Source organism: Flavobacterium sp. LHD-85, assembly GCF_030929595.1.
GTDB lineage: Bacteria > Bacteroidota > Bacteroidia > Flavobacteriales > Flavobacteriaceae > Flavobacterium.
Map to the genome: position 1 here is coordinate 57,672 of NZ_JAVFVR010000003.1, position 230,686 is coordinate 288,357.

The 230,686-nt window shown below is 34.0% G+C and carries 192 protein-coding genes and 1 tRNA gene (2 of these 193 only partly in view); 124 read left to right on the forward strand and 69 right to left on the reverse strand.

Annotated features, from left to right (window positions below; translation table 11 throughout):
• Positions 1-288 carry the 5' portion of a c-type cytochrome gene (locus RB618_RS23705; RefSeq protein ID WP_374121103.1) on the reverse strand. It extends 99 nt beyond the left edge of the window, so only the first 288 of its 387 coding nucleotides appear in the window; it begins with the start codon at positions 286-288; its stop codon lies beyond the left edge, outside the window.
• A gap of 94 nt (positions 289-382) precedes the next feature.
• Positions 383-1,525, reverse strand: a complete 1,143-nt coding sequence (gene nhaA / locus RB618_RS06180) for a Na+/H+ antiporter NhaA (protein ID WP_308067957.1) — start codon at positions 1,523-1,525, stop codon at positions 383-385.
• 243 nt (positions 1,526-1,768) lie between these two features.
• Between nhaA and RB618_RS06185 the strand changes: the two genes are divergently transcribed.
• The 4 genes from RB618_RS06185 to RB618_RS06200 all read left to right on the forward strand — a co-directional run bounded on the left by RB618_RS06185 (position 1,769) and on the right by RB618_RS06200 (position 4,078).
• Positions 1,769-2,719, forward strand: a complete 951-nt coding sequence (locus RB618_RS06185; RefSeq protein WP_308067958.1) for a 2-hydroxyacid dehydrogenase — start codon at positions 1,769-1,771, stop codon at positions 2,717-2,719.
• 190 nt (positions 2,720-2,909) lie between these two features.
• Positions 2,910-3,287 (forward strand): DUF4234 domain-containing protein, encoded by a 378-nt coding sequence (locus RB618_RS06190; RefSeq protein ID WP_308067959.1) that lies wholly within the window; start codon positions 2,910-2,912, stop codon positions 3,285-3,287.
• Positions 3,262-3,726, forward strand: a complete 465-nt coding sequence (locus RB618_RS06195) for a DUF2752 domain-containing protein (RefSeq protein WP_308067960.1) — start codon at positions 3,262-3,264, stop codon at positions 3,724-3,726. Before RB618_RS06190 ends, RB618_RS06195 begins: the two co-directional genes overlap by 26 nt.
• 79 nt (positions 3,727-3,805) lie before the next feature.
• Positions 3,806-4,078, forward strand: a complete 273-nt coding sequence (locus RB618_RS06200; protein ID WP_066033290.1) for a TM2 domain-containing protein — start codon at positions 3,806-3,808, stop codon at positions 4,076-4,078.
• A gap of 72 nt (positions 4,079-4,150) precedes the next feature.
• On the opposite strand, the gene RB618_RS06205 is transcribed toward RB618_RS06200, so the two are convergent.
• A complete protein-coding gene (locus RB618_RS06205; RefSeq protein ID WP_308067961.1) occupies positions 4,151-5,953 on the reverse strand; it encodes a lysophospholipid acyltransferase family protein in 1,803 nt (600 codons plus the stop codon).
• 118 nt (positions 5,954-6,071) lie between these two features.
• Here RB618_RS06205 and RB618_RS06210 point away from each other — a divergent pair, with 118 nt between their 5' ends.
• The 3 genes from RB618_RS06210 to RB618_RS06220 all read left to right on the forward strand — a co-directional run bounded on the left by RB618_RS06210 (position 6,072) and on the right by RB618_RS06220 (position 9,111).
• Entirely contained in the window at positions 6,072-6,833 is a 762-nt protein-coding gene (locus RB618_RS06210; protein ID WP_008465497.1) for an exodeoxyribonuclease III, read from the forward strand.
• Positions 6,834-6,935: 102 nt separating this feature from the next.
• On the forward strand, positions 6,936-7,880 hold the full coding sequence (locus tag RB618_RS06215; protein WP_308067962.1) for an OmpA family protein: 945 nt from the start codon (positions 6,936-6,938) through the stop codon (positions 7,878-7,880).
• Positions 7,881-8,073: 193 nt separating this feature from the next.
• The gene (locus RB618_RS06220) at positions 8,074-9,111 is read left to right on the forward strand and encodes an aldo/keto reductase (RefSeq protein ID WP_308067963.1); all 1,038 of its coding nucleotides are present in this window, start codon (positions 8,074-8,076) and stop codon (positions 9,109-9,111) included.
• 316 nt (positions 9,112-9,427) lie between these two features.
• Here the strand turns inward: RB618_RS06220 and RB618_RS06225 are convergent, their stop codons facing one another.
• Positions 9,428-11,392 carry a transglycosylase domain-containing protein gene (locus RB618_RS06225; RefSeq protein WP_308067964.1) on the reverse strand — a complete coding sequence of 655 codons (1,965 nt, stop codon included), beginning with the start codon at positions 11,390-11,392 and terminating at the stop codon, positions 9,428-9,430.
• 267 nt (positions 11,393-11,659) lie between these two features.
• Between RB618_RS06225 and RB618_RS06230 the strand changes: the two genes are divergently transcribed.
• Positions 11,660-12,145 (forward strand): hypothetical protein, encoded by a 486-nt coding sequence (locus RB618_RS06230; RefSeq protein WP_308067965.1) that lies wholly within the window; start codon positions 11,660-11,662, stop codon positions 12,143-12,145.
• Between the two features lie 87 nt (positions 12,146-12,232).
• Here the strand turns inward: RB618_RS06230 and radA are convergent, their stop codons facing one another.
• The 4 genes from radA to panC all read right to left on the reverse strand — a co-directional run bounded on the left by radA (position 12,233) and on the right by panC (position 16,196).
• The gene (gene radA, locus RB618_RS06235) at positions 12,233-13,594 is read right to left on the reverse strand and encodes a DNA repair protein RadA (RefSeq protein ID WP_111377621.1); all 1,362 of its coding nucleotides are present in this window, start codon (positions 13,592-13,594) and stop codon (positions 12,233-12,235) included.
• Entirely contained in the window at positions 13,594-14,748 is a 1,155-nt protein-coding gene (locus tag RB618_RS06240; RefSeq protein WP_308067966.1) for an alpha/beta hydrolase-fold protein, read from the reverse strand. The genes radA and RB618_RS06240 overlap by 1 nt, the downstream gene beginning before the upstream one ends.
• Positions 14,749-14,952: 204 nt before the next feature.
• Positions 14,953-15,303: an aspartate 1-decarboxylase gene (panD, locus tag RB618_RS06245; protein ID WP_008465481.1), complete on the reverse strand. Its 351-nt coding sequence runs from the start codon at positions 15,301-15,303 to the stop codon at positions 14,953-14,955.
• Positions 15,304-15,317: 14 nt separating this feature from the next.
• The gene (gene panC, locus RB618_RS06250; RefSeq protein ID WP_308067967.1) at positions 15,318-16,196 is read right to left on the reverse strand and encodes a pantoate--beta-alanine ligase; all 879 of its coding nucleotides are present in this window, start codon (positions 16,194-16,196) and stop codon (positions 15,318-15,320) included.
• Positions 16,197-16,273: 77 nt separating this feature from the next.
• Here panC and RB618_RS06255 point away from each other — a divergent pair, with 77 nt between their 5' ends.
• From RB618_RS06255 to RB618_RS06310, 12 genes are all read left to right on the forward strand, one after another.
• On the forward strand, positions 16,274-17,080 hold the full coding sequence (locus tag RB618_RS06255; protein WP_308067968.1) for a glycogen/starch synthase: 807 nt from the start codon (positions 16,274-16,276) through the stop codon (positions 17,078-17,080).
• Positions 17,081-17,101: 21 nt separating this feature from the next.
• Entirely contained in the window at positions 17,102-18,763 is a 1,662-nt protein-coding gene (locus RB618_RS06260; RefSeq protein ID WP_308067969.1) for a DUF4270 domain-containing protein, read from the forward strand.
• 9 nt (positions 18,764-18,772) lie between these two features.
• Entirely contained in the window at positions 18,773-20,623 is a 1,851-nt protein-coding gene (glmS, locus tag RB618_RS06265; RefSeq protein WP_308067970.1) for a glutamine--fructose-6-phosphate transaminase (isomerizing), read from the forward strand.
• A gap of 311 nt (positions 20,624-20,934) precedes the next feature.
• Positions 20,935-23,763 carry a TonB-dependent receptor domain-containing protein gene (locus RB618_RS06270; protein WP_308067971.1) on the forward strand — a complete coding sequence of 943 codons (2,829 nt, stop codon included), beginning with the start codon at positions 20,935-20,937 and terminating at the stop codon, positions 23,761-23,763.
• Between the two features lie 84 nt (positions 23,764-23,847).
• Positions 23,848-25,401: a G-D-S-L family lipolytic protein gene (locus RB618_RS06275; RefSeq protein ID WP_308067972.1), complete on the forward strand. Its 1,554-nt coding sequence runs from the start codon at positions 23,848-23,850 to the stop codon at positions 25,399-25,401.
• Between the two features lie 236 nt (positions 25,402-25,637).
• Positions 25,638-27,149 (forward strand): F0F1 ATP synthase subunit beta, encoded by a 1,512-nt coding sequence (gene atpD / locus RB618_RS06280; protein WP_201999372.1) that lies wholly within the window; start codon positions 25,638-25,640, stop codon positions 27,147-27,149.
• Positions 27,150-27,245: 96 nt separating this feature from the next.
• Positions 27,246-27,527 carry a F0F1 ATP synthase subunit epsilon gene (locus RB618_RS06285; RefSeq protein ID WP_111368086.1) on the forward strand — a complete coding sequence of 94 codons (282 nt, stop codon included), beginning with the start codon at positions 27,246-27,248 and terminating at the stop codon, positions 27,525-27,527.
• 190 nt (positions 27,528-27,717) lie between these two features.
• Positions 27,718-28,356 (forward strand): NAD(P)H-binding protein, encoded by a 639-nt coding sequence (locus RB618_RS06290; protein ID WP_308067973.1) that lies wholly within the window; start codon positions 27,718-27,720, stop codon positions 28,354-28,356.
• A gap of 77 nt (positions 28,357-28,433) precedes the next feature.
• Positions 28,434-29,570 (forward strand): pyridoxal phosphate-dependent aminotransferase family protein, encoded by a 1,137-nt coding sequence (locus RB618_RS06295; RefSeq protein WP_308067974.1) that lies wholly within the window; start codon positions 28,434-28,436, stop codon positions 29,568-29,570.
• Positions 29,571-29,674: 104 nt separating this feature from the next.
• Positions 29,675-30,538, forward strand: a complete 864-nt coding sequence (locus tag RB618_RS06300) for a TraB/GumN family protein (RefSeq protein WP_308067975.1) — start codon at positions 29,675-29,677, stop codon at positions 30,536-30,538.
• A 7-nt stretch (positions 30,539-30,545) separates the two neighbouring features.
• Positions 30,546-31,049 (forward strand): RNA polymerase sigma factor, encoded by a 504-nt coding sequence (locus tag RB618_RS06305; RefSeq protein ID WP_308067976.1) that lies wholly within the window; start codon positions 30,546-30,548, stop codon positions 31,047-31,049.
• Positions 31,039-31,653, forward strand: coding sequence for a hypothetical protein (locus tag RB618_RS06310; RefSeq protein ID WP_308067977.1), 615 nt, complete (start codon positions 31,039-31,041; stop codon positions 31,651-31,653). Before RB618_RS06305 ends, RB618_RS06310 begins: the two co-directional genes overlap by 11 nt.
• Before the next feature lie 38 nt (positions 31,654-31,691).
• Here the strand turns inward: RB618_RS06310 and RB618_RS06315 are convergent, their stop codons facing one another.
• Both RB618_RS06315 and RB618_RS06320 read right to left on the reverse strand, forming a co-directional pair.
• Positions 31,692-35,966: an Ig-like domain-containing protein gene (locus tag RB618_RS06315; RefSeq protein ID WP_308067978.1), complete on the reverse strand. Its 4,275-nt coding sequence runs from the start codon at positions 35,964-35,966 to the stop codon at positions 31,692-31,694.
• A gap of 408 nt (positions 35,967-36,374) precedes the next feature.
• Complete coding sequence (locus RB618_RS06320) at positions 36,375-36,857, reverse strand: regulatory protein RecX (protein WP_308067979.1); 483 nt, start codon at positions 36,855-36,857, stop codon at positions 36,375-36,377.
• A gap of 283 nt (positions 36,858-37,140) precedes the next feature.
• Between RB618_RS06320 and RB618_RS06325 the strand changes: the two genes are divergently transcribed.
• The 3 genes from RB618_RS06325 (at position 37,141) to RB618_RS06335 (ending at position 51,129) form a co-directional block, all read left to right on the forward strand.
• Positions 37,141-41,859, forward strand: coding sequence for a T9SS sorting signal type C domain-containing protein (locus RB618_RS06325; protein WP_308067980.1), 4,719 nt, complete (start codon positions 37,141-37,143; stop codon positions 41,857-41,859).
• Between the two features lie 152 nt (positions 41,860-42,011).
• The gene (locus tag RB618_RS06330) at positions 42,012-45,881 is read left to right on the forward strand and encodes a T9SS sorting signal type C domain-containing protein (RefSeq protein WP_308067981.1); all 3,870 of its coding nucleotides are present in this window, start codon (positions 42,012-42,014) and stop codon (positions 45,879-45,881) included.
• A 451-nt stretch (positions 45,882-46,332) separates the two neighbouring features.
• Entirely contained in the window at positions 46,333-51,129 is a 4,797-nt protein-coding gene (locus tag RB618_RS06335) for a T9SS sorting signal type C domain-containing protein (protein ID WP_308067982.1), read from the forward strand.
• A 223-nt stretch (positions 51,130-51,352) separates the two neighbouring features.
• Here RB618_RS06335 and RB618_RS06340 read toward each other — a convergent pair whose 3' ends face one another.
• Positions 51,353-51,790, reverse strand: a complete 438-nt coding sequence (locus RB618_RS06340) for a hypothetical protein (protein WP_308067983.1) — start codon at positions 51,788-51,790, stop codon at positions 51,353-51,355.
• 99 nt (positions 51,791-51,889) lie between these two features.
• Positions 51,890-52,837: a bifunctional riboflavin kinase/FAD synthetase gene (locus RB618_RS06345; RefSeq protein ID WP_308067984.1), complete on the reverse strand. Its 948-nt coding sequence runs from the start codon at positions 52,835-52,837 to the stop codon at positions 51,890-51,892.
• A gap of 193 nt (positions 52,838-53,030) precedes the next feature.
• Between RB618_RS06345 and RB618_RS06350 the strand changes: the two genes are divergently transcribed.
• Positions 53,031-55,700, forward strand: a complete 2,670-nt coding sequence (locus tag RB618_RS06350; protein ID WP_308067985.1) for a reprolysin-like metallopeptidase — start codon at positions 53,031-53,033, stop codon at positions 55,698-55,700.
• Positions 55,701-55,717: 17 nt separating this feature from the next.
• Here RB618_RS06350 and RB618_RS06355 read toward each other — a convergent pair whose 3' ends face one another.
• A complete protein-coding gene (locus tag RB618_RS06355; protein WP_308067986.1) occupies positions 55,718-56,398 on the reverse strand; it encodes a ComF family protein in 681 nt (226 codons plus the stop codon).
• A 98-nt stretch (positions 56,399-56,496) separates the two neighbouring features.
• Here RB618_RS06355 and RB618_RS06360 point away from each other — a divergent pair, with 98 nt between their 5' ends.
• From RB618_RS06360 to RB618_RS06380, 5 genes are all read left to right on the forward strand, one after another.
• Positions 56,497-58,038, forward strand: coding sequence for a glycine--tRNA ligase (locus tag RB618_RS06360; RefSeq protein ID WP_308067987.1), 1,542 nt, complete (start codon positions 56,497-56,499; stop codon positions 58,036-58,038).
• A 269-nt stretch (positions 58,039-58,307) separates the two neighbouring features.
• Positions 58,308-59,126 (forward strand): LytTR family DNA-binding domain-containing protein, encoded by an 819-nt coding sequence (locus tag RB618_RS06365; protein ID WP_308067988.1) that lies wholly within the window; start codon positions 58,308-58,310, stop codon positions 59,124-59,126.
• Between the two features lie 176 nt (positions 59,127-59,302).
• Positions 59,303-59,572, forward strand: a complete 270-nt coding sequence (locus RB618_RS06370) for a hypothetical protein (protein WP_308067989.1) — start codon at positions 59,303-59,305, stop codon at positions 59,570-59,572.
• A gap of 94 nt (positions 59,573-59,666) precedes the next feature.
• A complete protein-coding gene (locus tag RB618_RS06375; RefSeq protein ID WP_308067990.1) occupies positions 59,667-61,718 on the forward strand; it encodes an ATP-binding protein in 2,052 nt (683 codons plus the stop codon).
• Positions 61,708-62,406, forward strand: a complete 699-nt coding sequence (locus RB618_RS06380) for a response regulator (protein ID WP_308067991.1) — start codon at positions 61,708-61,710, stop codon at positions 62,404-62,406. Before RB618_RS06375 ends, RB618_RS06380 begins: the two co-directional genes overlap by 11 nt.
• Before the next feature lie 122 nt (positions 62,407-62,528).
• Here the strand turns inward: RB618_RS06380 and thiL are convergent, their stop codons facing one another.
• The gene (gene thiL / locus RB618_RS06385) at positions 62,529-63,575 is read right to left on the reverse strand and encodes a thiamine-phosphate kinase (RefSeq protein WP_308067992.1); all 1,047 of its coding nucleotides are present in this window, start codon (positions 63,573-63,575) and stop codon (positions 62,529-62,531) included.
• Between the two features lie 513 nt (positions 63,576-64,088).
• Between thiL and RB618_RS06390 the strand changes: the two genes are divergently transcribed.
• Both RB618_RS06390 and RB618_RS06395 read left to right on the forward strand, forming a co-directional pair.
• The gene (locus RB618_RS06390) at positions 64,089-64,568 is read left to right on the forward strand and encodes a DinB family protein (protein WP_308067993.1); all 480 of its coding nucleotides are present in this window, start codon (positions 64,089-64,091) and stop codon (positions 64,566-64,568) included.
• Between the two features lie 47 nt (positions 64,569-64,615).
• Positions 64,616-65,113, forward strand: coding sequence for a DinB family protein (locus RB618_RS06395; protein ID WP_308067994.1), 498 nt, complete (start codon positions 64,616-64,618; stop codon positions 65,111-65,113).
• A 38-nt stretch (positions 65,114-65,151) separates the two neighbouring features.
• Here RB618_RS06395 and RB618_RS06400 read toward each other — a convergent pair whose 3' ends face one another.
• The 5 genes from RB618_RS06400 to RB618_RS06420 all read right to left on the reverse strand — a co-directional run bounded on the left by RB618_RS06400 (position 65,152) and on the right by RB618_RS06420 (position 70,528).
• The gene (locus tag RB618_RS06400) at positions 65,152-66,111 is read right to left on the reverse strand and encodes a YafY family protein (RefSeq protein WP_308067995.1); all 960 of its coding nucleotides are present in this window, start codon (positions 66,109-66,111) and stop codon (positions 65,152-65,154) included.
• 147 nt (positions 66,112-66,258) lie between these two features.
• The gene (locus RB618_RS06405; RefSeq protein ID WP_308067996.1) at positions 66,259-66,876 is read right to left on the reverse strand and encodes an outer membrane beta-barrel protein; all 618 of its coding nucleotides are present in this window, start codon (positions 66,874-66,876) and stop codon (positions 66,259-66,261) included.
• Between the two features lie 239 nt (positions 66,877-67,115).
• Entirely contained in the window at positions 67,116-68,912 is a 1,797-nt protein-coding gene (gene lepA / locus RB618_RS06410; RefSeq protein ID WP_308067997.1) for a translation elongation factor 4, read from the reverse strand.
• A gap of 162 nt (positions 68,913-69,074) precedes the next feature.
• Positions 69,075-69,776, reverse strand: a complete 702-nt coding sequence (locus RB618_RS06415; RefSeq protein WP_308067998.1) for an NUDIX domain-containing protein — start codon at positions 69,774-69,776, stop codon at positions 69,075-69,077.
• A gap of 35 nt (positions 69,777-69,811) precedes the next feature.
• Positions 69,812-70,528, reverse strand: a complete 717-nt coding sequence (locus tag RB618_RS06420) for an NUDIX domain-containing protein (RefSeq protein ID WP_274254685.1) — start codon at positions 70,526-70,528, stop codon at positions 69,812-69,814.
• 391 nt (positions 70,529-70,919) lie between these two features.
• Between RB618_RS06420 and RB618_RS06425 the strand changes: the two genes are divergently transcribed.
• From RB618_RS06425 to RB618_RS06480, 12 genes are all read left to right on the forward strand, one after another.
• Entirely contained in the window at positions 70,920-71,123 is a 204-nt protein-coding gene (locus RB618_RS06425) for a hypothetical protein (RefSeq protein WP_308067999.1), read from the forward strand.
• A 44-nt stretch (positions 71,124-71,167) separates the two neighbouring features.
• The gene (locus RB618_RS06430; protein WP_308068000.1) at positions 71,168-74,257 is read left to right on the forward strand and encodes a TonB-dependent receptor; all 3,090 of its coding nucleotides are present in this window, start codon (positions 71,168-71,170) and stop codon (positions 74,255-74,257) included.
• Positions 74,258-74,269: 12 nt separating this feature from the next.
• Positions 74,270-75,850 (forward strand): RagB/SusD family nutrient uptake outer membrane protein, encoded by a 1,581-nt coding sequence (locus RB618_RS06435; RefSeq protein ID WP_308068001.1) that lies wholly within the window; start codon positions 74,270-74,272, stop codon positions 75,848-75,850.
• A 17-nt stretch (positions 75,851-75,867) separates the two neighbouring features.
• Positions 75,868-76,722, forward strand: a complete 855-nt coding sequence (locus tag RB618_RS06440) for a hypothetical protein (RefSeq protein WP_308068002.1) — start codon at positions 75,868-75,870, stop codon at positions 76,720-76,722.
• Positions 76,723-76,860: 138 nt separating this feature from the next.
• Entirely contained in the window at positions 76,861-79,347 is a 2,487-nt protein-coding gene (locus tag RB618_RS06445; RefSeq protein WP_308068003.1) for a glycoside hydrolase family 2 TIM barrel-domain containing protein, read from the forward strand.
• A 119-nt stretch (positions 79,348-79,466) separates the two neighbouring features.
• Complete coding sequence (locus RB618_RS06450; RefSeq protein WP_308068004.1) at positions 79,467-81,866, forward strand: alpha-xylosidase; 2,400 nt, start codon at positions 79,467-79,469, stop codon at positions 81,864-81,866.
• A gap of 275 nt (positions 81,867-82,141) precedes the next feature.
• Positions 82,142-84,148, forward strand: a complete 2,007-nt coding sequence (locus RB618_RS06455; RefSeq protein WP_308068005.1) for a glycoside hydrolase family 97 protein — start codon at positions 82,142-82,144, stop codon at positions 84,146-84,148.
• Between the two features lie 231 nt (positions 84,149-84,379).
• The gene (locus tag RB618_RS06460) at positions 84,380-85,951 is read left to right on the forward strand and encodes a glycoside hydrolase (protein ID WP_308068006.1); all 1,572 of its coding nucleotides are present in this window, start codon (positions 84,380-84,382) and stop codon (positions 85,949-85,951) included.
• Between the two features lie 97 nt (positions 85,952-86,048).
• Positions 86,049-88,286: a glycoside hydrolase family 3 C-terminal domain-containing protein gene (locus RB618_RS06465; protein ID WP_308068007.1), complete on the forward strand. Its 2,238-nt coding sequence runs from the start codon at positions 86,049-86,051 to the stop codon at positions 88,284-88,286.
• A gap of 94 nt (positions 88,287-88,380) precedes the next feature.
• Positions 88,381-89,871 (forward strand): cellulase family glycosylhydrolase, encoded by a 1,491-nt coding sequence (locus RB618_RS06470; RefSeq protein ID WP_308068009.1) that lies wholly within the window; start codon positions 88,381-88,383, stop codon positions 89,869-89,871.
• 114 nt (positions 89,872-89,985) lie between these two features.
• The gene (locus RB618_RS06475) at positions 89,986-91,932 is read left to right on the forward strand and encodes a sialate O-acetylesterase (RefSeq protein WP_308068010.1); all 1,947 of its coding nucleotides are present in this window, start codon (positions 89,986-89,988) and stop codon (positions 91,930-91,932) included.
• A 357-nt stretch (positions 91,933-92,289) separates the two neighbouring features.
• The gene (locus RB618_RS06480) at positions 92,290-94,686 is read left to right on the forward strand and encodes a glycoside hydrolase family 95 protein (protein WP_308068011.1); all 2,397 of its coding nucleotides are present in this window, start codon (positions 92,290-92,292) and stop codon (positions 94,684-94,686) included.
• A gap of 525 nt (positions 94,687-95,211) precedes the next feature.
• On the opposite strand, the gene RB618_RS06485 is transcribed toward RB618_RS06480, so the two are convergent.
• The 4 genes from RB618_RS06485 to RB618_RS06500 all read right to left on the reverse strand — a co-directional run bounded on the left by RB618_RS06485 (position 95,212) and on the right by RB618_RS06500 (position 99,159).
• Entirely contained in the window at positions 95,212-95,886 is a 675-nt protein-coding gene (locus tag RB618_RS06485) for a hypothetical protein (RefSeq protein WP_308068012.1), read from the reverse strand.
• A 7-nt stretch (positions 95,887-95,893) separates the two neighbouring features.
• Complete coding sequence (locus tag RB618_RS06490; protein WP_308068013.1) at positions 95,894-96,886, reverse strand: alpha/beta hydrolase; 993 nt, start codon at positions 96,884-96,886, stop codon at positions 95,894-95,896.
• Between the two features lie 222 nt (positions 96,887-97,108).
• Entirely contained in the window at positions 97,109-98,227 is a 1,119-nt protein-coding gene (locus RB618_RS06495) for a helix-turn-helix domain-containing protein (protein ID WP_308068014.1), read from the reverse strand.
• Positions 98,228-98,607: 380 nt separating this feature from the next.
• The gene (locus RB618_RS06500; RefSeq protein WP_308068015.1) at positions 98,608-99,159 is read right to left on the reverse strand and encodes a CvpA family protein; all 552 of its coding nucleotides are present in this window, start codon (positions 99,157-99,159) and stop codon (positions 98,608-98,610) included.
• Positions 99,160-99,403: 244 nt separating this feature from the next.
• On the opposite strand from RB618_RS06500, the gene RB618_RS06505 reads away from it, so the two are divergent.
• The 6 genes from RB618_RS06505 (at position 99,404) to RB618_RS06530 (ending at position 103,940) form a co-directional block, all read left to right on the forward strand.
• The gene (locus RB618_RS06505) at positions 99,404-99,760 is read left to right on the forward strand and encodes a hypothetical protein (protein ID WP_095928457.1); all 357 of its coding nucleotides are present in this window, start codon (positions 99,404-99,406) and stop codon (positions 99,758-99,760) included.
• A gap of 162 nt (positions 99,761-99,922) precedes the next feature.
• Entirely contained in the window at positions 99,923-100,372 is a 450-nt protein-coding gene (locus RB618_RS06510) for a hypothetical protein (protein ID WP_308068017.1), read from the forward strand.
• Between the two features lie 84 nt (positions 100,373-100,456).
• A complete protein-coding gene (locus RB618_RS06515) occupies positions 100,457-101,476 on the forward strand; it encodes a phenylalanine--tRNA ligase subunit alpha (protein WP_198855280.1) in 1,020 nt (339 codons plus the stop codon).
• Between the two features lie 81 nt (positions 101,477-101,557).
• Positions 101,558-101,965: a hypothetical protein gene (locus tag RB618_RS06520; protein ID WP_111365565.1), complete on the forward strand. Its 408-nt coding sequence runs from the start codon at positions 101,558-101,560 to the stop codon at positions 101,963-101,965.
• A gap of 145 nt (positions 101,966-102,110) precedes the next feature.
• On the forward strand, positions 102,111-102,887 hold the full coding sequence (locus tag RB618_RS06525) for an isocitrate lyase/phosphoenolpyruvate mutase family protein (protein ID WP_308068018.1): 777 nt from the start codon (positions 102,111-102,113) through the stop codon (positions 102,885-102,887).
• Positions 102,888-102,893: 6 nt separating this feature from the next.
• Complete coding sequence (locus tag RB618_RS06530; RefSeq protein WP_308068019.1) at positions 102,894-103,940, forward strand: methylated-DNA--[protein]-cysteine S-methyltransferase; 1,047 nt, start codon at positions 102,894-102,896, stop codon at positions 103,938-103,940.
• A gap of 178 nt (positions 103,941-104,118) precedes the next feature.
• Here RB618_RS06530 and RB618_RS06535 read toward each other — a convergent pair whose 3' ends face one another.
• The 3 genes from RB618_RS06535 to RB618_RS06545 all read right to left on the reverse strand — a co-directional run bounded on the left by RB618_RS06535 (position 104,119) and on the right by RB618_RS06545 (position 107,540).
• Positions 104,119-105,114, reverse strand: coding sequence for an NAD(P)H-dependent glycerol-3-phosphate dehydrogenase (locus RB618_RS06535; RefSeq protein WP_308068020.1), 996 nt, complete (start codon positions 105,112-105,114; stop codon positions 104,119-104,121).
• 350 nt (positions 105,115-105,464) lie between these two features.
• Positions 105,465-106,622, reverse strand: a complete 1,158-nt coding sequence (locus RB618_RS06540) for an iron-containing alcohol dehydrogenase (RefSeq protein ID WP_308068021.1) — start codon at positions 106,620-106,622, stop codon at positions 105,465-105,467.
• Positions 106,623-106,778: 156 nt separating this feature from the next.
• Positions 106,779-107,540, reverse strand: a complete 762-nt coding sequence (locus RB618_RS06545; RefSeq protein ID WP_308068022.1) for a type 1 glutamine amidotransferase domain-containing protein — start codon at positions 107,538-107,540, stop codon at positions 106,779-106,781.
• Between the two features lie 85 nt (positions 107,541-107,625).
• Between RB618_RS06545 and RB618_RS06550 the strand changes: the two genes are divergently transcribed.
• The 11 genes from RB618_RS06550 to RB618_RS06600 all read left to right on the forward strand — a co-directional run bounded on the left by RB618_RS06550 (position 107,626) and on the right by RB618_RS06600 (position 115,970).
• Positions 107,626-108,531 (forward strand): LysR family transcriptional regulator, encoded by a 906-nt coding sequence (locus RB618_RS06550; protein WP_308068023.1) that lies wholly within the window; start codon positions 107,626-107,628, stop codon positions 108,529-108,531.
• Positions 108,532-108,598: 67 nt separating this feature from the next.
• Positions 108,599-108,967: a PKD domain-containing protein gene (locus RB618_RS06555; RefSeq protein ID WP_308068024.1), complete on the forward strand. Its 369-nt coding sequence runs from the start codon at positions 108,599-108,601 to the stop codon at positions 108,965-108,967.
• Between the two features lie 110 nt (positions 108,968-109,077).
• A complete protein-coding gene (locus RB618_RS06560; RefSeq protein ID WP_308068025.1) occupies positions 109,078-109,770 on the forward strand; it encodes an NUDIX domain-containing protein in 693 nt (230 codons plus the stop codon).
• Between the two features lie 74 nt (positions 109,771-109,844).
• Positions 109,845-110,678 (forward strand): ribose-phosphate diphosphokinase, encoded by an 834-nt coding sequence (gene prs / locus RB618_RS06565; protein WP_308068026.1) that lies wholly within the window; start codon positions 109,845-109,847, stop codon positions 110,676-110,678.
• Positions 110,679-110,807: 129 nt separating this feature from the next.
• Positions 110,808-111,335, forward strand: coding sequence for an NADAR family protein (locus tag RB618_RS06570; protein ID WP_308068027.1), 528 nt, complete (start codon positions 110,808-110,810; stop codon positions 111,333-111,335).
• A 10-nt stretch (positions 111,336-111,345) separates the two neighbouring features.
• Positions 111,346-111,852 (forward strand): O-acetyl-ADP-ribose deacetylase, encoded by a 507-nt coding sequence (locus RB618_RS06575; protein ID WP_308068028.1) that lies wholly within the window; start codon positions 111,346-111,348, stop codon positions 111,850-111,852.
• A 46-nt stretch (positions 111,853-111,898) separates the two neighbouring features.
• A complete protein-coding gene (locus RB618_RS06580; protein ID WP_111377546.1) occupies positions 111,899-112,447 on the forward strand; it encodes an RNA 2'-phosphotransferase in 549 nt (182 codons plus the stop codon).
• A 19-nt stretch (positions 112,448-112,466) separates the two neighbouring features.
• Complete coding sequence (locus RB618_RS06585; RefSeq protein WP_308068029.1) at positions 112,467-113,306, forward strand: ADP-ribosylglycohydrolase family protein; 840 nt, start codon at positions 112,467-112,469, stop codon at positions 113,304-113,306.
• Between the two features lie 2 nt (positions 113,307-113,308).
• The gene (locus RB618_RS06590; RefSeq protein WP_308068030.1) at positions 113,309-114,040 is read left to right on the forward strand and encodes a metallophosphoesterase family protein; all 732 of its coding nucleotides are present in this window, start codon (positions 113,309-113,311) and stop codon (positions 114,038-114,040) included.
• Positions 114,041-114,042: 2 nt separating this feature from the next.
• Positions 114,043-114,504 (forward strand): nucleoside 2-deoxyribosyltransferase domain-containing protein, encoded by a 462-nt coding sequence (locus RB618_RS06595; protein ID WP_308068031.1) that lies wholly within the window; start codon positions 114,043-114,045, stop codon positions 114,502-114,504.
• Positions 114,501-115,970 (forward strand): nicotinate phosphoribosyltransferase, encoded by a 1,470-nt coding sequence (locus tag RB618_RS06600; RefSeq protein WP_308068032.1) that lies wholly within the window; start codon positions 114,501-114,503, stop codon positions 115,968-115,970. The genes RB618_RS06595 and RB618_RS06600 overlap by 4 nt, the downstream gene beginning before the upstream one ends.
• 228 nt (positions 115,971-116,198) lie before the next feature.
• Here the strand turns inward: RB618_RS06600 and nadD are convergent, their stop codons facing one another.
• The 4 genes from nadD to RB618_RS06620 form a co-directional block, all read right to left on the reverse strand.
• The gene (nadD, locus tag RB618_RS06605; RefSeq protein WP_308068033.1) at positions 116,199-116,780 is read right to left on the reverse strand and encodes a nicotinate (nicotinamide) nucleotide adenylyltransferase; all 582 of its coding nucleotides are present in this window, start codon (positions 116,778-116,780) and stop codon (positions 116,199-116,201) included.
• Between the two features lie 108 nt (positions 116,781-116,888).
• Positions 116,889-117,461: a guanylate kinase gene (gene gmk, locus RB618_RS06610; RefSeq protein ID WP_111377540.1), complete on the reverse strand. Its 573-nt coding sequence runs from the start codon at positions 117,459-117,461 to the stop codon at positions 116,889-116,891.
• Positions 117,462-117,556: 95 nt separating this feature from the next.
• Positions 117,557-118,417 carry a YicC/YloC family endoribonuclease gene (locus RB618_RS06615; protein ID WP_201999430.1) on the reverse strand — a complete coding sequence of 287 codons (861 nt, stop codon included), beginning with the start codon at positions 118,415-118,417 and terminating at the stop codon, positions 117,557-117,559.
• Between the two features lie 95 nt (positions 118,418-118,512).
• Positions 118,513-118,860: an ArsC/Spx/MgsR family protein gene (locus tag RB618_RS06620; protein ID WP_308068034.1), complete on the reverse strand. Its 348-nt coding sequence runs from the start codon at positions 118,858-118,860 to the stop codon at positions 118,513-118,515.
• Between the two features lie 80 nt (positions 118,861-118,940).
• Here RB618_RS06620 and RB618_RS06625 point away from each other — a divergent pair, with 80 nt between their 5' ends.
• Entirely contained in the window at positions 118,941-119,396 is a 456-nt protein-coding gene (locus tag RB618_RS06625) for a DinB family protein (RefSeq protein ID WP_308068035.1), read from the forward strand.
• 33 nt (positions 119,397-119,429) lie between these two features.
• Here the strand turns inward: RB618_RS06625 and RB618_RS06630 are convergent, their stop codons facing one another.
• The 6 genes from RB618_RS06630 to RB618_RS06655 form a co-directional block, all read right to left on the reverse strand.
• Entirely contained in the window at positions 119,430-119,918 is a 489-nt protein-coding gene (locus tag RB618_RS06630) for a septal ring lytic transglycosylase RlpA family protein (RefSeq protein ID WP_111425232.1), read from the reverse strand.
• 88 nt (positions 119,919-120,006) lie between these two features.
• Entirely contained in the window at positions 120,007-120,429 is a 423-nt protein-coding gene (locus RB618_RS06635; RefSeq protein WP_308068036.1) for a hypothetical protein, read from the reverse strand.
• 107 nt (positions 120,430-120,536) lie between these two features.
• Complete coding sequence (locus RB618_RS06640; protein WP_308068037.1) at positions 120,537-123,191, reverse strand: TonB-dependent receptor domain-containing protein; 2,655 nt, start codon at positions 123,189-123,191, stop codon at positions 120,537-120,539.
• Positions 123,192-123,523: 332 nt separating this feature from the next.
• On the reverse strand, positions 123,524-125,167 hold the full coding sequence (gene pgi, locus RB618_RS06645; protein ID WP_308068038.1) for a glucose-6-phosphate isomerase: 1,644 nt from the start codon (positions 125,165-125,167) through the stop codon (positions 123,524-123,526).
• 116 nt (positions 125,168-125,283) lie between these two features.
• The gene (locus RB618_RS06650; protein WP_308068039.1) at positions 125,284-125,769 is read right to left on the reverse strand and encodes a lipocalin-like domain-containing protein; all 486 of its coding nucleotides are present in this window, start codon (positions 125,767-125,769) and stop codon (positions 125,284-125,286) included.
• An 11-nt stretch (positions 125,770-125,780) separates the two neighbouring features.
• Complete coding sequence (locus tag RB618_RS06655) at positions 125,781-126,341, reverse strand: short chain dehydrogenase (protein WP_308068040.1); 561 nt, start codon at positions 126,339-126,341, stop codon at positions 125,781-125,783.
• 95 nt (positions 126,342-126,436) lie between these two features.
• Between RB618_RS06655 and RB618_RS06660 the strand changes: the two genes are divergently transcribed.
• Positions 126,437-127,270 (forward strand): AraC family transcriptional regulator, encoded by an 834-nt coding sequence (locus RB618_RS06660; RefSeq protein ID WP_308068041.1) that lies wholly within the window; start codon positions 126,437-126,439, stop codon positions 127,268-127,270.
• Positions 127,271-127,295: 25 nt separating this feature from the next.
• Here RB618_RS06660 and RB618_RS06665 read toward each other — a convergent pair whose 3' ends face one another.
• From RB618_RS06665 to uvrC, 11 genes are all read right to left on the reverse strand, one after another.
• Positions 127,296-127,916, reverse strand: a complete 621-nt coding sequence (locus RB618_RS06665; RefSeq protein WP_308068042.1) for a hypothetical protein — start codon at positions 127,914-127,916, stop codon at positions 127,296-127,298.
• A 25-nt stretch (positions 127,917-127,941) separates the two neighbouring features.
• Positions 127,942-128,547, reverse strand: coding sequence for an SMI1/KNR4 family protein (locus tag RB618_RS06670; protein ID WP_308068043.1), 606 nt, complete (start codon positions 128,545-128,547; stop codon positions 127,942-127,944).
• Between the two features lie 32 nt (positions 128,548-128,579).
• Complete coding sequence (locus tag RB618_RS06675; RefSeq protein WP_308068044.1) at positions 128,580-129,800, reverse strand: peptidoglycan DD-metalloendopeptidase family protein; 1,221 nt, start codon at positions 129,798-129,800, stop codon at positions 128,580-128,582.
• A gap of 25 nt (positions 129,801-129,825) precedes the next feature.
• A complete protein-coding gene (locus RB618_RS06680) occupies positions 129,826-130,767 on the reverse strand; it encodes a tryptophan 2,3-dioxygenase family protein (protein WP_308068045.1) in 942 nt (313 codons plus the stop codon).
• Entirely contained in the window at positions 130,767-131,537 is a 771-nt protein-coding gene (locus RB618_RS06685; protein ID WP_308068046.1) for a DUF3108 domain-containing protein, read from the reverse strand. The genes RB618_RS06680 and RB618_RS06685 overlap by 1 nt, the downstream gene beginning before the upstream one ends.
• Before the next feature lie 298 nt (positions 131,538-131,835).
• Entirely contained in the window at positions 131,836-132,996 is a 1,161-nt protein-coding gene (hppD, locus tag RB618_RS06690) for a 4-hydroxyphenylpyruvate dioxygenase (protein WP_308068047.1), read from the reverse strand.
• Between the two features lie 79 nt (positions 132,997-133,075).
• Complete coding sequence (locus tag RB618_RS06695) at positions 133,076-133,435, reverse strand: four helix bundle protein (protein WP_274254640.1); 360 nt, start codon at positions 133,433-133,435, stop codon at positions 133,076-133,078.
• 141 nt (positions 133,436-133,576) lie between these two features.
• Positions 133,577-134,734: a homogentisate 1,2-dioxygenase gene (locus RB618_RS06700; protein WP_308068048.1), complete on the reverse strand. Its 1,158-nt coding sequence runs from the start codon at positions 134,732-134,734 to the stop codon at positions 133,577-133,579.
• Positions 134,735-135,052: 318 nt separating this feature from the next.
• A complete protein-coding gene (locus RB618_RS06705; RefSeq protein WP_308068049.1) occupies positions 135,053-137,245 on the reverse strand; it encodes a patatin-like phospholipase family protein in 2,193 nt (730 codons plus the stop codon).
• A gap of 224 nt (positions 137,246-137,469) precedes the next feature.
• On the reverse strand, positions 137,470-137,982 hold the full coding sequence (locus tag RB618_RS06710; RefSeq protein WP_308068050.1) for a hypothetical protein: 513 nt from the start codon (positions 137,980-137,982) through the stop codon (positions 137,470-137,472).
• A 6-nt stretch (positions 137,983-137,988) separates the two neighbouring features.
• Positions 137,989-139,788, reverse strand: a complete 1,800-nt coding sequence (gene uvrC, locus RB618_RS06715; RefSeq protein WP_308068051.1) for an excinuclease ABC subunit UvrC — start codon at positions 139,786-139,788, stop codon at positions 137,989-137,991.
• A 134-nt stretch (positions 139,789-139,922) separates the two neighbouring features.
• Between uvrC and RB618_RS06720 the strand changes: the two genes are divergently transcribed.
• The 3 genes from RB618_RS06720 (at position 139,923) to RB618_RS06730 (ending at position 143,474) form a co-directional block, all read left to right on the forward strand.
• Positions 139,923-140,900: a succinylglutamate desuccinylase/aspartoacylase family protein gene (locus tag RB618_RS06720; RefSeq protein WP_308068052.1), complete on the forward strand. Its 978-nt coding sequence runs from the start codon at positions 139,923-139,925 to the stop codon at positions 140,898-140,900.
• Positions 140,887-141,456, forward strand: coding sequence for a 5-formyltetrahydrofolate cyclo-ligase (locus RB618_RS06725; RefSeq protein WP_308068053.1), 570 nt, complete (start codon positions 140,887-140,889; stop codon positions 141,454-141,456). Before RB618_RS06720 ends, RB618_RS06725 begins: the two co-directional genes overlap by 14 nt.
• Positions 141,457-141,920: 464 nt before the next feature.
• On the forward strand, positions 141,921-143,474 hold the full coding sequence (locus RB618_RS06730) for a VWA domain-containing protein (RefSeq protein ID WP_308068054.1): 1,554 nt from the start codon (positions 141,921-141,923) through the stop codon (positions 143,472-143,474).
• Between the two features lie 68 nt (positions 143,475-143,542).
• On the opposite strand, the gene RB618_RS06735 is transcribed toward RB618_RS06730, so the two are convergent.
• The 8 genes from RB618_RS06735 to RB618_RS06770 all read right to left on the reverse strand — a co-directional run bounded on the left by RB618_RS06735 (position 143,543) and on the right by RB618_RS06770 (position 152,973).
• Positions 143,543-144,289: a tetratricopeptide repeat protein gene (locus RB618_RS06735; RefSeq protein WP_308068055.1), complete on the reverse strand. Its 747-nt coding sequence runs from the start codon at positions 144,287-144,289 to the stop codon at positions 143,543-143,545.
• Positions 144,290-144,346: 57 nt separating this feature from the next.
• Positions 144,347-146,092: a BatD family protein gene (locus RB618_RS06740; protein WP_308068056.1), complete on the reverse strand. Its 1,746-nt coding sequence runs from the start codon at positions 146,090-146,092 to the stop codon at positions 144,347-144,349.
• A 96-nt stretch (positions 146,093-146,188) separates the two neighbouring features.
• The gene (locus RB618_RS06745) at positions 146,189-146,953 is read right to left on the reverse strand and encodes a tetratricopeptide repeat protein (protein WP_308068057.1); all 765 of its coding nucleotides are present in this window, start codon (positions 146,951-146,953) and stop codon (positions 146,189-146,191) included.
• Positions 146,954-147,031: 78 nt separating this feature from the next.
• Positions 147,032-148,066 (reverse strand): VWA domain-containing protein, encoded by a 1,035-nt coding sequence (locus RB618_RS06750; protein WP_308068058.1) that lies wholly within the window; start codon positions 148,064-148,066, stop codon positions 147,032-147,034.
• A gap of 134 nt (positions 148,067-148,200) precedes the next feature.
• Entirely contained in the window at positions 148,201-149,202 is a 1,002-nt protein-coding gene (locus RB618_RS06755) for a VWA domain-containing protein (protein ID WP_308068059.1), read from the reverse strand.
• Positions 149,202-150,836, reverse strand: coding sequence for a hypothetical protein (locus RB618_RS06760; RefSeq protein WP_308068060.1), 1,635 nt, complete (start codon positions 150,834-150,836; stop codon positions 149,202-149,204). Before RB618_RS06760 ends, RB618_RS06755 begins: the two co-directional genes overlap by 1 nt.
• Positions 150,837-151,024: 188 nt before the next feature.
• On the reverse strand, positions 151,025-151,888 hold the full coding sequence (locus RB618_RS06765) for a DUF58 domain-containing protein (protein WP_308068061.1): 864 nt from the start codon (positions 151,886-151,888) through the stop codon (positions 151,025-151,027).
• 80 nt (positions 151,889-151,968) lie between these two features.
• Positions 151,969-152,973 (reverse strand): MoxR family ATPase, encoded by a 1,005-nt coding sequence (locus tag RB618_RS06770; protein WP_091494435.1) that lies wholly within the window; start codon positions 152,971-152,973, stop codon positions 151,969-151,971.
• A 212-nt stretch (positions 152,974-153,185) separates the two neighbouring features.
• Here RB618_RS06770 and RB618_RS06775 point away from each other — a divergent pair, with 212 nt between their 5' ends.
• Both RB618_RS06775 and RB618_RS06780 read left to right on the forward strand, forming a co-directional pair.
• Entirely contained in the window at positions 153,186-154,061 is an 876-nt protein-coding gene (locus tag RB618_RS06775) for an aldo/keto reductase (RefSeq protein ID WP_308068062.1), read from the forward strand.
• An 18-nt stretch (positions 154,062-154,079) separates the two neighbouring features.
• The gene (locus RB618_RS06780) at positions 154,080-154,586 is read left to right on the forward strand and encodes a GNAT family protein (RefSeq protein ID WP_308068063.1); all 507 of its coding nucleotides are present in this window, start codon (positions 154,080-154,082) and stop codon (positions 154,584-154,586) included.
• Between the two features lie 127 nt (positions 154,587-154,713).
• On the opposite strand, the gene RB618_RS06785 is transcribed toward RB618_RS06780, so the two are convergent.
• Complete coding sequence (locus RB618_RS06785; RefSeq protein WP_308068064.1) at positions 154,714-155,523, reverse strand: DUF4382 domain-containing protein; 810 nt, start codon at positions 155,521-155,523, stop codon at positions 154,714-154,716.
• A 184-nt stretch (positions 155,524-155,707) separates the two neighbouring features.
• Here RB618_RS06785 and RB618_RS06790 point away from each other — a divergent pair, with 184 nt between their 5' ends.
• On the forward strand, positions 155,708-156,463 hold the full coding sequence (locus RB618_RS06790) for an SDR family NAD(P)-dependent oxidoreductase (protein ID WP_308068065.1): 756 nt from the start codon (positions 155,708-155,710) through the stop codon (positions 156,461-156,463).
• Positions 156,464-156,571: 108 nt separating this feature from the next.
• Positions 156,572-157,717, forward strand: a complete 1,146-nt coding sequence (locus RB618_RS06795) for an ATP-binding protein (protein WP_308068066.1) — start codon at positions 156,572-156,574, stop codon at positions 157,715-157,717.
• A gap of 139 nt (positions 157,718-157,856) precedes the next feature.
• On the opposite strand, the gene RB618_RS06800 is transcribed toward RB618_RS06795, so the two are convergent.
• Positions 157,857-158,600, reverse strand: coding sequence for a PdaC/SigV domain-containing protein (locus RB618_RS06800; protein ID WP_308068067.1), 744 nt, complete (start codon positions 158,598-158,600; stop codon positions 157,857-157,859).
• 104 nt (positions 158,601-158,704) lie between these two features.
• Between RB618_RS06800 and RB618_RS06805 the strand changes: the two genes are divergently transcribed.
• Positions 158,705-159,847: a cystathionine gamma-synthase gene (locus RB618_RS06805; protein WP_281634138.1), complete on the forward strand. Its 1,143-nt coding sequence runs from the start codon at positions 158,705-158,707 to the stop codon at positions 159,845-159,847.
• An 88-nt stretch (positions 159,848-159,935) separates the two neighbouring features.
• Here the strand turns inward: RB618_RS06805 and RB618_RS06810 are convergent, their stop codons facing one another.
• Positions 159,936-160,727, reverse strand: a complete 792-nt coding sequence (locus RB618_RS06810) for a glutamate dehydrogenase (RefSeq protein ID WP_308068068.1) — start codon at positions 160,725-160,727, stop codon at positions 159,936-159,938.
• A 327-nt stretch (positions 160,728-161,054) separates the two neighbouring features.
• Between RB618_RS06810 and gdhA the strand changes: the two genes are divergently transcribed.
• From gdhA to RB618_RS06835, 5 genes are all read left to right on the forward strand, one after another.
• The gene (gene gdhA, locus RB618_RS06815; protein WP_281634136.1) at positions 161,055-162,398 is read left to right on the forward strand and encodes an NADP-specific glutamate dehydrogenase; all 1,344 of its coding nucleotides are present in this window, start codon (positions 161,055-161,057) and stop codon (positions 162,396-162,398) included.
• Positions 162,399-162,524: 126 nt separating this feature from the next.
• On the forward strand, positions 162,525-164,807 hold the full coding sequence (locus tag RB618_RS06820) for a T9SS type A sorting domain-containing protein (protein ID WP_308068223.1): 2,283 nt from the start codon (positions 162,525-162,527) through the stop codon (positions 164,805-164,807).
• An 86-nt stretch (positions 164,808-164,893) separates the two neighbouring features.
• Complete coding sequence (recO, locus tag RB618_RS06825; RefSeq protein WP_308068069.1) at positions 164,894-165,607, forward strand: DNA repair protein RecO; 714 nt, start codon at positions 164,894-164,896, stop codon at positions 165,605-165,607.
• 130 nt (positions 165,608-165,737) lie between these two features.
• Positions 165,738-169,139: an isoleucine--tRNA ligase gene (ileS, locus tag RB618_RS06830; RefSeq protein ID WP_308068070.1), complete on the forward strand. Its 3,402-nt coding sequence runs from the start codon at positions 165,738-165,740 to the stop codon at positions 169,137-169,139.
• Between the two features lie 6 nt (positions 169,140-169,145).
• Complete coding sequence (locus tag RB618_RS06835) at positions 169,146-169,526, forward strand: TraR/DksA C4-type zinc finger protein (protein WP_012022792.1); 381 nt, start codon at positions 169,146-169,148, stop codon at positions 169,524-169,526.
• Positions 169,527-169,788: 262 nt separating this feature from the next.
• Here the strand turns inward: RB618_RS06835 and RB618_RS06840 are convergent, their stop codons facing one another.
• Positions 169,789-170,169 carry a hypothetical protein gene (locus RB618_RS06840; protein WP_111425195.1) on the reverse strand — a complete coding sequence of 127 codons (381 nt, stop codon included), beginning with the start codon at positions 170,167-170,169 and terminating at the stop codon, positions 169,789-169,791.
• Between the two features lie 35 nt (positions 170,170-170,204).
• The gene (locus RB618_RS06845; RefSeq protein ID WP_308068072.1) at positions 170,205-170,561 is read right to left on the reverse strand and encodes a roadblock/LC7 domain-containing protein; all 357 of its coding nucleotides are present in this window, start codon (positions 170,559-170,561) and stop codon (positions 170,205-170,207) included.
• 181 nt (positions 170,562-170,742) lie between these two features.
• On the opposite strand from RB618_RS06845, the gene RB618_RS06850 reads away from it, so the two are divergent.
• The 7 genes from RB618_RS06850 to RB618_RS06880 all read left to right on the forward strand — a co-directional run bounded on the left by RB618_RS06850 (position 170,743) and on the right by RB618_RS06880 (position 181,642).
• Positions 170,743-170,958, forward strand: coding sequence for a hypothetical protein (locus tag RB618_RS06850; RefSeq protein WP_095928396.1), 216 nt, complete (start codon positions 170,743-170,745; stop codon positions 170,956-170,958).
• 119 nt (positions 170,959-171,077) lie between these two features.
• Positions 171,078-171,677: a lipoprotein signal peptidase gene (locus RB618_RS06855; RefSeq protein WP_308068073.1), complete on the forward strand. Its 600-nt coding sequence runs from the start codon at positions 171,078-171,080 to the stop codon at positions 171,675-171,677.
• 135 nt (positions 171,678-171,812) lie between these two features.
• Entirely contained in the window at positions 171,813-174,971 is a 3,159-nt protein-coding gene (locus tag RB618_RS06860) for a UvrD-helicase domain-containing protein (protein WP_308068074.1), read from the forward strand.
• A gap of 82 nt (positions 174,972-175,053) precedes the next feature.
• On the forward strand, positions 175,054-176,247 hold the full coding sequence (gene kbl / locus RB618_RS06865; protein WP_308068075.1) for a glycine C-acetyltransferase: 1,194 nt from the start codon (positions 175,054-175,056) through the stop codon (positions 176,245-176,247).
• Positions 176,248-176,360: 113 nt separating this feature from the next.
• Entirely contained in the window at positions 176,361-177,842 is a 1,482-nt protein-coding gene (locus RB618_RS06870; protein ID WP_308068076.1) for an OmpA family protein, read from the forward strand.
• 63 nt (positions 177,843-177,905) lie between these two features.
• A complete protein-coding gene (locus RB618_RS06875; RefSeq protein WP_308068077.1) occupies positions 177,906-180,668 on the forward strand; it encodes a PD-(D/E)XK nuclease family protein in 2,763 nt (920 codons plus the stop codon).
• 356 nt (positions 180,669-181,024) lie between these two features.
• On the forward strand, positions 181,025-181,642 hold the full coding sequence (locus RB618_RS06880) for an ATP-binding cassette domain-containing protein (protein WP_374121105.1): 618 nt from the start codon (positions 181,025-181,027) through the stop codon (positions 181,640-181,642).
• A 6-nt stretch (positions 181,643-181,648) separates the two neighbouring features.
• Here the strand turns inward: RB618_RS06880 and RB618_RS06885 are convergent, their stop codons facing one another.
• On the reverse strand, positions 181,649-181,792 hold the full coding sequence (locus RB618_RS06885; RefSeq protein WP_308068079.1) for a hypothetical protein: 144 nt from the start codon (positions 181,790-181,792) through the stop codon (positions 181,649-181,651).
• A 274-nt stretch (positions 181,793-182,066) separates the two neighbouring features.
• On the opposite strand from RB618_RS06885, the gene RB618_RS06890 reads away from it, so the two are divergent.
• A complete protein-coding gene (locus tag RB618_RS06890; protein ID WP_308068080.1) occupies positions 182,067-182,402 on the forward strand; it encodes a hypothetical protein in 336 nt (111 codons plus the stop codon).
• Between the two features lie 25 nt (positions 182,403-182,427).
• Positions 182,428-182,802 carry a hypothetical protein gene (locus RB618_RS06895; protein ID WP_111377493.1) on the forward strand — a complete coding sequence of 125 codons (375 nt, stop codon included), beginning with the start codon at positions 182,428-182,430 and terminating at the stop codon, positions 182,800-182,802.
• Between the two features lie 84 nt (positions 182,803-182,886).
• Here the strand turns inward: RB618_RS06895 and RB618_RS06900 are convergent, their stop codons facing one another.
• Both RB618_RS06900 and RB618_RS06905 read right to left on the reverse strand, forming a co-directional pair.
• Complete coding sequence (locus tag RB618_RS06900) at positions 182,887-183,663, reverse strand: alpha/beta hydrolase (RefSeq protein ID WP_308068224.1); 777 nt, start codon at positions 183,661-183,663, stop codon at positions 182,887-182,889.
• 28 nt (positions 183,664-183,691) lie between these two features.
• Positions 183,692-184,231 (reverse strand): sigma-70 family RNA polymerase sigma factor, encoded by a 540-nt coding sequence (locus RB618_RS06905; protein ID WP_308068081.1) that lies wholly within the window; start codon positions 184,229-184,231, stop codon positions 183,692-183,694.
• Between the two features lie 166 nt (positions 184,232-184,397).
• Between RB618_RS06905 and RB618_RS06910 the strand changes: the two genes are divergently transcribed.
• From RB618_RS06910 to RB618_RS06920, 3 genes are all read left to right on the forward strand, one after another.
• A complete protein-coding gene (locus RB618_RS06910; RefSeq protein ID WP_308068082.1) occupies positions 184,398-185,531 on the forward strand; it encodes a FecR family protein in 1,134 nt (377 codons plus the stop codon).
• Between the two features lie 228 nt (positions 185,532-185,759).
• The gene (locus RB618_RS06915; protein ID WP_308068083.1) at positions 185,760-189,086 is read left to right on the forward strand and encodes a TonB-dependent receptor; all 3,327 of its coding nucleotides are present in this window, start codon (positions 185,760-185,762) and stop codon (positions 189,084-189,086) included.
• 4 nt (positions 189,087-189,090) lie between these two features.
• Positions 189,091-190,947, forward strand: coding sequence for a RagB/SusD family nutrient uptake outer membrane protein (locus RB618_RS06920; protein ID WP_308068084.1), 1,857 nt, complete (start codon positions 189,091-189,093; stop codon positions 190,945-190,947).
• Between the two features lie 93 nt (positions 190,948-191,040).
• On the opposite strand, the gene RB618_RS06925 is transcribed toward RB618_RS06920, so the two are convergent.
• Complete coding sequence (locus tag RB618_RS06925; protein ID WP_308068085.1) at positions 191,041-191,844, reverse strand: TIGR00266 family protein; 804 nt, start codon at positions 191,842-191,844, stop codon at positions 191,041-191,043.
• Between the two features lie 177 nt (positions 191,845-192,021).
• Here RB618_RS06925 and RB618_RS06930 point away from each other — a divergent pair, with 177 nt between their 5' ends.
• Together RB618_RS06930 and RB618_RS06935 are read left to right on the forward strand one after the other, a co-directional pair.
• On the forward strand, positions 192,022-192,378 hold the full coding sequence (locus tag RB618_RS06930) for a hypothetical protein (protein ID WP_281634117.1): 357 nt from the start codon (positions 192,022-192,024) through the stop codon (positions 192,376-192,378).
• Positions 192,379-192,467: 89 nt separating this feature from the next.
• Positions 192,468-192,986: a ferritin gene (locus tag RB618_RS06935; protein ID WP_308068086.1), complete on the forward strand. Its 519-nt coding sequence runs from the start codon at positions 192,468-192,470 to the stop codon at positions 192,984-192,986.
• Between the two features lie 61 nt (positions 192,987-193,047).
• On the opposite strand, the gene RB618_RS06940 is transcribed toward RB618_RS06935, so the two are convergent.
• Complete coding sequence (locus RB618_RS06940) at positions 193,048-194,340, reverse strand: aminopeptidase P family protein (protein WP_308068087.1); 1,293 nt, start codon at positions 194,338-194,340, stop codon at positions 193,048-193,050.
• Between the two features lie 526 nt (positions 194,341-194,866).
• Between RB618_RS06940 and RB618_RS06945 the strand changes: the two genes are divergently transcribed.
• The 8 genes from RB618_RS06945 to RB618_RS06980 all read left to right on the forward strand — a co-directional run bounded on the left by RB618_RS06945 (position 194,867) and on the right by RB618_RS06980 (position 199,718).
• The gene (locus RB618_RS06945; RefSeq protein WP_308068088.1) at positions 194,867-196,210 is read left to right on the forward strand and encodes a polymer-forming cytoskeletal protein; all 1,344 of its coding nucleotides are present in this window, start codon (positions 194,867-194,869) and stop codon (positions 196,208-196,210) included.
• A gap of 11 nt (positions 196,211-196,221) precedes the next feature.
• A complete protein-coding gene (locus RB618_RS06950) occupies positions 196,222-196,599 on the forward strand; it encodes a nuclear transport factor 2 family protein (RefSeq protein WP_308068089.1) in 378 nt (125 codons plus the stop codon).
• Between the two features lie 4 nt (positions 196,600-196,603).
• The gene (locus tag RB618_RS06955; RefSeq protein ID WP_308068090.1) at positions 196,604-197,041 is read left to right on the forward strand and encodes a GNAT family N-acetyltransferase; all 438 of its coding nucleotides are present in this window, start codon (positions 196,604-196,606) and stop codon (positions 197,039-197,041) included.
• A gap of 158 nt (positions 197,042-197,199) precedes the next feature.
• On the forward strand, positions 197,200-197,649 hold the full coding sequence (locus tag RB618_RS06960) for a GNAT family N-acetyltransferase (RefSeq protein ID WP_308068091.1): 450 nt from the start codon (positions 197,200-197,202) through the stop codon (positions 197,647-197,649).
• A 13-nt stretch (positions 197,650-197,662) separates the two neighbouring features.
• Positions 197,663-198,403, forward strand: coding sequence for a LytTR family DNA-binding domain-containing protein (locus RB618_RS06965; protein ID WP_308068092.1), 741 nt, complete (start codon positions 197,663-197,665; stop codon positions 198,401-198,403).
• Between the two features lie 102 nt (positions 198,404-198,505).
• Positions 198,506-199,066, forward strand: a complete 561-nt coding sequence (locus RB618_RS06970) for a hypothetical protein (RefSeq protein ID WP_308068093.1) — start codon at positions 198,506-198,508, stop codon at positions 199,064-199,066.
• A gap of 38 nt (positions 199,067-199,104) precedes the next feature.
• Positions 199,105-199,476 carry a hypothetical protein gene (locus RB618_RS06975; RefSeq protein WP_308068094.1) on the forward strand — a complete coding sequence of 124 codons (372 nt, stop codon included), beginning with the start codon at positions 199,105-199,107 and terminating at the stop codon, positions 199,474-199,476.
• A gap of 59 nt (positions 199,477-199,535) precedes the next feature.
• Complete coding sequence (locus RB618_RS06980; RefSeq protein WP_308068095.1) at positions 199,536-199,718, forward strand: hypothetical protein; 183 nt, start codon at positions 199,536-199,538, stop codon at positions 199,716-199,718.
• A 202-nt stretch (positions 199,719-199,920) separates the two neighbouring features.
• Here the strand turns inward: RB618_RS06980 and RB618_RS06985 are convergent, their stop codons facing one another.
• A complete protein-coding gene (locus RB618_RS06985; protein WP_308068096.1) occupies positions 199,921-201,282 on the reverse strand; it encodes a hydroxymethylglutaryl-CoA synthase in 1,362 nt (453 codons plus the stop codon).
• 356 nt (positions 201,283-201,638) lie between these two features.
• Here RB618_RS06985 and RB618_RS06990 point away from each other — a divergent pair, with 356 nt between their 5' ends.
• The 5 genes from RB618_RS06990 (at position 201,639) to RB618_RS07010 (ending at position 207,005) form a co-directional block, all read left to right on the forward strand.
• Positions 201,639-202,304, forward strand: coding sequence for a succinate dehydrogenase cytochrome b subunit (locus RB618_RS06990; RefSeq protein ID WP_111365703.1), 666 nt, complete (start codon positions 201,639-201,641; stop codon positions 202,302-202,304).
• Between the two features lie 11 nt (positions 202,305-202,315).
• Positions 202,316-204,316 carry a fumarate reductase/succinate dehydrogenase flavoprotein subunit gene (locus RB618_RS06995; RefSeq protein ID WP_111377478.1) on the forward strand — a complete coding sequence of 667 codons (2,001 nt, stop codon included), beginning with the start codon at positions 202,316-202,318 and terminating at the stop codon, positions 204,314-204,316.
• A 95-nt stretch (positions 204,317-204,411) separates the two neighbouring features.
• Entirely contained in the window at positions 204,412-205,158 is a 747-nt protein-coding gene (locus tag RB618_RS07000) for a succinate dehydrogenase/fumarate reductase iron-sulfur subunit (protein WP_111365707.1), read from the forward strand.
• Positions 205,159-205,430: 272 nt separating this feature from the next.
• Complete coding sequence (locus RB618_RS07005) at positions 205,431-206,207, forward strand: DeoR/GlpR family DNA-binding transcription regulator (protein WP_201999493.1); 777 nt, start codon at positions 205,431-205,433, stop codon at positions 206,205-206,207.
• A 30-nt stretch (positions 206,208-206,237) separates the two neighbouring features.
• Positions 206,238-207,005, forward strand: coding sequence for an amidohydrolase (locus tag RB618_RS07010; RefSeq protein WP_308068097.1), 768 nt, complete (start codon positions 206,238-206,240; stop codon positions 207,003-207,005).
• A gap of 7 nt (positions 207,006-207,012) precedes the next feature.
• Here RB618_RS07010 and RB618_RS07015 read toward each other — a convergent pair whose 3' ends face one another.
• Both RB618_RS07015 and RB618_RS07020 read right to left on the reverse strand, forming a co-directional pair.
• Positions 207,013-207,453, reverse strand: a complete 441-nt coding sequence (locus RB618_RS07015; protein ID WP_308068098.1) for a cytochrome c oxidase assembly factor Coa1 family protein — start codon at positions 207,451-207,453, stop codon at positions 207,013-207,015.
• Positions 207,454-207,458: 5 nt separating this feature from the next.
• On the reverse strand, positions 207,459-209,147 hold the full coding sequence (locus RB618_RS07020; RefSeq protein WP_308068099.1) for an Ig-like domain-containing protein: 1,689 nt from the start codon (positions 209,145-209,147) through the stop codon (positions 207,459-207,461).
• Between the two features lie 293 nt (positions 209,148-209,440).
• Here RB618_RS07020 and RB618_RS07025 point away from each other — a divergent pair, with 293 nt between their 5' ends.
• The 12 genes from RB618_RS07025 to RB618_RS07080 all read left to right on the forward strand — a co-directional run bounded on the left by RB618_RS07025 (position 209,441) and on the right by RB618_RS07080 (position 219,906).
• Complete coding sequence (locus RB618_RS07025; RefSeq protein WP_308068100.1) at positions 209,441-210,316, forward strand: hypothetical protein; 876 nt, start codon at positions 209,441-209,443, stop codon at positions 210,314-210,316.
• Positions 210,276-212,642, forward strand: coding sequence for a hypothetical protein (locus RB618_RS07030; protein ID WP_308068101.1), 2,367 nt, complete (start codon positions 210,276-210,278; stop codon positions 212,640-212,642). Before RB618_RS07025 ends, RB618_RS07030 begins: the two co-directional genes overlap by 41 nt.
• 5 nt (positions 212,643-212,647) lie before the next feature.
• Positions 212,648-213,052, forward strand: coding sequence for a methylmalonyl-CoA epimerase (gene mce / locus RB618_RS07035; protein ID WP_095928359.1), 405 nt, complete (start codon positions 212,648-212,650; stop codon positions 213,050-213,052).
• A 146-nt stretch (positions 213,053-213,198) separates the two neighbouring features.
• Positions 213,199-213,272 (forward strand) — tRNA-Ile (locus tag RB618_RS07040).
• Positions 213,273-213,437: 165 nt separating this feature from the next.
• Complete coding sequence (locus tag RB618_RS07045) at positions 213,438-214,166, forward strand: hypothetical protein (RefSeq protein ID WP_308068102.1); 729 nt, start codon at positions 213,438-213,440, stop codon at positions 214,164-214,166.
• A gap of 93 nt (positions 214,167-214,259) precedes the next feature.
• Entirely contained in the window at positions 214,260-214,547 is a 288-nt protein-coding gene (locus RB618_RS07050; protein ID WP_308068104.1) for a helix-turn-helix domain-containing protein, read from the forward strand.
• A 100-nt stretch (positions 214,548-214,647) separates the two neighbouring features.
• Positions 214,648-215,826, forward strand: coding sequence for a VapE domain-containing protein (locus RB618_RS07055; RefSeq protein ID WP_308068105.1), 1,179 nt, complete (start codon positions 214,648-214,650; stop codon positions 215,824-215,826).
• A gap of 204 nt (positions 215,827-216,030) precedes the next feature.
• The gene (locus tag RB618_RS07060; protein WP_308068106.1) at positions 216,031-216,900 is read left to right on the forward strand and encodes a toprim domain-containing protein; all 870 of its coding nucleotides are present in this window, start codon (positions 216,031-216,033) and stop codon (positions 216,898-216,900) included.
• A gap of 209 nt (positions 216,901-217,109) precedes the next feature.
• Entirely contained in the window at positions 217,110-217,628 is a 519-nt protein-coding gene (locus RB618_RS07065) for a BfmA/BtgA family mobilization protein (protein WP_308068107.1), read from the forward strand.
• Complete coding sequence (locus RB618_RS07070) at positions 217,628-218,884, forward strand: DUF5712 family protein (protein WP_308068108.1); 1,257 nt, start codon at positions 217,628-217,630, stop codon at positions 218,882-218,884. Before RB618_RS07065 ends, RB618_RS07070 begins: the two co-directional genes overlap by 1 nt.
• Positions 218,885-219,237: 353 nt before the next feature.
• A complete protein-coding gene (locus RB618_RS07075) occupies positions 219,238-219,438 on the forward strand; it encodes a hypothetical protein (protein ID WP_308068109.1) in 201 nt (66 codons plus the stop codon).
• Between the two features lie 132 nt (positions 219,439-219,570).
• Positions 219,571-219,906 carry a DUF1016 N-terminal domain-containing protein gene (locus tag RB618_RS07080; RefSeq protein WP_308068110.1) on the forward strand — a complete coding sequence of 112 codons (336 nt, stop codon included), beginning with the start codon at positions 219,571-219,573 and terminating at the stop codon, positions 219,904-219,906.
• A 39-nt stretch (positions 219,907-219,945) separates the two neighbouring features.
• Here RB618_RS07080 and RB618_RS07085 read toward each other — a convergent pair whose 3' ends face one another.
• Entirely contained in the window at positions 219,946-220,350 is a 405-nt protein-coding gene (locus RB618_RS07085; RefSeq protein WP_308068111.1) for an XRE family transcriptional regulator, read from the reverse strand.
• Positions 220,351-220,530: 180 nt separating this feature from the next.
• On the opposite strand from RB618_RS07085, the gene RB618_RS07090 reads away from it, so the two are divergent.
• From RB618_RS07090 to RB618_RS07135, 10 genes are all read left to right on the forward strand, one after another.
• On the forward strand, positions 220,531-220,902 hold the full coding sequence (locus RB618_RS07090) for a hypothetical protein (protein WP_308068112.1): 372 nt from the start codon (positions 220,531-220,533) through the stop codon (positions 220,900-220,902).
• Between the two features lie 234 nt (positions 220,903-221,136).
• Positions 221,137-222,753 carry a hypothetical protein gene (locus RB618_RS07095; protein WP_308068113.1) on the forward strand — a complete coding sequence of 539 codons (1,617 nt, stop codon included), beginning with the start codon at positions 221,137-221,139 and terminating at the stop codon, positions 222,751-222,753.
• Positions 222,754-222,797: 44 nt separating this feature from the next.
• Entirely contained in the window at positions 222,798-223,151 is a 354-nt protein-coding gene (locus RB618_RS07100; protein WP_308068114.1) for a hypothetical protein, read from the forward strand.
• Between the two features lie 1,041 nt (positions 223,152-224,192).
• Positions 224,193-224,960 (forward strand): hypothetical protein, encoded by a 768-nt coding sequence (locus tag RB618_RS07105; protein ID WP_308068115.1) that lies wholly within the window; start codon positions 224,193-224,195, stop codon positions 224,958-224,960.
• Positions 224,950-226,152 carry a nucleotidyltransferase gene (locus tag RB618_RS07110; RefSeq protein WP_308068116.1) on the forward strand — a complete coding sequence of 401 codons (1,203 nt, stop codon included), beginning with the start codon at positions 224,950-224,952 and terminating at the stop codon, positions 226,150-226,152. Before RB618_RS07105 ends, RB618_RS07110 begins: the two co-directional genes overlap by 11 nt.
• Positions 226,130-226,561: a hypothetical protein gene (locus tag RB618_RS07115; RefSeq protein WP_308068117.1), complete on the forward strand. Its 432-nt coding sequence runs from the start codon at positions 226,130-226,132 to the stop codon at positions 226,559-226,561. Before RB618_RS07110 ends, RB618_RS07115 begins: the two co-directional genes overlap by 23 nt.
• Before the next feature lie 54 nt (positions 226,562-226,615).
• Complete coding sequence (locus RB618_RS07120) at positions 226,616-227,212, forward strand: restriction endonuclease subunit S (protein WP_308068118.1); 597 nt, start codon at positions 226,616-226,618, stop codon at positions 227,210-227,212.
• Positions 227,202-228,767 carry a type I restriction-modification system subunit M gene (locus tag RB618_RS07125; RefSeq protein ID WP_308068119.1) on the forward strand — a complete coding sequence of 522 codons (1,566 nt, stop codon included), beginning with the start codon at positions 227,202-227,204 and terminating at the stop codon, positions 228,765-228,767. The genes RB618_RS07120 and RB618_RS07125 overlap by 11 nt, the downstream gene beginning before the upstream one ends.
• 6 nt (positions 228,768-228,773) lie before the next feature.
• On the forward strand, positions 228,774-229,991 hold the full coding sequence (locus RB618_RS07130; protein WP_308068120.1) for a restriction endonuclease subunit S: 1,218 nt from the start codon (positions 228,774-228,776) through the stop codon (positions 229,989-229,991).
• 22 nt (positions 229,992-230,013) lie between these two features.
• Positions 230,014-230,686, forward strand: partial view of a DUF3800 domain-containing protein gene (locus RB618_RS07135; protein ID WP_308068121.1) — the 5' portion only. Its footprint extends 47 nt past the window's final position; 673 of the gene's 720 nt are visible here — the first part of the coding sequence; it begins with the start codon at positions 230,014-230,016; its stop codon lies off the right edge, out of view.

The window sequence follows — 230,686 nt, forward strand, 5'->3', positions numbered from 1 at the left end:
ATTTTTATTAGTCATCCATTTTACAAAAACGAGTGAGTCGACACTACGTAATGCTGGTCCAGTACATCTAGCATCTAACTTATGACAAGCGGCACAGTTCGAATTGAATATTTTTCTTCCTTTTTCTTGAGTTTCTGATAAGTTTGGCGTACCACAGAAGTTTGGAACTGGAGTATTGCAATACCAGTTTGTAGGAGGTTCGTATGTTTTTATTTCATATAAAATTACTCCAACTAAGACAATTATTAAAGAAATTGAGTAAAGCAGTATTTGACGAATTCTTTTCATTTAAAGAATTTAAAGTTGGAATTTTTACTTTTTTGAAATTTGCTTTACTCAGATTAATAAAATAGACGGTTCAATTTTTTATAATTTATCAAACCTAACTGGCTTTTTTATTCAAAATATATTTCAAGTATAAGAAACCTGCTAAACCTGCTACGAAGGAAGCTATAAGAATGGCTATTTTAGAAAAAACTATAACTTCAGGATTTTTAAAGGCAAGAACGGTAATGAAAATCGACATTGTAAAACCAATTCCGCCAAGCATTCCTGCACCTAAAATATGAGCCCATTTTAAGTTTTTAGGGAGCATGCACAAGCCAGAAGTTACGCCGACAGAAGAGAAGAGTAAAATTCCGAGAGGTTTGCCCACTACAAGCCCGAGAATAATCCCGTATGTGTTAACATGATCAAGACCTTCGTGCCAGTTTTCTGTAATTGTTAAAGCTGTATTGGCAATTGCAAACAACGGAAGAATAAAAAATGCAACCGGCTGATGTAAAAAATGCTGTAATCGGTAGGATAAGGTTTTTTCTCCACCATCACCAAACGGAATTACAAATGCTAAAATAACTCCCGTAATGGTTGCGTGAACGCCTGAATTAAGCATAAAATACCACATAATAACTCCACCAATAAGATAAGGAATCAGATTATGGACTTTCATTCGGTTTAAGACAAATAAAAGGCACCAGATTCCAAGAGCGATTCCGAGATTCAAAAAGGAGATCGAAGTAGTATAAAAAATAGCAATAACGATAATGGCTCCCAAATCGTCGATAACAGCTAAAGCAGTTAAAAATACTTTTAACGAAGTAGGAACTTTGTTTCCTAAAAGCGATAAAATTCCGATTGCAAAAGCAATATCGGTCGCCATAGGAATCCCGGCTCCATTTTGTGTAGTTGTTCCGTAATTTAAAACTAAAAAGATTGCTGCGGGAACCAGCATTCCTCCAAAAGCGGCCATTATTGGCAAAGAAGCATTCTTAATATTTGACAATTCACCGTGATAAATCTCCCGTTCCAGTTCTAAACCGATTAAAAGAAAGAATATGGTCATTAGTCCATCGTTAATCCAATGTGTAATAGAATGCCCTGCTAATTCTTTCTCCCAAAAAGCAACATACGGAATTTGAATAGAAGAGTTGGCAAGGGCAAGGGATAAAATCGTGACTAAGAGCAAGATAATTCCCCCCGATTTTTCGTTTTCAAAAAAGGCTTTAAAAGTCTTGGTAAGTTTCATTAGGGAAGATTTTCTGAAGATTTATATGATGGATTGTGAAATCCTTATTCTTTCAAAGTTAAAAAAAAATCTGAGCAATAAAAAGACATTTGCCACGAAGGCGCAAAGGCACGAAGTTTTTTATGTTGTTTGGTGTTGAATTATTTCTTTGTGACTTTCTGACTTTGCGAGATTAAAATATATGGCTTAAAATGAAATCTTAAACATTTCCCGTATTTTTGTGTTTCTAAAAATTCTAAATAAATGAGTGTAAAAATTCTTCATATCGACAGCAATAATCCAATTCTTTGGAATCAATTGGAGGAAGCTGGTTTCGAAAATCACGCCGATTTTAAATCTTCAAAAGAAGAAATAGAAGCAAAAATTCAGGATTATAATGGAATCGTAATTAGAAGCCGATTCAAGATTGATAAAACTTTTTTAGATAAAGCAACAAAGTTGCAATTTATTGCAAGAGTTGGCGCAGGTCTAGAAAGTATTGATTGTGAGTATGCATCTGCAAGAGAAATTCATCTTATTGCTGCTCCAGAAGGAAATCGCAACGCTGTTGCAGAACATTCGCTAGGAATGATTTTGTCATTATTTAATAATTTAAATCAAGCTGATGAGGAAGTGAAAGCGGGTCACTGGAATCGTGAAAGCAATCGCGGACATGAACTGGATTTAAAAACAGTTGGAATTATCGGTTACGGAAACATGGGAAAAGCTTTCGCTAAAAAATTAAGAGGTTTTGATACTGAAGTTTTATGTTACGATATTTTGGATAATGTTGGGGATGAAAATGCCAAACAAGTTTCTTTAGAAGAATTGCGTGAAAAAACAGATGTTTTAAGCCTTCACCTTCCTTGGACACCGGAAACTGATAAAATGGTGAACAGCGCCTTTATAAATGCGTTTAAAAAGCCTTTTTGGATCGTTAATACTTCTCGCGGTAAAAACATTGTGACAGCAGATTTAGTTGAAGCGATGAAAGAGAAAAAAATACTAGGTGCAGGTTTGGATGTTTTGGAGTATGAGAAACTTTCTTTTGAAACCTTATTCCAAGAGAATAATACCCCCGAAGCACTTCAATATCTTATGGAAGCAAAAAATGTCTTACTGACGCCTCATATTGCGGGTTGGACTTTTGAAAGTCACGAGCGTTTGGCGCAGGTAATTGTTGACAAAATTAAAGCTGTTTACGGTAAAAACTAGCCTACAGCCTTTAGAATTTAATAACGAGTTTTTTCTTGTAAATTTTATTTAGTGAGATTAGTTTTATTTGTTAATTTTTAATAATATTGTTTCCGAATTTTAAAAGAATGAATCTAAATAGGCTCTTTTTTGAAGTTTGGAGAAAACCGAAAATCCCAAGAGTAGGAATTAATAAATTTTTTAAGCAAAGATGGAATTAAAAGAAACATCGAATAATTTTGAAGAACAAATCCCAGTATTTAAAGTAGATCCTGTTATGGTTTTACTATTTGGATTTTTAACTTGCGGATTGTATTTAATTTATTGGAATATTAAAGTAGCTGAGGTTTTTAATGCTGTAGCAAAAAGAGAAGTTATTTCGCAGCCAATTGCAATTTTTGCTGGATGTTGTATGCCAGTTAATATTTACTTTTACTACTTAGCTGGTAAAGATGCATTGCCAAAAGTATATGAGAAAACTGGTGAGCTTCAAAAAGACCAATCTACTTTATTAATTGTTTTAGGATTCTTTTTTCCTATTGCTGCGGCAATGATTGTACAAGGTGATATCAACAGATTATATAAATAATACGCAAACAAGACGTAAAATTTACGGAATTATCGGTGCAGCAATTACACTGATAGTTCCGTTTTTTTTAATGCTTCACAATCATAATGATCATCTTGAAACAGATCAGTCATTATGTCCTTTTAAGATGCTGACAGGTTTTCCGTGCCCAGGATGCGGAATTACAAAGTCTCTAGTTTATTTCTATCAGGGAGATTTATACAAATCAATTTCTTATCATATTCTAGGTCCTTTTGTTATTGCTTTTTGTGCCGTAACGATTGTTGTTTTGGTTAGAGAATTAATTACCAAAAAAGAATACTTTACAGCACTTTTATATAACAGGAAATTGGCTTACGGATTGGCTATTTTTCTAGGTGTTTATCATCTTATAAGATTGATTTTATTTGTGAGAAACAACTCTTTTGATGCTATCTTGCATCAGTCAATTTGGTTTTAATAAATCTATTAATCTGATTTTGTAACAATCAGATTTTTTTGTTTAAATACAGTTTTAAGAATAGTAAAAAATTAAGATTATGGAAAATACAAAGAGAGAAGATTGGAATAATCCCCGTTATGGACAGGAAAATAAAAAAGTGTTAGCAGGAATTCTAGCTATTTTATTAGGATATCTAGGAATCCATAAGTTTTATTTAGGTTATACTAAAGAAGGAATAATTCAGCTTCTTCTAGGTTTGGCCTTTGGAATTGGCGGTATAATTGGCGTTATTGAAGGAATCATATATTTGACCAGAGATGATGAAGAGTTTTATCAGACGTACCAAATTGGCTATAAAGGCTGGTTTTAAAAGAAAACAAAAAATCCCATTTACTTGAATTGAGCAAATGGGATTTTTTATTTTTATATCTCAAAAGAAAACTTAATCTTCTTTTTCAGACAACTTCTTTTCTAATTCAATCTGAAACTCTTCGATAACGGGTTTCATAGTGCTTTCTGGAATATCTGCGATTCTAATGTACATTAAACCGTCAATTGCATTGTTGAATAAAGGGTCAACATTAAATGCTACTACGCGAGCATTTTGTTTGATATATTTCTTAATTAAAACTGGCAAACGTAAGTTTCCTGGTTCCAATTCGTCAATGATTTTATCAAACTTGTTCAAATCAGATTCGGCTTCGTCGAAAATGAAATCTTTATCAGCGTCTTTCAGTTTTACTTTGTATGCCTTTTTCGGATGAATGTATTGCGCAATATATGGGTCGTAATAGTTAGACTTCATAAACTCAATCATTAATGATTTAGAGAAATCTGAAAACTGATTGCTGATACTTACACCTCCAACCAAATATTTATGTTCCGGATGACGCAAAGTAGTATGGATAATACCTTTCCATAGCAGGAATAAAGGCATTGGTTTTTGCTGATATTCTTTTACGATAAACGCGCGTCCCATTTCGATAGACTTATGCATCATATCATGTAATTCTGGCTCGAATCTGAAAAGATCAGTTAGGTAAAAACCTTCTATTCCATATTTTGGATAGATTTCAGAACCTAATCCCATACGATATGCACCTGCAATTTTTTTGGTTTCATCATCCCACAAAAACATATGGTGATAATATTGGTCGTATTCGTCTATGTCGATAGATTCATTTGTTCCTTCACCAACTTCACGGAAAGTGATTTCGCGCAAGCGGCCAATTTCGTGCAAGATGTTCGGAATTTCTTTCGCGCTTGCAAAGAAAACCTCGTAGTTTTTGCTTTGTAAAAATCTGCTGTCGCTATCACGCAATGCCTGAACTTCATCAATCAATTTTGATTCACTTGCAGCTGTTACAATTTTTTTAGGCGCTTTAGGTATTTTAAGGCTTGCCGTGTCAATCAGTTTGGTGTCTTTCTCAAACGGATTAGCCAGCATATAGGTTTTCTTTCTCAAGAATTCTGAGTATTCTTCAAAAGATTGGATTTCGTTTTGCTCGCTTACAGAAATTGGTTTTCCAATACGAACTTTAATTACGCGGTCTTTTTGCGTAAGCAATTCAGAAGGCAATTTTGCAGTTCTTAAAGTATCGTCAATTTTAGAAAGCCAGTAAAATAATTTGCTGTTTTTGGCGTGAAAGTAAATCGGAACAACCGGAACTTTAGCTTTTCTGATTAGTTTTATAGCACCTTCTTCCCAAGGTTTGTCTACTACTAATTTTCCGTCTTTGTAAGTTGAAACTTCACCTGCTGGAAAAATACCCAAAGGCTTTCCGTCGCTCAAATGGCGCAAAGTTTCTTTAATGCCAATTACGCTCGATTTTGCATCCTTGTGATTCTCAAAAGGATTAACCGGCATAATGTATTTTTTCATCGGAACAATTCTATGTAATAAGAAATTGGCAATGATTTTGAAATTTGGTTCTCTTTCAAGCATCAATTTCAAAAGCAAAATTCCGTCAATTCCTCCAAGCGGATGATTAGAAATGGTTATATACGCACCATCTTTCGGCAGACGTTTTAAATCTTCTTCAGGGATTTCAAACTTAATTTCCATTTCGTCCAAAATTCCATTCAAAAAGTCAAGGTCTTCCAAATGTTTATTACGATCGTAAATTTTATTAAGGGTCGAGATCTTAAGAACCTTCATAAGAATCCAGCCAGAAAAGGTACCGAAAACTCCGTACTTTTCAACATTTATTGCCTTTGCAACTTCTTTCGCGGTAACTAAACCCATGTAGTACTTTTAATTTATTAGAACAGCGAACAAAGATAACAAAAAAGTCTACTTTTCGCTGTTTCCAAGACAAACTTTGCACTTTTTTATTACATTTGAAATCCTAAAAAAATCACTGATGAAAATTATTTCTTATAATGTAAACGGAATTAGAGCGGCAATAAACAAAGGGTTTATCGAGTGGCTGCAACAAGCAAATCCTGATGTAATATGCCTTCAGGAAATAAAAGCAACACAAGACCAAATTCCAGTTGATGATATTACAGCGGCAGGCTATCCGTTTCAATATTACTATCCTGCTACCAAAAAAGGGTACAGCGGAGTGGCGATTCTTTCTAAAACAAAGCCGAACAATATTGTTTATGGAACAGGAATTCATCATATGGATTTTGAAGGAAGAAATCTTCGTGCAGATTTTGATGATGTTTCGGTAATGAGTTTATATCTTCCGTCTGGAACAAATATTGAAAGACTGGATCACAAATTCATGTTCATGGATGATTTTCAAAATTATATTAATGAATTGAAACTTACGGTTCCGAATTTAATTATCTGCGGAGATTATAATATTTGTCACGAAGCGATTGATATTCACGATCCAGTTCGTAATAAAACGGTTTCAGGATTTCTTCCAGCAGAACGCGCTTGGCTGGATGCATTTATGAAATCTGGTTTTATTGATAGTTTCCGTCATTTCAACAAAGAACCGCATCATTATTCTTGGTGGAGTTACCGCGCGGGAGCAAGAGGAAATAACAAAGGCTGGCGTATTGATTATAATTTGGTGAGCAATGTATTAGAGGATAGATTAAAAAGAGCTGTTATACTTCCAGACGCTATGCATTCAGATCATTGCCCTATTTTAGTCGAAATTGACTAATTTTTGGTATTGTTCTTGTTGAGAGAAAGGTGGTTTAAATTCAAGAATAGATTTTGAATTTTGAAATTTTAAACGCCTAAAATAAAAACCAATTAAAGTAAGATGATTAAAAAAGCCTCCATCGGATTATTGGCATTAGCCTTATCCACAACGTCATGTGTTTCTAAGAAAATTTATAATGATCTGGAAACAAAATATTCGGATTTGAAAAAAGAAAACCGTTCTATTGCTGATGAAAACGAAAGTTTAAAGAAAGCGAAAAATCAGTTAGAAACCGATCGCGATAAATTGACTAAAGATTTAGCGACTGCTAATGATGATTTGGCCAAACAAAAAGCAGATTTAGCAGCGGCTCAAAATAAATATAAGGTTTTACAAGATTCTTATAATGCATTGGAGAAAAACAGCAATGATGCATTGGAGAAAAACATGGCTAAAAACCGCGAATTGTTAGCACAATTAGAAGCAAAAGCAAAAGCCCTTGCAGACGAAAAAGCTCGATTGGACAAAACGGCTAATCGTTTGAAAGAATTGGAAGATATGATTGCGGCCAAAGAAGAATCAATGCGCAAGCTGAAAGAAACTTTATCTAAAGCCTTAAATGGTTTTGAAGGTAAAGGTTTAACAGTGGAACAGAAAAATGGGAAAGTATATGTTTCTATGGAAAATAAATTGCTTTTCAATTCAGGAAGCTGGGCAGTTGGTGTAGAAGGAAGAAAAGCGGTTGTAGAACTTGGTAAAGTTTTAGGCGATAATCCAGATCTTTCTGTTTTAATCGAAGGACATACAGATGATGATCCGTATGCAGGTTCTGGACCAATTGCGAACAACTGGGATTTATCAACTAAAAGAGCAACAGCAATCGTGGCTATTTTGAGCGAAAATTCAAAAATCAATAAACAAAAATTAACAGCAGCAGGTAGAAGCGAATTTTCTCCGCTAGCTAGCAACGCAACACCAGAAGGAAAAGCAAAAAACCGTAGAATCGAAATTATCTTGACTCCAAGATTGGATGAGATTGCGGAGATGCTTAATAGTATAAACTAAGGTTCAAAGGAATATAGGTTCAAAGGCTCAAAGGTTTTTACTTTGAGCCTTTTGCTTTTTGGAGCGTTTGAAAAAGCTTCGAGGAAAAGCTGAATATAAAAATCTTGTACTTTTTTTAACCTTTATCAAATTTCAATTTGAAAAATCCCTTTGTACCTTTGTGACTTTGCAACTTTGAACCTTTAAAGAAAAAATGAAATACACAACATTACCCAACACCGATATAAAAGTTAGTAAAATATGCCTTGGAACTATGACTTTTGGGCAGCAGAATACAGAAGCAGAAGGGCACGAACAAATGGATTATGCTCTTGAAAGAGGAGTTAATTTTTTTGATACTGCTGAAATGTATTCCGTTCCAGCAAGTGAAGCGACTTACGGAAGCACCGAAAAAATTATTGGGACTTGGTTTAAGAAATCAGGGAATCGTGATAAAGTGATTTTGGCTTCTAAAATTGCTGGTCCAAATCCGAATTTTGGATATATGCGTGAGAAACTGGATTTTTCTCCAGCAAGCATCAAATTTGCTGTTGAGCAAAGTTTAAGACGACTTCAAACCGATTATATCGATTTGTACCAAATGCATTGGCCAGAAAGGAAAACCAATAATTTTGGAACACGTGCTTTTCACGGACATGATGATGTTTGGGAAGATAATTTTAGAGAAATCATTGAAACTTTCGACGGATTAATCAAAGAAGGTAAAATCAAACACATTGGAGTTTCTAATGAAAACGCTTGGGGAATGATGCGTCTTTTGGAAGAAAGCAAATACAATAATCTGCCAAGAATCAAAACCGTTCAAAATCCGTATTCTTTATTGAACCGTTTGTTTGAAGTGAATTCTGCAGAAGTTTCAAAATATGAAAATGTTGGGTTATTAGGATATTCGCCTTTAGCATTTGGTGTTTTGACTGGAAAATTCTTAACTGGAGAAAGTCACCCGAAAGCGAGAATTAATCTTTTTCCGCAATACAAACGTTACAATAGTGACCAATGTACCGAAGCGACAAAATTGTATCAGGAAATCGCAAAAAAACACGGTTTAACGTTAACAGAATTGGCGATGGGATTTGTATTGCAACAGCCATTTTTGACAAGTGCGATTATTGGCGCTACAACTTTAGAGCAATTAAAAGAAAACATCGACACGATAGATGTTACACTTTCTAAACAAATCTTAGCGGAAATTGATGCGGTTCAGGCTATAATTCCTGATCCTGCTCCTTAAGTTTTTTTTGCCACGAAGGCGATTTTTTGCCACGAAGGCGCTAAGACACTAAGTTTTTTTAATCTCGCAAAGACGCAGAGTCGCAAAGTTAAAATTTTAAGTTCAATTGCTTCCAGCTTTAGCTGGATGAGACGATAAACGCAAACAAAAAGGGCTTTAGCCAAACTAGTAAAGTTTGGCTAAAGCCCTTTTTCTATTTCGATTTTATTCCCCTAGCTTAAGCTAGGGGCTATTCAAAAAAAAATGCGACTCTGCGTCTTTGCGAGATTAAAAACAAAAAAACTTTGTGTCTTAGCGCCTTCGTGGCAAAAAACTTTTACAAATCAAATTCATCATCAACAGCCAAAGAATCAGTTTTGACTGCTGTAGAATCTGGGACTTTAATTTTGATTAAAGATCGCGCATTTCCAGAAATATAAACTGGTAATAATCCAATCGTATCTTCAGGAACTAAAAGACCTCTTCTAAACATTAGATTCTTCAAGAATTTCTGGTTTTTAATGGCGTAATCTTTCAAATTGCCTTCATCATTAAACTGATACATGAATTTTCTTGGTTTCGGAATAATCGTTGCCAAATACAAACATTCGTCAACATTTAATGCCGACGGACTTTTCTGAAAGTAAAAATGACTTGCTTCTCCAATTCCGTAGACATTTGGCCCCCATTCGATAATGTTGAAATATACTTCCAGCATTCTTTCTTTGCTTACAATTCGGTTGTTTTCTAAAATGTAAACTAGAAGGATTTCTTCCAGCTTTCGCGAAAGCGTTTTTTCACGAGTTAAAAAGACATTCTTAATCAACTGCATGCTAATTGTGCTGGCACCGCGAGAGAATTTCTTTGTTCTAATGTTTTTTAGAATCGATTGTTTGAAAGCTTCATTAATGAATCCGCGGTGTGAAAAGAAAGATGGATCTTCGGTCGTTAAAACACATTTTCTTAAATAAGGGGAAATTTGATCCAAAGGCGTATAATTCGGATTAGCGTTTCCAACCAAAACAGGTCTTTGCAACACATTCTGAATAATCGCACGATATACAAATTCGCCATTTAGTTTGTTTAAATCGGCTTCTCCATATTTCGTAATTCGTAAATCTTCTTTGTTCAGCTTACTGTCAAAAACAAGTGTATTTGGTTTGTTTTTATTGAATTTGAAATCCAGTTTGTAATCAAAATTTCCAGTTGCCTGCATTCCCTGAAAATGCGTAAACAATCCATCAGGAAGCGAAACAATAAAATCCTGCGCTTTCATTTTCGGGATATCGACTTTTAAGGTGTAAACCGTATCTTTTTCGGTATCATAAGAAATATAAGGACGGACTTTAATTTTGTTCAACTGCATGGTCGAAGTGCTATCGATAGAAATAAAGCTATCTCCCAATAAAAAGCGGTAATCAAAACGGGCATTTTTTATTACCACATCTTTGCTGGCAATTTTTGGGTGATTGATTTTAAGATTGGCAATCGAAGTATAACCGTCAATATGCAATTCGCTTCCGCTTTTATCAATGTTTTGAACATTTAATCGAATAGAATCAAAACTTGCTTTTAAGTTATAACGCTCATCTAAATACGGAACGCGGATCGCGCCAGTATCTAAATTGAAAAATCGAATATCGGCTTTTTTATTTCTCGGATCTGCAAAACCTTTTATGTTCCAACGCTGGTCAAAATCTTTTGCCTGAACATGAAGATTGGTTTCAAGTTGTTTATTGCTTAAAACTAGTTTATCTACATCAATATTGGTTTGTTTTCCGTTATCGTCGATTTTGAATTTGAAGTTTTTCAGATCCATATCGGTAGGAACCAGATTCAACACTTTAGATATGATTCTGTAAGCAAACGAAGCATATTTTCGTTTTTCGTTAGATTCTGTTTCTTCGCGATCTCTTTTTAGAAAGGCATCAAAATTTCGTTTTTTGCCTTTTTTTACTAACTGAATATAGCCATTGTCTATTTTTAAGGTTCCAACTTGAACATCTCCAATAAGTAAATTGCTTAAACTGATGCTAGTTTCAACATTTTTTATTTTGACAAGCGTGTCAGCATTGATTGGAGCTAAAACAACATCTGTCAATTTTATAGTTGACAAACCATCAAATGAAGCCGATTCTACAGAAAAATTACTGTTGTACTGGACAGCCATTTTATGGGTAACTTTTGCAATGGCTTGTTTTAAAAGGGAATTACGAAAATAATACAGTCCGATGCAAAGCATTAAAATTACTATTCCCAGTATTTTTAATGCTTTGTATATTTTTTGTTTTGGAAAATTCATAAAATTAGTTTGGATCGAAATTATTCAGTTTTCAAATCTAGGATAAATTTAAATTTAAAATTATCAGCTTGTAGAGTTTTTCTTTTAAATTTTAAATAATGTGTGTAAAATATTGATACAGTAATGTTTGCGTTTGTCTGTCGATGCAATTTTGAAAAGGTATGAGCTTTTTTATTCTATTTTATTTTTCTATTTGTGGAAAACCGTAATATTATGTAGTAAATATCTTATATATTTGCTTCATTAAACAATAAAAAAAACAGTCAAATGAAAATTTTAAAAAAAATTATGTTTTTGTCTTTTGCAATCTGTGCATTAGTCTTGTCTTCATGCAGTAGTGATAATTCTTCTGATGATACAGATACTCCAAGTAATCAGGAAGAATTTATGAAATTTAAGTATAATGGAAAAGAATATACTTTTTCTGAACCAGGATTAATGACTTCAGAGAGTATAAATATAATGGCAAGTTCCGGAGTTGATGACACATACAAAAAAATTTCTTTATGGGCTCCTTTGAATATAACAACAGGAAGTCACCCGATAGTATATGATTTGTCAAAACTTACAACTACTTACCAGGCAACTTTTAGTTTTATGCCAGAAATAAACAATTCTAATGCTACATCTGGAACTATAAATATAACAGCTAATGATGATAAAAAAATTGAAGGCACTTTTAGTTTTTCAGGAACTTCAAACGGAAAAGCATTTGCAGTTACCGAAGGAAGTTTTAGAATTGAAAAATGGTAAGAGCTTAAAAAGTTAATAAAAAATCCTGCTTATGAGAGTATCAGACTCGAGAGCAGGATTTTTTTTTATGTTTGTTCTTCTAGAAAATTAGCCAAATAAAATACTTGCAACATCTTCAATTTTTGCAACAAGTTCAATTTTAATTCCCGTATTCTTTAAAGCTATTTTATTGTATTTGGAAACAAAGATGGTATCGAAACCTAATTTTTCAGCCTCTTGAATACGTTGGTCTACGCGATTAACAGGACGAATTTCGCCAGAAAGCCCGACTTCGCCAGCAAAACAGAAACCTTTTCCAACCGGAATATCTTCATTAGAAGATAAAATTGCAGCAACAACGGCCAAGTCAATTGCGGGATCGTCAACAGAAATTCCGCCTGTAACATTCAGGAAAACGTCTTTTGCACCTAAACGAAATCCAGCTCTTTTTTCTAAAACAGCCAAAATCATGTTTAGCCTTTTGGCGTTGTAGCCTGTTGTGCTTCGTTGCGGTGTTCCGTAAACTGCGGTGCTAACCAAAGATTGTATTTCGATCATCAGCGGGCGCATGCCTTCTAAAGTTGTGGCAATTGCTGTTCCAGATAATTCTTCGTCTTTATGTGAAATCAGAATTTCTGAAGGATTGCTGACTTCTCTTAATCCGCTTCCGAGCATTTCATAAATGCCAAGTTCAGAAGTTGAACCAAAACGGTTTTTTAGCGAACGCAAAATTCTATAAATATGATTTCTGTCTCCCTCAAACTGAAGAACGGTATCAACCATGTGTTCTAGAATTTTAGGTCCTGCGATATTTCCGTCTTTGGTAATATGGCCAATTAAGATTACTGGAATATTACTTTCTTTGGCAAATTTGATTAATTCGGCAGTGGTTTCACGAATTTGTGAAATACTTCCGGCAGTCGATTCGATATAATCAGTATGCAAAGTCTGAATGGAGTCAATTATGACTACTTCAGGCTGAATAGTTTCGATTTGTTTAAAGATGTTCTGCGTTTTGGTTTCAGTAAGAATATAACAGTTGTCGCTGTTTGGTGTAATTCTTTCTGCACGCATTTTTATTTGTTTCTGACTTTCCTCGCCTGAAACATATAAGGTTTTGTATGGTAATTTTAATGATACTTGAAGTAAAAGTGTACTTTTTCCGATGCCAGGTTCGCCACCCAAAAGCGTTAAAGAACCAGGAACAAGTCCGCCACCTAAAACACGATTCAATTCGCCATCGGTAGTGTCCATTCGGACTTCCTGGGTAGAATCAATTTCGTTAATTTTTAAAGGTTTTGGTGCTTTGCTTGTTGGAGTAGGTTCACTTTTCCAAGCCACTTTATCCTGTTTCTGAATGATTTCTTCGGCAATCGTATTCCATTCTTTGCACGCGTTGCATTGCCCTTGCCATTTGGCATATTGGGTTCCGCAGTTTTGGCAGAAAAAGGAAGTTTTAACTTTTGACATTATTTACTTTTTTTAGCAAGTGTATTCATTTCGTCAATTTTCTCATACATCAAGTCTTTGTTCAAATCGCCAATTGGCTCCATTTGTGAAGCATTTTGATATTTTTTTGAAGCGTGTTTAGGATCGCCCATTTTTTCGTACATCAAACCTAATTCATATTCTCCCAACATAGCTTTTGGATAATTTACATTTCCAATTTCGGCCATTTTTCCCAATTCATCGTAAGCGTTTCTTTTTAAAATAAGATTTTCCATTACTTTAAAATCGCTCATCCTAACTGGAATTTGAACTCCTAAAACCTCAGACATTGCTGCGTATTTTTTTTCTAAATATTCTGCATAACCTGTTTGAAGAACCGCAATTTTGTCGTTGTATTCGGCCGAATTTATAGGACGGTAAACTTCAAAAATCTGGTACAATGCACTTGGTATAGAATGCAAAACTTCTGTGTAATGTGTTGCACCTTTAAAAACATCATATTTATAATTCACTAACGGATTATTGGCAATTTTAATATTGCTGTTTAATTTTTCAATAGGCTCTTTAATTTTTTTGATATCACCTTCTCCAGCAGAAAGGTAATAGAAAATAGGGCTTTTTATTTTAGCAAATTTCTCTGCAATGCGCACTTCCATTTTTGGAGCAAGCTCCGGGCTTAAACAGATGTAGGCATTAAAAAGCGGAATCTCTTTATATAAATAGAAATTAGCAAAACTCGCTGTTACATCGTGACCTGCAATAAGTCTGAAAGGCGAGGTGCGATATTTTTTTTCAATATATGGAATTAATTCTGCTCCGATAAATTCGAAAAACTTTGCGCCTTTTTCAAAAGGAAGGCCTTCGTTTTGATCTATTGTTGTGTCATCATAGCGTTCTTCGTCTTTGTTTTGATGAATTCCGATGATAATCATTTCTGGAATGTCATCCCAATAAGTAGCATAACTTACGGCTCCAGAAAAAGGATCAAATAAGTAATCTCCATCCAATAAATAAAGAACAGGGTATTTTTTGTCTTTGTTTGCTTCATAAGAAGCAGGAAGTCCGATCGTAATTCTGCGTTCTTCTCCCAGTTTTTCTGATTTAATATTATCGAACGTTTTTTGGGCAAACGTCGAGAACGAAATCAAAAGTGTCAGTAGGTAAACTTTTTTCATGATTTGTGGCATTTCAGTAAATTAAAAATGTATCGAAAATAGTGTAGCAATATACTATTTTATTTGCTTCTTTGTTAATTGGAGTAAAGATTGAAGCACAATGTTTTAGCGTCAGAATCTTTTTGGATTGAGACAAAAGAAGAATTCTTTGTTCAAAAATAGCTTTTGACAAAGAAAGTAAATTCTTAAAAAAGAAAGAATTGATTAGGTTAGCGAATTATCATTTTCGTTAGGGAAAATAATCCAAGGTTTGAAAGTTTTCGCTTCTTCAAAATCCAAGGTTGCATAAGAAATGATGATGATGATGTCATCTTTTTGAACTTTTCTCGCAGCTGGACCATTCAGAGTAATTTCTCCTGAATTTTTTTCGCCTTTAATAGCGTAAGTTTCAAAACGTTCGCCATTATTAATATTAACAATAGATACTTTTTCGCCTTCAATAATATTTGAAGCTTCTAGTAAAGTTTCATCAATAGTAATGCTGCCAATATAATTTAAATCGGCACCCGTTACTTTAACACGATGAATTTTTGATTTTATAACTTGAATTTGCATGATGCAAAGTTAGATTAATTTAATGAAATGGTGTCAATCAGTCTTATAGAATTAACAAATACCGCTATAAATGCTCGATATTTTTTGTCATTCTCTTTCTTATCGATAGATAAAAGTGTAGATTCGTCAGCAATAACAAAATACTCAAGTTCGAACTCTTTGTTGTCTTTGAAAGAATTTTCTACAAATTCGATTGTTTCTTGCGGGCTATGATTTTGAAAAATCTCTTTTGCCTCAGTTAAAGTTTTGTAAATGATCGAAGCATCTTTTCTTTCCTCTGCTGTCAAACGTTCATTACGTGAACTCATTGCAAGCTGGTTTTCTTCCCTAAAAATTGGACATCCAACAATGTTTACTGGCAATTCTGTTTTTTCAACTAATTTTTTGACAATTTGAAGCTGCTGAAAATCTTTTTCTCCAAAGTAAGCATTGGTTGGAGTTACGATTTCGAATAGTCTTTTGACAATTGTTCCAACGCCATTAAAATGCCCAGGTCTGAATTTTCCTTCCATCTGGTTTTCTAATCCATCAAAATCAAAAGGCTGCGAAACAGTATTTCCTTCATAAATATCTTCAACTGAAGGTGCGTATAAAATAATTTTATCACTTAATGTACGCATTTTCTTAACATCTTCTTCTAGTGTCCTAGGATATTTTGCTAAATCTTCTGGGTTGTTAAATTGTGTTGGATTGACAAAAATGCTCACTACTGTGTCGTCGTTTTCTTTAAGCGAACGTTGCATTAAAGCCAAATGTCCTTGGTGTAAAGCGCCCATTGTTGGTACAAATCCGATAGTTGAATTTGCGGTTTTGATAGTTTTAAGATAGGCTATCAACGCTGCTTTACTGTAGAAAATATGCATTGAGGTATTATTAAAATTTAGTGCAAACATAATATATTAGTTATAAACTGCATAAATTTTTGTAATTTTGCGACGTTTTTATTACCAAAATTAAGTAAAATACTATTATGAAAGATAAGAGGATATTATACGTATCATCTGAAGTCGTGCCTTATTTGGCTGAAAATGAGGTTTCTTTAATGTCTTATGACGTACCGAAAATGATTAATGATCAAGGCGGTCAGATAAGAATTTTCATGCCAAGATATGGGAATATCAATGAGAGAAGACACCAATTGCATGAAGTGATTAGACTTTCAGGGATGAATTTGGTAGTGAATGACTTAGACATGCCGTTGATTATTAAAGTAGCATCGATTCCGAAAGAAAGAATCCAGGTTTATTTTATCGATAATGATGAATATTTTAAACGTAAAGCCACTTTTACAGATGAAGAAGGTGCTTTATATCCTGATAATGACGAGAGGGCCATTTTCTTTGCAAAAGGTGTTGTAGAGACTGTAAAAAAATTAAACTGGGTTCCAGATATTATACATGTTCATGGCTGGCTTGCATCAATGCTTCCGATTTATATGAAGCATTATTATAAACATGAAGCATTGTTCTCTGAGACTAAAATCATCACTTCTGTTTACGGACAGTCATTTGATGAAAATCTAGATCTAGAAATGATCAATAAAGTTAAATTTGATGGCGTTCCTCACGATGCGGTATCAGATTTGGAAACTCCAAATTACGAGAATGTTTTAAAAGCTAGCATTTTACATTCAGATGGTGTAATTATTGCGTCAGAAAATGTTTCTCCAAGTTTAACAAAATTTATAGAATCTTCAGGAAAACCTTTTTTACCTTTCGCCACGAAAGATGCGTTTGCTGATGCTTATACAAATTTCTACAGAACATTTGGACTTTAAATTTTAATTTTATTATTAGACATGTATAAAACTTCTTTTTTTAAGAAATCTCTATTAGCTGTTATTGCTGTTTTTTTATATTCTTGCGACAAAGATTTTAATGCGATTGGTGAAGGTTTGGTTGGTGATGATCACTTTGGACTTGAATCTGAAAAATATGATGTTTTAGCTTTTAATCAAGAAGTTACTCCAGTTCAGTCAAATAATATGTCGCCAAATGCTCTTGGTATTTTTGATAACCCTCTTTTTGGCACAACAACTGCAAATTTTACTACTCAAGTAGGGCTTGCTTCTTATTCTCTAACAGTTGGGGAAGCTCCAGTTATTGATAGTGTTAGAGTACAGATTCCTTATTATAGTCATGTTATCTCTACTGATGATAAAGGGAATAGTAAGTATGAATTAGATTCTATTTACGGAGATAAAAATGGAAAAATTAAACTAAGTGTTTATGAATCTGGTATCCAGATGAGAAATAGTTATTTTAGTGGTGGTAGCCAATTGCCACAGTTTTATTATACAGATCAAAACGCCGATTTTTTTAATGAAAAAAAAGGGGAGAGATTAAATAATAGTACTAATAAGCTTGAAAATGATGAATTCTTTTTCAGTGCAGCAGAGTACAAAGATAGTATTACAACAGATGGCAAAAAAACGCTTAATCGAGTAAAGCCAGAAATGCGTTTGCATTTAGACACGAAGTTTTTTCAAGATAAAATACTAAAAGCCGATGCTTCGAAACTTGGAGCCGAGGATATTTTTCAAGAATATTTTAGAGGTTTGTATTTTAATGTTGAAAAGTCTGGGTCTAGTCCGAGTAATATGGCATTAATGAATTTTAGCGAAGGTAAAATTACAATTTATTACAAAGCCAAGACGGAGTCTACGACGGATCCTGACACTACTATGGAGAGTAAAACAATTGTTATGAATTTGAAGGGTGCGAGTGCGACTACATCAAATACGGCTAATTTTCTCCAAGATACTCGAAATCCAGATTACACAAGTGCTATAACTACAAATGTGAATAAAACAGAAGGAGATGAAAGGCTTTACTTGAAAGGAGGTCAAGGATCTTTGGCGATTTTAAGACTGTTTAATCAGACGGATGTTTTAAGTTATAATTCAGCTGGTGAACCAGTAACTGGAGCAAATGGGGTTCCTGACCAATTAGATGAAATTAGAAGTAATGTTGTTCATAAGAACTGGAAGGTTAACGAAGCTAATTTAGTATTTTATATTGACGCTGATAAAATGACTGGTGCAGAAGAGCCAAATAGAGTGTATTTGTATGATTTGACAAATAATGCTGTTCTAGTAGATTATTCCGCAGATGCTGCATCGGCTTTTGGAGGGGTAATTACTTTGGGTTCTGATAAAAGAGGAAAAAGTTATAAAATGAGAATCACAAGCCATATTCGTAACTTGATAAAAGATGCAACGGCTAAAAATGTTGATTTAGGACTGGTTGTTTCCCAAAGTGTAACTACAATTTCGCTTAATGCGCTGAAGGAAAAAATTCAAATAAATAAGGAAAATCCAGATCAGGCTGCAAAATATTTTTCTGCAGTGCCTAGAACATCAGTAATGAATCCTTTGGGTACGATCTTGTTTGGAGGAAAAGCTTCTGTTCCAGATGACAAAAGATTAAAACTTGAAGTTTACTACACGAAACCAAATTAATAAATATATATGTGTGGAATTGTTGGATATATCGGTCACCGAGAGGCTTATCCTATTGTAATAAAAGGATTAAAGCGTCTTGAGTACAGAGGATATGATAGTGCCGGCGTTATGTTGTATGACGAAGAGGCAGGCATTAAAGTTTGCAAAACAAAAGGTAAAGTTTCCGATCTTGAGACTAAAGCCAGTGAAGGTTTTACAATAAACGGAAATATTGGAATTGGACACACGCGTTGGGCAACTCACGGTGTTCCAAATGACGTGAATTCACACCCTCATCTTTCTAATTCTGGAGATTTGGCTATTATCCATAACGGAATTATCGAGAATTATGCGCCTTTGAAAGAGGAGCTTATCAAAAGAGGTTATACTTTTAAATCGGATACAGATACTGAGGTTTTAGTTAATTTAATAGAAGAAGTTCAAAAGAAAGAAAATATTAAATTAGGTAAAGCAGTTCAGATAGCATTAAACCAAGTTGTTGGTGCGTATGCAATTGCTGTTTTTGATAAAAAGAATCCAAATGAACTTGTAGCGGCGAGATTAGGAAGTCCGTTGGCGATTGGAGTTGGAGAAGGAGAATATTTTGTTGCTTCTGATGCTTCACCGTTTATTGAATATACTTCTAATGCAGTTTATTTGGAAGATGGTGAAATGGCTAATATCAGATTGCATAAGCCTATTAAAATTAGAAAAATTCAGGATGACTCTTTAGTAGATCCTTATATTCAAGAACTTCAAATGAATTTGGAGCAGATTGAAAAAGGAGGGTATGATCATTTCATGCTTAAAGAAATCTATGAGCAACCAAGTGTAATTAAAGATACTTACAGAGGAAGACTTCATGCAAATGAAGGAATTGTTCAGATGGCTGGTGTTGAAGATAACTTGGAGAAATTCTTAAACGCAAAACGTATTCTTATCGTAGCGTGCGGAACTTCTTGGCACGCAGGTTTAGTAGCAGAGTATATCTTTGAGGAATTTACCCGTATTCCTGTTGAAGTAGAGTATGCTTCTGAATTTAGATACAGAAATCCAATTATCAATAAAGATGACGTAGTTATCGCTATTTCGCAATCTGGTGAAACTGCAGATACTATGGCGGCTATTAAATTGGCTAAAGAAAACGGAGCATTTGTATTTGGAGTTTGTAACGTTGTGGGGTCTTCTATTTCTAGAGAGAGCCATGCAGGTGCTTATACACATGCAGGACCAGAAATTGGAGTAGCTTCTACAAAAGCATTTACTACTCAGATTACAGTATTAACGATGATTGCTTTACGTTTAGGAAAAGCAAAAGGAACATTGTCAAATACAGATTTCCATACTTACCTTCAAGAATTGGAAATTATTCCTGAGAAAGTTGCTGAAGCATTAGAAACTAATGATAAAGCAAAAGAAATTGCTGCTGCATTTAAAGATTCGCCAAACTGTCTTTATTTAGGTAGAGGATATAATTTCCCGGTTGCTTTAGAAGGTGCGTTGAAATTAAAAGAGATTTCATATATCCACGCTGAAGGATATCCTGCAGCAGAGATGAAACATGGTCCGATTGCGTTAATTGACGAACTTATGCCAGTTATTGTGATTGCTCCAAAGCAAGGGCATTACGATAAAATTGTAAGTAATATTCAAGAAATTAAATCAAGAAGTGGTAAAATTATCGCTGTAGTTACAAAAGGTGATACTCAAGTTCGGGAATTGGCAGATTATGTAATCGAAATTCCAGAAACTTCAGATGCATTATCGCCATTAGTTACAACAATTCCGTTGCAACTGCTTTCTTATTACATTGCCGTAATGAGAGGCTGTAATGTTGACCAACCTCGTAACTTAGCGAAGTCGGTTACAGTAGAATAGATTCTATTTTAAAAATATAAAATATGTTAAAAAAGCGAGATTTAAGTCTCGCTTTTTTTTATTGTCAAAAATTTTTTTGAGCATATGTATTTTTATGAATTTTTCAGTTTTTTGAGAAAAATTTATATGTATGCATAGTAAACTGATTTTTCTTTAGGTTTTATTTGTTTTTATTTTAATAAATTGAATTAGTAAATAGTTAAAATATTGTGTAAAATGGTGATAAATATTAATTTTATTTAACGTTTTTTTATGCATATTAAAATATTTGTGTATTTTGGCTATATATACTAACAAAAAACTAACCCAAAATGAGAGTCTACTTGCTAATTATGTTGTTATTCAGCGGAATATCCTTTGCGCAGAATACAATTACAGGTTCGGTTACGGATGGTAACAAACAATCTATTCCAGGTGCTAATGTTGTTGTTGTAGGAGAAAACACCGGTGCTTCTACAGATTTTGACGGATCGTTTAAATTAACTACTAATGCTAAGTTGCCTTTTTCTGTAAAGGTTACTGCGGTAGGATTTGAATCTAAAACGGTAAGTGTAACGGCAGCAAATCAAAAAGTAAATGTAATTTTAAAAGGTGAAGAAACGAAATTGGATGAAATTGTAGTTTCGGCATCAAGAACACCAGAGAGAGTTCTAGAATCTCCTGTAACTATTGAGAGAATGGGTGTGCAAGAAATTAAAAGAACAGCTTCTCCTTCTTTTTATGATGGTTTGGAAAACATGAAAGAAGTGCAGATGAATACGAGTAGTATGTCGTTTAAGTCAATCAATACGAGGGGATTTGCGACGGTAGCAAATACTCGTTTCATGCAGTTGGTAGATGGAATGGATAATGCATCTCCATTATTGAATTTCGTTTTAGGAAACATGATTGGGGTTTCGGAAATCGATGTTCAAAGTGTAGAATTGCTTCCTGGAGCTTCGTCTGCTTTATATGGAGCCAATGCCTTTAATGGTATTTTGTTTATGACTAGTAAAAGTCCGTTTACAAATCAAGGTGTTTCGGCTTATTTAAAATATGGAGTAACTTCACAAGAAGCAGCGGGCACAAATGGTTATTACGATTTTGGTGTTCGCTTCGCTCGAGCTTTTAATAAATATATCGCTGCTAAAGCAAACTTTACTTATATGCAGGCTACAGATTGGTATGCTACAAATTATGATGATAAGACAAGAGCAGGTATTGATAGAACAAATCCTAGCTATGATGGAATCAACGTTTATGGAGATGAGGCTGCGACAAATATAAAAGGTGTTGGCCAGAAGTTAGAGGCAATGGGGTTAATTCCGGCTGGAGCATCTAATCTTTTGCCAAATTCTATGGTTAGTAGAACGGGATATAATGAGATTGATTTAACAGATAATAAAGCGGCAAATATGAAAGTTGATTTTTCTTTGCATGCAAGGCCTTTTGGAGATGAAAGATTGGAAGTGATCTGGCAAAGTAAAATTGGTACTGGAAATGCTGTGTATCAAGGAGCAAACAGATATTATTTGAATAACTTTTTTATGTACCAGAATAAATTAGAACTTAAAGGGAAAAACTTTTTTGTGAGAGGTTATATGACTGGTGAAGATGGGGGAAAATCTTATGATATGATTTTTACTGGTATCAATGTAAATAGAAAATGGAAAGACGATAATACGTGGTTTGGTCAATATGCAGGAGCGTTTATTCAAGGAGCTTTAGGGGGTATGACGCCAGAACAGGCTCATGCAACTGCAAGATCTACGGCTGATACAGGTCGTTTTTTGCCTGGTACTGCAGAGTTTAAAAATGCTTTTAATCAGGTTATAAGTGATCCAGATGTTTTAAGTGGATCTAAATTGGTTGATAATTCAAAAATGTATCACTCAGATGCAAATTATAATTTTAGAGATATAATAAAATTTGCCGAAATTCAAGTTGGAGGTTCTTTTAGAGCATATGAGTTAAATTCTCACGGAAGAATCTATACCGATGCTAATAGTCAGATAAATTACAATGAGTATGGTGCATATGCACAATTGATGAAAAAATTTATGGACGACAGATTGAAGTTTACAGGATCTCTTCGTTATGATAAATCTAAGAACTTCGACGGTAATTTTTCTCCACGTTTGTCTCTTGTGTATTCTGCCGGAGAAAAAAGAAATCACAATTTCAGAGGGTCTTTCCAAACAGGTTTTAGAAACCCTACAACACAAGACCAATATATAGGATTTAATATTGGAAATGCAGTATTACTTGGTTCTGCTCCTGATAACTTGACAAGGTTTAATGAAACTTTTACTCTGAGTGCAGAAGGTCAGGGTTATACAGGAAGTCCGACAAAAGTTATGAATGGTAATGATGCTTATGGGAATTCTTATATAGCAAGTTCAGTAACTGCATTTTCTGCAATGGCAGGAACAGACCCGGTTGCGGCGGCAGCGCTACTAAAAAAGTCTAGAGCAAATTATGTGAAACCTGAAGAAGTAAAAGCTTTTGAGTTAGGGTATCGTTCAGTTTTTGATGGTACATCGATAGATATTAATGGGTACTATAATATTTACAACAACTTTATTGGTAATTTAAATGTCGTTTCTCCTTTCTATGGAACTGCTCAGGATAATCCTAATATTGCTGCAGGAACTTCTGATCCGGGAGTTCAGTCAATTAGAGCGCTTCAAAATGGAGAATATAGAACATATCAATTATATACTAATTCAGATGTGGAAATAAACTCATTAGGATTTGGAGTTGGACTTTCAAGAAAAATTATTGCTGATTTTGAATTGGGAGTGAATTATAACTATGCTCAGTTCGATTTTGATCAAGCAAAAGACCCAAGTTTTGAGCCTGGATTTAATACGCCAAAACATAGAATTAAAATGTCAATTGGAAATGATAAGCTGTTTAAGAATTTCGGATTTAATGTTAGCGGAAGATGGAACAGTGAATATTTATGGCAAGCTGGTTTTGCTGATGGTATAATTAAAGAAGCGACTGTAATTGATGCTCAGATAAATTATGGAATTCCAAAATTGAAATCAGTTGTAAAATTAGGAGCAGCTAATATTGGCGGAAAAGAATACTACCAAGTAATTGGAGCTGGATTAATCGGACAGCAGTATTTTGCTTCTTGGACTATTAACCCATAATTGATTGTAAACTCTAAGTCAAATTCATTATTTATGTTTCTGAATGCCAAGTTTAGAAGCGAATAATTATAAAAAATATAAATTATGATAAAAAATTTCAAGTGGCTTTTATTGGTTTCGTTAACCTTTATGGCTTGTAATAGTGATGATGAAGTGGCTCCGGTGGTAGAGTCATCTGATGGTAAGGCTTTGACTGCAGGAAGTGCTGATTTTTCTAAGTATGTTGCTTTAGGAGATTCTTTTGCGGCAGGATTTAGTGATAATGCGCTTTTTATTAAAGGTCAGGAAGGAGCATATCCAAATATTTTGGCGCAGCAATTTGCTTTGGTAGGAGGAGGTGAGTTTAAAACGCCTTTTGCAAGTGATAATATAGGAGGGTTATTATTAGGAGGAAATGTTATCGCTGGTCAGCGTTTATATTTTAATACGACTGTAACGCCAACCCATCCAGAATCGACGGTAGATCCTATTGTGGGGGTGCCAACTACTGAAGTTACAGCGCATTTGTCTGGATCTTTTAATAATTTAGGAGTTCCTGGTGCTAAAAGTTTTCATTTGTTGGCGCCTGGTTATGGTAATGCGGCGGGTGTAATGGCAGGAACTGCAAATCCTTATTTTGCGCGTTTTGCATCTAGCGCAACAACTACAGTTTTAGCAGATGCTTTAAGTCAGAATCCAACTTTCTTTTCTTTGTGGATTGGAGGAAATGACGAATTAGGTTATGCGACTGCAGGTGGAGATCCTACGGTAAATCCTTTAACGCCTCCAGCAACTTTTGATGCGGCTTACAAAGGTTTGGTTACTCAATTGGTTGCGGGTGGAAGAAAAGGAGTTGTAGCAAATCTTCCAAATATTTCGACTCTTCCTCATTTTCGTGTAATAGCTTATAATCAATTAAAGCAATCTAATTTAAGTGTTAATGGAGTTAGCTTGGTTGGTACTTTGAATGCACAATTGTATGGGCCATTGCATAATGCATTGGCTTATTTAGGTCAAGGTGACAGAATTAAACTTTTGTCTGCAACAGGAAATAATCCATTACTTATTGTAGATGAAAATTTACCAGATTTATCGGCAAATTTAAAAGCTGTGCTGATGGGTGGTGGATTAGATGCTGGTACCGCAACAGCAATGGGAATGGTTTTTGGAAGAGCAAGACAAGCATTGCCTACAGATTTGATTGTTTTAGGCGCTTCTTCTAGAATTGGAAAAGTTCCAACGGTAGCTGCCGACGGGGTTGCTTCGCCTTCGCCTTCTTTGTCTCAATTAGGAGTTACTTTCCCTTTGCCAGACAGATATGTTTTATTGCCATCTGAAGTAGCAGAAATAGGCGTAGCTACTGCTGCTTATAATCTGACTATAAAAACTGTTGCTGAGGCAAATGGTTTAGCGATTGTTGATGCTGAATCAATCATGGCAGATTTAAATAAGCCAAACGGAGTTACAATGAATAATTTTACATTGAAAGCGACATTTGTTACTGGTGGTATGTTTTCTTTAGACGGAGTCCACCCTTCACCAAGAGGATATGCTTTTATAGCTAATAAATTTATCCAGGTTATTAATGCTAAATATGGTTCAAATTTAAAAGGAGTAGATATTGGTAATTATCCAGTTTTGTTTCCTGCAAAATTATAATCAAAACTATTTTAAGTTTCAAAAAACCGCTCATTTATACCAATGAAGCGGTTTTTTTCTTTTATTAAAAAAATGCTGTTTTTGTTGTTTTTTGGGCAAGTTTTATGAATCAAACAAAATCATGCTATTTTTTATGAAAAAAAAATTGATTTTATATTTTAAAAAATTATCTTTGCGCTCTGAAAAAAGAGGTATTTTCGATAAACCTAAATAGCTATTTAATAAATACATAAGTAATGTCAAAAGTAATAGGAAAAGTTGCTCAAATCATTGGACCAGTAGTAGACGTAGTTTTCAACGGTAAAGATGTTGAACTTCCAAAAATTTATGATTCACTAGAAGTCACTAAAAAAGACGGAACAATTTTAGTTCTTGAAGTACAATCTCACATTGGAGAAAACACTGTTCGTACGATCTCTATGGACTCTACAGACGGTTTGTCTAGAGGATATGAGGTAGTTGGAACTGGAAATCCAATCCAAATGCCAATCGGTCCAGACGTATATGGAAGATTATTTAATGTTGTTGGAGATGCAATTGATGGTTTAGGTGATTTGCCAAAAACTGGAGAAAACGGTCTGCCAATTCACAGACCTGCACCAAAATTTGAAGATTTATCAACTTCATCTGAAGTTTTATTTACAGGTATCAAAGTAATCGATTTGATCGAGCCTTATGCAAAAGGAGGTAAAATTGGATTGTTTGGTGGTGCTGGTGTTGGTAAAACAGTATTGATTCAGGAGTTGATCAACAATATTGCAAAAGGTCACGGTGGACTTTCTGTATTCGCTGGAGTAGGAGAAAGAACACGTGAAGGAAATGACTTGCTTCGTGAGATGTTAGAGTCAGGAATTATTAAATACGGTGATGATTTCATGCACTCTATGGAAAATGGAGGATGGGATTTGTCTAAAGTAGATATGCCAGGAATGAGAGAGTCTAAAGCTACTTTCGTTTTCGGACAAATGAATGAGCCACCTGGAGCTCGTGCTCGTGTAGCACTTTCAGGATTATCTATCGCTGAGTATTTCCGTGATGGAGCTGGATCAGACCAAGGTAAAGACGTATTATTCTTCGTTGATAATATCTTCCGTTTTACACAAGCAGGTTCTGAGGTATCAGCACTTTTAGGTCGTATGCCATCCGCGGTAGGTTACCAACCAACATTAGCAACTGAAATGGGTGCTATGCAAGAGCGTATTACATCTACAAACAAAGGATCTATTACATCTGTACAAGCGGTTTACGTTCCTGCGGATGACTTAACTGACCCGGCGCCAGCTACAACTTTCGCCCACTTAGATGCTACAACTGTATTGTCTCGTAAAATTGCTGAGTTAGGTATCTATCCTGCGGTTGACCCGTTAGATTCTACTTCTAGAATTTTAACTCCTCAAATTTTAGGAAACGAGCACTACGACTGTGCACAAAGAGTTAAAGAAATTCTTCAAAAATACAAACAATTACAAGATATCATCGCGATCCTTGGTATGGAGGAGTTATCTGAAGAAGATAAACTTGCAGTAGCAAGAGCACGTCGTGTACAACGTTTCTTGTCTCAGCCATTCCACGTAGCAGAGCAATTTACAGGTATCCCAGGTGTATTAGTTGATATTAAAGATACTATCAAAGGATTTAACATGATCATCGATGGTGAGTTAGATCACCTTCCAGAAGCTGCTTTCAACTTGAAAGGTTCTATTCAAGATGCAATCGAAGCTGGAGAGAAAATGTTAGCTGAAGCATAATAATCAAGCAGAGCTTGATAAAATCAAAAAAATAAAAATTCCAAATTCCAAGATTGGGATTTGGAATTTTATAATTTGGAATTTTAAAAAATAGTTATGATTTTAGAAATAGTATCACCAGAAGCGAAATTATTTTCAGGAGAGGTAACATCAGTTACTTTGCCAGGAGTTAATGGAAGCTTTCAGATTTTAAATCATCACGCGCCAATTGTTTCAATCTTAGAAGAAGGAACAATTAAAATTGCAGCTCCAAGCTTCAGTTTTTCTAAGGAGGCTGCTGATAAATTTACGAGAGTTAATGACCAAACTTATACTTTAGGGATTAAGTCAGGAACAATCGAAATGAAAAACAATAAGATAATTGTTTTAGTAGACTAAAACGATTTCCAAAATAAGCTGAAAAGCCAGACAGTATTGTCTGGCTTTTTTTATTTTATTACTTTTGAACTATTAAAATCTCTTTATAAAATACTTGCTCGATAGTAAAAACTCAGTGAGTTTTTACAGTTTTGCTTCATCGTTAGTAAATGGGGCTCAATTTTTATGTCAAATTTTATAAAGAATATATATGAAAAATATATCAAAAGTCGCTGTTCTTGGCGGCGGCGGAAGAACTGGGAAATATCTTGTAAACCAGTTATTAGAAAACGGATTTAGTGTAAAACTTCTTTTAAGAAATCCAGACAATTTTACTATTCAAAATTCAAGAATAGAAATTATCAAAGGTGATGCTATCAATGAAGATTTTATAAATATATTGCTTAAGGATTGTCAGGCAGTATTAAGTACAATTGGACAAAGGCCTGGAGAACCAATGGTCGCAAGTCAGGCAACGAAAAATATTCTAAAAGCGATGGACAAACTTGATATTCAAAGGTATGTTTTGCTGGCTGGGCTGAATATTGATACGCCATTTGATAAAAAAAGTCCCAAAACAATTATGGCGACTGATTGGATGAAAACGAATTTTCCTGAAATTCAAAAAGACAGACAATTTACTTATAATCTTTTGACTGAAAGTAAAATAGACTGGACGCAAGTTCGAGTTCCGTTAATCATTTTTTCAGATGAAACTGCTCAAATCTCTGTAAACTTGGAAGATTGTTTGGGAGAAAAAATTTCGGCTTTTGATATTTCGAAGTTTATAGTGAAAGAGATGGTCGAATCACATTATATCAGACAATCTCCTTTTATTAGTGCAATTTAAATCTTAAATTTATACAGCGGTTCTTTTAGTATCCGCTGTTTTATTTTGATGTAATTTCAATTGCATAACTTTGTTTTATGAAAATACCTGAAAATCTTAACCAGAAAATCGAATATAGAAAGAAGAATGATCTTTTTAGGAAACTCCCTGTTTTTACTAATTTGGTAGATTTTTCTTCAAATGATTATATCGGATTTTCTAAATCAGAAATTATTTTCAAGCACACTCATGCTTATTTATTGGAAAATGAAATGCTTCAAAATGGAGCAACTGGTTCAAGATTGATTACAGGAAACCATTCTCTTTATCAAATTGCCGAAAATTATATAGCGCAATTTCATGAGGCAGAAACTGCTTTAATTTTTGGTTCGGGATATAATGCCAATTTGGGTTTTTTTAGTGCTGTACCGCAAGAAAATGATGTTGTTTTGTACGATGAATTATGTCATGCTTCAATAAAAGATGGAATTGCAATGACGAGCGCTCAATCGCATCATTTTATCCATAATGATATTGAAGATTTGGAACGTCTTATCCTTAAATTCCCAACTACCAATATTTACATTGTAACAGAAACTGTTTTTTCGATGGATGGTGATAGTCCGAATCTCGAAGAACTGATTCAGCTTTCAGAAAAGTACCATTGTTATTTGGTTGCTGATGAAGCTCATGCTTTGGGGGTTTTTGGAGAAAAAGGAGAAGGCTTGACACAGTATTTGCAATTGCACGATCGTTTTTTTGCTCGAATAGTGACTTTTGGTAAAGGTTTAGGATGTCAGGGCGCGGCTGTTTTAGGATCTGTAGAGCTAAAAGAATATCTTGTGAATTTTGCAAGAAGCTTTATTTTTAGTACAGGTTTGTCTCCGCATTCTGTTGCAACAATTTTTACAGCTTATCAGCAATTAGAAATTGAAAAAGAAACGAGAGAAAAGCTTCGTCAGAATATTGTGTTTTTTAATCAGCAGAAAAATTTGCTGGGTTTAAAACCAATGTTTGTTCATAGTAAATCTCCAATACATTCTGCTATAGTTCCAGGAAATGAAAATGTGAAAAAATTGGCGCAGGAGCTTCAAGATAAAGGATTTGATGTACAAGCGATCCTTTCGCCAATTGTTTCAGAGGGTCAGGAACGTCTGCGTTTTTGTATCCACAGTTATAATTCGCAGGAAGAAATTAATCTGCTTTTAGAACTAGTTCGAGACTTTGTTTTTTAAATTCGGATTTTCTTCAAAATCCAAAATTTCAAAAAATAGTGAAGTTTTTTGTAACGTTTCGTTTATTCGATTACTTACAAGGTGTAATCAAATAAAAACTACTCATGAAAACTAGATTTCAATTTATAATTACAATACTTGCACTTTTCTTTGTTTGTACTATTTCTGCCCAGACAAAAACTTCAAAACTTGAAAATTCTCTTCTTTGGGAGATTTCAGGAAAAGGGCTTCAAAAACCTTCTTATTTGTATGGAACGATTCATATGATTTGTTCTAAAGATTATTTTTTATCTGAAAAAGCCAAAAATGCTTTTGAGAAATCGGATAAATTGTTTTTAGAAATCAACTTTACAGATCCGAACGAAATGAGCCAAATGCAGCAATTGGCAATGGGAAAAGAACCTTTAAGTAAAAAGCTAACTTCAGAACAATTGGCTAAACTAGATTCAATTTTAAAAAAGAGTACTGGAATGTCGGTACAGCAAGTAGATAGTTTTAGTCTTTTGACTGTTTTGAGTTTGATTTCTATTAAAAGTTTTGGCTGTTTAGATTTAAAATTTTATGAAATGGAGTTGTCAGATGCAGCCAAAAAAAGAAATATCTCTATTGCTGGATTAGAATTTGTCAAGGCTCAATTTGAGATTCTTGAGAATGCTTATTCTAATGATGAAATGCTGACACTTTTGGAAGAGTCTACTCCTGAAGAAACAGTTGAATTGGTCGATGCTTATAAAAATGAAAACATTGAAGCAATGTATGAGTTTAGCACAGATAAACGATTTACAAGTGAGAAAACTAAAAAGAAGATTCTTGACGATAGAAATTTAAACTGGGTAAAACAAATACCTGAGTTAGCAAAGCAAAATAGTGTTTTTATTGCTGTTGGAGCAGGGCATTTAGGAGGTGAGTTGGGAGTTATTAATTTATTGAGGAAAGAAGGATATACTGTAAAACCTGTAATGAATTAAATCTGTTTTGAAAGAGAAAGAACATGAGTTTTTAAATCGGATGGAAAGCCATAAAGGAATTTTGCATAAAGTTTCTAAAATGTATATGGATACTTCCGATGATCAGCAGGATCTGTTTCAGGAGATTATATGCCAGCTTTGGAAATCGTATGATACTTTTCGGAATGAAAGCCAGTTTTCGACTTGGATGTATAGAGTAGCAGTAAATACGGCAATTGTCTTTTTAAAGAAAGAAAAAAGGAAGGTGGATAAATATGAGATGCCTTCTGAGAATGTGAAAGAAGACGAAAGTGATTTCTATATAAAAGAAAGTCAACTGGATCATTTTTATAAAGCTGTGCAAAAATTAGAAAAAATCGATAAAGCCATCATTTTTTATCAGCTAGAAGGTTTCTCTCATAAGGAAATAGGAGAGAATTTAGGAATTTCTGAAGGGAATGCTAGGGTAAAATTAAATAGAGCTAAAGAAAAATTAAAAGAAATTATTAAAAATCAGGGATATGGATTTTAACGATATACAAAATGCGTGGAATAACGAAAGACCCGAAAATGTTATTTTGCCAACAAATTTAGAAAAGATTCAATCTGCTAATACGCCATTAGATAAAATTAGAAAAAACCTGAAGAATGAATTTGTGTATCAAATTGTATCTATGATTTTTCTCGGAACAATTCCAATAATTTGCCAGTTTAACTCGCAGATGTTTTTTTTATATTATTTAATTTACAGCTTGTTTTTAGCAGTTTGTGTGTATTATTTAGTAAAATTATATTTCTTTTTTAAAAGGCTGAATGCAACAACATTGAGAACAAAAGACAGTTTGTATGAGACGTATTTTGATATTAGACTGAATATGGAATTGTATAAAACATTTGGTTTTTCGCTAACGCCTTTCTTAGTTGTTTATTTATTGGGGTTCTATTTTTATGGCCTTTCCAAAACTTCTGGGTTCTTGAATTATGAGTTTTCTAACGGGCAATTATTTGGTCTTTTTGCCATCATTGTTTTTACAATACTTTGTATGGGAATTTCGTTAGAATGGTGGGTTCAAAAGTTTTATGGGAAATACGCCAAAGAGATAAAAAAGGTAATTGACGAATTGAAAGAAGAATGAAAAATAAAAAACCCATCGTAAAGATGGGTTTCTTGTTCTTAGTTAAATATGATTTTTTTGTTGACTATATGACCATTCTCTAGGATTACTTTTGCTAATAAAACCTGATTGCTAGAATATAAATTTTCAATTTTTAGTTCTTTGGAGTCAATTTTGTTCTTGTTGTAAAGCAATTGTCCACCCATAGTATAAATCTGTACTTCTTTAATATTTTCAGTTCCGCTGCTCACATTTATTACTTTTGATTTTGTGGCTACCAAGACTCCATTTGCTGTATTTTCAAAATCATCAGTACCTAATGTTTTATTTGTGTAACGAAGAACAAAACGATCTGTAAAAGTTCCGATGGCAGTTTTGAAAGTATAATTTGAAGCTCTCAGGTCTGTTATAGTGCCTGTTGTTTTGTCTTCCAGATAAACGGCTTGCTGGCCAAAAAATCCATCTGCGTGATCTATCGAGATTGTAAGCTGAGTTTCGGCAACCGATTTATAGCCAAGAGGAATTCTTTCTGTATTGTCAAAAGGCAAACTTCTCGCTTGTATGGATAGCTTTTGTGCCTCATTGATGGTGTAGAAGTCTACATAAGAGTTTCCTGCCAATGCAACTGCATCATAATTGTAGTCGAAACTGTTTGTTGCCCCCTCTGCGTATCCGATCAATATTTGTTTGTATGCATCTTCGGCATTGCTTAGGTTTAACCATAGGCGGTTTACTTCAATTGCAGCTTCTTTTGCTGTAGTTTTAAAAAATTGCGTATTCTGCGCTTTTATACGTTGCCCATTATTAAATTTAATTAAAGTAACTTTTGGTTTTATAAAGAAACCTTGCCCTACACCAATATATCCCGAAGGAGTCTCGCCTCCAGTTGTAGCTCTTGTTGCTCCAAGTAATGTGAATACTGCATAATCTGGGCTGCTGTATCTATAGGTAGTGGTTCCTTCTACTTTTTGAGGCAGCGACATATGCGTCCAGAAGTATAATGCTCCAACATCTCCATTATCAATAATAAATTTTCGGCCATCGATAGCAGATGGGTAAGGGTTTCCGACAAGAAGATATTTATCTGCAGTAGTTGAAATTGGAACATCTCCATTATTAGGTGTTCCATAGAATTTTCCAGTAAAGTCAGCAGGGGCATCATTGCTGTAAGACTGTGGGCCTCTTATGCTATAACCTTTTCCAGGTAGCATTGTCATTGTTCCGTACAGATTCGTTGCCCACTTGAAATCAGAAGACCAATAGGAATATTTGTCAAATAAAGTTTCTGGAGATAAAGTATTCATTTTAAAATCTGGGTTGTCTACAGGCGATGACCAATACGTCAAGTCAAAACGGCGAATTTTGGTTGTTCTTTCTATTTGAAAAGCAGTACTGCTTCCAGTAAACATGTTTTTATTTGTTGATGTTTGAAGAAATGACCCGCCAGATTGAACAAGTAATTTCCCGCCAGTTCCTACGTTTATATTTTCATCAACAGTTAAAGTAATATCTTTTGGAACTGTTAATGTAATATTCGGATTTATGGTGCAAGAACAAACGGTAAGGTCTGAACTTAATACAATGTCAGATTTAATTATAATTGAGCTATTAGCGCTAGGAGTTCCAGTTCCGTTGTAATCTGTTTCAATTTTAATAAAATTCAAATTCAGTCTTGCGCTTTGTTTATAATCTTTTAAACGAATTTCAACTTTAGAATCTTTGCCTAGAGCTCTAGGACTGGTTAATATATTGTTTGCAGGAGCATTGTCGTTAATGTTTCCTGGTGATGTATAAACTGGAGTAGTCGCATTTTCGTCATCAATGAAAATTTGTACTTGGTCATCACAGTTCGTAATTTGTATCTGGTATGTTCCGCAAGGAAATCCTTGTCTTTTGTAAACCAAAGTAAAGTAATCTTGAGGCACAGGAGCTCCTTGCCATCCAGATGCAGCAGGATTAAAAGAAGGTGATTCTGCAAGAGCAAATGAATCTGTTGTGTTAATGTTTACAGGGTTTACGCTATAGTATCCAGCATAACTTCCTTGGGGAATTGTAAAATTATTGCCAGAAGCTGCCGTTGTAAATCCGTAAACTTTCCATAAATTATCCCCGAATGGGTAAGGCGCAGTATTGCTTCCTGCTATTAACCCCATAGAGAACTGTATTCTAGAATCGGTTGTTTTTTCGTAATATTCTAAGTCAAAAGTATATTCTACTCCAGCTGTCAATTGCATATTTACTGCCTTTTGAGAATAATTTACACCAGACCATTGATCAATTATTATGGTAGTTCCGGAAGCTGTAGTTAAATACAAACGATAATAATCGTCACCTCCAACAGTGATATTGTAAGTGCCCGTTACATCAACTTTGGCTTTCATTTTATAGCGAACAAAGAAATAGTCTGAAGGAGTTTCGCACAATTGTGCATTTAACCCAGTAACAGTTCCTTGTACAATATCGCGATTAAATAGTTTGTTTTCTTCAACTTGTCCAATATAGGTCATGTTTGAAATCGGAATGGTAGTAGGCGTTGCAGGATTTGGGTCTGCAGGAGTGCCAGTTGGTGGCAAAGTTGTTGTTTTATACACATATCCGATCCATTTATTATCTCCGTATTTAATTTGGTCACCTGGATTGCAAACAGGTGCTGTAGCATTAACAGTTACAGTAGCAGAAGAATAATTAGAATTAGTGTTTTTAAGAGTGTATGTAAATGTTGCAGATCCAGCAAAATTTGCTGCTGGTGTAAAGGTTACATTGTTAAGGCCGTTTACAGTTACAGTGCCATTACTAGGTTGTGTTACCGTTATGGCTTCTAGAGGATAACCACCAATAACATCATTATCTAAAATAGGAATGGTTACAGCCTGATTTGATGGAGTTGAAACAACATCGTTCTTTGCTGTTAAGGTAAAAACATCTTCTATTGTTCCTGTGATTACTGGGCCTTCAGGACTTCCATTACCATTTTTAATTTCAAAAGTATTGTAGCTAGCATAAACATAAAATCTAATGTACAAAGTTTCTCCAGGCGATAAAGTGTTTAGGCCTGATGCGATATTATTAGTTAACGGCGTCCATGATGAGGCAGCATTACTTTCTGGTATTAATGTCTGAGCACCACTTGTAAAATCTGAATTCTTAGAATATTTTACTAGAAACTTTTGATTCTTTCCTCTGTAAGTAAAATTAAATTGTTTAAGATTTAATTTGTGTTTAGAATCGGGTGCGATTTTAAATTGAATATACTTAGTTTCGTCTGCTGTATTTACAACATTAGGGTTATTAGAAGGAGTAGGCCAGCCGTTAGTTTCAAAAAATGCATTATTTATGTTATGAAATGTATAATTTAAACTTATGTTAGTGCCCGCTTTTGTAATTGGAGAGTTCGGGTCTACATATTGTTTGGTTACGGGATTAAAAGTATCATCGGCTCCATCCCAAAGCGATAGAAACTCTGTTGTGTCTTGATTTACTGTTACTTTTATGGATCCTGTAGATGTTTCCGTTGCATTTGAGATGGTGTAGTTGAAAACAGAAGTACCAATAAATCCTGCAGCAGGGTTAAAAGTTATAGTTTTATCAGGATTAAGTATCGCTGTTCCTTCGGCAGCAGATGGAGGTGTAGAAATGACTAAAGTGTTTACGTTGGCTTTGTTTACGTCATTGCTTAGCGGATTTATATTAACTGCTACATCTTTTGTAGTGGTAACGTAATCGTTGATAGCTAATATTTTAGTAGCATCAAAGCTTAATACTTCACCATTGATGGTAGGTACAACATTATTGATTCCAGTTCTAATTTGGAAGTCATTATTAGTGTAATAAGCATAAATTCTAATATAAACTTTTTCAGTAGGTAAAACAGGGTTTATTTCTTCAGAAAAATTCAATGTGTATTGTATCCAATCACTCGTAACTGATGTTGCTGTAAGAAGATTATAAACACCAGATGAGAAATCAGATTGTTTAGAGTATTTAATTGTATATTTTTGAGAACCTGGAGATTTACACTCAAAAACGAATGTGCTTAAATTTACCTTGCTTCCTGTTTTAGGCCCCAGAGCAAATTGTACATATTTTGTCAGATCATATTGGCCACCTTTGTTTAGAGGTGTTGGCCAGCCACTACTCTTAAAAAAAGTATTAGCAGCATTGTTAGAGTCGTATAAATTACTTACAGTTGCTGATAAATCATAACCGTTAATTGTTCCTACTAATGGAACAGGAGCATATCTATTGCCAGAATCTGCTGCGTCCCATTTTACTAAAGCAGTTTGAGCAAATCCAAAAAAAGGCAATAATAAGAATAAAAGTAGAGTTTTTTTCATGTTAAATGTTTTTTATCAATTTGTTATGCTGGCATAGGACTTCCGAACCAAACAAAGGTATATACATTTACGAGCTCAATCTTGGCGCGGTTTTGAGAACCCCCATATAATCGATGAACTAAAAAAATACTCGATGAAGCACATTAAAAATTTTAATGTTAGACAAATATTCTTATAAAATGCTTGATGTTATTATAAGAATATTTGTGTTAAATTAAATTTTTTAAGACTGTTTTTTGAAATTTTAGACTGAAAAACGTCTAGTTGGTTGTAAAAACTACAAAAAGGGAATATTTTATAACGAAAAGTTGTTATGATTTTTGCAGTATTTTAATGCAATTTTAAAGGGAAATGAATGCTTTAGGAAAGCATAGGAGAAAACTTTTTTTTAAGAGAGAATAAGCAGGTTTATTTTTCTTCTAGATCTTTAACTTTTTCGTAAACAAGATTGCTCTCATAACCTCTTCGCAACATATAGTCGCAGAATTTTTTGCGCTTTTTAAGTTGGTTAGGTTCAGAAATGCTATTCCAACATCTTTCTGATAAGTTTTCGAAAGTTTCGAAATATTCTTCGGCGGAAATTTCTTTCAAAGCCAAGGTAATATTCGTTGATGAAATGTTTCTTAGCTTAAGTTCATTTGTGATTCTAATTTTACCCCAATGTTTAATTCGGTGTTTGCCTCTCGCAAAGCTACAAGCAAAACGGGTTTCGTTTAGAAAATTTCCTTCAATAAGCTGTACGACAATACTGTCAATCTCGTCACGAGTCATTTTTAGGTCATATAATTTTGAAACTACTTCATCATGACAACGCTCTTGATAGGCACAAAAATGCTCTAACTTTTGTAAAGCTTCTTTGATGGTGAAAGTATTATTCGTGGGGTTTTTCATTCGTTTTAACGTTTAAATTAAAAAATTCGCCAGTTGTTATAAATTAATTCTAAAATTTGTTAATGTTTTATAAAAAGAAATAAATTATAACCTTGTGTATTAGGCTAATTTAAATATTTTTGTACGGAATTTTAACATTTGAAATTATGACCTAAGATGTCAGAATTTAACATTTTAAGGTTCAGATAATTACTAAAAAGAACATTGTTCTTTTTTTGGAAAAAATGCCATTTTTTGCTTTAAGCAAACCAAAAACAAATTTAAAACAAATACCTACTGTTATATGATGAGAAAATTACTTTACTCGTTTTTACTAATATTTTTTTATTCTTCTTCTTTTGCCCAGATTGTATTCACAGATAATACTCCAGGTACACGAAGTTGGGCAGTTCCACAAGGTGCTACCGAAGTTACCGTTGAAATATGGGGTGCTGGTGGAGCTGGTGGAGGTTCGAGAAATAATAATGTTGGTGGTAGCGGCGGCGGCGGCGGCGGTTATTCTTTAAAGACATTTTCAGTAACAGCTGGTCAAAATATTAATTACACTATTGGGAGTGGTGGAACTGGAAGTACTAGTAATGGAACTGTTGGAAGTGCGACATCGCTAACTTATACAGCTTCAAATTCGCTTGTGGCTAATGGAGGAGGACGAGGTCTTCAAGATAATGATACAACTGCTGGCGGAGCTGGTGGTACAGCAACAGGTGGATCAACTAATTTGAGAGGCGCAAACGGAAATGATAGTAGTACAATTGGAGGAAATGGTGGCAATAGTGGGAATACTTCAAATACTGGAGGTATAGGAAGAGCAAATGCTAACGGAGAAAATGGAATTATACCTGGCGGCGGCGGCGGCGGCGGCGAAAGAAACGGTAACAACAATCGATCGGGAGGAGATGGTGCAAATGGGCAAGTAAGAATTACATATACTCCAAGTTATCAATACCAAATTATATCTTCAAATACTGGATCTACAACATGGTGTGCAGGAGAAACCAGAAATGTTTCAGTTACTATAAAAAATACTGGTTCGAAGGCTTGGACAGATACGCCTTCGGCAGATTTTAATATTGGAATAAAGTGGAATACCAATGGCACGAGTTGGACTGATTATAATGTAAGAGTCGATGCTGGAAATTTGGCTCCGGGTGATACTAAAACATACATTTTTACAATTACTGCAGCCAATAGTGGAGGTGCAACAAACGGTACTCCTTTAGCGGCAGGAATAAATAATCTTACTTTTGATGTTGTGTATGAGCTAGTCGCTTGGTTTGGAGATAATCATAACGGAGTAGGGCCAGGTAATGCTGTACTAAAAACGGGAGATCAAACTATAGTAGCAACGCCAGCAAATAAGACTATTGCAGCGACAGCTTCAACAGTTTGCTCAGGTTCAGGTACAACTATTACTGTTGCTAATTCAGAAGTTGGCGTTAATTATCAATTAAGAAATGCAAGTAATGCTAATGTAGGAACCCCAGTTGCCGGTTCAGGCGGAGTTATTAGTTTGCCTACAGGTAATTTAACGACAGCTACTACTTTTAATGTATTAGCGACATTAACTTGTGGAAATTCGGCACAAATGACAGGTACTGCTACAGTAAACGTAAGTCAACTCCCTACATCAGCTAATGCTGGTCCAGATCAAACAGGAAATTATACTTTTTTTACATTGGCAGCTAATACCCCTACGGTTGGTACAGGAGCTTGGTCAGTAGCTAGCGGACCAAATACTTCGGCAGGTCAATTTAATAGTGTTTCTAGCCCAACAAGTAGATTTACTCCTGCGGTTTCTGGAACATATGTTTTGAATTGGACAATAAGTAATGGTAGTTGCACATCTACGGATCAAGTAATCATTTCGACTTGTATTAGCAATTTAATAAAAAACGGTGATTTTAGTAGAGGAACGGAGGATTGGTCTAGAGCAACTACAAAAGGATCCTATGTTGAAGTCTATGACGAAAGTGTTTATTTTTCAAATGGAAATAATGATATTACTGCAGAATTGGATTCACAGGCTTCATTAGGACAAAATGTAGCCGTTGTTCCGGGGGTTCCTTATACTTTAAGTTTTCTTTACGCTCGAAGACCAGGATCTTCACCTACTACTGCACTTGATTTTAAAATTATAGATGGATCAAATACCACATCAAGAAATTTTACAACTAGTGATACTACTAACACACCAGTATTTTTTAGTTTTCCATTTACACCGACAAGCTCATCAATATGGATTGAATTTTACAATTCTCTAGAAACCACTACTCTTGGGACGATTATTGATAATATTGTTTTGATTCCGAGTTCGCAAGTGGTTCCAATTGCTACGACAACGCCTAAAGGGAATTATAAAACGTTAGAAGCTTGTGAAGGAGTGCCTATTCAATTAGATGTTGAGAATGTTTCGGCAAGTGGTGTAACTTATTCTTGGACGAGTACAACTCCAGGAGTGACATTTTCGTCAACTACTGCTAAAAATCCAACAATAACTTGTACAGGAACAGGAATTAAGAATGCAACAGTTGTGGTAACCACTGCAGGTGGATGTTCAAGTACTGCTTCTACGACATATGTTAATATAAAAGCTGCCCCAATAGTTTATAATGTGACAGGGGGAGGATCTTACTGTATTGGTGATACTGGAGTTGCTGTCGGTCTCTCTAGTTCAACTACAGGGGTAAGCTATCAATTGAAATTGAATGGAAATGATAGTGGAAGTCCTATGTCTGGAACAACAGGATCGGCAATTAATTTTGGATTAAAGACAACAGCGGGTACTTATACTGTAGTTGCTACTAATGCATCTCCAAATAGTTGTGCTTTAAATATGAACGGAAGCGCTGTAATTACTATAGATCCAGTTTCTGTTGGAGGAAGCGTTTCTGGTAGTACAACAGTTTGTTCAGGAACCAATAGTACTACTTTGACATTAAGTGGTCATACAGGATCAGTTACAAAATGGCAATCTTCACCATCGAGTAATTTTTCACCAGTTACTGATATTCCTAATTCTGCGAATACATCTTTAGTAGTAGATAATTTGACAGCAACTACTTATTATAGAGCTGTGGTTAAAAGTGGTTCATGTTCTACTGCTGATAGTGGTACGGGAACAATAACTGTAAATCCAAGACCTACAGCCCCAACAATTACAAAAAACAACGATGTAGCTTGTAATACTTTAGGAAGTATTACAATTACAGATCTATCAGGAAATTGGACTGTTAAAAGAACAGGTGTAACAACTCTGCCAAAAGATTACCCAGGATCAGGTAATTCTTTAGATATCCATGATTTAGTAGCAGACACTTATAGTTTTACTGTTACAAACGACTTAAATTGTACTTCAAATTCAGCGACGATTACCATAGCTGATACTAGTTCTAATACAGATTGGGGACCTACAGGATGGACAAATGGGGAACCTGATGGAAGCAAAAGTGTTACGATTTCGTCTTTAGCAAATGGTCAGCCTTTTTCACTGGCTAAGCCAAATATAACAGCATGTTCTTTAACAATTACAGTTGGATCAGATGTAATTATCCCATCGGGAGTAACTTTGGAAATCACAAATAAGGTAACAAGTAATGGTAAATTGGTGTTTGAGAGCGGCTCAAGCTTAGTACAAACCACCAATGTGCAAAATAGTGGAGATATTGTATATAAAAGAGAAACCAAAATTCGTCGTTTTGATTTGACGTATTGGTCAAGTCCTATTACTTCAACGAAACAAGATGGTTTTATGATGAAAGATTTATCTCCGGAAACTTTATTTGACAAATATTCCTATTGGTCTTCTGATTTCAAGTGGGCAACCAATCTGTATGGTACTATGGAAATGAAACCTGGGAAAGGCTATAGCATTAGAGGCCCGCAGTCTTACAGCAATGATGCCCCTGCTGACTTTACTGGAAAATTCTATGGAATACCTAATAATGGAGACGTTCCAATTTCAACTACTGCAGATAAATATCTTCTTGTCGGAAACCCTTACCCATCTGCTATCGATGGCCGAAAATTTATTGCTGATAATGGAGATGTTGGAGCATTATACTTCTGGACGCATATGTCGCTGCCAAAAAAAGTAGACGGAACCACTACCTATAGATACAGCAGCCCAGATTATGCAGTATTCACATTACTTGGAGCAACAAGAGCTACAACTGGAGGCGAGACTCCTTCGGGATATATTAGTGTAGGGCAAGGTTTCTTTATAAAACCAAAAGTTACTTTAATTAAATTTAATAATGGGCAACGTGTAAAAGCAGAGAATTCACAGTTTTTTAAAACTACAGCAAAAGAAGCTGCAATTGAAGTAAACCGCTTATGGTTAAACCTAAGCAATGCCGAAGATGCATACAAACAAATATTGATCGGATACGCGGAAGGCGCAACAAACAGTTTCGACTACAATTATGATGCAGTTACATTAGCTGGAAACTCTTACGTAGACTTCTATACCATCAATGAGACACAAAAGCTATCCATACAAGCGAGAAGTTTGCCTTTTGACAATACAGAAAGAATTCCTCTTGGCTATAAATCGGTTGCCGAAACTCAGCTTACAATCTCGATAGATCACGCAGATGGATTTTTTGGCCAGCAAGCCGTTTATCTGGAAGACAAAACAACGGGCACTATAACAGACCTGAGAGCTTCAAATTATACTTTCAAAACTGGCATCGGAACTTTTACAGATCGTTTTGTTCTTCGTTACACAAATAAAACATTAGGTACTGATGATTTTGAAAACCTTGAGAATAGTGTTATGGTTTCAGTAAAAAACAAAATAGTAAATATTACTTCTTCTAAAGAAACAATTAAAGAGGTAAATATTTTTGATGTAGGAGCGCAATTGTTATACAGCAAGAATAAAGTAAATTCTTCTGAATTGCAGATTACTAATTTGCGTTCTAGCGATCAGGTTTTGTTAGTTAAAATAACGCTAGAAAACGGGTCTACAATTACTAAAAAAGTGATTTTTTCAAATTTGTAATAAAAAAACATCTTATAATTTAAAAGTCCATTCTTATTAAAAGAATGGATTTTTTTTATATGTAAATATCCCTAAATCTTGGTATTGTATTTTTAATTAATGCTTTATAATTTAGTTTAATTCTTACAAATATTAACTTTGATTATATTGTTTTGATTAAAAACTTATTTTACTCATTAATCCTAATTTCACTATCTGCTCAAACTGTTTTTTCGCAGCAAGGTAAAGTAGACAGTTCTTTTAATGTTCTCGACGATGGACAAATTGGCGATGGATTTGATGGTACGGTAAGGACACTTCTTCTTCAGCGTGATGGAACTTTACTCGTGGGAGGTGACTATTTGAATTTGAATGGAACACCAGCGTCATATCTTACCCGTTTAAATTTAGACGGTTCTATAGATGAAAGTTTCGATACTGGGACAGGTTTTAATGGTAAAATTTATGCTTCTTGTTTACAGTCAGATGGGAAAATTATAGTTGGCGGAAACTTTACAAGCTATAACGGAATTAGTGCGGGAAGAATAATCCGTCTAAATGAAGATGGTTCTTATGATGCGACTTTTAATACAATAATTGGAGCAACTACAGGAATTGTTTATGATATTGTCTTGCAGCCTGATGGGAAGATAATTATTGTTGGAAGTTTTACAAAGTATAATAATAGTACAGTAAACAGAGTGGCACGTTTATTACCAAACGGAACACTCGATTCTACTTTTTTAACAGGTTCTGGATCTGCATTAAACGTTACACATGCAAAAGTTTTATCAGATCAGAAAATACTTCTCACAGGCAATTTTTCAGCATTTAATGGTGTTTCTGCTAATCGGATAATTCGACTAAATGCTAATGGAACTTTTGATTCTACTTTCAATATCGGTACAGGTTTTAATGATGATGTTAATGCCATAGCCTTACAGTCTGATGGGAAAATGGTTTTAGGAGGTAACTTCACGCTTTTTAATACAGTTGTAGCAAATAGAATTATTCGATTGAACGAGGATGGAACTAAAGATGAAAGTTTTGTAACGGGTTCTGGCTTTAGTAAAGAAGGAGTTTCAACAATTAGAATTAATAAAAATGGTGATATCATGGTTGGAGGATCCTTTACAGGATTTTACAATGGCACAGAAGCAGTAAGATTAATTCTTCTCCAATCTGATGGAAGTATAAAACCTAATTTTGATATTGGCTCTGGGCCTGCTTCTGCTTCAGTTTTTGCTTTAGAATTTGATGAAGAAGATTCTTGGTTTGCTGGAGGTTCTTTCACTGTTTTTAATGGTCAAAATCAAGGGAGATTGGTGAAAATTAGTACCGATGGCGAACATGACATTTCATATTTGGCTTCTGGTATTGGATTTGATAATTCTGTTCTTAGTGTTCTTCCGCTTCCCAATAGAAAGATAATTGTGGGAGGCAATTTTAAAAAATTTAATGGAAATGTCACTCCCAAAATTGCTTGTCTTTTAGAAAACGGAATGATTGATCCTGCTTTTAATACTACGGGAAGCAATAATCTAGTAAAAACTACAGTATTGCAAACCGATGGAAAGATTGTTTTAGGAGGTAATTTTACAAAATATAATGACCTAATTAATAATCGCATTGTTAGGATTTTTCCAAATGGTGAAATTGATAATTCTTTTAGCTGTGGAGATGGATTTAATGCACAAGTTTATACATTGGCAATTCAATCCGATCAAAAAATAATTGCGGCAGGATCATTTACAAAGTATAAAGGATCAACAGTTAATGCCAATAAAATTACAAGAATACTGCCAGACGGAACAAAGGATCCAGATTTTAATATTGGCTCAGGAGCCGATGATACTGTTGAAAGCTTGGTTTTGCAATCGGATGGGAAGATTTTGGTAGGAGGACATTTTAAAACTTTTAATGGATTCCCTTGTGCAGGTTTAGTAAGGTTGAATCCAGATGGAAGTATTGACACAAATTTTAATATCGGGAATGGCTTTGATAAATATGTGTATACAATTGCATTACAATCTGATAACAAGATTATTGTTGGAGGTTCTTTTTTGGTTTTTAATAACAATTCACAAAGAAAAATTATCCGATTAAATAGTGACGGTAGTTTTGATGGGACATTTAATTCTGGTGCGGGTTTTAGCAAAGGAGATGTTAGAACTATTCTAGTACAGCCAGATGACAGAATTTTGGTGGGAGGATCTTTTTCAGGAACCTATAATACTATTCCTTCTTCTAGATTTATTCGTTTACTGCCTTCAGGATCGTATGATAATTCTTTTGCAGTACCATTAAATAATGCACTGTTAGCAATGAAATTTGATGAAGATTATAAATTGATAATTGGAGGAAATTTTAACTCCGTTTCTGGTATTTCAAAACATAGAATTGCTCGTTTAAAGTTTTGTGTTAATACAACAATTTGGAACGGAACTTCATGGTCAAATGGGTTTCCTTCTGCAGGAAAAGATGTTTATTTTAAAGAAAATTTTCCCAATTTGACGACAGCTAATATTTGCGGCTGTACTATCGAAAAAGGAAAAACAGTCACATTACTTGAAAATAACACACTCAGTATTGAGTTTTCTTATACGGGTGAAGGAATACTTGTTTTAGAAAATTCTGCTAGTTTGTATCAAGATGACGATGATATTGTAAATACCGGAATTGTTCATGTAAAAAGAAAAACAAAGCCAATAATTAGATTCGATCTCACCTATTGGTCTTCTCCAGTGGCTGATATGAAATTATTCGAATTTTCGCCTGAAACACTTTTCGATAAATATTCCTGGTATGATCCGATTGCAGGATGGAAAACAAATCTTAATGGAAGTATGACTATGATTTCTGGAAATGGATATAGCGTTAGAGGTCCACAAAGTTTTTCTACTGTAGAAAGAGCAGTATTTGAAGGTGTTTTTAAGGGAATTCCAAATAATGGTAAAATAGAAGTTGAGTTTATTGCTGCAGATCGATTTTATTTAGTAGGCAATCCATATCCGAGCGCCATAAGCGCAGATGATTTTTTAAGAGAGAATGCTCCAAAAACAAAAGGGGCGCTATATTTTTGGACACATAATACGCCACCTAGAATTACTACACCAGGTACTACTACCTATCGTTATAGCAACGATGATTTTGCAGTTTATAATTTATTAGGTGGCGTTGGTACAAGTGCAGCTTTAAGCTCTGGAGTGAATAATGATACACCTGATGGCATAATCGCATCGGGACAAGGTTTTTTTGTGAAAAGTAATCAAACTGGATATCTAGAGTTTAACAATAACATGAGAGTTCGGGATCAAAACACCTCTTTTTTTCGTCCAGCTTTGAATACACAATTGAAATCTGCTTACGAAAAGCACAGGTTTTGGTTGAACATTAAAAATAATGAAAATGAATTTAAACAAATTCTGTTAGGCTATGCAGTTGGCGCCTCCAATTCTTTAGATTTAAATTATGATGCAGAATATTTAAGTTCAAGTATGTCATTAGATTTTTATAGTATAGTTGAAAATAAAAAATTGATAATTCAAGGTCGGGAATTGCCTTTTTTAGAAAACGATTCAATTTTTATAGGTTATAAAACTATTGTTAAGGATAATTTCAAAATTGAAATAGATCATCAAGATCAATTTTTTAATGATAAGCCTATTTTTTTAGTGGATAAAGAATTAAATAGAACGCATAATCTTTCTGAAGGACCATATCAGTTTGATTCTGAAATAGGCACTTTTAATAATCGTTTCTCAATAACTTACATTAATAAAGCTTTGGGAAATAAAACTTTTGAAAAGAATTCAAATAACGTTTTAATTTCGGTTAGAAACCGAACGATAAATATTGAATCTGATAAAGAGAGCCTGAAAGAGGTGATAATATTTGATGTTTCTGGGAATCAATTGTATAGGAGAGATAAGCTTGAAACTAAAAATCTGTCGATTCAAAACTTGTTTTCTTCGCATCAGGTTTTAGTGGTAAAAGCCATTTTTGAAAATGGAAAATCAACTTCAAAAAAGGTTATTTTCTAAATAAAGTTAAATTGCCTTGTAGAATTCTTTTATCAACTCTGTTAGTTTCTTTTTTAAGTGTAAGTTGTTGTTAATGAGTTGATTAATTTTTCTGTTTTTTAAAATTAACAGTTTATTCTTATTTTTTATATTTTCTTCTGATCAGGTGTTAAAATAAAGGGTTTAATACTATATTGTGGATTTCAATGTAAATAAAATCGTACCTTGTAGTTTAATTAAATCGATTAAAAGCATTTTAAACCGATAAAATGCTTTCTCTATAAGCCTTTCGATTAAATTTTTTCTTCAAAAATCATAGTTAAAAAGACTGTTATTTATCTGCCGTAAATTGATTGTAAAATGGGATTATATCTTTAATTCTACATTCTTAAAGTTTTTGTTTCCTTTTCTATTTTGCAATTAATCTTGTTTTGAGTTTGAATTTATTTTTCAATTACTAAAATGCCACAAGATGAAAAAAGATTTACTTACTACGCTGAGTTTTTTCAGCTTTTCAACTTTAGTAACTTATAGCGAGAAACCATTAAAATCAAGTAGGAGATTAAGAATTCTGCTAGTTTTAGTTTTATCAATTTTTTATACTACTTCAAAAGCGCAAACCTTAGTGCATTCAGTTCCGACTAGCAATCCTTCTTTCCCGCTTCCGGCAGGTATGGACGAAGTTACTGTTGAAGCTTGGGGTGCTGGGGGTGCTGGAGGTGGAGCTTTATTTGGAGGAGGAAATGGAAGAGGTGCTGCGGGTGGTGCTGGAGGAGCATATGCAAGAGGAAAAATTACAGGACTAACTGCACAAACGTTAAATGTAGTTGTTGCAAAAGCTACTGCTGGAGGATCAGGAAATGGAGCTAAAGGAGAAGATTCGTATATAAATGGTTTTGCGGGACTCTTTTTTGCACCAGGCGGAAGAGGAGGGGATGCCAATCCAGCAACTGGACCTACTCCAGGGGCCGTACCCATAACTACAGGAGCAATTGGAAGTATAACGACAGCAAATGGTGGAGCTTCAGGAGCTGGGGCAACAACACTATTAGGTCTGCTTCTTTCATCAGGAAAGGGGGGAGATGCAGGAAATTTGGGAACAAATATGGGAGGGACTGGAGGAGTTGGTTACGTTAGTGTACTAGGTGCAAATGGTCCAGGAGAAGCGGGGAAGGAGTTTGGTGGCGGAGGAGCTGGAGCAGCAAGTAACACAAGTTTACAAAACGGAGGAGGTGGTGCAAGAGGCCACGTTAATATTACTTATACTTGTAAAACGTATAGCTTTACTTCGATATCTGCTCCAAATATTTGTACAGGAACAACCACACAAGTACAGTTAACAGGAACAGCAGCAAGTCTACCAGCTGGTACATATACAGTAACTTATAGTAGAAGTCAACCAAATGCAGTTGGACAAACAGCGCCAATGGTTATTACAAATGCAGGATCTGGAAGTTTTACTGCATCGGGATTGAATGTTTTAGGCAGTAGTACTATTACAGTTACATCTTTGACTTCAGTAGATTGTACTTCGTCTATTAGTGCACCTAATTCTGTAACTATTACAGTTAGTGCCCCGCCTACAATAGCTTTAGGGGCAACTACTGCCATATGTGCGAGCGCAAGTCTTCAAAATGTAGCATTACCTTATACGGGAGTTACAAATACACCAACAAACTATAGTATAACATGGAGCGGAAGCCCTGCAAATAATTTTCTGCCAGTAACAAATGCTGTTTTACCGGCAAGTCCAATAAATATTGCCGTTCCTGCTGGAACTGCTGCTGGTACATATACAGGAGCATTAACAGTTAGTAATGCGGCAGGGTGTGTGTCTGCAGCTCCCACGAATTTTACCATTACTGTAAATCCTTTGCCAACAATAACATTGGCTCCTACAACCGCAGTTTGTATAAGTTCTAATGTGCAGGCTACAACATTGCCTTATACAGCAGTTACTAATTCTCCAACAACATATAGCATAACTTGGAATGCAAGCCCGACAAATACTTTTGCGCCGGTCTCAAATGTGGCTTTGCCTGCAAGTCCTATTAGTATTTCTGTACCTGCCAATACAGCAGCAGGAACATATACAGGAACATTAACGGTTAGCAATGCGAATGGATGCATATCATCGGCAAACAATTTTACTGTTACGGTAAATCCGTTGCCTACAATAACATTAGGCAGCACTACAGCAGTATGTACCAGCGTGAATGCTCAAAGTACAACATTGTCTTATAGTGCCACATCAAACTCTCCAACAACTTATAGCATTGTTTGGAATGCCAGTCCGACAAATACTTTTGCACCAGTCTCAAATATGGCCTTGCCAGCAAGTCCGATTAACATTCCTGTACCTGCCAATACAGCAGCAGGAACATATACCGGAACATTAACGGTTAGCAATGCAAATGGATGTGTATCATCGGCAAATAATTTTACTGTAACTGTAAATCCATTGCCTACAATAACATTAGGCAGCACTACAGCAGTATGCGCCAGTTCGAATGTGCAAAGTGCGACATTGCCTTATAGTGCTGTGTCAAACTCTCCAACAACTTATAGCATTGTTTGGAATGCCAGTCTAACAAATACTTTTGCATCAGTCTCAAATGTGGCTTTGCCTGCAAGTCCTATTAGTATTTCCGTACCTGCCAATACAGCGGCAGGAACTTATACAGGGACATTAACGGTTAATAATGCAAATGGATGCGTATCATTGGCAAACAATTTTACGATAACAGTTAATTCGGTTCCAGCAATTACTACATCAGGAAATTTGATTCCAGTTTGTCAAAGTGTATCATCACAAACTGCTTCTTTACCATATTCTGCTGTGACAGGCTCGCCAATAAACTATTCTATAGATTGGGCAACATTAAATGATCAAGGAATTACCGCTTTCTCTTTCAATTCTGGAGGAGGAAATATCAATAATATTAATGTTCCAGCAAATGCAGCAGCGGGAACTTATAACGGAGTGATGACAATTTTTTCCTCAAACGGATGCTCGACGACACAAGCAGTTTCTTTGACAATTAATAATCTTCCAACTATAAGTACGGCGGGAATTTTCACTCCTGTTTGTCAAAGTTCATTGGCGCAGACTACTACATTAAGTTATAATTCTACAACAGGTTCTCCTGTTAGCTATGAAATTGATTGGATTGCTTTGACAGATCAAGGAGCTACACCATTCGCTTTTAGTTCTGGGTCAGGAGATATTATAAATGTTGATGTTCCAGCAAATACTACTTCTGGTACTTACAACGGCATAATGACTATTACAACTTCAAGCGGCTGTTTAGCAAGCCAAAATGTTTCTTTGACTGTAAATCCAGTTTCGGTTGCGCCAACGGCCTCTGTAACACAACAGCCAAGTTGTGTAAATAATACTGGTGTTATTACGGTTACTTCGCCAGCATCTGGAACAGGATATACTTATAGTGTAGATGGGGTAGATTTTAGTAATACTTCTGGTATATTCACAGGTTTGTCTTCTGGGGGCTACAATGTTCGGGTGAAAAATACGACAACAGGTTGCGAATCAGATGCGACACCAATTACAATAAATGCTTCTATTACTAAAGTTTGGAATGGAAATGTTGATGCCAATTGGGCAAATGGTGCCAATTGGGCGCCAACAGGAGTTCCCGTTGCTTCTGATTGCATAGAGATTTCAAATAACGGTATTAATCCGATTATTTCAGGAACTGATGGAAGTTTTTTTGCCAGCAGATTAACGATTCAGAATAATGGATTTTTAATTGTTGAAGAAACAAATTCAATAACAGTAACCAATGAAGTAAGTGTACTTGGTAATGGAGTTTTGATTTTTGAGAATAATTCAAGTTTAGTTCAGACTGCCGATGTAGCTAATGTTGGCAATATAACTTACAGAAGAAAAACATCAGTGCGCCGATTTGATCTTACCTTTTGGTCGTCTCCAGTAGCAGGTATTACGATGAACGAATTTTCGCCAGAAACTTTATTCGATAAATACTCTTACTGGTCTTCTGAATTTAAATGGGCTACCAATTTGTACGGTACAATGGAAATGGAAGCAGGAAGAGGTTATAGCATTAGAGGGCCACAATCTTTTGCTACTGGAACAGCGAGTGTTTTTCCAGGGGAATTTATAGGAGTGCCAAATAATGGAACAATTCAAGGCCCTCCAGCGGCGGCAGAAAAGTTTTGCTTTTTTGGTAATCCATATCCTTCGGCAATTTATGCAGATCTATTTATTCGTGATAATGCGGCTAATTTTTATGGAACACTATTTTTTTGGACTCATAACACGCCTCCTCGAATAACCGTTCCAGGAACTACTACTTATCGTTATACTAGTGATGATTATGCAATATACAATTTGTCAGGAGATACTTCAGTTGGTAATTTAATTGGTGATGGTGCGTCATCACCAGGAAATCAAACTCCGCCAAAGGGGTATATAGCTGCTGGACAAGCATTTTTTGCAAAAGCTAGAACCGGACAAAGAGGTGTTTTTACAAATTCAATGCGAGTGCCTAGCAATAATAGCCAATTTTATAAATCTGCGTTAGTTATAGAGAAACATCGCGTATGGCTAAATTTTACCAATACGCAAGGAGCTTTTAAGCAATTGCTAATTGGATATATAACAGGGGCGACAAATTCTTTTGATTTTAATTATGATGCGGTTACATTAAATGGAAACCCTTATGTAGATTTTTATAGCATCAATGAAGGCAATAAACTAGTTATTCAAGGAAGAGCAGTGCCTTTTGCTGTAACAGATAGCATTCCGTTAGGATATAAGTCTACTATTGAAAAAGGTGATTTCACAATCGCTATCGATCATACAGATGGAGATTTGAGCAATCAGGATATTTATTTGGAAGATAAAGTGACACATACTGTACATAATCTTAAATCTGGAGGATATACGTTTACATCGGTACCGGGAACTTTTTTAGATCGTTTTATCTTGCGTTACAAAAATCCAAACGAGGACAAATCGTTGGGCAATGAAGATTTTGAAAACCAAAATCAGAAAATTTTTGTTTCAGTTAAAGATAAAAACATTAAACTTCAATCTGTTTCTGAGCTGGAAAATCTTCAAGAAGTGGCTATTTATGATGTGGGCGGTAAATTACTATACAATAAAAAACAAATTGAAAATAGGGAATGGCTCATACCGAATTTTCAATCAGGACCCCAAATTTTATTGGTTAAAACAACTTTAGACAACGGACAAAAAGTGACAAGAAAAATTGTCTTTAGATAAATAAAACAATAGGAATTTGTTTTTTAAATACTGGAAAACAAAATCATCTCGCGAGATTTTTTTTACCCTTTCAATTTGTTTTAACGGCATTTTACTAAATAAAAAATTGCTTATAGCTAAGAGCTATAAGCAATTTAAAAAGATCTAAAAAGAGGATAGAACTCTTTTAGTTAAATTTTTGATTTAATCGAATTAAAAATGATTGCAATCGGTTAATTAAAAATCAATCTGCAGCATATTTATTATTCCAATATAGCATCATCATTAAAGTAACTATTACAGAAGAAGCGATTCCTTCAAATAATAGACAGATGCAATAAGTTGGCACTGATGGATTTCCTCCGAACATGAAAGTTTCAGACAAAGTTCTAACATAAGCATCCCCGCCTCGGGCATAACTGTAAACCAATAATCCAAAAATACTTAGTGCAACACCAACCACAGAGGTAGTCATTGCAGAAATGGCATTAGATAGAAAATCGGTTTCTCCTTCATGAAAATTCATCTGCATTGTCCTATTAACACCGTAGAATATAAAGAAAACATTCAGTGTTCTCAAATAAAACAAATCTGCTAAACCCAGTACATTCATTAATAAAAAATAAATGCCAATTCCGAGGAAAATCAAAAACCCGTTGATAATTTCTTTAGGTAATTTCATAGTGGTCATTTTTTTAGAAGTTAATAGTAAATGTTTGAAAAACAGTATTCTATCAAATTTACTAAAAAAATGACTACGATGATTTAAAAACGGTAAAAACTATGCTGTATGGTCTTTTAATGAAGAGTTTATAAAAGCCAGAGAATTAATCTGATCTTGATGAAGCTGTGCTTTTAAGGCATCTACTGAACTAAATTTTTGTTCTTCGCGAATATAATGCAATAAAGAAACCTCAATATTCTGATCGTAAATGTCTTTGTCAAAATTAAATAAGTGCACTTCGATGGTTTGTTTGTCACCACTAACAGTCGGATTGAAGCCAATATTCATCATGCCAAAAACAGTTTCTTTGTTTATAGTAGCTTTGACAACATAAACACCAATTTTTGGGATTAATTTATAATCTTCTTCAATGTGAATGTTCGCTGTTGGAAAACCAATTGTTCTTCCAAGCTGTTTTCCTTTTACGACCGTTCCGTTTAGGAAATAGCTGTAGCCTAAATATTCGTTGGCCAAAGCCATATTTCCTTCGTTTAAAGCTTTTCTGATTTTGGTTGAACTAACCGAAACATCTTGAATTTCTTCAGCAGAAATCTGCTCTACTTCAAATCCGTATTCTAATCCAAAAGCAATTAAATCATCAATATTTGCAGTTCTATTGCGACCAAAGCGATGATCATGTCCAATGATGATTTTTTGAATCTGAAATTTCTCTACTAAAATGGTACGAACGAATTCTTCAGCAGTTAATCTTGAAAAACTTTCATTAAAAGGATGGACAACTAAGTTCTCGATACCTGTGGCCTCTAAAAGTCTTATTTTTTCGCCAATAGTGTTTAGTAATCTAATTTCCGATTTTTCCTGAAGAACCATTCGCGGATGCGGAAAAAAGGTTAGGACCAGACTTTCATATTTTCCATTTTCAGTATTCTGAGTAATACGTTCCAGAATTTTTTTATGACCAATATGCACGCCATCAAAGGTGCCAAGAGTTAAAATTGTTTTCTTGGTTGACTGAAAATCGTTTATAGAATGAAAGAGCTTCAAAACAAATTATTTAAGATGCTGCAAATTTATACTATTCTCTTTTAAATTTAATACTATGCCAAATTGAATTTTAACGTATAATCTATCTTTTTGTAAAAATAAGCCGACTAGTCGATTAAATAGCAATAATTGTCGTGTAGATAATATGATTTCAAATTAATTGAAGTAATTTTGATTAATATATTTTAAGGGTATGAGAAAACAACTACTTTGTATGTTTCTGATTTTTTGTTCTGCAAATATTAATGCACAAGATGTTTTATGGCAGAAAGTAACTTCTTCATCAGCTTTAAGAAAGGCGGATGGTGTCAGTTCCAATAAATTATATTATAAATTAAATGCTAGTCTTCTTAGTTCGAAGTTAGCTTCAGCATCAAATAAAACAGCAAAAAACACAGCATCAGAAATTACGATCCCGAATACTGATGGAATTTTGGAACGTTTTTCGGTTTGGGAATCCTCTAATTTTGATCCGGAATTACAAGCCAAATATCCAGAAATTAGGTCTTATGAAGGCCGTGGAATTGACGATAAAAATGCTAAAATACATTTTAGCGTTGCCCCAATCGGAATGCAGACTATGGTTTTGAGAACAGCAAAGCCAACAGAATATATTGAACAAAACCCAGACAATAAATCCGAATATGTTTTGTTTAAATCGACAGATAACGCAACGTCAAAAATGTTGTTAGACTGTAAAACAACCGATTTTGTTTCTGTTAATAAAACTTCAACTACCGCAAAAACAGCATCTAATGCCAAACAGTTTAAAACGCTTCGATTGGCATTGTCCTGCACAGGAGAATATACAGCTTATTTTGGCGGAACAAAAACAGGAGCTTTAGCTGGAATGAATGCCACTTTAACGCGAGTGAATGGTATTTTTAATAGAGATCTTGCGGTGCAATTAATTTTAATTGCAAACAATGATGCTGTTATTTATACAGATGCCTCGACAGATCCTTATTCTATTGCATCGGTGGGCGCGGCAGATGGAGGGACCTGGGCTAAAGAAGTGCAGACTACATTAACCAATGTTATTGGTGAAGCCAATTATGATATCGGACATTTGTTTGGAGCTTCTGGTGGAGGAGGAAATGCTGGTTGTATTGGCTGTATATGCGAGAGTCCAACTTCTAGCCAACCAATAGGAAAGGGGAGCGCGTTTACATCTCCAGCCGACGCAAAACCACAAGGAGATAATTTTGATATAGATTTTGTTGCTCATGAAATGGGACATCAGCTTGGAGGTACACATACTTTTTCTTTTCAAAATGAAGGTTATGGAGCATGTTATGAACCTGGAAGTGGGTCAACTATTATGGGATATGCAGGTGTAACAAAAGGTTATAATATACAAGATCATTCAGATGACTATTTTTCTTATGCAAGTATTAGCCAGATACAAAATAATCTAGCAGGGAAAACTTGTCCTGTTTCAATACCTATAACTACTAATAATCCACCTGATATTAAGGCTGGTTTAGATTATACAATTCCAATTAGTACACCATTTATTTTAACGGGAACAGGTTCTGATTCTGAAGGGAATGCCATAACATACACTTGGGAACAATACGATAGCGCGACAACAGCTTTTGCTGGTAATAGTTTTGCATCTGCAACAAAAACAGATGGACCAATGTTTAGATCTTTACCGCCAACATCTTCTCCGGTTCGTTATATGCCTGCTTTAAGTTCGGTGTTAAATAATCAGTTGACAACAACTTGGGAATCTGTTTCTTCTATTGCAAAGACAATGAATTTTACGCTTACAGGAAGAGACAATGCCGCTGCAGGAAATGGACAAACCAATACTGATGCAATGGTTGTGACCGTAAGCGCCTCAGCTGGACCATTTGCCGTAACTTCACAAACAGACGATAATCTGGGGTGGGCAAAAGGGTCTGCACAAACAATTACGTGGAGTGTAAATAACACAAATGCATTACCCGGATCATCAAGCGTAAATATAAAATTATCTGTAGATGGCGGATTAACATATCCAGTGGTTTTAGCGGCTAATACTCCAAATGATGGTTCTGAAACGATATTGGTTCCAGAAATTGACGCCTCGACCAATTGCAGACTTCTAATAGAGCCAGTTAATAATATTTATTATGCTATAAATTCGAAACCTTTTGCAGTAGGATATACGGTTTCAACATCTTGTGCTTCATATAATTTTGGCGGTGGATATTCAACAGGTGATAATGTAAATGTAAACAAAACCGTTTCTGTGCCTGCTTCTTCTGGATCGGTTTCAGATGTCAATGTTTCGGTAAATGTAACACACGCGAGATTTTCAGATTTGACGATGCAAATCATAAGTCCGAACGGAACAATAGTGACTTTATTTAACAAAAATTGTGGAAGTACAAATTCAACTTTTGCATTGCAGTTTGATGATAGCGGGACAGCTTTAAACTGTAATACAACTACTAGCCAGATTGTTATTCCATCTACTGCTCTAAGTGCTTTTAATGGAGAAAACCCTCAAGGAAATTGGACTTTTAGAGTTCTTGATGATACAGTTGGTGCTTTGGGAACAATAAATTCTGCATCAGTAAATATTTGTTCTAAAACCTATACACTAGGAAATGACGATTTTGAAAATGTTGATTTTGTTGCGTATCCAAATCCAAACAAAGGAACTTTTACAGTACAATTTGAAAGAGATTCAGTAAGCGAGATTAAAGTTTACGTTAATGATATTAATGGAAAATATGTTTACGATAGAACTTTTCAAGGTTCAGGCTATTTTATTCAAGATATTCAATTGCCAGATGTGCCTTCAGGTCTTTATTTTGTAACGGTTACTGATGGCAACAGAAAAGAAGTGAAAAAAATATTGGTGAATTAATTTTTGAATTTCAAAGTTTAATGTGCCATTGCCATACAGAGTATGCTAATCTTAACGCCTGGTATTTTTAGCAAAGCTTTTGAGCATGCTTCAAGTGTTGCACCTGTTGTAAGCACGTCGTCAACAATTAAAAAATGTTTGTTGTGATCAGATTCACTGAATTTGACATCAAAAATGTTTTCGATATTTTCAGATCTTCCTAAAAGGTTTTTCTTGGATTGTGTTTTAGTATATAGTTTTCGGATCAAGATATTTTCTGCAAAAGGAATTTCAAAACCCGATGCGATTGCTTTTCCAAAAGTGGTAACCTGATTATAGCCACGTTCCTTAAATTTTCTTTTATGAAGCGGGACAGGAATTATAGCATCGAAAGGAATTTCAAAAGAAACTTCTTTTAAATCTTCGGCATACCAATTTCCTAAAACAGTTCCAATTTCCTGATGTCCTTTGTATTTTAAATTGTGAATTAACTCTTGAACCATTCCTTTTTTATTAAAATACAAAAATGCCGATGCAAATTGAATATCGATTTTGCCATAGAACTTTTTTACAGCTTCATTTTTAGGATTTAAATGATATTGGGTTAGAGGCATTTCGTGTCGGCAGACGGTACAGAAAACCGTTTCATTCTGAAGTAAAAGTGAGTGGCATGCGCTACAGACTTTAGGGAAAAATAGATTTATTAGATAATTAATCACAAAAAGAGAGATTTTATTTACAAAAGTAACAAAATCAAAGCTTCAATCTTTATAATTTTTCTTTTTTATAAAGCTAGTTTTTATATTTTTGCATCACTATGGCAAAACAAGAAGATATATTTAAGAATGTGGTTTCGCACGCAAAAGAGTACGGATTTATTTTTCCGTCAAGCGAAGTTTACGATGGTTTAAGTGCTGTATACGATTACGCACAAAACGGTGTCGAATTAAAAAAGAATATCCGTGAATATTGGTGGAAATCAATGGTTCAGATGAATGAGAATATTGTCGGCCTTGATGCTGCAATATTGATGCATCCAACAACTTGGAAAGCTTCTGGTCACGTTGATGCTTTCAATGATCCATTAATTGATAATAAAGATTCTAAGAAAAGATATAGAGCTGACGTTTTGGTTGAAGATTTTGCTGAAAAAATTCACCAAAAAGCGCAAAAAGAAATTGACAAAGCAAAAGCTCGTTTTGGCGACGCATTCAACGAACAAGAGTTTATAACTACAAATGCTCGTGTAATTGAATACTTGGCTAAAGAAAAAGAAATCAGAGAGCGTTTAGGTCGTTCTTTGGGAGCAGGTGATTTGGCCGATGTGAAAGCATTGATCGAAGAACTTGAAATTGCTGATCCTGAAACAGGTTCTAAAAACTGGACAGAAGTAAAACAATTTAACTTGATGTTCGGAACAAAATTAGGTGCATCTGCAGAGAATGCAATGGATTTATATTTGCGTCCAGAAACGGCTCAAGGTATTTTTGTGAACTTTTTAAATGTTCAGAAATCGGGTCGTATGAAAGTTCCTTTTGGAATTGCTCAAACAGGTAAAGCATTTAGAAATGAAATTGTAGCAAGACAATTTATTTTCCGTATGCGTGAGTTCGAACAAATGGAAATGCAGTTTTTTGTGCGTCCAGGAGAAGAAATGAAATCTTATGAGTACTGGAAAGAAACACGTTTAAAATGGCACTTGTCTTTAGGATTAGGAAAAGAAAATTACCGTTTTCACGATCACGAGAAATTGGCGCACTACGCAAACGCAGCTGCTGATATCGAATTTAATTTCCCATTCGGATTTAAAGAATTGGAAGGAATTCACTCCCGTACAGATTTTGACTTAAAAGCACACGAAGAATATTCTGGAAGAAAATTACAATATTTTGATCCAGAATTAAACGAAAACTATGTTCCTTATGTAGTAGAAACTTCTGTTGGTTTGGATCGTATGTTCTTGGCAGTTTTTGCAACTTCATTAAAAGAAGAAACATTAGAGGACGGTTCTACAAGAACAGTTTTAAAATTGCCAGCAGTTTTAGCACCAACTAAAGCGGCAGTATTGCCATTAGTTAAAAAAGATGGTTTGCCAGAAGTTTCAAGAAAAATCATCGAAGATTTGAAATGGGATTTCAATGTGGCTTATGATGAAAAAGATGCTGTTGGACGTCGTTACAGAAGACAAGATGCTTTAGGAACGCCTTTCTGTATCACAGTAGATCATCAGACGCTTGAAGACGAAACTGTAACAATTCGTCATAGAGATACAATGAAACAAGACCGTGTAAAAATTACTGAATTAAGAGGTATTATCGAAAACGAAGTTTCGATGAAAAACTGGTTAATGAAAATGTAATCTTTACAAGTTATACTATAGATCCCAAATTCCGTAAAGGAGTTTGGGATTTTTATTTTTCGAAATAAGCATTTTATCGGCTTTTTTTGCATTTCATCCTTATGTATCAACATTTTAGTGTAATGTATTAACAATGAAGTGTTTAAGGTGTTTAAATCCGTAATTTTAAATCTGTATTACTACAAAGACCAATTTTTTTTCTTCACATAGCAATTAAAAGTATTTTTTTGATTATGATTGCGCAGTGAGAAAACCAATAAGACCCAAAATTGAAAAAGTATTCGTATATAATAATTGATGATGTTGCTGAGAGTATTTTGAAAACCAAAACAACGGCTTCAGGTTTTTCAGAATTATCTTTTAAAGCATCGGCATCAAATTTTCAGGAAGGTTTAGAATTGGTTTTAGAACACAAACCGGATTTGGTTTTTCTCGAAATTGAACCCGAAAATTTATCCAGTAATCTGTCTTTGGTTTTTATAAGTGAATTACATCGTTTCTTTCAGGAAATTCCAAAAATTATAATTACTACAAATAAAAAAGACAAAGCTTTTGAGGCTATTCAATACGGCGTATTTGATTATCTTTTAAAACCCGTTACGCATATTGATCTGCTGAAAACGATTTTGAAGCTTAAAAAAGCAAATTTTGAGGCAAAAACAATAGGTTCAACAGAAGAACCGACTTCTATTGTAATTGACAATATAAATAACGTAACGATTCCTCAAAATATTCAAAAAGCATTAACCATCTGCATAAAATCTTATGGTGATTACCGTTATTTAAATGCTGATGATATTTGTTATTTTCAGGCAGATAATAATTCAACAGATATTTATTTGAATACTGGCGAAATGATTACGGCGTTTAAAACGTTAAAACATTTTGAGAGTGTTTTGACGTATCCTTTTATCCGTATTCACAACAGTTATGTAATTAATCGAAACTATATTTCGAGGATTCATAGCGGAAACTCAATCTGTTACATAAAAAATTCCACAAAAAAGATTCCTTTTTCTAAAACCTATAGAGCAAATGTTGAGCAGATAATTGCCGATTTTGCAGCAGGAAATTACCTAGAAGTCTAAAAATTAGACAATTACATTAATTTGCTATCCATTGACTATCAATTGGGTACGATCTACCACAAACTCGATTTTTCTTATAAATTTTTTTCAGTCTTGGTGTTAGTTTTACACTCTGATTCGCAAGTAAACAGCGAATTATCTCCAAAAATTAAAATAAACTTTAAAACCCTCAGGTCATGAAAAAAACAGCTTTAACAATCGGATTATTCTCTTTAGTAGCAGTAGCAACTTCTTTTGCATCAACAGAAGTTCCAACATATTTAGCATCTAACGATTCTATTAAAGTTTTACCAGTAGATGGTACAACTACAACTGGCGGTGGTGCAGCAGGTGGAGTTATTAGAAAACATGATTTTCATGGTGGTGCAGAATCATTCCAGAAAAACAGTAATGCAAACTTTGCAAGTGTTAATCAAGCTTTCGGACACGATAAAAAAATAGATTAAAAGAAATAAAAAATATATAATCAAAGCTGTCAATTTTTGGCAGCTTTTTTTGTGTCTATAGTTTTACTATTTTTGATAAAATTCAAAGGCACAATTGAAGAAACTAAAAAAAATACTGCTGTTTTTATTCTTTGTTGTATTGGCATGTACCAAGAAAGCAGAAAACTTAGAGATGACTTCTTCGAGAGACAGCCTTCCTACTTATCTTACTTTAGCAAATGAGGTTGACCTGCCTTTACACATTAAACAAAAATACGCTCAGAAAGCGTTAAGTATCATTTTACAACAAAAAGATGATTCGCTTAATAAAGTAAATCTTTTTAAGGTTGCTAATCGTTATTATAATATGAGCGATTGGAAAGCCTATCTTAAAACAACTAAATTAATTTTAGAAAGAGCTCGGGTATCAAAGGATTCGGCACATATGGCAAAAGCCTATGTTTATTTAGGCGATTACTATTTATCTCAGTCTATTTCTGATAGTGCTTTTATGAATTATTATAAAGCCGAAAAGACGTATCAGAAAATTAATGATCAATTAAATTTGGTCAAGACTTTTTTAAATAAAGCTAATTTGCAATATAACGAAGGTGATTTTTTTGAAAGTGAAATAACAGTTTTTAAAGCTTTGAGTGTTTTAAAATTAAAGAAAGATGTCAATGAATTGCTTTATGAAAGCTATAATTTGTTGGGTATTCTGTATAATGAAAGAGAAGAATTTACCAAAGCTTTAGAATTTCAGAATAAAGCCTTGAATATTTTGGATGATAAAAAAATCCCTTCAGACTTTCAGTATAAAGCCGCATCTTTAAATAACTTGGGTTACATATATATGCGTATGGGGAATTATAAACGTGCCAAAGTTTTTTTTGAAAAAGGTCTCCAAGAGAAAAATCTCTTCATTAATAGATCAAGTTTGTATGCAATTTTACTTGATAATTTAGGATACGCTAAGTTGAAACTAAATGAATCCAATCAGATGCCAAAGCTGTTTTATGAATCTTTAAGAATTAGAGACAGTCTTGATCTTACTTCTGGAATGGTATCAAGTAAAATACACTTGTCAGAGTATTACGCTTTAAAAAAAGATACACTGAAAGCGATTCAATTTTCAAAACAAGCTTTGATATTATCTCGTAAAACCACAAGGATTATTAATACTTTAGAAGCTCTTAAACAGACTGCAGCAGTTGATCCTAAAAACGCTTCTCAATATTCTAAGGAATATATTGAACTTAACGAAAAAATGTTAAAAGCAGAACGCAAAATGGGGGAAAAATTCTCCCGTATAGAATACGAGACCAACGAAATTAAAGATCAAAATTCTAATCTTCAGGAAAAGAATAAAACTTTGGTTTATGTATTTAGTATTTGTACATTGCTGGGGTTGTTCTTTTATGTTTACAAAACACAGCAAGCCAGAAACCGTGAGCTGCTTTTTAAACAACAGCAGCAGATAGCAAACGAAGATATTTACAATTTGATGATTTCGAAGCAGAACGAAATTGAGCTTACGCGAATAAAAGAAAAGAAAAGGGTTGCTCAGGAATTGCATGATGGTGTCTTAGGACGTATGTTTGGCATTAGGATAAGTTTGGATAGTTTGGATAAAGTAGACGAATTTGAAGCTATTTCTAAGAGAAAAAAATATCTTGACGAATTGAAAAATGTTGAACAGGATATTCGAGAAATTTCGCATGACTTAAATAGAGAAAAATCGGAATTAATTAATAATTTTGTTTCGATTTTGAACAAACTATTTGAAGATCAGATAAATACGTATAGTTCGAAATTGATTACCGTTTTTGATCCTGAGATTAAGTGGGATTTGATAAGCAATATTGTAAAAATCAATTTGTACAGAATTGTTCAGGAGGGACTTCAGAATTGTAATAAATATGCTAAGGCTGATATTATTAGAGTAGAGTTTAAAAATGAAAATGATGATTTGGTTTTGACTATCGAAGATGACGGAATTGGATTTAATACCAGAAAAACTAAAAACGGAATTGGTCTGCATAATATAGAATATAGAGCAACAGAGTGTAAGGGAACAGTTACGATAAAATCTGCCAAAGGAGAAGGAACAATTCTCATCATAAAAGTCCCATTAGAGCCAAATAATAACCTGCATAATGACATTTGATTTAACAGCCTCAGTTCCACAATTAGTCAAAAAGAATATTTTAATAGTAGACGACCATCCGTTTATTATTGAAGGATACAAGAATGCCATAACTCGTTATAATCCAAAAAAGTATGATTTTTTAATTTCACAAGCACACGATTGCAGATCGGGTTATGATATCATAGAAAATGATAACGCACCAGAGTTTGATATTGCTTTTTTGGATATCAGTATGCCTCCTTATGAAGAAAAAGAAATTTTTTCGGGTGAAGATCTTGCGATGCTGCTTTTGAGAAAAATGCCATCATGCAAGATTATTCTTTTGACGATGTACACGGAATTGCTGAAAATTAAAACCATTATCAGGACAATTCAACCGAACGGGTTGATTATTAAAAATGACCTTACTTTTGACGAATTGCTTTTGGCTTTTGATAAAGTAATGAAAAATGAAAAATATTACAGCCAGTCGGTTGTAAAGATGCTTAATCAATCCACGCATAATGCAATCGAGATTGATCAGTACGATAAACAGATACTAATTCATTTGGATCGAGGAACTCCAATTCATGAAATGCTCGAGAATATTCCGATTTCCTTGAATGCGATTGTGAAACGAAAAAAACATTTAATGGAATTGCTAAAAATAAAAAGCGGTTCTGATCGCGATTTAATTAAAGAAGCGAAAAGTAAGGGGCTTTTTTAGGGAAAAAATCCCAATGTTGAAATTCCAAATTCCAATAAAAAAGCGAAATAAAAAAATCCAAATTCCAATACTCATGTCATTATTGGAATTTGGATTTTTTTATTATTGGAATTTTCTAAAATTTATTCGCTAAGGGCATCCCATCCGCGGGCTTTTAAGGCAATTTTTGTATTGGCACGAGTTACAAGATGGATTCCTTCATTTTCTTCTGTCATATGTCCTATAACAGAGAAATTCGGGTTTCCTTTTATTTTGTCGAAATCATTAATATCAATTGTAAACAAAAGTTCGTAATCTTCACCGCCGTTTATGGCAACCGTTGTACTGTCGATATTAAATTCTTCGCAAGTAGAAATAAACTGAGGATCTAATGGCAGTTTATCTTCATACAAATTACAACCCACTTTAGATTGCTTGCAGATATGAATAATCTCAGAAGATAATCCGTCTGAAATATCAATCATTGCGGTTGGTTTTATATCTAAAGCATGAAGCAAAGTTCGAACATCTTTTCGTGCTTCAGGTTTCAATTGGCGTTCTACCAAATAAGTATAAGGATCTAAATCGGGTTGATTGTTTGGGTTAACCTGGAAAACTTGTTTTTCGCGTTCTAAAACTTGCAAACCCATGTACGCAGCACCAAGATCTCCTGTTACAACCAATAAGTCTGTTTTTTGAGCTCCGTTTCTGTAAACCAATTCATTTTCGTCAGCTTCTCCAATGGCAGTGATGCTGATAATTAATCCTTTTTGAGATGAGGTTGTATCTCCGCCTATAACATCAACTTTATATTCTTTTGTAGCATGTGTAATCCCTGCAAACAATTCTTCTAAAGCTTCAAGTGGAAAACGATTCGAAACAGCAACCGAAACCGTAATTTGAGTCGGTTTTGCATTCATCGCGCAAATATCAGAAACATTCACAACAACTGCTTTGTATCCTAAATGTTTCAAAGGCATGTAAGCCAAATCAAAATGAACTCCTTCAATTAATAAATCGGTCGAAACTACTACTTTTTTGTCTTTAAAATCAAGAACAGCAGCATCATCGCCAATACTTTTTAAAGTAGATTCCTGAGTAACGTCAAAGTTTTTGGTTAAATGGTCAATTAAACCGAATTCGCCCAATTGAGCTATACTAGTTCTCTGCTGATTTTTATCTTCAATCATTTCTGTTAAGTTCCAAAGTTATTAAGGTGCAAAGGTACAAAGGATTTTTTTAAAGATGCTAAGATTCTGAGATGCTAAGGTTCTAAGTTTTTTTGTAGCAGATTTATATTGCTGCCTAAAAAATCAATTGCCTCCTGCTTTAGCTGAAGGTCAGCTTAATTCGAATATAAAAGGCTTTAGCTGAACATTAAAGTTTTGGCTAAAGCCTCTTTTGATAATCATTTATTTCCCCCAGCTAAAGCTGGAGGCAATTCAAAAAAATAAATTAGCGCAGTATCTCTATGGCGGTGCGTTTCTACTAAGGTTCTAAGTTTTTTTATTCTGTAGAGACGCGCTGCAATGCGTCTCCCTCGTGTAAACAATTGCGTGTAGATTTCCGATGTGTTAGACGCACTGTTGTGCGTCTAATATGTGCTGAAGAATATTTTTAAAATATTTTTTTTGCTGCTGACAAACTGTTGTCACCAGCCCATTTTACTTTTGAAGTATTAAAAATATTTAAACTTTAAAACCATGAAAACATTAGAAGCACAAGTTATTACTTCAGAAGATTTATTAAAACACTGGCAAGGACACAGAGCACTTACACGTCGTTTAATTGAGATTTTCCCAGAGAAAGATTTCTTTGAATTTTCAATTGCCGGCATGAGACCTTTCTCAAAATTAGTAGATGAGCTTTTGGCTATTGCGGTTCCAGGTTTAAAAGGAATTGTAACAAAAGAAACTGCACCATTCTCAGAAGGAACTGAAAAATTGATTTTTAAAGCGCAATATCTTGAAAAATGGGATGAGGCTACAGAAGAAATCAATAAATATTGGGAACAATTATCGGTTGAAGATTTTAGCGAAACCTTTAATCTTTTTGGACAATATGAATTTCCTGTAATTCAGAATATTTTATATTTTATCGATAATGAAGTACATCACCGTGGACAAGCTTATGTGTATTTAAGAGCTTTAAATATCGAACCACCATTTTTCTGGGAAAGATAATTGATAATTTTTTATTAACTTAATATCAGAAATCTAAAACTAAGATTATGAGTTTAAAAAAGATAATGTCCAATTTTGCAGATTATAATTTATGGGTAAACCAGCAGTTTGTAAACTGGCTTTCGCCAAAAGCTGATGAATTGCTTTATGCAGAAATGCAATCGAGTTTTCCGACCATTATGAAAACGCTAGACCATATCTGGTCTACAGAAGAATATTGGTTTTCTGTAATTTCTGAAAATGAAATGACAGTAAAGAAACCTGAAAGCGAATTGTCAAAAGAAGAAATATTTGAAGGATTGCTCAATTCATCTACAAGATTGAAACATCTTATCAACTCATTGTCAGAAGAAGATTTGATAAAAGAAGTTAAAATTACGAATCCGTGGTTTGAGTGCGAATTGCCAATTTCAGAATATTTAATTCAAGTTATCAATCATGGCACTTATCATAGAGGACAGATTGTAACCATGGGAAGAAATATCGGAATTACAGATGCTTCCAACACCGATTACAATTTTTATAATGTGATAAAACAGAAATAAATGAAAAAACTCCTGAGATACTGCTCTCAGGAGTTTTTTTATAAAAGTCTTTTTCTGTTGATTTCCAATAATTGCAGAACATTGGTTTTTAATATTTCAGGTTCAAGAATTTCTGCATAATCTCCATACATCAAAAACCATCTCGGAAAAGCGTTATTAATATCTCTGGACATAAAAGTCATTTCGATTTTTTCGCCAACTTCTTTCTGCGAAATAAAACCATGATATTTTCTTTCGGTTGCTAAATATCTGGCTATTTTACGGTCAATTAAAATACGGACTTTCGTCGTTGGATGAGTTTCAGTTTTAGTCAAATAAGTTTCCAGAGCATCATGTTCGATCGTAAAATCAGCATCTGTTTTTTTAATTCCCTGAATTCTGTCGGTTCTAAACTGTCGGTAATCTTTTCTAAGATGGCAATAACCCAGAAAATACCAATTATTATTGTCATGAAAAACTCCTACAGGTTCAAGATTACGTTCAGTGACTTCGTCTTTTTCAAAAGTTTTATAGGTCAAGAGAATTTGCTTTTTCTCTGCAATGCCTTCAAAAAGAACAGCCAAAGTGTTGGGCGAATTATCATTAAACATCGGTTCCGCATTCTGCATTACAATTCTCGATTCGATGTTCGAAAGATAATCTTTGTCATTACTTCTCAAAACAGCTTTCAGTTTGTACATTGCCGACGCATAATGCGTTCCCAAAGAAGGATCGGTAAACTTTTGCATTAATTTTTCGGCAGCAATAAAACTGCTTACTTCTTCGCGAGTAAACATAACCGGCGGAAGACGATAACCATCCATCAAAGCATAACCAACTCCGGCCTCGCTGTAAATAGGAACACCAGACGCTTCCAGAGTTCTAATGTCTCGATATATTGTTCGCAAACTGCACTCAAAACGATCGGCCAATTCTTGTGCTTTTACAATCTTTTTAGATTGCAATTGAATAAGAATAGCTACAATTCGGTCAAATCGTTTTGGGGTTTCGTCGAGCATTTTTTTAAGATTCTAAGGTTCTAAATTGCTAAGTTTATAAGCTTTTTTGTAGCTGTAAAGATTCAAAGATACAAATGAAAAAAGTAAAGCGAATAAAAAAAGCTGTTCTAAACTAGAACAGCTTTTATGTATAATCGTGGGAACGAATTAAAATCTAAACAATAATCCGAATTTTGGTTGATCGAAGATGTTTTCAAATAAATTGATGTTTAATTGGAAAGTATCTGAAGATGGACCGTTTTCTGGAGAAACACTGTTGTATGATAATAAATTAGCAAGAGTAAAAGTAACTGCAATGTTTTTAGTTAAGAAGTAATTTAAACCAACATTGATATTGGCCGTTAGACTATTGCTATCATCTGTGCCAGTAATTGGACTTTCGTATTTATTTCTGCCGTATCCTAAACCTACTTCTCCATAAGCTTTGAATCGTTTTTTATCGAGTTCCAATACATAATATCTTGCGAAACCACCGATTCCGAAAATATTAGTTTTTTCATCGGTTGCTTCAACTTTATTGCTAGAATAGCTCAATTGTCCTCCAACGGCAAATTTATCATTAAGAAAATATCCAAATTTGGGATTAAAAGCATAATAGTCTTGATCGCCTCCCGTACTAATTTGTATTGCACCTTCAATAAACATATCGCCATGGCTAAAAGTGATACCTTTTGCAGTGTTCATTTCTGCATCAACTTGATCTTGCTGAGCATTTGCAAAGTAAAATGTAAATAACGCTAGAATAACAGAAAATTTGGTTTTCATAATCTTTTATTTTTTAAAGTTGTAAGATTAAAAATACAATTTTATCTTAAATTTAACTTTAAGTTTTTGTAAAAGCGTTAAAAAACAATCGATTAAGTTAATATTTTAATAAAACGTAAGTTTTGGATTACACTTTTTAAAATATCAGAAATAGATTATATTCAAACAAAAAACCCGACAACTTTCGTCATCGGGTTTAGTCTATTATCTATGTTCTTTACTCTTTTATCTAAAAAAGACTAGTCATTCAATTTCAAAACAGCCATAAACGCTTCTTGCGGAATCTCTACGTTTCCTACTTGACGCATACGTTTTTTACCTTTTTTCTGTTTTTCAAGAAGTTTACGCTTACGCGAAATATCTCCACCATAACATTTTGCGGTAACGTCTTTACGAAGTGCTTTAATCGTTTCACGAGCGATAATTTTAGCTCCAATTGCAGCCTGAATCGGAATGTCGAATTGCTGTCTCGGAATTAACTCGCGTAATTTCTCGGTCATTTTTTTACCGATGTTGTAAGCGTTATCTTCGTGAATCAATGCAGAAAGTGCATCAACAGTTTGAGCATTTAAAAGAACGTCAAGTTTAACTAATTTTGAAGTTCTCATTCCGATAGGAGAATAATCGAAAGAAGCGTAACCTTTAGAAACTGTTTTCAAACGATCATAAAAATCGAATACAATTTCCGCCAAAGGCATGTCAAAGTTTAACTCAACACGTTCTGTTGTTAAGTAGGTTTGGTTGGTAATTAAACCACGTTTTTCGATACATAAACTCATTACGTTTCCAACAAAGTCAGATTTAGTAATGATCGTAGCTTTAATAAAAGGCTCTTCAACTCTGTCTAGTTTTGAAGGCTCTGGTAAATCTGAAGGGTTGTTTACAACAATAGCTTTTTCTGGCTCTTTTTTAGTGTAAGCCAAATATGAAACGTTAGGAACCGTGGTAATTACAGTCATGTCAAACTCACGCTCTAAACGTTCTTGGATAATTTCCATGTGAAGCATTCCTAAGAATCCGCAACGGAAACCAAATCCTAATGCCGCCGAACTTTCAGGAGTAAATACTAATGAAGCATCGTTCAACTGTAATTTCTCCATCGAAGAACGCAAATCCTCGTAATCTTCTGTATCAACAGGATAAATTCCGGCAAATACCATTGGTTTTACATCCTCAAAACCAGTAATCATATTGGTAGTTGGTACTTTTGCATCTGTAATAGTATCACCAACTTTTACTTCGCGAGCTTCTTTAATTCCAGAAATCAAATAACCAACATCTCCTGCCGAAACTACATTTTTAGGAACCTGATTTAATTTTAAAGTTCCAATTTCGTCAGCGAAATATTCGTTGTCAGTAGCCATGAATTTAATTTTCTGGCCTTTTTTGATTTCACCATTTACAACTCTAAAGATTACCTCAATTCCGCGGAACGGATTGTAAACTGAGTCAAAAATCAAAGCTTGCAACGGCTCTTCTGGATCTCCTTTTGGAGCAGGGATTTTCTCGATAATGGCAGCAAGAATGTTCTCAACACCAAAACCAGTTTTTCCTGAAGCATGAATAATATCTTCCAATTTACATCCTAATAAATCGATAATATCATCACTAACTTCTTCTGGATTAGCACTTGGTAAATCGACTTTATTCAAAACCGGAATAATTTCTAAGTCGTTTTCAAGAGCTAAGTATAAGTTTGAAATCGTTTGTGCTTGAATACTTTGAGCAGCATCAACAATCAAAAGCGCCCCTTCGCAGGCAGCGATTGATCTTGAAACTTCGTATGAAAAGTCAACGTGCCCAGGAGTATCAATTAAGTTTAAGATATATTCTTCACCCTTGTATTTGTATTCCATCTGAATGGCATGACTCTTAATGGTAATTCCACGCTCGCGCTCCAGATCCATGTTGTCAAGCAATTGTGCTTTTTCTTCACGAGCTGTAACGGTTTGTGTTGCGCCTAGTAATCTGTCCGCCAATGTACTTTTACCGTGGTCAATGTGTGCAATAATGCAAAAGTTACGTATCTTCTTCATTTTATATATCAGTTCTCTATAACGAGTTTTAGTATTTTTTGGGTATAAAACAGCCTAAAGCAATTGCTTTAAAGCATGTTATTAAGGCGCAAAGATAGCGCAAAGTTTTGGATTCTGGAATGCTGATCTTCGATAGTTGAAAGATGTGAATTAAAATTGGCGTTAAAATTCAAAATTAAACCCTTTTTCAGTTAATTTTTTGTACATCTGATCATCAAATTTATAAAGTTTAGCCGCTCTGTGCGAAACATCTTTTTGCTTTTCATCCAATGCTGTAAGCAGTTTCATGTGAAGAATTTTTCTTCTAAAATTAGATTTGTCCAATTCGATTCCAAGAATTTCTTCATATAAATGCATCAGCTGCAATAAAGTAAATTTTTCTGGAAGAAGGTTAAAACCAATTGGGGCTTGACGCACTCGGTTTCGCAATTGCAGTAAACTGAAATCGAGAATTTCGTTATGGTCAAAAATCAAATCTGGAATTTCGTTTATCTTAAACCACTTGGCTTCAAAAACCTTTAAACTGGCTTTAATATTATAATCTTCTCTATTGACCAAAGTATAATAACCAATAGTAACCACGCGTCTTTCCAGAACACGCTGCGGATCTGTAAAGGCTTTTAACTGTTCCAAATAGATGTCTTCAAGACCGGTAAGTTCCTGTAAAATGCGTTGGGCAGCATTATCTGCACTTTCATCTATTTGAAGCCATCCGCCAAGAAGCCCCCATTTGCCTTTACTTTCGCCTTCGGCATGCTGCACCAAGAGCACTTCGAGACTCTCTTTGTTAAATCCGAAGAAAACACAGTCAATCGTGATGCCGTCTACGGCTGGTTTGTGGTGGTTAGTAGTTATTTCAGTCAATTTATTGTTGTCGTGTTATTGTTGTGTATTGAAAGTTAGAACTCAAAATTGAATCCTTTTTCAGTTAATTTCTCATAGATTTCAGGATCAAACTTATATAGTTGAGCCGCTCTGTGCGAAACATCTTGTTGTTTTTCGTCTAAAGCAACCAGGAGTTTCATGTGCAAAATTTTTCTTCTAAAGTTAGGTTTGTCCATTTCGATTCCTAAAATTTCTTCATACAGCTGCATTAACTGCAATAAGGTAAATTTTTCGGGAAGCAGATTAAATCCGATTGGTGTTTGGCGAACTTTATTTCTAAGATGTTTGATGCTATACTCTAAAATCTCATTATGATCATAAATCAAATTCGGGATACTATCAATTTTATACCACTGTGCATCTGAAGCTGTAAAACCTGCTTTAATGTTATAATCTTCTCTTTTTACAAGCGCATAATATCCGATTGTGATAACGCGTCGAAGCGGAAAACGATCTGGATCTCCAAATGCTTTCAGCTGTTCCAAGTAAATATTATCAAGTCCAGTAAGCTCATTCAATAAACGGTGAGCCGCATTGTCTGTGCTTTCTTTTTTATAAATCCATCCACCCGGAAGTCCCCATTTTCCTTTACTGATACCTTCAGCGTGCTGCACCAAAAGTACTTCAAGACTGCCTTTGTCAAAACCAAAAATAACACAGTCAATCGTGATGGCATTCATCGCGCTGTTTTCGTTTTTTTGGGCAGTTTTGTCGTCTACATTTTCAACCATATATGAGATAAATTTTGACAAATTAAATAAATAAAATGATTATTAGCCTTTTTGAAAGCCTTATATTTTTTTTAGCGAAACAAAAAATTGATAATCAGTCTTTTAGAAATAAGTAAGAAAAGCTCTTTAATTCAGATAATTTCTTAAACGACTGATTGTCAATTTTATAAATCATTGATTTTTCTATATTTTTTATTTCAATTCTACTTCAGATTTTACAACATTAATAAAAATGGATTAGGATTAATCAGAATCGAAAAAAAATAACCCTAATATTTTGTTAATATAGAAAATTTGTTTTACACTTGTAGTCAAATTTACCATAAGATAAATTCAAATTGACCATAAGCAAAAAAAGAACAAACTTACACTTAACTTAAACTTACCACAAATGTTTTTTCTAAAAATTGATTTAAATAGCTTTTTGATGAGATTACCATCATCAAATTTTGCCAAAAGAATTGATTTTGAAGTTTTAAAAATGCTTGTTTTTAAAACGCCTGTTTATAGTCAGCAAGTACTAAATGTTGGAAATGAGATTCAGGCCCTCATTTTTGGCATGACCTGCTTGGGAAGTTTTCCAGATTTCTCTTAGGGTAAGAAACACTAACTATAACTTAAACTTAATCAATTCTTATTATGAAAAGCAAAAATTGTATTAAAACAACAAAGCTTCCATATTTTATGGCGGTGCTGCTTAGCGTATTTATGATGCAGTTTGGATTTGCTCAAGAATCTAAAACTGTAAGTGGGACAATTACCTCTTCCGAGGACGGATTTGGAGTTCCAGGTGCAACTGTACAAGTACAGGGAACAAAATCGAGTACTGTTACCGATTTTGACGGAAAATATAAAGTGGAGGCTAAAACAGGAGATGTTTTGGTAATCACTTTTGTAGGTTTCAAGGCGCAAAATATTACGGTTGGAACTCAAAAAGTTGTCAACGTGGTTTTGAGCCCAGAAACGGCAGAACTTAAAGAAATTGTAGTAATCGGTTACGGTACTCAAAAGAAGAAAGTAAATACTGCGGCAACTTCTTTGGTGTCTGGAAAAGACATTCAGCAGGTTGCGAGTCTTGATGTTGTAAATGCTTTACAAGGTCAAGCTTCTGGGGTTTCTGTAACTTCATCTTCTGGACAGCCAGGTGCGAATATGGTGGTAAATATTCGTGGAGCAGGTACAGCAGGAAACAGTGATCCGCTTTATGTGGTTGATGGTGTAGTGGTTGATAACGGAATCGGATATCTTGATCCATCTGTTATTGAAAGGGTTGACGTTTTGAAAGATGCTTCTGCAGCTTCTATCTACGGAGCAAGAGCAGCAAACGGAGTTATCTTGGTTACTACAAAAAAAGGAAAAGATGGTAAAATGAATGTGTCTTTCAGTTCTTATACAGGTTTTCAGCAGATTGCTAAAAAACTGGATTTGATGAATACACAAGAATATACTACAATCATGAACGAAGCTCGTGTAAATTCTGGATATACACCATTATATACAAAAGAGCAAATTGCTTCATTTCCTGATCATGACTGGCAAAAAGATTTATTCAACGAAGGTGCAATGAAACAAAATCACTCTCTTTTGATTACTGGAGGTGACGAAAAATCTACCATTGCAACTGGTTTATCTTACTACGGACAAGAAGGTATGATTGGAGGTTCTACAAACCAATCTCAATACGATCGTGTTACTTTTACAGTAAACTCTACTTCAGAAGTAATTAAAGGATATTTGAAAATTGGTGAAAACTTCACTTTATCAAACATCAAATCTAGCGGTGTTGCAGATGATGGTATTTACAGCAACGCAATCAGAAGTTTCTTAAACGCAGCTCCAATCGATCAGGCGTATGACGAAAATGGAGATTTTGCACATTCTATTATTTCTCAAGACATCAGCAATCCAGTTGGATCTTTATACTACAACAACTTCAATCAGACTAAAACAAATCGTTATGTAGGTAACATTTTTGCTGAATTAAAATTTGCAAAAAACTTTACTTTTAGAACTAGTTATGGTGTTGATATGACAGACAGCAATTACCGTTCTTTCAGACCAGTTTATTCGCTTTCTTCAAATGATAACAATACAGTTTCTAGCGTAACTCAAAGCGCGACAAAATCTTTAGGATGGATTTTTGAGAACACACTTCAATACAAATTCAACATTGCTGATGCACATAATTTTGATGTATTAGTGGGTACTTCTGCTAAAAAGAATACTTCTGATTATATGGAAGGGCAAGGAAGAAACTTGATTTTTGATGATTTTGAACATGCTTATTTAGATAACGCAAAAGATCCGACATCAAATGTGGTAAAAGGAAATCGTAAAGATTACGCAATCCAGTCTTACTTTGGGCGTTTATTGTACGATTACAACAATAAATACTTATTCTCTGCAACAGTTCGTCGTGACGGTTCATCAGAATTTGGTCCAGATAACAAATATGCTATTTTCCCATCGTTCTCTGCAGGATGGAATTTAGATAAAGAAGCTTTCTTCAAAGAAAACAAAGTTTTAAATACTTTCAAATTAAGAGCAAGCTGGGGACAAAATGGTAACGACCAATTTGCAAGAAGATTTGCTTATATGTCAACTGTAAACTCTACAGACAAAACATATCATTTTGGAACTGGTGACGAAACTCTTTTAGTAGGTTCAAGCCCTGACCAATTGGCAAACCGTAACTTAAAATGGGAAACTTCTGAGCAGTTAGACTTAGGTTTTGATGCTACTTTGTTTACCAACTTTACTTTAACTTTTGATTACTATGACAAGAAAACCAAAGATTGGTTAGTATTGGCGTCTATTCCAACTTATGCTGGAGCAACTGCACCTTACATTAATGGTGGAGACGTAAGCAATAAAGGTTTTGAAATTGGTTTATCTTACCGTACACGTTTTGGAAAAGATTGGAATTTTGCTATCAATGCAAACCTTTCTCGTAACCAAAACGAGGTGTTGAAAATTGCTAACAACGAAGGAATCATTCATGGAGAATCAAATGTATTGTTCCAAGGTTTAGACGAGATGAATCGTGTTGAGGTTGGAAAACCAATGGGTTATTTCTACGGATTAAAAACAGACGGAATTTTCCAAAATGCTACTGAAGTTGCAGCGGGTGTTCAGCCAAATGCACAGCCAGGAGACGTTCGTTTCGTAGATTTAAATAATGACGGAAAAATCGATGCAAACGACAAAACGCAAATTGGTGATCCAAACCCAGATATTAACTATGGTGTTAATTTAGAATTATCATACAAAGCTTTTGATTTCTCTATTAATACTTACGGTATCGCAGGAGGACAAAACGTTTTTGGAGTTCACGATTACACGCGTGCTTACACAAACAACACTACAGAAGTGTTAGGAAGATGGACAACTGAAGGAACTTCTAACAGAATTCCAAGAGTAACTTACGGAACTGATGCAAACGGAAACTATACTAAATTCTCAGATTTATATATTCAGGATTCAGATTTCTTCAGAATTAAAAATGCTACAATCGGGTGTGATTTAACAAAGCTGACAACAAAACTTAGTTTCTTCAGTAAATTCAGATTATATGTTGCAGGAAATAACCTTTATACATTCACAAAATACAAAGGAATGGATCCAGAAATTGGTTTCGGAAACGTAAATCAGTCTTGGGCTAAAGGAATTGATGTTGGATATTATCCGCAGCCAAGAACCTATTTGATGGGTCTGAATGTTAACTTTTAAAATTTGAAAATCATGAAAAGATATATAAAATTATTTGCGCTTTCAAGCCTACTTACTTTAGGTGCTTGTTCGCAGGATTTCTTGGAAAACGAACCATATACAGATAAGGTAACAGAGAATTTTTATAAAACACCTTCTGATGCTTTTGAAGGTCTTGTAGCAGTTTACGATATTTTGCAGCGCGAGGCATACGGCGGACCTTTATTAATAAGTGAGCAAGCTTCTGACAATTGCTTTGGTGGTTATGGTATTGCCGATGCTCAAACCGATATTGAATGGGATCGTTTCTTGTATGTTTCAGACAAAGACATGAACAAAGATGTTTGGGCTAATGCTTATTTAGGAATTTACAGAGCTAACATTTTGTTAGAAAATTTAGATAAAGTAAACTGGGGATCTGATACTGCTTTGAAAACTCGTTACGAAGCTGAAGCACGTTTCTTAAGAGCGCATTTCCATTTTACTGCGGCTAAAATGTTTGGAGATATTATTCCTCTTGATCATACTGTAACAACAAGCGAGTTCGAGTTGCCAAGACAAGCTGCAGAAGTTACTTATGCTTTAATAGCAAAAGATTTAAAATTTGCGGCAGACAATCTAGGGCCAGAAAACTACTCACAAGCGGGAAATGCTAATTACGGTCGTATTACAAAATGGGCTGCAGAAGCATATTTAGCTAGAACGTTCTTATTTTATACAGGAGCATACGGCAAAACAGATTTGGCGGGTGTGGTTTCTAAAGCTGAAGCAACTGCTTACATTAACGATGCAGTAAACAACAGTGGACATGGTTTAGTTGCTGATTTTGCTAATCTTTGGTTAGCAGCTTCTTTCGAAAACTTTGCTGGAGAAGATAATACTGAAATGGTTTGGGCAGTTCGTTTTAACGGTTCAGGAAAAGGAAACTGGGATCTTCATGAAGGAAACCGTTTCCAAGTAAATATTGCGCCACGTGGAGGTTCAATTGGAAAATATGCAACAGGATGGGGAGGAGCTACGGTTAATCCTGCATTAGTAAATGCTTATGAAACGGGTGATACTAGAAAAGCGGCTTCATTTATTGATTATGCAGGCGAAAATTTAAATTTTGATGCACAAGCTAGAGAACAACGCCAGTACACAGGATATTCTTGGAAAAAATATTGCCCAATTACAAACGCAGCAGGAACGGCTGTTGTAGAAGCAAACGGAGGAAATTTCCAAATTGACAACTACCAAGATTATGCGATTATTCGTTTCTCTGATGTATTGTTAATGGCTGCCGAATTGAATTTAGCATCTAACCCAGCTTTAGCGCAAGCAGATTTTGACAGAGTGCGTGACCGTGCTTTTAAAAATACGACTCACAGAAAAACAGCTAGTATCGAAAACATCATGAAAGAGCGTCAATTAGAATTGGCTCTTGAAGGACTTCGTTATTTTGACTTAATCAGACAAGGAATGCCTGCAATGAAAGCTGCTATTGATAATACTACAGGTGGTTCTCAGTTTGCAGTTACTTTTAGAACAGAGACTCAAGGCTGGTTCCCATTACCGCAATCGCAGATCATTCTTTCAAATGGTACAATAACTCAAAATCCAGGCTGGAATTAATTCAAAACAAAATGACTATGAAACGTATATTATATATTTTAATAGCAGCTGTTACAATTGGTTCGCTGTTATTTTCTTGTGAGGCAATTGAGGATCGCGAAAGCCTTCCAGCAGTTACTTTAACACCAGAGACACTTAAGTTTTCTATCACGCAAGATGCTACAAACAAAAATCTTGTAAATTTTAAAAGTGACGACCCGACTGTTATTCCATTTTGGAAATATGTAGATGCAGCAGGAAATGAATTAGGCCATTCTAACAAAAGCAGCGATCAAGTAATTTTGCCTTTTGCCGGAAAATATACTATTTATTACACTGCTTACACAAGAGGAGGTTCTGTAGAAGCTGCTCCAGTTGTGGTTAATATTGCCGAAAATGACGAAACTTATTTTAGAGATCCAAAATGGCAAATGCTAACAAATGGCGTTGCTGGAAAAACTTGGGTTTTAGATTTTACAGATCCAGTTGGATGGGCTGGTTTAGATTATCCAGCTACATCTGGCGATAACTGGAGCTGGCTGCCAGATTATGCAAGCAACTCTTGGGTAATGGCTAACAAAAACTGGGGAGAAATGTATTTTGATTTAAATGGAAATTACAATACATCGGTTACTCAAACAGCGATTGCAAACAACAATCAAACAACAAAAAAAGGAACCTATTCATTTGATATTGCAAATAATAAATTGGTTTTTAACGGTGGAGTACAAATGCTTTACGGTGGAGACTATTATGGAGACTGCAGCAACTGGATCAGCGTAAAAGTGGTTGAGCTTACAGCAACATCTTTGAGATTAGCAGTAGTGCGTGACCAAAGCAGAACTGGTGAAGGAGTTTGTCTAATTGTATTCCACTACAAGCCGAAATCGTAAGTTAGTTAGTTTTGAAGTCTCAGTCCTAAAAGCATTCGTAATGTTCTTTAAGACTGAGACTTAAATTATTTTATGAGGAAATAAATGAAACCGTTTTTTATTTCTATCTTCAAATTCCAAAAAAAATAAAAAGTACCTATGCATATTAGAAAAAACATAAAAAACATAAGTTTATGGGCAATCGCAATTGGAGTTTTTTTCTTGAATTCCTGCACTAAAAAAGAAGATGCGTTTGTAAACCGAAAAGTTTCTTTTAATGCAGATTGGAGTTTCCATCTAAATGATAGTATTATTGATAAAGATACTATTGGAACTTCAACAAAATGGAGAACTTTAGACGTTCCTCACGATTGGAGCATCGAGGGGAAATTTGATGAAAAAAGTCCTGGCGGTTATGGCGGAGGATCTCTAAATGGAGGTTTAGGCTGGTACAAAAAAACATTCAAAGTAGCTGCAGAAGACAGCACAAAAATCACTTCTATAACTTTTGACGGAGTATATAGAAACAGTGAAGTTTGGGTAAATGGTCATTACTTAGGAAAACGTCCAAACGGATATATTGGTTTTCAATATGAAATTACTCCATACTTAAATTACGGAGACAAAAACAACGAAATAATTGTTAAGGTTGACAATTCAAAACAGCCTAATTCACGCTGGTATTCAGGTTCAGGAATTTTTAGAAATGTCTGGATCGAAACAACAGACAAACTTCATGTGGGACAATGGGGAACTTATATTACAACTCCAAAAGTTACGGCGGAAAAAGCTTCTGTAAGTATTGAAACCACAATAAAAAATCAATACAAAGAAGGTAAAAAAGCAACGGTAACTACCACCATTTTTAAAGAAGACAAAAAAGTAACCTCAGTTACTCAAGATATAACCATCAATGCCAACGAAAATCAAACGTTAAATCAATTGGCAGAAGTTGAAAATCCGATTTTATGGTCAGATGAAAAACCAGAATTGTACACAGCAGTTACCGAAATTTCGCTTGACGATAAAATCATTGATCAATACAAAACCACTTTTGGAATCAGAGATTTTAAATTCGATTTGAACAAAGGTTTTATTTTGAATGGAAAACAAGTCAAAATAAAAGGGGTTTGTATGCACCATGATTTAGGTCCGTTAGGTTCTGCAATCAACACGCGTGCAATCGAGCGTCAGTTAGAGATTCTGAAAGAAATGGGCGTAAACGGAATCAGAACTTCACACAATCCGCCTGCTCCAGAACTTTTAGAACTTTGCGACAAAATGGGTTTCATTGTCATGGATGAAGCTTTCGATATGTGGAAACAAACGAAAACCAAATACGATTACGGAAACGATTGGGATAAATGGCACAAACAAGATTTAATTGATCAGCTGTTGCGCGACCGAAATCATGCCAGTATTTTTATGTGGAGTATCGGAAATGAAATTCCAGAACAATGGAATGAAAAAGGTGTTGAAATTGCAAAAGAATTGGCAGCAATTACACGTCAATACGATAAAACGCGTCCGCTTACGGCTGGAATGAATCCGCCAGTAAATATGAATATTGATGCGGTAACTTTGCAATTTGAGAAAAAAGATGTTTCGATTAATCCGCTTGCGGGATCTGGAGTTTTAGATTTAATCGGATATAATTATGCGCATCAAACATTCGAACATCATCTGAAGAATTTCCCAAACACGCCTTTCATTGCAACTGAAACGACTTCAGGTTTGCAGACAAGAGGCTATTATGATGCTGTTTCTGATACAATAAAAAAATGGCCGGTAAGATGGGATCTTAAATTTACAGAAGGAAATCCAGGAAATACCGTTTCGGCTTACGATCAGGTGCAGACGCCTTGGGGATCTACACATGAAGCGACTTGGAAAATCATAAAAAAACATGATTTCTTGGCAGGAATGTACGTTTGGACAGGTTTCGATTATATCGGAGAACCAACTCCGTACGAATGGCCGTCTGTAAGTTCGTATTTTGGAATTGTTGATTTAGCCGGTTTTCCGAAAGACGTTTATTATATGTACCAAAGCGAATGGACAGACAAAACAGTTCTTCACATTTTCCCGCATTGGAACTGGAAAGCAGGACAAACCGTTGATGTTTGGGCATACTATAATAAAGCCGATGAGGTGGAACTTTTCGTAAACGGAAAATCAGTTGGAAAAAGAAGCAAAAAAGGAGACGATTTACACGTAATGTGGAGAATTCCTTTTGAAGCAGGAACTTTAAAAGCCATTTCTCGTAAAGACGGAAAAGTAGTTTTAGAAAAAGAAATTAAAACGGCTGGAAATCCTTCGCAACTAAAACTAAGTGCTGATAGAAGTACCATAAAAGCAGACAAAAACGATTTGTCATTTATCACAGTTGATATTTTAGATGATAAAGGAACGATTGCACCAAATGCGAATAACGAAATAAATTTCTCTTTAAAAGGAAATGGAAAAATAGTAGGTGTTTGCAGTGGAGATCCTGTTAGTCATGAATCGTACAAAGGAAATAAACATACAGCTTTGGCTGGAAAATGTTTGGTAATTGTACAATCTGGAGATAAATCTGGAAGATTGGAATTAACCGCTAAAGCGAATGGACTAAAACAAGCCACAATCGTAATTGCAGCAGAATAAAATACCACGTTCCTGCAAGGTTTCCAGAACCTTGTAGGTATTAATTATAAGTTTCGAATAAATAACAAACCTACAAGGTTTTGGAAACCTTGCAGGACGGAAAATATAAAAATTAACTAATGAAAAACTCACAACTAACCGCATTGTTTTCAGCTTTTATGCTTGGATTTGTTTTGACGCCAAAAGCATCAGCGCAGATTCAAAATGCAGATGTGCTGAATGCACCAATAGATATCAGTAAAGATTTTCAGAATTATCTGAACACTTTTTATTTCGCAGACGAACTGGCTTCTTTTGATCCTGCAACGGGAAAAGGAACGATCAAATATCTGAGATACAATTACAAAACACGTCAGGCTTTCAACAACATGATGATGAAACCAGATGTTGAAAAAGCAAACGAATTTCCAACAACAGAATATGCAGAATCTCCTGTTTTGCCATTCGAAATTCAGTTTGTTTCAGATAGAACGGTTCGTATCAAAACGACTTCTGGACCACAATTTCATCCTCAGGCAGCATCTTTAATGTTGGTTGACGGCGTTGCGCCAAATCATCCAGAATTATGGAAATATGCTAAAATCGAAGGTGGTCACAGTTACACTAGCAAACACGGAAGAGTTGAAATTTTGACAAAACCTTGGCACGTAAAAATCTACGATGAAAAAGGAAAATTACTAACAAGCACACTTCACGATACAGACTTTAAAAACACTTATACACCAACACTTCCATTTTCTTATGTTCGTAGAAACAGCGATTACTCAAGAAGTATGGGCGCGGCTTTTAGTTTAGAACCAGACGAAAAAATATTTGGTTGCGGTGAATCATTTACACAATTCAACAAACGCGGTTCAAAAGTAGTTTTATGGACGGATGACGCAAACGGAATCCAAAATGAAACAATGTACAAACCAATTCCGTTTTACATGAGCAGTCGCGGTTACGGTGTTTTCATGCACCATTCAACGCCAATTACGGTTGACTTTGGAAAATATTTTTCAAGTGCTAACGAAATGTACATTGGAGACGACGAAGCCGATTTGTTTTTCTTTATCGGAGAACCGAAAGACATTTTAGATCAATACACAAATCTGACAGGAAAAGCGGCAATGCCACCACTTTGGTCTTTCGGTTTCTGGATGAGCCGAATTACCTATTTCTCAGAAAAAGAGGGACGTGACGTTGCGAGAGATTTACGTAAATATAAAATCCCAACCGATGTAATTCACTTCGATACAGGTTGGTTTGATGTAGATTGGAGAAATAACTACGAGTTTGCAAAATCTCGTTTCCCAGATGCTACAAAAATGATGTCTGATTTGAAGAAAGACGGATTCCAAGTTTGTCTTTGGCAGTTGCCTTATTTCACACCAAAGAACACTTTGTTCCCTGAAATCATGGATAAAAACTTAGCGGTAAGAGACAGAAAAGGAAATCTTCCGTATGAAGATGCTGTTTTAGATTTCTCAAATCCGGAAACGATTTCTTGGTACCAAGGAAAATTGAAAAAATTATTTGATGAAGGTGTAGCAGTTTTTAAAGTAGATTTTGGAGAAGCGGCACCGCCAGACGGAATTTACCATTCTGGAAGAACGGGTTTTTACGAACATAATTTATACCCATTAAGATATAACAAAGCAGTTGCAGAAATCACGCAAAAAGAAAAAGGATATACTTTAATTTGGGCAAGAAGTACTTGGGCAGGATCACAGCGTTACCCTTTACATTGGGGAGGAGATTCTGAAACTACAAACGGAGCGATGTCTGCAGAATTACGTGGCGGACTTTCTCTTGGACTAAGCGGATTCAGTTTCTGGAGTCATGACGTTGGAGGTTTCGCAACAAAATCGCCTGAGAATATTTACAGAAGATGGACACCTTTCGGAATGTTGACTTCACACGTAAGAAGCCACGGAGAACCGCCTCGAGAACCTTGGTTGTACAGCAAAGATTTCTTGGAAGGATTTAGAAAAGCAGATAATATGCGTTATGAATTAATGCCATATATCTACGCTCAGGCAAAAGAAAGTTCTCAAAAAGGATTGCCAATGATGCGTGCTCTTTTTGTAGAATATCCAAACGATCCGGGAGCTTGGTTAGTTGACAATCAATATTTATTTGGTTCAAGTATGTTGGTTGCGCCACTTTTTGAAGAGGTTGAAGAAAGAGATGTTTACCTTCCAGAAGGAACTTGGATCGATTACCAAACTAAAAAAGTGTACCAATCGGGATGGCATAAAATCAAAGCGGGCGAAGTGCCAATCGTAGTTTTAATTAAAGATGGAACAGCAATTCCGCACATTGGTTTAGCACAGTCTACAAAAGATATGGATTGGAGCAAATTGACTTTAAAAGTGTATGCAAGCGATAAAACGACTTCGGCAACAGCCAAAGTATTTTTACCAGAAGGTGACGCAGTACAAGAAATAAAAGTGAATAAAAACGGAAACAATTTCGATGTTGCAACAAATCCATTAAACGGAAAAACCACTTTTAAAACAGAGTGGATTAAATAAAAAAGTTAGCCACGAATTTGACGAATTCCCACGAATTGAATTTGTGATAATTTGCGGAATTTGTGGTGAAAAAAAAATAAAATTTTTTAAACACATAGAAACATAGATTTTTGTTTTTGAATAAAAGAAATTGGAAAGAAACTAGTTTCTCACACATAGAAAGCTATGTGAATTTAAACAAGTGAAACGCCTCTTTTAAAGATTCCAATAAACTATGTTTCTATGTGTTAAAAAATATAGCCAGCATTTAGGCAAAAAATATAATACCAAAAAACATGAAAAACTATCTAATTCTCCCAGCCGCATTGTTTTCAATAGCAATAGGCTACAGTCAAAAAACGAAAAACGCTTACGAATTGGCATCGCCAAACGGAAAGAATACAATCAAATTTGAGCTGGTAAAAAACGCTCCAAAATATGCAGTTTCTCACGGAAAAACAGAAGTAATTTCTCCGTCTGATATGGGATTTGTATTGAAAGGAAATGAAGACTTAAGTTCAAACTTTGAAATAAAAGGAGCAAAAACTTCTACGTTTGACGAGACTTGGGAACAAGTTTGGGGAGAAAAGAAAAACATTAGAAATCACTACAATCAATTGGTAGTCGATTTACAGCAAAAGACTGGAAACAAAAGAAAATTACAAATTCAGTTTCGTGCTTTCGACGATGGAGTAGCTTTTAGATATGTTTATCCAAAGCAAAATGTAAAAGACAGTATTTTCATCATGGATGAAAAAACAACTTTCAACCTAAAAGAAGACGGAAAAGCGTGGTGGATTCCGGCAAACAGAGAAAACCGTGACGAATATCTTTTCAAAGATGCTCCGGTAAGTACTTTGGATACGGTTTTGACCCCATTAACAATCGAAAGTAAAAGCGGATTAGCATTAAGTTTCCACGAAGCGAATCTGATCGATTTTGCCAGTATGACTTTGGTCAATAATAAAGGAACAGAATTAAAGTCAGATTTGGTGCCGTGGCCTGATGGAGTAAAAGTTCGTGTAAAAGATACTTTCACTTCTTCCTGGAGAACACTTCAAATTGGAGAAAATCCGGGAGAATTGATCACTTCTTATTTGGTTTTAAACTTAAACGAACCAAACAAATTAAAAAATACAAATAGTTATTTCAAACCATACAAATATTTAGGAATTTGGTGGGGAATGCATATCGGAAAATATACTTTCTGGGAAAGCGACAAACAAGGTGCAACAACCAAAAATGCTGAAACATATATCGATTTTACAGCAAAAGAAGGTTTCAACCATTTATTAATCGAAGGATGGAACAAAGGTTGGACGCCAGGTTGGTATGAAAACCGTATGCACATGTTCAGCTTTACGAAAAGTGCTGACAATTTCGATTTAGAAAAAGTAGTGGAATACGGAAAGAAAAAGAATATTGAATTAATCGGATATCACGAAACAGGCTCGAACTTAATTAACTATTTAAAAGAAGTTGACGAAGGTTTTGCTTTATACAAAAAGCTAGGAATCCACACTGTAAAAATTGGTCACGTTGGTTCTAAATTGAATATGAAACAAATGCACTTCGGGCAGTTTGGAGTGAATTATTTCAGATACATTTTAGAAAAAGCAGCACAATACGATTTAGCGGTTTTATACCACGAATCGATAAAAGATACAGGAGAAAGAAGAACTTTCCCAAATATGGTTTCAAGAGAAGCAGCGCGTGGACAAGAATATAACGCTTGGAGCGAAGGAAATCCGCCAAACCATTTAAGTATTATTCCGTTTACTAGATTGCTTTCTGGACCAATGGATTTCACGCCTGGAATTTTTGATGTTGAGGTAAAACAAGGTTACCCAGGAAAAAGAATTCAAGGAACAGTTGGACAGCAATTGGCATTGTATGTTACAATTTATTCTCCAATTCAAATGTTAGCCGATCTTCCTGAAAACTACGAAGGAAAACCAGCTTTACAATTCTTAAAAGATGTTCCAACAGATTGGGAAGACACTAAAATCTTAGAAGGAAAAATTGGTGAATACATTACAACTGCAAGAAAAGACAGAAACAGCGCTGACTGGTATTTAGGAACTTTAACAAATGAAAAACCTAGAAATGTAGAAGTTTCATTATCATTCTTAGATCCAAGTGCGACTTACGAAGCTCAGATTTATGTAGATGCCGAAGGAACAGATCAAACGCATAATCCAGAAGCAGTAGCAATTTCTAAGAAAACAGTAAAAGCGTCAGATAAATTACAATTGAAATTAGGCGGTGCAGGCGGTGGAGCTGTGAGATTCAAAAAAATATAATTATTAATTTTCTGTAGAGACGCACTGCAGTGCATCTTTATCAGATGTTAAACCCGACAGGTTTTTAAAACCTGTCGGGTTTATAACGCAACGATTAAATATCCTAACAGGTTTCCAAAACCTGTTAGGTATCAATATCACATTACAGTTAAAGAAACTTTTAGATTGGGAAAAATAAATACCTAACAGGTTTTGGAAACCCGTTAGGATAACAAAAAAACACATTTTCAGATGAAAAGAATTTTAATACTATTAGTTTTAATTCATTCAATCCAAATCATTGGGCAAAACAATAATGCTGAAAATCGAATTATAAAAGTAGATTTCAAAAAAGAGGCAGGAAAATTAAACACCATGTTTAAAGAATGCATCGGAGCCGGAAGAGCAAACGAAGGTCTACGCGCCGATTGGCAGCAACAATTGGCATTGGTTAAAAAAGAATGCGATTTTAAATACATCCGTTTTCATGGTTTATTGTCTGATGATATGGCCGTTTATCGTGAAGATGAAAAAGGAAATCCAGAATACAACTACCAATATGTAGACGTTTTGTTCGATTATATTGTAAGTCTGAAAATGAAACCGTTTGTGGAATTAGGTTTTATGCCTAATGCACTAGCAAGCGGAAAAGAAACGATTTTCTGGTGGAAAGGAAATGTTACGCCTCCAAAAGATTATAAAAAATGGGAAGATTTAATTAGAAATTTAACCCAGCATTTTAAAGAACGTTACGGAGATGAAGAAGTAAAAACTTGGTATTTTGAGGTTTGGAATGAACCGAATTTATCCCCAGGTTTTTGGAGCAGCACACAAGAAGAATATTATAAATTATACGATTACGCAGCTCGCGGTGTAAAAGCAGTAAACAAAGCTTATAAAGTCGGCGGGCCAGCAACGGCAGGTTCTGCTTGGGTTTCAGAATCTATTGATTTTTGTGCGAAGAATAATGTTCCGATGGATTTTGTTTCGACACATACTTACGGAGTAAAACACGGATATTTGGATGAATTCGGAACTTCGGGAACGATTTTAAATCAAGACGAATGGAGTGTAAGCGGTGAAATCATCAATTCTAGAAAATTGATTACGGAATCGGCTAAACCGAATTTAGAATTGCATTATACGGAATGGAGTACATCTTATACGCCAGCAGATCCAATTCACGATAGCTATCATTCGGCAGCGTATATTTTGCAAAAATTAAAACAAGTTGGAAATGCCGCAAACTCGATGTCATATTGGGTTTTTACCGATATTTTTGAAGAAGCGGGCCCAAGATTTACGCCTTTTCACGGCGGTTTCGGATTGTTAAATACGCAGGGAATTAAAAAGCCAGCTTATTTCTCTTATTATTTAATGAATAAATTGGGAGAAACAGAACTTCAAAATTCTGATAAAGCTTCTTGGACTTCGAAAAATGCAAAAGGAGATGTTCAGGTTTTATTATGGGATTTTACCAATACACATCCAGGAGATAAAGAACTAAATCAGACGTATTACATTAAAGATCTTCCATCAAAAGAAAAAGGAAAAGTGAAAGTCGAAATTGATGGAATACAAAAAGGAAAATATCTTTTAGAAATTTACAAAGTAGGTTATAAAGTAAATGACGCTTACGCGGATTATCTAGCAATGAACAAGCCGAGTCAGTTAACACGTGAGCAAGTCAATTCTATAAAAGAGAAAAATAACGGCGCACCAATTTCGACAGAAAAAATTACAATTGACGGAAAAGGAACTTTCAGCAGAGAATTTAAAATCAACGAAAATGATGTTGTAATGCTGAATTTAATTAAACAATAATAGAGAGAAAACCACAACATAAAAATAGTATTAACGGTATTTGAAGATGATGCGTGAGGAATCAGAAATCTTTAAATCAAAAAACACCTAACTATCTATGAAAAACAAAATGATATTCCTTTCATCAGCTCTTGTTTTTGCATTTTTTACTTCATGTAAAAACGATGCACAAACTTTAGCGTCAAATTCGACGGAAACCGAAGAATACGTAGGAAAAGAAATAAGCACAGATCATGATGCAGAAATCGACAAATTGATTTCGCAGATGACATTAGAAGAAAAAATCGGAATGCTTCACGGGAACAGTATGTTTGCCAATGCAGGAGTAAAACGTTTAGGAATTCCAGAATTAAAAATGGCCGATGGTCCGTTGGGAGTTCGTGAGGAAATTTCAAGAGACAATTGGGCTCCAGCAGGATGGACAAACGATTTTGCAACTTATTATCCTGCGGGAGGCGCTTTGGCAGCAACTTGGAACGCAGAAATGGCACATACTTTTGGAACCAGTTTAGGAGAAGAATTGCGTGCAAGAGACAAAGACATGTTGCTTTCGCCAGCTATCAACATGGTGAGAACACCGCTTGGAGGAAGAACTTACGAGTATATGTCTGAAGATCCGTTTTTGAACAAAAAAATCGCAGTGCCTTTGATTGTTGGTTTACAGGAAAAAGATGTAATGGCTTGTGTAAAACATTACGCAGCAAACAATCAGGAAACGAATCGTGATTTTGTAGATGTACAAATTGATGAGCGTACGCTTCGCGAAATTTATCTTCCAGCTTTTGAAGCTTCTGTAAAAGAGGCAAAAGCATATAGTATTATGGGAGCTTACAATAAATTCAGAGGTGAATATTTATGTGAGAACGATTATATGCTGAATAAAATCCTTCGTGACGAATGGGGATTTAAAGGAATTGTAGTTTCTGACTGGGCTGCGGTGCATTCTACAGCAAAATCTTTGAAAAATGGTTTAGATATTGAAATGGGAACACCAAAACCATTCAATGAATTTTTCTTAGCCGACAAATTAATCGCTGCAGTTAAATCTGGAGAAGTTTCTGAAAAAGAAATCGATTTGCATGTAAAACGTATTTTAAGAGTTTTATTCCAAGTGAAAGCAATGGGAGGAGGCGAGCGTGCAAAAGGAAGTATCGCAACCGAAGCACATTACCAAGACGCTTACAAAATTGCAGCTGAAGCAATCGTATTGTTGAAAAACGAAAACAATGCATTACCGTTAAAATTAGACGGAGTTAAATCAATCGCCGTTATCGGAAACAATGCAACAAAGAAAAACGCTCTTGGCGGATTTGGAGCGGGTGTAAAAACAAAAAGAGAAGTTACGCCACTTGAAGGTCTTAAAAACAGACTTCCTGCATCAGTTAAAATCACTTATGCTGAAGGATATTTAGAGCGTTATGATGAGAAAAACAAAGGAAATTTAGGAAATATTACGGCTAATGGCCCAGTTACAATTGATGCCTTAGATCCAGCAAAAGTTCAAGAAGCAGTTGATGCAGCTAAAAACTCAGATGTTGCGATCATTTTTGCGGGTTCAAACCGTGATTACGAAACAGAAGCTTCAGATCGTAGAGATTTGCACTTACCTTTCGGACAAGAAGAATTAATTAGAAAAGTAACAGCAGCAAATCCTAAAACTATTGTAGTAATGATTGCGGGTGCTCCTTTTGATATTAATGAAGTAAGCAAAAAATCTTTTGCTTTAGTTTGGAGCTGGTTCAACGGTTCTGAAGGTGGAAATGCTTTGGCTGATGTTATTTTAGGAAAAGTAAATCCGTCAGGAAAATTACCTTGGACAATGCCAGTTGCAATAAAAGATTCTCCTGCACATGCGACAAACAGTTTCCCTGGAGACAAAACAGTAAATTATGCAGAAGGACTTTTGATTGGATACCGTTGGTTTGACACTAAAAATGTTGCGCCATTATATCCTTTCGGTTATGGATTATCATACACAACTTTCGCGCTTGATAATGCTAAAGCAAATAAAGATTCTTATGCTCAAACAGATGTTATTGAAGTTAGGGTTGACGTTAAAAACACAGGAAAAGTAGACGGAAAAGAAGTAGTTCAATTATACACTTCAAAATCTGATTCTAAAATTACTCGTGCGGCTCAGGAATTAAAAGGTTTCAAAAAAGTAGATGTAAAAGCTGGAAGTTCAGCAAAAGTGACTATCAAAGTACCGGTAAAAGAATTGGCTTACTACGATGTTGCTGTTAAGAAATGGACAGTTGAGCCAGGAAAATATACTATTAAAGTAGGAACTTCTTCTAGAGATATTAAAAAAGAAATTCAGGTAACTGTTAAATAATAATTTTTTACTACAAATAACCACTTGACCAACGCCAGCCCATAAAAAGCTGGCGTTGGTTTTAAAAACTTACACTTAACTTAAACCAAACCAAATGAACCAAACAATTAAAGATTACTGCTTGAGCTTTATTTTATGTTTTGTTTTCCTAGGAGTTTCAGCCTGCAGTTCAGATAAAGAAGAAACTCCGGTAAGTATAAAAACACTAACAGCAAGCTCAAATAAAATCGATTTTGAAAGTAAAGAAAATACAATTGAAGTAACGGTTAATTCCAATGGAGTTGCTTGGACATTGAGTAATTCTGTTAGCTGGATAAAACTAAGTTCGACTGCTGGAACTTCGGGAAGTACAATCATAAAAATTACAGCTTTAGAAAACACCACTACCGCGCTGCGAAATACGGTGCTTACGTTAACTGGAACTGAAGTACCGTCCGCAACAATTTCAGTTTCTCAAGCTGCAGGAAGTTTATACCCAAATTACAATACCAATCCAATTGCAGCAGATGCGTCTGGAATGGGAAGTTCTGCGGTTGAATTGGCAGCAAAAATCAAATTAGGCTGGAATATCGGAAATACATTAGAAGCAACTGGAGGCGAAACTGCTTGGGGAAACCCAAAAGTGACCAAAGCATTAATTGATGCTGTAAAAGCAAATGGTTTTAATGCGATTAGAATTCCGTGTTCATGGAACCAAAATCTGGAAAATACTTCAACAGCAAAAATCAAAACAGATTGGCTAAACCGAGTGAAAGAAGTCGTACAATACTGTGTTGACAATGATATGTATGTTGTAGTAAACATTCACTGGGACGGTGGTTGGTTGGAAAACAATATCACAGAGGCTAAAAAAGTAGAAAACAATGCGAAGCAAAAAGCTTTTTGGGAACAAATTGCTACACATTTAAGAGGTTTCGATGAACATTTACTTTTTGCAAGCGCTAACGAACCAGCGGTTGAAGATGCAGCGCAAATGGTAGTGTTAACTTCGTATCATCAGACTTTTATCGATGCGGTTCGTTCTACAGGAGGAAAAAATGCAAGTCGTGTTTTAGTCGTTCAAGGTCCAACAACAGATATCGAAAAAACAAACAAATTAATGACTACATTGCCAACAGATAAAGTTACAGGAAGAATGATGGTCGAAGTGCATTATTATTCACCATGGAATTTTGCTGGTTTAACCAAAGACGAAACTTGGGGCAAAATGTTCTATTATTGGGGAGCAGGATTTCATTCTACAACAGATACAGAACGAAATGCAACTTGGGGAGAAGAAGCTGATTTAGAAAAGAATTTCAAATTGATGAAAACCCAATTTGTAGACAAAGGAATTCCAGTTTTATTAGGAGAATTTGGAGCCATCCGAAGAACAACTTTAACAGGAGATGCTTTGACTTTACATTTAAATTCGAGAGCCTATTATTTAAAAACGGTAGTCAAAACGGCAAAAGCAAACGGATTATTACCTTTTTATTGGGATGAAGGAAGTCTAGGAAACAACGGTTTCGGAATCATGAATAGAAGCAATAATACCGTCTTCGATACACAAGCTTTAAACGCTTTAATTGACGGATTAAAGTAAAAAAATGTAGTTAAACCATATAAGTGATATAAGTAAATTTAAGCGCATTGTGAAATAAAAACTTAAAATATCTTATATCACTTATATGGTTTAAAAAATATTTAAATTAAAAAAATGAAAAAAAAATTAGTATTTATTTTTCTGTTAATTAGTGTTTTAGCTAATGCTAATGTGAGAATGCCTTTAATATTCTCTGACGGAATGGTACTCCAAAGAGACAAACAAATCCCGATTTGGGGTTTTGCCGATGCAAATGAAAGTGTAGAAATTCATTTCAATAAACAAATTAAGAAAACACAAGCCGATAAAAACGGAAAATGGACGGTAAATTTGAATGCTGAAAAAGCCGGCGGACCATTCGAATTGATCATAATCGGAAAAAATAAAATCACCATCAAAAATGTTTTGGTTGGCGAAGTTTGGATTTGCAGCGGACAATCGAATATGGAATTTCAGGTTTTTAAAACCATAAATGCTGAAAAAGAAATTGCAGACGCCAATTATCCAATGATTCGTCATTTTGGTGTTGTACAAGATTTAAGCGGAACTCCAAAAGACGATTTAAAACAAGGAAAATGGGAAGTAGCAAACAAAGAAAATGTAGGCAACTTTACAGCAGTCGGATATTATTTCGCTAGAAAACTATATTCAGAATTAAAAATCCCAATCGGGATCATCAATACTTCTTGGGGTGGAACCAATGTTGAAACTTGGACAAGCCGTGAAGCTTTTGAAAACAGCCCAGATTTTAAAGCCATGATTGCCGATGTTCCAACCGTAGATATCAATGCTATTTTTGAAACCTATAAAAAATCAGTTTTAGATAATCTGAAAAAGGTGCAAGGTTTTGATGTTTCGATGGAAAACGAAGAGCAATTTAAAAACCCAAATTTCCAAGACAAAAACTGGCCAGAAATAAAAGTCCCTTCACTTTGGGAAAACCAGCAGATTGGTAATATAGACGGAATTGTCTGGATGCGTAAAACCATTGTTTTAACAGCAGAACAAGCTAAAAAAGAAGCCGTTTTACATTTAGCAAAAGTTGACGACGAAGACAAAACCTTTGTAAACGGAGTAGAAATTGGAACAAACAATCTTTGGGATGCTAAAAGAATTTACAAAATTCCAGCAAATGTTCTTAAAGAAGGAACAAACGTAATCGCAGTAAGAATCACAGATTACAGCGGCGGCGGTGGAATTTACGGCGATCCGCAAGATCTAAAAATCGATTTTAAAGATTCAAATTTACCGTTAGAAGGACTTTGGAAATTCAACGTTGTAAAAGTGAGAATCGAAGTTTCGCCAAATAGTTATCCGTCATTATTGTACAATGCCATGGTAAATCCGTTGGTACCTTACGCTATGCAAGGCGTTTTATGGTATCAAGGAGAAGCAAATGTTTGGAGAGCGGCAGAATACAAAAAGTCATTTCCGTTAATGATCAACGATTGGAGAACCAAGTTTAAACAAGGAAATTTTCCTTTTTACTTTGTTCAATTATCTACTTTTGACGAATTTGGAGGAAACAGTCAAAAAGGAAGCCGTTGGGCAGAACTTCGCGAAGCGCAATCTGAAACTTTAAAATTGCCAAACACCGGAATGGCCGTTACAACCGATATTGGAAACGCAAAAGACATTCACCCAACCAACAAACAAGATATTGGTTTGCGTTTGGCAGCGATTGCAATGAATAACCTTTATGGCAAAAAACAAGTTCACAGCGGACCGACTTATAAATCTCAAACAATAAAAGAAAACGAAATTATCCTTACTTTCGATAACATCGGCAGCGGATTATCAACGCCAAATAATGAGGAATTGAAAGGATTCGAAATTGCAGGTGCAGACAAAGTTTTTCATTCTGCGAAAGCGATAATAAAAGACAACAAAGTAATTGTTTCGAGCGATCAGGTTCAAAATCCACTTGCAGTTCATTACGGTTGGGCAGATGACGATACGGTGATTAATCTTTTCAATAAAGAAAAATTTCCTGCATCGCCTTTTAGAACTGATAATTGGGAAATGCTAACGGCGAATGAGAAATATAAAGTGAGTAAGTAGTTTTTAAGTAATTAGTAATTAGTCCCTAGTAAAGAGCTAGATAATACACAACGATATATGTTCCGTTAGGAACAACTGGTCGGTAGCAATTAGTGATTAGTCCCCAGTAAATAGCTAAATAATTCGCAACGATATATGTTCCGTTAGGAACATTTCATCGGTAGCAACGGATGAAATCCGTTGATGAAAAAATAAACGTCCCATAATAATGTTCCGTAGGAACATCTGATTTATTACGGTTTTATGTCCTAGCAGGTTTTCAAAACCTGTTAGGTATCACTAGATTTTTTTATTAGTTTAGATAAAAAATAAATACCTAACGGGTTTTGAAAACCTGTTAGGATAATATAACCAAATATGATTAAAAAAACATTTTTCATTTTACTTCTCACGTCTTGCTACACAAACATTTCGGCGCAATCCAAAAGTGTTTTATGGTACAAACAACCCGCAGAATTCTTTGAAGAAAGCTTAGTTTTAGGAAACGGAAAAATGGGAGCCACCGTTTTTGGAGGTGCTAATTCAGATAAAATTTATCTGAACGATATTACACTTTGGTCGGGAGAACCCGTAAATGCCAATATGAGTCCGGAAGCGTATAAAAACATTCCAGCAATTCGTGAAGCTTTACAAAAGGAAAATTACAAACTGGCAGAAGAACTCAACAAAAAAGTTCAGGGAAAAAACTCCGAATCGTATGCGCCTTTAGGAACATTAGAAATTAATAATTCAGAAAAAGGAAAAGCAGTAAATTACCATAGAGAATTGGATCTTTCGAACGCCATTTCGAAAGTAAGTTACGAAATGGCGGGCATAAAATATACGCGTGAATATTTTGTGTCGGCTCCAGATAAAGTTATGATTATCAAATTGACTGCCGATCAAAAAGGAGCTTTAAATTTTGATATTAATCTAAAAAGCCTTTTAAAATCAAATGTGGAAGTACGAAACAATATTTTGGTTTTAACAGGTTCTGCACCAATTCATGAAAACGCGGGATATAATGTCCCTCAAAAATATTTGAGTTTAAAAGAAAGAGGAACACGATTTACAGGTTTAGTCCAAATTAAAAAAACAGACGGAACGGTTACAAGCTCTAGAGAAACGTTGACTTTAAAAGACGCAACCGAAGCTACAATTTTTGTTTCTGTCGCAACAAGTTTTAACGGTTTTGACAAAAACCCAGCATCCGAAGGTTTAGATGATGTAGCAATTGCAGCCCAGAATCTTACTAAAGCTTATGCAACACCATTCGATAAATTAAAAGAAAATCATATTGCCGATTATCAAAAATTCTTCAATCGCGTCAATTTAGATTTAGGAAAAACAACCGCTCCAGATTTACCGACCGACGAACGTTTATTACGTTATGCAGACGGAAAAGAAGATAAAAACCTAGAAATTCTATATTTCAATTTCGGACGTTATTTATTGATAAGTTCGTCAAGAACTTTGGGTGTTCCAGCCAATTTGCAAGGACTTTGGAATCCGTATGTGAATCCGCCTTGGAGCAGTAATTATACGATGAATATCAATTTGGAAGAAAATTACTGGCTGGCAGAAAATACCAATCTTTCTGAAATGCATTCGTCACTTTTGAGTTTCATTAAAAATCTTTCGGTTACAGGAAAAGTTACGGCGAAGACTTTTTATGGAGTAGATAAAGGTTGGGCTGCAGCGCACAATTCAGATATTTGGGCCATGACCAATCCGGTGGGACAGTTCGGAAAAGAAGATCCAATGTGGGCATGCTGGCCAATGGCGCAAGCTTGGTTAAGCACACACATTTGGGAACATTATATTTTTACGCAAGATTTAGGGTATTTAAAAAAAGAAGGTTATCCGTTAATGAAAGGCGCTGCCGAGTTTTGTTTAGGCTGGTTGGTTACCGATAAAGACGGAAACTTAATTACATCGCCTTCAACTTCACCAGAAAATCAGTATAAATTGGCAGATGGTTTTGTTGGAGCAACATTATACGGAGGAACTGCAGATTTAGCCATGATTCGCGAATGTTTTGATAAAACCATAAAAGCTTCAAAAGTATTAAATACGGATGCCGATTTTAGAAAAAAACTAGAAACAGCACTTTCAAAACTGCATCCGTATCAAATTGGAAAAAAAGGAAATCTACAGGAATGGTATTTTGATTGGGAAGATAACGAACCAAAACACCGTCACCAATCACACTTATTCGGACTTTTCCCTGGCGATCATATCACACCTTTAAAAACTCCAGATTTAGCCGAAGCTTCAAAGAAAACATTAGAAATAAAAGGCGACGAAACCACTGGTTGGTCAAAAGGATGGAGAATTAATCTTTGGGCGAGACTTTGGGACGGAAATCGTGCCTATAAAATGTATCGTGAATTGCTTCGCTACGTAGATCCTGACGGAAAGAAAACAGAAAAACCAAGAAGAGGAGGAGGAACCTATCCGAATTTATTCGACGCACATCCGCCATTTCAAATTGACGGTAATTTTGGTGGCGCAGCTGCTGTTGCCGAAATGTTGGTGCAGTCAGACGAGAATGAAATTCGATTACTTCCCGCTTTGCCAGACGCTTGGTCAGAAGGTTCTGTAAAAGGAATCTGCGCCAGAGGCGGATTTGAAATTGAAATGAATTGGAGTAATAAAAAACCTGAAAAAGTAATGGTTTTTTCTAAAAATGGAGGAATAACAACTTTGATTTTCGGCGATAAAAAACAAGAGATTGTTTTGAAAAAAGGGGAAAAGAAGGAGATAAATTTTTAAAATTATATTTGATTTTATAGCTAAACCCGACAGGTTTTAAAAACCCGTCGGGTTTTGTGTTTTCAGGTAAGCTTCGGAGAAGCGAAATATTTGATTGCGCAAAATTATATGTCGCTCCCCTGGAGCTCTTGTCTTTGTGTAATTGAATTTCTATAAATATTTCGCCCCGCTGGGGCTCGACAACTGTGGTTTAATAAATTTTCTATAAATATATCGCTCCGCTGGAGCTCTTTTACTCTGCTTAATTGTATTTCTATAGATATGTCGCCTCTCCGAGGCTTTTTAATATGCTTGTAAAAAAAAATTTTTTAGGTAAGCTTCGGAGAAGCGAAATATTTATAGCAAATAATGAACATTTACAATATAAAGCTCCAGCGGAGCGACATATAATTTTTCGCAATCAAAATATGTCGCTCCGCTGGAGCTTTTGTCTTTGTGTAATTGGATTTCTATAAATATTTAGCCTCTCTGAGGCTCTCTAACATAGGCTATGATTTTCGGTAAATATTTCATCACGATGGGCACTTACTCCAATTTATAATTATACCCCAATTGTACATAAAACGGAATCAACGGCATACTTTTAAAATCTTCATTCATGACTTTTCCTGCCCGTAACGAGATATCGCTTCGGCTAAAAGAATAACCGCCTTGAACTCCGAAATTGAAATTCCCTCCCGTTGTGGGTTCAAACCAGCCATTTTTCACATCCGGATAAACCGCTTTATAAATATCAGAATGTTTAAAATGCGTTACGATGGCTTTATCAAAACCAAATTCACCTGAAACGAACCATTTTGGCTTATAATAGCCAATAACAATTCCGGCATCGGCACCAAAATTCTGAAGTGTTACTAACGGATTTCCATATCTTCTGTAAATTCCATGAAGCGAGGCATTAAAACGGAAATTTTCAATTTGATACAAATTAATCTGTCCGCCGATTTTGGTTTTGAAATCATCAAAAATAACTTCGCCTGACGCTAGAGAAAAGGAGCTTTCCAAGATAATTGGCATTTTGGATTTTAACTGATAACCATAACTCAATCCGTAAACAAAACTATAATCCCAGCCGGCATTTACGTTCAAAATATGTTTTTGTTCTTTTTGAAGACTTTCCCAGTTAATGGTTTGTGCTTGTGAAAAGTGAGTTGTAAGAAGAGAAAGGAGAAATGCGATTATTGCTATTATTGCTTTCATAGTCGAATTATTTTAGATTGTTTAAATAATTCAAGACCAATGGCTCAACATTTTCCCATTTGAAATAAATCATTTCGTGGCCCGTTCCTTTTACTTCTGCAATTTCAGAATTTGGAAAATAAGCGGCTTCTTTTTGCGCAAAACTCAATCCATACGATTTATTCAATTCGCCGTATAAAAACAAAACTTTCGTTTGATATTGATCGAGATTGGTGGTGAAATCAAAACCATCATTTTCAGAAATATCTATAAAACTTTCCAAAACAGTTGTGCCGATTCTCCAAAACGGAGAAGGTCCAGGAATGCCTTCATCATTTCCTTTCGCATAAGTAAAACTCGAAGAAATGCCGTATTTATAATCTAAAATGGCGTGCTGATTTTCTTTCCCTGTTATAAACTGATCTACATACAAAAGATTACTGGTGACTTCAGAAAAAATGTTGATTTTACGGCTCATTTCACCATATTCATCAAGCAGTTTTTTGTTAAGTCCGCCTGGTTCGGCCAGAATTACTCCGTTTATGGAATTTGGATATTGATTGACATAAGCAGACGCGAGCATCGCGCCCCATGAATGCCCGAAAAGAAAAACTTTCTGATTGGGAGAAGTTCTGTAATATTTGATCACTTGGGTTAAATCATCCAAAACCAATTGAATCGAATAACTCTTTTTATCATGTCTTTTTGATAATCCCGAACCACGCTGATCATAAAAAACAATATAATAGCCTTCATCTGCTAATTGCTGTACGTTTAATCCGTTTCGGTAATCGGAGCCTGGACCGCCGTGTAAAAAGATTAGCATTGGATCGTTTGGGTTTCCAAAAGTTTCAGAATGTAATTGTGTTCCGTTGACAAAAATTGATGGAATCGATAGATCTTCATCGACCGTTTTCGGAACCAGATTTCCAGATTCGTCAATGTTATTTTCGTTTTCGCATCCCATAAAAAAGAAAATGGAAAGAGCGATTACGGTTGAGTAAAGTGTTTTGGTTTTCATTGCAAGAATTGATTAAAATTTCTGCAAAGATGTGTTCCAATATTATGCTGGTCGCCCCAACTTGTAAGGTGGTTCCAGTTTTATATGCTTTAAGATTAAAATTTTAAACACATAGAAACATGGTTTTTTGTTTGAGTAAAAAAGTAAATTAAAAGAAACTACTTTCTCACACATAGCTATGTTTTTTATTACAAATGAAATGCCTTTCTACACACAGAATAACTATGTGTTTAAAAAAAACCACTTCAAATATTCAGAAGGAGAAAGGCCAGTTGCTTTTTTGAAATTTCGGTTAAAAGCCGTTTTCGAATTAAAACCGCATTCGAAAGCAATGGAAAGCAATGTGTATTTTTGATTTTCGGGTAACAGAATCAGTTTTTTAAATTCTTCTACACGCTGTAAATTGATGTAATCGTAAAAGTTTTTGCCTTCGGCTGAATTGATAACTTGCGATAAAACATTAGGATGAACATTCAGTTTTTGAGACAATTCTGCCAAAGTCAAATCAGGATTTTTATAGAGTTTTTCAGTCTCCATAATTTGTGTTAATTTTTGATGAATGGACAGAAGTTCTTCTGAACTTAAACTGGATTTCTCGTATTTAACTTTTTCTAAAATGTTTTCGATTTCGACATTTTCATTAGAAGAAACATTTAAAATAAAATTTTCAGAAACAGTTTGATTGGTGAAAATCCCAACTTGTTTGATGCCGAAATACCCAATAAACATTAAATAAAAAACCACAAAAGAGAAAATGTATTGATCTTCATAAAAAATCACAACAAGCCAGATGATACTGGATCCGAGAATTAAATATTGAAGCCATCGAAGATTAATTTTTTCATTAAATGAAAACTGATCAGAAATGTTTTTTCGGTGTTTGGAAAGTTTTTGAAGGGAAAGTAAGGCATAGGCAATTCCAGAAATTAAAATAGCGCTGTACAGAATTAGAATGAGATTTTCGTATCCTTTTCCGTCATTTTCAAAGACTTTTAATTTTTCCTGAAATGATAAAGTGAAAAACGGCATTAAAACTAAAACAGCGATTATGAAAGGCAAAAAATGAAGCCAATTGTATTTTTTACTTTTGTTTTGATTGGTCAAAGCCGAAGTATACAAATACAAAAATGGACCTTGTACTAAAGGCATGGGAAGTTCAAAACCTAGCAAAAATGGAAATGAAGCAAAGTCTTTTTTATAATGCAGATAATATAAAAACAAATGAAATCCAGTGCAAAAGAGCCAAAGCGCTAGAATTTTATCGGCTTCACTTTTATTCTTTTTACTTGCTAGAATTGCAACCAGAAAAAACGTAATTATAATGCCCGCTAAATACAACATGGTTTAGATTTTTGGTTTAAATCGTTTGTTGGAAATAGAAAGCAAGATAAAGTATTTCTTGTAAATATTTGAAAGTGTGATGTTTTCTGTAGGTTATTAAAAATAAGTTTCAGAGAAACGAAATATTTATAGCAAAAATACAGGCATCATGTCAGAAGCTCCAGCGGAGCGAAATATATGTCGCTCCTCTGGAGCTCTTTTACATTTGTACGATTTAATTTCTATAAATATATTGCCTCGCTGAGGCTTTTAAATGACAAACCCGACGGGTTTTTAAAATCTGTCGGATTTGATTATTTGAAAACGAATGTCAGGCTGAGCGGAGTCGAAGCCTTTTTGTAAACGATAAGCTTTGACTTCACTCAGCCTGACAAAATAAATTATTCCTTGTTTGTAGTTTCTTCTTTTTCTTCCTGTGGCTTTTCAGAATGTTCCTTTTTAAAAGTCTCGTACCATTTTTCGATCGACGGATATACAAAAGCAGCAACTTTTTTTACTGGATTATAAAAAATGTAATTGTCTAAAGTTTCCTTTTTGGCGAATGTATTATTGAAATTGATTTTCTCAAACAAAGCAATAAAAATGCTCAATATTAGAATGGTTTTTAAAATCCTAAAAAATCCTCCGCCAAGCTTATTCATCCAGCCTAGCATGGCAAAATCGGCAATTCCCGTTAATATTTTCGCTAAGAAATAAACCCCAATTACTACTAAAATAAAAGTAAGGATAAAAGCCGTAATTTGAATATTGGTCGGATTCCAAGAAACGTGTTTTGAAATCATCCCTGTCATTAGTGAAGAAAATTTAATGGCAAGATAAATTCCTAATAATAAGGAAATAAAAGAGGCAACTTCTACAAAAAGTCCATTTTTTATGCCTTTGTACAAACTATATCCTAAAAGTGCGGCTACAATAATATCAAAAAAACTCATGTTTTACGGGTGTTTAATAAAGGCGCAAAGATATGTTTTTTTTAAGGTTCAAATGTGCAGAGTGACAAAGGTTCATGGGGTTTATGGCAGATGTAGTTTCATGTGTTTAATTTTTTTAGGCACATTGGGTTCGAACTCTGTATCTTTGCAAATCAAAATTTAGAATATAGATTGCGATTCTGCCCCCTTCAGAATTAATTTATAGGCAATCTGACATCTAAAATCAACAATCTAAAATCATACAATGTCTAGAGATACACAATTAAAAGAGCGCTGGGAAAAGCTCGTTGATATACTTTCCAATCAATTTTCGCAAGGCGAAGATTTAGATTTGGATGCTATAATTTATCTAATCGGAGTTCAGGAATACGGAAAAGTGCACCGCGAATACAAGAAAGACGAAAAACTAAATTTAATGCACATTGCAATCTGTCGATTGCTGGAGCCATACGGATTTTATGAATTCGAATATTTCGACGAAGAAGGTTGGCCTCATTACAAAGTAAAAGAAAATTTGCCGCCGTTAAAAGCTGGTGAACAATCGGTTTTAATGAAAGAAGCGATTGTGAGTTATTTTTTAGAAAGAAAACTTATTGAGTAGTTTTTTTAGTTTACAGTCGCAGTCTCAGTTTACAGTGTTTGAGACTGTAAACTGTCACTGAAAACTGAGATTAAAATTAAAAAAATGTGCAGATACGCAATGACATCTTATAAGCCTCATTATGCTTGTTTTAATTGTCGAAAGACCTTTAAAAGAAGATTGATGGTTGATATAAAAAAAGGAGAAGCATCAGTTTTTGAAGCCAAATGTCCGCAATGCGGGGAGTTTATGGCCAATATGGGACTAGATTTTGAATCGCCTAAAAAAGACGATATCAAAAAGTGGGAACATATTAAAAGTTTATTTTCCGTAGGCATTACGTTTCACTCCTGCGGCTGCAGCGGACCGGGCTATATTCCGAATTCAAAAGAAAAATTAGTAGAGTATTTTGAAGGCATAAAAAAGACCTATTTTAATAATATGGACTTTTGGCGTACTAGGATTGAACCCACAAATAAGCAAGAAAGAGAACGGGATTTTAATAAAAACTGGCATAAATTAAGCAGTATTTCTCCGAATTACAAAAAAGAAATAGTAACCAATCAAGAAGGTTTAGATTATTGGCATGTAAAGATTAAACAAATTGAAGAAAAGTTAAATCTGATAAAATAATTTACGGAAAACCGAAAACTGCGACGGTGACCGCACACTTTCAACTAAAAACACTAAATTTGTACTCTCAATTATCGAAGGAAAATGATAGATAAGATAAAACAGCACATAGAGGAAGCTAAAGCCTTTAATGAGAAGAATAAAGAATCGTTAGAACAATTCCGTATTAAATATTTAGGAAGTAAAGGTTTGCTTAAAGAACTTTTTACTGAATTTAAAAATATTCCAAACGACCAGAAAAAGGATTTTGGACAAGTAATTAATACTTTAAAAGCTGTTGCTGAAGAAAAAGTAAGAGTTATTCAGGAAGAGCTGGAAAGCAAAGAAGAGTCTAAAGGAATTTTTGGAGATTTAACGCGTGCTGCAGAACCAGTAATTATTGGTTCACGCCACCCAATTTCTATCGTTAAAAATCAGATTATAGATATTTTTGCCAATATTGGATTCAACGTTTCTGAAGGACCAGAAATCGAAGACGACTGGCATAACTTTACAGCATTGAACTTGCCAGAATATCACCCAGCGCGTGATATGCAAGATACATTTTTCATTCAGACCAATCCTGATGTGTTGTTGCGTACGCATACATCATCTGTTCAGGTGCGTTATATGGAAAATCATAAACCGCCAATTCGTACGATTTCTCCAGGACGCGTTTTCCGTAATGAAGCTATTTCATCTCGTTCGCACTGTATTTTCCATCAAGTGGAAGGATTGTACATTGACAAAGATGTGTCTTTTGCCGATTTGAAACAGACGTTATTGTATTTCACAAAAGAAATGTTCGGGAAATCTAAGATTCGTCTTCGTCCATCGTATTTTCCATTTACAGAGCCAAGTGCTGAAATTGATATTTATTGGGGACTAAAAACAGAAACCGATTACCGTATCACAAAAGGAACGGGCTGGTTAGAAATTGGTGGATGCGGAATGGTAGATCCAAACGTTTTGAAAAACTGTGATATCAATCCAGATGAATACAACGGTTTTGCTTTCGGAATGGGAGTAGAGCGTATTGCGATGCTTTTATACCAAATTGGAGATATCCGTATGTTCTACGAAAACGATGTTCGTTTCTTAGAGCAGTTTAAAGCAAATATTTAAAAATAAAGTTATTAGTTAATAGTGATTAGTAAAGAGTTTTTCTTTCTAATCACTATTTACTTTTTACTAATTACTTAGATCATGAAAAAAGATATAATAATTCCAGAAGTCGAAAACGTATTTCTTGCCGCAGTGCAGGAATGGAGCGACGATTTTATGGAAAAAGTATGGTACGCTTACTTAGTTAACGATAGTGATTTTAACTTAGACAGCGTAATGGTGGTTTCAAAAGCTTTTGGAACTATTGATGGAGAAATGAAAAAAACGTCAATCTTGCGTCATGCGTTTGTTGAGGTTCCTTCGGTTTCTGTGGTGAAGATAGAATTGGTAGAAAAAAGCCTTTTAGCGCTTAATAATGAGTTTATGGTAACTTTCTTCATCGGAAATACTTTGTACGATAAGAAGTTTATTTTTAAAGCCAATTCGCTTGACGAAAACAATACGGAAGAAGTGCCGATTTTGTTTGTTGAAGGGATAATGGTCAAATAGTATTCAGTGGTCAGTTTTACGATAAGAAAAAAGTCAGATAAATAATTTATTCTGACTTTTTTTATTTAAAAAAATAGTTGTCAATTTTTCGGTTGCAGAAGTTACGCTCTCAAAGGTACTTTTGTCAAAACTAAAAGAGTAAAATATGATAACAAGATTTGAAGAATTCAGAAAACTGCACTATAATGAAACTCCGCTATTACTTGGCAATATTTGGAACGTTCAAAGTGCACTGCAATATGAAAAATTAGGTTTTAAAGCTCTTGGAACTTCAAGTGCAGCAATTGCTTCTGATTTAGGTTATGAAGATGGAGAAAACATGCCTTTTGAGGATTATTTTTTTATGATTGGAAGAATAAAATCGGCCGTAAAAATTCCTTTAAGTGTAGATTTGGAAGCTGGTTATGGTGATACTGTTGAGGAAATAGTTGCAAATATTTCAAGATTGTATGAAATTGGAATAGTCGGAGTTAATATTGAAGATTCAGTTGTTATTAATTCTAAAAGAGAAATAACAGAAACGAAATCTTTTGCTTTAAAATTGAAAACGATTGTAGAAGTTTTAAAAAAGAAAAACATCGATATGTTTATAAACGTACGTTCTGATGTTTTTCTTCTCGATTTACCCAATAAGATAGAAGAATCTAAATACAGATTAAAACAATATGAAAAGGCTGGAACTGATGGTGTTTTTCTTCCGTGTATTACAAATGAAAATGATATAAAAGAAATTGCTGCAATAATAAAACTGCCTCTTAATGTGATGTGCATGCCTAATCTTTCTAATTTTGAAAAGTTAAAAGAATTGGGAGTAAAACGCATTAGTATGGGAAATTTTGCAAATGCTTTTCTAAACAAACAATTGGAAGAAGTTACTTTACAGATACTTGAAAGAAATAGCTTTTCTCCCCTTTTTGAATAATTGGTTATGGAACTTACAGACGATATAATGTATCAGGCAGCAGTAAATAAAGACACTTCTTTTGAAGGAGTGTTTTTTACTGCGGTTAAAACAACCGGTATATTTTGCCGACCAACTTGTACAGCTAGAAAACCAAAAAGAGAAAACGTAGAATTTTTTACCAGTTCAAAAGAAGCTATTTTAAAAGGATATCGGCCTTGTAAAGTTTGTTTTCCTTTAGAAAAATACAACGAAACCCCCGATTTTATAAAGGAAATTTTAAAAGAGCTATCAGAAAATCCATCTCTAAAATTCAAAGATGCCGATTTAATTCAACGCGGAATTGAACCGAGTAAAATGAGACGCTGGTTTTTAAAAAATCATAAAATTACATTTCAAGCCTATCAAAGAATGTTTCGCATTAACAGCGCTTTCAAAAAGATAAAAGAAGGAGAAAGTATTACTTCAACCGCTTTTGATACTGGATACGAATCTTTGAGCGGTTTTAATGATTCTTTTAAATCGATATTTGGCGTTTCTCCTAAAAACAGTAAAGCACAAAATATAATTGATCTTAAAAGAATAGAAACTCCTCTTGGAACCATGTATGTTTGCGGAGTAAAAGAAGGCATTTGCTTGCTCGAATTTACAGACAGAAAAATGTTGGAGACAGAATTTAAGTCATTGGCAAAAACATTCAATGCTTCAATTATTCAGGGGGATAATATCCATTTTGAAGTTTTGGAAGAACAATTAAAAGAATATTTTGACGGGAAAAGAAAGAAATTTACCGTACCGATTTACTCTCCAGGATCTGATTTTCAAAGTAAAGTTTGGACAATGCTACAAAATATACCATATGGAGCTGTGAGAACTTATAAAGAGCAGTCTATTGCCATTAGTAAGCCAGAAGCGATTAGAGCTGTAGCTAATGCAAATGGAGCAAACAGAATTTCAATACTTATTCCGTGTCACCGTGTTATAGGTTCCAATGGAGAACTGACAGGATATGGAGGCGGATTATGGCGAAAGAAATGGCTTTTGGAACTGGAGAAAAAGAATGCTGAGAGGTAGAAGCAAGAAGCAAGAAAAAAGGGTATAGAAAAGAAGCATGAAGCAAGAACCAAGACTTTTTAGAAAATGGAATAAAGAAGAAAGAGCCAAGACTGAAATTCAGTTTGGCTCTTTTTTTATCTTAGCAGAGAAGTCTTTATTCTTGCTTCTTTTCACTTGTCTCTTTTCACTAAAAAACTTAATCCAAAGACTCTGTCAATTTTCTGAAAACTGTTTTAGCGTCTTTTCCTTCGTAAAGTACAGCATAAACAGCGTCTATAATTGGTGTTTTTGCTCCGTAACCTTGATTTAGTTTGTAAGCACTTTTTGTAGCGTAATAGCCTTCGGCAACCATGCTCATTTCCATCATGGCACTTTTTACAGTGTATCCTTTTCCGATCATATTTCCGAACATTCTATTTCTAGAAAAAACAGAATATCCTGTAACCAATAAATCGCCCAAATAAGCCGAATCGTTGATGTTACGTTTCATTTTATGCACTTTTCTAATGAATTTCTTCATTTCGCGAATGGCATTACTCATTAAAACCGACTGGAAGTTGTCTCCATAACCTAAACCGTGGGCAATTCCGGCAGCTATAGAGTAAATGTTTTTTAGCATCGCAGCATATTCAGTCCCGATAATGTCATCTGAAATTTTGGCTTTGATGTAATTTCCTGAAAGTGATTTTGCTACAGTACAAGCTTTTTCCGGATCACCACAGGCAATTGTTAAGTAAGAAAGTCTTTCTAAGGCAACTTCCTCAGCGTGACACGGACCTGTAATAACTCCGATGTTGTAATACGGAATGTCGTATTGAATGTGAAAATGTTCGCCGACAATTAAACTCGTTTCAGGAACAATTCCTTTAATAGCAGAAAAAATGATTTTATCTGATAAAGAAACCGTCATGTTTTTTAATTCGGCATCTAAGAAAGCTGAAGGAATAGCAAAAATGATATAATCTGCATATTCTATTGCTTCGTTTATATTGCTTGTCAGTTTAAGCTTGTTGGTATCAAATTCAACAGAACTTAAATAGTTGGGATTGTGTTTGTATTTCTGAAGATGTTCAATTGCAGATTCATTACGCATATACCACGCAATTTCCGAAAGATTCACACATAACATTTTGGCAATTGCCGTTGCCCAACTTCCTCCTCCAATTACTGCAAATTTTAACTTTTCGCTCATTATTTTATTAATTTGAAACAAAAGTACTTAATAATGTGCTAATAAAGCAAAATCTACTTTAAGAAATTTTGGAAGACCTCTTTAATTGCAATACTTTCAAGAAGTTTAAGCGTAAAATATTTTTTTAAAATGCGATACAATAAAAATTAATCGCCTTCCGTTATAATGGTTTATAAATTAGAATTTTAATGAATTTAGAAAAAATTGAGTTAGTTAGTTTTGTTTTAGTATTTTGAAAAGGCGTTCCTAAACTTGTTAAGAACGCCTTTTTATTTTAAATCTCAATTCTAAAATTCCAATTGGGTAATCTCAAAAGATTTGGAATTTGGAATTTTCAAATTGGAATTTTATTAATAAGAAAGCTCAACAATTGATTTTACTTTATCTAAAGTCACCAATTGGTTTTCTCCTAAGCCTTTCCAGCCTCTTTCGTCAAAACGTTTTACGATAAAATCTGCGGTATTAGAATAGTCTTTTGTATACTGAGAAAGTTTTGTGTCCATTCCCATCGTATGGAAAAATTCAACGGTTTTGTTGATGGCTTCTTTCGCCACTTCTTCATCAGAACCATTTAAATTGAAGATTCGTCTTCCGTATTGCGCTAATTTTGCTTTTTTAGTTTCAAACATTACATGGTACAAACTTGGTCCAATTATCGCCAAAGTTCTTGCATGATCAATTTCGTAAAGTGCTGTCAATTCGTGACCAATCATGTGAGTTGCCCAATCGCTTGGAACTCCTTTCTGAATCAATCCGTTTAAAGCCATTGTACAGCTCCACATAAAATTGGAAGCCAAAGTGTAATCAGTTGGGTTTTGTACAACTCCAGGGCCAACTTCAATTAGCGTCTGTAAAATTCCTTCGGCAATTCTATCCTGAAGAAAGGCATCTGTCGGATATGTTAAATATTGCTCCATAACGTGGGTGTAAGCATCTACAACACCGTTTTCGAGTTGTCTTTTTGGTAAAGAAGAAATTACAGTTGGGTCACAAATAGAGAATTGTGGAAATAAAGCGCTTCCGCCAGAAGATAATTTTTCCTGAGTTGCTTCAATTGTTACCACATATCCAGAATTCATTTCGCTTCCCGTTGCTGGTAACGTTAAAACCGTTCCAAATGGCAATGCATTTTCTTTAATTAAAATTCTTTTTTGAAGAATGTCAATCGGATTTCCTTCAAAATGAACAGCGCCTGAAATAAATTTGACACCGTCAATTACAGATCCGCCACCAACAGCTAAAATAAAATCGATTTTTTCTGATTTTATAACATCAACCGCTTTCATCAAAGTTTCAAATCTTGGATTTGGTTCAATTCCGCCAAACTCTACGATTTCAAAGCCTTTTAGATTATGGATTACTTGATCGTAAATTCCATTTTTAAATATACTTCCTCCTCCGTAAGCCAAAAGTATTTTAGCGTCTTTTGGTACTAAAGTCGAAAGTTTTTCAATTTGTCCTTTTCCGAAAACTAAGTTCGTTGGATTGTATAATTCAAAGTTAAGCATGTTTTTAGAGTTTCTGAGATGCTAAGCTGCTAAGATTCTAAGTTTTTTAGCATCTGGTTAATTTTATTATTTTAATTTTTGATAAAAATCTAAATTGCTAAAAGAAAACTTAGTCTCTTAGCAACTCAGTCCCGATAGCTATCGGGATAGTACCTCTTAATTCAATTTTTGTAACAATTTATCAGCTACGAGTTTTGATGACGCTGGATTTTGACCTGTAATCAAAAGTCCGTCTTCAACAGCGTATGGCTGCCAGTTTGGTCCTTTAGAAAAAATTCCTCCGTTTGAGGCTAAAGCATCTTCCAATAAAAACGGAACTACTTTAGTTAAACCAACCGCTTCTTCTTCGGCATTAGTAAAACCAGTCACTTTTTTGCCTTTTACTAAATATTCGCCGTTTACTTTTACATTTTTTAAAACAGCAGGTGCATGACAAACAAATGCTACTGGTTTATTGTGCGTGTAAAAAGATTCGATTAAAGCGATAGAACTTCTATCTTGGACCAAATCCCAAAGCGGACCGTGACCCCCTGGATAAAAAACAGCATCGTAATCTTTTTGGTTAATTGTCGAAAGTTTTAATGTGTTTTTTAGTTTTTCCTGTAAGACCTTATCAGCGTCAAAACGTTTAGTGTCTTCAGTTGCCGAAGCAGGATCGGCACTTTTAGGATCAATTGGTGGCTGTCCTCCAAGCGGAGATGCAATTGTGATTTCTACTCCCTGATCTAATAATTCGTAATATGGTGCAGCAAATTCTTCTGACCAGAATCCTGTTTTTTCTCCTGTATTGCCCAGTTTGTCATTGCTGGTTACAACAAATAATACCTTTTTCATACTCTTCTTGTTTGATTTTTGAGCTTCAGCAGAAATGCTTACAGCTGTAAATGCAGTTATTGCGAATAGTGCTATTTTCTTCATAATATTAAATTTTGAACAAATTTACACCTAATGTGATATCAGTAAAAATAAAATAAACTATGTTTGTTATAAATATATTTATATCATGGTAAATCTAGAATGGTACAGAACTTTTAAAGCAGTTTACAAAAACGGTAATTTTTCAGTGGCTGCGAAGGAATTATTTATGAGTCAGCCTGCGGTTAGTCAGCAGATTTCAATGCTTGAGGCGCACGTCGGAAATAAATTATTTAACCGGAAATCAAAAGGTGTTGAACCAACCGAATACGCTAAGTTACTGAATAATTTGATAATAGACGCTCTTGACAGACTGGAAAGTGTCGAAACCAGTTTCAGAGCTAAAGCAGAAGATGCTAATCGATTAATTTCTGTTGGAATCTCGAAACATCTTTTTGACTGTGTTGGCAATCTTTTAATTTCAAAGTTTGATTTAATTGATTTTACTTTTGCAGAAAACGACGAACTTTTTGCTTTAGTTGATGCTAAAAAACTTGACTTTGCCATTACAACCAAAAGATTTGACACTTTTGATACGACTTATGAAATTGTTGGAAAAATCAAACTGATTTTAGTTGCTCCAATAAGTTTAGATATAACAGAGTTTCGTCAGAAATTAAAATCAGATAATTTTACTGAAATTGAACAATGGCTGAATGCCCAAAAATGGTACAGTCATGATGCGAGAATTCCGCATATAAAAGTATTTTGGCTGCATGCCTTTAATAAAAAAAGACCATCGATGGTTCCAAATTACATTATTCCATCAGAATCTGAAATGCTCAGACTTTTGGCGAAAAATGAAGGAATCGCGGCAACTTGGAATTGTAATGCAAGAAATTATATTAAAGAAAATAAACTGCAATTGGTCTGGAACAGCTTTCATGTTCCAGAAGAATTTGTGTATTTGTTAGCTCCAAAAAATAATAACGTAAAGTCGTTTTTTGATATTATCGAGAAAGAGTTAAAGCTGTTTTTTGGAAATAGATTATGATTTCGATCATTTGTTCTTATAGCATAAAAGAGTAATTTTGATATATAACCACTAAAAATTTCCGATTATGAAAAAGATTATGCCTATTTTGATGTTTCCTATGCTGTTTTTTGCAATTATTTCTTGCAGTAAAAGTGATGATGAAGCAATTGTAGATTGTTTTGGAGACTCAATATTAACAGAATTAAAGCATTCGGCAGATGGAACAAATTCGAAAACAATTAATTACTCCATACAATACAGTGGAAGCAATACTGTAGCTTCTGTAAAATGGACTTTTGGTGACGGAAAAACAGAAACCATAAATACTTCGACAGGAGCGGTATCGCATACTTATAGTGCTGCCGGAACTTTTGAAGTTAAAGCAGATGTAACGCTAAAAAAAGATGGTGGAAGTTGTACTGTTAGCCCAAAGAAAAGTGTAACGGTGAACTAAAATACCGCTTGTAAAAATAGTAATGAGGACCAACTTTGTAATTTATTGCGCAAGCATAGATTACAAAGTTGGTCCTCATTCGTTATATTTGTTTGATAGGATTGAGGATTATGGAAAAATTACAAAATATTAGAATTGCTGTAGATGCAATTGTTTTTGGATACAAGAACAATGGTTTGTATGTGTTATTGATTGAGCAAAAATTTGGTTCGGCAGACAAATATTGGGCATTGCCTGGAGGTTTGGTTCAGAATGATGAATCTTTAAGTGACGCTGTAATTCGTGAATTGCATGAAGAAACGAATGTGCAATTAACTTTTATGGAACAATTGTACACTTTTGGAGATGATATTTATAGAGATTCTAGAAATCGTGTTATTTCGGTCGCGTATTACGCTTTGGTTGATGCTTCAAACTTAGAAATTAAAGCAGATACAGATGCGGAAAGGGTAAAGTGGTTTAAAATAGATGAAATTCCCGCTTTGGCATTTGACCATAATTTAATCTTAGAAAAAGGTATAGAAAGGCTTAAAGCCAAATTGACGTACGAACCAATTGGTTTCGATCTGCTTCCAGAAGAATTCTTGTTTTCTGATCTTGAGAACCTTTACTGCACTATTTTAGAGAAAGAGATTGACCGTAGAAATTTCAGAAAGAAAATACTGAGTTACGGTATTTTGGAAGAAACCGAAAAATTCTCACCTATTAAAACAGGTCGCCCAGCAAAACTTTTTAAGTTTAACAATTTGAAATATAATAAGTTAATTAAGAATGGTTTTCACTTCGAAATAAAGTTTGCGTAATTTTTACACAAAATAAATTGTTTATTTAAAATTAAATTCTACATTTGCGTATAATTAACGCAAACTAAAAAACTATGATACTAAATCTCGACCCAAAATTCGCTCCATTTCAAAATCAGGAAGAAATTAAATTTCAAAGTTTTACTTTCTCTGGAGGAGAACCACACATCAAAATCGCACCAGATTTTGATGCAAATAGAAAAGTAACCATTACGCATAGATTAAATTCATTCAACGATTTAGGTTTGTTGTGCGTTACAGTTGATGCGTTACGCAGAATGGATGTGAAGATTATCGATCTTTTTATTCCGTACTTTCCAGCTGCGAGACAAGACCGTGTTATGATTCCTGGCGAACCGCTATCTGTAAAAGTGTATGCTGATATAATTAACGCGATGCAATTGAACAAAGTTTTTGTTTTTGATGCGCACTCTGAAGTTACTCCAGCTTTGTTGAATAATAGTACTGTAATTCCGAATTACACTTTTATAAAAGAAGTTTTGAATAGAATTGGTGAAAACGTAAAATTGATTTCTCCAGATGGTGGCGCTTTGAAAAAAATCTACAAAGTTTCTGAGTTTTTAGGCGGTGTTGAGGTCGTAGAATGCAGTAAAAGCCGTGATGTAAAAACGGGAAAATTATCTGGATTTAAAGTTTATAATGAGGATTTGCAAGGAATGGATTGTTTAATTGTTGATGATATCTGTGATGGAGGAGGAACTTTCGTAGGATTAGCTGAAGAATTAAAAAAGAAAAATGCTGGAAAATTATACTTAGCAGTAAGCCACGGAATTTTTAATAAAGGTTTTGAAGTTTTAAACTGCTTTGATGGCATTTTTACAACGAATTCTTTTAAAGATTTCGAAGGCGAAAGCGTTCAAGTAATTGGATTGGATCAATTAGTTTAAATGTTTCAAGTTCTCTGTGTAGCGTAAACCTGAAACGAAAAAAATCTGCTAACTGTTTCAAGTTAAAAACAGTCTTCAAGTCCATTGAAAAATCTGAAACTTTAAACTTGAAACAAAAAAACTAACAAAATGAAATACAATATAGATACTATAGCTCCAGAAAGTAAATTTTTACTTTTCTGGGGACATCAGCCAAGCAAAGACGGAATGATTACCAAAACCTGTTTCAGCCAATGGTGGTTAAGTTCTTTTGAAGTTAATGGAGTGACTTACAAAACAGCCGAACATTGGATGATGGCAAAAAAGGCTGAATTGTTTAAGGATCAGGAAATTTTAGAAAAAATCATAAAATGCAATTCACCTGCTGAAGCTAAAAAATTAGGCCGTAAAGTGAGAAACTACGATGATAAAATCTGGTTAGAAAACCGATTTGAAATCGTAAAAGAAGGGAACTTTTACAAATTCGATCAAAATAAAGATTTGAAAACCTTTCTTTTAAGCACAAATGACAAGGTGATTGTAGAAGCAAGTCCTGTAGATCCAATTTGGGGAATCGGAATGGCAAGCGATCATACAGAGGCGCTAAATCCTGAGAAGTGGAAAGGTTTGAATCTTTTAGGTTTTGCTTTGATGGAAGTTAGGGATGAATTGAGATAAAACTTGGAAAATGAAAATTGAACTTCTTAAAGCGGACATAACAGAAATTGAAGTTGATGCGATTGTTAATGCAGCAAATACTTCCTTGTTAGGTGGTGGTGGCGTTGACGGAGCGATTCACAGAAAAGGAGGAAAAGCAATTTTAGAGGAATGTGTCCAAATTAGAAATAAGCAGGGAGGATGCAAAACAGGTGAAGCGGTAATTACAACTGCAGGAAATCTGTCTTCTAAATATGTTATTCATACTGTTGGGCCAGTTTGGAATGGAGATAAAGGAGAAAAATCTAAGTTATTAGCTGATTGCTATACGAATAGTTTGAATCTAGCCATTCAAAATGGAATTAAATCTATTGCTTTTCCGAATATAAGTACTGGAATTTATCATTTTCCAAAAGATAAAGCCGCAGAAATCGCAATAAGAACAATAAAGGATTTCGATAAATCAAATGAAATAGAAAAGGTAATATTTGTCTGTTTCGATGATGAAAATTACAAGATTTACAAAAGCCTTTTGTAGATGTTCCATCGGAACATTTCATAGGTAGTAGAAAAAAAATATTAAAATGAATGAAAATATAGCAAAGAGCGTCAGCAAATTTTTAAGTTTGGTGCTCAGACATTCGCCAGAAAAAATCGGATTAAAATTAGACGAAAACGGTTGGGCAGATGTCAATGAATTGATAGAAAAATGTACTAAAAAAGGGAATCGTCTCGATGCCGAACTTTTAGATTACGTAGTAGAAAATAACGATAAAAAGCGTTTCGCTTATAACGAAGATAAAACTAGAATCCGTGCAAGTCAGGGGCATTCGATTTCGGTTGAATTGAATTTAGCCGAAACAGAACCTTCAGAATATCTGTATCACGGAACCGTTGGAAAATTTATGGAAAGTATTCAGAAAGAAGGTTTGAAAAAAATGAACCGTCAGCATGTGCATCTTTCCAAAGACAAAGAAACCGCAACAAAAGTGGGAAGTAGAAGAGGAGTTCCGCAAATTTTAACCGTTAGAAGCGGCGCCATGTACAGAGACGGATTTAAATTTTATTTGTCTGAAAACAATGTTTGGTTGACAGATGAGGTTCCAGCAAAGTATATCGAATTTAAATCTTAAATAATCAAAAACAACAATTATGATTTTAGAAGCAGCAATAGGCGATGCATACGGTGCGGGTTTTGAATTTAGAGATTTAGATTTTATTTCTAAAAACAACAATCTGACTCAGTATGATAAACACGGAATGTATACAGAGATTTACAAAAAATATACTGATGATACTCAAATGGCAATTGCGATTTCAGAATTGCTTTTAGAAGATGATAATTGGAACGAGATTAAAGTTGCAGATAAGTTTGTTGAGGTATTTCATAGAGATAAAAGACGTGGTTATTCAGACCGTGTTTACAATGCTTTAGATGCCAGTAAAAATGGTTCCGATTTTATCAAAATAATCGACAACGGAAGCAGCGGAAATGGTTCTGCAATGAGAGCGTATTCAATTGGACATTTAAGAGATATCAAACAAATACTCGAGTTCTGTGAGATTCAGGCGAAAACTTCGCATAATACGGTTGAAGGAATAAGCTGTGCTAAACGTATTGCGTTGGCAGTTCATTATTTTAAGTATAATCTTGGCGATGGATCTACTCTGATAAATTTTTTGAACGAGACTTTAAAAGAGAATGAAAACTACAGAATTACTTCTCCAATTGATATGCATGGATATCCAACGACACAAGCCGTAATTAAAATGGTTTCTGAAGCGGTTTCGATGAAAGATTGCCTTAAAACAGGAATAAGTTACGGCGGAGATACTGATACAGTTGCAGCATTGTCTATGGCAATTTTAAGTCAGAAGCAAAACTGTGAGAAGACATTGCCATCATTTCTTTACGAAGAATTAGAGAACGATAAATTCGGAAAAGATTTTCTAATAAAACTGGATGTAGCTCTGAATAACAAGTTTAGTTAATCATGAAAAGAACTTTAGTTTTTGGAGATATTCATGGCGGATTAAAAGCTTTAATTCAGTTATTGGAAAGAACAGATTTTTCAGAAAATGATCGATTTGTTTTTCTGGGAGATTATGTTGATGGCTGGAGCGAATCTAAACAGTTAATCGATTTTCTTATTGATTTATCTCAAAAGCAGGAATGTGTTTTTATAAAAGGGAATCATGATGCCTGGTGTCAAGAATGGTTAGAAGATGAGGTTATAAACGACATTTGGTTTCTGCACGGAGGAAAATCGACTATAGAAAGTTATGCTGATATTGAGCTTTCAAAAAAAGAAAAGCATCTTGAATTCTTCAACGGAATGAAAGATTACTTTATAGACGAAAACAATAATTTGTTTATTCACGCCGGTTTTTCATCTATGCATGGTCCAGAAAAAGAGCATTACAAAACCAATTATTCCTGGGACAGAACACTTTGGGAAATGGCTTTGACGATGGATAAAAGAATCCAAAAAGATTCACTTTCTTATCCAAAGCGATTATTGCTTTTTAATGAAATTTATATCGGCCACACGCCAACTCTTCATTATGATGTCGAAATTCCGATACAAGGTTGCAATGTTTGGAATATTGATACTGGAGCTGGTTTTTATGGTAAATTAACTTGTTTGGATGTTGAAACAAAAGTCTTTTGGCAAAGTGATGTTGTGCAAATATTTTATCCAAACGAAAAAGGAAGAAATAAATAGTCATGAAGAAAATTTATAAAGCGCCGGAAGAAATTCCCTTGCAAATTGATTTAAAAACCATTTTCTTAGCAGGCTCTATAGAGATGGATAAAGCGGTTGATTGGCAGAAAAAATGCGAAGAATTGCTGCAAGATCAATATGTTGTTTTTAATCCAAGAAGAAATGAATGGGATAACAGCTGGTCACAAACCATAGAAAATATTCATTTTAAGGAACAGGTAAATTGGGAACTTGATGCACTTGAAAAAGCAGATATTGTTATCATGTATTTTGCAGAAAATACAATGTCGCCAATATCGTTGCTGGAGTTTGGACTTTATGCGCAATCGAATAAAATGAAAGTAGTTGTTGAAGAGAATTTCTGGCGAAAAGGCAATATTGATATTGTTTGCGAAAGATATTCGGTACAACAATTTAAAACATTAGAAGAGTTAATTCAAAATTTATTAAATAAAAATATATGAACCCACTATTATTAACCGACGGTTACAAAGTTGACCACAGAAGACAATATCCAGACGGAACAACATTAGTATATTCTAACTGGACTCCTCGTAAATCTAGATTAGAAGAAGTTGATGAAGTTGTGTTTTTCGGATTACAGTATTTTATCAAAAAATATATTATTCATGACTTTGAAGAGTATTTCTTTAAAAAATCAAAAGAAGAAGTTGTTGCCAAATACGCTCGCAGAATCAATAATTATCTAGGCGAAAATCAAGTCGGAACTAAACATATCGAAGATTTACACGATTTAGGATATATTCCGATGGTTTTTAAAGCATTGCCAGAAGGAGCAAGTGTTCCGTTGAGAGTGCCAATGTTCACGATGTACAATACTATTCCAGAATTTTTCTGGCTGACCAATTATTTCGAAACTTTGCTTTCTGCTGTAATTTGGCTTCCTTGCAATTCAGCAACAATTGCAAAAGAGTATAGAAAGGTTTTAGATAAATATGCAGATCAGACTTCATCTGTTCCAGAATTTGTAGATTGGCAAGCGCACGATTTCTCAATGAGAGGAATGGGCGGAATCGAAGCTGCTGTAACTTCTGCTGCGGGGCATTTATTAAACTTCACAGGTTCTGATACTATTCCAGCAATAGATTTCTTAGAAGAATATTACAATGCCAACTCAGATCAAGAATTAGTTGCGGGTTCTGTTGCCGCTACAGAACATTCTGTAATGTGCATGGGAACTACAGAAGGCGAATACGAAACTTTCAAAAGATTAATTACAGAAGTTTATCCAAAAGGAATTGTTTCTATCGTGTCTGACACTTGGGATTTATGGAAAGTTTTAACGGATTATCTTCCAAGATTAAAAGAAGAAATTGTTTCAAGAGAAGGTAAAGTTGTAATTCGTCCTGACAGTGGTGACCCAGTTGATATTATCTGCGGAAATCCAAACGGAAAAACAGAACAGGAGAAAAAAGGTGTTATCGAATTGCTTTGGGATGTTTTTGGCGGAACAACAAACGGAAAAGGATTTAAAGAATTGGTTCCGCAAATTGGAGCCATTTACGGAGATAGTATTACTGTAGCAAGAGCTACTCAAATTTGCGAAAGATTAAAAGAAAAAGGTTTTGCTTCTACTAATGTGGTGCTTGGAATAGGTTCTTTCACCTATCAATACAATACCAGAGATACTTTCGGATTTGCAATGAAAGCAACTTATGGAGAAGTAAACGGAGAAGGAAGAGCGATCTTCAAAGATCCAATTACAGATGATGGAACGAAAAAATCTGCTAAAGGATTGATGAAAATTGATCTAATCGACGGTAAGTATCATTTAACTGATAATGTTTCTTGGGAAGAAGAAAAACAAGGTGAATTGAAAGAAGTTTTCAGAGATGGAAAACTTTTAGTTGATCAATCGCTGAGTGAAATCAGAACTAGAGTAAAAAGTGAAGTGAGTATAGAAGCTTAATTATAAAAACAAAAGCCTGAATGTAAGTTCAGGCTTTTTTGCTTTAATCATATTCCGTAGGAATATCTCATTGGTAGAAAAAAAAGAATATCGTTTTGCGTTGTGTCCCATAGGGACACCTGTTTTTTATAGAAAATAATATATCCGGCCCATTATCATACGTTCCTATGGAACGTATAATCGTAATTCAAATTAAATTCTACCAAGCAGACATTCCCATGGAATGTTTTATTTCTTATAAAAATTATTATGATCAATATATTCCCAAACCTTAGGAGGAAGTAATGGCTGAATATTTTTACCTTCTTTAATGCTGTTTCTAATAAAAGTCGAAGAGATTTCTACAATCGGCGCATCGATTACATGAATTTTTGGATGCGATTTTAACTCTACGTTTTCAGGTTCGTCAGAAATTCTTGGATACACATAAATATCATGATTTTCTAGAATCACTTCGTAGTTTCTCCATTTATGAAGCGTTTTCAAATTGTCTTCGCCCATAATTAATGAAAACTCATGAGTTGGATATTTTTCTTGTAAATGTGCTAGTGTGACTACTGTATAGCTTGGTTGAGGTAATTTAAACTCAATATCCGATGGTTTTATCTTCGGATAATCTTCTGTTGCCAGATAAACCATTTGCAGGCGCTGTTGGTCGTCTAATAAAGTTGCTTTCTTTTTTAACGGATTATGAGGCGTAACGACCATCCAAATCTGATCTAAATCTGCAAACTCGGCCATGTGATTGGCTATGATCAAATGACCAACGTGTATAGGATTGTATGTTCCGAAATATAGACCTACTTTCATTTTTTGTGGTTTCACAGAGAGTCGCTAAGATAGCACAAAGATTCGCAAAGTTTAAAAAACCTTTTGCGAATCTTCGTGTTTGTCTTTGTGAATCTTTGCGTAATAAAATTACTTGTTTACGAACTCTTTTACTAATTGATATGCTTCTTCTTTAGCAGTATCTAAATCGTAGTTTTTGATAATGGTATCAAATTGTGGAGCAGTTGCCAATTCAACCGAAGCTTTTGCAATACGCATATTGATTTTATCTTCGCTCTCTGTAGAACGCTGTTTTAATCTACGTTTTAATTCGTCAACACTTGGCGGTTTTACGAAAACGGCTAAAGTTTGTTCTGGAAATTTATGTTTAATACGTAGACCACCGGCAACATCAATATCAAAAATTACGTTTTTTCCCATAGCCCAGATTCTTTCTATTTCTGCTTTTAAAGTTCCGTAGAAGTTATCGCGATACACTTCTTCCCATTCTAGGAATTCTTCTGCTTTAATGTGTTTTTTGAATTGTTCCAGCGAAATAAAATAATAATCTTTTCCGTGGACTTCTTCTCCGCGCGGGTCGCGTGAAGCTGCAGAGATTGAAAATTCTAAGTTTAAATCTTCTTTCCCAAGTAAATGCTTTACGATAGTTGTTTTTCCTGAGCCTGAGGGTGCCGAAAAAACAATTAATTTTCCTTTGTTCATTAGTTTATGCTTTAGGCTTTAAGCAATATGCTTTAAGCTTTAATATTTGTGCGGTACTTTGTTGCCTATAGCCTACTGCTTAAAGCTAATAGCGTTTACAAAACATTCAAAACTTGCTCCTTAATCTTCTCCAATTCATCCTTCATCATTACGACCAATTTTTGCATTTGAGCATGATTTGATTTAGAGCCCATTGTATTGATTTCGCGTCCCATTTCCTGAGTAATGAAACCAAGTTTTCTTCCATTAGCTTCGGAACCGTTTAAGGTTTCTATAAAGTAGTCTAAATGATTTCCTAAACGTACCTTTTCTTCCGTGATATCCAATTTCTCTAAATAATAGATTAATTCTTGTTCAAAACGGTTTTCGTCAACATTAACCTGTAATTCAGAAATTGCAGTCTGCAAACGATCTTTAATTGCTTGTACGCGTTCTGGATCAAGTGCCAGTGTATCGTTCATGAACTGGCGAATATTTCCAATTCGTAAATTGAATTCTTTTTCAAGAGATTCACCTTCGTCTTTACGGAAATTTAAAATATTTTGAAGTGCTTCGTCTATAATGACCTGAATTTGATCCCAATCATCTTCATCAATTTCTTCGCGTTCTGTTTTTAAGGTATCTGGCATACGAACAGCCATTTTCATCAATTCAGTTTCATCTGCGTCAGGATTTACCTCTTTTAACTGTGCGATATAATATTTTACAACAGGGACATTTACTTTAGTAGAAGTTTGTTCTGCGGTACTTTCTACATAGATCGCAAAATCAATTTTTCCTCTTTCCAGTTTAGTCGAAATAAGAGTTCGTAAACCAAGTTCCATTTCGCGGTAAACTGATGGCATTCTTACATTCAGATCTAAACCTTTACTGTTTAGAGATTTTACTTCAACGGTAATTTTCTTTGTAGGCAATTGCAAAGAAGCTTTGCCAAACCCTGTCATAGATTGTATCATATAATTGAGTATAAAGGCGCAAAGATAATTAAAAGTTTGATGCCTTGTGTTGTAAATTGTGAATCAGTTTTATAGATCAAAATTTGCGGTTATTCTTACGTTAATGCATTTATAACTTCAGCGACATTTTTTTGGCTGTTACCGATGTAGATTTTTCCGTCGATAATAAAAACTGGACGACTTAAGAAAGTATAATGTTCTAAAATGTATTTTTTAAAATCAGCTTCAGTCAAAGATTTTTCTTTTAATCCCATTGATTTGTACAATTGCGCTTTTTTACTGAATAACGCTTCGTAGCTTCCAGAAAGCTTATACATTTCTTCTAGTTGCTCTTCTGTAATAGGTTCTTGCCTAATATCTTGAAAAACGAGATTGTTTTCTGGAAGGCTTTTAATGATTTTTCGACAAGTATCGCATGACGCTAAGTAATATATTTTGTTCATATTTTTATCAATTTGTTAGAATGCAAAGAAAATCCATTTGAAGCGTAAAAATGACTAATTTTAGAAAAAAAAATAAAATTATGAGTTCAGTTTTTGATGTACAGAAAACAATTAGAGAAATTCTTTTGAAAATCTTAGATAGTCATTCATTAGAACAATTAAACAAAGTTCCAGATGGTTTTAGCAATAATATCATTTGGAATATAGGCCATTGTATTTCCTCGCAACAGCTTTTAGTTTATAAATTATCAGGTCTTCCAACAATGGTTTCTGAAGATTTTATCAATAAATACAGAAAAGGAACCAAACCAGAAGGAGATGTTTCTCAAGCTGAGGTTGATGAGATTAGAACATTGCTTTCTACAACTTTAGAAAAAACGAAAAATGATTTTGAAAGCGGTCTATTTGTTGATTACCATGAATATACGACAAGTATAGGTTTTACGCTTCGTCATGTTCAGGGAGCCTTAGATTTTAATAATTATCATGAAGGGCTTCATTCTGGAGTTGCAATGGCAATAAGAAAATTGGTTTAAAAAAAAATCCCGCTTCACAAAGCGGGATTTTTTTTATTCTATTATGGTTTCGATGGTAACCTTCATTGCTCCGGCACCTTTGCTTTTTGTAATGTCCATAAAAGCTCTTTTAGACAAATCGATTTCGCGGGTTTTTACAAACGGACCGCGATCTGTAATTTTTACTATGACAAATTTGCCATTGGCTTCATTGGTTACTTTTACTCTCGTTCCAAAAGGAAGTTTTTTGTGAGCTGCAGTATAGCTGTTGTTGTTGAATCGGCTTCCGTTAGCGGTTCTTTTTCCATTAAAACGATCAGCATAGTAGGAAGCGTGAGCGTTTTTTTTGTATGGTCTAAGTTTTAAACCTTTGTCTGTAAAGACAGAATCCGGTAAAGGGATAATAGTCGGTTTTACATTTTTAACAGTATCTTGAATAATTTTAGGTTCTGTTGTAGGTTTGGTTTGGCTTATAACATACGTAAAGCCGCTAATTAAGGTTAAAGCGATTGTGGCGAATAAAATGTTTTTTTTATTTCTCATGGGTTATTCTTTTTCAGACTTGGGGGGAGTTTGTACAAATAATATGCCGAGATAAAAAAAGCCCTGTAGGAGGGCTTTAATTGGTGTTTTAGAACCAAAGGTTCCAAGGAATTCTGCTCAAAATAAGCAATAATCCTAATGTGTAAAAAATAGCAAAGGTTTTAAATTTAGCTTCACTATTAACTAGTTTTTTATGTTTAGACCATCCAATAGTAATTAGGATGATAGCAATAATGTTAATTAGAGGATGCTCTAATGATGTTAATCTTAATGCAGCATTAGACATTTGTCCAAAAGCATCTTTTCCAAGTGGAGAAACAAAATATAAGATTAAACCAATCAATAATTGAGTGTGTGTGCCAATTAAAGCAAATAAAGCGATTTTACGATCTTTAGCTGTAAATTCTTTTTTTGATGTTACTCCGATAATTGCGTTAACAACTGCAACCAGCAGAAGAAGCAATGCTAAGTATGCCCAGCCAGAGTGAAATTTTTGTAGAAAATTATACATAAGGGGTGTTTTTTGTTTAAAAACAAATATAGCAAAAAAGGCTATAAAAAAACGGCATTAAACTTAAAAGTCAATGCCGTTTTTATTATTTATTTAGAATCTAAATATTAGAAGTTGTAACGTAAACTAAAGTTCCAAGTTCTTCCTAAACCAAAGAAACCAGTATTTGCAACATTGATTCCTTTGTAGTTGTTTGAAGTTGCCGTTGTAGCAGTAGCAGTTGTTAATTCAGATAAATAAACCTCATCAAATACGTTGTTTACGTTAACTCTGAAACCGATTGAATCATGGTTTCCTTTACCGATAAACAATTTGTATGAGATACCTGCATCAACTAAATCGTAGCTTGGTAACTCTAAGTTGTTTTTTACAGCACCAACGTTTGAAAATAATTTGTCGTAATATCTCCAGTCAGAATCGATTGAAAGATTTTTAACAAATTCGTATCTAAAACCTAAGCCGTAAGTAACTTGAGCAGCATCTCCAACTTTTCCACCATCAACATCTTGTTTTACTTGGTCTAAAGTAGATAAACTTTCATCTCTAGTTGTAGTGACTACCTCACCTTTGTATTGCCAGTCTCCAAGAGAAAAGAATCCTGTTAAACTAAGATTTTGCATTGGTTTTGCAGTAAAATCAAGCTCAAGACCAGTGTGTACTTGTTCTACACCTTCATTAGTTTTGTAAATTACGTCTCCTAATTGTAAAGATGGGTATTTAGCAACATCAGCTGCTGTAGCAGTAGTAGATGTTGTTGTAACTCTGTCTTTCCAAGATGTTCTATAAGCATTTAAGCTTGCAGAGAATATTTTTGAAGAGAAAGTATATCCAGCCTCAAGACCAAATATTTTTTCGTTTTCTGTTAATGGGTTTACTGCATTTGTAAAGTTCAAATAGATGTTATCGTGGTAAGGTTGACGATTGTAGTAACCAGCGTTTGCATAAACAGTATGGTTTTCAGCAAATTTATAGCTAGTTCCTCCTTTAACATTGTATCCTACGTTGTTAACTTTTTCAGACTTTTGATTTTGTGGTAAATAATCAAATCTATCTTCTCTTTGGTGTGATTGATTAGAAAGAGACCCTTGGAAGAATGCAGAGAAATTATCATTAGAATATTCTAATTGGCTAAATACACCTCCGTAAGAAATTGTTTCTCCATAGTCATAATCAATTCTTTGGTCTTCAGCAATTGTATTGAAAGTTGCTGGCCAAGGTAGAGCTCTTCCAGATTCAGTAACATAGTTACTTTTCATTGTACCGCTTGGGTTACTATTACCATCTTTAAGATTTCTTGTATCTGTCCAGCTTGATAATCCCATGAAGTCAGAAACTTGTCTGAAGTGTGTTCCTTTGTAAGTTCTTAAATCAAGACCAACATTTAATGCTAAATTTTCAGTAAGTTGGTTTTTTAAGTTAGATACCAATCCATACCAAGCGTGGTTATTAACACTTGATCTGATTACGTAAGCACCATTTGTACTTCTACCATCAGCGTTTCCTTTACCATCAACGATAGCTTGGTTGCTTGTAGCAATACCATCAAAATTAATTTGACCTCCAGCAGGAGTAGCTGGCTTAGTACCATAGCTTCCAGTTCCTCCACCTCTTCCCCAAGATCCGTATAATACAGTAGAAAGTTGTGTTTTATCGCTGATATCAAAATCCCAGTTTAAGTTAGCAACTGGTTTGTGGTAATAGTTAGTTCTCTCAGATTTATATTCTCCGTTTTGAGTTCCCCAGTTATTGTTATATTTTCTTCCGTATTTTAAATAACTGTCAATAGATTTTGTAAAGTTTTGATCGTGCCATTGTGGAGCACCAGTTAACAAGAAGTTGAAACTGTGTTTGTCATTTGCTTTATAACCAACAGAAACGAAGTAAGTTTGTCCTTCACCTCTAGTTCCATCATTGTAACCGTCACCTTGCCAGTGAGAAAGCATAACGCTAGTTCCCCATCCACTTTTGCTAACACCTGTGTTGTAAGCAGCAGTAGTTTTAAAATAATTATCGTTAGCAACACCTAAAGATACAAAACCACCTTCTTGTTTTTCAGTAGCTCTTGTGATGAAGTTTACAGTACCTCCAACAGAAGAAATTGCTAGTTTAGAAGAACCTAAACCTCTTTGAATTTGAATTGCATTAGCGATGTCAGACATACCAGACCAGTTAGACCAGTACATTTTTCCGTCTTCCATTCCGTTAATTGGCTGTCCATTCAATAAGAAAGCCGTGTTGTCTTGAGCAAATCCACGAACGTTAACTCTTGAATCTCCATATCCTCCAGCTTGTCCCGCAACGTAAACAGATGGTGTGTTAACCATTGTCTGAGTAACGTCTGCAGTACCAATTTTTGCTTGGATATCGGCAGCCTTAATTGTTGAAACTGCGATTGGAGTCTTTCTGTCTTTGGCTAAGTCGATGATTCCCTTACCCATTACAACGATTTCTCCTAATTCGTTAGAGTTAGAAACTAATGCGATAGTCCCTAAATCTGTAGTTCCTCCATTTGTTACTGTAAATTTTACAGTTTGGTTGTCATAACCTAAAAAAGAGATTACAATCTCTCCTGTGCTTGATGTTGAAGTAAGTGTAAATTTACCATCAAAATCTGTTGAAGTTGCTGTAGTAGATCCTTTGATCACCACATTTGCTCCTGGTAAACCTCCTGTTCCGTCGGTAATTTTACCAGTAACTTTTCCTTGAGAAAATACGGTCGAAACTATCATAAAAAATAGTCCAGTCAGTAACCAATTTTTCATTTTCTTCATTTTGTTATTGAGTTTATTGTTTTTGGCAAAATTATAACAAATAACTCAGATAATGTTATCGAAATGTTAAGAAAAAGAAGTTTTGTCTTTTGTGCTGCGCATTAAAATGAATTTTTCCCTTTTGTGTAAAAAAAATATCGATTTATTAAATTTTAAATAGTCTTTTTTGTTAAAAATGCAATAATTTGAACTATGTTGTAAGCGAAAACGTGCAAATTGACCGTTTTTTTATGTTTTTTATCGATGTTTTATACGAAAAAACGCCTTAATTTCGATTAAATTAAGGCGTTTCAGTATGTTACGAAATTTTTAATTTTTGCCTCTTATTTATTCTTTAAGAAGTGGTTTAGCAAAAATGAAGTCGAGCTATCATGATTCTTAACAGTTTTAGAATTGATCTCGTCTAAAATAGAATTTGCCAATTGTTTGCCTAACTCAACTCCCCATTGATCAAAGCTAAAAATATTCCAGATAACACCTTGAACGAAAATTTTGTGTTCGTATAATGCAATTAATGATCCTAAGCTTTTTGGTGTAAGTTTTTGAATCAAAATAGTATTCGTTGGTTTGTTTCCTGTAAAAACTTTAAACGGTCTTAAGTAAGATGCTTTGTCAGCAGAAAGTCCTTGTTTGTCAAACTCCGCCTGAACTTGTGCTTCTGTTTTTCCATTCATTAAAGCTTCAGTCTGAGCAAAGAAGTTAGACATTAATTTATTATGGTGATCTTCGTTACCATAAAGAGGTTTTACAAATCCCACAAAATCTGTTGGGATTCTTTTTGTTCCTTGGTGAATTAATTGGAAGAAAGCATGTTGTGAGTTTGTTCCTGGTTCTCCCCAAATGATTGTTCCAGTTTGATAGTTAACAGGTTTTCCATCACGACCGACACTTTTTCCATTGCTTTCCATAAAAGCTTGTTGTAAATAAGGAGCAAGTTTGTGTAAATATTGCGTGTACGGAATCAGAGCTTCGCTCTCAGCACCATAAAAATTATTGTACCAAACACTTAACAAAGCTAAAATAACGGGAATGTTTTCATCAAATTCTGCCGATTTGAAATGTTGATCCATTTCATAGGCGCCATTTAATAAATCATTATAATTGTCAAATCCAACAGCCAAAGCAATGCTTAAACCAACGGCACTCCAAAGAGAAAATCTTCCGCCAACCCAATCCCACATTGGGAAAACGTTGTCTGGATTAATTCCGAATTCTGTTACATTTTTAATGTTTGTAGAAACCGCTACGAAGTGTTTTGCAATGTCTTCTTGAGAAGCCGATTTCAAGAACCATTCTTTTATAGTTTCTGAATTCGAAAGCGTTTCTTGAGTAGTAAAAGTTTTAGAAACAATCACGAAAAGTGTCGTTTCAGGATTTAGTTTTTTGATAACTTCATTTACGTGGTCACCGTCAACATTCGAAACGAAATGCGTGTTTAGGTGATTTTTGTAAAATTGTAAAGCTTCAACCGCCATTACTGGACCAAGGTCAGAACCACCAATTCCGATATTTACGATATCAGTAAAAGCTTTTCCGGTATATCCTTTTCTTTGCCCAGAAATTACTTCTTGAGTAAAGTTTTTGATCTTATTTTTTACTTCGTAAACTTCAGGAATTACATTTTCTCCGTCAACATTAATCACAGCCGATTCTGGTGCGCGCAATGCTGTATGTAAAACTGCACGGTTTTCTGTCTGATTGATTAATTCTCCTCCAAAATATTGAGCAATTGCATCTTTCAGTCCGATTGAGTTTGCTAATTCTAATAAAAGAGAAACCGTTTCCTGACTAATATTATTTTTTGAATAATCTACTAAAAAATCATTCCATTGTAAATTGAATTTTTCTGCACGTGCACTATCTTGTTGAAACAATTCTTGTATTGTGGTTTCGTGAATTGCGTTATAGTGGTTTTGTAGATTTTTCCACGCTTCAGTCCCAGTTGGGTTTGTTGTGTTTAAAGCCATTTTTATCTATAATTGAGTTTGTTTTCTGAAACACAAAAATACTGAAATAACTTTTAAAAGGGGAGCGGTTTGCAATTATATAACAATTAGTTACGAAAACGTTTTATGAATGTAAGTCATAACTTTTTCCAGACAACTTCTGCTGTTACCGATTTACCTCCTTGCGTAGTATTGGTCACCGCATATTTAAGTTCGTTGTTCGCAAAAGTGTATAATCTCTTTTGAATTGTTCCTTCCCAATTTGGAAACGATGCCGTTTTTATTATAAAAGTTATAGTCTTATTTGTTTCGTCAATTTCATATGCACCAAAATGCGAATTGCTTCCTTGTACAATTGCAGCGTTTTCTTCGGGCGTACATTTGTTTTTATCTCCAGATGCAATTTTTGCCCTTTTATCTTTATAAATCTGAACCGCATAGTTTCCTTTTTCATCAAAGAACAAAAAGCCTTTCGGATTTGCATCGTATGGAAGACTTTTTGTCCCGTCAGAATTTGTGTTTTCAACCGAAACCAAAGTCCATGAACCTGAAAATTCAGATTTTTTTTGTGCGTGAATTGAATTTAAAATCAAAAGCAGTAGAATCAAAATTGCGTTTTTCATCTTTTAAAAATTTAATAGTTTACTTTAATAATTTCTCCATTTATAGTTTCTTCAATACTTTTCGCATAAGCATTTATTAAATTTTCAGTCGGGATATCAGCAACTTTTGCTGGACTGATAACATTTATTCTGATTCCTCTTTCCAATTCCAGCGAAGCCGTCAGAACAAAACTGTTGATTCCGCCATTTACAATAGCTTTACTTGCATTGTTTTTGACAGGTTTATCGCCCATTTTTCCAGAAGTGAGTGTAATTGATCCGTTATCGTTTAAGTATTTTTGTCCAATTAAAACCAGATTAACTTGTCCAAGCAATTTGTTCTGAATGCCGATATTTAGTTTTTTTTCGTCAAGCGAAAGTAAATCACCTGTGTAGCAATCGCCCGCAACACAAATGCAAGCATCAATGTTTTTAACTTCTTTAAATAATTTTTCAATCGAATTTGAATCTGATAAGTCGATTCTGAAATCTCCGCTGTTTCTTCCAGCCGAAATTATTTCATGATTTTTTGCAAAAGCAGGATGCAGTATTTTGCCAATTTCTCCATTTGCGCCAATTAAAAGTATTTTCATTTTGCAGATTTTTAGTTTGTTATCTGAAACAAAATTAAGAGGTTAGCATTCGCTTAAAATTGTACTTATTGGTACTAAAATTGTATTTTTACATAATGACAAACAAGAATTTATATCTTCCTTTTGAAGTTGATTTTAAAGAATTGGAGCAGTTTCCGAAAACAATTCGGAAAAACAATTTCTTTGAATTGATTTATATTGTTGATGGAACAGGAATTCAAGTTATTAATGACAATAAGTTTCAATATCGAAACGGAAATCTATTTTTGGTGACGCCGCAAGATGTGCATTCATTTGAAATTGTAACACCAACAAAATTCTTCTTTCTTCGATTTAATGAATATTACGTAAAAGCAGGTTCTCAAAATGGGCAATCTGAGGCCGTTTTGCGAATGGAGTATATTCTTCAAAATGCAAGTCATCGTCCAGGTTGCATTTTGAAAAATCAAATTGATAAACCTTTAATTGCTTCATTAATTGACAACATAATCAGTGAGCAAAACAATCAGCAGATTTATCATCAAAAGATTATTGAGCAGATTGTAAATACAATTATTACAATTGTTGCGAGAAACATTGCTTTGAAACTCCCAAAGAAAATTAAAGAAACAACTGGAGAAATGGTTCTTGAAATTCTACATTATATTCAAGAGAATATTTACAATCCAAAAGAGTTGAAATCAGAAAAAATAAGCGAACATTTCAATATCGCGCTTAATTATTTAGGTAAATATTTTAAAAAGCAAACGGGTGAAACACTGCAAGAATATATTGCAAACTATAAATTGAGATTAATTGAAGCCAGACTTTTGAACAGCGATATGCGAATTAATGAAATTGCAGATGAATTAAATTTTTCTGACGAAAGCCATTTAAACAAAGTCTTTAAAAAACATAAGGGAATGAATCCTTCGGAATTTAGAAAATAATATTCCTAGTAATTAAGAGGTTTAATTACCAAAATTTCCACCAAGGTTTTTTATTAATCTCTATGATTTTCTTCGAAACATCGACATCAATTCTTTTTGGAGATTCAGTTTTAATTTTAGAATCATCAAAAAAAAGTTCGCCATTATCACTCATTCCGAGTGGAGATTTTGTTCTTTCTTTCCAATTTTCGGTCTGTAATTCCGGAATTAAATCAGTATCGATTTTTTCGCGAAAGCGTTTTTGAGCTTTTTCTATAATTTCTTCTTCTAAATTTGACGTTGAATTTTTGAAAAGTGAAATCGAATTGTCAGGAATATTTAAAAGAAAGATTTGTGTTTTATCACCGATTTTCTGAATGTCCAATACTTTAAAATAGGCGATTGAGTCTAAAAGAAAATGTCCAATTTTTGCTGAATCAGGATTGAACTTTGACAAATCTTTGGCATGCGCGCTTGCAATTAAATATCTCAAATTTCCCGAAAGCCCTCCACCAATCGAACTCATGTCGGTAAATCCTTTTTCTTGAATAATCTGTCCGACTTTATAATTTAAAATGAAACTTTCAGGAAGATTTGTGTCTCTGTAGAATAGTTTTAAACCAGAAAAAGTTTCATGGTAAATGGTTTTGAGGCGTTCGTTTTTCATGGTTTTCAATAGTATAGAATAGATGTTAATATCTCCATTTTCTAACGATGTCTTTTCCAAATAAATCTTCCGCAATTTCTTCAGTCCATTTTTCAACCTTTTCTTGTCCAACTTCACCGAAAAGATCAGCTTGAGCAAAAATCAGACACCCTTTAATATAATCATCAACATTTTGGAACATTTTTGTAATGTAAGGTCTTGTGTCATGATCGTAGTAGTAGATCTCTTTTGTTTCGCTGTGAAAACAGAACATATTTCCATTTCCTAGGTAATCGCTAAACGTAATTAGGTGTGGAAGCAAAATTTTATCTTCTTTTGAGAATTCAGGTCCATAAGGGTTGTCTTCTTTCCAAATATCTTTCATCCACATAATATCTTCAAAGCTTTGTAATTCTTCACCAATATCAGCAATTCCAAAAATATTATAAAAAGTTTTCAATCCGCTTGGCAAGCTAGTTTCTAGACGCTTCTCTAAATTTTCAATCTCCTCAATTGAAATTGGAGATTTTAGTGCATTGCTCCAATTTTGTGCTAGTGATTCAATTATTAATTTTGATTTTTCATCCCAGCCAGTATTGCCTATTTTTTCAAAAGGAATAATAATGTCACTTTTCTGATTGATGTCTATCATGATTGTTTTTTGGTAAAAAAAAGGATTTATTCTTATAAATTACCAATGCTATCCAACTCTCTTTTCAGAGGTTCAATCTGAGTCATAAAACGAGTTCTGTCGTTTCCTGTCAAAGATTCTCCAGTTGGAAGATTCAAGCGAAGTGCATCTACTTGAACGCCGTTTTTCCAAAAACGGTAACAAACGTGCGGACCAGAAGCTAAACCTGTGCTTCCAACCAAACCAATTGTCTGTCCTTGGGTAACGCGCTGTCCGCGACGAACCAAGATTTTTGACATGTGTAAATATTGAGTAGAGTAGGTTCCGTTGTGTTTTACTTTTACAAAGTTTCCGTTTCCGGCAGTATATCCTGTAGCTTCAACAACTCCAGATGCTGTAGTAGAAATTGGCGTTCCTGTTGGAGCCGCATAGTCGGTTCCTTTATGTGCTTTCCAAGTATGCTGTACCGGATGAAATCTATTCATGGTAAATCGAGAAGTGATTCGGCTGAATTTGATTGGTGTTTTTAGGAAGAAATTTTTAAGAGTTTTTCCTTGATCGTCATAATATTCAATTTTTCCAGAAGTTGTGTCTCTTTCAAAAGGGAAGGCATAAACGATTTTACCTTTATATTCAAAAAATGCCGCTTCAAGATCCTCAACACCATCATAGGTTTTTCCGTTAATGAAACGTTCTGTGAAAATTAATCCGTAGCGATCGCCTTTTTTAAGTTTGAAGAAGTCGATAGACCAAGAAAATACTTTTGTAATTCTGCTAGCCAAAGCGGTTTCGACATCTTCGCCTCCTAAAGTTTCAGATAATGAAGTTTTTAAAACGCCTCCAATAATTTTTCTTTTTAAAGTTACTGGTTTTATTTTTTTATAAGCTTTCGCAATACTATCTCTGAAATCAATTACATAATATGTTAATGCATCAGGTTGATATATAAAAGCTTGAAGATTGTTGGTTTTATTTTTGGCGCGAAGTAAAGTAAAAGGTTTGCCGTAACGAATGCTTCTAACATTAAAAGAATCTTTTACTTGCTCAACAATATCATGCACTTTTTTGTCTCCAATATTTTGGCTTTGCAAGATTGAGCCAAAAGAATCTCCTTTTGAAATAGTGTCATTAACAACATTAAAGTCTGCGTAATTAAAACCGAATTCTATTTTTTTGGTTGCTGGTTTAGTAATTTTTGCTTCTACTTTTTCTTCTTCTTTTTTGCATGAAAAAATAGAAAACAAGACAATTAAAATTACGACTGCTTTTTTCAAACTTTATAAATTTTTTGTGGTGAAATTAAACTTCAGTTTCATTTCCCCAATTGGACAATTCTTCTTCGGTCCACAATTTAGGAAAAAAGATGCGTCTTTGGTATTTTGGGTGCATATATTTTTGCCAGTCGCTTCCTCCTGTAGCTTCTCCATTGCCTTTTCCGCTTTCCAAGATGTATTTTCTTGCAGTATTAAGATGCTGCATTACCCAAGTAATGTTTACCGTTTTGTCATAATGGCGCATGGCATCAATCAATGCTGCATTTTGCTGGTCTTCAATAGGTAATTGGATGAATTTTTGCCAAAGGTTTTTTGTTTTAAAAGAAGCCATTTGTCTTAAAAACTGCTCTTTGTATTTCTTTTCAAACTCATTCAATAAATATGATTTTTCGCCAGTGTGATAATCTTTTCCGGCAGCTTGCCAATAAAGGTGTTCAAAGCTGGTTTCCAAATCGGTATTTTCATCAAAGTTTGCTTTGTATCTTCGGTCTGTCAAATTGATAACATCTGTAGAAGCAAATTCGATTAGTCTATATTGTGCACTCTGGAACCCGCTTGCTGGCGTAAGCGTGTTTCTAAATTTCATGTATTGATCTACTTCCATTCCGTTTTCCATAATACTGAACGAATTGGTAAGCATGTCAAAATATCTTGTAATTCTTGATAATCTTTCGCTGAAAAAGTCAACCTGAATGTTTTCTGTTTCGGCAACTTGGTCAATTTCCCACAAAATCATTTTAAAGATTAATTCGTTTACCTGATGATACATGATAAAAACCATTTCGTCAGGAAGTGTGGTGCGCTGAATTTGTAAATTTAATAAGGCATCAGTTTGAATGTAATCCCAATAAGTAATTGGTTTGGCCCAAAGCAATCCTTCTAACTGAACATCAGTTTTTTGATTTATGGCTTGAAATTTTAGGTCAATTTCTTTTAAAATTGCTTCAGAATGATCTGTAGGGTTCATTATTTTTTTGCTTTAAGTGGACTTTTTAATCCTTTATATTCATCGAGATCGGCTTTAAGAGAACCTACTGCCAAATCTGCTTTAATTCTAATTGGAACTTTGTTTACATCGTCTGTTATCCAGAGTGTTAAGCTTTCTTTTTCTTTAAATACTCTGCCTGTCTGCACTAATGGTTTGAAGACCATCGTAGAAACCGTCCCAAATTTAGTCGTAATATCTTGACGACCTATATATTTTAACTTAAATTTTGTGATTTCATCATCAAAAAACATATCGATTGTAATGGCATCACCCGATTTAAGTTTGTCAATGTTTGGATGGTTTCTCAAAAAGTAAAATGCAGATACAATATCTTGTACATCTTCTGTTACAATAATCGTTTTTTCTGATTTGCGTTTATAGTCTTTTACTAAAACTCGATTTTCGTTTTGATTAAAAAAACCTTCTTGATTTTTGGTGTACCCGCCTTCGTCAATTTTTCTAACATAGCGGTATGGTTTTCCTGTTTCTTTGTCAAAATAACTTTCGTATAAATCTTCTACTTTAAAGAAAAACTTAGACATTCCGGTTGTGTAACCTCTTCCAATAGAGTGAAATACCTTTTTGTTGTTGATGGTTGCATCTTTAACTTCAAGAGTTGCATATCCAGCATTTACAATTCCGTAATGTATTCTAAATTTAAAATATTCTCCAGTATCGAAAGCGTCTTCTTTTTGAGGAGCGAAAGACAATATTGTTAGTGCTAATATAATGAGGATGAGCTTTTTCATAGTACATTCTTTACGTTTTATTATAAAGGTAGATAAATGCAAATTCTATTCCAAATGTACCAAAACAAAAAAACTCAGTCAAAGATGACTGAGTTTTTATGCTATTAACTAACCAAAAAACTATAAATTATGAAATTTATATCAATTCGGAAGGAAACCACCCCTTCCTGATTTGCGAGTGCAAAGATAGATAGAAAGTTCAAAAATCAAATAGCAAAAGTCAAGTTTAACATAACATTTGCAAAAAAATCATCGTTTTTTGGCGAATTATGCTGTTTTGTGCATCAAAATTAACAATTTACAGCGTTCCTCTCAATTCTTGCTCTCTTTCGATAGACTCAAAAAGGGCTTTAAAGTTACCTGCACCAAACCCTTTTGCACCCATTCTCTGAATAATTTCGAAGAAAAGCGTCGGTCTGTCTTGAACTGGCTTCGTAAAAATTTGCAATAAGTAACCATCTTCATCGGCATCAACCATTATCGCTAATTTTTCGATTTCGTTCAAATCCTCTTTCATCATGTCCATGTGAACTCCCAATCTTTCAGGGATTGCTTCATAATAAGTATGAGGAGGAGCAGATAAAAATTCTACACCACGTGCTCTCAGTTGAGATACAGTTTTAATAATATCATCTGTTGCAATGGCAATGTGCTGAATTCCAGGTCCGCCATAAAAATCTAAATATTCTTCAATTTGAGATTTTTTCTTTCCTTCAGCTGGTTCGTTGATTGGGAATTTAATTCTTCCGTTTCCGTTAGACATTACTTTACTCATCAAAGCAGAATACTCTGTAGTAATTTGTTTGTCATCAAAAGATAAGAAATTCACGAATCCCATAACTTCCTCGTAGAATTTTACCCAAGTATTCATTTCATTCCAACCTACATTTCCAACCATGTGGTCGATATATTTTAAACCAGTTGATTCTGGGTTAAAATCAGATTTCCATTCTTTATAACCTGGCAAGAAAACGCCATTATAATTTTTTCTTTCTACAAAAATGTGAACTGTTTCTCCGTAAGTGTAAATTCCAGAACGAACCACCTGACCAAATTCATCTTCTTCAACAGTTGGTTCCATAAAAGAACGCGCACCACGTTTCATAGTTTCTTCGTAAGATTTTGTAGCATCTTCAACCCAAAGCGCTGCCACTTTTACTCCGTCGCCGTGTTTTTTCAAATGTTCATTAATTGGAGAATCTGCTGTTAAAGGTGTTGTCAAAACAATTCTGATTTTATCTTGCTTCAAAACATAAGATGCTCTGTCTCTTACTCCAGTTTCCAATCCAGCATAAGCCAATGATTGATATCCGAATGCAGATTTATAATAATGTGCAGCTTGTTTAGCATTCCCTACATAAAATTCTACATAATCTGTTCCTAATAATGGAAGGAAATCTTGTGCTCCTTCAAATATTTTCTCTAATCCGTATTCTACTGATTTTACTTCTTTGCTCATAATTAGATAATTTGATAATGAGAAAATGAGATAATTCTTGAAATGCGTTAATTTTCTAATTGACACATTTTCTAATTTTCTAATTCCTCCTTGATGTTGATATTATTTTATTTAAAATTTTTAAAATTTCTGAAAGATCATTTAATAAACGTTTGCAATTTGGATATTCTCTATGAGCATCACATAAAAACAGCCAATACTCTGTTTCGTCTGCTTCCTTGATTGCAATTTTTAGTTTATGAATAAAATCAGCTTTGCTTTCTGCATTTTGTGACTCTTTAGAATTTGCTCCAATAGATGTTCCGCTTTTTAATAACTGATTTGCAATTACGAATTTCTTTTGATCTTGAAGTTCTGTTGTGTAATCAATTATGTTTAGTGCGAAATTGAAAGTTTTAATTAAAAGAGCGTTGTCTTTGTATTTTTCGTTAAAAGTCATTTTGGGCAATTAGATAATTAGTCAATGTGTTAATGAGATAATTTTTATTTTATAAGCTTAAAACTACAATAATTATTTAAATTATTTAATTTATGCGCTTTGCAAAATATTATCTAATTGACAAATTGCCACATTTTCTAATTATTCAGTCCAAGATTTGTAGTACTGACCATCATCAAGTCCCATCGCTTCTTCAGTAACCATTAACGGACGGAAAGTATCTACCATAACGGCTAATTCCTGAGTTTCTTTGTGACCAATACTGCGTTCCATCGCGCCTGGCGCTGGTCCGTGTGGAATTCCTTTTGGGTGTAAAGTGATATGACCTTGCTCAATGTTATTACGGCTCATAAAGTCACCATCAACATAATATAGTACTTCGTCAGAATCTATATTGCTATGATTGTACGGTGCCGGAATGGCTTTTGGGTGATAATCGTAAAGCCTTGGGCAGAATGAACAAACTACAAAAGTTGCTGTTTCAAAAGTTTGGTGTACTGGTGGCGGTTGGTGAACACGCCCAGTTATAGGTTCGAAATTGTGAATTGAAAATCCGTAAGGGAAATTGTAGCCGTCCCAGCCTACAACGTCAAACGGATGTGTGGCATAAACCACTTCATGAATCATTCCTTCTTTTTTGATTTTAATTAAAAAATCGCCTTTTTCGTCATGAGTTTCCAATTCGTTAGGCAGAATAAAATCACGCTCGCAAAATGGAGAATGTTCTAAATGTTGTCCAGATTGGTTTTTATAACGTTTAGGGGTATAAAAAGGAGAATATGATTCTACGTAAAATAGTCGATTATCTTCTGTTTCGAAATCAATCTGATAAATAATACCGCGAGGAATAATTAAATAATCGCCATATTCAAACGGAATGTTTCCTAACATGGTTCTTAATTTTCCTTTTCCTCTATGGATGAAAAGCATTTCATCGGCATCGGCATTTTTATAGAAATAATTTCGAAGCGATTCTTTCGGCGCAGCTAAACCTATGATGCAGTCTTTATTGACTAACATAGCTTTTCGGCTATCCAGAAAATCATTTTCAGGTTTTAATTCGAAACCTTTAAAAAGAAGCGATTTTATATTTTTTCCGATTGCAATTTTAGGTTCAACCGAATAAGAGTTTAAAATTTCTTTGACCTGTGTTGGTCTGTGCACGTGATAGGATAATGACGAATGCCCATGAAAACCTTCGGTTCCAAATAATTGTTCGTAGTAAAAACCTCCATTTGGTTTTTCAAATTGGGTGTGTCGCTTTTGAGGAAAGTCCCCAAGTTTATGATATAGTGGCATGGCTTTTTCAATTAGATAATTAGTAAATTAGATAATTCGAAAATTTGAATTGCAGAGATAATAATCAGTTCAATTTTTGCAATTGACTGATTATTTCAATTCGATAGAGCCATTACTCAGGATTTCTCTTGATGAGGAATTGAAGATACTCTAATAAACCTGTCCAATTTGTTTTCATTATAACAAATGTCGTAATTTTTTCGGAGTAAAAATAAAAATTATATTATTTATAACTATAAAATAACTTAGTTTTTTTGATATAATTTTTATGATATAAAAAAATAGGCAGAATTTATTGAAGTATTCTCGATTATACTACTAAAATTGAAACCCGATGCTAAACCATGTAAAGCTTTTTGACATTTCTGGAGACCAAGATTGTTTTACTTCGATCGGACCAATAATGGTTTCTAATCCATAACCAACTGCGTATCCGGTATATTTTGGCATAGAAACCCAATCGACAGAAGAAAAAATATCATCACCTAAATTGGCAAAATTAGCCGATACATTGATGTGATTTTTCTTGAAGATTTCATAATCAATATTAATATCGGCTTTGATATAACTGTTGCCAGCGATGCTTAAAAAATCATACCCGTAGAAATAATTGAAATTATTTATTTTGTTATAGCCATAGCCTCCAAATATAAAATCAAAAAACGGAACACTATCGCTGCCAATGTTAAATCCGGCATCGGTTCCAAATTTTATGGTCGCTTTTCTAAATAGCGGTCTAACAATCGACACCTCGGCTTTTGCAATCGAAAAAGGTTTAAATTGTTTGGTGTAATCTGATGATGCCATATAGGTTTGCACATCTGTAGAAAAGTATAATCCAGAACTTGGATAATATTTTTCGTCTAGGGAATCGTATTTTAAATAGGCAAAGGCACTAAGATAATTGCTTTTTTCAATGATGTTGTCTTCGTTGGTAAGTGTTGGCGAACTAATTTTTAGATATTTATATTCTAAACCACCGCCCATTAAAAATTTCTGCACAAAAATAGTCTGGAAATAGGCCTGATTAGTGATGTCCATGAAGTCAACATTAATAAGGTTTACATTTGGGGTCTCTTTAAGAACACCGCTCAAACTGGTAGTTACATTTCGATTAAATTGATTCAATCTGGAACGGAAGCCAAAACTGATATTAAAGCCATTTTCTACATAATAGTTAAAATCATATCTGAAATTATCACCTAAAATGATATCCAAGGAAGTAACATCGTTTTTTAAGAAAGTCTTTTTATGCGTAAGATTTAATAAAATTGCACTTTTGTAAAGTCCGTCATAATGAAGTCCAAGTTTTAAATAGGTCTGCGTTGGATTCTCCTTTAAAACCAAATCAAGATCGTCTTTCTCTCCATTCGGCTGAAGACAATATGAAATCGTGCTAAAGTTTTGTGTAGCGTTCAAGTTGTTTATCCCAGTTTTAAGGCCGTCGTAAGTGACAGTGCTTCCTGGTTTGAAACGAAGTTTACCGCGAATGTATTCTTTAGTATAATTTTCTAGTTTGTCTGTATTTATATTCTGAATATGAAGCGTATCTGTTCCTACTTTTAGTTTTGGTTTTTTATAAAAGTTGTTTTCATCTGTCAATGATTTAATTTTTTCATAAACAGCAAAAGCGGCTTCTTCTCCTTTTCTGATGATTTCTTCTCCTCGGTCAAACGAAATAACACCAAAATCGCGAATATCTGGTCGAATATAAACATCAGTATCTTTTACTTTGCTTTTCATTTTCTCAATAGACTGCAGATTGGTAATCTGAACCAAGATTCTAGTGGCATTTTTCAGGTTTTTCCTTTTCAGCAAATCGTCTTGAACATCAACACCAATAATAATATCTGCACCAAGATTACGAACTTCTTGTATAGGATAATTGTTTACGACACCACCATCAACCAACAGATTTCCATCAATTTCAACGGGAGTAAATAGAGAAGGAAAAGCTGAACTCGCCATCATGGCTTGAACAAGATTTCCTTTATTCAATAAAACTTCTTCGCCCGTTTCGATATTAGTTCCAATACATAAAAACGGAGTTGGCAGTTTGTTGAAATCACGAACATGGCGCACGTTTCTAGTTAAACTACTTAACAAATTATAATTGTACATTCCTTTTGAAAGTGCTTCAGGAATACCAATTCTAAAGTTACTAAATGGCAAAACGATTGCATATAACTCATCATTCTTTTTACCATAAAAATTCTTAGATGAACGCGGAATATAATCGTTTATTAATTCGTCAAAATTGGTTTGTTTGAAAATTGAATCGATTTGCGAAGCATTGTAACCAGAAGCATAAAGTCCGCCAATTACAGATCCCATACTGGTTCCGCCGATATAATCAATTTTAATTCCGGCTTCTTCCAGAACTTTCAAAACTCCAATATGGGCAAAACCTTTGGCGCCGCCGCCGCTTAAAACCAAACCAATTTTAGGTCTTTTTACACTGTCTTTTTTTATTTCCTGCGAAAATGTTTCCTGCGAAAATAAAAATGTCATTATGAAAATGAGTGTTGACACGCCCCAGATGGAAATGGAAAACTGCGAGAGGCAAAAGGTCATTTTTTCCTGCCAAAAAAGAGCGACCCAAGAAGCTCCTTTTTTGGAATTGGAAAAAAATCCTTTTGACCGAGTATTTGAAATGGACAGCTGGTTAAGGCGCATAAGCGATTAGCTAATTAGTTTTATAAAAGTCGGTATTTTTTGACTTTAAATGTGTTGCGTTACTCTGATTTACTTTTTAGAAGTGTTAATTTTTTGTTCTTGTCATATATCCAGAAATCCGTATGATTTTTTGCTCCACCTCTGCAGCTTGATGTAAGGATCTTTTTTGTTTTATCAACTTTTATATCACAAAACATATCGCATTTTGGATTAAAGTTTGACGGAAATTTTAAACTCTCAAATTGCTTTGCTTTTGAATCATAAACAAAAATCTGATAAATGGTGTAAACTCCCATTCCGTCATCAGTATGGAAAACGGCAAAATCTGAAAAACCATCAAAATTATAATCATTTATTTCTAAATGTGATGGTTTTTCAGTTATCGAAGCTTCCAGATTATGAATAAGCTGAACTTGTTTGGTTTTTGAATTTTGAATTTTTAATGTTTCAAAATCATCTGCAAAATTTATTTTAAATTCACTTTTGTCTTTTTGCACAACAGAAATTTCATTTTGGCTGTATGAAACTGCAAAAATGAAAAGCAAACCAATATGTAAAAAGTGTTTTTTCAAAATGAATCAGTTCTCTTTAGGGTGATAAAATTCGACAATTTTTTTGGCTTTAGAAACACCTACAACAGCTGAAATTTCTTTTTCTGTAGCCAATTTCAATCTTTTAACACTTTTAAAATGTTGTATTAACGTAGTCATGGTTTTTTCGCCAATTCCAGGAATGCTTTCTACAGAAGAATTAAGTGCCGATTTGCTTCGTTTGTCCCTATGGAATGTAATTCCGAATCTGTGCGCTTCGTTTCGTAAATGCTGAATCACTTTTAAAGTTTCTGATTTTTTGTCCAAATATAATGGAATCGAATCGCCAGGATAGAACAGTTCTTCCAAACGTTTTGCAATTCCTATAATAGCGACTTTTCCGCGTAAGCCTAAATCGTCGATACTTTTTAATGCTGCCGAAAGCTGTCCTTTTCCGCCGTCAATAATAATTAATTGCGGTAAAGGTTCGTTTTCATCCAATAATCTTTTGTAACGGCGATATACGATTTCGGTCATCGAAGCAAAGTCGTTCGGACCTTCAACGGTTTTGACATTAAAATGTCGATAATCTTTTTTGCTCGGTTTTCCGTCTTTAAAAACGACACAAGCCGCGACTGGATTGGTTCCCTGAATGTTGGAGTTATCAAAACATTCGATATGGCGTGGTTCAGACGGAAGACGCAAATCTTTCTGCATCTGCGCCATAATTCGGTTTACGTGACGATCAGGATCTACAATCTGTAATTGTTTTAATTGTTCGATTCGGTAGAATTTAGCATTTCGAATAGACAAATCCAGAATCTGTTTTTTGTCTCCAAGCTGCGGAACGGTTATTTTGATATTTTCGCCTAAATCCATTTCAAAAGGAACAATGATTTCTTTTGATAATAGCTGAAAACGCTCACGAAGTTCTACAATGGCCAGTTCAAGTAATTCTTCATCACTTTCGTCCAACTTTTTCTTCATTTCTAAAGTATGCGAACGAATAATTGAACCATGAGAAATCTGAAGGAAATTGACATACGCGGCACTTTCGTCAGAAATAATCGAGAAAACGTCAATATTGGTAATTTTCGGATTGATAATGGTAGATCTGGATTGATAGTTTTCTAAAACTTCAATCTTTTCTTTTATTTTCTGTGCTTCTTCAAATTGTAAATTCTGTGCATAAGTATTCATTACTTTCTTAAAATCCTTCAAACTTTCTTTGAAGTTTCCTTTCAGGATTTCGCGAATCGCATTGACTTGCTTTTGGTATTCTTCCAATGGTTCCAAACCTTCGCAAGGTCCTTTGCAATTGCCAATATGATATTCCAGACAAACTTTAAATTTTCCTGAATTAATATTCGATTCGCTTAAATCGTAATTACAAGTTCGAAGCGGATATAATTCTTTAATTAAATCTAAAATAGTATGCACTGTTTTGAAACTGGTATAGGGGCCAAAATATTCGGAGCCGTCCTTGACCATGTTTCGTGTTGAAAATATTCTCGAAAAAGGTTCTTTTTTAATACAGATCCATGGATACGTTTTGTCATCGCGAAGTAAAACATTGTATCGCGGCTGAAGCGTTTTAATTAAATTGTTTTCTAATAAAAGCGCATCGGTTTCAGTTGGAACAACGATGTGTTTTATTGTTACGATTTTTTTTACCAATACGTTGGTTTTGGCAGTATCGTGAATTTTATTGAAATAGGAAGAAACCCTTTTTTTTAAATTTTTAGCTTTTCCGACATACAAGATTTTCCCGTCTTTATCATAATATTGATAGACGCCTGGATTATCAGGCAGCGTTAAAATTTGAAGATCTAAGGACGGTTTTTGCATTCTATTGTGTTTCTGAAGATGTTCGAGAAGCTTTTCAAAAACCATTCCGATTTCTAAATGAAGCTTAACATTGAATTAGTTTCAAATTTACAAAATCAAAAGAATAATTTCTATATTTAGATTTTATAATTCACATGAAAAATAATGCTCCATTGGTTATTTTCGGCGAATCGATTTTGCCGGGAGAACATAGAACCATAAACGTCGAAATTGCTAGACTGCATACTACAACAAAACTTAATATTCCTGTTATTGTGCGCCGTTCCAAGCACGAAGGTCCTGTTGTTTTATTTTCAGCCGGAATTCATGGCGATGAAATTAACGGTGTCGAAATTGTTCGTCAGATTATCAGTAAAAAAATTAACAGGCCGTCGCGCGGTACCATTATCTGCATTCCGGTAATCAATATGTACGGATTTGTCAACAAATCTAGAGAATTTCCAGACGGACGTGATTTAAATCGCGTTTTTCCCGGAAGTAAAAAAGGTTCACTTGCCAGCCGATTTGCTTATCATATTGTCGAAGAGATTTTACCAATTTTAGATTACGCAGTCGATTTTCATGCAGGTGGCGCAAGCCGTTTTAATGCTCCGCAAATCAGAATTACAGAGAATAATCCCGAATTGAAAGTTTTGGCCGATATTTTTAATGCGCCTTTTACGCTGTATTCTAAAAATATAAACGGTTCTTTCAGAAAAACTTCTGAAAGTGCCAATGTGAAAATGCTGCTTTTTGAAGGTGGAAAATCGTTAGACATTAATAATGAAATTGCAAATCAAGGAGTTTTAGGAACCAAACGTTTGCTTCATTATTTAGGAATGCTCGATTCTAAACAAATTGTTGAACCAGCATTAACGCCTACGATTTATATTAAACAGTCAGTTTGGCTTCGCGCGAAATGTTCTGGACTGCTGCATGATTTTAATCTCGTTGGAAAGTTCGTAACCAAAGGCACAATCTTAGCCATAATTACAGATCCGTTTGGGAAGTTTGAACAAAAAGTCAAAGCGCCACATGATGGTTATGTAATTAATGCCAATCATTCGCCAATTGTTTATGAGGGCGATGCCATTTATCATTTATCTAAAACTCCAGACAATGCCGACGAGTAAAAAAGAACTTCGCATAGAATATAAAAATCTACGTAAAGCACTTTCTTTTGATGAAATAGAAGAAAAAAGTTTGGCAATTGCCAATCAATTGATTCAAATGCCAATTTGGGATAAAAATTATTATCATGTTTTTCTTCCAATTGAAGAGCATAAAGAAGTAAATACTGAATTTATCCTGCATTTGCTTTCTGGAAAAGACAAAGAAATTCTGATTTCGAAAAGTGATTTTGAAACCAGAAGAATGACTCATTTTCTTCTAACAGACAATACTAAAATCAAAAAGAACGAATACAATATTCCAGAACCTGTTGACGGAATCGAAGTGCCTTCTTCTAAAGTTGAAGTTGTCTTTGTACCGCTTTTGGCTTTTGATATTCATGGAAATCGAATTGGTTACGGAAAAGGTTTTTATGATAAATTCCTTGCCGAATGCAAACCTGAAACTTTAAAAATTGGACTTTCATTTTTTAAAGCCGTAAATCAGATTGATGATGTTTTTGAATCAGATATTAAATTAGATTATTGCGTTACACCAGAAAAGATTTATCAGTTTTAATTTTACATTCCGGTATTCTGTAGAGACGCACCGCAGTGCGTCTAACACATAGAATATAAATTACTGCCACAGATTACAAGATTAGAAAGGATTAATCTTTTAAAATCATTTAATCTGTGGCAAAAAATAAATACTCATTCCAGTGCATCTGACACAATGTTTGTCGATATGCTTGACGTAGACGCACTCCAGTGCGTCTCTACAATTCTGTATGGACAAAAGATAGAATTACATTTCACTTCTCACATTTCTCATTTTACAAAAAACAAAAAAATATTTTCAGCCAAAAATCCCTTTAAAAATAAGGGTTTCTCATTTTATTTTCACGTAAGAAAAATATTTGTAAAAAATTTGGCACGATTTTGATACTCGAAAAATTGCAAATAATCGCCTCTAGTAAATCCGGAATGCTAGTCCTTATTTGAAGCCTATAACCTTTTATTAATTTTTTAAAAACTTACTTTATGAGAAATCTTAATTTCTTTATGATGGCATTCCTCGCACTTACTATTTTCGGCTGTAAGAAGGCTGATTACTCTGCCGCGGAGGTTGCAGATTCTACCGCAGTTGCGGTAGCAACGACCGATTTAATTGAAGAGGAAAATTATATTCCTGAAACCAATACAGAAAGCTACGCAGAATTAGAAGAAAATCCATTTGAATCTCCACTGAAAGAACCACTTTCTACTTTTTCTATCGATGTTGATAATGCATCTTATACCAATATCCGCCGATTTATAAACGAAGGACAAAAAGTGCCTAAAGATGCTGTTCGTGTTGAAGAAATGATCAATTTCTTTAAATATAAATATCCGCAGCCAGAGGGTGAACATCCGTTTGCGATTAATACGGAGTATAGCGACTGTCCGTGGAATAAAAACAGTCGACTGTTAAAGATTGGTTTGCAGGGAAAAAACATTCCGATGGCAAATTTGCCGGCTACTAATCTAGTTTTTTTAGTGGATGTTTCGGGTTCTATGGATGAACCAAACAAATTGCCTTTGCTAAAAGAATCTATGAAGGTTTTAGTGAAAGAGCTAAGAAGTATTGACAAGGTTTCCATCGTAGTTTATGCGGGATCTGCAGGAGTAGTTTTAGAACCAACTTCTGGAGATAATAAAGACGAAATTATGGATGCTTTTGATGATTTGCATGCAGGAGGAAGCACAGCAGGAGGAGAAGGAATTGAACTGGCGTACAAACTAGCACAGCAGAATTTTATAAAAGAAGGAAACAATAGAGTAGTGATTGCTACTGATGGAGATTTTAATGTTGGAGCTTCTTCTGATGATGATATGCTGAAATTGATTGAACAAAAAAGAGAATCTGGAGTTTTCTTAACCGTTTTAGGTTTTGGAATGGGGAATTATAAAGACAGTAAAATGGAAATTTTGGCTGGCAAAGGAAATGGAAATTATGCTTACATCGATAACATTCAGGAAGCAAATCGTTTTCTTGGAAAAGAATTTAAAGGATCAATGTTTGCTATCGCGAAAGATGTAAAAATCCAAATCGAATTTAATCCGAATCATGTTCAAGCGTATCGATTGATTGGTTATGAAAACCGAAAACTAAATGCAGAAGATTTTAAAAATGATAAAATTGATGCAGGTGAATTAGGTAGCGGACACTCGGTTACGGCTTTGTATGAAATAGTTCCAGTAGGTGCAGAGAGTGATTATGTTACTTCTGATTTAAAATATACTAAAACGCCAAAAGCAATTGAAAATCATAGTGATGAGTTGGCGACTGTAAAATTTAGATATAAAAAACCTGATGGCAATAAAAGCATTGAAATCGTAAATATTATAGCAGATAAGAAAACAGACTTAAAAAATAGCTCTCAAGATTTCAAATTTACAACTGCGGTTTCTTGGTTCGGATTAAAACTACGCGATTCAAAATATATTGCCAATAGCTCAAGTTCGGATATCAAAAGCTTGGCAAAATCTGGTTTGTCAAATGATGAAGATGGCTACAGATCTGAGTTTGTACGATTGGTTGATGCGGTGAATTAATCATTAAATTCTAAAAAAGAAAAATTCCAAACTCCAACTTAAAATTGGAATTTGGAATTTTTTAAAATCTATTTTACTTCTTTAATTGTTGAAGAATCAATCCAACCTTGTGTTCCGTCTGTCAATTCGATTTTTTTCCAGCCTGCAACACTTTCTAAGACATAAACTTTTGCTCCTTCGTGCAATAGAATAATACCATTTGCTGATTTTTGAGGTTCATGTCTCACTTGGCTTAATTCAGAAAATACAATAGCAACACGATCGTTTTCAAAATGATTTTTTTCAGACATTCCAGCTGAAATACTTAAAACAAAAGCGACCAAAACGATAAACATTCCAACAAAATAAATCCTTTTTGCAAGCGTAGCATTCGAAAAATAGTACCCAATAAAACTCAATAAAAAGACAAAACCAAGCACAACAGAGATTTTAGCCCAAGTATTATAATCAAAAATGGAAGTAAAATTCTGGATCAGTTTGGCGAAACCTACTTTCGGAACTTCTTTGATTTCGTCAATCGTCAGTTTTTTGGCAAATTTTAGATTGTTTAAAGTCTCAGGATCATTTGGTTTAAGAACCAAAGCCTTTTCATAATTATAAATCGAAGGTGCAACCTGATTTAGTTTGTAATAACAGTTTCCAAGATTAAAATACACTTCGGCAGAATGTAATTTATCTTCTTTTATGATGTTCTCATAAACTTGCGCAGCTTCTTTATATTGCCCTTTTTGGTACAATGCATTAGCCGATTCAAAGCGACCTTGCGCAAAGAAAACCTGCGAGATGAATAAAAAGAGATATAATATGTTTTTCATCTTATTTTGTTTAAACCTAACAGGTTTTTAAAACCTGTCAGGTTTGTTTTATTACGTTTAAACAATCTGTTTTTCTAATTCAGAAATAATCATAACCGCTTTATCATAATCCTGTTGAATAGAAGCGCTCGAAGCTGGTGCATAACGGGCAAATTCGCAATTTTCAGTCAAAGCAATAAAATTCTGAACCGTTTCTGCATTGGCATTTCTAGACAATAGCAATTCTCTAATATTGTCTTTGCTCATTTCTGAAGTTTCAATATGCAGTTTTGCTTTCAAGAAATTATGCATTGCTTTTTCTAATGCGATATAGAAAGGCTCTTTGTTGTTAAGATGTTTCTTCGCTTGCGATAGATATTTCTTAGCCAGTTTATTGTTCATTCTAATTCTATTTCCAGTAACATCACTATCCATGGCTTCTTTTTTCTTTCTAGCTAAAATGATGATCGGAATAATGATAAATGGAGCAAACAGTAACCCTAAATACAGATTTGAATCATAAAAATCTTTTTTCTCAATAGGAATTAAGGCCGTTTTAGATTTAATATTTTTGAATTGATCTGCTTTTGCTATAACATTTTTAGAAGCCGTTCCTGTATTTGCTTCAGCAGGCGTTGGTCCGTCTAAAACATCAATCATAATTTCTTTTGAAGTGATGGTTTTATAAGTACCCGTACTCAAATCAAAATAAGAAAACTGCATTGGTTTGATCGCATATTTTCCTCTGTATTGCGGTACAATAGTATATTTATCTGTAATTCTTCCAGACATACCAGTCAAAGAAGTAGTCACGTTTTCATCATGAACCGGATCATACATTTCCAACGCATTTGGCACAACTGGTTTTGGAAGCGTAAATAACTTCATGTTTCCAGTTCCCTGCGCACTTACGATTAGATCAAGGCCTTCACCATTTTTAAGTGTTGTTTTTGATGGAGTAACGGTAAAATTCAATCTTCCGACAGCACCAGTAAATCCTTCCGGTTTGCTGCTTTCAGGAAGTGGTCTTACATTGATAGTTCTGGCGCCAGCAGAAACTACTTTATTGTCTTCTGTAATGATCATTTGACCAAACATATCACGGCGATTTGTTGGCAATTGTACACCAATATCTAGTGAAAGAGGTTCAATAGTAAGCTTTCCTGATTTCTGAGGATATAAAATGGTCTTTTTTAAGATTACATAATAAGCCTGCTGTCCTTGGAAAGAGCCTTGTTGTACAGAAAGCTGTTTAACATCAATATTCTGATTCCAGAAATCATTGTATTTAGGTTTTGCCAGTTCTTTAAAACCAGTAACGCCAATATTATTAAAATATAATTTGTAAACGACTGTAATAGGTTCGTTTACGTACGGATTTGTTTTTGATATTTCGGCAACGAGTTCCAATAATTCATTTCCAGAACCTTGTGGTCTGTCATTTGGATCTCTTTCCTGAGCCACTGCATTGGTTACTGTAACCTTTATTGGGGTAGTTTTATAAACTTGGCCATTGAATTCTATAGCGGCCTGTTTTATTGTAATGGCACCTTTTCGCTCTGGCTGTAAGATATAAGAATATATTTTTTGAAAAGAGCTTCGGCCATTTACCCATGATTGGCTAATTTGTTGGCTTGGCCCCGCAACCATTCTAAATCCCTCAAAAGAAGGTTGCTCGAAATTGTCTCCGTCCACATTCATGATAAAATCTATGCGAAGTCTTTCATTTATTCCAAGCGAGTTTTTGCTGACTCTGGCTTCAAATTGTACCTGAGCCATTAGTCCCTGAAAAGCGAGTAGAAATAGAATTAGGTATCTTTTCATTACTTGTTTAATCGTTGTTTATTTTAACTGTTTAATCGTTTAGTCGTTTGAATATTTCTTTTAATAAACATTAACGACTAAACGATTTAAATTATTTTACCAGTCTTTTTCTGTTTTCTTAGGACTGCCTTTTACTTTTTGAGCGTTTACTTTGTCCTGAATTTTCTTCTCTTCATTATTTACCGCATCTAATAAATTCTGAACACGCTCTTTTGATATTCCGCCAGGCTGTGGTTTTGGCTGTCCTTGGTTGTCAGATTTATCATCTTGCTTAGGATCATTTTTGCCATCTTTTTTGTCTTTGTCCTGGTCGCCTTTATCGTCTTTTTTATCCTTGTCTTTATCTTTATTGTTGTCCTTGTTTTTGTCTTTATTTTTATCCTTATCCTTGTCTTTGTCCTTGTTTTTATCTTTGTTCTGATCGTTTTTAGGTGGATTTTCTTTTAGTTTTTGTTTGGCGTAAGCATAATTGTAACGTGTTTCATCATCGGTTGGATCGTTACGTAGCGCTTGTTTGTACGCTTCAACTGCCTGCGTATAATCTTTCTCTTTCATGAAAGTGTTTCCAAGATTATGATAAGCCTTGTGTTTCTCGGGTCTCGTTTTGGCATTTTTTATCGCTTTCGCGTAAGCAAATTTAGCTTCCGAAATCTGATTTTGTCTGTAGATGGTATTTCCTAAATTGTATGGAGCAGCAGATTTTTTAGGAAATTTTGATTCCGAAATTCTATAGTTTGCTTCAGCATCAGTAAATTTATTCTGCTTATATTCTTCATTCCCAGCAGGCAATGTTTTGTCTTTTTCTTGAGCAGCAGCTGCAAAAGAAACGGTTAGTAAAATATAAAGGAGTAAATTTTTCATTCTAGTTTTATTTTTTTTCGCCACGAATTTGCTTCGCCTATTCACTATCGTTCGGGTCACTAATTGGTGCTAATTTTTTTATTTCTTTTCATTAAATAAATCCAACTCTTTGATCCAGCTTGTTTTTCTTTCCAACAAGAAAATGTCTAGGAAAAGCAGTAAAAATGCAAATCCGATAAACCATTGAAACTGCGATTGGAACTCAGCCATTTGTGTTGCTTCAAATTCTGTTTTCTGAATATTGTTCAAAGCATTTTTTACATATTCTAAAACTTCTTTTGTACTTCCGCCGTAAACATAACCACCTTTTGTTGCTTTTGCAATTGTTTTTAAACCTTCTTGATTTAATTTGGTGATAACCGTTTCTCCGTTTTGATCTTTTTGATAGCCTCTTACAACGCCATTTTCTTTTAACGGAATTGTTCCTCCTCTTTCTGTTCCAACACCAATTGTAATGATTTTCATTCCTAATTTATTGGCTTCTTCTGCTGCAGCAATCGCACCTTCAGAATGATCTTCACCATCAGAAATTAGAATTAATAATTTGCTGGTTTTACTTTTTTCATCAAAATAGGTTGATGACAATTTAATCGCTTCGTCCAACGATGTTCCTTGAGATGAAACCATTCCAGGACTCATGCTCTGTAAAAACATTTTTGCAACACTATAATCTGATGTAATTGGCAAAACTGGAAATGCGCTTCCTGCATAAGCTACAATCCCGATTCTATCACTTCCTAAATTATTAATGATCTGAGAAACGAGCTGTTTGCTTTTTTCCAAACGGCTAGGGACAACGTCTTCTGCCAGCATACTTTTAGAAACGTCGACAGCAAAAACGATATCAATACCTTCTCGTTTTACGGTTTCCATCTTGGTTCCAATCTTCGGATTTACCAAACCGATAATCAAACAGGTAAGAGCCAGAAGAATGACTACGATTTTTAAAACAGGTTTAAAAACCGATTTCTCAGGGCTCAATCTTTTTACCATTTCTAAATCACCAAATTCGCGTTGTGTTCTTCTTTTCCAATACATATTGAAAAGGAAAATACATACCACAATCGGGATAAGCAGTAAGAGATATAAATATTTTTTTTCGTCTAATTCCATAAATGTTTTTAAATTCCAATGTTGAAATTTCAAATTCCAAACTTTCAAATTTTCATTTTACTTCTAAATTAAGTTTCCAGTTTTAGATTCAAATTCAACTTGGAATTTGGAATTTAAAATTTGGAATTTCTTAATTAAATGAAGCTTCTATAAACCGTATTTCTTAATCCAACTTCTAGTAACAACAGAAAGCCTGCAAATAAAACAAAAAACCTGTACTTTTCGTCATAATCATAGAATTTCAATTCTTGAATTTCTGTTGTTTCTAACTTGTTGATTGAATTGTATATTTCTGCTAATTTAGCATTGCTTGTGGCTCTAAAATAAGTCCCATCTGTTTTTCTAGCGATGCTTCTCATTAGTTTTTCGTCAATTTCAACTTTCTGCATTTTGAATAAGAAACCGCCATTTGGAGCGTACGCGTATGGAGATTCTGCCATTCCGTTTGTTCCAAGACCAATTGTGTAAACTTTAATTCCGTATTGTTTTGCAATATCAGATGCTGTTTCTGGTTCAATAAAACCGGCATTATTAACACCATCAGTCATTAAAATAACTACTCGACTTTTTGCTTTACTGTCTTTTAGACGATTTACAGCAGTTGCCAATCCCATTCCAATTCCAGTTCCATCTTGTAGCACATTATCATATTTAATGCCTTTTATAGCTTCAAGAATTATGGCTTTATCACTCGTAACAGGAGTTTTTGTATACGCTTCAGAAGCATATAAAACCAATCCGATTCTGTCATTTGGTCTTTCTTCAACGAAATCTGCTGCAACTCTTTTCAAAGCTTCCATACGGTTTGGCTTTAAATCTTTTGCCAGCATAGATCCAGAAACGTCAATTGCCATTACAATATCAATTCCTTTTGTTGTTTTAGTCTGGTTGCTAATGTCTACTGTTCTTGGTCGTGCCAACGCTATAATCAAGGAACATAAAGCAAGAATTCTAAAAACATATAGAGCAGGTTTGAATTTTGTCCAAAACGATTCGCTGTTTTGAAATCCCGCTGTCGAACTCATTTTTAAGGTCGCCGACTGCTGGTTGCGTTTCCAGAAAAACCAGATTATCGCAATCGGAATTAATAGGAACAACCAAAGAAATTCTGGATTTAAAAAAGTGATCTTACTCATTAGTTGTTTGCTCTTTGAAGTTCAACAGAATTTAAGATTCGAGTTGTAATCTCGTTTGCATAAGTATCGCCCTCTTCATGTAAAATCATGATTTGCTGTAAACCTTGATCTTGTTTGAAAAGTAATAATTCATAATATGCTTTTGTACTCGTTTTGGTTGCTGGATTCAAAACAGTCATTGTTCCGTAACCTTTTATCCCCTGAATACCTTCGTTTGTTTGAAAATCTTCTTGTTTTACTATAATATTTTGCCCGCCTTGAGCTTCAATAATTTTTAATGTGCCTTCAAGGGTTTTGTTTAAGTCAATATCAGTTGGCTGTTTAAATTTAGATGTTGAAACGGTTACATAGAAATTGTCAATCATGCTTCCGTATGTAAAAAGTTGCATCTCCTTGATAAGAGCCATTGCTTCTTTTGGAAGTACCTTTTGCGCGTCCATTCTTTTTAAAACTTTTGGAGTTTCTATAAGAACAGCTGGATTTCCGTACGCACTTTTTACCCATTCGCCTTCTAATAATTCTTTAGACGGATGCCCAATTATATTGTCTTTTACGTAATTGAACCCTTTGGTAACCACAAAGAAAGTTGTTGTAGCAAACAATAAAAGTATGACGGCAGCAACAGCATAACCGATTCTTGCATTACGCTGTTTCTTAAGCTGTGCCTGAATTTGCTTTTGCCTTTGCGCTTCGTTTAATAATTGATCTTCTATATCCTCTGGGACTTCGGTAGGAATAGCATTATCAAGCGTTAAAATTACTTTCTGGATTTTATTTTTATCTTCTTTAATTTCGAATTCAAGCGGTTTTGATTTCGCAAATTTTACTAAATCGGCTTGACGTAAAACGCGCTCTAAGTTTTCTACTGTTTCTGGCGTAAGCGTCATTTTCTTTTGAGTAGATGCTGTTCTGATTGCAGCAATTAACTCAGAAGTTGTGCTTTCCATGGCAGGAATATGAATAGCTTCTTCGATATAATTACGAGCAATATCAGTTAGTTCACTATAATATTCTTTAATTTCACCTTTTTGAACCAGTTCTTTTTGCTCTAAGTTGTTTAATAAACTAGTCGCTTTTTCAATTGGTGTTTTGTAAACTTCCTCTTCGATTTTTTTCAGCTGGCGTTTTTTAACGTACCAATAAACAAAAGCTCCGATCCCGATAATAGCTAAGGCAATTAAAACATAAATCCACCAATTGCCGATTCCTTCGTCAACAGTGGAAATATCTTTAATGTCGTACATTTTTTGTTGTAAAGTGTCCACTTTCACAGCGGCAACTTCAACTTTAATAGAATCGCTATAAAAAGGCTTTTTGTCTATTAAAATCTTAACGCTTGGAATTGTATAACGACCAGAATCAAACTGAGTTAAGCCATATTTTTTGATTAACTCATATGTGTCATCCTTCTTTACCGTATCAACAGGATAAGATTGAATTACTTCTAATGGTCCAATGTTTTTAAGCTTAGGAAATTCAACTTTTGATTTTGAGCTTACGACCGTTTTAAGCGTCAGTTTAAACTCTGCACCAATTTTGTTTTTTGTGGTATCAATGCTTGTTTCTACTGGTTTCTGCTGGGCAAAAATCATAGTAGAAAAGAACAATAAAAATATATAAAGTTTAAATTTCATTTGATTAACGATTGAAGATTAACGATTTTTGATTTTTGATTTTTCCAAGGATTGTCAATAGTTTTCTAAAATTGTAATCTTTAATTTTTATGAATTATTTTTTGATGTTTTGATACTTAAAACAAAAATTGATTTTAATTGATTCACTTCTTCTTTTGCTTTCAGGATTTTACTAAAATCAAAAATCCTTATCTCGATTTGAAATAGCCTAATAGTTTAGTAACGTAATTTTCGTCTACTCTGGTATTTACAATTCCTGCTCCAGATTTACGGAAGGTATCTTTAAAATAATTTAGTTTCTCCTGATAGTGCTTCTCATAATTCATACGAACAGCTTTTGAACTTGTATCAACCAATTGTATTTTTCCTGTTTCAGAATCCAGCATGGAGACCATTCCTAAATTTGGAATTTTTTCTTCACGCATGTCATAAACACGAACACCAGTAATATCATGTTTTTTAGAAGCAATTTTTAAAGTATGCTCATAAGAATCAGACATAAAATCTGAAATCATAAAAATAATGGCTTTCTTTTTTTGAGTTCCAGATAAAAATTTCAAGGCTTGAGCAATGTCTGTTTTATGACTTTTTGGCTCAAATTCAATCAATTCACGGATGATGCGAAGTACGTGAGAACGTCCTTTTTTGGGCGGAATATATAATTCGACAGTATCAGAAAATAGTATTAGACCAATTTTATCATTATTCTGTGTAGCCGAAAAAGCCATCGTTGCCGCAATTTCGGTTACGATGTCTTTCTTGAATTGATTTTTAGAACCAAAAGATTCAGAACCCGAGATATCAACCATTAAAACCATGGTTAGTTCGCGTTCTTCTTCAAATACTTTAACGTGAGCTTCGTTATAGCGTGCGGTTACATTCCAATCGATGTTACGAATATCATCTCCGTATTGGTATTGACGCACCTCGCTAAACGTCATTCCTCGTCCTTTAAATGAAGAGTGGTATTCTCCCGAAAAGATATGATTGCTCAGTCTTTTCGTTTTGATTTCTATTTTCCGTACTTTTTTTAAAAGCTCTTTTGTATCCATTTGATTTGTTTAAAGTTTAAAGTTTAAAAGTTTCAAGTTTGTCTTGTAACAACTTGAAACCTGAAACTTGAAACAAATTTTTAAGGTACCTCAATCTCGTTAACGATTTTATTGATAATGTCTACAGAAGTAATGTTTTCTGCTTCTGCTTCGTAAGTGATTCCAACTCTGTGACGTAAAACATCGTGAACAACTGCGCGAACGTCTTCTGGAATTACATATCCGCGACGTTTGATGAAAGCATAGCATTTTGCAGCATTAGCCAAGTTGATACTTCCACGAGGAGAAGCTCCAAAACTGATAAGCGGTTTTAAATCGGCTAATTTATATTTTTCTGGATAACGAGTAGCAAAAATGATATCCAAGATATATTTCTCAATTTTTTCGTCCATATAAACTTCACGAACTGCTTCTTGAGCACGTAAAATCTGGTCAACAGAAACTACCGGATTTACTTTTTCGTACGTTCCTTTTAAGTTTTGGCGAATTACAAAACGCTCTTCGTCAATTTTTGGGTAGTCGATTACAGTTTTTAGCATAAAACGGTCAACCTGTGCTTCAGGAAGTGCATAAGTACCTTCTTGCTCAACAGGGTTTTGCGTTGCTAATACCAAGAACGGACGATCTAGTTTAAAAGTAGAGTCACCAATAGTAACTTGTTTTTCCTGCATCGCCTCCAAAAGTGCTGATTGAACTTTTGCAGGAGCACGGTTAATCTCATCGGCAAGCACGAAATTGGCGAAAATCGGTCCTTTTTTAATTGAAAACTCGTTTGCTTTAATGTTGTAAATCATGGTTCCGATAACATCGGCAGGTAATAAATCTGGCGTAAACTGGATACGGCTGAAAGATCCTTGAACCGCTTGTGAAAGCGTATTGATGGCTAAAGTTTTTGCCAGACCAGGAACTCCTTCCAATAAAATATGCCCTTGTCCAAGTAATCCGATCAATAGACGCTCGACCATATGTTTCTGACCCACAATAACTTTGTTCATTTCCATTGTAAGAAGGTCTATAAAAGCACTTTCTCTTTCAATTTTTTCATTTATCGCTCTAATGTCTAAAGTCGTTGTATTTTCTTCCATATAAATATTTTTAAAACCTTGATTTTTACGCCTAATTTTTGAGAGTGCAAATTGAATATTTTTTGATAAGTAAGATGTTAAAGAATGGTTAAAACTTCGACCAATGACTTAATTTTAAGGACTAATTGTGAATCTATTTTTATATTTTTAAGAACTTTGATGATTATGTTTTATAAAAGCATAATTATTACCAAAAATAACGCATAATTATTATGAGCAAAACAGTCTTATCGCCTATAATTTCGGGCACTATGAATTGGGGAGTTTGGGATAAAAACCTTACAACCAAAGAAATGGAAAACATGATACAAGTGAGTATCGAAAACAAAATTACGACTTTTGATCACGCGGATATTTACGGTTCGTATACGACCGAAGCCGATTTTGGAAAAGCCTTTCACGCAAGTAAAATTGATCGTGAAAAATTACAATTAATTACCAAGTGCGGTATTCAGATGATTGCTGAAAAACGCCCTGAAAACAAAATCAAACATTACGATTATTCTAAAGACTATATTATTAAGTCTGTAGAAACATCTTTGAAGAATTTAAAAACAGATTATGTAGATGTTTTTTTACTTCATAGACCAAGTCCGTTAATGCAGGCTGATGAAATCGCCGAAGCAGTAGAAAAGTTAAAGGGAGAAGGAAAGATTATTGATTTTGGTCTTTCAAACTTTACAAGTTCTCAAACAGAATTAATTCGTCAGAAAACAGAAGTTAGCTACAATCAAGTGCAATTTTCGGCTACGCATTACGAACCAATGCTTGACGGAAGCTTAGATTATATGCAGACTAACGGAATTCGTCCATTGTCTTGGAATCCGCTTGGAACTGTTTTTAGAGAAGATACAAAACAGACGCGCCGCTTGAAAAAACTGTTTTCAGTTTTATTAGAAAAATATCATTTAGGAGCAGACACGCTTTTACTATCATGGATTTTGAAACATCCAGCAAAAGTTATTCCTATTGCAGGAACTGTTAACGTTGCCAGAATTCAGTCTTTATCTAAAGCAGTTGAATTAGAAATGGACAAAGAAGACTGGTTTGCCATCTGGACAGAAAGTATGGGCGACGATGTGCCTTAATTTATACTATTCTGAAAAATGATATGCCTTGAAAAATTTGAGAGAAAAGATTATTCTGAATTGATCGATTCTGTCAAAAATGCCAAAGATTTAATGCAGTTTGGAGGGCCAGAATTTACTTTTCCCTTAACGGAGAGTCAAATAGATAGAACACTTTCTGATGAAAACCGAATGGCCTTTAGAGTTGCAAATAGTTCTAACGGAAATACGATTGGACATTGCGAAATTTACTTTAAAGATGATTCTGCAAAATTGGGACGGATTCTAATTATTGACGAAAAACAGCGAGGAAAGGGAATTGGAGAAAAAATGGTGAGCTTATTGTTGCAATTTATTTTTGAAAACAGAAAAGAAAGAAACATTGAATTGAATGTCTTCGATTTTAATATTGGAGCTCAAAAGTGTTATGAGAAAGTTGGTTTTACGATTAATCCCGATAAAAAACTCCTAAGAGAAGTTGAGGGAGAAACTTGGACAGCGCTCAATATGGTATTGAATTTAGAAGAATGGAAAAATAAGAATTAAATTATTTTGCCACAGATTAAGGGCATTCATAGAGTTAAAAGCCATTTTTAATTCTTAAAGCAATGACCATAAAAAAAAAACAGCTATTCTGCTTTTTAGAATAGCTGTTTTTTATGTTTTAGAGTTTTTATTTTAAAACGAGAGTGTTCATGTTTGTGATTTGTCCATTTACCACCACCACATTAGGAACAACTAAAGCTGGCAATTGTGAACTTGCATCAAGAGTAATTGTTACGGAATAAGTTCCTGCCGGAATACCATTTAGCTGAAATACTCCTAGTTCATCCGTATAAGCTGAAACTGTTGTGTCTCCAACCTGAACTGATACTAAAGACTGGAAAGTAAAAGGCGTTACAATTCCTTTGATTATACCAGATGTTGCGTTTGTAGAAACTCTAATTACAGGATGTAAATTGAAGTTGCCAGAATTGCCAGCTTCTACAACAACAGAATGTTCTACATCAAAATCTAATAAAAAGTCATAAGTTACACCTGCTGTCAATGTTTGGTTAACTTTTAATTTTAAACCCGACTGTTGGGCGCTTGGTGTTTTTAAAGGATAAGTCGTACCGTCTTTGACAACAGTATTATGCTCTCCAAGAATTAATCGAATTTGGCCTAAATATCCAGATGCCACTTCGTTATCTGCCAAAAGAACATTTACACCGCCAGTTAAATCCAATAAATTATATATTCCAGGTTTGATGTTTCCTATGCTAACCCATCCATCTTCGCCAGTTTCAGAAGTGCTTTTAATTTTAACGTCTAAAACTTCAACGTTTACCTGATCGTAATCACCCGGTGCATCTGTCATTCGTACACTTACTTTTGAAGTTTGTGAACCATCATTACTATCACTACTGCTACAGCTTGCTAGAAATAGAGTAGATAATGACGCCAAGAGAAAAATTCTAAATTTGAGGTTTACAGCTTTCATAAGCTTCTTTGTTTTAAATTAGTAAATTTATAACGCAGAACGAACTTCATTTAGTGCTTTTATGCCGTAATTTTGTGTTGAATTAATCAAATCTTAAGGAAGAGGAAGGTTGATTAAACACGATTTTAATCCTAAAAAAATGATGCATTATTTTAATCTGTGTCAAAAAAATAAATAGTTTAAAATGAAAAAGACAGTTTTAATTACTGGAGCTACAAGCGGAATTGGAAAAGCAACCGCTCAGATTTTAGCAAAAAACAATTATAAGGTAGTGCTTTGCGGAAGACGTACAGACCGTTTAGAAGAACTTGAAAAAGAGCTTTCGACTTTTACAGAAGTGCATTCTTTAGCATTTGATGTTCGAAACAAAGAAGAAGTTTTAGAAAAAATAGCTGCCTTGCCAAAAGATTTTTCTACGATTGACGTTTTAATTAATAATGCGGGAAATGCTCATGGTTTAGATCCAATTCAGAATGGAAATTTAGACGATTGGGATGCCATGATTGATATTAATGTGAAAGGTCTTTTATATGTTTCCAAAGCAATTATTCCGCAAATGGTAGAGAGGCAATCAGGGCACATTATTAATATTGGTTCAACAGCGGCAAAAGAAGTTTACCCAAACGGAAATGTATACTGCGGTTCTAAACACGCCGTTGATGCCATTACAGCAGGAATGCGAATCGATTTAAATCCGTTTGGAATTAGAGTTGGCGGTATTCATCCAGGAATGGTAGCAACAGAATTTAGCGAAGTGCGTTTTAAAGGAGATGTTGAAAGAGCAGCAAATGTTTATAAAGGATTTGATCCGCTGCAGGCAGAAGATATTGCGGATATTATTCACTTTGTGGTTTCGAGACCTTATCATGTAAATATTGCCGATTTGGTTGTGATGAGTACGGCACAGGCGTCTTCGACGATTGTAAAGAAAAATATTTAAATAAAATCGAATGTAGAGACGCACAGTAGTGCGTCTTTTTTTTAATTTTAAGTTTTAATAAATTAAATTAGTGCGAATTAGTGCAATTCGTGGCAAAATAAAACCGACATGATTAATAAACGCCTTTTAATTAAAAATCTCCTCGCTCATAATGACGAAAGCAGTTTTTATGATAAGAAAAGGCAATTGAATCTTCATTCCAGAGAAGGAAAAGGAAAGTTCTTAAAGCATATTTGCGCATTATCCAATTCCAATCCTAACAACAATTCTTATATCGTAGTTGGAGTAGAAGATCAGGATAACGAAATTGTCGGTGATGACTTCTTTGATGATAGCCGAATTCAGAATCTGGTCAATGCTTTTTTAGAAAATCCGCCTAAGATTCAATACGAAAACGTTCCTTTTCCAAACCTTCCAAAAGACAAAGTAATCGGTCTGGTTACCATCAAACCTAAAAGCAAAATCTCTTACTTTAAAAAAGGAATTCACACTATTCTTGCTAATAGCATTTTTATAAGACGTGGCAGTAATTCGATCCCTTTAGAAGAATATGAGGAAATAGAGAAAAACAATCAGAATACAGAAACCGTAATTGGGATAGAAAACAGTTCTCGAAATAGTATTCAATATACACTAGACGGCGTTATTGATTTTATGAATTTCAGACATAAAGATATGTCGCCAAAATATCATGTTTTCAAGGAACTGTTTGTAATCTGCTGGGCTGGAGTTCCTAAAAAACTTCGTGATAAAACATATCTTTCAAGAGTTGATATCGAATTGATAAACGAACAGATTAAACTTTTTTATTCTGCACAAGATGTGGTTACGATCGAATATAACGACGATACTTTTACTATTACTGAATATGTTCCGTTGGGATTAAATGACAAAACGAGTTATTATCCGCTTGAAGAACAAACGATCCATTTTTTTGATAACGGATATTATAAAATTGATCGTCAAATGCTTTTTCAGCCACCAGAATTCAATCGAAAAATGCTGCATCATATTTATAATTCTAACATAGCGCTGCTTAGAAAACTGGAGAAAGAAATTTCTCTATCTGAACGCGAAATGAAAGATCTGGAAAACCTTCCTTCCACTTTTATGATTTGTCATTTGAATGGTTTCGAAGATGCCAGGCAAAAATTAATCGATGCAAAATTGCTTTTGAAACCTTATAAGAATATCTATTCTTCTTTTAAAGAAGCTTTACGAGTTTTGCGCAAAATGAAATATGATGTGCAGTAAGAAAGGTTCTAAGGTTTTTCTGTAGAGACGCACCGCAGTGCGTCTACGTCAGCATATCGATAAAGATTGTGTTAGACGCACTGCAGTGCGTCTCTACGATAATATACAGGAACTAAATAAATCGCTTGATTTATTTTTTCTATTGAAAATTCAAATACTTTTTTACCTCTTCATACGGAAATATAAGCTCTTTTGGGCCATCAGCGTAAGATGCAGCTTCATATGAGTTGTAATATAAAAGTAAGCCAGCCGAAGTGTAAAAGATGTTTTGAGGAAGCTGAAATTTATCATTTTCAAACATTAAACCTGTAGCATTAATATTGGCTTTTTCTGGAATTTTATATTTTGCTCTAAAAGTTTTTTCAGCGAAAGCTTTAAATTCTTTTTCGTTTTTGAATAATTGTTTGTTGAAAATCGCTTTTCCTGTTTTTTTATCGAATAATAAGGAACGGTAGCCTTGATATCCGTGAGCGCCTCCAGTAAAAGTATAATGATCAATTTTAAGGTTTAAAACCTGATCAGATTCAAATTCGATATTTCCAATAATTTTTGCTTCCCAGCCAAAAGTGTCATTTGGGAATTTCTCATGCATTTCTTCGTAAGAAGCAATAAACGATTTTGCCAACGATTTATAATCATCAACTTTTACTGAATCTTCTTCGAAAAATACAATCTCCTTAATAACAGCAAAGACTTTTTTATTGATGCTGTCTGATGTTACTTTAATATTTTTAGCAATAGGAACTTCTATCGTGATTTTCGGGCAGTCATTTGCGCACGGTACAGTAGATTTCTCTTCAAACGTTTCATTTTCAAATGAAAGCTCTTTTTTGCAACTTGTAAAAATCAAACACAAAAAGAGTATAAATAAGTAATTTTTCATATCAAAAAGTGTTAATTATCTACAAAGGTAAGAAGTTGTATCGCGATAAAATAAATTAAGCGGTAAATTTGTACAAGAATTAAAGAATTTAAATTTATAACTATATGAAATTCAATACAAAAGTAATACACGGAGGACAGCATCATGATCCAAGTACAGGTGCAGTTATGCCACCAGTATATCAGACTTCAACATTTGTGCAAACAAGTCCGGGAAAACCTTTGGCGGATTACGAATACAGTAGAGCATCTAATCCGACTCGTACTGCTTTAGAAGATGCTTTGGCAAGTATTGAAAATGGAACCCGCGGATTGGCATTTTCGTCTGGTCTTGCTGCAACAGACTGCGTTTTAAGATCTTTTAAAGCAGGAGACGAAATTATTGCAATGGATGATTTGTATGGTGGAACTTACAGAATGTTCTCTCGCGTTTATAAAGATTCGGGTATTAAATTTCATTTTGTTGATATGACAAATATCGAAAAACTGAAAAGTTTAATCAACGAAAACACTAAACTAATTTGGGTAGAAACACCAACAAATCCGTTGATGAAATTGGCGGACATTCAAGAAATAGCAAAAATCACGCAGGAGAAAAAAATTCTTCTTGCAGTAGATAATACTTTTGCAACTCCATATTTACAAAAGCCTCTTGATTTAGGAGCGGACATTGTTATGCACTCTGCAACAAAATATTTAGGAGGACATTCTGATGTTATTGCTGGAGCTTTAATTGTAAAAGACGCAGCCCTTGGAGATCAATTGCATTTTCAGCAATTTGCAACAGGAGCGACTCTTGGACCAATGGATAGCTTTTTAGTTTTAAGAGGAATCAAAACTTTGGCTTTAAGAGTTCAGAGACACTGTGAAAATGGAGAAAAAGTGGTTGAGTATTTAAGCAATCATCCAAAGATTAAAACGGTTTATTATCCAGGTTTAAAAAATCATCCTTTTCATGAAATTGCAAAGAAACAGATGAAAGCGTTTGGCGGAATGGTTTCGTTTGATTTTAAGTCAGGGAAAAAAGAAGATTCTATTGCGTTTTTAGAAAAATTGAAAGTATTTACATTAGCTGAATCTTTAGGTGGAGTAGAATCATTGGCAAATCACCCAGCTTTAATGACTCACGCATCGATTCCTGCAGATAAAAGAGCAGAAGTTGGTATTACTGATGATTTGGTAAGATTAAGTGTTGGCATCGAAGATGCAGAAGATTTAATCGCAGATTTAGAGCAAGCTTTGGCTTAAGATAAATTCCAATAAAAACTAAAATCCCAAATTCCGCTTTTAATAGTTTTGGAATTTGGGATTTTTTATATTTTGGGATTTAATTTTTTTAGAATTCTAAATAGTGGATGTATCCAAAATTAAACCAAACCTGCCAATCGTTAGATTTGTTTTCTTTGTAAATATCTTTGTTTGGGTTTAATCCGTCGATCCAGTCTGAACTGTACATATGAAAACGAGTTTCAAACATTAGATCGCTCATGGTAGTTAGTTTATAGTGAACTCCAACTGCTGCTGTAGCAGCTAAAGCTACGCCAGTTTCAGTAGAAAAACCATGTGCACGTCCGTCAGATGGAGTTAAGTATTTTCCTGGAGTATTATCAGGAAGTGTAATGTCTCCTAAATGAGATCCAACTTTTGCCGAATAATAGCTTACTTGAACTCCAAAAGCACCATACGGACTGAAGCTACCAACTGTGTTTTCGAAGTCGTGGATTTTCATAAAAGGAGAAAATTCTAGCTGTGCTCCCAAACTTACTATGCTTGAACTTGCATGCATGTTTCTTAATTGCGTTGCAAATACCCCGTTAGGCTTGTATTCAACCCACTGGCCATGATGCTTTAAGTTGGTTCTACTGTATGATAGGTCAGATCTTACTTTAAAATGTTCTGTAAAATAGTTTTCTCTATTGTTATTGGCAGAGAAGTTTATGAAGTGCATGATTCCAATGCCAAAGCCTGTGTTTCCGACATTATTATCAAAGTTGTTTCTTTCTCCAAAATCGGACTGCAAAGTTACTGGTCCTGCATAGATTCCGATCTCTTGGGCCAATCCTTGTGCTGATACAGCAGTTGAGATGCCCAGTAAGGCAAATAATGTGATAAATAGGTGCTTAGGCATTTTTTAGGGGCTTACAAATCGAGGCAAATATATAAAAAACATAATCGATTCAAAATATTAAATTGCTGTATTGAAAAATAAGTAACAAAATACTTAATTTACTAACTTTTAAAAGGTGATTTGCATGTAAACACCTACATGAAAAATGTGTTTTTTTTGGAATGTTTGAAAAAACCACAAATCGTTTCAAAAAAGTGAAAATTATAACATCGAATCATTATTTGCCATATCTTTGTCAGTTAAAACGAAAACGTTTTCTTAAACACAATTTCTTGTTTTTATAAGAGTGAAAATTAAATCTAAATTATCTGAAAATTTATTTCAAAGATGGAACAAAAAATAAATGAATTTATGGCTCTTGTTGAGTCAAAAAATCCAAACGAGCCAGAATTTCTTCAAGCAGTTAGAGAATTCGCAGAAACTGTAATTCCGTTTATTTCTGAACGTAAGAAATATGATGGAAAGAATATCCTTTTAAGAATCGCTGAACCGGAAAGATCAATAATATTCAGAGTTCCATGGGTAGACGATAAAGGAGAAATTATTGTGAATAGAGGTTTCAGAATTCAAATGAACTCTGCAATTGGACCTTATAAAGGAGGGATTAGATTTCACCATACAGTAAATCTATCAGTTTTAAAATTCCTTGCTTTCGAACAAGTTTTCAAAAACAGTTTGACAACTCTTCCAATGGGTGGAGGTAAAGGTGGTTCTGATTTTGATCCAGAAGGAAAATCAGACGGAGAAATTATGCGTTTCTGCCAGTCATTCATGACAGAATTATGCCGTCATATTGGTCCAGATCTTGACGTTCCAGCTGGAGATATTGGTGTTGGAGCAAGAGAAATTGGTTATTTGTTCGGACAATATAAAAGAATTAGAAATGAATTTACAGGAGTTTTAACTGGAAAAGGTTTGGCTTACGGTGGTTCATTAATCAGACCAGAAGCTACAGGATATGGAGTCGTATATTTTACAGATCAAATGCTTCGTACTATTGGTCATGAAATTAAAGGCAAGAGAGTTGCTATTTCAGGATTCGGAAACGTGGCTTGGGGAGTAGCTTTAAAAGTAAATGAATTAGGAGGTAAAGTTGTTACAATCTCTGGTCCTGACGGATACATTTATGACGAAGAAGGTATCTCTGGAGAAAAAATTGACCATATGGTCGAAATGAGAGCTACTGGAGACAATAGAGCAGAAAGATATTTAGAGAAATATCCAAATGCGATATTCCATAAAGGGAAAAGCCCTTGGGAAGTAAAAGTAGATATCGCAATTCCATGTGCTACTCAAAACGAATTAAATGGTGATGATGCTAAGAAATTAATCGATAATGGTGTTTTATGTGTAACTGAAGCTGCAAACATGCCTTCTACATTAGATGCTATTAAACTTTTCTTAGACAATAAAGTGTTATTCGCTCCAGGAAAAGCTGCAAATGCTGGTGGTGTTGCTGCTTCTGGATTAGAAATGACTCAAAACTCAATTCGTTTAAATTGGACTAGTGAAGAGGTAGACTTGAGATTAAAAGAAATCATGGTTGGAATTCATAATCAATGTAAAAAATACGGTGCTGAAGAAGACGGATATGTTAACTACGTAAAAGGAGCAAACATTGCCGGATTTGTAAAAGTTGCCGATGCGATGCTTGCACAAGGTGTAGTTTAAGATTCGCTCACAATAATTAAAAATGCCCTCGATTATCTAAATAAGATGTCGGGGGCATTTTATTTAGGCTAAAAATTAAATAAAATCCCGTTTGTATTATATTTGTCAATTCGAATACATTAAATGATGAAAAAAGTATTTTGCTGCAGTTTGCTTTTATTTCTAATTCAATTTTGCGGGGCGCAGAGCAAGTTGTCTTGGCAAGGATATTTTTCATTTAATGAAATAAAAGATATTTCAGAATCGACTGCAAGTATATTTGCGGCTTCAGAAAACGCACTATTTTCAAGAAATATAACGACCAATGTTCTAAAATCGACCACTACTGTGGATGGACTTTCGGGTCAGACAATTTCTGCAGTTTATTATAGTGAATCATTCAAAAAAACAATAATCGGTTACGAAAACGGTTTGATGATCTTGGTTAACGATGTTGATGGAAGTATTGTAAAAGTTGTAGATATAATTAACAAACAACTTCCGGCAAATACTAAAAAGATCAATCATTTTATGGAAAACAATGGCTTGGTATATGTTTCTTGCGATTTCGGAATTGTTCAGTTCAATCTTAAAACTTCGCAATTTGGCGACACCTATTTTATTGGAGATAACGGAGCAGAAATAAGCGTTAGGCAAACCACAATGTTTAACGGATTTATTTTTGCGGCAACAGCTAGTGGTATTAGAAGAGCTGATAGTTCAAATGCTAATTTAATAGATTACAGCCAATGGACTGTTGTAAATGCAGGAAGCTGGTCTGGTGTTGAGGCTTTAGACACAGAACTTATTGCTGTAAATGATTCTGGATATATTCATAGATTCAATTCAAGTGCATTTGTAGGTTTTTCGCAATTGCCTCAGGCCGCTGTTGATGTAAGAGCAAAAAATCATAATTTATTTATTACAACTGCCAGTACGGTTTATGTGTACAATAATCAGATGGTGCTGAATCGTCAGATTTCAAATGCTCAGGTTTTAGATAATACCTTAAATTTTAGCTGTGCAACTGCAATTGGAAATCAGATTTTTATCGGAACAAAAGAAAAAGGTTTGTTTGTTTCTACTTTAAATAACGTTACGGCTTTCGAAAATAGCACACCTAGCGGCCCAATACGCAATAATATTTTCTCTATAGATACAGGTTCAAGTACTTTATGGGCAGTTTATGGCGATTATGACGTTTCGTATAATCCATATCCTTTAGATAGTTACGGAATTAGCCGATTTAATGCTTCAAGATGGTTAAATATTCCATATTCTGAGATGTATGATGCAAAGACAATAACTAGAATCAGCATAAATCCGAATAATGAAAAACACGTTTATGCTAGTTCTTTTTTCTCAGGATTAGTAAAAATAGAAAATGATGTCCCTACTCTTTTATATAATGAGGAAAATAGCGGTTTGGAGTCTATTACCACGGAGGGGCCAAATTATATAGACGTTCGAATCAATGCAACAGCTTTTGATAGATCTGGAAATCTTTGGGTGACTAATAGTAGAGTTAATAACGGATTGAAAGTTTTAAAAACAAATGGGCAGTGGGGTGGTTATGCAATGACTTCGATTTTAGGCAATGCAGAAGCCGAAAGCTATTCAAGTATAGCTGTTGATCGCAATAATGTAAAATGGATTGGAACTTATAGAAATGGAGTTGTTGGGTTTAATGAAAGCACAAATACATTCAAAAAAATGACTTTTGGCGCTGATGCAGGTAATCTGCCAATAGAAGACGTTAGAACTCTAGCAATCGATACAAAAAATCAGCTTTGGATAGGGACAACAAAAGGGTTGAGGGTTTTGTCTAATGTCTCAAGTTTTCAATCGGAAAATCAGTTAAAAGCAAATCCAATTATCATAACCGAAGACGATTTGGCTCAAGAGCTGCTCTACGAACAATTTATAACTTCTATAGCTGTTGACGGAGCAAACAATAAATGGATTGGAACTGCAGATTCTGGAGTGTTTATGGTTTCGCCAAATGGGCAGGAAACCAAATATCATTTTACAATAAACAATTCGCCACTACCAAGTAATTATGTAAATGATGTCAAGATAAATTCTAAAACAGGAGAAGTTTTTATTGCAACTAGTAAAGGACTAGTTTCTTTTGGCGGAATTGCAACAGAAGCAAATGATGATTTGAGTAATGTATATGTTTATCCGAATCCGGTGCGTCCGACGTATACAGGAACGGTTAAAGTTGCTGGATTAATTGATAAAGCAAATGTCAAAATCACAGATATCGAAGGAAACTTGGTTTACGAAATAACTTCTTCAGGCGGAACAATTGAATGGGACACAACTGCTTTTGGAAAATACAAAGTAGCTTCTGGAGTTTATATGGTTTTTATTTCTGGAGAAGATGGTGGGGAAACTAAAGTTAAAAAAGTAATGATAATTCGTTAGTATTCAGTCGCAGTTTTCGGTCACAGTCACAGTTTTTAGTTTTGGATAGGAATCTAAAATCTAAAATCTACAATCTAAAATTAAAAATGCTCGTCAAAACCAAAGCCATAGTAATTTCATCTTTAAAGTTTCAAGAAAAAAGCTTGATTGTAAAATGCTTTACACTTTCAAGCGGATTGAAATCTTATTTTGTGCGTGACGCTTTTTCAAGCCGAAAAGCAAGTCAGAAGATTGCTTATTTTCAGCCTTTTTCAATTTTAGAAATCGAAGCAGTTCATAAAAATAAAGGGACGCTTGAAAATTTTAAGGAAATAAAAACGGCTATTCCCTTTCAGAGTATACATACTGATATTGTGAAAAGTACAATGGTAATGTTTCTTTCAGAAATGCTTCATTATTCCATTCAGGAAGAAGAAAAAAACGAACAGCTTTTCCTGTTTTTAGAAACGGCATTAACGTGGTTGGATCATCATGATGAGATTTCTAATTTTCATTTAATCCTGCTTTTAGAAATAACAAAATATCTTGGCTTTTATCCAGATCTTTCAGAAAATAATCTTCCTTTTTTTGAAATGAATGAAGGTGTTTTTACGCTTTTTCAAAATGGAAATGTGTTGCCTGAACACGAAACCAATTTGTTTAAAAAGCTTTTGGATTTAAAATTCGATAACGATCAAAAAATATTTCATGTTTTAGAAAGGCAAATCCTTCTGAAAATTATAATTGATTATTACAGTTTGCATTTGGAAGGATTCAAAAAACCTAAATCTTTAGAGATTTTAAAAGAAGTTTTCTCTTAAACCGATAAAAAGGGCAATATTTGTTGCGGAATCTACTCGAAATTTCCTGAAATCGGTCTTTTTTCCATGATATTTTCTCTATTTTACTCAAAATTCCTTACTTTCGCACCTCGTTTAAGAAAAGGATAAAATGAGTACAAAATTTACTGAATACAAAGGACTTGACTTACCAACTGTAGCGTCTGAAGTTCTTGATTTTTGGAAGAAAGAAAATATATTTGAAAAGAGTGTAACAACTCGCGAAGGTGCTGAACCTTTCGTATTTTTTGAAGGTCCGCCTTCAGCAAACGGATTGCCTGGAATTCACCACGTAATGGCACGTGCGATTAAAGATATTTTTTGCAGATATAAAACTCAAAAAGGTTTTCAAGTAAAAAGAAAAGCCGGATGGGATACTCACGGTTTGCCTGTAGAATTAGGTACTGAAAAAGAATTAGGAATTACAAAAGAAGATATTGGTAAAACCATTTCGATCGAAGAATATAACGAAGCGTGTAAAAAAACCGTTATGCGTTATACTGACGTATGGAATGATTTGACCGAAAAAATGGGGTATTGGGTTGATATGGAAGATCCATATGTGACTTACAAACCAAAATATATGGAATCTGTTTGGTGGCTTTTGAAACAAATCTACGATAAAGGCTTGTTGTACAAAGGATACACGATTCAGCCATATTCTCCGAAAGCAGGAACAGGACTTTCTTCTCACGAAGTAAATCAGCCTGGTGCTTATAGAGATGTTACGGATACTACAATTGTAGCGCAATTCAAAACTTTACCAGAAACTTTACCAAGCTTTTTACAAGGTTTTGGAGATATTCACATTTTAGCTTGGACGACAACGCCTTGGACACTTCCGTCGAATACAGCTTTGACAGTTGGTCCAAAAATCGACTATGTTTTAGTTAAAACTTTCAATCAATATACTTTTGAGCCAATCAATGTTATTTTGGCTAAAAACTTAGTTGGAAAACAATTCGGGAAAGGATATTTCGTAAGCGAAGATGATGCTGATTTTGACAACGTTAAAAACGGCGACAAAAAATTGCCATATAAAATCTTAACTGAGGCAAAAGGAGCAGATTTAGTAGAAATCCGTTACGAGCAATTATTGCCTTATGTATTGCCATATCAAAATGCAGAAAATGCATTTAGAGTAATTTCTGGAGACTTCGTTACAACAGAAGACGGAACAGGAATTGTGCATACAGCTCCGACTTTTGGTGCAGATGATGCTAAAGTTGCTAAAGAAGCAAAACCAGAAGTGCCGCCAATGTTGGTTCTTGACGAAAACGGAACCGCAGTCCCATTAGTAGATTTACAAGGAAAATTCACTTCTCATGTAGGTGATTTAGCTGGTAAATATGTTAAAAACGAATATTACGATGCAGGACAAGCTCCAGAGAAATCTGTTGATGTTGAAATCGCTATTCGTCTTAAAGAAGAAAACAAAGCTTTTAAAGTTGAAAAATACGTGCACAGTTATCCACACAGTTGGAGAACAGACGAGCCGTTACTATACTATCCTCTAGATTCATGGTTCATCAAAGTAACCGATGTAAAAGATAGAATGTTCGACCTGAACGAAACTATCAATTGGAAACCTAAATCTACTGGTGAAGGACGTTTTGGAAATTGGCTTAAAAATGCTAATGATTGGAACTTATCTCGTTCTAGATATTGGGGTATTCCGTTGCCAATTTGGAGAACAGAAGATAAAACGGAAGAAGTTATTATCGGTTCTGTTGAAGAATTGTACAATGCAATCGAAAAATCAATCGAAGCAGGTTTCCAAAAAGAAAATCCATTTAAAGGGTTTGAGATTGGAAATATGTCTGAATCAAACTATGATTTAATTGACTTGCATAAAAATGTTGTTGATGCCATTACTTTAGTTTCTGCTTCTGGGAAACCAATGAAGCGCGAAAGTGATCTAATCGACGTTTGGTTCGATTCTGGAGCAATGCCTTATGCGCAATGGCACTATCCTTTTGAGAACAAAGATAAAATTGATGGAAACAAAGATTTTCCAGCGAACTTCATTGCCGAAGGAGTAGACCAGACACGTGGATGGTTCTATACCTTACATGCTATCGGAACTTTGGTTTTTGATAAAATAGCTTACAAAAATGTAGTTTCAAACGGTCTTGTTTTGGATAAAAATGGAATTAAAATGTCTAAGAGTAAAGGAAATACGATAGACCCATTTAAAACCATTGCAGAAAACGGCCCAGATGCTACACGCTGGTATATGATTATGAATGCAAATCCGTGGGATAACTTGAAGTTTGATCTTGAAGGAATTGCTGAGGTTAAACGTAAATTCTTCGGAACTTTATACAACACATATTCTTTCTTTTCGTTATATGCTAACATCGATGGATTTAAATATGCAGAAGCTGAAATCCCGTTAAACGAAAGACCAGAAATCGATCAATGGATTATTTCTGAATTACATTCGCTAATCAAATTTGTTGACGAATGTTACGAAGATTATGAGCCAACAAAAGCGACAAGAGCCATTTCTGACTTCGTTCAGGAAAACTTAAGTAACTGGTACGTGCGTTTATGCCGTCGTCGTTTCTGGAAAGGAGAATATGCAAAAGATAAAATTGCAGCTTACCAAACGCTTTATACTTGTTTGCTTACAATCAGTAAACTAAGCGCTCCAGTAGCTCCATTTTTTATGGATAAATTATACAGAGATTTGACAGCTTCTACGGGAACCGAGGATTTTGCTAGTGTTCACTTGGCTGAATTCCCGAAATTTGTCGAAAACTTTGTTAATAAAACGTTAGAGAGCAAAATGCAGAAGGCGCAAACGATCTCATCTTTGGTTTTATCACTACGTAAAAAAGAGATGATAAAAGTTCGTCAACCTCTGCAAAAGGTAATGATTCCGGTACTTGACGACAATCAGCGTGCTGAAATCGAGGCTATTTCTGACCTTGTGAAAGCTGAAGTAAACGTAAAAGAAATCGAACTTTTAGACGATGCTTCAGGTATTTTGGTAAAACAAATTAAGCCTAATTTCAAAGCCCTTGGACCACGTTTCGGGAAAGATATGGGTCTGATTTCTAAGGAGATACAAGGTTTTTCTGCAGATCAGATTAATCAGTTAGACAAGCAAGGAACGCTAGATATTGTTATTGCAGGAAATAGTGTAACTTTATCATTAGAAGATGTGGAAATTACATCGCAAGATATCGAAGGATGGTTGGTTGCTAATTCAAACGGAATAACAGTTGCGCTTGATATTACTCTTACCGAAGAATTAAAAAATGAAGGTATCGCTAGAGAATTAGTAAATAGAATACAAAACATTCGTAAAGATTCAGGATTTGAGGTTACGGATAAGATTAAAGTTCAAATAAAGAGAGACGGCATTTTAGAAGATGCAGTTTCGAAAAATGAAGGCTATATTAAGTCTGAAACATTAACAGACGAACTCGTTTTTGCTGACACGTTAGAAAACGGCACAGAAATTGAGTTTGATGACATTAGAACCATTATATTAATTTCAAAATAGTAGAAAATGATAGATGAAATTACAAGATACTCTGATGCTGATTTAGCAGAGTTCAAAGAGATAATCCAAGCAAAAATTAAAAAAGCACAAGAAGATCTTGATTTGATCAAAAGTGCCTATATGAACGATTTGAATAACGGAACTGACGATACTTCTCCAACTTTTAAAGCTTTTGAAGAAGGAAGTGAGACCATGTCTAAAGAAGCAAACTCACAGTTGGCTATCAGACAAGAGAAATTCATTCGTGACTTGAAAAATGCTTTATTCCGTGTAGAAAATAAAACTTACGGCATCTGCAAAGTAACAGGTAAATTAATTAGCAAGGAAAGGCTTAAAATCGTTCCTCATGCAACAATGAGTATCGAAGCTAAAAACTTGCAGAGATAATTATAAAATATCTTTGGATAGAACAAGAAAACGCTCCTTTTTAGGAGCGTTTTTTTTGTTTAATGTTTGATAAGGTTTATGTTTGCTGACATGAATTATTATTGAAAGAAATTATTTATAATTAATCAAAATAAAGTAATTTTTTCAATGATTTATTTTGTAAGAATCAAGCAGGTAAAATTACCTAAGAGTTTTTTCGAATAAGCTCAAAAAAAAACCGCCTTAATATAGGCGGTTTTTGAAAAAGTAAAATTGTTGCATATTATGCTAGATTTTTTTCAACGTCTGCTTTGTGTTTTCTTAAAATAGCTCTTGTCATACCTAAATTTGCTTTTGAAGCATCAGCAGCAAGATAGATCATGAATTTTTTGTTAGGGGAAATATCGATAATGTGAATTTGATTAGATAGTGTAATCAAAATATCTTCGATGTCCTGGTTTAAATTTAGTGCTTTTACAGCGCTCAATTTAGCTTTTACAACTTCTAAGTTATAGGCAGCGGCTAATTCAGGATCAAAACTTGGATCGATAGTTAAATTTCCAAAGCTTAATCCAGACTCAATTTCTGTTACTGCTACAGCGATGAAGCCGTTTACATTGGTTTTCATTTCGTTTAAAAACACGTTTAAAAAATCATTACTCATAGTTCATTTGGGTTATTTGTTAATAGAATTTTATGTTATTTCAATAGAGAATTTTTGCTTAGTTCAATAGAAACCTCTTCTGTAGAGCGCATTAATAATGCAAGATTGCTTCCTTCTTTAGAAAAAGCAACGATAAAGTTAGAACCGCTTATTTTGTTTCCAACAATAACGCCTTCGGCACTTTTTAGGTATAATTGTTTTAAGGAGCCTTTTTCCAAATCAATTAAGAATTTTTCGCTCATAGATAAAATAGCTGCACTCATTGCAGCAATACTGTCGCCATAATCTAGGTTTAAGGAAGTGATAAGTTTTCCCTTTCCATTTAAAATTAATGCTGCAGTAGATTTGGTGCTAACAAGAAAGTCATTCAGTGTAGTTGTGATTTCATTCATGATTTTGTAGGATTTTGGGAGGAATGTTAAATTTAGTTTGTGTTGGTATTCGTTTTTAAAAATTAACGCAAGTTATGCTAAACAAGTGTTAATTTTTATTAACAAATATAAATTAAATTATGTATCATTGTAGTACCAAATCAGTAATAATTTTAATTATTTACGACGAAAAACTTACATTATGGCTAAAGTATTGAAATTCAAGGAAGTAAACTCAGATGTAGAGCGCAGAATGAAAGAATTTGAAAAACTGCGTGTTAAATTTAAAGCAGATGTAAAAAAGGGCGAAGCTAAGAAACTGGCTGCCGGAAAAGAAAGCAAAGGAATCTTCAAGTCAATTTCAGAATTTTTCTCCGACAGCCCGAAAACGCCAGCAAAAGCTGCTGTAAAAAAATAAACTTTACTAGGTTTAGATTAGCAGATAAACTTGTTTAGTTTGTTAGAAAAGAATTAACGCTCCTTTAGGAGCGTTTTTTTTGATTTAATTGCTATTTTTGCCCATCAAAAAATCATAAAATGTCATTACGAAAAGCGTATTTCCTTATATTTCTAGTTTTAATTGTTGATCAGCTTTCAAAAATTTATGTCAAAACAAATTTTGTGCTTGGCGAAGAAGTTGTAATTGCTGATTGGTTTAGAATTCATTTTATTGAAAATGAAGGGATGGCTTGGGGAACAAAAATACCAGGGGAGTACGGAAAGTTAATTCTAACTGTTTTTAGAATTTTTGCTGTTTTCGGAATTGGCTGGTGGCTTTCTGATTCTATAAAAAAACGTCACTCTACATATTTAGTGGTTGCTATTGCACTAATCTTTGCAGGAGCAGCTGGAAATATTATTGATTCAGTTTTTTACGGAGTTATTTTTGATGACAGTACACATAATCTTGCGACAATTTTTTCTCCAGCTCCATACGGAACTTGGTTTCACGGTCTGGTAGTGGATATGTTTTATTTTCCTATTTGGGAAGGAAATCTTCCAGAATGGCTTCCAATATTTGGAGGAAAACATTTTGCTTTCTTTAATGCTATTTTTAATGTTGCCGATGTGGCAATTTCTACAGGTGTAGGAATACTTTTGGTTTTTAATAAAAGAGCCTTTCCTAAACACGCATAAATTCCAAAGTTTACCAAATTCCAAATTCCAATATTTAGAGCATTCGCAATAAATAGATATTGGAATTTGGAATTTTTCATTATTGGCATTTGATATTATTGTATTATTTTTACAATACCAAAAAAAATCAAAACTATGCAAAGTCCGTCTTTTTCCATTTATGATGCTTCTGCGGGATCAGGAAAGACGTATACATTGGTAAAAGAATATTTGAAAATTATTCTTTCTTCTCCAAAAAACGATGCATATAGAAATATTCTAGCAATAACATTTACCAATAAAGCGGTTCATGAAATGAAAAGCCGTATTGTTGGAAGTTTGTCTGAATTTGCAAAAGACGATCCATCTCCAAAAGCGGTTGATTTGATGGAAGACCTGTCGCGTGATACGGGGCTTTCAATTATTAAAATTAAAACCAAATCGCAGCAAATCATCAAGCACCTGATTCATAATTATGCTGCTTTTGATATCTCTACCATTGATAAATTTACCCATAAAGTTATTCGTGCTTTTGCTCACGATTTAAATCTGCCTATGACTTTTGAGGTAACTCTGGATACCGAAAATTTATTGGTTGAAGCTGTTGATGCCATAATTGCACAAGCGGGTGAAGATGAAACTTTGACCAAATTACTCATCGATTTCACAATGGAAAAAACCGATGACGACAAAAGCTGGGATATTTCTCGTGAAATTCTTGATACAGGAAGATTGGTTTTGAATGAAAACAATCGAAATGAAATTCTGCATTTTCAAAATAAAACAATTGGAGAGTTTGTCGAAATTAAAAAGAAAATGCAGGCGCTTTGCAAAGAATTGGAAGGAACCAATGAGGGGCTTGCAACGAAAGCAATCGAATTGATTGATAAAAACGGAATTGATCCCAAATCATTTTCAAGAGGAACTTTTCCAAACCATTTGGAAAGTATTCGAAGCGGAAAATTCAATCCGAAAAATAAAACCTTTCATGAGTTTGATGATATTGCCATTAATAAAACGGCAAAGGATCGAGCTTTAATCGAAAACATTATACCTGATCTTCTTCGGATATTGAAAGAGGTTTATCAGAATTTTGAAAAAAGAGATTTTTATAAAGCCTTTTTAAAAAATATTACTCCGCTTTCTTTACTGAATACAGTGAGTAATGAACTTGCCAAAATTCAGTCTGAACAAAATGTTTTGTCTATTTCAGAATTCAATGCAATAATTCACCGTGAAATTCAGAATCAGCCAGCGCCGTTTATTTATGAGCGTTTGGGTGAGCGTTATCGTAATTTCTTTATTGACGAATTTCAAGATACATCTGAAATGCAATGGCAGAACTTGATTCCGCTGATTGATAATTCGCTCTCAGGTTTAGACGATTTTGGAAATAAAGGAACTTTGATGATTGTTGGAGATCCTAAACAATCCATTTATCGCTGGCGCGGAGGAAAAGCAGAACAGTTTATTGAGTTAAGTAAAGAGGATGTGACTTTTTTTCATCATGAAAAAAAAGTGAAGCATTTAGATACCAATTATAGAAGTTATAGTGAGGTAATTGAATTTAATAATGCTTTCTTTAAATTGATTTCGGCCGAATTTACAAATCAAGATTATAAGGATTTATACGAGAATCATAGTTTTCAGAATACCAATTCGAAAAAAGGCGGTTATGTAAATGTTTCTTTTTTGCCGATTGTTGAGAAAAATGAATTCGCAGACGAAGAAGAAGTTATAGAAAAATCTGATTTGTATGTTCTGGCAACTTTAAATACGATCCGAGAAGTAGTTAAACAAGGTTTTGAATATAAAGATATCGTAATTCTGACTAGAAAAAGAGATCAGGGAATTGCAGTTGCCAATTATTTGACAGAACAAGGCGTTCCACTTTTGTCTTCAGAAACATTGATGATTCAGAATGCGTCAGAAGTTCGGCTGATCATTCATCTTCTTAGATATTTAAATAATAGCTCAGATCTAGAATCAAAAGCTAATTTTTTACATTTCTTAGCTTCCACAAAGGATTTGTCTATGCCTATTCATGATTTTATTGCGATGGGAATGAATCATAGATTTGAAAAGGAATTTGAAGAATGGCTCTTAACGTTTGATGTTTCTTTTTCTTTTGAGGATGTTAGAAAAAAATCTTTGTATGAAGCGGTAGAAATTATTATTTCTAAATTCATTCTTCCGTCAGAAGGAAATGCTTATGTGCAGTTTTTTCTGGATATAGTTTTGGAAAGAGATATTAGGAACCAAGCCGGAGTTGCAGATTTTTTAATTTTCTGGGATAAGAATTCAGAGAAATTTAGCATTCCGTCTCCAGAGGGAAATAATGCTGTTCGAATTATGACTATTCATAAATCAAAAGGTTTGGAATTTCCAGTTGTAATTATGCCTTTTGCCGATGAAGATTATAATCGAAAGCCAAAAGACAAATTGTGGCTCGACACCGAAGAAATAGATTTAGGGGTTCCAAAAGCATTAGTTGATAATAGTAGTGCTGTTGAAAGTTTTGGCGAAAGTGCATCCGCAGTTTTTAATTTGAAAAAGCAGGAAGAACTTTTAGATAATATAAATGTGCTTTATGTTGCTTTGACTCGCGCGGAAGAACAATTGTATGTGATTTCTCAATCGCTAAAAGCCAAAAGTGATGGTGAATATCCAAATAATATGGCTTCTTTTTTTATTAAATTCCTGATCAATCAAGGGAATTATGAAGAAGAAAAATTAAATTATGAGTTTGGGAATAAAACTCGATTATCAAAAAATACTCATACAGTTGATATTGTTAAGTCTATCCCGGTTGTGCGGGAGGTTTTAAATCCAAAAAATATTAAAATTGCGCAACGTGAAGCCTTGATGTGGGGGACGCATCAACAAGAAGCTATTTCGTATGGAAACATTGTTCATGAGATTTTGGCTTTTGTTAAAGATAAATCAGATGTTGATTTAGCAGTTACGAAATCACTTGAAAACGGTTTGATAACTTATGATCAAGTTGATCAGGTTTTGAAAACTTTAAAAGAAATTGTAAATCATCCAGAACTGAATGTTTGTTTTGATGGAAAAGATACAGTTTTAAATGAGCAGACTATAGTTCAAAAAGAAGGAAGAATTTTAAAGCCAGACCGCGTCGTGTTTTTGGAAGATAAAAAAGCCTATTTGTTAGATTATAAAACAGGAGTTGCAAATACGAAATATCCGCAGCAGATTCAGGAGTATCAAGATGCAATTGAAGATTTAGGATACAAGGTGTTAAAAAAAGCTCTAGTATATATAGGAACGGAAATTGAAGTAGTAAATTTGTGAAAAAATTAATCAGATGTTAAAGAAAAAACGAAGCTTTATTATGGTTAAGTTGTTAATTTTTAACGTTTTAAATAAATAAAAAATGTACGGTAAAATAAAAGAACACCTGCAAAAAGAATTGCAGACAATTGAAGAGAATGGAATCTTCAAAAAAGAAAGAATTATTACTTCTCCACAAGGTGCTGAAATCACAATTTCGACAGGAGAAACAGTATTGAATTTTTGTGCAAATAATTATTTAGGTCTTTCTTCGCATCCAGAGGTAGTGCAAGCGGCAAAAGATGCAATGGATACACATGGTTTCGGAATGTCGTCTGTGCGTTTTATCTGCGGTACACAGGATATTCATAAAACATTAGAAAAAAAGATTGCTGATTTTTACGGTACAGAAGATACTATTTTATATGCTGCGGCTTTTGATGCAAATGGCGGTGTGTTTGAGCCTTTGTTGGGAGAAAATGATGCGATTATTTCAGATAGTTTGAATCATGCGTCTATTATTGATGGCGTTCGTTTATGTAAAGCAGCTCGTTATCGTTATGAAAACAATAATATGGAAGATCTGGAGCAACAGTTGATCAAAGCAAATGAAGTTGGGGCTCGTTTTAAATTGATTGTAACTGATGGTGTTTTCTCTATGGATGGATTAGTTGCGCCATTAGATAAAATTTGTGACTTGGCTGATAAATATGATGCTATGGTAATGGTAGACGAGTGTCATGCGGCTGGTTTTATTGGAGCGACTGGAAAAGGAACTCTTGAAGCAAAAGGAGTAATGGGAAGAGTCGATATTATTACAGGAACTCTTGGAAAAGCTTTAGGTGGAGCAATGGGAGGATATACCACTGCTAAAAAAGAGATTATAGAATTGTTGCGTCAACGCTCTAGACCTTATTTATTTTCAAATTCACTGGCACCTGCAATTGTTGGAGCTTCAATAAAAGTATTTGAATTATTAGAAAAGGATACAACGCTTCGTGATAAGTTAGAATGGAATACAAACTATTTTAAGGAAGGCATGAAAAAAGCAGGCTTTGATATTATTGATGGAGATTCTGCAATTGTTCCTGTTATGCTGTACGATGCAAAATTGTCTCAAACGATGGCAAACGAACTTTTGAAACAGGGAATTTATGTTATTGGATTTTTCTTTCCAGTGGTTCCAAAAGATAAGGCTAGAATACGAGTACAATTATCTGCAGCGCATGAAAAAGAGCACTTGGATAAAGCTATAAATGCCTTCACAGTTGTCGGTAAAATGTTAAAAGTTATATAATTACCACTTCCGTTAAATTTTTGTAGGTTTTTTTTAACATTTCATTTTGTATTTAAAAAATTTGGTGTTACTTTTGCTTGTAATTAACTAAATTGTAATTAAAAAAATTAAGTATGAAACATCTTAACAAACTTTTAGTTGCTGTATTGATGGCGATGGGTTTAAGTTCTCACGCGCAAGACAGTAACAATCCATGGGCGATCTCTTTCGGGGTTAATGCTGTGGATACTAGAACAAGTTCAGGAGCTGGTAGTGGATTTTTCGATCAGCACTTCTCTCAGCCATTCGCTGTAAAAGACAACTGGAATATTCTTCCTTCTCTATCTTACATTGGTGTAAATAGATATGTAGGACATGGTTTTTCTGTTGGTTTACAAGGATCAGTAAACAAAATTGATAAAGCAGTTTATTTTAGACCAAGTGCTGCAGGGCACGATGGAAGAGGTAACGTTGTAACAAATCCTGGGGACTTAATGTACTACGGAATTGATGCTACTGTTAAATACAGCTTCCAAGAATTAATCAAATCTAAAGTAATCGATCCTTCGTTATCTGTTGGTGGAGGTTATACTTTCTTAGGAGATGATAGTTTTGGAACTGTTAATCCAGGAGCTGGAGTTACTTTCTGGTTTACAGATGCTATTGGTCTTGAGCTTGCTACAAGATACAAATGGGCTGTTGCTGCTGGTTCAGGAGACAATCCAGGAAGAAATGACTACAATGGAGAAATTGATACTCCATCTCACTTCCAACACACTGCAGGTTTGATTTTCAAATTCGGAGGTAAAGATACTGACGGAGACGGAATCTATGACAAAGATGATGCTTGTCCAGATGTTGCTGGTTTAAAACAATTCAACGGATGTCCTGATACTGACGGTGACGGAATCGTTGATGCTTCTGATGCTTGTCCAGATGTATTTGGTTTAGCTGCATTAAACGGATGTCCTGATACTGACGGAGACGGAATTGCTGATAAAGATGATGCTTGTCCAGATGTTGCTGGTTTAGCTGCATTAAAAGGTTGTCCTGATACTGACGGTGACGGAATCGCTGATAAAGACGATAAATGTCCTACAGTTGCTGGTCCTAAAGAAAACGGTGGTTGCCCATTCTTAGATGCTGATAAAGATGGTGTTGCTGACAAAGATGACGACTGTCCTACAGTTGCAGGTCCTGCTAGTAACAGAGGATGTCCAGAAGTAACTTCTGAGGCGTTAGAAGATCTTAAAGTTCAAGCTAGAGCGGTATACTTCAACTCAGGAAAAGCTACTTTCAAAACTGGAGATAAAGAAACTCAAGCTAGATTAGATGCTATTAAAGAAATCCTTAAAAACTATCCAAACGCGAAATTCTCTATCGAAGGACACACAGATAGTACAGGTTCTGCTAAAATCAACCAAAAACTTTCTGAAGAAAGAGCTAAGGCTGTTTTAGATGCATTAGTTCAAAGAGGTGTTAACCCAGAGAACTTAGAATCTAAAGGATTTGGAGCTAGCCAACCAGTTGCAAGTAACAAAACTGCTGCAGGTAAAGCACAAAACAGAAGAACTGAAATTAGACACATTGGTTCTAAATACCAAGGTAAACTATAATTAGTTTTCTAAATAAATATGAAAAGCCATTCTTAATTGAATGGCTTTTTTTATTTTTATACTATGATAAATGATTCTTTTCTTCAAAAAATTGCATCTGTTGTAATTCAGGATTATGCAGAAAAATTTTCTGAACTGACTATAATTCTTCCTAATAAAAGAGCTAAAGTTTTCTTGATTGAGGCGCTTAAAAAAGCAACTTCAAAAACTATAATTGCACCTCAGATTACAAGTATAGAAGACTTTGTTCAAGATGTTGCTTCAATTCGTTCTGTTGATTCGATTGAGCTTTTGTTTGAATTTTATGAGGTTTATTTGTCTATTACAGAAAAGAAACAACAGCAATCTTTTGAGTTATTTGCAAATTGGGCCAAAACTCTTCTCCAAGATTTTAATGAAATCGACCGATACCTTTTAGATCCTTCGCATGTTTTGTCTTATTTGAAAGATATTGAGGATATAAAAAGATGGGGGCTAGAAGTGGATCAAAAAACAAAACTTCTTGAAAATTATATTGATTTTTGGAAGTTGCTTCCGTTGTACTATGAATCGCTTTATAGTCATATGCTTTTTAAGTCAATTGGATATCAAGGTTTGGTTTATAGAGAAGCTGTAAATAATCTTAATCATTTTTCAAACACTATTGGAAATCGCACTTTTATTTTTGCGGGTTTTAATGCTTTGAATGCAGCAGAAGAAAAAATAGTGCAGCATTTAATTGCTTTGGATCAAGCTAAAATTTATTGGGATGCCGATCAGGCTTTTCTTAATGACCCGTATCATGATGCCGGATTGTTTTTAAGACGTTTTAAGGAAAGTTGGAAACATTATAAATCACATGTTTTTGAATGGATTGTCGATGATTTTTCGCAATCAAAAAACATTCAAGTTATTGGGACTCCAAAAACAATTGGACAGGCAAAACTGGCAGGTAGCATTATTGAGAATTTAATAGATCAAAATCCTGACGCTTCGTTAGATAAAGTTGCAGTGGTACTTGGTGAGGAAAATTTGTTGGTTCCGGTCTTATATTCGCTTCCCTCTTCTGTTGGAGCTTTAAATATTACGATGGGATATTCTGGAAAAAATAATCCCTCGCAAATATTTGTTGCTAAATTATTTAAAATGCATACCAATGCACTTTCTCGCAAGGGTGGCAGTTATGTTTTTTATTATAAAGATGTGCTTGATGTTTTAACGCATCCGCTGGTTGAGCCATACGCAAACACACAAAGATTAGTGAGGATTATAAAAGAGAATAATTATACTTTTATTACACATCAGAAAATTTTGGAACTTCATGCTGAGTCTTCCATTTTTTTTAATTTGCTATTTGAAAAATGGGAAAATGGTTCTATTGCGGTTTTAAGAAATATTTCAGCTTTGTTGATTGCAATTAAAGATCATTTTAGCAATGATAATGAAGAAGAAAAAATTGCGAAAGCTTTTGTTTATGGAGTGTTTAAAGTAATTAATAAGCTTATAAATTATTATTCCAAACATCATCATATTGATAATATAGATACACTTCATTCAATTTATAAGCAAATTATAGATCTGGCGGAAGTGTCTTTTGAAGGTGAGCCATTACGTGGTTTACAGATTATGGGGGTTTTAGAAAGTCGTGTTTTGGACTTTGAGACTGTGATTATAACTTCTATGAATGAAGGTAAATTTCCTGCTGGAAAATCCCAGAATTCATTTATCCCTTATGATGTAAAAAGAGAGCTCGGACTTCCAACTTTTAAAGAGAAAGACGCAATTTATACCTACCATTTTTATCACTTATTGCAAAGAGCTAAAAATATTTATTTGATTTACAATACTGAAAATGACGGATTGGACGCTGGAGAACGAAGCCGTTTTATTACGCAGTTAGAAGTGGAAAAAAAATCACGCCATAATCTTACTTTTGATATTTATAATCCGGAACTGCCAAGTACGGCTTACGAGCCTATTTCTGTTCCGAAATCTGAGTTGGTGATGGATCGTTTAAAGGAAATTGCAGTTAACGGTTTTTCTCCATCGGCATTGACAAGTTATATTCGAAATCCGATTGAGTTTTATTTTCAGAAGATATTGAGAATTCGTGAAGTGGAAGAAGTTGAAGAAAATATTGCTTTGAATACTTTGGGAACGATTATTCATGAAACATTAAAAACGCTGTATGAACCTTTTATTGGAAAATTTATTTCTGAGAATGATCTTTTAAATTGTTTTAAGTTATTGGATGATGAAGTTCTGAATCAATTTAAATTGGTTTATAAAGAGGGAGAAATAAAGAAAGGGCGAAACCTTTTGGCTTTTGAAGTGGCAAAACGAAATGTTTCTAATTTTCTGAAAATGGAATTGGAGTCAGTAAAGAATAATGAGGCAATTCAGATTATTGCTTTAGAGCAGACTTTTGAACGTGAGTTTGTTCATCCTAAATTGCCGTTTCCTGTTTTAATTAAAGGAAATGTCGATCGTATAGAACGTCGAGATGGGAAAATTCGAATTATTGATTATAAGACAGGAAAAGTTGAGAAATCTAATGTTATCTTGAAAACATGGAACGGATTGACTCAAGAGCTTAAAAACGATAAAATCATTCAGGTTTTGGCATATGCTTATATGTTTGAAAAAGAAGCTGGAGGTCTTCCGATTGAAGTAGGAATTATTTCGTTCAAAAACCTAAAATCTGGCTTTCTACCTTTTGGGTTTAAAGAAGAGAAAGATTTAGATGTTATAGTGACATCGCAGATACTACATTTTTATTTAGAAGAAATTGCCAATTTGCTAGGAGAAATTTTTGATATTAATATTCCTTTTGAGGAAAAAATCTAGACTATTTCTATCAGAAAATTTCAAAACATATTTGAGTTTTATAAGTCAACTTTGATTGTAAATTTGGCGATCTCTGCTGTTGCGTTTTCTTTTGGAGGGCTTGGCCATTTTTTGTTGATGATAGCTACAGTAGGTTTTGCATCAAGTATTGGATTTAAAGAAATGTATCGCCAAAATGAATATTTATTTTATATGAATAATGGTTTTTCGAAAAGAAGACTTTTGCTTTATTGTTTCTTACTCAATTTTGCAATTGTGTTTTTGTTTGCTGTCGCGCTAATTTCAATTCAAAAAATATTTTGAAAAAACATATTCTTGAAATAAGTGGTATTCAAAAAAGTTTTAATGATAAATTATTGCTTTCAGATATTTATTTGAAATTGGAAACTGGTCAAATAATTGGTTTGTTTGGTAGAAATGGCTCGGGAAAATCTACATTATTGAAGATTATATTCGGGATAGTGCCTGCTATAGATAAAAGTATTTTTATTAACGGAATTTCGAGGAATAATTCTTCTATGTTGTTAAATGAAATTAGTTATCTGCATCAAAACCAATTTATTCCAAATCATTTTTTGGTTTTTCAAACCATTCGGTTGTCTGTCGATAAACAAAAAGTATTTGTTTTTTGCGAAGATGATTTTTTAAAACCTCTTTTAAATCAAAAAATTAAGGATTTGTCTTTTGGAGAATTGCGCTATCTTCAGGTTAAATTGATGTTTTTTAATCAATCAAAATTTGTATTGCTGGATGAACCGTTTAGTGGTTTATCTCCAAAAATGACTGAGATTGTAAAGCTGTTAATTAAAGAAAATTCTGAAGAAAAAGGGATTCTTCTTGCTGATCACAATTATAAAAGTGTGATGGAAATTGCAACAGATTTAAGAATGTTAAAGGAGGGTAAGTTGCGGGTAATCAATAAAAAAGCCGAACTTGTCAGTGAGGGTTATTTGGCAAATCCGGCAATTTTTTAGGCGTTATTAGCTGAATATTTTTTTAAAAAAACCTTTTTTGGATTTTTCCTCGGAAGTTGTAGTATTAATGTGTCCGTTTTCAAAACGAAATCTTCTAAACTTCTCCAATTTTACATTTAAGTCAAAGCGTAATTCGTCAACAGTTTTCATGTTTAATAAATTTTTTTGCAAAGCTATAGAAAAACTTCTGTCAAATGCAATAATCTGCAAATGTTAATTTTAGAAATGAGTTTTGTTAAGTAAAATGTTACGTTTTTAGTATTATTTGCTTTTTATGTTAATTTTTTTTGCGTTTTTTTTGCAAAAAAATAGGATTAATTAAGTGATAAATAAAAGTGCTTCAGTACGTTATACTGCATCTTTTTTTAACAAGTGTTTATCGCACAATTGCTAATATTAAAATATCTTTGGCGCTTCCAAAAACATGACAAATAAGAATATGATTGATTTACAAACACTGGTAGAAGAGACTGGCGCAGAGTCTGGACTAAGTTTTAATATTGATGGCATTTTAAATGAGTCTGTGAATTTAGAATATGACGGAAATGTAGCAGCAATGATCGGAATGATCTTGAAGATGTGCCTTGAAATGTCAGAAGACGTTAACAATGGAGATCTTAAGCAAGTTATGATCAAAAATAATGACGGAATTGTTGTAGCAAGCAAAAATCAAGATGATAATTGCATCGCGTTGCTTTCTAAAGATTTAAGTAAAATGGGTCTGTTGCTGAGAAGAATGGATTCTGTTTTTAACAACTAATTTAAAACCAAATATTTTAATACACATGTCAGATTTTTTGCAAAACTTTCAAAACGATTTAAAAGAAAATATCAACGGATTTATTGCTGTTTCGGTTACAGAAGTTGAAACAGGAATGTCTTACTGCTCGTTGACAGTAAAATCTGATTTTGATCCAGAATTGGCTTCTGCTTATAATTTAGAAGTTGTAAAAGCTAAATTAAATGCTATTAAGGCTTTAGGGCTAAATCAGAAAATTAATGATATTTTAATTACCCTTACAGATCAGATTCATATTATTGATGTTTCTGAAGATGGTAGATATTTTATCTACTTGGCAGTAGATTCTACTAAAGCAAATCTTGGCTTAACAAGAGCGACTTTATCTAAATACAAGAAAGACATTACTTCAAAGTTATAACGATATTTTGCCCCCAAGAATGAGAAAAAGGCTGTTTCAACTTTAGGTTAGAAATGGCCTTTTTTGATTTTATACTTTTGTTTTTTATTCAAAGAAATTTAGTAAAACCGTTTTTAATGCTTCTTTGTTCTCAATTTGGCTCATGTGCCCGTCCTCAAAAGAAACTAATTCAGCGGTGGTATCTTCTATTTGAGAAAGGCTTTCTTCATAATTTAAAACAGGGTCTTTTTTTCCTAGTATAAATAGAATCGGAAACAAGTTTTTGCGGACCAATTCTTCTCGGTCTTTTCTAATTTTCATTCCTTCTTGAGAGGCAATGATTCCTTGCAAAGGTGTTTTTAAGGCCTCTGTTTTTACTTTCTCAATTTCTTCAGCCAATCGTATTCTATTGTTTTCGCTAAATAAGTTTGCAATTGCTAAACTTACAAAACTCACATAATTTTGTTTGACAGCTTTAATGGCGCGAGTTCTATTTAGTTTTCTTTCTTCGCTATCTTCTTTAGAAGTTGAGTTCAATAAAACTAATTTTTGAATTTTTTCTGGATATAATTCGGCGAAAGCCAAGCCAACATAGCCTCCCATTGAATGTCCAACAATAATAGCTTTTTCGATATTCAGATGTTTTAGAACTTCATTTACAGCACTAGCATTGTCTTCCATTTTATGAACATAACCTAAACAGTCAGATTCGCCATGCCCCAATAGATCGATTGTTACAACGCGATATTTTTCTGAGAACAAATCAGCGTATTCTGACCACATTTTTTTGTTTTCAAGAAAGCCGTGAAGTAAAACGATTGTTCTTCCTTTTCCAGTATCAGAGTAGGAAATTTTGGTGTTTTTGTAAAGAGTATAATTCAAAACGGATATTTTATACTGCAAAAATAAGCTATTTTATAAGCCAGATGAAATATAAAATGAGATTTAAATGAGAAGTCTTTTGCGATTCTCTCAACGAAGCGTATGCCCTTTTCATCTGAGTTTTTACTGTATTTATTGAGATATTCTGGTCTTCTGCAATTTCTGCATAGCTAAGTCCTTCAACAACATGGGATATGAAAATTTCTCTTCTGGCTTGTGGAATCTTTTCGACTAGAGTCTGAATTTGAGGTTTTTTGTTTTCCTCTATATTTTCAAATATGTTTTGTTCTTCAGATTTTGGAAGAACAATTTTTTTGGTTTGAAGGCTGATTGTTTTGTGTTTTTCTAAATATTGAAGACTTAAATTTTTTATTGCTTTTGATCCATAAGCTTTAAATGAAACAGTAAAGTTTAGTTCTTCTTTTTCCCATAAATAAATAAAAAAATCTTGAACAATATCATTCGCAACATCTTTGTCCTTGACTATGTTGAAAGAAGTCAAGGAGAAAAAGACAAAATGTTCTTTGTATAAGGCTTCAAATATTTTTAAATCTTTATGATTTAACATTAAAAAAATGACATTTATTGTTTTGTAATGGATTACACAGTGCCAAATGTAAAATAAAAACTTAATTTTTTTTCATAATGTGTAAAAAAAATCAAAAAATATTGATTTGTTGTCACCCTAAAAAACTTTTTTTCTAACATAATAAAAACCACTATATAAAAAGCAAATGACTTCAAACTCAAAATTGATTAATGTCCTACGGGAAATAAGGTCTGACGGAATTTTTGATGTTTCTAAAATAGCATCATTGTCTAATGAAGATCAAGAATTAATACAAAATCTCCAGGATAATGGCTTGCTCGAAGAGGCGCTATTGTATGCTGAATCTGTAGATGTAGATGAAAATTGGGAAGAATTAAAAGAAAAATTAAGTGTAAATGAAAAGGCCGTTGTAGTTAATTGGAGATATATCTTTCAGTATGCAGCGATTTTTTTGTGTTTGTGTGGTTTGGTTTATCTGTTTCAATATAAGAATGGTAAACAAAATGAAATGAAAATTCCTTCAGATGCAATTCAGTTGGTTTTAGAAAATGGAGATATTCAGGTTTTAAGCCCAAATGGCGAGCAGCAAATAATTAAGAAAGATGGAGAAGTGGTTGCTTCTCATAAGGATAACGAAATTAATTATAAGTCGGGTAATTCGATAAATAGATTGGTTTACAACGAAATTAAAATTCCGTATGGAAAAACTTTTAAGATAACGCTGTCTGATGGTACAATTGTAAATATGAACGCTGGCTCTTCTTTATACTATCCAGTTCAATTTATAAAAGGACATAAGAGAGAAGTTGCTTTAGATGGTGAAGCTTTTTTTGATGTTGCAAAAGATAAAGCGCATCCATTTATTGTAAAGACAAGAGGTGTTGATGTAAAAGTTTTAGGAACAAAATTTAATGTTAGCTCTTATGAGGAAGACAGGGATATCAATACCGTTTTGGTTGAAGGTTCGGTTAGTTTATCTGATAAAACTAATAAAAAAGCAATCCTAGTTCCTGGAGAAAAAGGATCTTGGAATAGTAAAAATACAGAAATAGCTGTAGACAAAGTAGACACCCGTTTTTATACGGAATGGATAAATGGAGAAATTGTTTTTAGAAAAACGGCCTTCAGAGATATCATTATAAAACTGGAAAGAACTTACGATGTTACGATTGAAAATAATAGAAGAGATATTTTAGATAAAAAATTTAATGCCAGTTTCAACAAAAACATTGAAAGCATAGAAAAGGTGTTAGAAACAATGAGTAAAATTCAAAGCTTTACTTATAAGAAGGAAGGGAAGCTTATAAAAATAAACTAACTAACTAATTTATTAACTAACAAAATAACCAAACTATGAAGTGAAGATGTAATTCTTTTTGAGAAATACAAGAAAGAAAATCGGAAAATAGGACGAGTATTTCCCGATTTAGTATTGTGTTTTAAACGACGTATCGAAATTTAAATCATTTAAAATCAATCCAAAATTATGAAAAAAATAATTAAGAGGAATTGGCTTAGTCGCTATTTGCCTAATATTAGCCTTAGAATGAAATTAACCACACTTTTTTTGATGCTTTCTTTGATGAGAATTCAAGCAGGTGTCTATTCGCAAAATACAAAGTTGACATTAAATTTAAATAATGCTTCTGTTGAGAAGCTGTTTAATAAAGTTGAATCTGTTTCTCAATATCGATTTCTTTTTGAAAGCAGTGTAATTGACTTAAACAGAAAGGTGAGTATTAATGTTAAGAAAAAAGGAATAGCTGAAATACTCGAAGAAGTATTTGAGAATACCGATATATCATATAGCATAAACGATCGCCAGATTATATTGGTAAAGAAAAAACAGCAAGTAAATCTGCAAGATAAACACACTGTTGAGAAAATACTAGTTGAGCAAGGCATTGAAATTACTGGAGTAGTAACCGACTCGAAAAACTTGCCTATTCCGGCAGCCAATGTTATAGAAAAAGGAACAAATAATGGCGTGCAAACCGATTTGGATGGAAAGTTTACCATTCGCGTAAGCGGAGCAAACAGTGTTTTGGTTTTTTCTTTTATCGGATTTGAGAATAAAGAAGTGACAGTTGGGCAAAGCAAGTCTTTGAGTGTAATTCTAAACGAGCAAAATTCTGCATTAAATGAAGTTGTAGTTGTAGGTTACGGATCGGTAAAGAAAAAAGATTTGACAGGAGCCGTGGCAACCGTAAAATCATCTGATATTCTTTTAAGTCCTGTGGCTAGCCCGATGGAAGCACTTCAGGGAAGGGTTTCGGGTTTAGATATCCAGCGTGGATCGGGTCAAGCAGGAACTTCTCCAAAAGTACTAGTGCGAGGAAACAGATCTTTGACTGCTAGTCAGGATCCGCTATATATTATTGATGGGATTCCTTCAAGTATAGATAATTTGAATACGAATGATATTGAAACTATTGATGTTTTAAAAGATGCCTCGTCTACGGCAATATACGGTTCTTCTGGAGCGAACGGAGTTATTGTTGTTACGACTAAAAAAGCAAAAGCTGGAAAAACACAAATAGATTTTAACAGCTATTTTGGACTAAATGGTTTCTCCTCTTTTCCTGCTCCGCTTACAGGAGATAAATGGCTAAATTATAAGCGAGATAAATTTTATCTAGATAATGGTTACGAAGCAACAAGCTTAACCGATTTAGGTTTGAATGCAGCAGCTGTGGCCGCAATCGAAAAAGGACAATATGTAAACTGGATTGATGAAAGTTTGCAAGTAGGCATTCAGCAAAATCATAATCTTTTTATGAGAGGCGGATCAGAAAAAGTGCAAGGATATTTCTCCTTAGGATATGTTGGAGAAGAAGGGATTTATCAAAACGATAAAATGAAGAGTTTTAATTCTAGAGGTGGGATCGATTTAAAATTCAGCGATAAATTTAAAACTGGTTTTCAGTTGATATTAAACTATAAAAGCGGAAGCACTACAAACAGTAGAATTAATAAAGCTTATGGCGTTTATCCGTTAGGAGTGCCATACGATGAAGAGGGTATTGTAAATCTTTATCCATTAGAAGGAGATCCTAATAATATCAGCATTTTGGCAAATAATTATCCAGGCGCATTTGCTAATGAATCAATCGGTTATAATGTTCAGTTTAATCCCTATCTCGAAATTGAATTTGCTAAAAACTTCAAGCTTAGATCTAACTTAGGAACTAAATTTTCAGGAGGTAGAGCGGGTACTTTCCAAAACAAAAACTCATACAATTTGCTATCTGAGGGAAGAACAGCAAGCGAAGCAACATACAATATGACTTTGGATTACAGTTATATTTGGGAAAATATATTGAACTATAATTTTAAAGCGGGAAAAGATCACGACTTTACTTTGACAGGAATTACTTCATGGGCCGATAATAGATCTGAAGGTACTTACATGGGAGGGAATGGAATCGATTACGATGATTTCTTGTTTTACAATATGGGAGCGGTTAAAAATCTGACTACGAGAATGAATACCTACAGTCAATTTAATAGAATGTCATTTGCTGGGCGTGTTAATTATAGCTTTAAAGGAAAATATCTTTTCCAATTAACCAATAGATGGGATGGAGTTTCTCCATTAGCTGAAGGGAATAAATGGTCGTCTTTTCCATCGGCATCTGTTGCTTGGCGCATTAGCGACGAAAGTTTTATGCAAGGAACAAGTTCATGGTTAAATAATTTAAAACTAAGATTGGGTTATGGAGTTTCGGGATCGGCAAATATTGATCCGTATTCTAGTTTGACTCGTACTTCGACTAAAACCAGCAATCTTTCTCTTGGAGGCGGTACAGCTTTGCCAATGTATGTGCCAACTGAGCATATCTCTAATCCAGATTTAACTTGGGAGCGTTCGACAAACACTAATTTAGGTTTGGATGTCTCAGTGTTGCATAATAGAATTGATCTGGTAGCTGAGTATTATTGGACGGATACTGATGGTATTTTATGGGATCGTCGTTTGCCAACAAGTTCAGGAGGCTATGATGCTAAAACACCTTATAAAAAGACTTCAAATATTGCGACTTCCCAAAACAGAGGATTCGAATTGGCAATAAATACAAAAAATATCGAGACTGAAAATTTCAAATGGAATACTTCATTCACATACACGCACGCAACAGAAAAACTAACGAATATTGATTTGGGAAATCTTAGCGTTAGCCAGTTAATTTCAGAAGGTCTTTTTATTGGGCAAACTCCAGCAGCAGGAGGAGTTTTTTATGATTATAAGAAAATAGGAATCTGGCAATTGGGACAAGAAGAAGAAGCAGCATTGTATGGAGCAAAACCTGGAGATATAAAACTGCAAACGGTTCCGCAGGTTGATGCCAATGGAGTATCTGATAATGGAGTACACGTTTATTCTACAAAAGACAGAATGATTGTTGGAAACAATGTTCCTGATTATTTCTTCGGTTTGCAAAACACATTTAAGTATAAGAATTTTGATTTCACAGTATTTGTAAATGGTAGATACGGTGGTATGATGCGTGCGCAAGTATTAGGATATTGGAACAAAGAGGCACAGCCGTCTACATACGATTATTGGATACAAGATAATCCGACAAATGATTTCCCGAGACCAGGAGGTACTTTCAACACACAATTTCAGTCTGGATTGGAGCTTGTGGATGCTTCCTATATAAAAATCAAGAATATTACAATTGGTTATTCTATGCCCGAGGATTTTCTTAAGAAAAGCGGTCTGAATAATTTGAGACTTTATATGACAGCTTATAATCCTTTTGTTTTTAGCAGAAGCCATTTATTAAAAGATGTTGATCCAGAAAATGGAGGATCAGATTCTTTCCCATTATTTAAACAAGTTATTTTCGGTCTTAATTTATCATTATAGTAGTATGAAAAAGTATATAAAATTAAAAACAGTCATTTCAATGTTTGTTCTGGTTGGTTTCATTCAATCATGCAGTTTAGATGAAAAAAACCTGACTACCGTTTCTTTGGATAAATCATACGGCGAAAGAGCAGGATTTGAAGGATTAATTAATAGTTGTTATGAAAATCTATATTTCTTGCATGGAAAAGTCGATTACATAGCGCCAACAGAAGCAGGAACGGATTCTTGGGAAAATGTGAGCACAAGCGGAATCGGTTATGCGCAATATGCAAGTCAGTTAAACCCAGACGACGGAAATATTAAAGTAATTTGGGGAACTTCGTATGCTACTATAAATCTTTGCAATACGGCAATTTATTATTCTAAAGAGGTAAAAGGTTATTCTTCTACAGATGAAATGAATGTGAAATTGGCAGAGGCTTATTTCCTGAGAGCATTTTGCAATTTTATATTAGTAGAACAATTTGGAGGCGTAGTTTTAAGAACAAAATCATCTATTATTGAAGGAGCAGATAATGCACCCGTGCGCAGTTCTGAAAAAGAATTTTACGATTTAATTATAGAAGATTTAAAATTTGCCTGTACTCATCTTCCAATTCAGCAGACACTGCAAGGACGAGCGGCTAAGAAAGCGGCTTATGGTTTATTGGCAAAAGTTTATTTGCAAAGAACAAGATTAGGCGATGTTGCAGAGTATTCTAAATTGGCTTTAGATACTGCCGAAGAATTAATCAATAATGCAGCAAAATATAATGCAGCTTTATATTTAAGTGATAATACAGCTTCTGGATTTAAGAAGTTATGGGACGGTAACAACAATAAGAAAAATACAGAATTTCTGTTTACTCAAGGAATTGATCCCGGAGGTCTAAATCCTGAAGGATTTAATAGAGGAAGAACAAGACAATATTATTTGCCAGATTTAGCCACAAGAGGAGCAGAGTGGGGTGCAGGAGCAACCAGTATTTTATACGGAAGAGCCAACAGCCGTATGCTAAAACCAAGTAAATATTTATTGACAGAAGTGTTTTCGCCAGTGCCATCGCCAGCAGATACTCGTTTTGCAGAAACATTTACATTTAAATTTTATGCAGCAGCCAATAAAACAATTACACAAGCAATGGCTACTGCTTACAAAAAAGACGCTTCGGTTGTTGGTTACACTATTAAAAATACTTTGGCACAGGCACTTCCGTCGGTTAATTTTTATTCTCAAAAAATAGAAGAGCAAATTAATATGAATAATGATGAAGGTTTGTCTGTGTTTACTCCTAATTGGAATATTGATCCTGTCGCTAAAAGTAAAATGCCAATGCTAGTTGTTGATCCAAGCGATCTTTTTGAACCTGGAACAAATAAATATAAAGATCCAGCAATGTATCCAAATGATCCGAATTTGATTAATATGTTTCCGGCAATGCGAAAATTTTCTGCTGCATTGTATTGTCAAAGCAATCAGTATTGGTTGGGAGATATTCCGATTATTCGTTTGGGAGAAATTTATTTGGTTGCAGCGGAAGCAGCTATTTTAAGTGACAATCAGACTAAAGCATTGGCTTATGTGAATACGTTACGAAAAAGAGCCGCTATAACTTCAAGAGAAAATGAAATGTTAGTGACAAGTGCCGACATGAATATTGATTTTATTTTAAAAGAAAGAGCAAGGGAGTTATCTGGCGAGCACACAAGATGGACCGATCTTAAACGCACTGGAAGACTAAATAAGACATATTTAGATCAAACTAACCCAATTGCAGGAGCAAATTTTGTAAATGAAAAACATACCGTTAGACCAATTCCAAGATCATTTTTGGATGCAATTTCAAATTCGAAAGAGTTTGGTACTAACGGGTATTAGAGCACTTTTGGTTAGGTGTTTTGGGCAGTTCGAAAGAGCTGCCCTTCTTTTTTATAAAAAACGGCTTCCATTTCTGAAAGCCGTTCCTACTATTTAAAATCGATTGTCGCCATCTAAAAGATTTCCTAATCCGCCAAGAAGGCTTCCCTCATCGCGGCTGTTTCCTCCAGATCTTGGTGCCGATGCAATAATGCGGTCAGCTAATCTGGAGAATGGCAGTGATTGTATGTAAACCGTTCCTGGACCTTTTAAAGTGGCATAAAATAATCCTTCACCACCAAAAATAGAATTCTTGATGCCGCCAATAAATTCAATATCATAATCTACGTCTTTGGTAAAACCAATAATGCATCCCGTATCTACTTTTAAGACTTCGCCGTGAGCCAGTTCTTTTTTAGCCATCGTTCCGCCAGAATGCACAAACGCCATTCCGTCTCCTTCGATTTTCTGCATGATAAAACCTTCACCGCCAAACAAGCCACGCCCAAGTTTCTGAGAAAATTCTATTCCAACAGAAACACCTTTGGCTGCGCATAAAAAGGAACTTTTTTGGCAGATAAATTTGCCTTGAAATTGGGTTAAATCAATTGGAAGGATTTTTCCAGGATAAGGCGATGCAAATGAAACTTTGCTTTTGGTATTGCCTTGATTTAAAAATGCTGTCATAAACAAACTTTCGCCAGTAAGAACTCTTTTACCTGCGTTTAGAAGTTTGCCAAACAAACCAGATCCCTGTTGCTGAGAACCGTCTCCAAATATGGTTTCCATCTGGATATTGTTTTCCATCATCATAAAACTGCCAGCTTCGGCAATTACAATTTCCTGCGGGTCTAGCTCTATTTCAACATATTGCATTTCTTCTCCAAAAATCTGATAATCTATTTCGTGTGCTTGCATAATTTCTTAGTTATTGTTTTTAAAATTAGACTCGTGATCCTTTAAAATGTTACAGTTTTCGATGTACTAGAGCTGTTTTTAAGAATATTAACAGATTTTGTTATTTTAAATTAGTCTTAATTACGTGTTTAATTCCTTTAAATTATATATTTTTGCACCGTTATTATATTTATCAGAATGGCATTAGTTAGTGATTTGACCACCAAAGTATTATTTGAAACCGAAAAAGGATACAGTTATCAATGTGATTTGACCAATAGCATAATTATCAATTTTGTTGATACAGTGTCAAGTTATAAAATTCAGGATTTTTTGATTTTTCAAAGAAAGGTTAATAGCGTTGACATTCTTAATATGCTTTATGACTTGTCAGATCAGTCAGATGCACAGCTGATTGAAACTACCAAAAGAAATTTCTCTAGAAATCTTACTATCTGCGAAATAGTGCAGTTGAGAGATTTATTAAACGGAACTAAATTTACCCTTACGTTGCATTCTATGCTGTGCAGTGTAGCGAATGTTGAGCTTATTTAGATTCTTACTTAGATTAAATCCAAATTTTCAAGCAGTTAGAGATGCCGTCTTTAATTTTTGTAATTTTACACGTATAAAAATTAACGGTTATGAAAGATTTACTAAGAACACGTACTTCATTAGTTGAAGGTGTAGAAAATATATTGAATTTACAGGCAAAATTAGAAAGTGATGCTTCTAACAAATATTTAGCGATGGCGGCATGGTTAGATAGAAATGGTTATGCTAATACAGCATCATATTTGTACAAGCAAGCTGAAGAAGAAAGAGAGCATTTTCTAAAAATTTTCAAATTTATCACAGACATGGGAGGGATTGCCATTACGCCATCTGTTCCAGAAGTGCAGCAAGAATTTGCTTCTTTTAGAGAAGTATTTGAAATTGCTTTGCAAAACGAAATCGCAGTTACTCAAGCAGTTAATAAAGTAATCGCAAAATGTAGAGCTGAAAATGATTATGCTACAGAAGATTTTATGATGTGGTATGTAGCTGAGCAAAGAGAAGAAGAGAAAAACGCAAGAAGAGCATTAGAACTTTTTGACCTGATCAACGGAAACGAAGCTGACGGTAAATTTCAATTAGACCTTCAGATTTCAAAAATCGGATAATTATTAACCGATTTTTATAATTTAAAAAGCCCTTAATAATTTATTAAGGGCTTTTTTTTATCTATTCATTCATCAGAGTTTCGATCTCGTCAGCTTCAACAGGAATGTTGCGCATTAAGTTAAAAGGCTCTCCTTTTTCTTGAACTATGACGTTATCCTCTAAACGAATTCCGAATTTTTCAGCCGGAATGTAAATTCCTGGCTCAACAGTGAAAACCATATTCGCTTTCATTGGTTCGTGAAGCAAACCGTAATCGTGCGTGTCAAGTCCCAAGTGGTGAGATGTTCCGTGCATGAAATATTTTTTGTAAGCAGGCCATTCTGGATTTTCATTCTGAACATCCGTTTTGTCTATTAAACCTAGACCAAGTAATTCAGAAGTCATAATTTTACCAACTTCAACATGATATTGTTTCCAAAGCGTTCCTGGCGTAAGCATTTTTGTCGCTTCGTTTTTTACCCTCAAAACAGCATTGTAAACCGCTTTTTGACGATCTGTAAAACGTCCAGAAACTGGAATTGTTCTCGTCATATCGCTTGAGTAATTTGCATATTCCGCAGCAACGTCCAACAAAATCAAATCTCCATCTTTACATTGTTGGTTGTTTTCGATATAATGTAAAACATTTGCGTTGTTTCCAGAAGCGATAATTGGCGTGTAAGCAAAACCTTTAGAACGGTTACGAATGAATTCATGAGCCAATTCAGCTTCGATTTCGTATTCTGTAACATTTGGTTTTACGAATCCTAATAATCTTCGGAAACCTTTTTCTGTGATATCACAAGCGTGCTGAATCAAATCGATTTCTTCGCTTTCTTTTACAGAACGTAGTCTTTGCAGAATTGGGTTGCTTTTTGCAACATTGTGAGCTGGATAACGCTCTTTCCACCATTTTACAAAACGAGCCTCGCGAGTTTCTGTTTCAACAGTTGCACGGTAATGTTCGTTTGTATTGATGTACATCGTATCGGCATACGTCATCATTTCGTTCAAAACTTTATGAAAATCTTGTAACCAATAAACCGTTCTAATTCCAGAAACCTGAAAAGCACGTTCTTTAGTCAATTTTTCGCCTTCCCAAACTGCGATATGATCGTTTGTTTCTCTCAAGAAAAGCATTTCCCTTTGGTGCTCATAAGGGGCATCTGGAAACAAAAGCAAAACACTTTCTTCTTGGTCAACACCACTTAGATAAAAAATATCTCTGTGCTGTGCAAATGGTAAAGTACTGTCGGCACTAACTGGATAAATGTCATTTGAGTTGAACACGGCAACAGAATTTGGTTTCATTTCTGCCATGAATTTTTTACGGTTTTTTACAAAAAGAGCGCTGTTTATTTGATGATATTTCATAATTATTTCGTTTTTGAACTTCGAATTTCAAAATTAATGATTTTTGAATTAGTGGCGTATAGCAGATTTATTAAAGTTTTCTTATTTGTTTTGGTTCTAATTGTGATGTGTTTTTTTAACCACAAAGGACGCTAAGATTTTCGCAAAGAGCGTAATAGATTTTGCTCGCAGAGACGCGAAGTCGCAAAGTTTTTTTGTTGCAAAGAACACAAGTATAAGTTTTGTTTTGTTTTCCTGAGCGAAGTCGAAGGATAGCAAGTAACTCCACAAAGATCATCAATTTTATCTCACGTAGATTTAGCAGATTTTTTTCTTTTCAAACGCGCAAAAGATTTCCTCAATCTTGTCATTTCGAGGAACGAGAAATCTCCGCAAGTAACTCTACAAAAATTGATAGGGAACAAATTGTCTCTTGTTATTTAAAAATACAATTTTTCTGACTGTCGAATTGGTTTTGAATTTAGAATTGTGTAATCTTGATATAAAAAATAAATGCCAGACAAATTTGGTTTAATAAGAATAAAAAATGCGGACTTTCCATTTCAAATTAATAACAATAGCCGAAATTAAAAACAAATATCCTTTTTTAGTTGAAGATGAAAAGTTTGATTATTTTGATGAATGGGAAGATGAAGATTTTTTTCTTACGGCAGAAGAAGATGTCAATTTTGAAGGAAATTTTCATTTAGATTTTTATGAAGATAAAGAGAAAAAATGGCTTGCCAAATTGCTGAATCTTCCAGTTAAAAAAGTTGAAGAAATAAGAATTGAAGGTCTTTTTATAAATGGAAATTTCTCCGTTACCGATTCAATCATTAATGCTGAAGGCGATTATGGGCCATATGTTTTTATCAATGGGAATGTAAACTGCCAAAGTCTTTTACTTGGCGGTGCTAATGTTGAAGTAAAAGGAGACATTACAGCAAAAGAAGTTGTAATGACATATTATAATCATGGAAATTTTAATTGTTCGGGGTCTATAAATTCGCCAGTTTTCATTGTTAATGATCATAATACTGCATTTGCACAAAAGAAAATAGACTTGTTTTATTACAATGATAGAGATGAAATTGATCCTAAAAACGAATGCGAATATGACGATGAGACAGATGAAGAAATTATATCAAACGAACTCAGAAAGTTATTAGATAATCCGTTAATTGAAACTTTTGAAGAATTAGAAAGAGATCTGGCAAGAGGTGAATTGGTTTTAAAACAAAATAATCCGCCGGCCAAAACTCATGAATATTGGCGTGATCGTGTTTTGGTAAATTATAGAGATCTAAAATTGGTTTCAGAAGAATTTAAAACCGAAGAGTTATGTAACATGGCGTTGAATATTACATTTCATGCTCTGCCATTTATCAATCAGGATTTAATAACTTTTGAGCTCTGCGAGAAATTAGTCAATAAAGATGGTTTTGCGATTCAGGTAATTCCTGAGGAGTTCATTACAAAAGAACTTTCGTTTAAAGCGGCTGAAAGCGGTACAATGCTGAGATTAATTCCGTCAGGATATTATTCTGAAGAACTGATTTTATTGGTTTTTAAAAACGGAAAACATCAGCCAGATATTAACGATGTTCCTTCTCAATATATAACAGAAAATCTTCTTGTGGAATACGTAAAAATTGGAAAAGGACTTTGGCTGGATAAAGTCTGCAAGCAAAACGGAATGAATAAATTGCAGGTTCTAAAAAAAGTAATTGATTCAGGAATAGAATATTTGGATAATATTTTTGGAAATCATTTCAGTAAAGAAACAGCTGAATATGCTTTTTCTAGTTATAAAAATCAAGAGAAATGGAATGAGTATGCTCAAAAATACAAACAGAAATTTGAACGTCATGAATTGAATGAATATTTATAAAATTTTGTACTATGATCGAAAAAGAAAAAATAATTCAAAATTACATTGAAGGCTATAATCAATTTGATATTGATAAAATGATAGCTGATTTTGATGAATCAGTTGTTTTTGAAAATATTCAGAATGGAGAAACCAACATGACTTTGAATGGAATAAAAGAATTTGCCGCTCAAGCCGAAAAAGCCAAAGAATACTTTTCGGCAAGAAAGCAGACCATTACATCACTTATACAAGATGAAATTACAGCGATCGTCGAAATTGATTATTACGCCGTTCTTGCGATAGATTTTCCAAACGGATTAAAAGCGGGTCAGGAATTAAATATGAAAGGAAAGTCAATTTTTCAGTTTTCAGACAATAAAATAGTCAGATTGGCTGATATGAGTTAAAGTTATGGGTTTAAAAATAAGCATCAGAAAAGCAGAAAATCAAGACTTGGATTTTATCTATAAAGCAATATGCGAACTTGAGAATGAAGTTTTAGATTTTGAAGTTTTCCAAATGATATTCAATGAAAACATTTCAAACTCAAAAAATCTGTATCTAATTGCCGAAAATGAAACGGAAGGTTTAGGTTTTATTAGCTTTCATACTCAAAATCTGTTGCATCATTGCGGTTTAGTTGGTGAAATTCAGGAGTTTTTTATTCATCAAAAATACCGCGGCCAAGGCGTTGGACGGTCGTTAATAAATGAGATTTTGAATTTTGCAGAAGAGAATAATTTAAAAAGTATTGAAGTTACGACCAATAAAAAACGAGTCGAAAACGTAGCGATTTATGAGAATTTGGGTTTTGCTTTGAGTCATAATAAGTTTACGATTTATAACTAATTTATAGAATTATCAGTCTAATTTGTCATTTCGACCGAAGGGAGAAATTGCACTAGTAATTCGACAAAGATTGATGATTTTGCATGCGGAATTTCTTGTGTGATTTCTCCCTTCGGTCGAAATGACAAGATTGCTTTAAAAAACTTATTTTTAAATCCATGACAATAGAAAAAGCCAACATAACCGACAACGAAATCCTAACAGCAATAACCAAAAAATCAAAAGCATATTGGGGATATTCGGAAGAACAAATTCAGAAATGGGATAAAAATTTAACGATCTCACAAGATTATATTAGGGATAATAGCACATTCAAATTGGTAGACAACGATTGTATTGTTGGCTATTATTCTTATATTTTTGAAAATGAAAACATTGTAAAACTTGATAATTTATTTATCTCGCCAGAATATATTGGAAAAGGATTTGGAAAACTTTTGCTTTTAGACTTTTTAAATCGAATGAAACACATTAGAGTCGAAAAAATAACACTCGATTCTGAGCCCAACGCCGAGGAATTCTATTCTAAAATGGGATTTGTAAAAATAGGAGAATTCAAAACTTCCATAAAAAACCGTTTTATGCCTATTATGGAAATGAAACTTTAAAATCTAACTGAAAGTGAAACAGATAAACATTTGCATAAAACATAATCTTCTAGTCGGTTTGCTGATTGGTTTATGGCTTTTTGTTTTTGCTTTCATCATAAAACCTTTTGACGACGGAACGATAAATTTAAGAGCTTGGTTTTTTATTAGTTTTGGATTTAGTGTTATGGCGTTTTTATGTTATGGTCTTTTAACGATTATTCAAAAAAGCCTTTATAAAAGAATTGAGAAGTGGAATAGTAGTTTAGAAATAATAGCCATTTTTTTATTTCATATACTGTATTTAATTGGAGTTTTTACTTTTTATAAATGTCCAATTTTAAATGGCGGCTATAATTTTTCAGAATTCTTTTCGATCATATTTATAAAAGTCGCTCTAATCATCACTCCTGTAATTATTCTCGCACGGAGATATTTAATCAAGCTAATTCCCATAAAAGAAGATGTTTTATTATTTAAAGGCGAAAACAGATTAGATGTTCTAAAAATCAAAAAAGCCGATTTGGTCTGCATTTCGAATGCACAGAATTATGTAGAAATTTTTTATATCGAAGACGGAAAACTTCAATCGAAATTAATTCGTTCATCACTCAAAAAAGTACAAGATGATTTCGATTTTTTAGTTCAAATACACCGTTCGCATTTAATAAATCCGATGCATTTTAAATCTTGGAGAAATGCAAATACAATTATACTGACTCAAATAGAACTTCCGGTTTCGAGAAATTATAAAGATGTTTTAATGGCATTGTAAATTTCATACCTAAAATAATACATTTCGTACCTAAGTCAATAAAATAGGAGTTTTAGGTAAATTTTCATTCTAGTTTTGCTTCATCAATTTTAAAAATAAATTATGAAAACAAAACATTTCTGCACGATTGGATTGCTATTTTTCTTAGCCAGCTATTTATTATTTTCTAACATTTTTCCGAGTTTCAATACATCGCTAGATTTTGCGCATTGGTTCAATTTAATTGGAGCTTGTTTTTTGTTGTCATTTAATGACGCATTTACTAAAAATAGAATGAATACTGCTGCTTCTGTGCTGACAACTTTAGGCGTTATTGCCCACATCGGACTTTGTACAATCGATTTTATCATGTCGAGTTACGGAAATAACGAAATCGCAAAAGATGCACTAAGTCAGCATATCAGTAATTCGCCATTGCTTTTTTATCCGTTTGTGGCCGTTGGACCGTCTTTGCTTTTTCTTGGTTTGGCTTTGCATGCATTTGCCTTTATAAAAACGGAAACTGTAAAGTCCTTGATGGTAATTGTGGGTTCGGTTGCCGTTGGATTTTCTTTTTTTGTTTTGAAAAATGGAATTTTGATGTTTTTGAGTTGTGTGGTTTTTGTTTTAGGATTAGGATTGTTGCTCTATAAAAATGAAACTAAAAAAGTACCGAACGAATAAAAATCGTATTTTCGTTTTATAATCTAAAACTTAAAAGATTGAAAAAACATATAAAATACTTAATCGCACTCTTTCTGACTTTAGTCGTGATTGCGGGCGATGGTGCTTTATATTCTCAATCTAAATCGGCAGAATATTACCAATCTTCATTTGTAGTTTTACGAAGAGAACAGGATTTTAAAAGTTCTCGTTTATATAAATTTGGACAAGCTGTTTCTTGGAACGAAACAAGATTTTCAATTGTTTTGAATTTTCTCAAAACCGAAACTGTCTTTACTTTTCAAATTAAGAAACTGCTAAAAATTCAAAATCTGCTTCATAAAAATCTAACTTCATTTATAAATCAATCTGTTTTTATGAATGAAATAATCACTTCAAAACATTTCGATAAAAGTTTATACACTGCTTAAGAAAATCTATTTCTGAGCACAGATGATACAATAATGTCTAATCATTTATCATTTTCAAAATGTATAAACAAAATAATAATTCTCGTTTGGAGCAATCTAAACGACCGCTTTTTCATTGGATAAAAAGAAAATTTATAATCGTAATAACGGCTTTTATGTTAGGAATGGCAAACGGAATGCACACTGAAGATACCCGAATTAAAGGAAATCAAAATTATACTGAACAACATAAGAAGGATTGAGTTTTTTAATGAGAGAATTTGTCAATGAGATAATTAGAAAATTATTTCTTTGTCCTGTCAACTTTGTCAAAGTTTTTTTTCCCAATCTTGTCATTTCTCCTTCGTCAAAATGACAAACGATGTGCGTAAAACAAAAAAACCGAAGCAAATAGCTTCGGTTTTCTATTGGAATTTGGGATTTAAAAAATTGAAAATTAATTTTTTAATCCACCCATTTATAATAACGAGCTCCAATCAAAACAGGAATCTCTTTTTCAATTCGGTCCAGAACCCATTCATTTTTAGGAGTTCTTACGCTTTGTTTATGTTCTTTTTTATGAAGGCTTTCGTAAGTGTTGAAATCAATTTCTGCGCTTTCGGCTAAATTTTCAAAAAGTTTCACGTTTTCTAGGGCCGATTTCCATTCTGGCTGGATCGTTCCTTCAAAAACCTTAGATTTCGATCCGCTTCCATAAGCTAAGAAACCAAATTTAGTTCCAGCTACTTCTTTATTCGTATCATAAAAATGAGCTAGTGTAGATAACAATCCCATAAAAATAGAACCCGTATAAAGGTTTCCAATTAAAGACGAAGCTAATTCGGCAGGTTGCAATTTCTCAGTTACAAAACTTCTGTAATTATCAGATTTGGCTACTTCTTTAATTTTTGTCTGATAATCTGCTGGTGCAATATCATCGGCAATAATTTTTTCGGCACTGTCTAAAGCATAGATTTCTGATAACATTCTTCTTCCTTGAAAAGAATATGGCAAGTGCATTACAATACTGTGCCAAGTGTTATATAAAGTTTCGGTAGTGTTTTTTAATTTTTTGAATGAAAAGTAAGCATTGCGCGTACGATCCATATAACATTGATTCGAATATTGTCCGTCAAAAACCGGCTGGTCTTTATGGATTTCGATTTCGGCTTCTAAATTGTCAAACCAAGAATCATTGTTTACATTTTTGGTAATTTCCTCTTTAGAGATAGTTCTGTATGGTTTAAAGAAGTCGAAAACACCTTTTGTGCTCGTTGCCCAATTATCATCAAAAGCAATAATTTTTGGGTTTGCAGCAATTAACATGGCAACCGCTCCGGCGCCTTGCGTATATTCTCCACCAGAATTTAAATCGTATTTTGCAAAATCAGAAGTAACTACAATTGCTTTTTTAGTTGGATTTAATTTTACGAAATCTAGACAGTTTTGCAAAGCATCAACTCCGCCAATACAAGCAAAAGTAAAATCAACAACATCACATTCTGCTAATGAATCTTCGCCAAATTTCTGCTCCATCAAGCTAATTAAATAAGAAGCAATTGGTTTAGAACTGTCAATACCACTTTCGGTACCAACATATATTCGGCTTATTTTTTTTAAGTCAATTTTATTGTCAATGATAAGCTTGGTTAAAGCATTTGCCCCAAAAACAACCGCGTCCTGATGAACGTCTGGGAAAGTCATTTTTAGTAATCCAAGACCCTTTTCTAATTTTTCTGGTTCAATATTTCTGGCAATTGCCAAAGTTTTTATGGGTAAATGTATGTTTGCTACATCAAACGAAATAGCATCAATTCCTGTTTTCATTATTAATTTTTTGAGCCGCTAAAGGTAAAACTATGTTGTGGAATGGCAATTTTTTACTTAGACAAAATTTCTGCTGCAGAGCACTTTTGAAGAAAATAAATTAAAACTTTGAATAAAATAACAATATGATAAATTTTTGGTAATCTACTTAGTGTGGAAATTTTTCTTTAACGCTTAAAAAGCAGTGTTTTGAGATTCTCTATAGTGAATTATTTTTTACTAACTTAATTTTTATACGTAAAAGTACGTAGAAAGGAGCTATTTTAAAATCATTATAAATAACAGCGAAATGGTTGTAGTTCTTTTGTAATTGAATTATTTTTGTCTAATTTTTTAAAACAAACTACTTAACACTTATGGCACAATCTGCACTATTGAATGCTTCCATTTTAAAGAAAGTAGCTATGGCTCTTTCGGGAATATTCTTAATCACGTTTTTAGCGCTGCATGTTTCCTTAAATTTTATCTCTATTATTAGTGAAGACGTTTTCAACGAGGCTTCTCACTTTATGGGATACAATCCGCTGATTCAGTATGTAATGCAGCCAATTTTGGCATTCGGGGTAATTTTCCACTTCGTAATGGGATTTATTCTTACAGCTCAAAACAGCGCGGCACGACCAATTGCATACGCAAAATACAACGGAGCAGCAAACGCTTCTTGGAGTTCTAGAAATATGATTATTTCTGGATTGGTTATTTTAGCTTTCTTAGGATTGCACTTTTATGATTTCTGGTTTCCTGAAGTTACCTACAAATATATTGCAGGTACAGCGCCAGATGCTACAAGGTATTATGGTGAGTTAGTTCACAAATTTCACGATCCAATCCGTACGGCATTGTACTGTGTGTCTTTCATCCTTTTAGGATTCCACTTATGGCACGGATTTGCATCTTCTCTTCAATCTGTAGGGATGCACAATAAATACTCTAGATTTTTATCAAAAGTAGGTTACTGGTTTGCAGTTGTAGTTCCGGCGCTTTTCGTAATTATCGCTTTATTTCATCATTTCAATAATTAATATCAATTATAATGGCATTAGATTCAAAAATTCCAAATGGTCCTATAGCGGACAAATGGACAAATTATAAAGATCATATTAATTTAGTAAACCCTGCTAACAAACGTAATCTTGATATTATTGTAGTTGGTACAGGTTTAGCTGGAGGTTCGGCTGCGGCTACTTTGGCTGAGTTAGGATATAACGTAAAAGCATTCTGCTTCCAAGATTCTCCTCGTCGTGCGCACTCTATTGCTGCACAAGGGGGTATCAATGCAGCAAAAAACTATAAAGGTGACGGTGATTCGATTTACAGATTATTTTACGATACTGTAAAAGGTGGTGATTACCGTGCTCGTGAGGCAAACGTTTATCGTTTGGCTGAAGTTTCAGGTAATATTATTGACCAATGTGTGGCTCAAGGGGTGCCATTGGCTCGTGAATACGGCGGACTTTTAGATAACCGTTCTTTTGGAGGAACTTTGGTTTCTCGTACATTTTACGCGCAGGGACAAACGGGACAGCAATTATTGTTAGGAGCTTATTCTGCAATGAACCGTCAGATTGGTCGTGGAAAAATTAAAATGTACAACCGTCACGAAATGCTTGACATTGTAATCGTGAACGGAAAAGCGAGAGGTATTATCGCTCGTGACTTAATCACAGGAAAAATAGAAAGACATTCTGCTCACGCGGTAGTAGTTGGTTCTGGAGGATACGGAAACGTATTTTTCCTTTCAACAAATGCTATGGGAAGTAACGCAACAGCAGCTTGGAAAATTCATAAAAAAGGAGCGTTTTTCGCAAATCCTTGTTACACGCAAATTCACCCAACATGTATTCCGGTTTCAGGAGATCACCAGTCTAAATTGACTTTGATGTCTGAATCTTTACGTAATGACGGTCGTATTTGGGTGCCTAAAAAATTAGAAGATGCTCAAGCAATCCGTGAAGGAAAGAAAAAAGCAACTGATTTATCTGAAGACGAAAGAGATTATTTCTTAGAAAGAAGATATCCTGCATTTGGTAACTTAGTACCTCGTGACGTTGCGTCTCGTGCGGCTAAAGAAAGATGTGATGCTGGTTTTGGAGTTAACAAAACGGGTGAAGCAGTTTACTTAGATTTCGCAGCAGCTATCAAACGTTACGGAACTGAAGATGCTTATGTAAAAGGTTTAGATGATAAAGATGCTGCTTTGGTAACTAAATTGGGAGCTGCGATCGTAAAAAGTAAATACGGAAACTTATTCCAGATGTATTACAAAATCGTTGACGAAGATCCTTATACTACACCAATGATGATTTACCCAGCGGTTCACTACACAATGGGTGGAACTTGGGTTGATTATAACTTAATGACGACTATTCCTGGATGTTTCTCAATTGGAGAATCTAACTTCTCTGACCACGGAGCAAACAGACTTGGAGCTTCTGCTTTAATGCAAGGTTTAGCTGATGGATATTTCGTATTGCCTTATACTATCGGAGATTATTTAGCTCCAGATATTAAAATGGGTGAAATTTCTACAGACTTGCCAGAATTCGTTGAAGCTGAGAAAGCGGTTGTAGATCAAATCAATAAATTTATCAATAACAACGGTAAACATTCTGTAGATTATTTCCATAAAAAACTTGGAAAAATTATGTGGAATAAAGTAGGTATGGCTCGTAATGCTAAAGGTTTAACTGAAGCTATCGAAGAAATTGCTGCTTTACGTGAAGAGTTTTATAAAGATGTGAAAGTTCCAGGAGGTGCTTACGAATTTAATCAGGAATTAGAAAAAGCAACTCGTGTTGCCGATTTCTTAGAATTAGGAGAATTGTTCGCGAAAGATGCTTTACACCGTAATGAATCTTGTGGAGGTCACTTCCGTGAGGAGTATCAGACAGAAGAAGGAGAAGCACTTCGTGACGACGAAAACTTTGCATACGTTGCAGCTTGGGAATACAAAGGAAAACCAAGTGATGCAGTGTTGCACAAAGAACCTCTTAATTACGAAAACATTAAATTAGTTCAAAGAAGTTATAAATAAGAATTTGGTCGAAAGCCCAAAGTCTTAAAGTCAAAAGGCAAAATGTGCCAAGCGACTTGCGACTTTCGACTTTATGACTTTCAAACGAAAAAGGTATGAAACTTACATTAAAAATATGGCGTCAGAAAAACGCTCAAGATAAAGGAGGGATTGTAGAATATCCTATCGATGGAATCGAACCAGACATGTCTTTCCTTGAAATGTTAGACGTTCTTAACGAAGGTTTAATCAATAAAGGAGAAGAGCCTGTAGCATTTGACCACGATTGTCGTGAGGGAATCTGCGGAATGTGTTCTTTATTCATCAACGGAGAAGCGCACGGACCAGATAGAGGAGTTACAACTTGTCAGTTGCACATGCGTATGTTTAAAGATGGTGATACGATTTTTATCGAGCCATTTAGAGCAAAAGCTTTCCCGGTAATTAAAGACTTAGTGGTTGATAGAAGTTCTTTTGATAGAATTCAACACGCAGGAGGATTTATCTCTGTAAACACTTCAGGAAATACAATCGACGCTAATACTATTCCAGTTCCAAAAGATGATGCAGATAAATCATTTGATGCTGCTGCTTGTATTGGTTGTGGAGCTTGTGTTGCAACTTGTAAAAACTCTTCAGCAATGTTATTCGTTGCGGCAAAAGTTTCTCAATATGCATTATTGCCACAAGGTAAAGTTGAAGCAACGGATCGTGTTTTACACATGGTTCACCAAATGGATTTAGAAGGTTTCGGTAACTGTACAAATACAGGAGCTTGTGAAATCGAATGTCCAAAAGGAATTTCGCTTGAAAATATTGCACGTATGAACCGTGAGTATTTAGCAGCAAGCTTAAAAGGATAATACACAATTTAGTATATTTTAGAAAAACGCTTCCGTTACGACGGAAGCGTTTTTTGTTTTTTGAAACAGAGTAATTTATTTATAAATCCGTTCAAATCTATAAAAGGCTTCAATTTGTCTTAGAAAAGAGCTTAAAACAAGTTATTTTAAGTTTTTGATGTAAACGGGTTCTGTTTTGTTTTAAAGTGATCTAATGCGCTAATTTGATTTTTTGTTTCGATGAATTGTTTGCTGAAATGTTTATTTTTGTAATTAGAAAAAAAATAATAGGCATGAGCACGGAAAATGAAGTTTTAAATTACAGTAAAGAAGAACGTAAAAATCATATTCTAAAAGAGATCAACTTACACACGCGTGTGAGTTTTGAAACTCTTTCGGCTAAACTTGGTGTTTCCGAAGATACTGTTCGTCGTGATATTAATGAACTTGATGCTGATTCACTTTTGATTAAAGTGAAAGGCGGCGCGATGACCAAAGGATATCACTATTCTTCATCTAATCAAACTTATGCTGTCGAAGCGAAACAAGTTATCGCGCAGAAAGCCGTTGGGCTTCTTCATGACGGTATGGTTTTAATTGTTGATGGAGGAACAACAATTCGTGAATTTATCCGATTAATTCCGAATGATCTTAATTTGACTGTTTTTACTATTACTGCTTTAACGGCTGTTCAGCTTTTAGATAAACCAAATATTAAAACCATCATGATTGGTGGAAGCATTTCTTCTTACAGTCAAATGTGTGTGAGCGGAGAAGCTTTTCATCAATTGGCTAATATAAAAGCAGATCTTCTGGTTTTAGGAACAAATGCTCTAGACGTAGACGGCGGTTATTCTGACTCTGATTGGGAAACAGTTCAAGTGAAAAAAGCGATGATTCAGGCTTCTAAGAAAACAGCAGTTTTAACCATTACGGAAAAATTAAATACGGTTCTTAAAATGAAAATTGCTAATCTATCTGAGGTGAGTTATGTGATTACCGAAGAAGAGCCAAATCACGAAAAACTGCAACCGTACAAAAGTGCTGTTCCAAGTTTGATCGTGATTTAATTTGTTGTTGACTTTTATATCTCTATAAAAATGAAAATTGCTCTAGTCCAAACCGACCTTTTTTGGCAGAATGCTGTTAAAAACAGAGAAAACTTTGATTCAAAGATCAATGAAATTGATTCGGAAGTAAATTTGATTGTGCTTCCCGAAATGTTTTCGACTGGATTTACGATGAATGCTTGTGAGGTTGCTGAAACGATGCAAGGGGAAACGATTGAATGGATGAAATCGAAAGCAAAACAAAAAAATGCTGCGATAACAGGAAGTGTTGTCATTACAGAAAACGGAAAATACTATAATCGAATGTTGTTTGTTTTTCCGTCTGGCGAAATTCAATATTATGATAAACGACATTCCTTTTCTTTAGCAGGTGAAGACAAAGTGTATACGCGCGGAAATCAAAAAGTTATTGTTGATTATCTGGATTGGAAAATATGCCTTCAGATTTGTTACGATTTGAGATTTCCAGTTTTTGCTCGAAATGTAGAAAACTACGACCTTATTTTGTATGTTGCCAATTGGCCAAAAGTGCGCACGAATGCTTGGGATGCTTTGCTAAAAGCTCGAGCAATAGAAAATCTTTCGTATGTAGTTGGGGTAAACAGAATTGGTAACGATACTCACGATTACGAGCATATTGGGCATTCGCAAGCGATAGATTTTTTGGGCAATTATATTTTAGAACCACAAGAAAAAAATGGTGTCTTTGTCGTGGAATTGGACAAAAACACCATGTATGAAACGCGTAAAAAATTGGACTTTTTAAGCGATAGAGATCAGTTTGAAATTAAGTTTTAGGAAAGAGCTATGGTTTATTAAGAACTATAATTTCTCGATTTGGGTTTTTAATTCGAATAAGTATCTTTTTATAATTCCAGTCTGAACCATTTCTGTCAGCATGGATTTCTAATTTTCCATTTTTTATATCACCATTAATTCTGATGGATAAATCAACAGAGTTATTGTTGTTGGAGTAAGTGGAGCTGCCTTCTAAAATTGCTAGCTTGTCAACGGGAGCGATTTTTCCAATAGTTTGTATGACTTCTGGGTTTTTATTAGCATGATCTATTGCTTTTTCAAATAAAGAATTTTCTTTAAATGCAGTTATAGTGTCCGATAAACCATTTTTGGAGTTTGAATTTAATGTAGCAATTAGAATGAATGCAACTGAAAGAACTCCTAAAAGTAGCCAAATCCAATTTTTGCTAATCCAATTTTTTTCAATAATTAATTCCTCCCTATCCATAAACTTTAAAAAGCTTTTCGTTTCTTTTCCGCCTCTTTTTTCTTTTTATCGTCTTGTTTTTTCTCAACTTCTGGATTAAACGGAATGCCTAAGTCAATTGTCTCGTTTCGATCCCAATTGGCACGGACATCAAATTCTTCTTGGTTGTAAAATACTTCTTCGGAATATTTCTTTTCTAAGAAATTACCAGTGTCGTACTGTTTGTTTTTATTATCATCGTAAATAATACGCACAGTAAAGACGTCAGGCTGGAGTAAATTAAATTCTAATGTAGTTGCTCCTTCAGAATATCCTTCAGCCAAAACAACATCTCCTTTTTTATTAGTCAATTCGACAATTATAGGAAAGCGTTTTACATTTTTTAGCGTCAATATAATATTTCCGTAATCAGCATATTCTTTTGTACTGAGTTTGTACGATAAGGTGTCGTTTGTTTTTTCGTAAAAATCGGTCAAAGCACCTGGCAAGAAAGTAAAACTGTATTTATCTAAAGGTTCTTTTTTGAAATCAAAATAAAGTTTTTGGTCAAATTCGTCATATTCTGTTGTGTAAGGAACAGCGACAGAGTCTTTATTTACCAATCTAATTTTAGAATTGTCAAATTTAACCAATGGCGTTTCAGTTTCCAGCGTAAAACGTTCCCTAAAGTTAATTTGCCCATTTTGTACGGCTTTAATATTTAGGGTATCTTTTTTTAAGGCTTTAATTTTAAAAGAAAATCGCTTCTTGTAATCTCCTTTTTCAACTTCCATTGATAACGAATCGGCTTTTATTGGTTTATACCAAACTTGAAGCGAGTCTTTTTTAGGAAATTGCGTTATAATCGTTTCTAAAACTTCATTGCCATTTTTAAGTACAACTTTTGGTTTTGAGTTTTTGAAATTCTGTTTTCCGTCGTACGGAAGATACAAACGATTTCCAGAAGCTTGAATTGGTTTGAAAGCTTTTAATGGCAATGTTTCTTTAAATAGTTCTAATTCATAAACAGTGTCAGTCGGAATTGTAATATAGTTTTTCAAAAATCCGATTTTATCATCTTTCGGATTAAATTTATTGTTAGATCCTTTGTCCTTTAATGCCACCAAAAGATATTTTCCTTCTTTTAAATTTTCAAACTGAAAAGTTCTCATACTGTCCAGAGTGTTTGTAATGTAGCGTGGAAATTCTTTGTAAATGGTAGAATCTTTAAATTTATCATTTACTTCATATAGCATTACAGAAACAAAATTGTCAACATATTTCCCGTAAGCATCTTTTATTTTTCCGTTCAGTTTAAGCGAATCAATGTGCGACCCTGTTGAGAAAATATACTTGAACTGATTTAAAGCATTTCCTTCGTTATTATCCTGAATTGCCTGTCCAAAATTTAAACTATAAGTTGTGTTCGGCAGCAAAGTATCTCGAAGTTCAATTTTTATAAATTTGCTAACACTTTGTGGCGTGATTAATGGCTCATTTTTTAAAGGAGGAGAAATAATCAGCTGTTTGTTAGTGTTTTTGAGTTTGATATATTCATCAAAATTTAAAGTAATAGTGTTTCCTTTAAAATCGGTTGTAAAATTTTTAGGAAAACTTGATACCAAAACAGGAGCTAATGTGTCTTTTAAACCGCCGGTAATGCTGCCCCTTTTAGCGCAGCTTATCATTGATATTAGAATTATAAATGCAATATATTTTAGAGTGTTTTTCAACATAGCAGTTTTTCAATTTGATTGCACAAAATAACGATTATATTTGCTTTAATTGAAATTTTTTATCCATTTATTAGGATTTGGAACTTTTGGAAATCTTCAAAAATTTTAGTGTTTAAAATGCTATAATTTCTTACTTTTGAATTAAAATGTAATTTTCCTAAGTTTTGTTCAAGCGATTTTTTCCAGTTTTGTTTCTATTTTTAATGCTATCATGCAGTAAAAACGAAAAACCGATCATCTCCTTTTATTACTGGAAAACAATATTGAAATTTTCTGAAACGGAAAAAGAGTCATTGAAAGAAAACAATGTTCAAAAACTCTATGTAAGATATTTTGATATTGGACTTCATCCAGAGTCAAATTTTCCAATTCCTATTAGCCCAATTCGATTTGAAGAAAATCTAAAGGAGTATAGTATTGTTCCGGTTGTTTTTATTCAGAACAAAGTGATGCTCCAACCGAATCTTGATGTAAATGATCTGGCTCAAAAAACGTTTGGTTTTATAGAACAAATCAATTCTAAAAATAAAATTGCGAGTCAAGAAATTCAAATTGATTGCGATTGGACATTAAAAAGCAAAGAGAATTATCTGAAATTTATAGAAGTTTTTAAAAAGCTTTCGAAGAAGAAACTTTCTGCCACCATTCGATTGCATCAAGTGAAATATTTCAAGAAAACAAAAATTCCAAATGTAGATTCCGGAGTTTTGATGTATTACAATATGGGATCGATTGCGCCCGATTCTCTAAATTCTATTTACGATAAAAAAGTGGCAGAACGATATCTTAAAAGTTTAAAAAGATATCCGCTGCATCTAGATTTTGCTTTTCCGATCTTTTCGTGGGGAGTTCATATTAGAAATAATAAAGTGATTGGGCTTCGTTCTAAAATGAATAGTAGAGCGCTTGAAAAAGATTCCAATTTTGAAAAAATGAGCCCTATTTTTTTCAGAGTAAAACATTCCAATTATAAAAATGGTGTTTTTTATGAAGAAAATGATCTTTTGAAAATGGAAGAAATAAAACCAGACGATTTAAAAGAAATGGCAGAAGATTTGCAAGATAATCTTGTTGAAAAGCCAAACGAAATTATATTTTACGATTTAGACGAATTCAATTTAAACAATTATGAAAAAAATACTTTTAAGCAGATTATTTCTTGCTTCTAGTGCCGTTTTGCTTTCTGCATTCGGAATTATATATGCTTGCGCAGACGGAGATTGGGATTCTTTTGGTTCTTATAACTCAAATTTTACACCAGAAACTTTTGCTGACAAATCGTACTCACCTTTGTTTTTATCTGGTGGGATTTTTTACGGAATTGGTTTTGATACCCAGCATAATTCTCGTTTCAATAAAAACATAAAATCAGATTGGGCAGATTATCTTAAAGGAAAAGCAGATACAACAACTGTCAATTATTTTTTGATTGGTGATGAAAAGCCGAGATATTATTCTGATGAAAAAGATGCTATCAAAAACAAAGAAGAAATTGAAGGTTTGCATGTTTATTATAAAACAAAAAAGGAAAATAAAAGCTCTCAGAAATGGAGCAAAAAGCTGAATTTGAAAGATGAGAAAGTAAAAAACTTTGTCGAATTTTTGTATTTGGCTCAAAAGATAGAAACGGTTTCAATTGGAGACGATTATTGGAGTTATGATCCTGTTGTGGCAAAAACTTTCAATGACGCTAAAATGATTCAATCTATCGAAAATGTGTACAATACTTTGTCGGATCCGTTTTTGAAAAACAGATATTGGTTCTTGACCATGAAAGCTCGTTTTTATAGTAACGATAAGCAAAAAGCAATTGACTTTTTTAATAAAACCGAAAGTGCTGTTGCCAAGAATACTTTGTATTATCGTGCTTTGGCGTATGTTGCTGGAATTAATTATAAACAGAAAAAATACGCGACTTCTAATTATTTATATGCTCAAGTTTTTGATAAATGTCCAGAATTAAGAGTCGTTACAGCTTATAGTTTTAAGCCAAAAAACGTCTCAGATTGGACTAAAGCTTTGGCAATGGCAAAAAACAACAAAGAAAAAGCAGCGCTTTGGGCAATTCACGGATATTACAAAGACGAAAAACAGGCAATTGAAAAAATCTATGAATTGGATCCAAAAAGCGAGCATTTAAATTATTTGGGAACAAGATTGGTTAATTCGCTGGAAGAAAAAATAAACAACTCATTTCAGGTGAGCAGCGGAGATTATAGTAAGCCGCCTACGCCACAGACTGTTGCAGAAAACAAAACGGAGAACAAAGCAAAAATTGACAATAGCGCAGTCGATTTAATTGCGAAAATTTCTGCTGCAGGAAATACCGAAAAGCCATATTTATGGGATATTGCAACGGGATATCTTCAAACACTAAAAGGTGATTATGCCAATGCAGAAAAGAATTATAACAAAGCAGAAAAGACACTTCCGAAAACAGAATTGGCAGGAATGCAGCTTCGTTTATTGCGTTTTGTAAACAATTTAAGCAAGATTGATAAGCTGACAGATAAAAACGAGAAAACTATTCTGGCTGATTTGAATTGGCTGTATTATGAACTTCCTAAAAATTATAAAGGAAGCGAATTTCGTTACCAAAATGCTTCTTCATGGAGCAGAAGCTATTTGTCACATTTGTATAAAGAAAAAGGAGATCAGGTTATGGCCGAGATTTATGGCGAATCACGCTATAGTTATTGGAACGACGGAAATGCTTATTATGACAATGAAAAGAATTTGCTGGCAATAAAAAGCTTTTTGGAAAAATCTAGTAAATCTGAAATCGAAAAAATTGGTGCAGGAATTTATAGTTTGAAACTGAAAGACATTAATAATTTTCAGGCGGTTCAGGCGACATTTAAAAACAAAATTCCAGAAGCGATTGAATTTATGAAACAAACCGATTCTGTTCAGTATGTTAAATTCTTAGGAAATCCGTTTAACGGAAATATTAAAGATTGCCATGATTGTGAGCATGCGGCGTATCAAAAAAGAAAATATACTTATATGGACTTCTTGACTACAATAAAAGAAATGCAGGATAAATTGGCTCAGAAAGAAGATGTTTACACGAACAGTCTTTTGCTTGGAAATGCTTTTTATAATATTTCTCATTTCGGAAACGGAAGAACTTTTTATGAAATGAGTATTGTGGGTTATGGCTCAAGTCCATATTCGTTTAGAAACACAATGAAAGAAATGATTACTAATAATTCGGTTTCTAAAATGTATTATCAAAAAGCTTTTGACGCCGCTTCAAACAAAGAACAAAAGGCAAAATGTTTGTATCTGATTTCGAAATGTGAAAGAAATGATTATTACAATAAAAAATACAACGCCGTAAACAGCTATTGGGAAATTCAAGATGATAAAGTTAATTTTATTGCTTGGAACTCATTCAAAGCTTTAAGAAAAGACTATTCTGATACCAAATATTATCAGGATGTAATTGCAGAGTGTGGTTACTTTAATACTTATATAAATCAATCAAGATAAGAGAAATGGTAAATAAAATAGAGCATATCGGGATTGCAGTAAAAAACATGGATGACGCGAATGTTTTGTTCGAAAAAATGCTTGGCGTTCCGTCTTATAAAATGGAAGCTGTAGAGAGCGAAGGCGTATTGACTTCTTTCTTTCAGACAGGAAATAATAAAATCGAACTTTTGGTGGCGACAAATCCAGAAAGTCCGATTGCTAAGTTCTTAGAGAAAAAAGGAGAAGGAATTCATCACATTGCTTTTGATGTTGATGATATCGAAGCCGAAATAGCGCGTTTAAAAAATGAAGGTTTTGTCTTGATTAATGAAGTTCCGAAGAAAGGAGCCGACAATAAATTGGTTGTTTTTCTGCATCCGAAGAACACAAATGGTGTTTTGGTGGAGCTTTGCCAAGAAATTAAATAAAAAAATGTCATTTTAATTTTTGAATAAGACGTTGAAAATCAATTTCGTTTTTGAGATTCAAAAAAAGATTTAAAATAAAATACAAATGATGTCTTAAAATATTTGGAGTGAATGAAAAATAGTAGTAATATTGCATCCTCTAAACCGGTCCTATAGCTCAGCTGGTTAGAGCACCTGACTCATAATCAGGTGGTCCCTGGTTCGAGCCCAGGTGGGACCACTAGTAAAATCAAGCCTTTGCAGAAATGTAAAGGCTTTTTTGTTTCTATCAGTACAACATTAGTACAACAAATTGCTGAACAGCAAAGATAGTAAACATTTCATTCTGTTTCAATTAGCTTTATTTTTAGTATTTTTATTCTTCAATTGAAAATAACCTAGAATTATGGCAAGAATAATTGAAAAATCTTTTTTCTTCCTTCATCGACAGATACAAAAGATAAATTCTATAACAACCGCCAAGAAGGTTACACTAATTTTTGTTCCGCTATTACCTATTTTGGCAGTTATCATCAGTATTTTTCAGATATACAATGGTAATTTTATTTTATTCTATTCGATAATTCTAATTTTAGGAGTTATTTTTTCATTTTTGCTTACCGTAGCATCTATCTTTTTTTTAAAAAATGATAATATTTTTAATCGATATAATAGAGAAAAATCAAATAGTAATTTATCTCAATTCCAAAAATCATCCAAATCTTCTGATGTTATTTCTGATAAAAAAATTACGGAACTATTAGACTTAAATAAGGAGGTCCTTAATCATTATTATATTGAATTTAGAAAAATTGAACTATTTAATGATGACACATCATTAATAGACTTTCAAAGTTTGATTGCTAATTGCTTAAAAAAATCTAATAACAATCATGTTTTTAGATTAGAAATTAGTGCTCAAGAAACATACGGTTTTATCAATGAATTTATGATTCCTTTCTTGACAAAATTAGATTCAAAAAGTGCAATTGAAAAAAAAAGGATAGCTTCAGTACTACAATATAAGAAGGCAGGGAAATATATTCCTGTAAATGAAAAAGCATCATCAGATAAAACGAGAATAGCTACTACACTTTATCAAAGAAAAATATACGAAAGCCTTCAAAAAATGTGAATTCTCCGAATTATTATGTGAGCAAGTCGCAACTCCACGTTTCATCTAGTTTCATTCCGGTAGTTTAGCCTCATAATTTTAAAAACTTAAATTATGAACCCACAAAAAATTACTGAACAGTTAAATGAAATTAAGATGATGATTATCAAGGGTAATCAGTTTCAAAAAGAGATCTTTACTATTAAAGACTTGATGGCCTATACAGGATTTTCAGATAGTACTATCCACAAATTATCTGCTAAAAAATTAATCCCTCATAACAAACCGACAAATGGGGCTTTATTCTTCGATAGAGTTGAGATAGTTGCATGGATCAGGGAGCATAAAGTCTATTCTGATGAGGAAGTTTTGTCTAAATTTTCCAAGCAATTAAAAAAATAAGCGCTCAAAAATCCACTTTTGAACGCTTAGAAATTTTTTATGTTACTAAAAAAAGTATATGCAAATATAGGCATTATACTCATTCATCAATTATCTATTTATGGAAGAAATAAGCGTATATGATGTGTCATCACGCAAGGATTCTGTGTATGACAAAATTCAAGAAGAATTATCTAAGTATTTTAAAATCAAGTTTAATGAAATTGCATTGGAATACGAAATTTTTGACGTAAACTCTGCCTGTAAAATTGATTTTAATGAATCCTCTCTGTTAATACATCTTCATAGAGAAAAATTAAATGTTAGTCCACAAGTTTTTAAAACATATTTAAAGTCTCATTTTGTGGAACGCATCAATCCACTGATAGAGTATTTTAAAGGTTTACCACCTTGGAACGGCAAAGATCATGTCAAAAGGTACGCCAACTATGTAAATACGGACGATAACGAATTGTTTTACCTCCATCTCCTTAAATGGGCTGTTCGTGCTGTTAAAACGGTATTTCTGAAGGAGGCGATAAATAAACACGTATTGGTGTTAGAAGGAGGTCAGAGTTTTGGTAAATCTTATTTTTTAAATTTTCTATGTCCAATCCAACTTGAAAAATATTTATATACAAATTTAGGAGTAGGAAGAGATGAACGTATCAAGTTGGCTAAATCTTTGATTATTAATGTTGAAGAATTAGACGTAATGGGAAAATATGATATCAATGCTATTAAAGCACTGATAAGTCAAGTTTCTGTTAATGAGCGTTTACCGTATGCAGATAAATCAACTTTACTCTATCGGACTTGTTCATTTTTAGCATCAACAAATCGTGCGGAATTTTTATGTGATGACTCAGGTTCTGTAAGGTGGATTATTTTTAGCGTCATTGAGAAGATTGATTTTTCCTATAGTAAAGAATTTAATATAGATGATTTTTGGTCACAAGCATACCATATTTTTAAGTGCCAAAAAGACTTTAAATCCGATTTAACCCAGGAGGAAATAAAAATCAATGAATTGAGAAATGAACGTTTTACTATTCAAACAGTAGAGAATGAATTTGTTTTAAAATACTATTCGACTAGTGATAATCTTTCAGATTTTAGGACACCATCGGAAATTGTAACAGAACTACAAGTTATGGGGCATAGATTAAATGCTCAGAAAGTTGGTGCAGCACTAAAAAAATACAATTTTACCAGAATCAAGCATGCAAAACGTCAAGTATATGGATATTTAGCAAAAACCAAATTTAGGGATTCTCCTTGGGGATTTACAGATTCTTAAATACACTTACCTAGTTACCTAATTGAAGTTTAATTGATTGAATTTAAGCGGTTTATTTAGGTAGGTAACCTATGATAATCAATACTTGACTTACCTTAATTAGGTAAACTAGGTAAATCAAAAATAAAGCCCTTTTTTTCTAATATGCTTAGTATAGCTGTCCAATTTCTTTAGGTAGCTAGGTAGGCAAAAATTCAAATTATAGTGAACGATATAGAGAAATTAAGAAATATTCCAATAATCAATATTTTGAAAAAATTAAATATTGAAGCGGTTGAAAAGAAAAAAGATCAGTTTTGGTTTAAAGCTAAGTGGAGAAATGAGCAAATGCCTTCTGTAAAATGTGAGCATAATCTTTTTTATGACTTTGGTGAAGGTTTTGGAGGTAATACTGTGGACTTTATTATGAAGTATTTTTCCATTGGTTTTTTACAAGCAGTTAGGTGGCTACAAAGTGAGGATGTTATTTTTTCTTTTGACCCGCCTATACAAAATGTTTTTCTGGAGATGAAAAAAGAAAAGTCATATCGTGTGGAAAGAATTCAACTTTTACAAAACAAGATTTTAATTGATTATTTAAATAAACGAAAATTGAACATCGAAATATGTAAAAGGTATTTAGATGAAGTGTATTATAGAATAAATGACAAGAAATATTTTGGAGTGGGGTTCAGGAATGATAAGAATCAGTATGAAATTCGAAATAAATATGCCAAGTTGTGTTTAGGTATAAAATGGTTTACATGGATTAACAAAAGCAAAAAGTCTTTGGTAATTCTAGAATCATGGTCGGATTTCATTTCATTATTGACGTTGTACCCAAAATGCGAAATGGAAAAAGATTTCTTGATTTTGAATTCTCTTTCAATGCTTTCGAAAGTAGATCAAGTATTAAATGCTTATTCTGAACTTTTGTTTGCGCTGGACAACGATGTTGCGGGTTCGAATGCAACGGAAAACTGTTTAAAAAAATGGAATTCGGTGGGAGCAAGATGTAAAGATATTAGGTATCTGTTTCATGGTTCAAAAGATATAAATGAGTACTTGATTTTAAATACTAAAATGAGTGTTTAGGTTTATGTATGAATATCATTGCTTTGAAGAGTTATACCTGTAATTTATTAGCAAGTAGGACAGGGGCGGAAAAACCCCTATCCTACTTGCTCTGCGAGGCTAGAGCCTTGAAAATAAGGCTTCCTTTAAGAATGAAGTTTATAAGATTTTATAATTTAAATATAATCAAACACGCAACTAACTGATTATCAGTTTTAAAAATTATAATTATGACTAAAAAAAGTATTATTATAGATGAAAAAGCTCATGCAGAACTTGGGAAATTATCTGAAAGTTTGCGAATAAACTTGGGTGCTCTTATACAAGAAATGATTTATTATTTCAAAAAAACCGGTATCGATCCTAAAGATGCTATAAACAAAGATCCATCTTTAATGGTTGCCGCTTTAGATAAAAGGATAGTCTCTTTTTTAAAAGTTCAAGAAAGAGATATTTTGAAACCATTAAGACAAGATGTTTTTAATTATCAAAATACTCAAAAGGAAGAAATCTCAAAACTAATTATTTCGATAAATAAACTCTTAGATCAACATTCAGAACGAGCAGCTGAAATAAAAAAGGCTCATTTCGAGAATCTGAATAAAATAAATAGCAATGATGTAGAAAGAACTAAAATGGTAATTTCTGAATTACAGAAAAATAGACAAGCCATTTTGCTTATTTGTAAACTATTAGATGACAAAAACAAATCCGGTACTTTGGATAAAATTAAATCTCTTTTTTCATAATGCCAATATCTAAACCCCATAGTACACTTGGAGCGGACAATAAAGGAAGTTGTTCCAACTTGGCTATTTACTTAGAAAAGGAAAATGAAGAACTAGATAAAATTATCAAAAAGTCTTCTTCATTGAATGAAATAACTCAGTTAGAAAACAGGAAACAAGGTTTCTTTACAGCTTCAAAGGTTAATATTAGTACGATAGATGTTATTAGTGCTATCGATAATAATAAAAGAAAATTAGGAGCAAATGATGCTAAATATTTTGCTCCAACAATTAGCTTCAGTGAGAATGAGTTGAGTCATATTGCTTTTCTTGCTACCGGAAAAAGAGAAGTTACAAGTGTTTTGGGCTTAAATTTATCTGAATTAGAGCAATTTAATAATCTTATAACAGAGTATGGACGAAAAGTAATGGACAATTATGCTTTGAATTTTAATCGTCAAGATAAAGGAATTAAAGCAGGTTCTGATTTAGTTTATTTTGCAAAAATTGAGCATTTTAGAAAATACAAGGGTACAGATAAAGAGGTTCTCAATGGTAATGAAATTTCTGGAGAGTATAAAAAAGGGTTGCAATCTCACATTCACATAATTGTTTCCAGAAAGGATAAAACACAAATATTAAAATTAAGTCCTACTTGCAATGAAAAACAGACCAATAGAAAAATTGGTAATAACGAATATCAAGTGGGATTTGATAGAGTAAAATGGATCAATTCAAACGAAAAAACTTTTGATGAACATTTTAATTATAAACGAAAAGAGCTTGAAAAATTTCAAAATCAAAATATTTTAAAAAATGGAAATCCTCAAGACAAACATGAAATCAATAAGAAAATAGAAATTGAATCGATTAATAGGGATGATATAAAAAAACAAATTAAGAATGCTCATTTCAATGTTTTGATGACAAAACCAAACAACTTAAAAGAGTATCAACAACGAATGATGAAATTTGCAATTCAAGTTTTACCAACAATAAATAAAAATGGTTTTATCCAAGAAAATCACTTTTTTCACGAACAATCAGGGATAAATTTCAAAGGAAGTGAAGTTGATCAAAACTTAAAACTCCATGAATTATTTAGTGATGATAGTAAAACAACGAGACAAGTGCAACAAACTGAACCGTCATTAGAGGACTGGAAGATTAACACTGGAAGATTAACATCCATTTTATCATCTCTTCTTTTTGAAACTGCTCCAGATGTTGATTATGAATTTCCAAAAAGAAGGAGAAAAAAAGCGTTAAGACGATGATTCAATATAAAAATACAATAGTATAAGAAATCAAATAAAGGAACTATTTCGATTATTTATTGATTAATTCTTCAAGCCTTGCCATCATTTCATCTTTTTCTTTCAGTATGCGATCAAATTTGATAGTGAAACAAAAGATAAGAGGTAAACGGGTTGTTGTAGTTATATTTCGTATCCATATTATCAGGTTAAACCTGACAATATAGCTATAATACGCAATTTTAGTGTGTCAGAATAAATATAAGTATCGGATAAATTAAATCCCTTTTGAGGGGTTTTTTAATATCTTAGCAATTAAAATATCAGATTTTAATCAAAATCGCATTCCACAAAAATTGTAAAATAATGTACGTATGAACATTGCCCAAATAGAACAAAATCTTCATGACTTGATTCTGGATTTCAATATTCCCGCCGCTAGTAATTATAACACAGTTGAATATGACCGTGCTATAAAAGGTTATGAATATAATTCTAAAAGAACTTTCTTAAATTCTTGCGAAGTACTTATCGATACTTTTAGATTATGCAAAAAAAGAGGATCATTAAGATAACCCTTTTGAAAGCGACTAAGAACAACTGAAATATCTTTTCAAATTGATATAAAAAGATGATTTTGGAAGAAAAAGAAAAAGTGACCTTATTTCAAGAAGAGAAGAAAGTTAAAAAGCAAAAAATAGTAAAAAATGAGTGAAGTAAATTTGTTTGATTTGGAATACAAAAAATGGATTTCGGAATTGAAAATCAAAATCCGTTCTACCCAGATAAAAGCGGCAATAGCTATAAATACCGCTTTGATTCATTTTTATTGGGATTTAGGTAAAATGATTTCAGAGAAACAGACCGCTTATGGAACCTCATTTTTAGAACAAGTTTCTAAAGACCTAAAAGGAGAATTCCCTGAAATGAATGGTTTTTCGGTGACCAATCTCAGGTATTGTAAGCTGTTTTATAACTATTTGGCAAATCATCCCCAAATTGGGGATGAAAGCGATATTGTAAAGAGGCTGTCCAAAAAGTAAGGACAGCCTCTTAATTATGAAATAAGAATTAATCCCAAATTATTTATTGATTAATTTTTCAAGCCTTGCCATCATTTCATCTTTCTCTTTTAGCATACGCTCGTACAAAGCAATTTTTTCTTCGTGAAGTTTAATCAATTTGTCTATTGGATCATTATTGAAAGTCGGGTTGTAATTTATCAAACCTTGAGTATCGTGAAATGTGTTAGAAATGATATTTATTGCTTGATCTTCATCAAAATTTTTAAAAGCTTCAACTGGAATTTTTAATACTCCCGAGATTTGCTTAAGCAGACCATCTTCAATTACATCTTTTTGCTCCAGCATAGAAATTTTCTTCTGATTCCAGTCTTCACCTAAATCATAAGCTAATGCTTCTTGCTTTATGTTAAGCATTTCCCTGAAGCGTTTTACGTTTCTTCCCTGATGAATTTTTTGTTCCATGATGAGTGTTTGTTTTCTAAAGGCTCAAAGATAAAGCCATTCGGATTAAAAAGTCTGATTTCCAAAGGTAGAAAAATATCCGGTAAAATATCCCTTTTGTCAGATATAATATCCGATTTCCGAATAGATTATCCCTTTTAAAGAATGGAACTTCGCTAGTGAAAATTAAATCTTCTCACTATGAAAAAGAATAAAATATCCTTCGAAACAAGGTTTTGGGCGGGTTTTGAGACGACAAATTTATTCGAGACTGTTGAAGCCTTTTTTGACTATGCACATCTTGACTATTATAAACAGACTTTAAGCGAGGGAGTGATCTATAGCTATAAGGGAAAAATTTATAGGCGGGATAATCTCTCCCAGATTTTTGTGTTCTATTTAGCGATTCGCTCTTTTCTTAAAGTCTGTTTCCTTTTGCGGGCGAAAAGCAAAAAATGGAAAGTGAAAGAGTCCGAAAAAAATAAATCAGTCCTGCATCTAGCATCTCTTAGCAAAGAAGAATATGAAAATCCATTATTGTATTTGAAAAAGCATTTTACGGGAAAACCGTAAAAGAATTTGAAATATTCCTCTGTGAAATCGTACACCTTTCGATGTCTTCCTCCAAAGGAAAATCTGATTTAGACATTGTCACTCCCTATATCTATTTAATCAAAATGCTTGATGCAGCACGACTTCTGACAGAAAGAGGTATAGAAAAGATTAAAAAAGAGGAACAACTTGGGGAATAATTTATCCCAAATCGGAATTGAAAATCCTTTATCCAAACTTTAAAAACACGGCATTATGAGAACTTCAGAAAAACTTACATTTCCAAAACTCCAAAACGAGTATTTAGAAAATATACTCAGACAACTTGTTCGTCAGCATAACATTATTCAACTATTTTTTACAAAATCAGCATCTTCTTCCTTTTCACATCTTATTGTCCACATTGAACAAAGTATGGATGCCAAAAATCTTCAAGAAAGCAAATGGGTCAAAAAAGTTTGGAAAAGCTGTCAAATTGATGTACTTTTTATCTACACTTCAAAACTTGAACATCGATTTTCTTTAGGTAATCCCTTTTTTGAATTGTATTGTCGTCCTTCCGCTATTATCTACCAAAATGAATCGGTAGATTCTATTGTCAATAAAAGAGACTGGAAAAAATACAAGAAACGTTTTAATGTTCTTAAAGAAAATTTTTATCACGATTACGACCTCCATAAATCTCAAATCCAAAGCCTTATTTCAGAAGGTTCATCAAACAGTGTTTTTATGTCCTTTGCAAGATTAATTGAATATGATCTTGAATATTTAGAAGAATTGTATGCTGGAAAAAAATCTGACTGCTTGAGTTTAGATGAAAGAATCGCTAATCTCACAGAATACATTCCAGCTATTCAAAAATACTTCGTAAAAAAGAGCGGAAGCAACTATTATCTTACCGATTTGTTTGCGCAGGCAAAAGAAGCCGCCAGCAATGATGAGGCTGTATATAAAGAAGAAATGTATGAAGCTGTTGGAATAGCGGAACAAAATCTTTATCGTCTTATTGAAGAACGGTTTGTAGAATTCAAGAAACTGATAAAAAAAGGTTATCTGGAGAAAAAAAAAGATTCATGCCAGATTGATGTCAAACCTAAAGATATAATCCTTGACAATGCTGTACAGACCATCTTAAAGTTCGTTGAAGCAGAACAGATTTACCTATATCATCAAATAACCTGCTATGAAAAACAGACTTATTATCTCATGCTTATAACTGCGGGGGCGGGCAATGAAAAATTAAAATTAATTACCGACTACTTAAAAAATGAAACAGGTAGAAAATTTAATTTCGTTTTGATCAGCCACAACCGTTACTGGATACAGAATAACCTCTATGGATGTCAAAGTTTCTTTGCTAAAATTATTCAAGACAATAATTTGATTTATTCATCCAGTGCATATCACCCCGATTTTCACTGGGAGGTTCCTCACAACCCATATCACGGTGATTTATATTTTTTTTATAAATCGACAAAAGAAAGTGCTCTACAGTTTTTTGAGATAGCCAATAACACTAAAGAAAACTACTGCGGTCTGGATTCCCTCTTTGCATTGTTTTTCCTGTCGTTTTGCAAAACCTTCATTTTTGTTAAAACCTATTATATTCCTAATTGCTTGTCAAGTCAGGCATTGTGGGAACTATGTATTTATGCAGATTCTGACATAAGAAAGCATAATTATTTACTGGAGCAGTTTTGGATTGACTTCTTTCCTTATTTAGACAAGCATCGGACTGTTTTTCAAATGTTGTCATCAAAACTGGACAAAGAAAAGGTTATTCAGATGAATGTTATTGTTGAGAAACTGATGTATGAATTGCATGATTTGGTTATTGAAGGAGAGTTACTATTGAAATCTGAACACGATTGATAATTTATCATTTAATAAAATTAATCGATTTAAAAATAAAAACCATGGAAACAAATGAAATTGAAAAGCTAGAGACCATTAAAAGATTAACTTCCAATTGTCTCAGTATGTTGAGACCAGTTGATGATAAAAGAATGATTCATAGTGCTGAAATAAAAGTATATGATTATTATGAACTTGCCTCAGTTATTAGAAATCTGATGAAGTTATGTATAGTGGCTCTAGATCATGATGGCGCTGAAGTTCCTAATACTATCGAAAATAAGTCGATTGATGTTGGGCTTATTCTTGGGATTGCCTTGCAGTTATTTCCAATTGATGAATTCGAACTGCTAAATGAAATAAGCATATTATTTCCTGCTGATTCTAGAAAAGAACATGAAAATATTATCCAATAAGTAACAACCCAAAATTTGTTTTCATAAAGGAGAGAGCCCTGCAATTGCGGGGCTATTTTCATTAATAAATTGTCTCAATTGTTAAAATAGATGTTTTGCTGGAATGCTATAAACCAATTTTTTACTGCAAAAAAAGAATTCAACTTTACTTTTAAACTTACACACTTTTTAGGACAGTGTTATAAAAAAGTAAAACATAAAAGTGCGCTAGATAGTGAAAAATTATAATTATCTTCCGTTTCCCCTATAATTGCAGATTCCCCTCTAAATTCATTGTCAATTCTTATTAATACCACCATTTTTCCATTACCATGAAAGACCATTTTATAATTTTCTAGCGGCAACATGTCAAACATTTCGGGAACGATTGCAATGTGATGGTCGAAATACTCATCAGTCGCTACGAGCAGTTTATTGAGAACAACAAGGTTACTCACATCACTACCAACCTTGCCGCTTCAGAACTGGAAAACATTTACGGGAATAGAGTCCGTTCCACATACGGCAAACGCTCAATCTCATTGCTTTCAATAAAGATGCAAAAAATAAAAGATAATTAAATCTCCAAGAATACAAAAAACTAATCCTGAATAAATACTTAATCGCCTCTGTATGTAATAGTCAATATTTTTCTTTAAAAAAATCACCTTTCCCATAAAACATAAAACGCTAATAACAAGCGGATTGCGTCGAGCGTGTCGAAATTTTTTGTTTTGTAATTAATGTACTGTGATTTTTTATTTGTGTTTTTAAAAATTAATAGTATATTTGTAATCAAATTACTGGGATAAAAAAAAACCAGACACTACGCCAATAGTTTCTGGTTTATATAAAAGTTTAATTGTTGACTAACAAAAATCAGTACTGGGCTTAAGAGTACAAAATAGAGACTGGTCATCTCACAATGATTTGAGTATTTAATGTCAATGTGTGTATTTTGTACTGCAAAAATAGAATTTAATTCCGTATTTGCAACACTTCATTGATTAGAGTGCTCCATTAAGCAAAAAATAATTTTAATAATTTATAAATTTTATGCTAATGGCTGAAACTATTTTAGCAGCACTAGGTATGGCTGCAGGTAAGGTTATCGTAAAAAAAGCAACAGAGAAGTTGTTAGATAACAAAGACAATATTTATACCTATTTACAATCCAATTTTACAAAAATCAAGGACGAAGATGTTCGGTTTTCTTTAAGTTATCTCATCCGAATTAAAATTCCGGGGACTTCAAAGTTTTTATTAGTACGAGGTCATCGTATCAAAGACCAATTGCAGCCTGTTGGCGGTGTTTACAAAAAACTTAATGGTTTTGCAGAATTTGAAAAATGGGGCTATAAAGAAGATTGTGGTGCAAATGGAATTAAGTTAGATGATATCAGTAAAGATGATTTGCGCTTTCGTGTAAAAGGCAAAAACGCTTTAGATGTTATTAAATGGTTTGAATCCAGAAAAGACCGTGAGACAACTTATGAACGTGAGTTTAACGAAGAACTCATTGCAGACCATGGTTTTGATAAGGATATTTTTTACACAAAATCATTCAGAGAAGTACAAAAAGTGATGAAAGTATTTGGCTATAGTACATTTCATCAGTGTTATGAAGTACTTATTTATAACATCGTCGAGTTTCTTCCAACTCCAGAACAAGAAGCAGAACTCAAAAAACTCTTGGGAAATCCTCGCAAATTGGGTGATGATTTTATGATAGTAGACATCAGTGAAATCGAGAGACTTTTTGTAATGGAAAATGAAGAGCAGATTGCTAAAATTGGAGCGCATACCAAATACCTAATCAATGAAAAATAATATGAAGAAATATACAGAACAAGAATACAAAAAAGATGAGCTTTTAGCCATCATAGCAGCTAACTTAGAGTTAGATGCAACACGAAAACAACAAATGGAAACAGCCTACAGAGCAGTTAATGATGTACTATCGAAAGACGAAAAGTTTTTTAAAGACTACATCATTAATGTCTATCCTCAGGGTTCATTGTTAATAGGAACAACCATTAAGCCATTACCGGGAGAGGAATTCGATTTGGATATAGTACTTCACATAGAAAGCTCTTATTTACTCCATACCCCAGCCGAAATTTACGATGCATTATATAGAGTATTAAGCAATCACGACACATACAAACCTCTTCTAGAGAAAAAAAATCGTTGTGTGCGTATTGATTACAATAGTGACTTCCACATGGATATCCTACCGGGTTGTATCATTACGATAAACAACAATAGGTTAATGATTGCAGAAGACGAGCGTAGAATTTCATGGTCAAGAACCAATCCTAAAGGCTATGCAGAATGGTTCAAAGATATTGCTGAAAGAAATAAAGGAAGTTTTATCCTTCATGAACGTTATAATTTGATGCTAAAAGCCGCTGTAGAAACGGAAGATTTACCTTTAGAAGTGTATCAAAAAACGCCTTTGCAAAGTACAGTGCAAATTGTAAAACGCTATCGAGATTTGTTTTTTCAGGATAAAGACACTACAAAAATGCCAGCAGTTTCCAGTATTGTCTTAACCACTTTATTAGCTCAATGCCATGAAGGGAATTTATCTATTCAAGAAGCTTTAATAAATGCCTCCCAAAAATTACGGAAGCTTGCGGAAGCTTATAAATTGAGAAAAGAAAAATTTGCAGTCTATAATCCTGTAGACAACCATGAAGACAAAAGTAAAAGAGAAAATTTTACTGACTCTTGGGAGGACAAACATTATGCAAGTTTTGTAGCTTTCATAGATGATTTTGCTAAAAAACTAAATGCTTTTTTAAACACGGATACCAATGAAACAACGTATAAGGATTTGTTTGGTAATGGTTTTTACAAGCAAAACGTTCAAACTTTGGTAAAATTAGAGGAAAGATTAAAAGGTAATCCACAACTTACCACTTTACTCGCAGGGAATGCTTTTACAGATTCAAGAGGAAATATCAATGCAACAACTGGTGTAAGAAATGGTAACCATGGATTTTATGCTGAGTCCTAAAGAACGAGCCCAAAAATATTGGGCTGGTTTTTTATACAAAACCCAAATCGAATGCGAAAGAGCCTTTGATTGGTTGCATTTTGAGGTAAAGGGTCAGATATTATTGGCTACCGGTTCTTTAGAACGAAATGGCAGGACATATCATTTTAAAATAGAATGGTCACCTTTTTTTCCTGGGAGATTCGATAGAGTTTGGGTTGAAACCAAAAAACTAAAGAAAAGTTTTGATACACATTTTAATGGTGATGGTTCACTTTGTCTATACCATCCAATTAAGGATTTAAAAGGCAGGCCATATGTTGAATTAGTCGATATAATCCCTTGGATTTCTGAATGGATGTGTTATTATGACAAATATCTTGACTATAAAGTTTGGTTAGGCCCTGAACATCCTCATAATTTTAACTAAATTAACCCGCTCTTACTGTAGAGCTAAGAGCGGGTTTTAAATAATTGAAAAACAATGAAAAAGAGTAGTAAACTTCTCGATATTGTTAAGCTTCGTTCTGGTATGGTTGTACCAAAAACGGCTAATAATGACGAAAACTTGCTCACAAATGCCTTTGTTAGAATGATTGGAACTTCCGATTTTGATGACGATAGTAATTTAAGTAGTAATATAGAACCCAATGTATTGTATAAACCCGCTATCGAAAAAAACTTTTTACAGCATGGCGAGATACTATTCAATGCTAAAGGCCGTCGCTTTTTTGCTTATTTATTTACGAATGAATACGAAAACACAATCGCAAGTGCCTCCTTTCTGGTTTTAACTTTAGACAATAGTGCTGTTTTACCTGATTTTATGGTGTGGTACTTAAATCATCCGGAAACTTTAAAAGTATTCGATCCTAAAATGTCAACTCAAGTAATGCCGTCAATAACGAAACAAGAATTAGGCGATTTAGAAATTATAATACCTCCTATCGAGGTTCAGGAACAAATTGTAGCACTGGATAAGTTAAAAAAGAAACAAATACAACTTCAAAAAGAATTAATTGCGTTAGAAGAAAATTACATTAACACACTAACGTATAAAAAGCTAAAAAATGAATACTAAAATAAGTCAACAAACCATAAACAATACTGTATGGAAAGCCTGTGACACTTTCCGAGGAACGATAGATCCATCACAATACAAAGATTACATTCTCACCATGTTATTCTTAAAGTATGTAACTGATGTGTACAATGAGAAAAAAAAGGAGTATGAAGCCAAATACGAGGGTAATGATGAACGTGTAAAAAGAGCTTTAGAAAGAGAGCGTTTTATTGTTCCTGCTGAATCAAGTTTTGATTATTTATACGATAACAGAAGTAATCCTAAGGTTGGAGAAATGATAAACCACGCACTAGCGGAATTGGAAGAAGCCAATCGCGAAAAACTAGGTGGTCATGATGGCTCTAATATTTTTAGAAATATAGATTTCAACAGTTCCAATTTAGGCGATGCCAAAAGTAAATTAGCACGATTAAAAAATCTATTAAACGATTTCAAAACTTTAAATCTTTCTTCTACTAATTTAGAAAACAACGATGTTATTGGTGGAGCTTACGAGTTTTTGATTGCCAACTTCGCTTCTGATTCAGGAAAGAAAGCAGGTGAATTTTTTACCCCTGCTGAAGTATCTACTTTATTGGCCAAATTAACCAAATCTAGACCGGGTTCGCGTATTTATGATCCCACTTGTGGTTCTGGGTCATTATTAATTAAAGCCGGTCGTGAAGTGGGCGACAACAATTTCTCACTATATGGTCAGGAAGCTAATGGTAGCACGTGGGCATTAGCAGTTATGAATATGTACTTGCATGGTTACGACAATGCAATTATCCGTTGGGGTGATACCATTAGAAATCCTAAACATCTTGATAATGGCAAGTTGATGTTGTTTGATACTGTCGTAGCAAATCCACCTTTTTCACTAGATAAGTGGGGGATTGTAGACGAAAAAGATAAAGAGAATGATCCAACACATGCATCTACGTATGACGCAGCTGCCGATCCATACAACCGTTTTCATAGAGGATTACCACCTAAATCCAAAGGGGATTGGGCTTTTATTTCTCATATGATAGAATCATTAAACAATACTGGTAAAGCGGGTGTTGTAGTACCTCATGGTGTGCTGTTTAGAGGGGCTTCCGAAGGTAAAATCCGTAAAGAAGTTTTAACAGAAGATTTGATAGAAGCAGTTATTGGACTGCCATCCAACTTGTTCTTTGGTACGGGTATTCCAGCTGCTATCATCATTTTTAATAAGGAGAAAGTAAATAAAAACAAAGTTTTACTTATCGATGCCAGTAAAGATTTTATGCCCGGGAAAAACCAAAATATATTAGGTATAAATCATATTCAACACATTGTAGATGTTTTTACTCAATTCCATGATCAAGTTATGGATAAAGGTGTTGTTGAGGAAAAATTTGCTTTTATTGCTGACTTAGAGCAAATCAAAGAAAACGACTTTAACCTCAACATTCCACGTTATGTGGACACTTATGAGGAAGAGCAGGAAATAGATTTAGTAGCTACTCAAGCACGTATTACAGACTTAGAAAATGAGCTGGCGGAGGTAAAATCTGAAATGGAAAAATATCTTCAATTTTTTAAGTGATTTACTATGAAAGAAGGTTGTAAGAATTCTGAATTAGGGATTGTTCCGGATGGATGGATGATCAAGAAACTAGAGACGATTTTGAAAAATTATTCATTGGGCGGTAATTATGAGAATATTTCAGTGGAGTCAAATTCCCCGTTGATAAAAATGGGAAATATTGGTCGAGGAAAAATAGATTTAAGTAATATTGAATACTTGTCCGAAAATATAAAGCATTCAGTAGATGATGTTTTAAAATTAAATGATATTTTGTTTAATACTCGTAATACTTTAGATTTAGTAGGCAAAGTTGCGATATGGAAGAATGAGTTACCTTTTGCTATCTATAATTCTAATTTATTGCGAATGTATTTTAAAGAAGAATTTATTGATAACAATGATTATGTAAATTATCAATTTAACTCTGCATTATCATTAAATAATTTGAAAAGATATGCAACTGGTACAACGAGTGTAGCAGCAATTTACACTAAAGATTTATTAAAATTAAGATTTTTAGTTCCTCCCCTTCTCGAACAAAAAGCCATCGCCGACTGCCTTTTGATATGGGACAAAGCAATTGAAATGCAAACTCAACTTATTGTGACTAAAGAACAACGTCAAAAAGCATTAATGCAACAATTGTTTACCGGTAAAAAAAGACTACCCGGTTTTACTGAAAATTGGAAAGAAGTGAAGTTGGAGGCTTTATTTGAAGAACGAAATGAAACCAAAGTAGAGAATTTACCACTATTGTCCATCGGTCAAGATGGTGTTTACCCACAAACGGATTCAAACAAACGTGATATTTCTAATGCGGATAAATCAAAATACAAAAGAATTACACCTGGAGACATTGGTTATAATACCATGCGCATGTGGCAAGGGCGGTCTGCGTTAAGTAGTCTAGAGGGAATCGTTAGTCCTGCATATACAATTTTGACACCTAAAAATAATGTAAACTCCTATTATTTCTCATTACTATTTAAAACAAGTAAGTTGACCAATCTATTTTGGAGAAATTCACAAGGTTTAGTTGATGATACACTTAATTGTAAATACAAAGATTTTTCCAAAATTAAATATTCTGTCCCTACATTTGAAGAACAAAATGCCATTGCATTGATCTTAAAAACTGCTGAAAAAGAAATCCAATTAGAAAAGCAAAAATTAGCTGAATTACAAGAGCAGAAAAAAGGATTAATGCAACAATTACTAACGGGAAAAGTGAGATTGGTATAATTTAAATACAGATTAAACAACTATGGAAAGAATAATCTATATTGATGAAAGCTGTCATCTCGAAAATGATCAATTACCGCTGATGTGCATAGGTTACACAAAAATAGATAGTGGCAATTATGAAACGTACAAGAATGAAATAAAAGCCATTAAGCTGAAACACCATGCACCTACCGAGATTAAATGGAACAAATTATCCATGTCTCGTTTGGAATTGTATAAAGAATTGATTGATTATTTTTTCCTGAAAAACATTCAGTTTCGTGCCATTTTAGTAAAAAACAAAACACAGCTCAACCACACTAAGTATAATAAAGGGGATCACAATTCCTTTTATTATACTTTGGTGTTTTTATTATTACGAAATCCGTACGTCAACTTAAATCATGATCAATTTAAAGTTATTCTGGATATCAAAGATACCCGAGGTAAAGAACGTTTGAAAAACTTAGATCTTCGTTTAAAAAAAGAGTATGAATCAAAGTACGGGCAAAAATCTCCATTTCATTTTTTTCAACACATCCGCTCTGACGAGAATGTGTTTTTGCAACTAACGGATTTGTTCATAGGTGCCATCACTTACAAAGCCCGTAAAGCCCATAAACAAGAAAATGCCTCGGAGGTCAAAAAAGCTGTGATACAGTATCTCGAAGAAAAATCGGGTTATGTATTACACGATGGTACCAATCCGCTGG

What these genes read in the sequence shown, in the direction of transcription:
- nhaA (WP_308067957.1), bottom strand. Translation starts at nt 1,525, where the DNA reads ATGAAACTTACCAAGACTTTTAAAGCCTTTTTTGAAAACGAAAAATCG.
- RB618_RS06185 (WP_308067958.1), top strand. Translation starts at nt 1,769, where the DNA reads ATGAGTGTAAAAATTCTTCATATCGACAGCAATAATCCAATTCTTTGG.
- RB618_RS06190 (WP_308067959.1), top strand. Translation starts at nt 2,910, where the DNA reads ATGGAATTAAAAGAAACATCGAATAATTTTGAAGAACAAATCCCAGTA.
- RB618_RS06200 (WP_066033290.1), top strand. Translation starts at nt 3,806, where the DNA reads ATGGAAAATACAAAGAGAGAAGATTGGAATAATCCCCGTTATGGACAG.
- RB618_RS06205 (WP_308067961.1), bottom strand. Translation starts at nt 5,953, where the DNA reads ATGGGTTTAGTTACCGCGAAAGAAGTTGCAAAGGCAATAAATGTTGAA.
- RB618_RS06210 (WP_008465497.1), top strand. Translation starts at nt 6,072, where the DNA reads ATGAAAATTATTTCTTATAATGTAAACGGAATTAGAGCGGCAATAAAC.
- RB618_RS06215 (WP_308067962.1), top strand. Translation starts at nt 6,936, where the DNA reads ATGATTAAAAAAGCCTCCATCGGATTATTGGCATTAGCCTTATCCACA.
- RB618_RS06220 (WP_308067963.1), top strand. Translation starts at nt 8,074, where the DNA reads ATGAAATACACAACATTACCCAACACCGATATAAAAGTTAGTAAAATA.
- RB618_RS06225 (WP_308067964.1), bottom strand. Translation starts at nt 11,392, where the DNA reads ATGAATTTTCCAAAACAAAAAATATACAAAGCATTAAAAATACTGGGA.
- RB618_RS06230 (WP_308067965.1), top strand. Translation starts at nt 11,660, where the DNA reads ATGAAAATTTTAAAAAAAATTATGTTTTTGTCTTTTGCAATCTGTGCA.
- radA (WP_111377621.1), bottom strand. Translation starts at nt 13,594, where the DNA reads ATGTCAAAAGTTAAAACTTCCTTTTTCTGCCAAAACTGCGGAACCCAA.
- RB618_RS06240 (WP_308067966.1), bottom strand. Translation starts at nt 14,748, where the DNA reads ATGAAAAAAGTTTACCTACTGACACTTTTGATTTCGTTCTCGACGTTT.
- panD (WP_008465481.1), bottom strand. Translation starts at nt 15,303, where the DNA reads ATGCAAATTCAAGTTATAAAATCAAAAATTCATCGTGTTAAAGTAACG.
- panC (WP_308067967.1), bottom strand. Translation starts at nt 16,196, where the DNA reads ATGTTTGCACTAAATTTTAATAATACCTCAATGCATATTTTCTACAGT.
- RB618_RS06255 (WP_308067968.1), top strand. Translation starts at nt 16,274, where the DNA reads ATGAAAGATAAGAGGATATTATACGTATCATCTGAAGTCGTGCCTTAT.
- RB618_RS06260 (WP_308067969.1), top strand. Translation starts at nt 17,102, where the DNA reads ATGTATAAAACTTCTTTTTTTAAGAAATCTCTATTAGCTGTTATTGCT.
- glmS (WP_308067970.1), top strand. Translation starts at nt 18,773, where the DNA reads ATGTGTGGAATTGTTGGATATATCGGTCACCGAGAGGCTTATCCTATT.
- RB618_RS06270 (WP_308067971.1), top strand. Translation starts at nt 20,935, where the DNA reads ATGAGAGTCTACTTGCTAATTATGTTGTTATTCAGCGGAATATCCTTT.
- RB618_RS06275 (WP_308067972.1), top strand. Translation starts at nt 23,848, where the DNA reads ATGATAAAAAATTTCAAGTGGCTTTTATTGGTTTCGTTAACCTTTATG.
- atpD (WP_201999372.1), top strand. Translation starts at nt 25,638, where the DNA reads ATGTCAAAAGTAATAGGAAAAGTTGCTCAAATCATTGGACCAGTAGTA.
- RB618_RS06285 (WP_111368086.1), top strand. Translation starts at nt 27,246, where the DNA reads ATGATTTTAGAAATAGTATCACCAGAAGCGAAATTATTTTCAGGAGAG.
- RB618_RS06290 (WP_308067973.1), top strand. Translation starts at nt 27,718, where the DNA reads ATGAAAAATATATCAAAAGTCGCTGTTCTTGGCGGCGGCGGAAGAACT.
- RB618_RS06295 (WP_308067974.1), top strand. Translation starts at nt 28,434, where the DNA reads ATGAAAATACCTGAAAATCTTAACCAGAAAATCGAATATAGAAAGAAG.
- RB618_RS06300 (WP_308067975.1), top strand. Translation starts at nt 29,675, where the DNA reads ATGAAAACTAGATTTCAATTTATAATTACAATACTTGCACTTTTCTTT.
- RB618_RS06310 (WP_308067977.1), top strand. Translation starts at nt 31,039, where the DNA reads ATGGATTTTAACGATATACAAAATGCGTGGAATAACGAAAGACCCGAA.
- RB618_RS06315 (WP_308067978.1), bottom strand. Translation starts at nt 35,966, where the DNA reads ATGAAAAAAACTCTACTTTTATTCTTATTATTGCCTTTTTTTGGATTT.
- RB618_RS06320 (WP_308067979.1), bottom strand. Translation starts at nt 36,857, where the DNA reads ATGAAAAACCCCACGAATAATACTTTCACCATCAAAGAAGCTTTACAA.
- RB618_RS06325 (WP_308067980.1), top strand. Translation starts at nt 37,141, where the DNA reads ATGATGAGAAAATTACTTTACTCGTTTTTACTAATATTTTTTTATTCT.
- RB618_RS06335 (WP_308067982.1), top strand. Translation starts at nt 46,333, where the DNA reads ATGAAAAAAGATTTACTTACTACGCTGAGTTTTTTCAGCTTTTCAACT.
- RB618_RS06340 (WP_308067983.1), bottom strand. Translation starts at nt 51,790, where the DNA reads ATGAAATTACCTAAAGAAATTATCAACGGGTTTTTGATTTTCCTCGGA.
- RB618_RS06350 (WP_308067985.1), top strand. Translation starts at nt 53,031, where the DNA reads ATGAGAAAACAACTACTTTGTATGTTTCTGATTTTTTGTTCTGCAAAT.
- RB618_RS06360 (WP_308067987.1), top strand. Translation starts at nt 56,497, where the DNA reads ATGGCAAAACAAGAAGATATATTTAAGAATGTGGTTTCGCACGCAAAA.
- RB618_RS06370 (WP_308067989.1), top strand. Translation starts at nt 59,303, where the DNA reads ATGAAAAAAACAGCTTTAACAATCGGATTATTCTCTTTAGTAGCAGTA.
- RB618_RS06380 (WP_308067991.1), top strand. Translation starts at nt 61,708, where the DNA reads ATGACATTTGATTTAACAGCCTCAGTTCCACAATTAGTCAAAAAGAAT.
- thiL (WP_308067992.1), bottom strand. Translation starts at nt 63,575, where the DNA reads ATGATTGAAGATAAAAATCAGCAGAGAACTAGTATAGCTCAATTGGGC.
- RB618_RS06390 (WP_308067993.1), top strand. Translation starts at nt 64,089, where the DNA reads ATGAAAACATTAGAAGCACAAGTTATTACTTCAGAAGATTTATTAAAA.
- RB618_RS06395 (WP_308067994.1), top strand. Translation starts at nt 64,616, where the DNA reads ATGAGTTTAAAAAAGATAATGTCCAATTTTGCAGATTATAATTTATGG.
- RB618_RS06400 (WP_308067995.1), bottom strand. Translation starts at nt 66,111, where the DNA reads ATGCTCGACGAAACCCCAAAACGATTTGACCGAATTGTAGCTATTCTT.
- RB618_RS06405 (WP_308067996.1), bottom strand. Translation starts at nt 66,876, where the DNA reads ATGAAAACCAAATTTTCTGTTATTCTAGCGTTATTTACATTTTACTTT.
- lepA (WP_308067997.1), bottom strand. Translation starts at nt 68,912, where the DNA reads ATGAAGAAGATACGTAACTTTTGCATTATTGCACACATTGACCACGGT.
- RB618_RS06420 (WP_274254685.1), bottom strand. Translation starts at nt 70,528, where the DNA reads ATGGTTGAAAATGTAGACGACAAAACTGCCCAAAAAAACGAAAACAGC.
- RB618_RS06425 (WP_308067999.1), top strand. Translation starts at nt 70,920, where the DNA reads ATGTTTTTTCTAAAAATTGATTTAAATAGCTTTTTGATGAGATTACCA.
- RB618_RS06430 (WP_308068000.1), top strand. Translation starts at nt 71,168, where the DNA reads ATGAAAAGCAAAAATTGTATTAAAACAACAAAGCTTCCATATTTTATG.
- RB618_RS06435 (WP_308068001.1), top strand. Translation starts at nt 74,270, where the DNA reads ATGAAAAGATATATAAAATTATTTGCGCTTTCAAGCCTACTTACTTTA.
- RB618_RS06440 (WP_308068002.1), top strand. Translation starts at nt 75,868, where the DNA reads ATGAAACGTATATTATATATTTTAATAGCAGCTGTTACAATTGGTTCG.
- RB618_RS06445 (WP_308068003.1), top strand. Translation starts at nt 76,861, where the DNA reads ATGCATATTAGAAAAAACATAAAAAACATAAGTTTATGGGCAATCGCA.
- RB618_RS06450 (WP_308068004.1), top strand. Translation starts at nt 79,467, where the DNA reads ATGAAAAACTCACAACTAACCGCATTGTTTTCAGCTTTTATGCTTGGA.
- RB618_RS06455 (WP_308068005.1), top strand. Translation starts at nt 82,142, where the DNA reads ATGAAAAACTATCTAATTCTCCCAGCCGCATTGTTTTCAATAGCAATA.
- RB618_RS06460 (WP_308068006.1), top strand. Translation starts at nt 84,380, where the DNA reads ATGAAAAGAATTTTAATACTATTAGTTTTAATTCATTCAATCCAAATC.
- RB618_RS06465 (WP_308068007.1), top strand. Translation starts at nt 86,049, where the DNA reads ATGAAAAACAAAATGATATTCCTTTCATCAGCTCTTGTTTTTGCATTT.
- RB618_RS06470 (WP_308068009.1), top strand. Translation starts at nt 88,381, where the DNA reads ATGAACCAAACAATTAAAGATTACTGCTTGAGCTTTATTTTATGTTTT.
- RB618_RS06475 (WP_308068010.1), top strand. Translation starts at nt 89,986, where the DNA reads ATGAAAAAAAAATTAGTATTTATTTTTCTGTTAATTAGTGTTTTAGCT.
- RB618_RS06480 (WP_308068011.1), top strand. Translation starts at nt 92,290, where the DNA reads ATGATTAAAAAAACATTTTTCATTTTACTTCTCACGTCTTGCTACACA.
- RB618_RS06485 (WP_308068012.1), bottom strand. Translation starts at nt 95,886, where the DNA reads ATGAAAGCAATAATAGCAATAATCGCATTTCTCCTTTCTCTTCTTACA.
- RB618_RS06490 (WP_308068013.1), bottom strand. Translation starts at nt 96,886, where the DNA reads ATGAAAACCAAAACACTTTACTCAACCGTAATCGCTCTTTCCATTTTC.
- RB618_RS06495 (WP_308068014.1), bottom strand. Translation starts at nt 98,227, where the DNA reads ATGTTGTATTTAGCGGGCATTATAATTACGTTTTTTCTGGTTGCAATT.
- RB618_RS06500 (WP_308068015.1), bottom strand. Translation starts at nt 99,159, where the DNA reads ATGAGTTTTTTTGATATTATTGTAGCCGCACTTTTAGGATATAGTTTG.
- RB618_RS06505 (WP_095928457.1), top strand. Translation starts at nt 99,404, where the DNA reads ATGTCTAGAGATACACAATTAAAAGAGCGCTGGGAAAAGCTCGTTGAT.
- RB618_RS06510 (WP_308068017.1), top strand. Translation starts at nt 99,923, where the DNA reads ATGGTTGATATAAAAAAAGGAGAAGCATCAGTTTTTGAAGCCAAATGT.
- RB618_RS06515 (WP_198855280.1), top strand. Translation starts at nt 100,457, where the DNA reads ATGATAGATAAGATAAAACAGCACATAGAGGAAGCTAAAGCCTTTAAT.
- RB618_RS06520 (WP_111365565.1), top strand. Translation starts at nt 101,558, where the DNA reads ATGAAAAAAGATATAATAATTCCAGAAGTCGAAAACGTATTTCTTGCC.
- RB618_RS06525 (WP_308068018.1), top strand. Translation starts at nt 102,111, where the DNA reads ATGATAACAAGATTTGAAGAATTCAGAAAACTGCACTATAATGAAACT.
- RB618_RS06530 (WP_308068019.1), top strand. Translation starts at nt 102,894, where the DNA reads ATGGAACTTACAGACGATATAATGTATCAGGCAGCAGTAAATAAAGAC.
- RB618_RS06535 (WP_308068020.1), bottom strand. Translation starts at nt 105,114, where the DNA reads ATGAGCGAAAAGTTAAAATTTGCAGTAATTGGAGGAGGAAGTTGGGCA.
- RB618_RS06540 (WP_308068021.1), bottom strand. Translation starts at nt 106,622, where the DNA reads ATGCTTAACTTTGAATTATACAATCCAACGAACTTAGTTTTCGGAAAA.
- RB618_RS06545 (WP_308068022.1), bottom strand. Translation starts at nt 107,540, where the DNA reads ATGAAGAAAATAGCACTATTCGCAATAACTGCATTTACAGCTGTAAGC.
- RB618_RS06550 (WP_308068023.1), top strand. Translation starts at nt 107,626, where the DNA reads ATGGTAAATCTAGAATGGTACAGAACTTTTAAAGCAGTTTACAAAAAC.
- RB618_RS06555 (WP_308068024.1), top strand. Translation starts at nt 108,599, where the DNA reads ATGAAAAAGATTATGCCTATTTTGATGTTTCCTATGCTGTTTTTTGCA.
- RB618_RS06560 (WP_308068025.1), top strand. Translation starts at nt 109,078, where the DNA reads ATGGAAAAATTACAAAATATTAGAATTGCTGTAGATGCAATTGTTTTT.
- prs (WP_308068026.1), top strand. Translation starts at nt 109,845, where the DNA reads ATGATACTAAATCTCGACCCAAAATTCGCTCCATTTCAAAATCAGGAA.
- RB618_RS06570 (WP_308068027.1), top strand. Translation starts at nt 110,808, where the DNA reads ATGAAATACAATATAGATACTATAGCTCCAGAAAGTAAATTTTTACTT.
- RB618_RS06575 (WP_308068028.1), top strand. Translation starts at nt 111,346, where the DNA reads ATGAAAATTGAACTTCTTAAAGCGGACATAACAGAAATTGAAGTTGAT.
- RB618_RS06580 (WP_111377546.1), top strand. Translation starts at nt 111,899, where the DNA reads ATGAATGAAAATATAGCAAAGAGCGTCAGCAAATTTTTAAGTTTGGTG.
- RB618_RS06585 (WP_308068029.1), top strand. Translation starts at nt 112,467, where the DNA reads ATGATTTTAGAAGCAGCAATAGGCGATGCATACGGTGCGGGTTTTGAA.
- RB618_RS06590 (WP_308068030.1), top strand. Translation starts at nt 113,309, where the DNA reads ATGAAAAGAACTTTAGTTTTTGGAGATATTCATGGCGGATTAAAAGCT.
- RB618_RS06595 (WP_308068031.1), top strand. Translation starts at nt 114,043, where the DNA reads ATGAAGAAAATTTATAAAGCGCCGGAAGAAATTCCCTTGCAAATTGAT.
- RB618_RS06600 (WP_308068032.1), top strand. Translation starts at nt 114,501, where the DNA reads ATGAACCCACTATTATTAACCGACGGTTACAAAGTTGACCACAGAAGA.
- nadD (WP_308068033.1), bottom strand. Translation starts at nt 116,780, where the DNA reads ATGAAAGTAGGTCTATATTTCGGAACATACAATCCTATACACGTTGGT.
- gmk (WP_111377540.1), bottom strand. Translation starts at nt 117,461, where the DNA reads ATGAACAAAGGAAAATTAATTGTTTTTTCGGCACCCTCAGGCTCAGGA.
- RB618_RS06615 (WP_201999430.1), bottom strand. Translation starts at nt 118,417, where the DNA reads ATGATACAATCTATGACAGGGTTTGGCAAAGCTTCTTTGCAATTGCCT.
- RB618_RS06620 (WP_308068034.1), bottom strand. Translation starts at nt 118,860, where the DNA reads ATGAACAAAATATATTACTTAGCGTCATGCGATACTTGTCGAAAAATC.
- RB618_RS06625 (WP_308068035.1), top strand. Translation starts at nt 118,941, where the DNA reads ATGAGTTCAGTTTTTGATGTACAGAAAACAATTAGAGAAATTCTTTTG.
- RB618_RS06630 (WP_111425232.1), bottom strand. Translation starts at nt 119,918, where the DNA reads ATGAGAAATAAAAAAAACATTTTATTCGCCACAATCGCTTTAACCTTA.
- RB618_RS06635 (WP_308068036.1), bottom strand. Translation starts at nt 120,429, where the DNA reads ATGTATAATTTTCTACAAAAATTTCACTCTGGCTGGGCATACTTAGCA.
- RB618_RS06640 (WP_308068037.1), bottom strand. Translation starts at nt 123,191, where the DNA reads ATGAAAAATTGGTTACTGACTGGACTATTTTTTATGATAGTTTCGACC.
- pgi (WP_308068038.1), bottom strand. Translation starts at nt 125,167, where the DNA reads ATGGCTTTAAACACAACAAACCCAACTGGGACTGAAGCGTGGAAAAAT.
- RB618_RS06650 (WP_308068039.1), bottom strand. Translation starts at nt 125,769, where the DNA reads ATGAAAAACGCAATTTTGATTCTACTGCTTTTGATTTTAAATTCAATT.
- RB618_RS06655 (WP_308068040.1), bottom strand. Translation starts at nt 126,341, where the DNA reads ATGAAAATACTTTTAATTGGCGCAAATGGAGAAATTGGCAAAATACTG.
- RB618_RS06660 (WP_308068041.1), top strand. Translation starts at nt 126,437, where the DNA reads ATGACAAACAAGAATTTATATCTTCCTTTTGAAGTTGATTTTAAAGAA.
- RB618_RS06665 (WP_308068042.1), bottom strand. Translation starts at nt 127,916, where the DNA reads ATGAAAAACGAACGCCTCAAAACCATTTACCATGAAACTTTTTCTGGT.
- RB618_RS06670 (WP_308068043.1), bottom strand. Translation starts at nt 128,547, where the DNA reads ATGATAGACATCAATCAGAAAAGTGACATTATTATTCCTTTTGAAAAA.
- RB618_RS06680 (WP_308068045.1), bottom strand. Translation starts at nt 130,767, where the DNA reads ATGAACCCTACAGATCATTCTGAAGCAATTTTAAAAGAAATTGACCTA.
- RB618_RS06685 (WP_308068046.1), bottom strand. Translation starts at nt 131,537, where the DNA reads ATGAAAAAGCTCATCCTCATTATATTAGCACTAACAATATTGTCTTTC.
- hppD (WP_308068047.1), bottom strand. Translation starts at nt 132,996, where the DNA reads ATGAGCAAAGAAGTAAAATCAGTAGAATACGGATTAGAGAAAATATTT.
- RB618_RS06695 (WP_274254640.1), bottom strand. Translation starts at nt 133,435, where the DNA reads ATGACTTTTAACGAAAAATACAAAGACAACGCTCTTTTAATTAAAACT.
- RB618_RS06700 (WP_308068048.1), bottom strand. Translation starts at nt 134,734, where the DNA reads ATGCCACTATATCATAAACTTGGGGACTTTCCTCAAAAGCGACACACC.
- RB618_RS06705 (WP_308068049.1), bottom strand. Translation starts at nt 137,245, where the DNA reads ATGACATTTTTATTTTCGCAGGAAACATTTTCGCAGGAAATAAAAAAA.
- uvrC (WP_308068051.1), bottom strand. Translation starts at nt 139,788, where the DNA reads ATGCAAAAACCGTCCTTAGATCTTCAAATTTTAACGCTGCCTGATAAT.
- RB618_RS06720 (WP_308068052.1), top strand. Translation starts at nt 139,923, where the DNA reads ATGAAAAATAATGCTCCATTGGTTATTTTCGGCGAATCGATTTTGCCG.
- RB618_RS06725 (WP_308068053.1), top strand. Translation starts at nt 140,887, where the DNA reads ATGCCGACGAGTAAAAAAGAACTTCGCATAGAATATAAAAATCTACGT.
- RB618_RS06730 (WP_308068054.1), top strand. Translation starts at nt 141,921, where the DNA reads ATGAGAAATCTTAATTTCTTTATGATGGCATTCCTCGCACTTACTATT.
- RB618_RS06735 (WP_308068055.1), bottom strand. Translation starts at nt 144,289, where the DNA reads ATGAAAAACATATTATATCTCTTTTTATTCATCTCGCAGGTTTTCTTT.
- RB618_RS06740 (WP_308068056.1), bottom strand. Translation starts at nt 146,092, where the DNA reads ATGAAAAGATACCTAATTCTATTTCTACTCGCTTTTCAGGGACTAATG.
- RB618_RS06745 (WP_308068057.1), bottom strand. Translation starts at nt 146,953, where the DNA reads ATGAAAAATTTACTCCTTTATATTTTACTAACCGTTTCTTTTGCAGCT.
- RB618_RS06750 (WP_308068058.1), bottom strand. Translation starts at nt 148,066, where the DNA reads ATGGAATTAGACGAAAAAAAATATTTATATCTCTTACTGCTTATCCCG.
- RB618_RS06755 (WP_308068059.1), bottom strand. Translation starts at nt 149,202, where the DNA reads ATGAGTAAGATCACTTTTTTAAATCCAGAATTTCTTTGGTTGTTCCTA.
- RB618_RS06760 (WP_308068060.1), bottom strand. Translation starts at nt 150,836, where the DNA reads ATGAAATTTAAACTTTATATATTTTTATTGTTCTTTTCTACTATGATT.
- RB618_RS06765 (WP_308068061.1), bottom strand. Translation starts at nt 151,888, where the DNA reads ATGGATACAAAAGAGCTTTTAAAAAAAGTACGGAAAATAGAAATCAAA.
- RB618_RS06770 (WP_091494435.1), bottom strand. Translation starts at nt 152,973, where the DNA reads ATGGAAGAAAATACAACGACTTTAGACATTAGAGCGATAAATGAAAAA.
- RB618_RS06775 (WP_308068062.1), top strand. Translation starts at nt 153,186, where the DNA reads ATGAGCAAAACAGTCTTATCGCCTATAATTTCGGGCACTATGAATTGG.
- RB618_RS06780 (WP_308068063.1), top strand. Translation starts at nt 154,080, where the DNA reads ATGATATGCCTTGAAAAATTTGAGAGAAAAGATTATTCTGAATTGATC.
- RB618_RS06785 (WP_308068064.1), bottom strand. Translation starts at nt 155,523, where the DNA reads ATGAAAGCTGTAAACCTCAAATTTAGAATTTTTCTCTTGGCGTCATTA.
- RB618_RS06790 (WP_308068065.1), top strand. Translation starts at nt 155,708, where the DNA reads ATGAAAAAGACAGTTTTAATTACTGGAGCTACAAGCGGAATTGGAAAA.
- RB618_RS06795 (WP_308068066.1), top strand. Translation starts at nt 156,572, where the DNA reads ATGATTAATAAACGCCTTTTAATTAAAAATCTCCTCGCTCATAATGAC.
- RB618_RS06800 (WP_308068067.1), bottom strand. Translation starts at nt 158,600, where the DNA reads ATGAAAAATTACTTATTTATACTCTTTTTGTGTTTGATTTTTACAAGT.
- RB618_RS06805 (WP_281634138.1), top strand. Translation starts at nt 158,705, where the DNA reads ATGAAATTCAATACAAAAGTAATACACGGAGGACAGCATCATGATCCA.
- RB618_RS06810 (WP_308068068.1), bottom strand. Translation starts at nt 160,727, where the DNA reads ATGCCTAAGCACCTATTTATCACATTATTTGCCTTACTGGGCATCTCA.
- gdhA (WP_281634136.1), top strand. Translation starts at nt 161,055, where the DNA reads ATGGAACAAAAAATAAATGAATTTATGGCTCTTGTTGAGTCAAAAAAT.
- RB618_RS06820 (WP_308068223.1), top strand. Translation starts at nt 162,525, where the DNA reads ATGAAAAAAGTATTTTGCTGCAGTTTGCTTTTATTTCTAATTCAATTT.
- recO (WP_308068069.1), top strand. Translation starts at nt 164,894, where the DNA reads ATGCTCGTCAAAACCAAAGCCATAGTAATTTCATCTTTAAAGTTTCAA.
- ileS (WP_308068070.1), top strand. Translation starts at nt 165,738, where the DNA reads ATGAGTACAAAATTTACTGAATACAAAGGACTTGACTTACCAACTGTA.
- RB618_RS06835 (WP_012022792.1), top strand. Translation starts at nt 169,146, where the DNA reads ATGATAGATGAAATTACAAGATACTCTGATGCTGATTTAGCAGAGTTC.
- RB618_RS06840 (WP_111425195.1), bottom strand. Translation starts at nt 170,169, where the DNA reads ATGAGTAATGATTTTTTAAACGTGTTTTTAAACGAAATGAAAACCAAT.
- RB618_RS06845 (WP_308068072.1), bottom strand. Translation starts at nt 170,561, where the DNA reads ATGAATGAAATCACAACTACACTGAATGACTTTCTTGTTAGCACCAAA.
- RB618_RS06850 (WP_095928396.1), top strand. Translation starts at nt 170,743, where the DNA reads ATGGCTAAAGTATTGAAATTCAAGGAAGTAAACTCAGATGTAGAGCGC.
- RB618_RS06855 (WP_308068073.1), top strand. Translation starts at nt 171,078, where the DNA reads ATGTCATTACGAAAAGCGTATTTCCTTATATTTCTAGTTTTAATTGTT.
- RB618_RS06860 (WP_308068074.1), top strand. Translation starts at nt 171,813, where the DNA reads ATGCAAAGTCCGTCTTTTTCCATTTATGATGCTTCTGCGGGATCAGGA.
- kbl (WP_308068075.1), top strand. Translation starts at nt 175,054, where the DNA reads ATGTACGGTAAAATAAAAGAACACCTGCAAAAAGAATTGCAGACAATT.
- RB618_RS06870 (WP_308068076.1), top strand. Translation starts at nt 176,361, where the DNA reads ATGAAACATCTTAACAAACTTTTAGTTGCTGTATTGATGGCGATGGGT.
- RB618_RS06875 (WP_308068077.1), top strand. Translation starts at nt 177,906, where the DNA reads ATGATAAATGATTCTTTTCTTCAAAAAATTGCATCTGTTGTAATTCAG.
- RB618_RS06885 (WP_308068079.1), bottom strand. Translation starts at nt 181,792, where the DNA reads ATGAAAACTGTTGACGAATTACGCTTTGACTTAAATGTAAAATTGGAG.
- RB618_RS06890 (WP_308068080.1), top strand. Translation starts at nt 182,067, where the DNA reads ATGACAAATAAGAATATGATTGATTTACAAACACTGGTAGAAGAGACT.
- RB618_RS06895 (WP_111377493.1), top strand. Translation starts at nt 182,428, where the DNA reads ATGTCAGATTTTTTGCAAAACTTTCAAAACGATTTAAAAGAAAATATC.
- RB618_RS06905 (WP_308068081.1), bottom strand. Translation starts at nt 184,231, where the DNA reads ATGTTAAATCATAAAGATTTAAAAATATTTGAAGCCTTATACAAAGAA.
- RB618_RS06910 (WP_308068082.1), top strand. Translation starts at nt 184,398, where the DNA reads ATGACTTCAAACTCAAAATTGATTAATGTCCTACGGGAAATAAGGTCT.
- RB618_RS06915 (WP_308068083.1), top strand. Translation starts at nt 185,760, where the DNA reads ATGAAATTAACCACACTTTTTTTGATGCTTTCTTTGATGAGAATTCAA.
- RB618_RS06920 (WP_308068084.1), top strand. Translation starts at nt 189,091, where the DNA reads ATGAAAAAGTATATAAAATTAAAAACAGTCATTTCAATGTTTGTTCTG.
- RB618_RS06925 (WP_308068085.1), bottom strand. Translation starts at nt 191,844, where the DNA reads ATGCAAGCACACGAAATAGATTATCAGATTTTTGGAGAAGAAATGCAA.
- RB618_RS06930 (WP_281634117.1), top strand. Translation starts at nt 192,022, where the DNA reads ATGGCATTAGTTAGTGATTTGACCACCAAAGTATTATTTGAAACCGAA.
- RB618_RS06935 (WP_308068086.1), top strand. Translation starts at nt 192,468, where the DNA reads ATGAAAGATTTACTAAGAACACGTACTTCATTAGTTGAAGGTGTAGAA.
- RB618_RS06940 (WP_308068087.1), bottom strand. Translation starts at nt 194,340, where the DNA reads ATGAAATATCATCAAATAAACAGCGCTCTTTTTGTAAAAAACCGTAAA.
- RB618_RS06945 (WP_308068088.1), top strand. Translation starts at nt 194,867, where the DNA reads ATGCGGACTTTCCATTTCAAATTAATAACAATAGCCGAAATTAAAAAC.
- RB618_RS06950 (WP_308068089.1), top strand. Translation starts at nt 196,222, where the DNA reads ATGATCGAAAAAGAAAAAATAATTCAAAATTACATTGAAGGCTATAAT.
- RB618_RS06955 (WP_308068090.1), top strand. Translation starts at nt 196,604, where the DNA reads ATGGGTTTAAAAATAAGCATCAGAAAAGCAGAAAATCAAGACTTGGAT.
- RB618_RS06960 (WP_308068091.1), top strand. Translation starts at nt 197,200, where the DNA reads ATGACAATAGAAAAAGCCAACATAACCGACAACGAAATCCTAACAGCA.
- RB618_RS06970 (WP_308068093.1), top strand. Translation starts at nt 198,506, where the DNA reads ATGAAAACAAAACATTTCTGCACGATTGGATTGCTATTTTTCTTAGCC.
- RB618_RS06980 (WP_308068095.1), top strand. Translation starts at nt 199,536, where the DNA reads ATGTATAAACAAAATAATAATTCTCGTTTGGAGCAATCTAAACGACCG.
- RB618_RS06985 (WP_308068096.1), bottom strand. Translation starts at nt 201,282, where the DNA reads ATGAAAACAGGAATTGATGCTATTTCGTTTGATGTAGCAAACATACAT.
- RB618_RS06990 (WP_111365703.1), top strand. Translation starts at nt 201,639, where the DNA reads ATGGCACAATCTGCACTATTGAATGCTTCCATTTTAAAGAAAGTAGCT.
- RB618_RS06995 (WP_111377478.1), top strand. Translation starts at nt 202,316, where the DNA reads ATGGCATTAGATTCAAAAATTCCAAATGGTCCTATAGCGGACAAATGG.
- RB618_RS07000 (WP_111365707.1), top strand. Translation starts at nt 204,412, where the DNA reads ATGAAACTTACATTAAAAATATGGCGTCAGAAAAACGCTCAAGATAAA.
- RB618_RS07005 (WP_201999493.1), top strand. Translation starts at nt 205,431, where the DNA reads ATGAGCACGGAAAATGAAGTTTTAAATTACAGTAAAGAAGAACGTAAA.
- RB618_RS07010 (WP_308068097.1), top strand. Translation starts at nt 206,238, where the DNA reads ATGAAAATTGCTCTAGTCCAAACCGACCTTTTTTGGCAGAATGCTGTT.
- RB618_RS07015 (WP_308068098.1), bottom strand. Translation starts at nt 207,453, where the DNA reads ATGGATAGGGAGGAATTAATTATTGAAAAAAATTGGATTAGCAAAAAT.
- RB618_RS07020 (WP_308068099.1), bottom strand. Translation starts at nt 209,147, where the DNA reads ATGTTGAAAAACACTCTAAAATATATTGCATTTATAATTCTAATATCA.
- RB618_RS07030 (WP_308068101.1), top strand. Translation starts at nt 210,276, where the DNA reads ATGAAAAAAATACTTTTAAGCAGATTATTTCTTGCTTCTAGTGCCGTT.
- mce (WP_095928359.1), top strand. Translation starts at nt 212,648, where the DNA reads ATGGTAAATAAAATAGAGCATATCGGGATTGCAGTAAAAAACATGGAT.
- RB618_RS07045 (WP_308068102.1), top strand. Translation starts at nt 213,438, where the DNA reads ATGGCAAGAATAATTGAAAAATCTTTTTTCTTCCTTCATCGACAGATA.
- RB618_RS07050 (WP_308068104.1), top strand. Translation starts at nt 214,260, where the DNA reads ATGAACCCACAAAAAATTACTGAACAGTTAAATGAAATTAAGATGATG.
- RB618_RS07055 (WP_308068105.1), top strand. Translation starts at nt 214,648, where the DNA reads ATGGAAGAAATAAGCGTATATGATGTGTCATCACGCAAGGATTCTGTG.
- RB618_RS07065 (WP_308068107.1), top strand. Translation starts at nt 217,110, where the DNA reads ATGACTAAAAAAAGTATTATTATAGATGAAAAAGCTCATGCAGAACTT.
- RB618_RS07070 (WP_308068108.1), top strand. Translation starts at nt 217,628, where the DNA reads ATGCCAATATCTAAACCCCATAGTACACTTGGAGCGGACAATAAAGGA.
- RB618_RS07075 (WP_308068109.1), top strand. Translation starts at nt 219,238, where the DNA reads ATGAACATTGCCCAAATAGAACAAAATCTTCATGACTTGATTCTGGAT.
- RB618_RS07080 (WP_308068110.1), top strand. Translation starts at nt 219,571, where the DNA reads ATGAGTGAAGTAAATTTGTTTGATTTGGAATACAAAAAATGGATTTCG.
- RB618_RS07085 (WP_308068111.1), bottom strand. Translation starts at nt 220,350, where the DNA reads ATGGAACAAAAAATTCATCAGGGAAGAAACGTAAAACGCTTCAGGGAA.
- RB618_RS07090 (WP_308068112.1), top strand. Translation starts at nt 220,531, where the DNA reads ATGAAAAAGAATAAAATATCCTTCGAAACAAGGTTTTGGGCGGGTTTT.
- RB618_RS07095 (WP_308068113.1), top strand. Translation starts at nt 221,137, where the DNA reads ATGAGAACTTCAGAAAAACTTACATTTCCAAAACTCCAAAACGAGTAT.
- RB618_RS07100 (WP_308068114.1), top strand. Translation starts at nt 222,798, where the DNA reads ATGGAAACAAATGAAATTGAAAAGCTAGAGACCATTAAAAGATTAACT.
- RB618_RS07105 (WP_308068115.1), top strand. Translation starts at nt 224,193, where the DNA reads ATGGCTGAAACTATTTTAGCAGCACTAGGTATGGCTGCAGGTAAGGTT.
- RB618_RS07110 (WP_308068116.1), top strand. Translation starts at nt 224,950, where the DNA reads ATGAAAAATAATATGAAGAAATATACAGAACAAGAATACAAAAAAGAT.
- RB618_RS07115 (WP_308068117.1), top strand. Translation starts at nt 226,130, where the DNA reads ATGGATTTTATGCTGAGTCCTAAAGAACGAGCCCAAAAATATTGGGCT.
- RB618_RS07120 (WP_308068118.1), top strand. Translation starts at nt 226,616, where the DNA reads ATGAAAAAGAGTAGTAAACTTCTCGATATTGTTAAGCTTCGTTCTGGT.
- RB618_RS07125 (WP_308068119.1), top strand. Translation starts at nt 227,202, where the DNA reads ATGAATACTAAAATAAGTCAACAAACCATAAACAATACTGTATGGAAA.
- RB618_RS07130 (WP_308068120.1), top strand. Translation starts at nt 228,774, where the DNA reads ATGAAAGAAGGTTGTAAGAATTCTGAATTAGGGATTGTTCCGGATGGA.